Origin of the sequence: Aeoliella sp. (assembly GCF_965227375.1) — a bacterium.
GTDB lineage: Bacteria > Planctomycetota > Planctomycetia > Pirellulales > Lacipirellulaceae > Aeoliella.
On record NZ_CBDDFX010000002.1, the window covers coordinates 1,379,532 to 1,610,217 of the forward strand.

Annotated in this window: 179 protein-coding genes and 2 tRNA genes (2 of these 181 only partly in view); 96 read left to right on the top strand and 85 right to left on the bottom strand. The window is 59.2% G+C overall.

The features are described from left to right. From ACQK2L_RS18620 to ACQK2L_RS18635, 4 genes are all read left to right on the top strand, one after another. Positions 1–2,834: the 3' portion of a DUF1553 domain-containing protein gene (locus ACQK2L_RS18620; protein ID WP_425398543.1), read on the top strand. It extends 415 nt beyond the left edge of the window; only the last 2,834 of its 3,249 coding nucleotides appear in the window; its start codon lies beyond the left edge, outside the window; its stop codon occupies positions 2,832–2,834. A 5-nt stretch (positions 2,835–2,839) separates the two neighbouring features. Beyond that, positions 2,840–4,315, top strand: coding sequence for a DUF1501 domain-containing protein (locus ACQK2L_RS18625; RefSeq protein ID WP_425398544.1), 1,476 nt, complete (start codon positions 2,840–2,842; stop codon positions 4,313–4,315). Positions 4,316–4,564: 249 nt separating this feature from the next. Beyond that, positions 4,565–5,017, top strand: coding sequence for a DUF4339 domain-containing protein (locus ACQK2L_RS18630; RefSeq protein ID WP_425398545.1), 453 nt, complete (start codon positions 4,565–4,567; stop codon positions 5,015–5,017). A gap of 595 nt (positions 5,018–5,612) precedes the next feature. After that, entirely contained in the window at positions 5,613–6,302 is a 690-nt protein-coding gene (locus ACQK2L_RS18635) for a hypothetical protein (RefSeq protein WP_425398546.1), read from the top strand. A gap of 8 nt (positions 6,303–6,310) precedes the next feature. Here ACQK2L_RS18635 and ACQK2L_RS18640 read toward each other — a convergent pair whose 3' ends face one another. Together ACQK2L_RS18640 and ACQK2L_RS18645 are read right to left on the bottom strand one after the other, a co-directional pair. Then, on the bottom strand, positions 6,311–7,156 hold the full coding sequence (locus tag ACQK2L_RS18640) for a hypothetical protein (protein WP_425398547.1): 846 nt from the start codon (positions 7,154–7,156) through the stop codon (positions 6,311–6,313). A 30-nt stretch (positions 7,157–7,186) separates the two neighbouring features. After that, the gene (locus ACQK2L_RS18645; protein ID WP_425398548.1) at positions 7,187–7,810 is read right to left on the bottom strand and encodes a phage minor head protein; all 624 of its coding nucleotides are present in this window, start codon (positions 7,808–7,810) and stop codon (positions 7,187–7,189) included. Positions 7,811–7,963: 153 nt separating this feature from the next. Here ACQK2L_RS18645 and ACQK2L_RS18650 point away from each other — a divergent pair, with 153 nt between their 5' ends. The 8 genes from ACQK2L_RS18650 (at position 7,964) to ACQK2L_RS18685 (ending at position 13,126) form a co-directional block, all read left to right on the top strand. Continuing rightward, a complete protein-coding gene (locus ACQK2L_RS18650; RefSeq protein ID WP_425398549.1) occupies positions 7,964–8,209 on the top strand; it encodes a hypothetical protein in 246 nt (81 codons plus the stop codon). Between the two features lie 291 nt (positions 8,210–8,500). Next, complete coding sequence (locus ACQK2L_RS18655; protein WP_425398550.1) at positions 8,501–9,892, top strand: bifunctional DNA primase/polymerase; 1,392 nt, start codon at positions 8,501–8,503, stop codon at positions 9,890–9,892. A gap of 259 nt (positions 9,893–10,151) precedes the next feature. Then, positions 10,152–10,475, top strand: coding sequence for a hypothetical protein (locus ACQK2L_RS18660; RefSeq protein ID WP_425398551.1), 324 nt, complete (start codon positions 10,152–10,154; stop codon positions 10,473–10,475). Between the two features lie 121 nt (positions 10,476–10,596). Next, positions 10,597–11,256, top strand: coding sequence for a hypothetical protein (locus ACQK2L_RS18665; protein WP_425398552.1), 660 nt, complete (start codon positions 10,597–10,599; stop codon positions 11,254–11,256). Continuing rightward, positions 11,253–11,681, top strand: coding sequence for a hypothetical protein (locus tag ACQK2L_RS18670; protein ID WP_425398553.1), 429 nt, complete (start codon positions 11,253–11,255; stop codon positions 11,679–11,681). The genes ACQK2L_RS18665 and ACQK2L_RS18670 overlap by 4 nt, the downstream gene beginning before the upstream one ends. 34 nt (positions 11,682–11,715) lie before the next feature. Then, the gene (locus ACQK2L_RS18675) at positions 11,716–11,919 is read left to right on the top strand and encodes a hypothetical protein (RefSeq protein WP_425398554.1); all 204 of its coding nucleotides are present in this window, start codon (positions 11,716–11,718) and stop codon (positions 11,917–11,919) included. A gap of 165 nt (positions 11,920–12,084) precedes the next feature. Beyond that, positions 12,085–12,918 carry a hypothetical protein gene (locus ACQK2L_RS18680; RefSeq protein WP_425398555.1) on the top strand — a complete coding sequence of 278 codons (834 nt, stop codon included), beginning with the start codon at positions 12,085–12,087 and terminating at the stop codon, positions 12,916–12,918. A gap of 16 nt (positions 12,919–12,934) precedes the next feature. Further along, complete coding sequence (locus ACQK2L_RS18685; protein WP_425398556.1) at positions 12,935–13,126, top strand: hypothetical protein; 192 nt, start codon at positions 12,935–12,937, stop codon at positions 13,124–13,126. Positions 13,127–13,387: 261 nt separating this feature from the next. On the opposite strand, the gene ACQK2L_RS18690 is transcribed toward ACQK2L_RS18685, so the two are convergent. Then, positions 13,388–14,074: a hypothetical protein gene (locus ACQK2L_RS18690; RefSeq protein WP_425398557.1), complete on the bottom strand. Its 687-nt coding sequence runs from the start codon at positions 14,072–14,074 to the stop codon at positions 13,388–13,390. 385 nt (positions 14,075–14,459) lie between these two features. Here ACQK2L_RS18690 and ACQK2L_RS18695 point away from each other — a divergent pair, with 385 nt between their 5' ends. The 3 genes from ACQK2L_RS18695 (at position 14,460) to ACQK2L_RS18705 (ending at position 16,461) form a co-directional block, all read left to right on the top strand. Continuing rightward, complete coding sequence (locus ACQK2L_RS18695) at positions 14,460–14,990, top strand: hypothetical protein (RefSeq protein ID WP_425398558.1); 531 nt, start codon at positions 14,460–14,462, stop codon at positions 14,988–14,990. After that, complete coding sequence (locus tag ACQK2L_RS18700; RefSeq protein WP_425398559.1) at positions 14,987–15,169, top strand: hypothetical protein; 183 nt, start codon at positions 14,987–14,989, stop codon at positions 15,167–15,169. The genes ACQK2L_RS18695 and ACQK2L_RS18700 overlap by 4 nt, the downstream gene beginning before the upstream one ends. A gap of 122 nt (positions 15,170–15,291) precedes the next feature. Continuing rightward, on the top strand, positions 15,292–16,461 hold the full coding sequence (locus ACQK2L_RS18705; RefSeq protein WP_425398560.1) for a tyrosine-type recombinase/integrase: 1,170 nt from the start codon (positions 15,292–15,294) through the stop codon (positions 16,459–16,461). 1 nt (position 16,462) lies between these two features. Here the strand turns inward: ACQK2L_RS18705 and ACQK2L_RS18710 are convergent. Next, positions 16,463–16,536: transfer RNA gene (locus ACQK2L_RS18710), tRNA-Arg, on the bottom strand. A 242-nt stretch (positions 16,537–16,778) separates the two neighbouring features. On the opposite strand from ACQK2L_RS18710, the gene ACQK2L_RS18715 reads away from it, so the two are divergent. Next, on the top strand, positions 16,779–17,150 hold the full coding sequence (locus tag ACQK2L_RS18715) for a YybH family protein (protein ID WP_425398561.1): 372 nt from the start codon (positions 16,779–16,781) through the stop codon (positions 17,148–17,150). Between the two features lie 26 nt (positions 17,151–17,176). On the opposite strand, the gene ACQK2L_RS18720 is transcribed toward ACQK2L_RS18715, so the two are convergent. The 3 genes from ACQK2L_RS18720 to ACQK2L_RS18730 form a co-directional block, all read right to left on the bottom strand. Then, positions 17,177–19,741 carry a hypothetical protein gene (locus ACQK2L_RS18720; RefSeq protein ID WP_425398562.1) on the bottom strand — a complete coding sequence of 855 codons (2,565 nt, stop codon included), beginning with the start codon at positions 19,739–19,741 and terminating at the stop codon, positions 17,177–17,179. 288 nt (positions 19,742–20,029) lie between these two features. Continuing rightward, positions 20,030–20,197 (bottom strand): DUF1501 domain-containing protein, encoded by a 168-nt coding sequence (locus ACQK2L_RS18725; RefSeq protein ID WP_425401105.1) that lies wholly within the window; start codon positions 20,195–20,197, stop codon positions 20,030–20,032. Between the two features lie 80 nt (positions 20,198–20,277). Next, complete coding sequence (locus tag ACQK2L_RS18730) at positions 20,278–20,781, bottom strand: cupin domain-containing protein (protein ID WP_425398563.1); 504 nt, start codon at positions 20,779–20,781, stop codon at positions 20,278–20,280. 392 nt (positions 20,782–21,173) lie between these two features. Between ACQK2L_RS18730 and pgsB the strand changes: the two genes are divergently transcribed. The 3 genes from pgsB to pgsW are packed head-to-tail and all read left to right on the top strand — an operon-like array spanning position 21,174 to position 24,043. Further along, positions 21,174–22,394 carry a poly-gamma-glutamate synthase PgsB gene (pgsB, locus tag ACQK2L_RS18735; RefSeq protein WP_425398564.1) on the top strand — a complete coding sequence of 407 codons (1,221 nt, stop codon included), beginning with the start codon at positions 21,174–21,176 and terminating at the stop codon, positions 22,392–22,394. Continuing rightward, entirely contained in the window at positions 22,395–22,865 is a 471-nt protein-coding gene (gene pgsC / locus ACQK2L_RS18740) for a poly-gamma-glutamate biosynthesis protein PgsC (protein ID WP_425398565.1), read from the top strand. Beyond that, complete coding sequence (gene pgsW, locus ACQK2L_RS18745; RefSeq protein ID WP_425398566.1) at positions 22,862–24,043, top strand: poly-gamma-glutamate system protein; 1,182 nt, start codon at positions 22,862–22,864, stop codon at positions 24,041–24,043. The genes pgsC and pgsW overlap by 4 nt, the downstream gene beginning before the upstream one ends. A gap of 5 nt (positions 24,044–24,048) precedes the next feature. Here the strand turns inward: pgsW and ACQK2L_RS18750 are convergent, their stop codons facing one another. The 3 genes from ACQK2L_RS18750 to ACQK2L_RS18760 all read right to left on the bottom strand — a co-directional run bounded on the left by ACQK2L_RS18750 (position 24,049) and on the right by ACQK2L_RS18760 (position 27,948). Further along, entirely contained in the window at positions 24,049–25,911 is a 1,863-nt protein-coding gene (locus ACQK2L_RS18750; protein ID WP_425398567.1) for a TlpA family protein disulfide reductase, read from the bottom strand. A gap of 83 nt (positions 25,912–25,994) precedes the next feature. Continuing rightward, on the bottom strand, positions 25,995–26,825 hold the full coding sequence (locus tag ACQK2L_RS18755; protein WP_425398568.1) for a PEP-CTERM sorting domain-containing protein: 831 nt from the start codon (positions 26,823–26,825) through the stop codon (positions 25,995–25,997). 190 nt (positions 26,826–27,015) lie between these two features. Beyond that, on the bottom strand, positions 27,016–27,948 hold the full coding sequence (locus tag ACQK2L_RS18760) for an aldo/keto reductase (RefSeq protein WP_425398569.1): 933 nt from the start codon (positions 27,946–27,948) through the stop codon (positions 27,016–27,018). 282 nt (positions 27,949–28,230) lie between these two features. Between ACQK2L_RS18760 and ACQK2L_RS18765 the strand changes: the two genes are divergently transcribed. The 5 genes from ACQK2L_RS18765 to ACQK2L_RS18785 all read left to right on the top strand — a co-directional run bounded on the left by ACQK2L_RS18765 (position 28,231) and on the right by ACQK2L_RS18785 (position 34,698). After that, entirely contained in the window at positions 28,231–29,688 is a 1,458-nt protein-coding gene (locus ACQK2L_RS18765; RefSeq protein WP_425398570.1) for a serine hydrolase, read from the top strand. A gap of 537 nt (positions 29,689–30,225) precedes the next feature. After that, on the top strand, positions 30,226–32,004 hold the full coding sequence (locus ACQK2L_RS18770; RefSeq protein ID WP_425398571.1) for a CotH kinase family protein: 1,779 nt from the start codon (positions 30,226–30,228) through the stop codon (positions 32,002–32,004). A gap of 384 nt (positions 32,005–32,388) precedes the next feature. Further along, entirely contained in the window at positions 32,389–33,675 is a 1,287-nt protein-coding gene (locus ACQK2L_RS18775) for a hypothetical protein (protein WP_425398572.1), read from the top strand. A 5-nt stretch (positions 33,676–33,680) separates the two neighbouring features. After that, complete coding sequence (locus ACQK2L_RS18780; protein WP_425398573.1) at positions 33,681–34,133, top strand: hypothetical protein; 453 nt, start codon at positions 33,681–33,683, stop codon at positions 34,131–34,133. Between the two features lie 202 nt (positions 34,134–34,335). Next, the gene (locus ACQK2L_RS18785; RefSeq protein WP_425398574.1) at positions 34,336–34,698 is read left to right on the top strand and encodes a hypothetical protein; all 363 of its coding nucleotides are present in this window, start codon (positions 34,336–34,338) and stop codon (positions 34,696–34,698) included. Positions 34,699–35,690: 992 nt separating this feature from the next. Here ACQK2L_RS18785 and ACQK2L_RS18790 read toward each other — a convergent pair. Continuing rightward, positions 35,691–38,837 carry a PEP-CTERM sorting domain-containing protein gene (locus ACQK2L_RS18790; RefSeq protein ID WP_425398575.1) on the bottom strand — a complete coding sequence of 1,049 codons (3,147 nt, stop codon included), beginning with the start codon at positions 38,835–38,837 and terminating at the stop codon, positions 35,691–35,693. 702 nt (positions 38,838–39,539) lie between these two features. Here ACQK2L_RS18790 and ACQK2L_RS18795 point away from each other — a divergent pair. After that, positions 39,540–40,547, top strand: coding sequence for a DUF1207 domain-containing protein (locus tag ACQK2L_RS18795; RefSeq protein WP_425398576.1), 1,008 nt, complete (start codon positions 39,540–39,542; stop codon positions 40,545–40,547). A 379-nt stretch (positions 40,548–40,926) separates the two neighbouring features. Beyond that, positions 40,927–44,355 (top strand): beta strand repeat-containing protein, encoded by a 3,429-nt coding sequence (locus tag ACQK2L_RS18800; RefSeq protein ID WP_425398577.1) that lies wholly within the window; start codon positions 40,927–40,929, stop codon positions 44,353–44,355. Here the strand turns inward: ACQK2L_RS18800 and ACQK2L_RS18805 are convergent. From ACQK2L_RS18805 to ACQK2L_RS18820, 4 genes are all read right to left on the bottom strand, one after another. Then, positions 44,352–45,377, bottom strand: coding sequence for a hypothetical protein (locus tag ACQK2L_RS18805; protein WP_425398578.1), 1,026 nt, complete (start codon positions 45,375–45,377; stop codon positions 44,352–44,354). The two genes, ACQK2L_RS18800 and ACQK2L_RS18805, sit on opposite strands and share 4 nt — an antisense overlap. A 178-nt stretch (positions 45,378–45,555) precedes the next feature. Further along, entirely contained in the window at positions 45,556–46,557 is a 1,002-nt protein-coding gene (locus ACQK2L_RS18810) for a vWA domain-containing protein (protein WP_425398579.1), read from the bottom strand. 188 nt (positions 46,558–46,745) lie between these two features. After that, positions 46,746–48,371 (bottom strand): cation:proton antiporter, encoded by a 1,626-nt coding sequence (locus tag ACQK2L_RS18815; protein WP_425398580.1) that lies wholly within the window; start codon positions 48,369–48,371, stop codon positions 46,746–46,748. A gap of 98 nt (positions 48,372–48,469) precedes the next feature. Further along, complete coding sequence (locus tag ACQK2L_RS18820; RefSeq protein WP_425398581.1) at positions 48,470–49,738, bottom strand: PQQ-binding-like beta-propeller repeat protein; 1,269 nt, start codon at positions 49,736–49,738, stop codon at positions 48,470–48,472. Between the two features lie 216 nt (positions 49,739–49,954). Here ACQK2L_RS18820 and ACQK2L_RS18825 point away from each other — a divergent pair, with 216 nt between their 5' ends. Beyond that, positions 49,955–50,803: a DUF6655 family protein gene (locus ACQK2L_RS18825; protein WP_425398582.1), complete on the top strand. Its 849-nt coding sequence runs from the start codon at positions 49,955–49,957 to the stop codon at positions 50,801–50,803. A 53-nt stretch (positions 50,804–50,856) separates the two neighbouring features. On the opposite strand, the gene ACQK2L_RS18830 is transcribed toward ACQK2L_RS18825, so the two are convergent. After that, positions 50,857–51,774: a sulfatase-like hydrolase/transferase gene (locus tag ACQK2L_RS18830; RefSeq protein ID WP_425398583.1), complete on the bottom strand. Its 918-nt coding sequence runs from the start codon at positions 51,772–51,774 to the stop codon at positions 50,857–50,859. Then, positions 51,771–52,376 (bottom strand): sulfatase-like hydrolase/transferase, encoded by a 606-nt coding sequence (locus ACQK2L_RS18835; protein WP_425401106.1) that lies wholly within the window; start codon positions 52,374–52,376, stop codon positions 51,771–51,773. The genes ACQK2L_RS18830 and ACQK2L_RS18835 overlap by 4 nt, the downstream gene beginning before the upstream one ends. A 684-nt stretch (positions 52,377–53,060) precedes the next feature. On the opposite strand from ACQK2L_RS18835, the gene ACQK2L_RS18840 reads away from it, so the two are divergent. Then, positions 53,061–53,774: a hypothetical protein gene (locus tag ACQK2L_RS18840; protein ID WP_425398584.1), complete on the top strand. Its 714-nt coding sequence runs from the start codon at positions 53,061–53,063 to the stop codon at positions 53,772–53,774. A gap of 496 nt (positions 53,775–54,270) precedes the next feature. Then, positions 54,271–54,894: a DUF6985 domain-containing protein gene (locus ACQK2L_RS18845; protein ID WP_425398585.1), complete on the top strand. Its 624-nt coding sequence runs from the start codon at positions 54,271–54,273 to the stop codon at positions 54,892–54,894. Positions 54,895–54,910: 16 nt separating this feature from the next. Here the strand turns inward: ACQK2L_RS18845 and ACQK2L_RS18850 are convergent, their stop codons facing one another. The 3 genes from ACQK2L_RS18850 to ACQK2L_RS18860 all read right to left on the bottom strand — a co-directional run bounded on the left by ACQK2L_RS18850 (position 54,911) and on the right by ACQK2L_RS18860 (position 58,255). Then, entirely contained in the window at positions 54,911–55,234 is a 324-nt protein-coding gene (locus tag ACQK2L_RS18850) for a hypothetical protein (protein ID WP_425398586.1), read from the bottom strand. Positions 55,235–55,290: 56 nt separating this feature from the next. Then, positions 55,291–56,472 (bottom strand): ribonuclease D, encoded by a 1,182-nt coding sequence (locus ACQK2L_RS18855; RefSeq protein WP_425398587.1) that lies wholly within the window; start codon positions 56,470–56,472, stop codon positions 55,291–55,293. A 94-nt stretch (positions 56,473–56,566) separates the two neighbouring features. Then, positions 56,567–58,255, bottom strand: coding sequence for a sodium:proton antiporter (locus ACQK2L_RS18860; protein ID WP_425398588.1), 1,689 nt, complete (start codon positions 58,253–58,255; stop codon positions 56,567–56,569). 304 nt (positions 58,256–58,559) lie between these two features. Here ACQK2L_RS18860 and ACQK2L_RS18865 point away from each other — a divergent pair, with 304 nt between their 5' ends. From ACQK2L_RS18865 to ACQK2L_RS18880, 4 genes are all read left to right on the top strand, one after another. Further along, positions 58,560–59,273: a (5-formylfuran-3-yl)methyl phosphate synthase gene (locus ACQK2L_RS18865; protein ID WP_425398589.1), complete on the top strand. Its 714-nt coding sequence runs from the start codon at positions 58,560–58,562 to the stop codon at positions 59,271–59,273. Positions 59,274–59,593: 320 nt separating this feature from the next. Then, complete coding sequence (locus tag ACQK2L_RS18870; protein ID WP_425398590.1) at positions 59,594–59,815, top strand: hypothetical protein; 222 nt, start codon at positions 59,594–59,596, stop codon at positions 59,813–59,815. A 278-nt stretch (positions 59,816–60,093) separates the two neighbouring features. Then, a complete protein-coding gene (locus ACQK2L_RS18875; RefSeq protein ID WP_425398591.1) occupies positions 60,094–60,408 on the top strand; it encodes a polyhydroxyalkanoic acid system family protein in 315 nt (104 codons plus the stop codon). 38 nt (positions 60,409–60,446) lie between these two features. Then, positions 60,447–60,854, top strand: coding sequence for a hypothetical protein (locus ACQK2L_RS18880; protein ID WP_425398592.1), 408 nt, complete (start codon positions 60,447–60,449; stop codon positions 60,852–60,854). 27 nt (positions 60,855–60,881) lie between these two features. Here the strand turns inward: ACQK2L_RS18880 and ACQK2L_RS18885 are convergent, their stop codons facing one another. Beyond that, positions 60,882–61,991, bottom strand: coding sequence for a hypothetical protein (locus ACQK2L_RS18885; protein WP_425398593.1), 1,110 nt, complete (start codon positions 61,989–61,991; stop codon positions 60,882–60,884). Positions 61,992–62,388: 397 nt separating this feature from the next. On the opposite strand from ACQK2L_RS18885, the gene ACQK2L_RS18890 reads away from it, so the two are divergent. Then, complete coding sequence (locus ACQK2L_RS18890; RefSeq protein WP_425398594.1) at positions 62,389–63,051, top strand: tetratricopeptide repeat protein; 663 nt, start codon at positions 62,389–62,391, stop codon at positions 63,049–63,051. A gap of 11 nt (positions 63,052–63,062) precedes the next feature. Here the strand turns inward: ACQK2L_RS18890 and ACQK2L_RS18895 are convergent, their stop codons facing one another. After that, entirely contained in the window at positions 63,063–64,316 is a 1,254-nt protein-coding gene (locus tag ACQK2L_RS18895) for a YHS domain-containing protein (RefSeq protein ID WP_425398595.1), read from the bottom strand. A gap of 587 nt (positions 64,317–64,903) precedes the next feature. Further along, on the bottom strand, positions 64,904–65,140 hold the full coding sequence (locus ACQK2L_RS18900) for a hypothetical protein (protein WP_425398596.1): 237 nt from the start codon (positions 65,138–65,140) through the stop codon (positions 64,904–64,906). 323 nt (positions 65,141–65,463) lie between these two features. Between ACQK2L_RS18900 and rho the strand changes: the two genes are divergently transcribed. Together rho and ACQK2L_RS18910 are read left to right on the top strand one after the other, a co-directional pair. After that, entirely contained in the window at positions 65,464–66,741 is a 1,278-nt protein-coding gene (gene rho / locus ACQK2L_RS18905) for a transcription termination factor Rho (RefSeq protein ID WP_425398597.1), read from the top strand. Between the two features lie 132 nt (positions 66,742–66,873). Further along, entirely contained in the window at positions 66,874–67,269 is a 396-nt protein-coding gene (locus ACQK2L_RS18910; RefSeq protein WP_425398598.1) for a hypothetical protein, read from the top strand. An 8-nt stretch (positions 67,270–67,277) separates the two neighbouring features. Here ACQK2L_RS18910 and ACQK2L_RS18915 read toward each other — a convergent pair whose 3' ends face one another. Next, a complete protein-coding gene (locus tag ACQK2L_RS18915; RefSeq protein ID WP_425398599.1) occupies positions 67,278–69,320 on the bottom strand; it encodes a LamG-like jellyroll fold domain-containing protein in 2,043 nt (680 codons plus the stop codon). Between the two features lie 313 nt (positions 69,321–69,633). Here ACQK2L_RS18915 and ACQK2L_RS18920 point away from each other — a divergent pair, with 313 nt between their 5' ends. Next, positions 69,634–70,752, top strand: a complete 1,119-nt coding sequence (locus ACQK2L_RS18920; RefSeq protein ID WP_425398600.1) for a peptidase — start codon at positions 69,634–69,636, stop codon at positions 70,750–70,752. Here the strand turns inward: ACQK2L_RS18920 and ACQK2L_RS18925 are convergent. Then, positions 70,736–72,652: a pyrroloquinoline quinone-dependent dehydrogenase gene (locus ACQK2L_RS18925; protein WP_425398601.1), complete on the bottom strand. Its 1,917-nt coding sequence runs from the start codon at positions 72,650–72,652 to the stop codon at positions 70,736–70,738. The two genes, ACQK2L_RS18920 and ACQK2L_RS18925, sit on opposite strands and share 17 nt — an antisense overlap. A 622-nt stretch (positions 72,653–73,274) precedes the next feature. Here ACQK2L_RS18925 and ACQK2L_RS18930 point away from each other — a divergent pair. The 3 genes from ACQK2L_RS18930 to ACQK2L_RS18940 all read left to right on the top strand — a co-directional run bounded on the left by ACQK2L_RS18930 (position 73,275) and on the right by ACQK2L_RS18940 (position 77,702). Continuing rightward, positions 73,275–74,426, top strand: coding sequence for a DUF6786 family protein (locus ACQK2L_RS18930; RefSeq protein ID WP_425398602.1), 1,152 nt, complete (start codon positions 73,275–73,277; stop codon positions 74,424–74,426). Positions 74,427–74,492: 66 nt separating this feature from the next. Further along, positions 74,493–75,815 (top strand): L-fucose:H+ symporter permease, encoded by a 1,323-nt coding sequence (gene fucP / locus ACQK2L_RS18935; RefSeq protein ID WP_425398603.1) that lies wholly within the window; start codon positions 74,493–74,495, stop codon positions 75,813–75,815. 141 nt (positions 75,816–75,956) lie between these two features. Beyond that, a complete protein-coding gene (locus tag ACQK2L_RS18940; RefSeq protein ID WP_425398604.1) occupies positions 75,957–77,702 on the top strand; it encodes an amidohydrolase family protein in 1,746 nt (581 codons plus the stop codon). A gap of 156 nt (positions 77,703–77,858) precedes the next feature. Here the strand turns inward: ACQK2L_RS18940 and ACQK2L_RS18945 are convergent, their stop codons facing one another. The 3 genes from ACQK2L_RS18945 to ACQK2L_RS18955 form a co-directional block, all read right to left on the bottom strand. Then, the gene (locus tag ACQK2L_RS18945) at positions 77,859–78,746 is read right to left on the bottom strand and encodes an SUMF1/EgtB/PvdO family nonheme iron enzyme (protein ID WP_425401107.1); all 888 of its coding nucleotides are present in this window, start codon (positions 78,744–78,746) and stop codon (positions 77,859–77,861) included. Then, on the bottom strand, positions 78,649–78,852 hold the full coding sequence (locus ACQK2L_RS18950) for a hypothetical protein (protein ID WP_425401141.1): 204 nt from the start codon (positions 78,850–78,852) through the stop codon (positions 78,649–78,651). The genes ACQK2L_RS18945 and ACQK2L_RS18950 overlap by 98 nt, the downstream gene beginning before the upstream one ends. A gap of 834 nt (positions 78,853–79,686) precedes the next feature. Further along, positions 79,687–81,774, bottom strand: coding sequence for a glycoside hydrolase family 172 protein (locus tag ACQK2L_RS18955; RefSeq protein WP_425398605.1), 2,088 nt, complete (start codon positions 81,772–81,774; stop codon positions 79,687–79,689). Positions 81,775–82,024: 250 nt separating this feature from the next. Here ACQK2L_RS18955 and ACQK2L_RS18960 point away from each other — a divergent pair, with 250 nt between their 5' ends. The 4 genes from ACQK2L_RS18960 to ACQK2L_RS18975 all read left to right on the top strand — a co-directional run bounded on the left by ACQK2L_RS18960 (position 82,025) and on the right by ACQK2L_RS18975 (position 86,363). Then, a complete protein-coding gene (locus ACQK2L_RS18960; RefSeq protein ID WP_425398606.1) occupies positions 82,025–83,272 on the top strand; it encodes a GNAT family N-acetyltransferase in 1,248 nt (415 codons plus the stop codon). A 30-nt stretch (positions 83,273–83,302) separates the two neighbouring features. After that, entirely contained in the window at positions 83,303–84,208 is a 906-nt protein-coding gene (locus ACQK2L_RS18965) for an EamA family transporter (RefSeq protein WP_425398607.1), read from the top strand. 140 nt (positions 84,209–84,348) lie between these two features. Beyond that, entirely contained in the window at positions 84,349–85,257 is a 909-nt protein-coding gene (locus ACQK2L_RS18970; protein ID WP_425398608.1) for a sugar phosphate nucleotidyltransferase, read from the top strand. Positions 85,258–85,268: 11 nt separating this feature from the next. After that, positions 85,269–86,363: a phosphotransferase enzyme family protein gene (locus tag ACQK2L_RS18975; protein WP_425398609.1), complete on the top strand. Its 1,095-nt coding sequence runs from the start codon at positions 85,269–85,271 to the stop codon at positions 86,361–86,363. A gap of 138 nt (positions 86,364–86,501) precedes the next feature. On the opposite strand, the gene ACQK2L_RS18980 is transcribed toward ACQK2L_RS18975, so the two are convergent. After that, positions 86,502–87,629, bottom strand: a complete 1,128-nt coding sequence (locus tag ACQK2L_RS18980) for a hypothetical protein (RefSeq protein WP_425398610.1) — start codon at positions 87,627–87,629, stop codon at positions 86,502–86,504. Between the two features lie 403 nt (positions 87,630–88,032). Here ACQK2L_RS18980 and ACQK2L_RS18985 point away from each other — a divergent pair, with 403 nt between their 5' ends. From ACQK2L_RS18985 to ACQK2L_RS19075, 19 genes are all read left to right on the top strand, one after another. Next, on the top strand, positions 88,033–88,509 hold the full coding sequence (locus ACQK2L_RS18985) for an Rrf2 family transcriptional regulator (protein ID WP_425398611.1): 477 nt from the start codon (positions 88,033–88,035) through the stop codon (positions 88,507–88,509). Positions 88,510–88,548: 39 nt separating this feature from the next. Beyond that, the gene (gene ccoN / locus ACQK2L_RS18990) at positions 88,549–90,960 is read left to right on the top strand and encodes a cytochrome-c oxidase, cbb3-type subunit I (protein WP_425398612.1); all 2,412 of its coding nucleotides are present in this window, start codon (positions 88,549–88,551) and stop codon (positions 90,958–90,960) included. Beyond that, positions 90,957–91,163: a hypothetical protein gene (locus ACQK2L_RS18995; protein WP_425398613.1), complete on the top strand. Its 207-nt coding sequence runs from the start codon at positions 90,957–90,959 to the stop codon at positions 91,161–91,163. Before ccoN ends, ACQK2L_RS18995 begins: the two co-directional genes overlap by 4 nt. 71 nt (positions 91,164–91,234) lie before the next feature. Continuing rightward, entirely contained in the window at positions 91,235–91,933 is a 699-nt protein-coding gene (locus ACQK2L_RS19000; RefSeq protein WP_425398614.1) for a cbb3-type cytochrome c oxidase N-terminal domain-containing protein, read from the top strand. 23 nt (positions 91,934–91,956) lie between these two features. Further along, complete coding sequence (gene ccoG / locus ACQK2L_RS19005; RefSeq protein ID WP_425398615.1) at positions 91,957–93,339, top strand: cytochrome c oxidase accessory protein CcoG; 1,383 nt, start codon at positions 91,957–91,959, stop codon at positions 93,337–93,339. 9 nt (positions 93,340–93,348) lie between these two features. Then, positions 93,349–93,543, top strand: coding sequence for a hypothetical protein (locus tag ACQK2L_RS19010; RefSeq protein WP_425398616.1), 195 nt, complete (start codon positions 93,349–93,351; stop codon positions 93,541–93,543). Positions 93,544–93,564: 21 nt separating this feature from the next. Beyond that, positions 93,565–94,347: a sulfite exporter TauE/SafE family protein gene (locus ACQK2L_RS19015; protein ID WP_425398617.1), complete on the top strand. Its 783-nt coding sequence runs from the start codon at positions 93,565–93,567 to the stop codon at positions 94,345–94,347. Beyond that, a complete protein-coding gene (locus tag ACQK2L_RS19020; protein WP_425398618.1) occupies positions 94,344–96,803 on the top strand; it encodes a heavy metal translocating P-type ATPase in 2,460 nt (819 codons plus the stop codon). Before ACQK2L_RS19015 ends, ACQK2L_RS19020 begins: the two co-directional genes overlap by 4 nt. Further along, entirely contained in the window at positions 96,800–96,991 is a 192-nt protein-coding gene (gene ccoS, locus ACQK2L_RS19025) for a cbb3-type cytochrome oxidase assembly protein CcoS (RefSeq protein WP_425398619.1), read from the top strand. The genes ACQK2L_RS19020 and ccoS overlap by 4 nt, the downstream gene beginning before the upstream one ends. 350 nt (positions 96,992–97,341) lie before the next feature. Further along, a complete protein-coding gene (locus tag ACQK2L_RS19030; RefSeq protein ID WP_425398620.1) occupies positions 97,342–98,520 on the top strand; it encodes a tyrosine-type recombinase/integrase in 1,179 nt (392 codons plus the stop codon). A 30-nt stretch (positions 98,521–98,550) separates the two neighbouring features. After that, on the top strand, positions 98,551–98,796 hold the full coding sequence (locus tag ACQK2L_RS19035) for a helix-turn-helix domain-containing protein (RefSeq protein ID WP_425398621.1): 246 nt from the start codon (positions 98,551–98,553) through the stop codon (positions 98,794–98,796). Positions 98,797–99,460: 664 nt separating this feature from the next. Continuing rightward, positions 99,461–100,144, top strand: a complete 684-nt coding sequence (locus ACQK2L_RS19040; protein WP_425398622.1) for a hypothetical protein — start codon at positions 99,461–99,463, stop codon at positions 100,142–100,144. A gap of 108 nt (positions 100,145–100,252) precedes the next feature. Continuing rightward, complete coding sequence (locus ACQK2L_RS19045) at positions 100,253–102,637, top strand: phage/plasmid primase, P4 family (protein WP_425398623.1); 2,385 nt, start codon at positions 100,253–100,255, stop codon at positions 102,635–102,637. A 1,021-nt stretch (positions 102,638–103,658) separates the two neighbouring features. Continuing rightward, complete coding sequence (locus ACQK2L_RS19050) at positions 103,659–104,342, top strand: hypothetical protein (protein ID WP_425398624.1); 684 nt, start codon at positions 103,659–103,661, stop codon at positions 104,340–104,342. Between the two features lie 163 nt (positions 104,343–104,505). After that, entirely contained in the window at positions 104,506–105,093 is a 588-nt protein-coding gene (locus tag ACQK2L_RS19055; RefSeq protein ID WP_425398625.1) for a hypothetical protein, read from the top strand. 4 nt (positions 105,094–105,097) lie between these two features. Beyond that, positions 105,098–105,373, top strand: coding sequence for a hypothetical protein (locus ACQK2L_RS19060; RefSeq protein WP_425398626.1), 276 nt, complete (start codon positions 105,098–105,100; stop codon positions 105,371–105,373). Between the two features lie 994 nt (positions 105,374–106,367). Beyond that, entirely contained in the window at positions 106,368–108,239 is a 1,872-nt protein-coding gene (locus ACQK2L_RS19065) for a TIR domain-containing protein (protein ID WP_425398627.1), read from the top strand. Beyond that, a complete protein-coding gene (locus tag ACQK2L_RS19070; RefSeq protein WP_425398628.1) occupies positions 108,232–109,779 on the top strand; it encodes a hypothetical protein in 1,548 nt (515 codons plus the stop codon). Before ACQK2L_RS19065 ends, ACQK2L_RS19070 begins: the two co-directional genes overlap by 8 nt. Positions 109,780–110,023: 244 nt before the next feature. Then, entirely contained in the window at positions 110,024–110,425 is a 402-nt protein-coding gene (locus ACQK2L_RS19075) for a hypothetical protein (RefSeq protein WP_425398629.1), read from the top strand. Positions 110,426–110,462: 37 nt separating this feature from the next. Here the strand turns inward: ACQK2L_RS19075 and ACQK2L_RS19080 are convergent, their stop codons facing one another. The 12 genes from ACQK2L_RS19080 to ACQK2L_RS19135 all read right to left on the bottom strand — a co-directional run bounded on the left by ACQK2L_RS19080 (position 110,463) and on the right by ACQK2L_RS19135 (position 134,662). Then, complete coding sequence (locus ACQK2L_RS19080; protein ID WP_425398630.1) at positions 110,463–111,716, bottom strand: substrate-binding domain-containing protein; 1,254 nt, start codon at positions 111,714–111,716, stop codon at positions 110,463–110,465. 122 nt (positions 111,717–111,838) lie between these two features. Then, positions 111,839–112,897 carry a DUF1559 domain-containing protein gene (locus tag ACQK2L_RS19085; protein ID WP_425398631.1) on the bottom strand — a complete coding sequence of 353 codons (1,059 nt, stop codon included), beginning with the start codon at positions 112,895–112,897 and terminating at the stop codon, positions 111,839–111,841. Positions 112,898–112,978: 81 nt separating this feature from the next. Next, entirely contained in the window at positions 112,979–115,636 is a 2,658-nt protein-coding gene (locus tag ACQK2L_RS19090) for a DNRLRE domain-containing protein (RefSeq protein WP_425398632.1), read from the bottom strand. Positions 115,637–115,725: 89 nt separating this feature from the next. After that, complete coding sequence (locus tag ACQK2L_RS19095; RefSeq protein WP_425398633.1) at positions 115,726–117,177, bottom strand: DNRLRE domain-containing protein; 1,452 nt, start codon at positions 117,175–117,177, stop codon at positions 115,726–115,728. A gap of 28 nt (positions 117,178–117,205) precedes the next feature. Beyond that, positions 117,206–118,741 carry a tetratricopeptide repeat-containing sulfotransferase family protein gene (locus ACQK2L_RS19100; RefSeq protein ID WP_425398634.1) on the bottom strand — a complete coding sequence of 512 codons (1,536 nt, stop codon included), beginning with the start codon at positions 118,739–118,741 and terminating at the stop codon, positions 117,206–117,208. Positions 118,742–118,845: 104 nt separating this feature from the next. Then, positions 118,846–119,637, bottom strand: a complete 792-nt coding sequence (locus tag ACQK2L_RS19105; RefSeq protein ID WP_425398635.1) for a DNRLRE domain-containing protein — start codon at positions 119,635–119,637, stop codon at positions 118,846–118,848. 358 nt (positions 119,638–119,995) lie between these two features. Continuing rightward, complete coding sequence (locus tag ACQK2L_RS19110) at positions 119,996–121,480, bottom strand: hypothetical protein (protein WP_425398636.1); 1,485 nt, start codon at positions 121,478–121,480, stop codon at positions 119,996–119,998. 13 nt (positions 121,481–121,493) lie between these two features. Then, on the bottom strand, positions 121,494–123,083 hold the full coding sequence (locus tag ACQK2L_RS19115; protein ID WP_425398637.1) for a DNRLRE domain-containing protein: 1,590 nt from the start codon (positions 123,081–123,083) through the stop codon (positions 121,494–121,496). Positions 123,084–123,107: 24 nt separating this feature from the next. After that, positions 123,108–123,656 carry a sigma-70 family RNA polymerase sigma factor gene (locus tag ACQK2L_RS19120; RefSeq protein ID WP_425398638.1) on the bottom strand — a complete coding sequence of 183 codons (549 nt, stop codon included), beginning with the start codon at positions 123,654–123,656 and terminating at the stop codon, positions 123,108–123,110. A 244-nt stretch (positions 123,657–123,900) separates the two neighbouring features. Next, positions 123,901–124,245 (bottom strand): hypothetical protein, encoded by a 345-nt coding sequence (locus tag ACQK2L_RS19125; RefSeq protein WP_425398639.1) that lies wholly within the window; start codon positions 124,243–124,245, stop codon positions 123,901–123,903. After that, a complete protein-coding gene (locus ACQK2L_RS19130) occupies positions 124,218–125,660 on the bottom strand; it encodes a metallophosphoesterase (protein WP_425398640.1) in 1,443 nt (480 codons plus the stop codon). The genes ACQK2L_RS19125 and ACQK2L_RS19130 overlap by 28 nt, the downstream gene beginning before the upstream one ends. A gap of 1,193 nt (positions 125,661–126,853) precedes the next feature. After that, positions 126,854–134,662: an Ig-like domain-containing protein gene (locus ACQK2L_RS19135; RefSeq protein ID WP_425398641.1), complete on the bottom strand. Its 7,809-nt coding sequence runs from the start codon at positions 134,660–134,662 to the stop codon at positions 126,854–126,856. Positions 134,663–136,093: 1,431 nt separating this feature from the next. Between ACQK2L_RS19135 and ACQK2L_RS19140 the strand changes: the two genes are divergently transcribed. The 3 genes from ACQK2L_RS19140 (at position 136,094) to ACQK2L_RS19150 (ending at position 140,024) form a co-directional block, all read left to right on the top strand. Then, positions 136,094–136,924 (top strand): Gfo/Idh/MocA family protein, encoded by an 831-nt coding sequence (locus ACQK2L_RS19140; RefSeq protein ID WP_425398642.1) that lies wholly within the window; start codon positions 136,094–136,096, stop codon positions 136,922–136,924. Positions 136,925–137,054: 130 nt separating this feature from the next. Next, positions 137,055–138,113, top strand: a complete 1,059-nt coding sequence (locus tag ACQK2L_RS19145) for a Gfo/Idh/MocA family protein (RefSeq protein ID WP_425398643.1) — start codon at positions 137,055–137,057, stop codon at positions 138,111–138,113. 12 nt (positions 138,114–138,125) lie between these two features. Continuing rightward, positions 138,126–140,024, top strand: coding sequence for a sodium:solute symporter family transporter (locus ACQK2L_RS19150; RefSeq protein ID WP_425398644.1), 1,899 nt, complete (start codon positions 138,126–138,128; stop codon positions 140,022–140,024). On the opposite strand, the gene ACQK2L_RS19155 is transcribed toward ACQK2L_RS19150, so the two are convergent. Both ACQK2L_RS19155 and ACQK2L_RS19160 read right to left on the bottom strand, forming a co-directional pair. After that, the gene (locus ACQK2L_RS19155; protein WP_425398645.1) at positions 140,021–141,190 is read right to left on the bottom strand and encodes a glycoside hydrolase family 10 protein; all 1,170 of its coding nucleotides are present in this window, start codon (positions 141,188–141,190) and stop codon (positions 140,021–140,023) included. The genes ACQK2L_RS19150 and ACQK2L_RS19155 overlap by 4 nt on opposite strands. After that, on the bottom strand, positions 141,181–142,272 hold the full coding sequence (locus ACQK2L_RS19160; RefSeq protein ID WP_425398646.1) for an anhydro-N-acetylmuramic acid kinase: 1,092 nt from the start codon (positions 142,270–142,272) through the stop codon (positions 141,181–141,183). The genes ACQK2L_RS19155 and ACQK2L_RS19160 overlap by 10 nt, the downstream gene beginning before the upstream one ends. A gap of 157 nt (positions 142,273–142,429) precedes the next feature. On the opposite strand from ACQK2L_RS19160, the gene ACQK2L_RS19165 reads away from it, so the two are divergent. From ACQK2L_RS19165 to ACQK2L_RS19200, 8 genes are all read left to right on the top strand, one after another. After that, the gene (locus ACQK2L_RS19165) at positions 142,430–143,584 is read left to right on the top strand and encodes a substrate-binding domain-containing protein (protein ID WP_425398647.1); all 1,155 of its coding nucleotides are present in this window, start codon (positions 142,430–142,432) and stop codon (positions 143,582–143,584) included. A gap of 157 nt (positions 143,585–143,741) precedes the next feature. Beyond that, positions 143,742–144,845 carry a hypothetical protein gene (locus tag ACQK2L_RS19170; RefSeq protein WP_425398648.1) on the top strand — a complete coding sequence of 368 codons (1,104 nt, stop codon included), beginning with the start codon at positions 143,742–143,744 and terminating at the stop codon, positions 144,843–144,845. A gap of 117 nt (positions 144,846–144,962) precedes the next feature. After that, a complete protein-coding gene (locus ACQK2L_RS19175) occupies positions 144,963–146,375 on the top strand; it encodes a dockerin type I domain-containing protein (protein WP_425398649.1) in 1,413 nt (470 codons plus the stop codon). 47 nt (positions 146,376–146,422) lie between these two features. Then, a complete protein-coding gene (locus tag ACQK2L_RS19180) occupies positions 146,423–147,496 on the top strand; it encodes a DUF1559 domain-containing protein (RefSeq protein ID WP_425398650.1) in 1,074 nt (357 codons plus the stop codon). Continuing rightward, complete coding sequence (locus tag ACQK2L_RS19185; protein ID WP_425398651.1) at positions 147,486–148,013, top strand: hypothetical protein; 528 nt, start codon at positions 147,486–147,488, stop codon at positions 148,011–148,013. The genes ACQK2L_RS19180 and ACQK2L_RS19185 overlap by 11 nt, the downstream gene beginning before the upstream one ends. Positions 148,014–148,045: 32 nt before the next feature. Next, positions 148,046–148,513, top strand: a complete 468-nt coding sequence (locus ACQK2L_RS19190) for a hypothetical protein (RefSeq protein WP_425398652.1) — start codon at positions 148,046–148,048, stop codon at positions 148,511–148,513. Beyond that, positions 148,510–150,237: an FAD-dependent oxidoreductase gene (locus ACQK2L_RS19195; RefSeq protein ID WP_425398653.1), complete on the top strand. Its 1,728-nt coding sequence runs from the start codon at positions 148,510–148,512 to the stop codon at positions 150,235–150,237. The genes ACQK2L_RS19190 and ACQK2L_RS19195 overlap by 4 nt, the downstream gene beginning before the upstream one ends. 1,229 nt (positions 150,238–151,466) lie before the next feature. After that, positions 151,467–153,155, top strand: a complete 1,689-nt coding sequence (locus ACQK2L_RS19200) for a GH39 family glycosyl hydrolase (RefSeq protein ID WP_425398654.1) — start codon at positions 151,467–151,469, stop codon at positions 153,153–153,155. A 217-nt stretch (positions 153,156–153,372) separates the two neighbouring features. Here ACQK2L_RS19200 and ACQK2L_RS19205 read toward each other — a convergent pair whose 3' ends face one another. Further along, entirely contained in the window at positions 153,373–153,744 is a 372-nt protein-coding gene (locus ACQK2L_RS19205) for a hypothetical protein (RefSeq protein ID WP_425398655.1), read from the bottom strand. A gap of 106 nt (positions 153,745–153,850) precedes the next feature. Continuing rightward, positions 153,851–155,653 (bottom strand): tRNA uridine-5-carboxymethylaminomethyl(34) synthesis enzyme MnmG, encoded by a 1,803-nt coding sequence (gene mnmG, locus ACQK2L_RS19210; RefSeq protein WP_425398656.1) that lies wholly within the window; start codon positions 155,651–155,653, stop codon positions 153,851–153,853. A gap of 96 nt (positions 155,654–155,749) precedes the next feature. Between mnmG and ACQK2L_RS19215 the strand changes: the two genes are divergently transcribed. Continuing rightward, complete coding sequence (locus tag ACQK2L_RS19215; protein ID WP_425398657.1) at positions 155,750–156,307, top strand: DNA-3-methyladenine glycosylase I; 558 nt, start codon at positions 155,750–155,752, stop codon at positions 156,305–156,307. 68 nt (positions 156,308–156,375) lie between these two features. On the opposite strand, the gene ACQK2L_RS19220 is transcribed toward ACQK2L_RS19215, so the two are convergent. Continuing rightward, positions 156,376–156,942, bottom strand: a complete 567-nt coding sequence (locus tag ACQK2L_RS19220) for an RNA polymerase sigma factor (RefSeq protein ID WP_425398658.1) — start codon at positions 156,940–156,942, stop codon at positions 156,376–156,378. Positions 156,943–157,341: 399 nt separating this feature from the next. Here ACQK2L_RS19220 and ACQK2L_RS19225 point away from each other — a divergent pair, with 399 nt between their 5' ends. Then, positions 157,342–157,620, top strand: coding sequence for a ferredoxin family protein (locus ACQK2L_RS19225; protein ID WP_425398659.1), 279 nt, complete (start codon positions 157,342–157,344; stop codon positions 157,618–157,620). Positions 157,621–157,711: 91 nt separating this feature from the next. Here the strand turns inward: ACQK2L_RS19225 and ACQK2L_RS19230 are convergent, their stop codons facing one another. Further along, on the bottom strand, positions 157,712–158,335 hold the full coding sequence (locus ACQK2L_RS19230) for an HNH endonuclease (protein WP_425398660.1): 624 nt from the start codon (positions 158,333–158,335) through the stop codon (positions 157,712–157,714). A gap of 653 nt (positions 158,336–158,988) precedes the next feature. Between ACQK2L_RS19230 and ACQK2L_RS19235 the strand changes: the two genes are divergently transcribed. The 3 genes from ACQK2L_RS19235 to ACQK2L_RS19245 are packed head-to-tail and all read left to right on the top strand — an operon-like array spanning position 158,989 to position 160,954. After that, complete coding sequence (locus ACQK2L_RS19235; RefSeq protein ID WP_425398661.1) at positions 158,989–159,288, top strand: hypothetical protein; 300 nt, start codon at positions 158,989–158,991, stop codon at positions 159,286–159,288. 55 nt (positions 159,289–159,343) lie between these two features. After that, the gene (locus ACQK2L_RS19240) at positions 159,344–159,889 is read left to right on the top strand and encodes a thermonuclease family protein (RefSeq protein WP_425398662.1); all 546 of its coding nucleotides are present in this window, start codon (positions 159,344–159,346) and stop codon (positions 159,887–159,889) included. 12 nt (positions 159,890–159,901) lie between these two features. Continuing rightward, entirely contained in the window at positions 159,902–160,954 is a 1,053-nt protein-coding gene (locus tag ACQK2L_RS19245; protein WP_425398663.1) for a type II secretion system F family protein, read from the top strand. A 31-nt stretch (positions 160,955–160,985) separates the two neighbouring features. Here ACQK2L_RS19245 and ACQK2L_RS19250 read toward each other — a convergent pair whose 3' ends face one another. Further along, positions 160,986–161,591, bottom strand: coding sequence for a nitroreductase family protein (locus ACQK2L_RS19250; protein WP_425398664.1), 606 nt, complete (start codon positions 161,589–161,591; stop codon positions 160,986–160,988). Positions 161,592–161,715: 124 nt separating this feature from the next. On the opposite strand from ACQK2L_RS19250, the gene ACQK2L_RS19255 reads away from it, so the two are divergent. Both ACQK2L_RS19255 and ACQK2L_RS19260 read left to right on the top strand, forming a co-directional pair. Next, positions 161,716–162,372, top strand: a complete 657-nt coding sequence (locus tag ACQK2L_RS19255) for an intradiol ring-cleavage dioxygenase (RefSeq protein WP_425398665.1) — start codon at positions 161,716–161,718, stop codon at positions 162,370–162,372. A 513-nt stretch (positions 162,373–162,885) separates the two neighbouring features. Beyond that, positions 162,886–165,954, top strand: a complete 3,069-nt coding sequence (locus tag ACQK2L_RS19260; RefSeq protein WP_425398666.1) for a hypothetical protein — start codon at positions 162,886–162,888, stop codon at positions 165,952–165,954. A 111-nt stretch (positions 165,955–166,065) separates the two neighbouring features. Here ACQK2L_RS19260 and ACQK2L_RS19265 read toward each other — a convergent pair whose 3' ends face one another. Both ACQK2L_RS19265 and ACQK2L_RS19270 read right to left on the bottom strand, forming a co-directional pair. Next, positions 166,066–167,508 (bottom strand): magnesium chelatase, encoded by a 1,443-nt coding sequence (locus tag ACQK2L_RS19265; RefSeq protein WP_425398667.1) that lies wholly within the window; start codon positions 167,506–167,508, stop codon positions 166,066–166,068. A gap of 115 nt (positions 167,509–167,623) precedes the next feature. Continuing rightward, positions 167,624–168,130 carry a hypothetical protein gene (locus ACQK2L_RS19270; protein WP_425398668.1) on the bottom strand — a complete coding sequence of 169 codons (507 nt, stop codon included), beginning with the start codon at positions 168,128–168,130 and terminating at the stop codon, positions 167,624–167,626. A 268-nt stretch (positions 168,131–168,398) separates the two neighbouring features. Here ACQK2L_RS19270 and gdhA point away from each other — a divergent pair, with 268 nt between their 5' ends. From gdhA to ACQK2L_RS19300, 6 genes are all read left to right on the top strand, one after another. Beyond that, positions 168,399–169,751 (top strand): NADP-specific glutamate dehydrogenase, encoded by a 1,353-nt coding sequence (gdhA, locus tag ACQK2L_RS19275; RefSeq protein WP_425398669.1) that lies wholly within the window; start codon positions 168,399–168,401, stop codon positions 169,749–169,751. 26 nt (positions 169,752–169,777) lie between these two features. After that, positions 169,778–171,217 (top strand): aldehyde dehydrogenase family protein, encoded by a 1,440-nt coding sequence (locus ACQK2L_RS19280; RefSeq protein ID WP_425398670.1) that lies wholly within the window; start codon positions 169,778–169,780, stop codon positions 171,215–171,217. Between the two features lie 49 nt (positions 171,218–171,266). Further along, the gene (locus ACQK2L_RS19285; protein WP_425398671.1) at positions 171,267–172,640 is read left to right on the top strand and encodes a hypothetical protein; all 1,374 of its coding nucleotides are present in this window, start codon (positions 171,267–171,269) and stop codon (positions 172,638–172,640) included. A gap of 403 nt (positions 172,641–173,043) precedes the next feature. Continuing rightward, complete coding sequence (locus tag ACQK2L_RS19290) at positions 173,044–173,718, top strand: YfiR family protein (RefSeq protein WP_425398672.1); 675 nt, start codon at positions 173,044–173,046, stop codon at positions 173,716–173,718. Continuing rightward, positions 173,715–175,406, top strand: coding sequence for an ATP-binding protein (locus ACQK2L_RS19295; RefSeq protein ID WP_425398673.1), 1,692 nt, complete (start codon positions 173,715–173,717; stop codon positions 175,404–175,406). Before ACQK2L_RS19290 ends, ACQK2L_RS19295 begins: the two co-directional genes overlap by 4 nt. A 42-nt stretch (positions 175,407–175,448) precedes the next feature. Continuing rightward, positions 175,449–177,182 carry an ATP-binding protein gene (locus ACQK2L_RS19300; RefSeq protein WP_425398674.1) on the top strand — a complete coding sequence of 578 codons (1,734 nt, stop codon included), beginning with the start codon at positions 175,449–175,451 and terminating at the stop codon, positions 177,180–177,182. A gap of 254 nt (positions 177,183–177,436) precedes the next feature. Here ACQK2L_RS19300 and ACQK2L_RS19305 read toward each other — a convergent pair whose 3' ends face one another. From ACQK2L_RS19305 to ACQK2L_RS19375, 15 genes are all read right to left on the bottom strand, one after another. Further along, a complete protein-coding gene (locus ACQK2L_RS19305; protein WP_425398675.1) occupies positions 177,437–179,563 on the bottom strand; it encodes an efflux RND transporter permease subunit in 2,127 nt (708 codons plus the stop codon). Positions 179,564–179,760: 197 nt separating this feature from the next. Then, positions 179,761–180,972, bottom strand: coding sequence for a Wadjet anti-phage system protein JetD domain-containing protein (locus tag ACQK2L_RS19310; RefSeq protein ID WP_425398676.1), 1,212 nt, complete (start codon positions 180,970–180,972; stop codon positions 179,761–179,763). A gap of 25 nt (positions 180,973–180,997) precedes the next feature. Next, the gene (locus tag ACQK2L_RS19315; RefSeq protein WP_425398677.1) at positions 180,998–184,399 is read right to left on the bottom strand and encodes an ATP-binding protein; all 3,402 of its coding nucleotides are present in this window, start codon (positions 184,397–184,399) and stop codon (positions 180,998–181,000) included. A gap of 48 nt (positions 184,400–184,447) precedes the next feature. Further along, positions 184,448–185,047, bottom strand: a complete 600-nt coding sequence (locus ACQK2L_RS19320) for a DUF4194 domain-containing protein (protein ID WP_425398678.1) — start codon at positions 185,045–185,047, stop codon at positions 184,448–184,450. Then, on the bottom strand, positions 185,044–186,540 hold the full coding sequence (locus tag ACQK2L_RS19325; protein WP_425398679.1) for a DUF3375 domain-containing protein: 1,497 nt from the start codon (positions 186,538–186,540) through the stop codon (positions 185,044–185,046). The genes ACQK2L_RS19320 and ACQK2L_RS19325 overlap by 4 nt, the downstream gene beginning before the upstream one ends. A gap of 137 nt (positions 186,541–186,677) precedes the next feature. Further along, complete coding sequence (gene secD / locus ACQK2L_RS19330; protein ID WP_425398680.1) at positions 186,678–189,932, bottom strand: protein translocase subunit SecD; 3,255 nt, start codon at positions 189,930–189,932, stop codon at positions 186,678–186,680. 18 nt (positions 189,933–189,950) lie between these two features. Then, complete coding sequence (yajC, locus tag ACQK2L_RS19335) at positions 189,951–190,319, bottom strand: preprotein translocase subunit YajC (RefSeq protein ID WP_425398681.1); 369 nt, start codon at positions 190,317–190,319, stop codon at positions 189,951–189,953. Positions 190,320–190,508: 189 nt separating this feature from the next. Then, positions 190,509–191,228, bottom strand: coding sequence for a hypothetical protein (locus ACQK2L_RS19340; protein ID WP_425398682.1), 720 nt, complete (start codon positions 191,226–191,228; stop codon positions 190,509–190,511). Between the two features lie 31 nt (positions 191,229–191,259). After that, on the bottom strand, positions 191,260–192,429 hold the full coding sequence (gene tgt, locus ACQK2L_RS19345) for a tRNA guanosine(34) transglycosylase Tgt (protein WP_425398683.1): 1,170 nt from the start codon (positions 192,427–192,429) through the stop codon (positions 191,260–191,262). 43 nt (positions 192,430–192,472) lie between these two features. Beyond that, on the bottom strand, positions 192,473–193,804 hold the full coding sequence (locus ACQK2L_RS19350) for a DNA-directed RNA polymerase subunit alpha C-terminal domain-containing protein (RefSeq protein ID WP_425398684.1): 1,332 nt from the start codon (positions 193,802–193,804) through the stop codon (positions 192,473–192,475). Positions 193,805–194,125: 321 nt separating this feature from the next. Further along, the gene (locus ACQK2L_RS19355) at positions 194,126–194,428 is read right to left on the bottom strand and encodes a hypothetical protein (RefSeq protein WP_425398685.1); all 303 of its coding nucleotides are present in this window, start codon (positions 194,426–194,428) and stop codon (positions 194,126–194,128) included. A 6-nt stretch (positions 194,429–194,434) separates the two neighbouring features. Then, positions 194,435–194,755 carry a hypothetical protein gene (locus ACQK2L_RS19360; RefSeq protein ID WP_425398686.1) on the bottom strand — a complete coding sequence of 107 codons (321 nt, stop codon included), beginning with the start codon at positions 194,753–194,755 and terminating at the stop codon, positions 194,435–194,437. Further along, complete coding sequence (locus ACQK2L_RS19365) at positions 194,752–195,585, bottom strand: nitrate reductase cytochrome c-type subunit (protein ID WP_425398687.1); 834 nt, start codon at positions 195,583–195,585, stop codon at positions 194,752–194,754. The genes ACQK2L_RS19360 and ACQK2L_RS19365 overlap by 4 nt, the downstream gene beginning before the upstream one ends. Then, positions 195,582–198,080: a molybdopterin-dependent oxidoreductase gene (locus tag ACQK2L_RS19370; protein ID WP_425398688.1), complete on the bottom strand. Its 2,499-nt coding sequence runs from the start codon at positions 198,078–198,080 to the stop codon at positions 195,582–195,584. The genes ACQK2L_RS19365 and ACQK2L_RS19370 overlap by 4 nt, the downstream gene beginning before the upstream one ends. 30 nt (positions 198,081–198,110) lie before the next feature. Further along, positions 198,111–198,401, bottom strand: coding sequence for a hypothetical protein (locus tag ACQK2L_RS19375; RefSeq protein ID WP_425398689.1), 291 nt, complete (start codon positions 198,399–198,401; stop codon positions 198,111–198,113). Between the two features lie 169 nt (positions 198,402–198,570). Here ACQK2L_RS19375 and ACQK2L_RS19380 point away from each other — a divergent pair, with 169 nt between their 5' ends. The 6 genes from ACQK2L_RS19380 to mobB are packed head-to-tail and all read left to right on the top strand — an operon-like array spanning position 198,571 to position 202,817. After that, the gene (locus ACQK2L_RS19380; protein WP_425398690.1) at positions 198,571–199,209 is read left to right on the top strand and encodes a cytochrome c3 family protein; all 639 of its coding nucleotides are present in this window, start codon (positions 198,571–198,573) and stop codon (positions 199,207–199,209) included. Beyond that, positions 199,206–200,144, top strand: a complete 939-nt coding sequence (locus tag ACQK2L_RS19385; protein WP_425398691.1) for a 4Fe-4S dicluster domain-containing protein — start codon at positions 199,206–199,208, stop codon at positions 200,142–200,144. Before ACQK2L_RS19380 ends, ACQK2L_RS19385 begins: the two co-directional genes overlap by 4 nt. 13 nt (positions 200,145–200,157) lie before the next feature. After that, positions 200,158–200,502 (top strand): cupin domain-containing protein, encoded by a 345-nt coding sequence (locus ACQK2L_RS19390; protein ID WP_425398692.1) that lies wholly within the window; start codon positions 200,158–200,160, stop codon positions 200,500–200,502. After that, a complete protein-coding gene (gene dsrP, locus ACQK2L_RS19395; protein WP_425398693.1) occupies positions 200,499–201,764 on the top strand; it encodes a sulfate reduction electron transfer complex DsrMKJOP subunit DsrP in 1,266 nt (421 codons plus the stop codon). Before ACQK2L_RS19390 ends, dsrP begins: the two co-directional genes overlap by 4 nt. Continuing rightward, positions 201,761–202,192, top strand: a complete 432-nt coding sequence (locus ACQK2L_RS19400; RefSeq protein ID WP_425398694.1) for an RrF2 family transcriptional regulator — start codon at positions 201,761–201,763, stop codon at positions 202,190–202,192. The genes dsrP and ACQK2L_RS19400 overlap by 4 nt, the downstream gene beginning before the upstream one ends. Before the next feature lie 7 nt (positions 202,193–202,199). Further along, positions 202,200–202,817 carry a molybdopterin-guanine dinucleotide biosynthesis protein B gene (gene mobB, locus ACQK2L_RS19405; protein ID WP_425398695.1) on the top strand — a complete coding sequence of 206 codons (618 nt, stop codon included), beginning with the start codon at positions 202,200–202,202 and terminating at the stop codon, positions 202,815–202,817. Positions 202,818–202,873: 56 nt separating this feature from the next. Here the strand turns inward: mobB and ACQK2L_RS19410 are convergent. Further along, positions 202,874–202,947: transfer RNA gene (locus ACQK2L_RS19410), tRNA-Thr, on the bottom strand. Between the two features lie 369 nt (positions 202,948–203,316). Here ACQK2L_RS19410 and ACQK2L_RS19415 point away from each other — a divergent pair. Next, on the top strand, positions 203,317–205,590 hold the full coding sequence (locus ACQK2L_RS19415) for a glycoside hydrolase family 2 protein (RefSeq protein WP_425398696.1): 2,274 nt from the start codon (positions 203,317–203,319) through the stop codon (positions 205,588–205,590). A 97-nt stretch (positions 205,591–205,687) separates the two neighbouring features. Here the strand turns inward: ACQK2L_RS19415 and ACQK2L_RS19420 are convergent, their stop codons facing one another. The 3 genes from ACQK2L_RS19420 to ACQK2L_RS19430 all read right to left on the bottom strand — a co-directional run bounded on the left by ACQK2L_RS19420 (position 205,688) and on the right by ACQK2L_RS19430 (position 207,578). Beyond that, a complete protein-coding gene (locus ACQK2L_RS19420) occupies positions 205,688–206,284 on the bottom strand; it encodes a hypothetical protein (RefSeq protein WP_425398697.1) in 597 nt (198 codons plus the stop codon). A 37-nt stretch (positions 206,285–206,321) separates the two neighbouring features. Next, positions 206,322–206,564 (bottom strand): hypothetical protein, encoded by a 243-nt coding sequence (locus ACQK2L_RS19425; RefSeq protein ID WP_425398698.1) that lies wholly within the window; start codon positions 206,562–206,564, stop codon positions 206,322–206,324. A gap of 108 nt (positions 206,565–206,672) precedes the next feature. Next, positions 206,673–207,578, bottom strand: a complete 906-nt coding sequence (locus ACQK2L_RS19430) for a DUF2608 domain-containing protein (protein ID WP_425398699.1) — start codon at positions 207,576–207,578, stop codon at positions 206,673–206,675. 157 nt (positions 207,579–207,735) lie between these two features. Here ACQK2L_RS19430 and ACQK2L_RS19435 point away from each other — a divergent pair, with 157 nt between their 5' ends. After that, positions 207,736–208,182 (top strand): nucleoside deaminase, encoded by a 447-nt coding sequence (locus tag ACQK2L_RS19435; RefSeq protein WP_425398700.1) that lies wholly within the window; start codon positions 207,736–207,738, stop codon positions 208,180–208,182. 132 nt (positions 208,183–208,314) lie between these two features. Here ACQK2L_RS19435 and ACQK2L_RS19440 read toward each other — a convergent pair whose 3' ends face one another. After that, on the bottom strand, positions 208,315–208,791 hold the full coding sequence (locus ACQK2L_RS19440) for a TraR/DksA C4-type zinc finger protein (RefSeq protein WP_425398701.1): 477 nt from the start codon (positions 208,789–208,791) through the stop codon (positions 208,315–208,317). Positions 208,792–209,465: 674 nt separating this feature from the next. On the opposite strand from ACQK2L_RS19440, the gene ACQK2L_RS19445 reads away from it, so the two are divergent. Beyond that, positions 209,466–210,170, top strand: coding sequence for an HNH endonuclease (locus tag ACQK2L_RS19445; protein ID WP_425398702.1), 705 nt, complete (start codon positions 209,466–209,468; stop codon positions 210,168–210,170). Between the two features lie 201 nt (positions 210,171–210,371). Here the strand turns inward: ACQK2L_RS19445 and ACQK2L_RS19450 are convergent, their stop codons facing one another. The 15 genes from ACQK2L_RS19450 to ACQK2L_RS19520 form a co-directional block, all read right to left on the bottom strand. Beyond that, on the bottom strand, positions 210,372–211,586 hold the full coding sequence (locus ACQK2L_RS19450; protein WP_425398703.1) for an FG-GAP repeat domain-containing protein: 1,215 nt from the start codon (positions 211,584–211,586) through the stop codon (positions 210,372–210,374). 2 nt (positions 211,587–211,588) lie between these two features. Next, positions 211,589–213,568 carry a HEAT repeat domain-containing protein gene (locus tag ACQK2L_RS19455; RefSeq protein ID WP_425398704.1) on the bottom strand — a complete coding sequence of 660 codons (1,980 nt, stop codon included), beginning with the start codon at positions 213,566–213,568 and terminating at the stop codon, positions 211,589–211,591. A gap of 10 nt (positions 213,569–213,578) precedes the next feature. Then, positions 213,579–214,907: a Gfo/Idh/MocA family protein gene (locus tag ACQK2L_RS19460; RefSeq protein ID WP_425398705.1), complete on the bottom strand. Its 1,329-nt coding sequence runs from the start codon at positions 214,905–214,907 to the stop codon at positions 213,579–213,581. Between the two features lie 111 nt (positions 214,908–215,018). Further along, positions 215,019–216,212 (bottom strand): right-handed parallel beta-helix repeat-containing protein, encoded by a 1,194-nt coding sequence (locus ACQK2L_RS19465; RefSeq protein ID WP_425398706.1) that lies wholly within the window; start codon positions 216,210–216,212, stop codon positions 215,019–215,021. 380 nt (positions 216,213–216,592) lie between these two features. After that, complete coding sequence (locus ACQK2L_RS19470) at positions 216,593–217,354, bottom strand: class I SAM-dependent methyltransferase (protein ID WP_425398707.1); 762 nt, start codon at positions 217,352–217,354, stop codon at positions 216,593–216,595. A 116-nt stretch (positions 217,355–217,470) separates the two neighbouring features. Next, a complete protein-coding gene (locus ACQK2L_RS19475; RefSeq protein ID WP_425398708.1) occupies positions 217,471–217,719 on the bottom strand; it encodes a hypothetical protein in 249 nt (82 codons plus the stop codon). Positions 217,720–217,836: 117 nt separating this feature from the next. Continuing rightward, positions 217,837–220,614 carry a BatD family protein gene (locus ACQK2L_RS19480; RefSeq protein ID WP_425398709.1) on the bottom strand — a complete coding sequence of 926 codons (2,778 nt, stop codon included), beginning with the start codon at positions 220,612–220,614 and terminating at the stop codon, positions 217,837–217,839. 39 nt (positions 220,615–220,653) lie between these two features. Continuing rightward, positions 220,654–221,838: a hypothetical protein gene (locus tag ACQK2L_RS19485; RefSeq protein WP_425398710.1), complete on the bottom strand. Its 1,185-nt coding sequence runs from the start codon at positions 221,836–221,838 to the stop codon at positions 220,654–220,656. Between the two features lie 5 nt (positions 221,839–221,843). Then, complete coding sequence (locus tag ACQK2L_RS19490; protein WP_425398711.1) at positions 221,844–222,935, bottom strand: vWA domain-containing protein; 1,092 nt, start codon at positions 222,933–222,935, stop codon at positions 221,844–221,846. A 25-nt stretch (positions 222,936–222,960) separates the two neighbouring features. Next, positions 222,961–224,049, bottom strand: a complete 1,089-nt coding sequence (locus ACQK2L_RS19495) for a vWA domain-containing protein (RefSeq protein WP_425398712.1) — start codon at positions 224,047–224,049, stop codon at positions 222,961–222,963. Next, positions 224,039–225,037, bottom strand: a complete 999-nt coding sequence (locus tag ACQK2L_RS19500) for a hypothetical protein (RefSeq protein ID WP_425398713.1) — start codon at positions 225,035–225,037, stop codon at positions 224,039–224,041. Before ACQK2L_RS19500 ends, ACQK2L_RS19495 begins: the two co-directional genes overlap by 11 nt. Beyond that, positions 225,034–225,909 carry a DUF58 domain-containing protein gene (locus ACQK2L_RS19505; protein ID WP_425398714.1) on the bottom strand — a complete coding sequence of 292 codons (876 nt, stop codon included), beginning with the start codon at positions 225,907–225,909 and terminating at the stop codon, positions 225,034–225,036. Before ACQK2L_RS19505 ends, ACQK2L_RS19500 begins: the two co-directional genes overlap by 4 nt. 57 nt (positions 225,910–225,966) lie before the next feature. Beyond that, positions 225,967–226,974: an AAA family ATPase gene (locus ACQK2L_RS19510; RefSeq protein ID WP_425398715.1), complete on the bottom strand. Its 1,008-nt coding sequence runs from the start codon at positions 226,972–226,974 to the stop codon at positions 225,967–225,969. A 316-nt stretch (positions 226,975–227,290) separates the two neighbouring features. Beyond that, entirely contained in the window at positions 227,291–228,781 is a 1,491-nt protein-coding gene (locus ACQK2L_RS19515) for a sulfatase (protein ID WP_425398716.1), read from the bottom strand. A 26-nt stretch (positions 228,782–228,807) separates the two neighbouring features. Continuing rightward, positions 228,808–230,686, bottom strand: the end of a protein-coding gene (locus ACQK2L_RS19520) for a PQQ-binding-like beta-propeller repeat protein (RefSeq protein WP_425398717.1). 2,108 nt of this gene lie beyond the right edge of the window; the window shows 1,879 of its 3,987 coding nt (coding positions 2,109–3,987); its start codon lies off the right edge, out of view; its stop codon occupies positions 228,808–228,810.

Genomic DNA, 230,686 nt, shown 5'->3' on the forward strand with positions numbered 1-230,686 from the left:
AACATCGTGAACACTACGCGTTCGAGACGATCGAGCGACCAGCAGTGCCGGACGTGACCAATCAGGCGTGGGTGGCAAATCCCATCGACGCATTCGTCGCCGCGCGCCACGAAGCAATGGGCCTCGCGCCGCGCCCGGAAGCGGACAAACAGACGCTCGTGCGGCGGGTGACGCTCGACTTGCGCGGGTTCGGCCCCACGCTGGCCGAGGCGAGCGAGTTCGTCGAAGACGACTCGCCCGATGATTACGAGAAGCTGGTCGACCGCTTGTTGGGTTCGCAGCAGTTTGGCGAGCACAAGGCACGCTATTGGCTCGACCTGGTGCGTTACGCCGACACGCACGGCATGCACTTGGACAACTATCGCGAGATGTGGCCGTATCGCGATTGGGTGATCCAATCCATCAACCACAACAAGCCATTCGATCAGTTCACTATCGAACAACTGGCCGGCGACCTGTTGCCGAACCCAACCCTCGAGCAGCAGGTTGGATCGGGATATAACCGCTGCATTGTCACCACCAACGAGGGCGGTTCTATTCCCGAAGAGGTCTACGTGCGCAACGTGGTCGACCTGGTCAACACCACCGGCACGGCCTTCTTGGGCTTGACCGTGGGCTGTGCCCAGTGTCACGACCACAAGTACGACCCGCTGTCGCAGAAGGAGTACTTTGAGCTCTTCGCGTTCTTCAATAGCATCGACAGCCACGCTATGGATGGCAACGTAAAAGACCACGCCCCTTGCGTCCACGTTTTGTCTGCTGAGGACAAAGTTTGCATTGCAGAATGTCGAGCGAAACAGGATGCCGCCAGAGCGGAAATCGACAGCCTGACGGAGCAGCGAACGAAGGAACTCGAAGCCTGGACGCGGAGCTTTAGCAAGGTCGACGCCCCGATTCCGCCGACTTGCAATGTATCGCAGACTTGCGACGACCTGGTCACGCACTTGCCGCTGGACGAAGCGGAAGGTTTGAGTTTGTTCGACGCTGTCGAAGAGAAATCGTGCGGTTCCATCACCGGTGTGGCCAATTGGCGCCCAGGTCGTGTTGGTCAGGCGCTAGCGGTTAGCAAGGACACCCGAGTTGAACTCGAATCGGGCATCGGTGCATTCAAGGGCAAATCGTCCTTCAGTTTCGGGTGCTGGCTGCGGATGGCCAGCGACGACAGCGGCGCCATTCTGGCGCGAATCGACGAGAAGAGGAAGCTGCGTGGCTGGGAGTTCGGCGTCGAACGTGGCCGGCTCTATGTGTCGTTAATCGGCTCCTGGCCCCAGTACGCCATCAAGGTGATCTGCCAGGAAGACATCCAGCCGGACACATGGACGCACGTGTTTGTCACATACGATGGCAAGGCTCGTGCCAAAGGTGTTCGTCTGTTTGTCAACGGCCGCATGCAAGAGGTGCACACCAAGGTCGATTCGCTCAACTCGAAGGAGCGGCCAAGTATCGACAACGAGAAGCCGATGCTGATTGGTCGGCGCGGCGAGACGAAACTACTCGAAGACGCCCAGTTCGACGACGTAACCCTGTTCGACGAAGAGTTGGCAACCTACGAAGTGGCAGCACTGGCTCAGCAGCCGTTGGTTACCTCTATGCTGGATTCACCCGCGAACGAGTGGACCGAAGAAGACTGGGAAGTACTGCGCCAGCACTACTTCGCCACCAGCGATGCTGACGCTATTGAGCTCTACGAGCAAATCGAAGAGCAGGAAAACAAGATCCGCGAAATAGTTCATCGCTCTCCCAGCACACTCGTCTCACGCGAATTGCGGTTCCCACGCCCCGCTTACTTGCTAAATCGCGGCAACTACGACCAGCCAGGCGAGCGCGTGGAGCGTAAAACGCCTGCGATCCTTCCCCCGATGGATACCTCGTTGCCTCGCAATCGACTTGGCTTCGCCAAGTGGCTAGTCGATCCGGAGCATCCGCTCACCGCCAGGGTGACAGTCAATCGCATTTGGCAGGAGTACTTCGGTACCGGTTTGGTGAAGACGTCCGAAAACTTTGGACTGCAAGGCGAGCCGCCCAGCCATCCGGAGTTGCTCGATTGGCTGGCCGCCGAGTTCATCGAAAGCGGTTGGGATGTGAAGCACATTCACCGCTTGATCGTCACCAGTTCCACCTATCGCCAGGCGTCGGCCGCCCCGCCCGAAGCGTTTGCGGCCGACCCGGATAATCGCTTGTTGGCCCGCGGTCCGCGATACCGACTCGACGCCGAAATGCTTCGCGATCAAGCTTTGGCGGTCAGCGGGCTGATGGTCGACGAACTGGGTGGGCCGAGCGTCAAACCGCCACAGCCCGATGGCCTGTGGCATGCCGTGGCTTACGGCGGGTCGAACACGGCTCGGTTCAAAGCGAGCAAGGGCGACTCGGCCTATCGACGCAGTGTCTATGTGTTCTGGAAGCGGACTTCGCCACCGCCCTACTTCGTGCTGTGCGATGCACCGTCGCGCGAGGAGAGCTTCGCCCGCCGCGAGCGAACGAGTTCGCCACTGGTTGCCTTGATGCTGATGAACGAGCCATCGTACGTCCGGTCGGCAAACGCTTTCGCCAGCGCCGCCTGGAACCATTCGAGCGAGCCACGCGAGCAAGCTGCCTTCCTGTACCAGCGTGCGACTTTGAGCGAGCCAACAGAGGAGAAACTCGACGCGCTGGAGACCGCCTATGGGAAGTTCCTGGCGAAGTACGAAGCGAACCCGGAGGACGCGACCAAGCTGTTGTCTCAAGCGGGGAAGGAGCTTCCGCTCGCGGACGGCGCGCCGCAACCGGCGTTGGCGGCTACGACCATGTTGGCCAACGTCGTGTTGAATCTTGATGAAGTGCTGAACAAGGAATAGTGGTGATGAATCCAGTTGAAATGCTTGCCAATCTGGAGTCTCGCCGGTACTTCCTACGCCGATCGGCGATCGGCCTGGGCGCGGCGACTGCCACCTCGCTCTTTCAGTCGGGTAATGCCCACGCCAAGTCGGCGGCAACGACGGGCCTGCCAGGGGTTCCCCATCTGCCGCCCAAGGCGAAACGCATCATCTACCTGTTCATGGCAGGTGCCCCATCGCAGATGGACACCTTCGACTACAAGCCGGACATGAAGAACAAATTCATGACCGACTTGCGGACCGAGCGCGACGCCAACGGCGAATTGGTGCTGCAGAATCGGGTCACCACGATGACCTCGCATCAGGCGACGTTTCCCATCGCGCCTTCGCCGTGGGAGTTCGAGCAATGCGGCGAGTCGGGCGCGTGGGTCAGCGAGCTGCTGCCGCACACCAAGAAGATCGTCGACGACATTGCCATCGTGAGAAGCGTGTGGACCGAGGCGATCAATCACGACCCAGCGATCACCTACATTCAGACCGGCAACCAGATTCCTGGCCGCGCGAGTCTGGGATCGTGGCTGAGCTACGGCCTGGGAAGCGACAACAAGGACCTGCCAGCGTTTGTCGTGATGACGCCCAGCTGGACCGGGCGCAAGACCGCGCAGGCGTTGTTCAATCGCCTCTGGGGTTCCGGCTATCTGCCGTCCAAGCACAACGGGGTGCTGTTCCGCAAAGGGAGCGATCCGGTCCTCTACCTATCCAATCCCGCCGGCGTCGACCGCGACACGCGTCGGCAGATGCTCGATGCGGTGGCCGCCATCAATCATCAGACCTACGAGGAAGTCGGCGACCCGGAAACCAACGCATGGATCGCGCAGTACGAGATGGCTTTCCGCATGCAGAAGTCGGTGCCCGAACTCACCGACCTATCCTCCGAGTCGGCCAGCACCAAAGCGTTGTATGGCCCCGAGGTCGACAAGCCGGGCACCTTCGCCGCAAGCTGTTTGTTGGCTCGCCGAATGGTCGAACGGGGTGTGCGGTGCGTCCAGATTTTCCATCGCGGCTGGGATCAACACAGCAACCTGGAACGGGACCTTCCAAACCAGTGCCGCGACGTCGACCAGGCTTCCGCCGGATTGGTGATGGACTTGAAGCAGCGGGGCTTGCTGGAAGACACCCTGGTGGTCTGGGGTGGCGAGTTTGGCAGGACTTTGTACAGCCAGGGCGACTTGACCAAGAAAGGCTACGGCCGAGACCATCACCCCAAGTGCTTTTCGATTTGGATGGCCGGCGCCGGCGTGAAGCCCGGCATCGTCTACGGCGAAACCGACGACTACAGCGTCAACATCACCAAGAACCCGGTCCACATCCGCGACCTGAACGCCACCATCCTCAATCAGCTTGGCATCGACCACGAGAAACTGATCTTCAAGTACCAGGGCCTCGACCAACGACTCACCGGCGTGGAAGAGGCCCACGTGGTGCGTGACATCTTGGCGTGATCTAGTACACGCGACGGAATTCTACGCAGTAGCGTCTTGCTGGGCGGTCACGAGTGGGAGAGGCCGCCAATCGGGTTGTCGCGTTCTTTGCAGAGTTCTAGGGTCGCAGGTGGGAACATCGGCCTCATCCTCCGTGGCCGTGGTGGTTGGATTGGGCGAAGGATAAGACGGAGGCAATCGCAGCTGGTTTACTCGGCTGCCTCGTGTTATGGTGAGATTCTCGTCCCACACGGTCAGGAGTGCAGGCCCATGCAATCCTCTCGACATTGGTTTGTATACACAAACGAAAAGCAGCACGGGCCGTACAACGACGAACAGCTGGCTACGCTGGTTCAAGAGCACAAGATCACGCCTGAAACATTGCTTCGCCTAGATGGGGGGAATGAGTGGCGAGAGTCCAAGGAAGTGAATGGCTTGTGGGACCCGGAGGAAGTGGGCAATCCCCGCCTGCTGGACGCGTTGTTTATCGTGGAGTGTCTGTTTGCCGGTTTGTTCGGAATCCTAGCGGTGTCCGCTGGTGGCAATTTGATTGCGGGGATTGGTGCTACCATCTTTGTGCTAGTTGCGCTTAAGAATCGCAGCGACCGAGCTAAGATGCCTCATTACGACCGCAAGTTTCTGCCAAAGAGCGTAGGTGGGATTCTGTTCTGTATCGCGTGTGTAGCTGTCATGGTGGTGGCAGTACTGCTCGCCGCAAGATAGCCCTCGGAGCCGAGCCGCGACGGTTGCCCCCTTGATGTACGACAATGTGAAGTAGCCGGGCAGAGGCTTCAGGAACAGCCGCAACTCGTGGCAGCTGTTGAGGGTGACCACCAGCGAATAATTGGCGACTCGGGGTGCCAGCGGCAGTGAGAATGTCGAGTAACAGCAGCCCCAGCAAATTAAGCACGCCCGACAGGATTCGAACCTGTGACCTGCGGATTAGAAGTAGAAGATTTCCGCTGGACACTTGAGCGGGAAACACTAGGTACACCGTGTTTTACAGTGTCTGCTCGGACTAGGGCCGAACCTCATAATGGCCCGGAATGTCCGTCTGTGGCTGGGTATAGGTGTCGAGACACCCGCAGAACTAATGCCCATAATATACAGGATGACAACTCTAAGAATTAATCTCGATCCGTGCCCTTGCGAAAGCGGAAAGCTTATAAAAGACTGTACCTGCCTGTCGAAAGAACGGAGGTTCCTCCCAACTCCGGTGCAGACGACTATCCCCACTTTGGGCGGCTCGTATCGCAATCCCAAATGCTACGCTTCGGCCTTAGGGGGTTGTTCAAAGAAGCTAAGTCGTGAACATTTCTTGAGTCGATGTGTTTTGGATGCGATTAGCCTTGACGGCAGTCTTGAGGTCATGGGTCTAGGACCAGAAGGGGTACCAGTTCAAACCTCGGTCGCAAACTTCAACTCAAAAACGCTCTGCATGTACCACAACTCTGCTCTTTCCCCTCTCGATACACTTGCCGATCGGTTCTTTCAGAAACTGACGTTTGGCGGAGAGACGAAAAGTGAAACTGTGTACGGATTCAATGGTCACGATTTAGAACGATGGTTTCTGAAGTGCTTGCTCGGGTTTGGTGGGGCCGGACTTGCTCGTTACAAATCAATAAAGTTCCCCAAACTCAACGCACCGTCATGGTTGCTCGATATCCTTTTTGGAAAAGGGGCGTTCGAAGACGGCCTCGGTTTGTACATTTCTCGTCGAGGTGAACTAGCTGAAGCAGGTGTATCGCTAATTGTGCGAGAATCTAGTAATCCGCTTTACACGGTTTGTGGGGCTCGTGTGATGCTCACGGGGTTCCAGTTCGTACTGACTACTTCACGGCCACCAAGTAACCCAGAGCCGAATGCTCTTGTAGGTGCGGTGCACCGTCCAAGTGAGTTGGTGTTTTGGTCTCGCGACGGACGTTTTAAGACAACGCTCCTGTTGGGCTGGTCTCCTCCATGGAAGGGGCAAACAGTGACGATGAAGTTTTCCCCCGAATGCGATTAGGTCAGCTATTACAGTTCCCTAGCCTTTGCTTCTTCAAAGTTCTTGCGTCTATTCTCAACCTGAATAGGCGAATTCACCAAGCCGAGAATTTTCTCAGCTGGTGTTACAATGGCGATTCCCATGTTGATTGATGGGGGACCTGGAGGCAGCATAATGTCTTCTAATGTGTCGTGACCGAGGTCGCCATCGTAGTGACCGTGGATCAATCCGAGCAGCTTTAGTTGATTCCACGCAGGGCCTGTTCGTAATGCACGCGGTCCATCCATGTGCAAGAAAACTGGCGAGCCGCTGAAGCCGCCTATCGAACGGGCCTCCACGAGGTAAGCATCCATTTTGCCATAACGGGAGGTGTGAACCGGCTCTTCTGGCATAGCTGCGATGTTTCCCATTCGCATAATGGGAATATTTGCCGATTCGCCTTTGTGGTGAACGAACAGGCCGGGAAAGATCAGGTTATCTCCCGGTCCAACCTCCAGCTCGCTCGTTTTTTCGTCAGTCAAGAGTTCAGTGTGTAGGATTGAACGATGGTCATCCTTCCCGACATTGATGGGCAGGACCGCAACGTCGGCACTTTCTTCTGGATGATGTATCCACCGAGAAACCGGATATTTGGCAACTCTCATCCCGCCTTTCGGACTGTTAAGTCGCAGGATTGCTTGGCCCTTAGTGGACCTAGCTTCGATGCTCTCAACTACGTGCTTTGCGGTCACCACATAGTGAGCGTGACCATCGTCTGGGTTGTCAGTCCATGGCACTGCGATAAAGAAACCTGTCCCAATGATCCTCAGATCCTCATCTCTTTCGTAGCCAATGAAGATGACAGACTTGCGGACCCAGTCCGGTGGTGGCTGCATGGTTCGTCGCCTCCTAGGTTAGGCAAACACTCATGTTAGCAAAGCTATCGTCGTGCACCTACAATGTACCCGCTCTTGTGCAGGTAAACTCCAATGCCCCGGCCACGGTGCCGAGAACCCGCCCACCTGGAAGCTTTCGGCTGCTCTGACGACTACGCCATCGTTGTCGATATGAGTGTGACGAACATCGTCGTCTGCGATGGCAAGCCAATGTTTCCCACGAATGCTGCCATCCTGCTCAAGCTGCTGGTACACAGAGTCGTGCCCGCTGTTCATCGCAGAGGAGGTCTCGGTCCTGCTGATCCGCAGTGCACGACGTCTGGCCATCGTGCCGCCTAGCTCTTCTCTGATCTTCTTAGCACGCCCGACAGGATTCGAACCTGTGACCTGCGGATTAGAAGTCGCGTCGGAGTTGCTCAACTGTTCCCCAACTGTTGAAAACACCGAGAACGGCGCGCGTTTCATCGTCGAGAATTTAGGTACCAGAGCGGTGCGAGGTACCATTTGAGGTACCACTTTGCTGCTTGTGCTTTTACCCCGGTGCGGATAGGGAGCAGTTAACATTGCCCCAGCAATGCCTTGACAAGACAAAAGAGATTGGTAGCATACAGACTGACGGGGCATGGTGTACGCGTGCTTGAGCGCTGGGGCCATCGTTTACCTCGTCTAACAAAATGCATATAGCCCACCGCTGGGCACCCCAAATGCCAGAATGACAAGATCGGCATGGGAATCGTAGCGTTAATCTAACGCCGGTTGCCATGCCGTTTTTTCGTTTGGCCAACCGGCTAGACCGGGAGGCCAACAATGGCAAGACGAAAAGCAACTACAAACGGACCCGCCGTCGATCCTAGTTTGCTCTACGGGATCGAGGAATTCTTGCGAGCGGCCGGCATCGGCCGCACTACTGTCGCCCGCGCCGCCACTCTCGGAGTCGAGCTCCCCACTCACGACGTTGGCCGACGTGTCTACGTCGATGGTGCCGAGGGCATCCAGTATCTGAAAGACGTGGCCGCTGCGCAAGCTGCGGAGAAGCAACTGGCATTCGCGTAGGAAACGAGAAAACCGCGCCGGGGCAATTTTGGGCTTCGCCTCGACGCGGTTCGAGCAAATGGATGGATCCATGGTATCAAACTTCGACCCGGTTCCCGACGAGATTCGGGAAATAATTCAACAGGCCAAAGCGAGCCCCCGGAAAGCGGCCTCGCGTGACGAGGTTCTCGCGATTATCGCCGCCACGCGCGCTTTCGAGCGTCAATTCGGCCACGATCGGTTCTATGCACGCTGGGCGGCAAAGCGGCGACGCGCGGCCTTACGCGTTCTGCTCGAACGCTGGGGGTCGCAATGACAGCAACAGTAAACGCCGTCGATGCGGCGGCCGAGTATGCCGATCTTGGTTTTCGGGTGTTTCCCCTAAAGCCCGGTGCGAAGGTGCCGGCAACTAAGAACGGCTGCAAAGACGCCACGGGCGACGTAGAGCAGATCGAGCGATGGTGGGGACATACCCCCGACGCGAATGTCGCGATCGCAACTGCCGGCCTGTTGGTGGTCGATATCGACGGGGCCGATAACTCACTGCTACGCAACGCCGACAGGATGCTCGAGCTTTCGGTCGCGCCATACACACAGACGCCGAGCGGTGGCCGCCACTATCTGTTCCAGCAACCGCCTGGCACCTGGGGTAACACTACTAGCAAGCTAGCCCCCAAAGTCGACACCCGCGCCGATGGTGGTTACATCGTTGCGCCGCCGAGCGTGTTGACCAACGGCGGGTACAAGTGGCTTAGCGATCCGCTCGACGTTTCGCCCGAGCGACTACCATTGCCGCCGCAGTGGGTCATCGACGGGCTTGTCGGCGACGCGGAGCTTGCCGAGATTGCAGCAATCAACGGCTCGGACGCTCGCGATCTGGTGGATATTTCGCAAGGCGTGGTCGAAGGCGGTCGCAACGACGCCGCGGCACGCTACATTGGCGAACGACTTCGCGGGCTTCCTGAACTCAGCGACGCGGCAGTACGGTTCGTGCGCGACGCTGCAACCGGATGGAACACACGCAACAGGCCCCCGCTCGATGAGGGCGAACTCGGCAAGGTGTTTGAGAGCATTTACCGCCGCGAGATCCAGCGCAGGACGGGCGAAGCTGCTGTACTGCCACTCAAACCCGAGCAGATCGCCCGCGGCGATGAGCGGGGCGACCTGCGGCTCGAGATCGTCGACTCCGATCCGAGGACTTTCCGGTTGCACTCGTCAAGGTGGGAGGGGTACGTTGTTCTCTCGGAAGATGATCTGATGAGCCCAACCCGGCTGGCCAAGCGTGTGCTCGGTCAAGCCGACTACATGCTCCCCTCGCTGTTTCTCAAGCAGTGGAAGAGCGCAACGCTCCCGCAGCTCTACAACGCTGCCTCGCACGTCGCAGCACCGCGGGAAATGAAGCGATCCCTCGTTGTCGCGGAGCATCTATACAACGCTCTGTCGCAGTGTTTCGACCGCGACGAGCCAATGAAGGACGGACGACCAGTGAGAGTGGCCGATGTCGGGATTACGTTCAAATTCAACACCGTGTGGGAGGATATGCACCTCAGCGCCGACAAGATCACGCGTGCCGAGTTGATTAAGGCGGTCGAGGCCGCTGGCATCGATCAAGAGTACCGGCCGCGGGTCGGCGGAAAGCGGATGAGCTTCAAGGTGTGCACCACCGAGAACCTGGCCAAGCTTGAGGAGATGCTCGATGGGTAGTCCGGTACACCCTATACGCGAGAAAAAAATTCATCGTGCGTTTTTTCAAAATGCCGAGGGACCGAGCGCACCAGTGGTGTTTCTCCCCTGTTCCAATGCATTTTCTGGTGCGCTCGGCGGTGCGCTGGACCACTTTTGCCCAGCGCACCAGGTGTACCAGTCTGCTATCCGACAAACAGTCCCGCGAGTCGTCGGGGCGATAGTGTTTTTCCTCGCGTATAGGCGAGGGTAGATTCAAGTAACCACACGGAGGTGAATTATGTCGAACAGGATTCTCAGCCCCCCTGGTGCACCACCACGGCCAACGCTGGAAGAACAGGGCTTCGATCCCAGCACGCCAGAGGGCTGGGCCGCGATCGAGGCAGCGGTGGAGAAGATCAACGCCATTCGGCGCGCCAGTTGTCCTCGCGTCAGCACGACGGTCGGCGATCAGAGCCGCATGGCCGAAACCGGGCCAAGCCACCTAAGCGAGGCACAGCAGCAGCTCGAAGCCGCTTGGACCTGGCAGTACGTCAACTACTCGTACAACCGCACGTGGCCTGAAGGCGTCACCACGACGATCAACCCGTTCAGTCCGTGCTAGGGTAAAGACATCAATGCGGCAACCCGCCTAGGTTCTTTTTTCGTCGAGTTTTTTTTCGACCCCCAACGGAAGAGCCACATTATCACACTTTCCGTACATTTACTGGAGCAACGATCTAACCATGACCACTGAAACCCCGCAGACTACCCCACCCCGCAGCAATTCGCTCCGCCTCGGCGAGCTTGTCGAGCGAGTCGCCCGGTCGATCCCCGAGGCTCAGTCGCTGATCGACGCCTACCACGTGGCGGCCACCGCCACCGAGGCCGAGATCGAGGGCCAGCACGCGGCCGAGCGATCGCTTGTCGAGGGAGCTGGCAAGGCCTCGATCGCGACGCTCCGCAAGCGCGGCGCCGAGCTGGTCGATCGACGGGCCGAGCTTGTCGAGTCGCTTCTCGGCCAGTTGTGGGCTCGCCACGAGCTTGCCAAGCAACTGGTGCCGTTGTTCGCCGAGCACGGCAACGATTCGGCTGCGACCTACCAGCAGATCCGCGAGGCGGCGATTCAAGACTTCCGCGACCGCGGGATCGACGTCTACGCGGTCGCCGGCGGCTGGCACAACAGTGAAGCGGCCAACCAGCGATTGATGCGGCTCGTCGACGAGCGGGTCGAGTGCTTGCAGGCCTTCGCCGCCGCCAACCGCGCTGCCGCGGCGCTGGCCGAAGTTCGAGCCCTGGCCAAGCACTTGCCGCCGAAGTCGGCGGCCCGGATCAAGTGGCCAACGTACAGCGGCGAAAATCGCCACCTCGCCGAAGTGTGCGGCCTGATGGGGTCGGCCATATGACCTCGATCGCCGACGTAACGATCGCACCCGCCGACGCCGAACAAGCCGAGCGGCTGCAACAAGTGCTCGACTTGGCACCGCACTGGGACCAAACCGAGGCAATCCGATACATCCGAACCGGCCACGGCCGCGAGAAACTGGAGGCACAAGTGACTACCGAACAACTGCAACAAAATGCCCGGGGCATGATGGTCGATCGCATCACCAAGCAACTTGGCTTTGGCAACACCGCATTGCTACCGGGCCACCTGGCGATCATCGGCCGATTAGCCGAAGTGGCAAAGCGCCGCGTCGGCGCGAGGCCGCTGCTGGGACTCGATAACCGCGAGATCGATGCGGCGATCGAGCTAGTAAACCAGTTGCCAGAGACGCCAGAGATACGCGATTGGCTCGCGTGGACCAAGAACCGAAACGCGGAATTGTAGACCGCACCATCCACCTTTTACAGGAAACATAGCTATGAAGTTGAACTTCAACAACGAGGGCTTTTCAGCCCTCGGCAAAAAGAACCCCAAGCCGGCCCCCAAAGCACCCGAGATCACGGACGAGCAGTTTGCGGAAATGTGCCGCCAACGTCGCCTCAATCAAGAGCGGCGACGACGTGCAGCACGATCGCGACCTGGCAAGCTAACCCGACTCACCCGCCTGATTCGGCGCGTTTAGTTTTCATCGGCGGCGAGCCGGCCGGTAGTACCTGAGGTCGGTCGGCTCGAACGATCTGATCGTCCGCCAGCCGCGCGAAAGCATGCCGCCGCTTTGTGATCCTTCAGGCGGCTGCCGGTAGCGCGGCTTAGTATCACAACACTCAAACATTCTAGAGGCAATTTCATGGCACTTTCGCACACAGAACGAGCAGGCGAACGGCAACGCGGCAACGGGTCGGCGCGTCGGGTCTATACGATCACCGGGACCGAGGGCGAGAGCGAAACGGACGTTTATACGTATCTGCTCAACACCGCGGCCGACTCGATCTCGGGACTCGTGATCGCCGACGCGTCTTGCGACGAGATCGCAAACGTCGGCGATACCGTCTATTACGTGGGCGAGGTTTCTTACGGTCTGCATCAACTCCCAATCCCCGCGCAGGCGGTTGATGAAGTGCGAGTAAGCGCGCGGGGTTCTGCTACCACGGTCAACATCAAGCACAGTCAATCAACGCGACCCTATCCGGCACCATGGTGGGTTGGAGATGGCGAGACGCCGGGCACGCCAACAGACTTCAAAGGTAAAGTTGGCGTGGACGAAGACAACAACGTGGCGGGGGTCGATATCTACGTTCCTCAAAACGTGCTAAGCGTTTCCAACGTACTGCCGGCAGCCACGATAACACCAGCCTATCAGTACGCGTGCGAGCAGCTCGTCGGCAAGATCAATTCGGAGGTGTACCGCTCGCGTGCGATTGGCACTTTGCTCTGTAATTCGGTGTCGTTCGCGCAGCGCGACGTTGATAATTTTGCGATTGACGCAGAGTTTATGTTTTCTGCCAACCGAACGGGCCTGACGATTGGCGATGTAACCGGCATCGACAAAGGGGGATGGGAGTACATCTGGGCTTACAATAGGAGCCTTCTCATAGATGGCCGCATTTTGCCGGCAGTTGCCCAGGTGAACGTCGAAACGATTTACGAGTCGGCCGACTTCGAAAGCGTGTTGGGCTTCTAGCGTGCGACGCCAGGCAATGAGCACCGATGAACCAAGGCGAACCACACTACCTGCCGACGCCCGAGGAGATCGCCACGGCGTGCGCGGAGATCCAGGCCGGGGTGAAGTGGAGCGGCAACGCCGGATCGTCGGCGAAGGCGACAAGCCGCCGCGGGTCGAGATCCCGGTGGTCGACGCCGAGGCGATCGGCTGGGAACTGCCGGCGTAGATCTTTGACAACTTGAACCCAGGGCGTCGGCCCGACCCGCGCGGGACAGAGCGTCAGCGGCCGCCGCGCGGTCACCGCAGAATTTGGCTCATGTTGATAACAAGCGGAAACCAGCGAGTCCATCGCAGGGATTCTACGACATCTGATGGCTTTGGTGGAATGATCGGTCGATCGATGTCTGCCATCATCGAGTGCAAGGCATACGTGCCTGGAGCATCTATTTGCATGAGCTCGCCGGGGCCGATGCCGGGATCAGCGTATTTAATAACTGGAGTTCGAATGAGTGTGGTTTGGCCATCTACTGAATACAAGAGGGGCGTTAGGCCAGACTTGACTAAAGTCTTGCTCGCGAGTGCAGGTCGCGCGGATTTCTTTATAAGTTCGCCCCTCTCTTTCCATCGCTAGCTTCTTATCAAGGTCAGTGATGTGCACCTTGATATTGGAAATCGGGTATCGTCCGGAAACGCAAAGGCGGGCTTCGATTTCTCCCGTTCGTTTGGCCCTGGCAAAATGAAGATAGAAAAACCCATCACCGCCAGTTTCGTAGTTAATAAGCTCTCGCTGCAGTTCGCCATTCTTCTTAAGCAGGGCGTTATTCTCCTGATGAAGCGCGTTGGTGGACTTCAGCTGATCAATTTGCGAGGCCTGAGCGTCGAGCAAATCGTCCTGCTTGTCATTTAGTTCGTCCTGTTTTACTCGAAAAGCACTCTGCGATGCCTCCAGCTTGTCTTCCGCCACACCCGCCAGGTATGGCTGCACCACTGCGCTACCCAAGCCCGCAAGTGAAGCGACTGCAAGAGCGATATTCTTCACCTTCTTGGCAAATCGTTCGCGATTGGGTTCATTCGTGTGGTCCTGCCAGATGCTGAACCCAAAACCTACGACGGCGGCTAGCGCAGCGATCCACGGAAAGTGCGTCCCCACAAATGGGGCTATCAAATCAAACATTTCAGAGTGTTCTCCTTCCAACCAATTCATTCGCTGCGGACCAACAGATATTGGAGACCCGAAACGGTGGATTTTCCAGTCGAACCGCCCCAGGTGTCGGTAAACGACACCCCGCCAATGGGGTGGAACTGGAGTTGACGCCAGCGGCGGGCGTGGCACAATAACGGGTGCTAAACCCCGTCGACCGCGGCACCCCCGCGGACGGCAACCGAGGAGTACTAAACTTGCTGAATTCTGTACTAAAAACAGAGCGCGGCCGCGCTCAGGTTTGGGGTACCCGTAAGGGCCCCGGGCGGCTTAGTACCCGCCTAGCAAAGCCTGTGCGCGGTCGCGCTTTCTTTTATGGATCCGGCGCTCTGCCGGTCCAAGGAAGGATTAGCCGAAGATGGCTACTGCAATCGCTTCTAAGACACTCGTAACTTCGGAGCACGTCGCCCAGGTGAAACGCTTGGATGGCACGAGAACGCCGCGCAAGCAGATCGCGGCGGACGTTGGGCTCTCTCTCAAGACCGTCGGTCGCATCCTCAGCGGCGAGAACATGGTCGGAAAGATCAGCAGCGTACCGACCCGCCGCGGTAAGACCTACTGCGAAGTGTGCCACCAGTGGCACAATGGCGACCGTTGCAAGCGTTGCGAGCGCGACCGGAAGCTCGGCGCGAAAGCTCGTCGGCGCTACCGGCTCGACAAGCATCTATCGAGCGAAGAGCGCGCAGCATCCTCGCCGCAGCAACGGCAGCTCGAACGCGAGCTACCCGAAGCGGTGAAGCTCCCGCCGATAACGAAGTGGGACAACATCGAGCCGGTGCATCCGCACGATCTGGTCGACCATATCGCGATGATCGTCAATTGCGACGAGGTTCGCGAGCTGGACGACTTCGATCAACGTTGGACGTTGTCGGAAGGCGGTGAGCTATGAAGCCATCCGATCAGTACGCCCGCCAGATTGAAAACCAGCCGCCGAAGTCGAACGTAACGCCGCCGACTTATCTGCCGACGCCCGAGGAGATCGCAGAGCGATGCGCTGAGTTCCGACGGTTGAGACCGCGCAAGTCGATGCGACCGCGGTACTCGTTCCCTGTACTCTCTCAATTGTAACTTCCCACCGCCCGCCGTCGTTCATCGCGGCGGCGGGCTCTTATTGCCAAAGTGGCAGCCACCAGACGCCTCAGAATCGACGCAAACGACCGAATCCGATACCAAGTACCTTGGAGATAGCCATGCACGAGACGATCAAAGTTCACGTTGTGAAGTATCCCGACCGCACCAACCTGGTGATGCGGTACAAGTGCCCGCTAACCGGCAAGCACGTTCAACGCACCACGGGCACCAGCAAGCAACGGGAGGCCGAGAAGAAGGCCGCGAAGTGGGAAGCCGAGTTGCAAGAGGGGCGGTATCAGCAATCGAGCCGCATGTCGTGGGAGCGCTTCCGCTGGCACTGGGAACAGGCAAAGCGAGGTGCTCAGCGACCGTCGACCGTCACGAACTACGCCGCAACGTTCAATGCATTCGAGAACCTTTGCCGCCCTCAGCGACTGGCCGATCTGACGACCGCAAAAGTGTCGGCGTTCGCCGCCGAGCTGCGACGATCGCAGAAGCTGACCGAGGCCAGCATCGCACGCCACCTGCGCCACCTGAAGGCGATCGCACGCTGGGCGCACAATCAGGATATGCTACCGAAGGTGCCCAAGTTTGACATGCCACGGAAGTCGAGCGCCCAACGCATGAAGGGCCGACCGATCACCACCGAGGAATTCGAGCGAATGCTCGCGGCCACCGAGGGCGTGGTCGGCAAAGAGGCCGCCGAGTCGTGGCGATTCCTTTTGCGCGGTCTGTGGGCCACTGGTTTGCGTCTCAGCGAGGCCATGGCGTTGCGGTGGGATCATCAGGCCGGCGGCGTATCCGTCGCCCTGGACGGCAAGCAGAGCGTCCTGGCGTTCGACGCCGAGTCGCAGAAGTCGGGCAAGGTCCAGCACGTACCACTAGCACCCGAAGCGGTGGAGCTCCTCGAGCCACACCAGCGGCCGGCCGGGTACGTGTTCAACCCGCAGCGCAAGAATGGCGAACCGCTCGCGCGGCACGTGCTGAAGATAGGCAAGACAATCAGTCGCATCGGCAAGGCCGCCGGCGTGGTCACGGATCCCGCCAAGGGCAAGACAGCAACCGCGCACGATCTTCGCCGCGCGTTCGGTTCGCGATGGTCGAAGCTGGTCATGCCGGCCACGTTGAAAGAGCTGATGCGACACGAGAGCATCGAAACGACGATGACCTACTACGTGCAACAGAATGCGAAAATGACCGCCAGCGAGCTATGGGCTGCGCGAGGTACCATTTCAGGTACCACCGATCCAACCAGGGAGAAGCGACCACAGAAAAGGTCGGCAAAATAAGCACGCCCGACAGGATTCGAACCTGTGACCTGCGGATTAGAAGTCCGCTGCTCTATCCGACTAAGCTACGGGCGCGTGGTTGCAAGTGGTAAGCACTTGTACCACAAGCATCATACGTCAAAAACTGACGACCTTCCATAGACCAGTTGTAGTAAGGTGAAGTTCGGTTTCTTGTCCAATTTGAATTTGCACAGGCCGCGCAGGCGAAACTCGTTTCCGCCCCTGGGTTGGTCGTTTCGTGCTGGAGGTCCGGTGCGGAAGTTACTAAACTGCGGGGGCCTAAACTCAATCCATCGCTGCGAACGAAGGGGAGAACCATGGATCTGAAGCAGGAATTGGAAGCTTTCGACGACGCCTACAACGAGGCTTTCAATCGCGGGGACACCGCAGGTTGTGCGGCGTTCTTCACTGAGGATGTCGTGCTGCTGCCGCCTGGCCAGCCGATGATCCGTGGCAGGGCGGCATTCGAAGCGCTGTACGCATCGCGAATGGAGCAATCCACCGGTGGCACGCATACCAACCAGCTGATCGAGTACGATGCGGAGGGGGACCTGGCCTATCAGATAGGCACGTATGCCATCGAAGGCGCGGACCCGCCTGAGCAAGGCAAGTTCGTCAACGTCTTGCGGCGCCAAGCGGACGGCGCATGGAAGGTCTCGGTGTCGATTTTTAACTCCGATCTGCCGTAGCGAAGAACGACTCCGCGTGGCATGCGCTAGTCGCACAGTTCGGCGTACTCCACGCATCTCCCCATCGGCGATTCGGCCATCCCATCGGCATACACCAGTATTGACGTAGTCTTGGGCGTTTGCCGCGGCGGCTTCGTGGCTACTTGTGAGGCCGAGTGCCACTCGTAAGTTCCGTCGTCATACCAGAAGTGATCGCCGAGGTCTTCCGGTTCACCACTATTTGCCAAGGAGACACCGCACCGCCGCGCCAAGCGGCCGCAAAACTCGGCCACCGCTGCAATTACCTCATAACGTTTCTCCTGGTTGCTGCTAGCTTCGTTTACGTAGCAGTAGTAACCCAACAGTTCGTATTGGTCGCTAATCGTGATGAGTTGCCGGGCCACGATTCGTTGGCGGTTGTCGCGGACGAAGATCACGTGCTTGTTGGCGTCCGTGGCGTTCGCCAGCACCGCCAATTGGTTTGCACTCCCGAGGCTCAGGCAGGTGCCGAAGTAGGTTCCCATCAGAAAGATCTCCATCGGATCCGAGGCGACTTCGATGCGGAGCGATCTTCCCCCTGCATTCACTGCCGAGGCACTACCTGCGAGCCAGTCGTCGACGTTCATTCCGCGTGCACGCGCCTGCTGGAGCCACTTTCGGTTCAACGCCAGGTGTCGTTTGTAGTTGCTGCCGTGGTGCTGGTGCGCTTGCAATAGTTGCTGGAGGAGTTGTCGCTCGGGCGTGGTCATGCTGCGTTGCCAATCTGCGAACTCCATCACGCGGCGCGTCGACGCGGTTGTGAGGAGCCGCCCCAATGGTTCGACCAGTGCTGTTCGCGTTCCCTGACGAACGGCTCTCTGAAATGCATCCAAGGCGACGTGTGCGAAAGCGTCTTGCGCCGCCCGCAGCGATTTTGAGAGGTGCCGCCGCGACGGGGTCGGACCTTCGCCGCTGAGATGTCGCAACCGCGCAATCTGCGGAGGCGTTGCCACTCCTTCAGCTTCCAAGTTGCGCAGATAGTTTTGCTCCCGCTGTCGTAGGCGCTTGGCGTCCAGCAGTCGGCGCGCTTTGCCAGGCAGCTTCGCCGGTCGGCCCATCGCTAGTTGGATGTTGGAGATCCGTTGAGTCCAGCTCTGCACGTCGCACGACTCCAAGCCTCGCGGCGTCCCGACCAACTGGATCCACTGCCTAATCTCCTCACGCACGTCGGCAAAGGACAGTCCAGGCAGCAGGTTATCGAACAATGAGGTCGACACAACTCTACTTAGCCGAGGTGTGCGTACCGCGGTGGGAAGCGCGGCGAACCAATCCACAACCGCACGCAGTACCTGAAAACTTTCGAGCGTGTCCGATTTTGTCAGCATGTATCTCAAGTCGGATTGGGGGAGGTCGATACCAAGTCTCTTCATTTGTCTTGCGAGGTGGCGTGCACCACTGGCGCGTAACTTCATTGGGGAGAGTTGGCTTTGCAACTCGCAGCGGATGGCCCATTCGATGTCTTCGACCCGTTGCGACATGCAGAGTTGTTCCCTGACAAACTGCATGCTGTCGATCGGTGGCTCCGCCATCTCATCCATCACTTGCAGCAGTCGGTCGTATCCTGGTTGCTTGCACTGCTGCAGCAGCTCTTCGATGGACCTCGTCATGGTGGCGCTGTGGTTTTCCTCGATCCAGTAGCGTACCAGTTGCTGCGGCACAGGCGCGGTAGCGTTGTCGGTGGTCACCAGCGTGGCGAGTGCCGCGGCCATGCGGTGCCGGCCACCGTCGTTGCACTCGCGGATCGCTTGCTTGCAGTGCGAAATCTGTTGCTCCAGCCGCTGCTGGAGTGACTGCCCCTTGAGCTTCGCCGACACTCCCGCTCGCGCCACCACACGCGGCGGCAATTCGGCGATCCAATGCTCGATCTCGCTTTGGATGCTCCGCGCACGCTCAAGCGGCGCCCGTTGGTGCCAGACGTGCAGCTTTGCCAGCGTTGCCCGCAGCATGCGACGCGATTCCACCTCGGGGCTCTCGTCGAGCAGTAGCTTTGCCGCACCGCAGAAGCGACTCGTCGCTTTTCCACCTGCGGTCCAAAACACCAGGCGCGCCAGCCAATCCAGACGCAGCAGCGAGTCGCCAGATGCCAGTTCATGGTCGACGATGCGGGCCAGTTGCACTTCTTGCCGGTTGTCGAGCAACCATGGCGATTGTTCGGCCGGCGCGTCCGTGGCCGCCCACCGCTTCCACTCGTAGAGCTGACGCAGGCGGCTCTGGAGCGTAGCGATCTCGCGCACTTCGGCGCGGTAGCGGTCGCTGCGGCGTTGTTTGTGCGGCCCGGCTTCGAGCAGGCGACTCCATTTGGTCAGCGCATGGCTTGCACTAGCCAGTTGCGCATCGGTAAGCTCATCGACCGCTTCTCGCGAGATTCCCAGATCAGCGGGTGTGATGAGGTGCGACTTGCTCTGGTCCAAGTGTGACAGATAGCGCAGCATCTGCTCCGCGTTGGGATTGCCACGCACCAGCAGCAGCCGGCCATCCGCAGCGGCATAGACTCGCGCATGCAGCGTGCGCGCAATGGAACGCTGGCGTGCCAGGAATGAACCTGGATATTTTCGATTCTTGAGAGGTTGCATGGTACTGCCTTGTTTCATCGCGTACAGCGACCGCAGTCGGCGAACCGTTGGTCCGCTGAATTCGGCGCGCACTGGTATCACGGCTGGCGACGACCTGAAGTTAGGTCGCCACGATCAAAGGACCGTGAAGGCTCTTGAGAGCCTGAGCGATGAAACGAGCATGGCATTACCTCTACAAACTTGGGCGGACAGGAGTGCCCGCAGTGAGTGTGGCGGAAGGACACACCGAGCGCGGGAGCGGTTCGCAGAGAATCTTGCGCGGCAGTTGCGCAATGGCCCCTAGGGATGCTACGCCAGAAGCTCAGAAACCACCTGCGCCGGTTTCACGCTGGTGAGTTTCTGTTGGAGGCCTTGGAATTCGACGGCCAGGCGGCTGTGTTCGAGGCCCAGTAGGAGTAGCACCGTGGCGTGGAGGTCGCGGAGTTGCACCGGGTTTTCGGCGGGGCGGTACCGCAGCTCGAGAAACTACCTAACTACTGACTATGAAACTCCATGGGAGCAACAAGTATTCTCCGATACGAGCGGCAGGCCGATTGTCAGCGTGTGAGCCGCTCGATCAACTCATGGTGCTGGGGAAACTGTTTGAGCAGCTCGTCCCGCGGCGGCATTTCGAAGTCCTCGAAGTCGAAGCCCGGCGCCACGGTGCAACCGACGAGGCTGTACCCGTCATCCGTCGCGACGCGTGCGCCGAACCAGCTACCTGCTGGCACCACGCCCATGGGAAGCTCGCCGGAGGTCACGTCGCGGCCGAGGTTCAACTGTTCGGCCGCGCCGTCTGGGTGAATCACCTCCACCACCAGCGGCGTGCCATCGTAGAAGTGCCAAATCTCGTCCTGGCGGATGCGGTGAAGCGCGGAGAAGTCGCCCGGCCCTAATAAGTAGTAGATTGAAGTGGCGAAAGACCGCTCGCCGGTGAATCGCTCGGGAAGCGCTGTGTGGGGAATCGATTCACTGGCGCGGTACACTTCGCGGAACCAACCCCCTTCGGGGTGCGGCTGTAGGTCGAGCTCTTCGATCCATTGTTCTTGTGTTCGTGGCATGGCAACCATTGCGGTTTGAGTAAGACAGCGTGCTATCGTCGACGAGATGTCACGGTTGTAAGGGAGGTTCACGCGGTTTGCAATTCTTACCAACCCGCAGGCTCCGCCCTCTTTATCCCGGGCGGAGCGTTTTCTCTGAATGTACGGGCGTGGCGCCGGTGAAGTTTGCCAGATCGCTACAAACCGAGCGATTTGGCCACAGTGAACAGCGCTCGCCCAACAAGATTCCTTTTTTTCTGTTAGCAGTTCCAACTCTGGCATTATGTTTGCTTTAACGTGAAGCGTCGCACAAAGTGCTTGCACCCACGGATCGGGTGACACGAGCGACACTCACGCGGTGTGCCGAGCAGTTCTATGGTCCGCTCGGCCTGACTTCACGGAGGAAGCCATACATGGACGGCGCTCTCGTTCTGGCCGGAGCATCGGCATTGCTTTCAGGACTCGGTGTACTCGAGTCGCATTTGCATAATCGCCTGTTGCGAAAGATCCCCTATCGCATTCACGTTAACGGCACTCGCGGCAAGAGTAGCGTTACGCGTCTGATCGCAGCTGGCCTGCGTGCAGGTGGCATCGCCACTTGTGCGAAGACCACGGGCACGGTGCCTCGGATGATCTTCCCCGATGGCAGCGAGTACCCTGTCTACCGACCTTCGCGGTCGAACATCATCGAACAACTGCGCGTGGTGCGCGCTGCAGCGGCTTGCCAGGCGCAAGCGCTGGTGATCGAGTGCATGGCGCTCAATCCCCAACTGCAGAGCGTCTGCGAAATGAAAATCGTCAAGAGCACGCACGGGGTGGTTACCAACGCCCGGGCCGACCACCTCGACGTGATGGGGCCCACCGAGGTGGACGTCGCCCGGGCGATGGCGGGTACCATGCCGGTGCGTGGTAAATTCTACACCGCCGAACAGGATCACCTGGGCGTGTTCGAAATGGCCGCTCGCGATCGTGGCAGCGAGGTGAACGCGATCGGCGACGAGCAAGTCGCCGGGATCAGTTGGAGCGACCTCTCGGGCTTCGCCCACATCGAACACCCCGACAACGTGGCCCTCGCCTTGAAGGTGTGCCAGGACCTGGGCGTGCCGCGGCAAACGGCTCTAGAAGGCATGTGGAACGCCGCTCCGGATGCTGGCGTGTTGCAAATGTACTCGGTTCGCGAACATGAGAAGGAGATCGCTTTCGTCAACGGTTTCGCGGCCAACGATCCCGAATCGACGGGACAAAACTGGAACATGGTCGTTGGCAGGTTCACCGCGTTCGATCAGCGCGTCGCGTTGTTCAACTGCCGGGCCGATCGCACCGACCGCTCCATCCAACTGGCCGACGCTTGTCTCAAGTGGCAACCGGCCGATCGTTATGTTCTCGTTGGCTCGGCGACCGACGTGTTCGCCCGCCGCGCCCTGGCCAACGGCATGAACCCCTCGCAGTTGCTGAGCGCCGAACGGCTTCCAGCCGAGAACGTCATTCAGAACATCGAACAGCAGGCCAACCGCAGCGCCATGGTCATGGGCATGGGCAACATTGCTGGACCGGGCATGCAGATCATCGACTACTTCCGTTCCCGCGGCATCCAAACCCGCCGCTCCACCCCCGACTACGCGGAGGCCGCTTAAATGGACCCCCTTACTGTTGCCATCGGACTTGGTCTGGTGGTTAGCCTGCTGTTTACCGAGGCGTTCGGCCTGGCCGCCGGCGGCATGATCGTGCCGGGCTACTTCGCTTTGAACTTTCATCGGCCGATGGATATCGTGCTTACGCTGATGGTGTCCTTGATTACCTACCTGATCGTTCATCAGGTGTCGAAATCCGCCATTATCTACGGTCGTCGTCGCATCGTGCTCATGCTCCTGACTGGGTTCGTGATTGGCCATGTGGTGCGAACGTTGATCTCCATGCCGGCGATGGGCATGACCAGTTCGGCCACGGCCGACACGGCCATCGCGGTGATTGGATACATCGTGCCCGGTCTGATCGCCTTGTGGTTCGATCGCCAGGGACTGTTTGAAACACTTGGTACCGTGCTGACTGCTTCGGCGGTGGTTCGGCTTGCTTTGGTTGTGATTGGCATGGAGGTGCTGGTATGAAACGCGTTTACTGGCGACCTCAGAAGATCTCCAAAGCCGCTTTGTTCGCCATTGGACTGGTGGCCGTCGGCGGTACGCTCGCCCTCGAGCACTTTCCCGTCACGAAGCACCATGGCGACGTGCAAACCAAAATCGTCGCTGCCGAACTGGCCGACCGCGGCATGAAAGCCATTCGCCAGGCACGCTTGGAGCGCGGGTACGACATCGACCACCGCTTCGATCCCGCCAAGTCGGGCATGATTGGCGACGCGATGACGCCGGTTACTAGCTTGCCGGGGCATCTCGAAGCGAAACAAACCAGCGTGAATCCGAACTTTGCTGCAGTTGCGGTGGAACTGCTGCAGCAAGCGGGGGTGAGCGAGGGCGACCTGGTGGCAGTGGGCTGCACCGGGTCGTTCCCCGCTCTTAATCTCGCATTGTTCACCGCCATCGACGCGATCGGAGCCGAGCCGATCGTGATCCACTCGGCCGCGTCGTCGCAGTTCGGCGCCAACCTGCCCGACATGCTGTGGCTCGACATGGAACGTGTGTTGTACGAGCAAGGCATCATCTCCTTCCGCACTTCGGCGGCTACTCTGGGCGGCTTCGGCGACCGTGCTCGCGGTATGTCCGACCAGTCGCAATCGCTGCTCACCGCATCGATCGAGCGCAGCAGCGTCAAGCAACTCATGCCCGAGACACTGAACGACTCGATCGCGCTGCGGATGAGTCACTACCAATCCGCCGCAGCGGGCCGACCGATCGCCGCCTACGTGAATGTCGGTGGCGGCGCCGCTTCCATCCACGGCGCCGATGGCCGCACGGCGTTCGGCAGTGGTCTCTCGCAGGACGCCCCGGCCGACGCCGAAGCGGTCGACTGCGTCGCGACGCGATTCGCACTCGAGGGCGTTCCGACCATCAACTTGGCCGGCGCGGTGCCGCTGGCCAAGTCGTACGGCCTGCCCATCGCCCCGCAGGAGCTTCCCACGGTAGGCGATGGCGGAGTATTCACCAGCACCCGCCCGAGCCGCTTGCTCGCCGGTGTGCTGCTGGTCGTGGTGCTTGCGATGGTTCGCATCTACGTTTGGACCGACCTCTGGGCCCGGCTCCGCACCAAATTCTCCGACCTCAGCACCGGTGGCAGCGATGGCGGACTGCGAGTTCACTCCGCCCCGCAAGGTGCGGAGCTGATGGTGTAGCGGTTTCACTCCGCCTTCACATTACTTAGTGCCGAGTCAATCTGTTTCTTCAACTGGTAGACCAACAGTTTGTTAAAACGCCTGATTTGTTCTTCCTGTGAGAGTTCTTCGTCTTCTGACCAGTCGATGTTGGCCGCGGTGAACTCGGCCAACATGTATGCCTGCAGTCGTTGTTCGTCCTCTGGAGTTGCGTCCTCACAAGGTTTGCCAATGATATCTTCCAACCCAGGTGGAGGAACATCGCTATTGTAGACGACGCGTCCATCGGGGCCGATCACGATATGCGTGGGGTAGCTACTTACTCCGTAAGCATTGGCCACTTGGGAGTTGTACTGCATCGTCCCGGCGTCGATTGCTTGCAGGTAATCCCAGCCTTGGTCGGATGCGAATTGCTCAATTGCCTCGGTCGTTTGCTCCGTGTCTGCCTCGGCGGTGTGGATAGCTATGAACGTGACGGGCTGGCCGTCGTAGAGTTGTTGGACTTCTTTGAGTGCAGGTGTCATATCACGACTTGAGCGGCTCCGAAGCCGCCAGAACTCCAGTACAACAACGTTGCCGCGAAATTCCTCGAGTGAATGTTCGCCGCCGTCCAGCCAATGGAGATTCTCCAGCGGTGGGGCAACGGTACCTGCTTTCACGCTGGGCTTAGGCTCCAACGCGCCCACGATCTTCTCCGTTTCCGCGTCATAATAGGTCTGCCCCACAGGGTACTCCGGCTGGAAGAAGTTCTCAGGCAACTCAACAGGCGACTCGACCATGGTGCACTCCCACGTCTTGCGATCGTGCACCGAGTACTTCGTAGGAGCTTCTTTGTCAGTCGAGTAGTCAGCGCCGTAGGTCTCGACTACTGTCACGGTGGGAAAGTAACCACTGCTTGTTAAGCGGCGAATCTTGCTGGCGACAACGGTCCCTTTGGGGGTGGTGGCCGCTTGCTTCTCGCGGTCCATGCCTTCGAATCCATACCACCACTTGAGTTCGGTCACCACACCGCCTCGCGACAGGTCGAGCCTGGCGCGATAGAAATCGAATGCCTGGAAGGTGATCGTCTCTCCCTGTTCATTCGTTTTGCTCGACTGGTAATCGTATGGCACCAGGGCATCGAGCACGACCAATCGACGGTCTCCCACAGTTTCTTCGCGCACCACGATGAACTCTTGCTCTGGGGCTTTGAAGAATTCCTCGATGGGATGTCTAGCCTGGCAGGGATACTGCTCGGTGAATGCATACGGCGGTAGCATCATCACGCTGAAATCACGATAATGGCCCTTCCGTAATTGCACTGGTTTGGGCGATCCATCCGCCCAAAGCCCGCCCCAGACTTGGCCTGCAGGATCGAGTTGGTTCGAGTACGTGAAAATGTGCATCTTGGTGAAGTCCGTCACCAGGCTCTTCGGCGTCAATGCGGATTTGGGGAATCTCCAATACTCGCCACGCTCGCCATACGGCATACGGACTTGATACTCGGGACCGCGGGCAAAGATCTCTACCACATTTTCAACTCGGTCGTTGTCTTGTAACGCCCTGTTGGTCTCGAGTTTGTCCTTCAGGGTGGCGATGAACATCGGCACCGTATAGCCGATCGTCTTGAGCTGTGGACTTACATCGTTGAGGTCGACCTCGCCGGACTCTAACTTCTCGATCAACTGCCCGACCGCCTCCGCTTCCTGGCGGTGGTTCTCCCGAAATGCTTCGGTCCATTCGGTCGTGATGGTCGCTTGTAGGTGCAGGCTGCGAAGTTTCTCAAGGTTCTCGCGGTGAGTCGCCAGTGCCTGTTCTGCCGTGATCGGCTCCGCGTGGCACGGAGCCCCAACCAAGATACCACCAACTGCTGTAAAGCAACTCACGAGAACCAGCGCTGTCCACCGCATCGCACGCTCCTTCGGATGGTGTTTTATTACCAGGGCACACGCAGCCCTCGAGAATCCAACGTATCCAGTTGCGAGCTTGGTGGTCAAGCTTGATTGCAGTGCATGCTGCCGCGCACTCTTGCACCAACCAGTAGCGCACCACCACCAAGCACAAAGAGAACGACACTCGTCGGCTCCGGCACGGCGCTCAGGGTAAATCGACCGTTATCGATCAACACGCGACCCTCGCCCATGGGAGGATTCTCCATCGATCCGCTCCCCACTGGCAGGGAGACGCTGCCGTTGACGAACACTTCGACGGTCCACTCCCCGGCCGGCAGCACTCCCCCTTGTTGGATCGTGGTGTCGAACGCCTGCTGCCGAAAGTCGCTAAATAAGGTATCGCTGTTGTCATAGATGCTGAACAAGTACGTGGGCTGCAACACTCCTTGCTCTTGGAGTGCCACGTCGGCGGTCCACGACCACCGCAACGGCTCATTGGTTTCAAGCGTGACCGACACCTGTCCGATCGTGCTGGTGGTGCTCGACAGGAATGGGTCGGTCACACTCACTCTCGTAAACAGATTGAAGTCGTCGACGGTAAAACCCTCGATGGCATTACCAAAGGCCGGTGTGGCTCCACCTGGGGTGAGGTACGTCGATGTGTGTATGGCCTCGGTATGCCCGGAGTAGAGTCCTGGCGGGTTGCTGCCGCGGACCTGGATGACTCGGATCTCCTGCAGGGTGTCGCTCGGATCGCTGGCTTCGTCCTGCCCCTGGTCTCGAAAGTCGACTGTCACCACGTTGTTGACGATCGCTCGTCCGACCTGGCCATAAGAGACCCGGCGAAAGTCGTCCACCAAGGTGGCCGTGGCCGCCCAGGTGGTTGGAGCAGCCAGCAGCAGAGATATTGCAGCGAGAGGGAGTATCTTCATAGGCTGGTTCTTCGGGGCATGAATGAAATCGCGGAGGGCAAGATGCACCGATGTGACGGTGCGTTGCCTCCACGCAGGACGTCCAACAACTGGCCGACGCGAGCGGTGCCGGCAGGGATGTAAAGTCTAGTTGTGGAGTGCCTGCATTAGACGCGCGGCTCTGTACCGCTACGAACAACGGTAGTGCGATTTAACTCATGACGGATGGATACTTCGCCATCAGCGAGAGCACCTCGTCGATCTGTCCAGGCTTTTCGAATCCGATGGTCATGGCGTCCATGAAGTCGTGTTGCTGGGCATAGCGGATGCAAGCTTCTCGCTCGTCTGCGAGTTGTCCTTCGCCAAGTATCTTCATGCCCAGAATCGACTTGCCGGAAGCTTTGGCCTTGCGAAGAACAGGAATCACCTCCTCAGGCGAAGCGTCCATCTTCACGCCGCGGGGGTTGATCCTCGCCAGGATCACATCGACCCAAGGCGACTCGGCAGCAGCCTTCAGCGCTCCAAAGTCGTGGCACGATACACCAACGGCTTTTACGCGACCGAGTCGCTTTTGCTCGTCCAGCACTTCCATGTAGGGCTTCATCTGGTCGCCCCAGTCCGATCGCATCAGGCAATGCAGCAGCACGATGTCCAGGTAGTCGGTCGTCAGCTCGTGCCGGAACCGCTCGATCGCGGAGCGGGTGACCTGTGCGCGATGTTCTACAGCGGTCTTGTCCTCGGGCCCATCGAAGCGCCACCAAAGCTTGGTGAGAATCGCGACTTTCTCTCGCGGGATCGTGCGGAGCGCCTCGCGGAAGTAGACGTGGGTGCCGTAAAGGTCTGCCAAGTCGAAGAACGTAATGCCGCGGGAGTAGGCATGATGAAACAAGTCGACAAGCTTGGAGAATCCGAGCCGCGTCTGATCCGATTGTCGCTGTCCTCCGTGTACGCCAGTGCCCTGCCCCAGTCGTGAGAGCGTGACGCCCGTATCGCCAAGTTTGACCTTGGGCGGAGGGGGCACCTGCACAGCGGCTTCTTGCGGCGGCTTCTCTTGGGGTGTCGCTTCCTTCGCGCTAACCGCGCCTGTGGCCGCTGCGGTAGCAGCCAAGCCGCCCAAGAATCGCCTGCGATCAAACTCGGCCATAGCAATCTCCCTTCTGAAAAACGTAGTCGTACTATACCAAAGTCACGGGAAGCACTCAAATTTGGGCCAGCAAGCGCCAACTAGTGGCAGTGGTAAGTGTCAGGGGGACGTGGTCTTGTGCACGGGCGGCACTCTTGATCGCTCCTCGATCCGAAATCCATCGATTTTGCGCAACACCCGCAGCCACATTCGAAGTTGTCGGTATTCTGAATTGGGCGCGGCGACTTTTGGGTCGCTCGGTGCGACGAGGTCCTTCGCCCGTTTGGTTCGTAGGCGGTATGCATGATGGCTCGAGTGATTCGATCGGTTGCATTCTTGTTGCTGGGCTGTCTTCTGTGGCAGGTGGATGCTCGCGCGGTCGATATCCCCATCGCCGGGCAGAGTGTTCCTCAGTTGAGCCTCATCGACCAGGCGGTCCTCGACGTGATGGAGGACGCGGACGTTGGCGCCGGGGTGGTGGCCGTGATGCGGCACGGCACGCCCATTTACCATCGCGCTTTCGGTTGGCAGGACGAGGCCCGCGACGAGCCGCTGCCCATCAACACGGTGATGCGTCTGGCGAGTGTCACCAAGCCGCTCACTGCTGCTGCGGTGCGGAGTCTCGAGAGTCCGCGGGTGTTCAGTCTCAATCAACAGGTGTTCGACACCACCGGCGCTGGCAGAGGCATCCTGCCGCATCAGCCGTTTGGCAACGATGTCGACACGCGGCTGAACTCTATCACGCCGCTTCATATGCTGCGCCACCAAGGTGGTTGGGATCGCGACATCGCCGGCGACCACACTTACCGCGAGCGGCAGATTGCCAGCGAAATGGGCATCGCCAGCCCGCCGGGTCGCGACGCCACGTTGGAGTGGATCCTCGGCCAGCCGCTGCAGTTCACGCCGGGCACCGATAGTGCCTACTCGAACATCGGTTACATGACGCTCGGCATGATTAGCGAACAAATCACTGGGCAGGCGCACCTCGACGTGATCCGCGAGCGGGTGCTCGCGCCGATCGGTGTGGAGCCGACGTTGGTGGTCGAAGGCCGCACGTTTGCCGAGGACCATGATCCTCGCGAGCCGTACTACGACAACAACGGTTCGACAACCTTCAATGTCTACTGGCCGCAACAGGGCTCGTTCTTCGTACCAAGGCCGTACGGCGGCTTCGACGTCGATGCTCGCATCGGCCAAGGCAGTGTGGTCGCCAGTCCGCTGGCGATCCTCGAGTTTCTCGATCACTACCAGGTGGCAGGCAACAACATCGGTGGCCCGCGTCCCGGTCCTGGCAATTGGCGGTGGACTCATTCGGGCGGTTACTCCGGTACCAGCACGTACGCCACGCAGCGCGGCGACGGCATTAATTTCGTGATCCTGTTCAACAAGCAAAGCACCGCCGGCGCGCTGAACTCGGCGCTCAACACCATTTTCGACACCGGCCAAATCTCCCAGTGGCCCACGACCGATGTAACGCTCCCACCGGTGCCCTTGCCGGGTGACTTCAATCTCGACAACGTCGTGAACATGGCCGATTACGTCTTCTGGCGAAACAATCTGGGAGCCTACGTCGACCCTTGGACCTCGGCAGACGTAACCGGCGACGGAATCGTCACCCGTTACGACTACGAAGTCTGGAAGGAAAACTTCGGCGATCGCATCCGCCGCGGCTCCGGAGCAGTAGCGATCCCCGAACCCACCGCGGCGATGTTGTTGGTTCCTCTAGTCGCTGCACTCTTGTGCCGCGCCCGCGAGTCGTAGATCTCTCCCCGCGAGCCGGCTCGTCTCCGAGCCCGGAGTCCATTCGGGAGCCAGATCCAATCCGGGGCCGGGGACGGCCCGGTTCGCTGCGGGGGGGGTTGGGCCAATAATCGATTCATGGGCCCAAAACCCCATAGGTTTTGGACCACCCGTGTTTCAAAAACCCCTTGTTTTAAAGTGTTATATGGACGGCCGGTGGGGCAAAACCCATTACGTTGTTCCCCGCATGTTCAGCAGTTGGCCCAAAACCCTCGGGGGTGGACCAAAACTCCCAGTCTCCCGGCGAGCCGGAAGCGTCAGCGCCCGGAGCAATCTCCCACAGCACACTCCGCAGCCCCAAGCCACAACGAGGCCTTATTCCATTCTCCCAGAGTGGCGTCCAATAACTACCACCGGCGGCGAAGAACTTGGAAAGTCATACCAGTGCCAATCCGGGATGAATCCCACCAGCGTTCCGCGCTATAATATTCACCACCCAGTTCGCGCCGCGGGGTTCTTATCTGGGGGGTGCCGTTTTCCGTCGAAGGGAGTGATTGCATGTCGAGTCGAGTTGCAACTTCGTGCCTGACTGCAGTCTGTGCGGTGATGTTACTTGGAGGCACCGTGGCTGCGGCGAGTGAGCTCGAAGCGGACGCTCTGTTCGACACCAGCCGGCTGTTGGAGGTCGAGATCACCCTGCCCGAGGAGGACTGGGACGTGCTGCGGCGGCAGACGCGGGCTGGCGGTGGATTCGGAGCGATGTTCGGCTCAGACCCGGCAACCAAGCCGTTCGATTACTTCAAGGGCGACATCACGATCGACGGCGTCACGATCAAGTCGGTCGGCATCCGCAAGAAGGGCTTCTTCGGCTCGATCGACGAGACGCGACCCTCGCTGAAGATCAAGTTCGACGAGTACATCGAGCAGCACCCCGTGGCGGGGCTCACTCGGCTGACGCTCAACAACAACAAACAGGACGTGTCGTTGCTGAGCCAGATGCTGGCCTACCGCGTGTTCAACGACGCCGGCGTGCACGCGCCGCGTTGCAGTTTGGCGCGGGTGAAGGTAAACGGGCAGGACTTGGGCGTCTACTCGAACGTGGAGTCCGTGAAGAAGCCATTTCTTAAGAACCGCTTCGGCGACGACACTGGCGCGCTGTTCGAGGGAACGATAGTCGACTTCCACCCCGGTACGGTCGAAAAGCTGGAGGCGAAGACCGACGACGCGGACCGCGCCGATGCGCAGCGGCTAGCGGAGTTGCTGGCCGACGAGGGCGAGCTGCCGATGGAAGAATTGGAAAGGCTGGTCGACATCGACCAATTCCTCCGGTTCTGGGCGGTAGAGAGCCTACTGGGTTTCTGGGACGGCTACACGCAGGACCAGAACAACTTCTTCGTGTACGACAACCCGGCCGATGGCAGGTTCCACTTTATCCCGTGGGGCGCCGACGTCTGCTTTACGACCGGCGGCGGGCCCCTCGCGCGGATGGGCGGCGGGCGGCACTCCGAGGCGATTTACGGTGCGGCCATGCTGCCCAATCGCCTGTACCACTCCGCAGGCATTCCCGAGCGTTACAAGCAGGCCATGCTCAAGGTGCTCGACGAGGCGTGGGACGAGGAGCAGTTGCTGGCCGAGGTCGACCGCGTTCAGGCGTTGGTCGACGGCAAACTGCACAAGGATCAACTGGCCGCCGAGCAGTCTGGCGGCTTTGGGCTAGAGCCCATCACCACCGACCGGGTCAGAAAGTTTATCACCGGGCGCCGCGCCGTCGTTCTGGCGGAACTCGATGAGTGGCCCGTCGAGGTTGCCGCGAAGCCGCGCGTCCCCATGCATACGGTGGTGGTCGGCGCGGCGAGCGGATCGTTCACCGCGCAGTGGTCGGACGACGCCCGCAACGCCCACCGCAGCGACCAACTGAAGCTCGCGCTGACGCTCAATGGCGAAGAGGTCAAGCTCGAACAGGCGACCGTCGTCGCCCAGCCAATGCCGATGCCCGGCTTCGGTCCACCCGGCGGAGGACCAGGCGGCGCTGAGCGCAAGCCGCCCGCGGCGATCGAGGTCCGCGGCACGCGCCCGAGCGACGACCAGCAACTGACGCTGACCCTGATGATCGACCGCGACGCCCTCGCGGCCGGCGGCGAGAACCCGCTGCGGGTAGGCGGCTCGTTGCGAGAGGGACCCGGCCGGTTTGGCTTCCCAGGTCAAATGCTAACCGGCACGCTGCAACTCACCAGCGGCGGAACCAACGAGGGCGACGAGATCTCCGGCGCGTTCGACATGAAGGTCGTCGAGATGCGGGGCGGCATGTTCGACCAGATGCGCGGCGGGGCGCGGTAGGCGGCGGTAGGAATGCCCGTGCGGCGGTCGGGCTTTCCGAATTCTGCTGTGGTGAGCGGCAACGACTGCACTTTGGAAGTACCGCAACTGAAAGAGGTTGTGACAACCGCCCGCAGATAGGTCACCCCGCTAAGTCTCGGCGGTGATGTCCCCCGCCGTCAGATTGGGCGAAAATCGAACCTGCCTAGAAGAGTCACCCCTTTTTACTCACGGCCAGCAGCCATCTGAGTCGTTTTCCTCTTCTTCATGCTCCTTTCGGCGTGACAACTACCCAGCAAATTCGGCCTCGTCTAACAGACTGAGTTGCCTAGTGACATAGCGTCGTTCTGGCAAGCAGTTTAGACTGCATTTTTACCTTCAGCACGAATAAGCCGTAGCGAGTACATGACACTGCCACGAACCTTCCTAGTCCTCGTTGCGACGGTCGTATCTTTCGACGCTTTGGCGGCTGATTTTTTGCCTTTGGGGTCAACATTCCAGGAACTTGGCGGGCTGTCCTTGTCGCGAAATGGAGAGTACGTGATTGGGACACAAGTTTCGGAACGCCAATCGGAATGCGCAATCTTCGCTGATTGTGCGACCGCCACTAATGCTGTTAGGTGGAGCCGCAAGGATGGCCTCGAACCCCTTCTCGATTTTGACAGAGCTACAGCGATTTCAAACAATGGAGAAGTTGCGGTCGGTCGCCGGAGGTCAACCGACGGCTTTGGACCTTTTCTTTGGAACGTCTCCACCGGCATCATTGACCTAGGAGAACTTAGAGAGACCCCCGACCTCGGGTACGCGACTGATGTCAGTGCCGATGGCCGCATAGTAGTTGGTGGCGTTGGAGAATCGTTGTTTGCGACGTCCTACGGAGGAAATCCAGAGGCATTCGTATGGTCGGCGGAGTCCGGAGTTGTCGGACTAGGCGACCTTGACGGTGGAAGCGAACGTAGCTTTGCCACCGCAGTATCTGCTGATGGCTCGGTTGTGGTTGGCGAGGCTACGTCAGCCGGGAGTACCGGTGGCGAAGCCTTCGTTTGGACAATCGACGAAGGAATGATTGGCCTTGGGGAGCACACGCGGCTGGCGCAATCGACAGCGACTGATGTGTCGTCGGATGGCTTGGTTGTCGTCGGGTTCGGCTGGGGAGCGATTGGTCCACTTCGTAGTCCCAGCGGATTCCGGTACCGAAGTGATGGCAACGCAACCGATCACCTTTGCTTTACCCCTCTCGCCACAGACGCAACAGGGAAAACGATAGTTGGCACCTCAGGCGGCGTTGCAACTATCTGGTTCGAGTCTGGGCAAAGCCAAGTGCTGCAGGAGGTGCTAGCCAGCGATTACGGACTGGCCGAGCAATTGGAGGCGTGGACACTCGAGACAGCAGTCGATATCTCAGCTGATGGCAGAACTATCGTCGGATTCGGTACTAATCCATCGGGACAACTGGAGGCGTGGGGTGTGGTCATCCCTGAACCCAGTTCCGCAGTAATCGCGTTGATGTCCTGCGGAGTGCTATCCTCGGTATTTAGAACGAGGTCTTCCTGGCTACACCGCTGTAGATTTGGACGGGTCCCAAAGTGCGTCGGATGTGTCACTCCTCTGCACTTACCGAACCATGCTAGAATGCCGGCTTCGGCCTCCATCTTGGCCTTCTCCAACGAGCACGCAGACCATCGCAACTAGAAGTCATGAATGAAGAACCATCTTTCGAGCTAGCCGAAATCACTGCTTTCACAGGTTCTGCTTCATGGCGATTGAAAGGCAGGCACCTGAGGTTTCGGGGTAAACGCGGAGACGGTTCGTCACTCCCTCCTGTCCAACCCATTCCCGTTAGCAACGAACAGCTCAGGAGGTTTGAGAATAGTTTGCAGTTCCTAGACGTGTGGAGCTGGAAGCCTGAGTACGACCCAATCGAGTGCGGCTACGCTGTTTGCGACGGAATGTCATGGTCCTTTAATGCGAAGTTCGCTGAACGCAAGTGTGCTTCCAAAGGCACCAACGCGTATCCGTCACTCGCCGCCGTTGATGAGGTTACTCTTGAGGCTGAACGGTACGCTTTTCTCGTTTTTGCGTTTCGCTACTCTTTTGGCATTACCGAAGACAACCTTCCGGGAAGTCGGGACTGGGAATTTAAGGCATAGATTTCAGAGGCCGATTACATCCACAAGTTAGTCAGTAGAGCTGGCTGCACTACTGTAGACTTGGACGGGTCCCAAAGTGCGTCAGAGTGTCACTTCGAAGCACTTTGGCTGGACCGCCCAGCGTTAGGTGACTAAGTTGAGTTGAGCAGGCTTATACAGAAGGAATCTAACCAATTACGAGTTATGTGTTAATGGCGCAACGATGAGCTATGACTTATGCCTCTATCGACCTGAATTTCTTCGTCATGCCATTGAAAACAATCTAGGCGACTGGACAGACGCAGACCCAATATCGGAGGAAATGTCCGACTCGATTGTCGCTCACCTTCTACGTCAGCAATATTCCGAGCAACAATACCCGTGGCTAATTGGTCGTTGTTTCTCTCACCCTGATAGTGGCCTGCAAATTGAGGCACACCTTTATACAGGCAGCTTGGTGTTTAGCGTTTCTTATGGCCCCCGATCAAGCGAGGCCGTTCAGGTCGCTACCAATGAAGCACGGTCAGCCGCAAAACTGTTTGGCTTGGGCTTCGTTGATCCAGAAACAGGCGCCATCGTAACATAAACGCATAACAACGCGTTGCACCCGACCGACAAAACGCCTTGTCAAATGGTGCAATCCACCTGCGACGGGTGAACTTGCTCGTATCTGGCCTCGGCCACATCGTCCGAGGTATCGTCCGACAGCCCTCGAAACTCCCGCGGAGGTCATCACCTCATCGTTCCTCAGCATTCCCGAATCTGCTGAGGTGAACTGCACCGCTGTTCGTTGAGGTTGCGCAACCGACAGCGGTTGTGACAAGCGGCGCGGTTTGAATGAGAGATGGGTCAAGTCCTTCGATCGCGATTGAGGATCCTCTGACTCGCAACAGCGTTCACTATCATCGGGCCAAGAAACACAAGTATCGATAGGACACCCAGTCCGATACCCAGGTCCGTCATTGGGCCGAACGCTCCTTTGATGTTGCTTCCGATCAAACCACCGATTCCGCCACCGATAGCTGGTAAAACGAGCCAGCTGAGAATCGCCAGCAGGGGCATTTGCATCACGCCTCGGCGGCGGTACGTCGAGACGTTTTCGCCGGTGTCTTCCCATTCGAAATTCCACGTAGCACTCGGCGTGGCGCAGTTGGCACAGATTGTCCCCATTACCAACTGGAACGGATTGCACACACTAGTCAAGTCACTGCCTGTTACGTTGGTGGCCGTACCGCATTGCTTATGAATGTAGGTTCGGCCTTCAGCTGTGTTGATTTCTGGCAGTTCCGTGTTGGTAGAAGATTGCCTCGCGGTAGAATCTGACATGAGGATACCCCACAGAGATTTCGGACATCGAGAGACTCTTTTCGCAGAGTTAGCTCTAAGACTATCACCCTAGTCAGCGAGAATCAATCGAATCGCGTCACTCCAGCACTCCGCAGCATTTTCCGAATCTGCTTAGGGGAGCAGCTCTGAAGCGAGATGGGGAAAGGTTGACTAGGGCTCGTTGCGCACTGATTGGTTGGGAAGCTACCTACGGAGGTCGTCACTCTTAGTCGTGCTGAATCCTCACGGCGTTTAGTGTTTCCTCCAAAATGACAAGCAAACTGCGGCAAGGAGAAGAACAAGCGTAGAAGGTTCAGGCACGGCTGCAGAATCTGATGCCGCTACCGCTTCTGGATTCGATTGGCCAAACTGCGACTTCCAAATGTCATAGTCTTCGACCGTGATGTTTCCATCGCCGTTTCCGTCGCCGAGGGTATATGGGGTTAGCCCAGTCGATCCCAAGCTGTTCCGCCAGACGGTGTAGTCGGCAATGCCAACAATGCCGTCGTTGTTGAAGTCGCCGGCCAACCCCAGTGAAATCTGTCCGTCGCTGTACAAAGCGGACAAGTCCCAGGCTAGCTCGGGCACTGGCGGCAGATGCAGAATCGAGAAGACTCCGCTAATCATCGTCGCGTCGAAGACGTCGAAAACTTGTCCTAACGCGGGCGCAAAGCCGTCACCCAGGCTCAGCTCTAACGTCCCATCTAGGTGCAACTCTCCATTTACGATTAGTTGGTCGTACTCCCCTGCGCCGGGACCATCTAGCTCCAACTTTAATGCTGCAGCTGGGCCATGGGAAACGCTCCCAGTGACTGTAGCAATGTGAGTTTCACGCCCCACGTCTAACAGTGCAGCTTCGTTGTTCAGGGCACCAGAGAAGGAGTCGAAGCTGAGCGTTCCGCCGAGCAACTCTAGTTCTCCGCTCGCGACAACATTGACGTCAGAGGCGCTAATTGCACCATCTTCCAATCTAACGGTCCCTGACTCCCATATTTGAAGTGTCTCCTCGACTGTCACCAGCCCTCCGTCCACTTGCAGCAATCCATCGCCACCGCTTCCAAAGCTATCGCCGCCTACGCGCAAAGAACCGGAATTGCCCCACGTCGAACTGGCGCCATTCACATACACATCTCCACCACTTCCCGGGTCTTCAGCGATCGAGGCCGTGTCGTTGAACACCATAGCGCCGTCGGCAATGGTTAGTTCCCCTTGGCCGTCCTCCCCAACCTTAAGGTCTCCGGCGTTCGTCCAAACTGTCCCAGCGCCACCGACGAATACGGTCCCTACGCCGTCATTGCCGATAGTGGCATCGTCGTTGGAGACGGTGGCACCATCCGTAATGTGCAACTCGCCAACCCCTTCGTCCCCTACGTCGATATCCGTCTCGACATTGAGCTCTGAAGACACTCCACTAACTGTGGCGGTGCCATTGGAGGTGTCAAAATTTCCAACATTGAATCGCCAGATATTGACCTGGGCACCCTGGTTTACGAGTAGCTCACCTGTTCCACGTTCACCCACCGTCAACCGGTCATCCATCGTTAGCGAAGCACTTTGCCCGGTGACGTGCATAACTCCAGTCGAGTTAGAGTCTGCCGCGATGTCTACTGTGCTGGTTATCAAGGCGCCGCCCGTCAGGCGGAGTTCAGCATCGTCTCCCGACTCCAAGCCAACCACTAAATGGGGCATGAAGAAGTCGCCCGATTGAATGGTCCAGGTATGGCCGTCTAAGTCTACCGTGACTTCACCTGCTCGCACCTGTGTCCGATAGCTGTTGGCATCACTTTCTAAGTGCACTTCGTAAGCGGCGTCGAGATTGAAAACCGCTACATCGTCTTCGTCGGCCACTTCTCCCTGACTCCAGTTGGAAGCAGCCTGAAAACTGCCGCCGAAGGGATCGGTCCAATTATTGTCCAGAGGTGTAAACGCCCACAGATCAACGAAGCCGTTCGAGTCATCACGGACCACCCGCCATTTATAGTCATCTGGCAACGGCGGGAGATCTGTGGAGGCAAAGTCGCCACTAATCGCGCTACCGGTCAGTATCCGATAGATGTCGTTTGGTCCAGGGACATAACCGTCTTCGAGCGAAACGATGAGCTGCCCCCCCAGACTAGCTGTACCCGTAGCGTCGAGGGCATCGAACTCGCTCCCCGCCAGCGTGCCGCCTAGCATGACAAACAACCTGGCGTCGGTGCCAAGCGTAACATCTCCATCCACGTTGAGTGTGCCCGGAGACATTGAGGTTCCGGGGTTGATTAACCCGGTGTTCGCAACAACCACGTTGCCAAAAACCGTCCCCACGCCCCGAAGCGAACCTCCGCTACCGACGGAAACCGCACCGTCCAATTCGGTCGCTGAACCTACAGTGACCCGACCGGAATCGGCGACGCTGATACTCGCAGTCGAGTGGTCGATCGTGAGACTTGTACCAATCGAGGCCGTGGAAATGGGACTTAGTGGAGGATCGAGAGGCGAGCCGATGGCAACGCGGCTCGGTTGTGTGGCGAGGCCGGTGATGCCTCGTAGTGGATCGCCGACAATCATACGTTGCACGTCGAGTAGCGCGCCGCCGGTGACTTCTACTTCGCCTTCGGTCTCAAAATTCGCATCGGGATCACCTGCGCGTGCGCCCACTTCGATCGTATCGGCCTGCACTTGGGAACCAACGCCATCGACGTATAAGTGTCCCGTACCGATCTCGGGAATCCCCTTCTCCCTCCTCGTTCCACCTCCAACAGATAAGTCGAAGTCGTTCTGGAATACCGCTCCGCTTTCGACTCGAAGTACGCCTTCGTTGCCGTACGCGCCGATGAAAGTGCGGCCACCTTCCTCTATGGTCGGCCCTGTATTGTGCCAGAGGTTGCCGGCTCCGGAGAGTGTCAGCGTGCCCGCGCGCACTGGATCGCCGGCTGGAGGGGGACCTCCAATGGTCACCCTAGACGAGACAACAGTGCCAGGTGACGAAAACTGCGGAATGCCCACTCGTAGATTTGCGTCGCCACTGGGGGGATTTATGCCTACAGCTACTGGCTGGCCGTCGAGAACTTCGCCATCTCCCCCTCCGAGAGTCAACTCCCCCAGCGAGTAGGTGAGATTAGGGTTGCCGAAACGAAACTCGTATTCGCCACTGAATACCCATGCGTCTTCACTAAACGAATCGACCACGTGCAACACGCTGATCTCCTGGAGCGTCGTACTCTGTGTGAAACCAAACACCACCGAGTCTCCTGACTCGGGTCCACCCGCTGGAACACCGCCTGGATAAAGCGTCCACGACGAGGCGGCGTCAAATTGCCCGAATGCGGGCTGATCCCACACGTAGACGGCGCCCTGAGCTCGTGTTTGTTGGATCGCGATTGCTAAGAGTAGCAAGTTGATAGTGGCGATGAATCTCATGTGATGCTCCCCCTTCGATCTTGACTGCGGAAACTTCTGTCCGCACGATATCTCAGCGGGATTGACTGATGCCCCCGCAAGCTCCGGGTTCTAAGCTTAATGGCTCGGACATTCGGATGCCAGTTCTCGGGCGGTGCAACGTGATGAGCTTCGGCGAGCCACCCGAAGTAACCCGAGGTTTCTTAATGGGTTAGGTGCTTTCGTGCTTCGTTGCAGTCGATGAAGTTCGACGGAAGTTGTGCGAAGAGGTGCACTCAACGTCCGTCGACACAGTCCAGGTCGGCTGTTTCCAAAGTCTGGCAGAAGGACTGCCAGAACACCAAACGCATCGACAACTCCGGGGTCGACTACGAAGTCGGTCACAACTTGCTGGCTGATTGCGGCCGGGCATGGTAGTGCCGCGCGGAGGCTAGAATCAAACGGTGATAGCGTGGCTAGCAGTCGGCTTGCTCGCACCAGCTGGCTTTCCCAAGTTGCCGACAACGACAACTTGATCAGATTGAAAGCAGGCAACAGGCCAAGTCGAGCGCGCACGGCTCAAGAAGCGACTTAGGCCAACTCGATGTAGTCTTGGAAGGACCTCACGTGTCTCGCGTCGCCTGACGCGAACGGCTGCCGCCGTGCCCCACCTCCAAATTCCCACCTCGCCTCTCGGCCCCGCGCCACCGCCCGCCTCGCACCCCCCTCAAGGATCCAACGGCGATGCGCCATTCGTACGCACCCTGCGCCAGTTCGCTGGTTCTCACGCTTCTGGTCGTTGGGACAGTCGCGCGCGGTGGAGACAATGTGGCGGTAGAGCTAGCAAGCGGCGGACTCGTCGAAAACCGGGCGCAGGAGTTATGGGCCCCTTATGCCGCGGACAGCGTGCCGCAGTTCGACCCGGCCGTGTCGTCGGCACAGTATACCGACACGGACTTGACCCTCGCCGGCCATGGATCGTCCAGCTGCGCCTGGCAGTGGCAGCTACTGCCGGAGGGACTCATTTACCGCAGTTACCTCGCCGGCCCCCGCGAGCCGCGGTTCCAGCTCAACTACTTCGAAGAGACTTCGAGCAACCAGACGTTATGGGACGTGACACTGGGTGGACGGCGGGGCCTCTTGCGGTTTGGCACCGAAGACCCCCTCCGGCCGCAAGGTTGGCAACTCGACATCGAGGGCGCCGGATTCGTGCGTCTGAACATCGACAATCACCACGACGTCGACGTTTCCGACTATCGCTTTGGCATCCCGCTCACCTACGGGCACGGTCGATGGCAATTCAAAATCGGCTACTACCACGTTAGCTCGCACTTGGGCGACGAACTGATCGTCCGCATGCCGAGCGCCCAGCGCAAGAACTACGTTCGCGACTCGATGTTGATCGGAGTCTCGTTTAACCCTCGACCGGCGTGGCGGCTGTATGGCGAAACAGCCTACGCATTCAAGCCAACCGGTGGCGCGAAACACCTGGAGTTTCAAACAGGCGTCGAGTACGCTCAGCCGGGACCGACCGGCTTCCGAGGAACTCCGTTTTTCGCCACCAATGGCCACCTCCGCCAGGAAAACAACTTCGGCGGCGACTACACCCTGCAGCTAGGCTGGCTGTGGCGGGGCCGGACCGGCAGTACTATGCGCACGGGTTTTCAATTCCTCACTGGGAAAAGCAACCAGTATCAGTTCTTCAACGAGTCGGAAGAGCAATACGGCTGGGGGCTGTGGTACGACTTTTGAGTGTCGAGCGCGGCCTCTGGAATCGCAGGCAGACTATCAAACGCTGTTGGCCACTGATCCTGGAGAGGCGGTAGATCGATAGTAGCTGGCTGCATTCAACGAGCCTCGGATTTGTCGTCCTGCGCAGCTTCGGACGGTTCCACCACTCTCGGTGGTGTATATCCCCCCCGGCATTCTGCAGCATCGTCAGTCAGCACGATGCAACCTCGCTCAACTTGCGGCACGGCGCACGCATCGATAAGCTGGGGGCGTTGGGTCACCAATGCGGATCTGCAGCAACCGTTCGGAGATCACCTCAAACGCGGCACCACATGGTATCGCAGGCGTTCGTTTGAGGCGCTAAACCTCATTCCTTTCCCCAGTCACGTCTGGAGCAACCATGAACAGTCGAGCATGGACTTGGGCGCTGTTATCTGTCGCAGTTTGCTACGCTTCCAATGTCGCCGCTGACAGTCTTGAGTGGACCAACCCGATCGACGGTGACTTCGACGATGCCACCAAGTGGACCGTTACCTCCGGAGCCGGCGCACCGCCGCCCGCGGCAGGCGACTCGATCTTTTTGAACGAAGCCGGGGCGTACACGATCAAGCTCACTAGCGACGAAGCCGCCGACTTCTTGCGGGCGACGTCTGGGACGGCTTCGCTCGTCGGCGACACCATCACGACTCACACACTCGACCTGACGACCGACACGGCGGACTTGAGCGTGCGCGGCGCGGGGACGCTGAACTTGGGCGGGATTGGCACGCCGCTGATCGTCAACGTGGGCGATCGGTTCGAGGTCGGCCACGGTTCTGGGGGCGGCGACGGAACGGTCAACCTGTCGGGCGCGGGAAGTGAATTGAACGTGCTCGGAGTAGCAACGCACAACATTGGCATCAGCGGCAACTTGGGTCGCGTTAACGTGACCGACGACGCGGCGCTCAGCTTCGTCGACGGCAGCACGTTGGTGCTGGGCCGCTCCTCGTCCGGCGCTTCCAGCGGGCTCATGGATGTGGTCGACGGAGGCGACCTCACCGCCGGGGACATCGCCATCTCCACGATCGACTCCAATGCCTTCGGCTCGCTCACGGTTCGCGGCGCCGGGTCGACTGCCGCGCAAACGGGCGACTCGACGCTGAGCATTGGCAACGCGACGGCCGCGACCACCCTGCTGCAGGTGATTGATAATGCCTTCTTCACTTCGGGTACCGGCGACATCACGCTCGGCCAGTCGGCAGTGCTAAACGTCGGGACGGTCGATCAGAACACGCTGAACTCGTTCGCCGCGGGTGGAACGTTCAACGCCAACGGGCCAATCACGACGTCGCCCGGCAGCCGGATAGTAGTTGTCGATGGCGTGCTTAACGTCAACGCGGGGCTCGACAATTCGGCCGGAGGGCAGATTAGCCTACTGACTGGTGGGCTACTCAACATCGCCAATGGACTGTTTGTGGCGAACGACGCCACGCTCGACGCGCCGGAGTTCATCGTCGGTGGCGAAGGTGCTGGCGGCGCCACCGAGTTGCAAGTTTCCGGCTTCGGGTCGGCCGACGTCAACACTTTGCTAACGATCGGCTCGACACGTGAAGGAACTGTTACCGTTACCAGTGGTGGGGTACTGAACAACACTCGTGGGGGATTAGGATTCTCTGCCCGCACTGCAGTCGGTGAGAGCGAGACGGGGGCCTTGCGAATTCTGGGTGGAGGAGTGGTCAATTCCGATGAAGATGCGACGATCGGTGGTAGCGTCGAGACTGGAATGGGATCAGTTTTAGTAAATGGCCCTGGCTCGATCTGGAACGTTGCGGAGCGGCTCGAAATTGGTTCTCGCCCGTTTGGCTCCGGCGGTTTGCTAATCGAAAACGGTGGGGTTGTTAACTCGGGAACTGCCGAGGGTGTGGGAGCCGCTAACCTTGTTGCGTTGATCGGTGGCGGGCTCGTCAGCACCGGGTTAGTTATCGTCGAAGGCAATGGGTCGATTTGGAACCACGGAGGATCGATCCGAGTCGATGGCGCCGCTACGGGGCAAGGCTCACTGGAGATAAACGCTGGTGGACAAGTCGTGGCCGATTCTCTATTCGCCTCGTCGGGACAAGTCGATGACGTCCGGGTCTTTGGGACCGGCGCATTGCTTAGCGTCGAAACGCTAACAGTCGGAAACGGACTTGCTGGCGGGATGGTCGTCACTGGCGGCGGTGTCGTGACCGCGACCACGAGCGAAATCGCCACCAGTACGTCGGGCGGAGCCGCTGATGTCACGGTGTTCGGCGCGATCTGGAATGCCGGCGAGTTGAGCGTGGCAGATACCGATAGCGCATCGGTGAGAGTGGAATTCGGTGAGATTAACAGCACCGACACAACAATCGCTGAGCAGGCCGGTGGGAACGGTGCTATTGATGTCGAAGAAGAGGGAACGTTCGATGTGACCGGCAATCTGGTAGTGGGCGGTGACGGTATGGCGCTGCTCCGACTAACGAGCCTGAATGGCTTTGGGCCAACAGCACTAGCAACAATCAGCGGCGTTGTCTCGATCGGCGATCAGGGCACAATCGAATTGAATCGAGGCCGCTTGGAGTTCGGTTTGATGTCGATTGAGGATTTTGGCCAGATCATCGGTACGAGCGGCGAACTCGCGGGCGACTTGGAGCCGATCAGCGGCTTTACCGACGCCGCGACTCTGCCCGCCAGCTTGTCGAGTGAAACACTCAACTTCAGCGAAGTGAATCTCGTCAACCAAGGCATCCTGTTTGGAACTGCGAGTGTCGACGTAGCGCTGCGGAATGATGTAAGTAGCGAAGTCGAAACCAGCGTTGGCGACCGCCTGCGTTTTGGTGGCGTTGGCAACATCAATGCCGGAGAGATCAACAATTTTGGCGGCCAGATTCGTTTCGACGGCGATGCGACCAACCAGGCGACCGGCTTCGTCGGCGGCCGAGGGCAGTTCATCGCCGACGGCGGCTGGACCAACGCCGGCGTCATGGCGTTCACCGCCGGGCCGGCCGATCTGCTCGGCGACTTCACCAACACCGCGGGCGGCGTTGTCGTAACGTCCGGCAACGCGGTGACGACGTTCTTTGACGACCTCGAGCACAACGGCGCCGAGATCCGAACCGCAGAAGGGAGCGCGACGGTCGTGCTGGGCGAGGCTTCCGGCGCCGGCGCCTACACGGGAACGGGAACCGTCTTCTTTGAGGGCGACCTGCGCCCCGGCAACAGCCCGGCAGTGGTCTCGTTCGAAGGCGATGTCTCGATCGGTCAGACGGCCGACACGCTACTCGAACTTGCCGGTACTGAACTGGGCGAGTTCGACCGACTTGAGATCGCGGGCGATCTGTCCCTCGATGGCGACCTGACGGTGGAGCTCATCGAGGGGTTCGCGCCCCAGCTCGGCGCGTCGTTTGAAGTCATCTCCACTGGCGGTCAAATCACGGGTGAATTCGCCTCGGAGACGCTGATCGACCTGGGAGAATTCCTTTCACTCGACGTGGTCTACTTCAGCGATGCGGTGCTGCTGACGGTCGTCTCGAACCTGCCCGGCGATTACAACTCAGACGGAACCGTGAATATCGCGGACTACACGGTATGGCGTAACAACCTAGGTAGCAGCGTCACACTGCCTGGCGACACAACACCAGGCGAAGTCAGCACCGTTGACTACGACGTATGGCGAACCAACTTTGGCGCTTCGCTAGCATCGAGTGCCTCGGTGCTCACCGCTTCGGTTCCCGAACCATCCGCAGTCTTCCTTTTGATGCTGAGCCTGATGTCCATTGGCTTAAGGATGAATCGAATAACTCCAGCTGCGCGGCCGACCGTGGTGAGCTAAAAGGCCCCGCCGCCACCGCCGAAACCTCCGCCGCCGAGTCCCTCACTACCGAGACCACCACCCCCCAAACCATGGGTGCTTTGTTTCGACTTCGCCTTGCGTTTGGCGCGAGTCCCAGATCGCTTATCGTTCTCCTGATGCTCCAAAGGCATCGCGAACGGATGCTGCCTGGCTAGCCTTAACGCCGAGAGGAGATCTTGGATCTCCTGGTGCACCTCCTCTCGGTGTCTGACGACGAGCAAGCTGGGCTGCATGGCTGCAATGTAACCATCGCCGTCTCCCCAGCCATCCACACAGCAGGTAGCCTTGATGATCTGTTTGAGGTGAGCGATATCTTCCGGGTATTGAGCCAAGTTCTTTGTCTTGGTGGAAGAGGCTTCGTCCTGCTCTACGACGAGAAGGTCGCCAACAGGATAGATTCCGGTCAATGGCCAGTCGAGGGCTTCCTCCTCGGTAGTAATCACTACCGTGTCGTGCGCGAGAATGTAGGTTAGGTCGATCTTGTACAGCGTGGTCTTCAGTGCCGCGCCTAACGACATTCCGCTTAAGTTCGCATCGAGTTTATCGTCTGGCGAAATCGCCAAGTCATCGAGAGAGGGAAGGTCTAGCAGTACCTTGATCTTGTACTCTTTTCTGATGAAATCGACCACTTCCGACAATGGCGTATCCTTGAACTCGAAGCCTTCTTTCTTCAGTGGCTGCGCCAGCAGGTGTTGCAGCTTGCCCACCGCTGGCGATGCCCAAATCACTGGCACCTCCGGTCGATCTCTTCTGGCAGCGCTGTTTGACCCAAAGACTCCAAATCGCTCGGCAACACTCTGGCTATAGACTAGACCGTTACCGATCACTAAGGAAAGATTGTTTGGGAAAGGGCGTACTTCCGCTTCGGGCTGTTCCTCATCCGGCTCGTCAACCGATTGGCGCTCGAAGATCTGGTCGATAAGCGCATCAATCGTATCGTCCTCGGCCCGTACCGAGTCATGGCTCGAGAGCCAACAGCAAGCAATCAGCAGCAAGCTCACCCTTGCGACGTTAGGATACTTCACTGCAGAATCTCCCCGGTTGTTTACGAATCGATTAGGTGCCGATGTTCACATCATACACTCGGCCGGCCGCCGGAAGCTGCGCGATTTCACGCGGTTCTCTAACTTCGCCACGCCGTATCTGCGCGTAACTCGTTATCGGCCTACAGCTGAAGTCTTACGGCCCCGTCATCGTGTTCAGATTGATAAACCGATGAACGCCGCCGGTTTCTTCGGCCAGCGGCAGCAGGGTGCAGTCGGGGCGCACCTGGGTGCTGAAGTGAACGATGTGCACTTGGACGCCCTGCTTTTGACACTTATTGATGAGCGAGCGGACGCGCCGTTTGGGTGGGTCGTCTTTCGCCTCGCCGTCGGTGATCAGGAAGATGACGTCGGGCTTCAGGTTCAAACCCAGTTGCATGGCCGACACGTGGTTGGTGGATCCCTTGCCCGGCACGTCGGAGACGAACTGCTGCGCTTGTGCCTTGCGCTCCGGCGAGGCGGGGATCAGGCGGCGTAGGTCAGTGCCGTCGTCGAACAGTAGCGGCTGCTGGTTGTAGAACACGATTTGGAATTGATCGCTCGGCGAGAGCGGCTCGAGGCTGCGGAGCATTTCGGCCTTGGCTAACAACAGCGGAGTGACTTCGCGGACCAGCACGCCCCCTTCGTAGTTGCGGAACGTGCTGATCATGCTTTTCGAGCGATCGAACAGGTAGACGAACTTGGAGCCCTCGGCCGCTAGTCCGAACACACTGGTGTGAGCTTTGCCGGAGCCACGGGCGAGACCACCTCCGCCGCCGGCCAGGTCCATGAAGCCCGTGTCGATCGCCGGGGCGAGCGACACATCGCTAGTGGCAGCGAGCGCCTCGATGTCGGCCATGGGCATGATGGGCTCGAACTCGACAGTTACTTGCGGGGCGGCGACGTCGACGGATTCGAATGCCGTGAGTTCCAACTGTTCGATCTGTTCCTCGGCCAGTTGTTCGCTGGGCAGGATGCTCAACTCGAAGCTCGCCTGCTCCACGCCCTTCAAGGTGAATAGGGCGAGCAGGATGATTGCAATCATGTGCAAAATGGCCGACACCAGCGTGGGCCCGAGCGGCCGGTCGCCGTCGAACGACAGGTGCGAGAGGAGACCGCCAGTTGGCGGCTGGAGCCGGGCGTCTTCGGTGGAGGGCACGTTGGTGATCTCTTCAGGGGCAGGGATCGGGACTGTAGGCAGTTCGCAGCGGGAACGCCGAGCTATTCCAACGGTACGCAACTTCCGGGCCGAAGCAACCCTTGGCGGAGATTTGCCGGCGAGGCGTGCTCTCAGGCGTCGGCTCGACGAGCGCGGGTGTCGCTTCCGGCGACACTTGTAGCGAGCGGTTACCGCCGCTCCATCTGGCTGATCCTGGCGAGCATCTCGAGCGACGCCGTGGCCTCTTCGCTTACCGCGATGTCCGCGCCGGCGTCGGTCAGCTTGGAGACGGTCGACGCGTAGCGGCAGCGGACCAGGATCTGCGCGGTGGGGTTGCGCTGGCGGACCTGCTGCACCACGCGGAGCGAGATGTCGTCGTCCGGCACGCAGACCACCACCAACTCGAACACATGGGCCTCCGCGGCGTCGAGCAGTGTAGCCTCGGTGGCGTCGCCCGCCAAGGTGTGCGCGCCGAGCTGCGCGAGCGCGTGGGCGTTAATCGGGCTGCGGTCGACCAACGTGAGTTGGTAACCCATGGTCTCGAGCTGCGACGCCACGCTCTTGCCCACCGGTCCCAACCCAATGACCATCGCACGGCCGGGCGGTTGCTCGTCGGGGCGTAGCTTGTGGAGCTGCGTGTCGACTTGTTCGGCGTCGGGGCGAAGCTTCGCAAACCGCAGCCCGAACTGCATCAGCAGCGGTGACAGGATCAGCGTACCGACGCCGATGGCAATGAATCGCTCGTTCGACGCATCGCGAACGAGTTGCTCGTGATGCGCCTCCAGAAGCAGCACGAAAGCAAACTCGCCAACATGCGCCAGCCCGATGCCCATGCCCAGCGATTGCCGCAGAGGTAACTGCGTGAGCCACAGCGCTGCCGTGGCGGCGAACGTTTTGAGTAGCAGCAGAGCAACGATGCCCCCGAACACGAGCGCGGGCTCATGAGCGACTTGCGTGAGGTTCATCAGCAGGCCGAGCGACACGAAGAACACCGCGGCGAAAGTCTCGCGGAACGGCAGCAACAGCGCGTCGAACTGGCCGCTAAAGCGATTGCCGCCCAGGCACAGCCCTGCGGCAAACGCGCCCACCGCAGGCGGCAGGCCGAGCGTGCTGGCGAACATCGTCACCGCGCCCAACACCACCAACGAAAACAGCACCGTAAGTTCCAAGCTGCGATGCGACGACAAGTACGGCACCAGCCACTTCGTCAGCACTTGCCGTAGCGCGAGGATCGCGAGCAGGAACATGGCCGAAGCTGCGATGAGCCACAGGTAGTCGACCGCCGTGGGCGGCTCTTTGCCAACCAGCACCGTGGTCAACAACAACAGCGGCACCAGCGCGGCGTCTTGAAACAGCAAGATGCCGATCGCCCGCCGGCCGTGCGGTGTGCCAACGTGGCCTTCTTCGCTGAGCGCCTTGAATACCAGCACGGTGGAGCTGAACGCCACGGCCGCCGCGAGCAACACCGCGGAGGTGACCGGGAAATCGAGCCAGTACAACACAATGCCCGCTGGCACACCACACGCGAGCATCTGGGCTGCGCCGCCCAGCAGGATCGGCCGGCGGAGCCGCGCCAACTCGTCGAACGAAAACTCCAGGCCGATGGAAAAGAGTAGCAGGAACACGCCCGCTTCGGCCAGGTACTCGATCTCGTGCGTTTCCCGCGAGACCCATCCCAGTGCGCCTTGGCCCAGGATGCTGCCGGCCACCAAGTAGCCGACCAGCGTTGGCACGCGGATTCGTTTGCAAATCAGTCCCGCCAGCAAGCCGAAGGCAAGCACGAGCAGCAATTCGCCAAGGAACGTTGGTTGCACAGGTAGCGGAAGCGACAGGAGGTTAGAAAGGTGTCCCCTCTAACTCTATTATCGTTCGCTCCTGGCGGCACACCAGTGGAGTTTCCCGTGGAATGCCGCTACTCGATGCAGAACAGGTTCCGTTCGCCCCGAATAATCAGTTGGTTATCCACCGGCGCCGGCGTGGCGTCGACTGTTTCGCCGACGGAGTTCTCGGCCACGATCTCAAACTGGTCGGAGTCCTTGATCACCACGGTGGTCCCATCGCGATCGGTCAGGAACAGGTACCCGCCAGCGGCAACCGGCGAGGCGTAGATATTTCGCAGCCCGGTGCGCTGGGTGCTGTAGTGCGGCTTGCCGGTGGCAGCGTCGACGCATGTCAGCAGCCCTGACTTGCCTTTGTAGTAATACAGTCGGCCGTCCGAAAGCAGCGGCGAGGCGATGTCGGGCGTGTCGCGACTTACGCTCCACACCACGCTATCCGTGCCGCGGATGTCGCCACTGCCGCCGGGATCGAACGCTGCCAGGAACGAACCGCGGTGCCCGCTGCCGACAAACACCCGACCATCCGAAGCCACGGCCGATGCGACCGGCCGCTGAGTTTGGCCGCCACACCGCCACAGTTCCTTGCCCGACTCCAGATCGTATGCCCGCGCGCAAGTCTGACCGTTCATCACGACTTGCTTCGCCCCGTTGTGTTCAATCACCAGCGGCGTCGCCCAGCAGGTGGGCTCGTCGCGCGGCGTCCGCCACAGGTTGTCGCCAGTCAGCTTGTTGAGTGCGTACAGGAACGACTCTCCCTCGTGGTCCCACGGCACCAGGATCTTCTCGCCTTCGATCGTCGGCGAGCTGCCTTCGCCAAAGCCGTTGCGGGTGCGCATGTCGCCGAAGTCGCGCTCCCAAACCGGCTGGCCATCCATCGTGTAGCAGAACAGCCCCTGCGAGCCGAAGTGAGCGTACACATGCTGCCCATCGGTGCAAGGCGACGCCGAGGCGAAGCTGTTGGTGTTGTGCGTGCCGCCGTAGGGCCGACCGGTCGCAGCGGACTGCTGCCACACCGTGTCGCCGGTCTCGCGATCGATGCACATCAACACGTACTCGAGTTCTTGCCGCGACTGGCCGTTGGTATCCGTCGCTCCGTTCGGCGCGACCGCCGTGGTGACGTAGATGCGATTCCCCCAAACCACCGGCGACCCCGAGCCGCGTCCCGGGATGGGCACCTTCCATTTCACGTTCTGAGTGTCCGACCACTCGGTAGGCGGAGTGGCCTTAGTGGAGACCCCGTTGCCTCCCTCGCCCCGCCAGTGTCCCCAGTTTGCGTGGGTCGCAGGGGCTGCAAGAACGAACGAGAGAATAGCGAGTCCGAGTGGAATGCGGCGAATAGGCATAATGGGTCCTAGGGCTTGGGGGCTTGGGACATGTTGGCTACCGGTATCTTATATGTCCTTTGGGTCCTCTTGGTATCGCATTAAATAGGGAAATGCCCCTCTTTTGCGCAATTCAAGGCGTCCGGCGGTGGTGGTTTGGGCTTGGGCGTTCCCGCGGGGCTGCTATAATCCGCCGCGCTTCCCCCCCCGATAGCTCCCCTGCCGCCCTGCCCTCCTATGTGTTGCCCTCGCCCCTCGACCAAACGACTCGCCGCCCGGCGGCGGGTCGCGCGTGCGCCGCTCTTGGTGCTGTTGGTCGCGGGTATGTTAGCCACCGGGTGCGGCACCACCCGTATGAGCGCCCCCTCGCGGACCGCCACCGAGCAACTGCTCATCTCCGATGCCATCGACCGCGCTGTGGGCCAGGTGAACTTCCGCGCTTTGGCCGGACAGTCGGTCTACCTGGAAGACAGCGCCCTGAATACGGTGGTCGATCGGCAGTACCTTTCCAGTAGTTTGCGACAGCATTTGCTAGCCAGCGGATGCGTGTTGCGCGACAAACGAGACAACGCCGACTTCGTGGTCGAAGCCCGGGCTGGCGTGGTGGGCACCGATAGTCACGACCTGTTGTTTGGTGTGCCGGCGATGCAGGTTCCGCAGTTCTTGCCGCTGCAAGGCGTGGTGCCATCGGCGATTCCCGAAGTGCCGTTTGCCAAGCGCCAGGAGCAACGTGGCCTCGCGAAAGTGGCCGTGTTCGCTTACCACCGCGACACCGGCATGCCAGTCTGGCAAAGCGGTATGGCTATGAGCGAAAGCACGGCCAAGAACTTCTGGGTGCTCGGCGCAGGCCCGTTCCAAAAAGGCACCATCTACGAAGGCACCAACTTCGCCGGCGCGGAACTCAAAAGCGCGCTGGCCATCGGCGGTGGCCGCAGCGAAGACGATTCGGACCCCGTGGCCCTGGGCCAGGAAGCCTCGTTCGCCTCGCCGTTGTTGTTCGCCGCCAAAGACGAAGAACCTGCACCCACCAAACCTGCCGGCAACATTCCTCCGCCGAAGATGGCGACGAAACCTGGCGGGAAGTAGCGTGGTCTTGCCTGCTTCGGTTTGATGAGCCGTGCAAACGTCAAAGAGTGGAACTACTGCCCGAGTGTGTCTTGACTTGCTTGTTCACGGATCTCATCGGCATTGGAGTGAGCCGACTCCCTTCGAGAAGGATACGATTCGAACGTCGCTAGATGGTTTTGTACAATTCGCTTGGCGGGTCCAAATGCCCACATTTTTTTCCCAAGGAACTCCATGTAGTTGCCTGATTCTTCCGCTGCTTTCTCGTAGGGATCGCGCCGCAGATTGAACAGTAGCGGCGCCCCAAGCTTTTCCTTGGGTCCAAACCAGCCTTCATTCTGAACGATGAAGTGCGCCTTCCAGTCGCCATGACGTACTGCTTGGAGGGTCGATCCTTCGTAGTAGATGATCTCTTGACGCTTCGAGGGACCACTTCCCGTAAGCAGGTCGAGTTGGTTGTATCCATCGAGATGTACGTTATACCCTTCGTATCCCTCAAGCAGTTTCTTGGGCAAGTCGTCGGGCCCGCCCGCTGCAGCAACAAGCGTGGGTAGGAAATCGAGTCCTGCAAATAGCTCGTTGTTGACGACCCCTGCTGGAATGTGCCCGGGCCATCGAATGACCATGGGCACTCGGAACCCACCTTCCCAAGTAGTGCCCTTTTCTCCATGGAACGGAGTCATACCACCATCGGGCCATGTCATAATCTCGGGACCGTTGTCCGAAGTGAAAACAACAATGGTGTTTTCAGCAATCCCCAATTCATCGAGCTTGTCGAGTACTTTGCCTACGTTGTCGTCCAGCTCTTTCATTACCACTTCTTGCAGGCCCATACCATCTTTTCCGAGCAGCTCTTCATACTCGTCGGAAAGGTGCGTGTAGATGTGGGCTCGCGCGGGACACATCCAACAGAAGAAGGGGGTGTCGTCTTTGGCCTGTCGCTCGATAAAATCTAGTGTGCGACGAGTTACCTCGTCGTCGAGCGTTTTCATTCGCTCGGGGGGCAAGGGCCATCATCCTTGATTTGCTGACCACCATCCGCGGTTGCGACACAGTCAACGATATTGCGTGGGGCAAACGGTTTTCCTTCCGGTCCTTTGGGAAAGTCGTAGTCACTGGTGTACTCCATGGCATTCAAGTGGTAGAGCCATCCCCAGTATTCATCGAATCCGTGATTAGTTGGCAGAGCTGCATCGGTATCGCCGAGATGGTTCTTGCCGAATTGCCCGGTCGCGTACCCAAGCTTCTTGAGAAGCGTTGCAACCGTTGGGTCGTCGTCGCTCAGTCGTGTAGGGTCGCCAGGGAGGCCAACCGTGTGCAAGCCGTTGCGCGCGGGAAACTGTCCCGTCAGGAATGCAGAACGCCCTGCCGTGCAACTCGGTTGGGCATAGTAGTCTGTGAATCGCATTCCATCTTTAGCGATGCGGTCTACGTGAGGCGTACGGCTGCTCATCACTCCTTGGTGGTAGCAACTCGGATTCGACCACCCTACGTCGTCCGCCATGATGAACAGGATGTTGGGCTTCTCGGCGGCATACGTTGCTTGAAACGCCAGCGTGAGAGTCGTTACAACGATGGCCATTCGACGTAGCATGAGCACAGTTTGATCTCCGATAGGTTGAGTCGTCGTGAAGTTGCGATGTGCTGCGTGAAGCGTGTGAAAAACAAGGAAAACTGCCAGTATACTCACCGTTGCGCGATAGTTTTGGTCGAACTGGCTGGTGGAACTGCACCTATCGCCATCGATGAATCCGCCCAGGTCGTCCTCCTGTATTGTCGCAGTTTGTCGCACCGCCGCGACAAAACGATTACCTGCGACAAAACTCTCGGCTCGCGGAAGCTCAGCAGTCGCGTAAGTGACTTCCCTGCAGCAGGTTACGTCGACCACCCAAATCGCAATGCCGCGGGTTTTGGCGCTCGGTTCACCGCAGGTGCGACAAAACCCCTCACTGCGACTAAACGGCGGCGCATTGGGATCGCCCGCGGCGCTTGTTCGCAGGAGTGAATAGCCACCAACAAGCCTACAGTTTATGGCCTAGAGCCTACTACTTATCCCAGATTGCCAAAGAGCACACGTGTACATAACGGCACGCCAATTCATTAGACCACGCCCTCGCGCCGGTTCAACAGCCATTTTTTGACACGGGCTGTTTGGTACCGAGCAGCTTGCTTCACGCCGTGCGAGTCGGGAGAATGCGAGTCCTTGGTCGCCAGGCTCCAACGTGAGAGTTGCAGCCGCCGCCTGCCTCCCTGTCCCGTGCAACAACCTTCTACAGAAATGGACTACGCGGAATTCTGGATCTTGGAAACGGCTGTTACGGCGGGTGTTCCATTTTCGCGCGTTGTCGGACCACCTGCGGCGATCCAAGCCCAGTGGAACAAGCCGTACCACAATCTCACGCGGTCGGACATGCTCAACCTGCTGGATGGCTTGGCCCGCAATGGCGACATCGTCGCCGGGTCCGGCGAAACCAAATTCACGCCCAGCCGCTTGCAGATCGACGAGTGGCTGGTTTACGATCATCCCGCTAAGACCTGTCGATGGTACTACTTAACGCCGCAGGGTGGTGAGCGCTGGGCGCGCTTCTCCAAGGCCAACTGGGATCGCTACCACTCGTTCGAGTGGGATTGGCACGTCGAGGACCTGCTTGAAGTTGCAGCGACAACTCCCGAAGCGGCAGAGCGTGTCTATCGTTATGTGCCGGTGTGGAATGAATTGCACGTCCTTCCTGAGACGCTCAATCGCAGTACGCTGTGTCCATGGGCCGCGACCTACTGGAAGACACTGCCAGTGGGCTACTCAGTACGCTTTAGGTGTGATTACCTCGAAGAGATGTTTAAGGACTTGGATGACATACCTGCCTACTTCTTTGGCAACCTGTCCGAAGCCGGGATGCGAGAAGCGTACACGCGCGTTCGTCGTGAGTTTGAGTATTTTCATCATTGGTATTTGCAGCATCCCGAAAGACCGTCGGCCAGAAGGTCGGTTTGACGGGGAGTCCGCGGGGTGACGGTGCGACGACGAAAAAATCAAGTCCAGCTAGTCTTTCAAGTGCTCATCTTGCAGGCCACTCTCTGTCGCAGGGCTTGCAGGCCGCCCCAGATGTTTCTCACTTCGGGGCGCCTGCGCTCTTTTAGCAAGTCTTTCGGCCTGCACCTTCAAAATGCACTCTTCCCATTGTTCATGATTCGTTCCGAAGTCTTGGCCCGTTGCAGCGATCAACGCTTCATGAGCTTCCTTCGCCGGCAGGAAATCCTTACTTCCGTGGATTGTCTCTCCCTTCAAGTTTGCAAGTAACCGGAATAGGTGGGTTCGTCTGTTCATGCTGAAGACTAGCCGGTCGTGTTTTCCATCCAAGTAGCGGCCAGTTGTTGGCGCGCCCCCCATCCAGCAATATAGTTCTTGGTGGGTTGAGTGAGAATTACGCTATTTGAACCTCTGTGGCTGGTTTCCGATAATATGCTCTTGGGTAAGGGAGAGTCTAGCCGTGACCGATGCAAACGATACTTGGATACACGAACAGCTTGGCGAGTTTGCTCTAGGCGCCCTGGGGTGGGTGGCGGAGGTCGACTTGCCGTCGTTCGCTCGGTTCGATACGCCGATTCCCAAGGGCAAATACCAACTGGTTCTCGAGCGTCAGTTTGGTGAAGACGCGAGGCCAACTGCCGACATTGCCAGTGCTGCTGCCACCATCGTTGAAACGGAGGCGAATCTCAGCGAGGCGATATTGCAGGCGGTGTGGGATGATCTGAATGGAACCGGCCCAGACTCGCGGAGTCGTTGGTATGGCAAACTGGCGGCCGAGGAGATTCAGAAACTGGCAGTCGCACCACCCACCAAGCCCGACGATCTCGTCACGCACCTCAAATTCTTGTACTGCGCGGTGACGAGTCCTGAGACTGGCTATGAGTGGTGGGAAGCATTGACCTCGCCGATTGCGATGTTCAACTTCAACGCCTCGTGGGACGATGAGCACGGAATCGGAGTGCTTGTGCACCGAGGTGAGATCGTGGGCATCGGCGAGATTGCACAAGTAGAGCCATTTCGAAGGCCCGCTGAACCGCCACGGCAGTACAAGAATCCCTTCACCGGCGAAGTCGTTTCCGACTAGAGTTTACCTCGAGTTGCTACTCAGCCATCGCAGCTGCGGCCGCTTTTGCCGCTTCACGCATATCCTTCCAGATGTCGTCATTGGCATACAGCTCATTGTCAAGCACATCATTGATAAAATGGAGTTTTGCTACGTTGTAGTACTCACCCATGACACTTTTGACAAGCTGGCCTTCACTGGAGGTGAGGATCCCAGCCTTAACAGCCGGTGCCACGTCGTCGATGCGACGCTCGAAGTCTATGAAAGCCTCGAAGTAGTCGACCTCTATGTCGGAATCGACAGCAAGTACCTTCATGATGAGCAACAACTCATCACGGAACTTGTTTCGTTTCGTTGCCACTGGAGATGCTCCCCAATCTGCGTGGTACGTCAGAGCATCCTCAGGACCTCGGCACCCTACCCGACAAAATCGAGCGGATGCTCGCTGTGCGGATCGTCGATCCGGATGCTCTTGCGGCCGGCCAGGACGTCGTCGATCAGCGAGCCGATAAGCTCCTTGCGCCAGCCGCGGGCGAGGGTGGGTAGTTCGTCGGTGTTTTGGGCGTTGCCGAAGTCGAGTTGGTGAGCGATCATTTCGCGAATGTCGGTCGCCGTGCAGGCCAGGCTGGTGGCGAGTTGGGCTTTGCGGCACACGCTGGTGATCGCCGGCACCAGCACCTGGCCCAGCAGGTTGAGTTGCGAAGGCATCGCCTTGCCGCGCGGGGGGCGGATGTCGTCTAGCGGTGCGTCGAGGCCGCGCTGCACGCATTCGGCGATGTCGTCGATGCAGTTCTTTACCGGGCGGTGGTTCATGCCGCGGACCGCGCGGATCTTATCCGGCTTGGCGTTCTTGCGCTTCGCCAGTTCCACAATCAGGTCGTCGCGCAGCACTCGGCGCGGCGGTATGTCGCGGCGCTCCGCTTCGGCTTGTCGCCACATCCACAGTTCGCGCACGATCGCCAGGTTGCGCGGCGCAAGGTTGCCAATGCCTGAGACGCGTTTCCACCGCTGGCGGGTGCGGGCGGCGATCACTTCCTCGACGAACGAGGTGGTCTCTTCCGCCAGCCATTCGGTGCGGCCCAGCTTTTCGACCTTCAGCGAGATGCGTTCGTGCAACTCGAACAGGTAGCGAACGTCTTCCAGGGCGTAGTTGATCTGCGCTGGCGTGAGTGGGCGGCGTCGCCAGTCGGTGCGCTGCTCGCCCTTTTCGGCTTTCTTGCTCAGGATGCGGGTCACCACCGAAGCGTAGGCGGCCGGGTACTCGTGCGAGCAAAACGCGGCTGCCAGTTGGGTGTCGAATAAGTTGGCTGGCACGCGGTCGGTGGCGTTGAGCGAGAAGTTGATTTCCTCGCGGGCCGCGTGGGCGATGGTCACGTGGTTGCCGTCGGCCAGCGCTTCCCAGAACGGCGCCAGGTCGGGCACTTCCAGCGGGTCGATCACCGACATGCCCCGCTCGGTTACCACCTGTACCAGGCAAAGTTGCGGGCGGAAGGTGTCTTCGGAGACGAATTCGGTATCGAAACCGACGCGATCCGAGTCGACAATCTCGCCGCACAGATCGGCAAGCTGGTTCTGGTTGTCGATCCGCTGGTAGTCCACGGGCGAATTGGGCGAGGAGGCGATAAGAAACGAAGAATAGACGATTGTACCAGTTTTTGCCCCAACTGCGAACGCCGCCCCCCGCGAGTGCCCGCTATATCATCTGCCAGGCGACGAACGCCAAAATCGGCAGCAAGAACACACAGCTATATCCAACATAGCCAAAGAAGCTGGGCATCTTGACGCCCGCCTTCTCTGCGATGGCCCGCACCATGAAGTTCGGGCCGTTGCCGATGTAGGTCAATGCTCCCATGAATACAGCGCCCAGGCTAATGGCCACGAGTACCGGGTGCTCGACGTTGGTTCCCGGTACCAGCGGGCCGAACCCGCCAGGCGATGCCTCGGCCGACTTGAAGAACACCAAATACGTGGGGGCGTTATCCAGCACGCTGGAAAGCCCGCCGGTGAGCCAATAGTAATGAATGGGCGCCATCTTGCCACCTTCGGCGCCGACTAGCCTGCCCAGTTCGCCGCCGTACTGACCCAGGATCTGTAGCGCCGGCTGCATGCAGACAAAGATGCCGCAGAACAGCGCAGCCACTTCGATGATGGCGTGGTAGTTGAAGCTGTTGCGCTCGCGTATGGACTTGCAACCAAAGTGCAGTGCGATTGCCACCAAGGCGAGCTGCACTACCTCGCGCGAGAACATCCAAGGATGGACGTTGTCGGTGCCGGGCAGGGTCTTGGTGGGATCCAACAGCGCCACGGCCAACACCACGCCCAACAGCAGCGGAACATTCAGCGCCAAGCCTTCAAACCGCAGCCTGGTGGTGTGAGTGATGTCGCGATAAATGTCGGCAATCGTCTCGCGGCGGTAGTAAACAAGCTGGTCGAGCAGCAAGTACATGCCGATCAGCAGACCGTTACACAACAGCCACGGTTGCCACAACGCGTGCATGGTCCAGGTGAAGCTCACGCCGTGCAGGTAACCCAGGAACAGCGGCGGATCGCCGATCGGCAGCAAGCAGCCACCGCAGTTGCAGACCACGAAGATGAAGAACACCACCGTGTGCACCACGTGCTGGCGTTCTTTGTTGGTTTCGAGCAGCGGCCGGATCAGCACCATCGCGGCTCCAGTGGTGCCGATGAAGCTGGCCAACAGACCGCCGGCGGCAATGAACGAGGCATTGGTCATCGGGTTGGCCCGCAGGTCGCCGCCGATGCGGATGCCGCCGCTGATGGTGTAGAGGCTGAACAACAGCACGATGAACGGGATGAACTCGCTGATCAGCGCGTTGCCCAGGATGGCAAGGACGATATCCCAGTTGGCGCTACCCGACGTGGGCGCGGCCACGTAGTGAAATGGCCAGTGACCATCGACCGCGTAGGGGTGCATGAAGGCATAGTACAGCAGCGTGAGCACGCCCAGCGAGGCCGCCACTTTGAATCGATTGGTGTTGCTTTCCCACCAGTGTTCGATGCTCGGCACCAGCGGGAAGATAGCGATCGCCCCCAACAACATGACGAACGGAATCACGGTGTAGAACGGCGGAGCGGTCGTATCGAGCGCGGCCGCTTCACCGGGGGAGGCCGCGTGCGGTTCGGCATGTGGGTCGGTCTGCGTGTGCTCTTCGTGCTGCTCGCCGGCGCTGTCATGCGTGTCGGCGTGACTGTCGTGCGCCATGTGGTCGACGATCAGCTGAGTGCCGTGCTGCGGCAAGCCAAGAGCCAACGCGACGGCATAAGCCAGCACCAGGGCCACGATGGAGGTGACAACCGGGGCACTGGAGCCGTGTCCTGAGCTATGCGACATGGGAGCGATGGAGGTGGCGGTAGCATTCATAATTGTTGCTAGTAAGTTTCCGTGGCTGCAGCGTTTCAAGCCGACACGCGCGATGCGCGACGAACTAGAGCTGCGAATGGGTGAACTGCCAACTTGACCAGCGGGGAAGGATTGTCACCTTTCCCGCAGTTTCCAAGGGTAGATCACACCGTGCGCCAAGGCCGACCGTGGCCTCATTGCGGAGTCACCAGCAAAAGTCCGATTTGATAGAATCCGCACTATCGATGCAAGAGGACCCAAAGTACAACCGGATCTGCGGACAACTGTACTGGTTTCAAGAGTCGACTCGGATAAATGGATAAGCATGGTCAAACTGCTGGTTAGTGTCCGCAACGCCGTCGAAGCCGCCCAGGCGATCGATGGAGGCGCCGACTGGATCGACGCCAAGGAACCCGCCGCCGGCGCGCTCGGCATGCCCGAGCCGCGCGAACTGGCGGGCGTGGTCGCACAGGTCGCTGGCCGGCGGCCGGTGAGCACCGCGCTTGGCGAGTTAGGCGATCATGGATATGGGGACCGACTTAGGCAACTTCCCTGGCAAGGCGTCTCGTGGGCCAAAGTTGGCCTCAGTGGTTGCGGCCTGCATCTAGATTGGCCCGCGAAGATTCAGACGCTGCGCGACGAATTGCCCGAGCAAACGTCGCTCGTTGCGGTGGTGTACGCCGATCATACAACCTGCGATGCACCCTCGCCCGAAGAAGTGCTGCGCGTTGCGTGCGATCTGGGCCTTCGCGCACTGCTGGTCGATACGTACGACAAAACGTCCGGAGGGCTCTTCGACTGGTTCTCGCCTGAGCGACTTCGAGAGTTGTTTGCCGCTGCGCACTGTGCGGGAATGCTCACGGTGGCCGCAGGCAGTTTGCGCGCGGCGGAGGTGCCGCAAGCCATCGCGGTGGGCGCCGAGGTGATTGCAGTGCGCGGCGCCGCCTGCCAACAACAACGCCGCGATGCGCCCGTGTGCGCGAAGCAAGTTGCGCAGCTTCGTGATCGAATACCCGCTACAAACGCCGAATTTTCTTGACACGCCCCACTGGATGGGGATAATCCGACACTAGCAGCAGTCGTGCGGGCGATGATGACTGTCTGCGGTGCCTGGCGGCCATCGCGGGCGACTTATCGATTGACACTCTAGCGGCTGTTGCTGAACGAGAATCAGCGTTGGTTAATACTGGGGTGCGGATGGTGGGAGTTCTGGCTTCGGCCGAGATTTCGAGTGCTAGGGATCGGTTCGTACCCCAACTGGGGGGACGTGCGTAGCTTGGCACGCAATCGCATTGGCGAACTACCGCTTATCACGTCCGCAACTCTTCGCATAGGTGACAATTGAATTGGGAGGTCCACGTGAGGCAGGTATCTGTACTGGACGCCATTCGCGATGGAGTGTGGGACTACGAGCCGGAAAGTATTGCGGCCGAAGAGTACACGGCCACTCGTGCCATGCCGGGGACCAGGGACAAGTTGGACGTGTTGGCGATGCGGGCCGAGCAAGGTCTGCCGTTGTGGCACGACGAGGATCGAATGTCCTACGACGACGGAGTGGACCGGCCACCCGACGTTGGGTGAGCCCTTCTTTCACCGCCCAACATCACGCTCATAGGCCAAATCTCCGAATCGGCCGACAATCTTAGGACGTGCGCCGAACGTTTTGGGTGCTTTCGTCTCGGTCCTTCTACGGTCGCGGTGCGCAGTCCGCCTGGGCGAACTGGCGAAGTTGCGGTAGCCTAATCGTCGCCCACCCCTACAATGTGGGATCGAATCGACGTATCCACTCACAGGCCGCCACTCGCTATCGCGACGGCGCCTGGAATTACTGCCCGCAAGCTCGGAGGCTTTTCGCTGCCATGCCCCAATTCAATATCTCGGTGCCCCACTACACCACCAAGGAAGAAGCCACCGAGAAGGTGAAGTTTCTGCTCGAAAAACTGGGCGACGCCTACGGCAATCTGATCAAAGATCTGAAGCAGGACTTCACCGGCGACAAGCTCGATTTCTCCTTCCGGACCATGGGCGCCACGGTCACTGGCGAGGGCACCGTCGACGATGAGAACGTGAACGTCAAAGGCAACCTGCCGATCACGCTCATGATGTTCAAAGGCAAAATCGAGTCGGACCTGAAGGGATCGCTCGAAAAGCTCATGAAGCCCAAAAACGCGTAGGTTCGTCTCTCGCGTTGGCTGTCGAATGAGGAGGTGCCGTGCGCAAATGCCGCTTCAGTGTTCGACTTCTTCTGTTGTTGCCCATTCTGGTTGCTCCCGCGGCCTATTTGTGGGCCAACTACCGACAAGGCCAACAAAACCTCGGACGCACTCAAGCTGCGATCACAGGCGCCGATGGCGAGCAGTGTATCGCCACGTTCGGAATCGAATTGCGATCCAGCTGGTCGCCCATCCTTGAGCGTCGATTGATCCGAAACCGGGATTCCGTCGATCATGCCATCGAACAAGCGATACGAGAGGAACTGACCGGGCGGGTGGACTCGCATAGTCTAGCGAAATTTAAGCAAGCGATTCGCAACTCGCTGAACGAACTGCTTGGCTCCGCAATCGTTGACGAAGTGGTCGTGTATTACTTTACCGTCGAAGCAAAGAACGACGCGCACTGACCAAAGCTCCTTCGTTCGCAGCGGCGACTACTCCTCGTCGGCCACTTTCACACGGATCGATTTGTCATCGAACTCCACCGACAGCCCTGCCGGGCTGCAGGCGGCTTGCAGTAGTTCGTCGAGATCGGCTTCCTTCACCTCGAAGCTCACCCGCTGGTTGAGCATCTTTCGCGTGACCTGTGGATCGATGTCGAGTTGCTTGCCAAGCTGCCGCGCTAGTTGCTGGAGAATCGGTCCCAACGGTTGCTGCTGCACGCGCAGTGAGTAGACCTGCTTGCCGCCACGGCCGGGTCGCGGCCTTGGCGGCGATTCCGCTGGCTTGCTTCCGCCCAGGGCCTCGTGCTGCTCCACCGTGGTTGCGATCCACACCTGCGTGTCGGTTGGCCCGGCGGAGATGGCGCTCTCTTCGAGCTTCTCCGCGGCCGACTGGTCGAGCACCTTGCGATCGTAGAGTTTCTTGAGCACCACGGGCCGCTCGATCGGCACGATGCGAATCGCCCGGCCATCGTCCGCTGGCTCCCACTGCAGGTCGAATCCCACGAGCACCACCGCCAGATGTTCGGCCACCGAGAGCGCCGGCAGCTGCGCGGCTGGCCACACGTCGTGTGGCACTTGGTCGATGTTCTCGACGCGCACGCCACCACGTTTGGCGAGCTGCTCCACGAGCCGCAGCGGCTCCGCCAGGCGTGGGACGTCCATTTCGACCTTGGCGAGCATTCGCCGGCTGGCGGATGGAGTAAGCGACTTGGCCTGGTCGCGCGCGATTGCTAGCAACGTGCGTAGCTCGCGAACGCTTTCCGGCGGCCCGACGTACACAAGATCGTTCTCAGCCGCCCATGCCGTACCGGTCTGTTCGGATAGCTTGTCGAGCAATTCGGACAGTGGTGTTTCCTTGGCGGAAAATCTTACTTCAACGGAGGGATTCACACGACGATCGAGCCACACGCACAATCGTTGCGACTCGCCTAATCGGTTCACGGCTTGCCGTAGCGAAACGCCCTGCCAATGCACGGATACAGGTGTATTCAACGCGCGGGGCGGCGCGCTGTGCGCCAGCGATTCCATCAGGCCAAACAGGGCCAGAATGCCCAGAACAAGCGGCTTTTTGCATCGCCACCGGCGCCGCGAAGTGTGCATGATGCGGGGCGACTGGGGTGCTGTGGGCAGGGCTTCACAGCCGCGCGAAAATACAGGACGGGGCCGTGACAAACGATTAGCCCTCCATTTTAATTGGCTGTACCGGTCGCTGGCAAGTGAAATGCGTTTGCCACGGTTTTCGTAGCAGCGGCCGAAACTTTTGCTTGTGTGCTTTGCAACCTTGATTACACTCAAATTCATGGGCGTGCAGATTGCAGCCCAGTTCGCGATGGGAAGCAGAGCCCAACGCGAAACCTATTGCGACCTCTTTTGAACGATCAGGAACAGTGGTCTCGCTTGATGCGAGACGTTCAGTGGACGAACAACTGCCGCCGGAACCGGTAGTTCGTTAAGCGTCGGGATACGACGCAATGCCCAGTCAGGTAGGAGTATCACCGTGGATATTGATTCATCTCGTGCGCCAATTCTCGTGAAGTTTTATCACGAGTACCTTGATGAACAAGATTCGGCTGCCTTCATTCAACGCGTTGCTCGGCGATACACGTGCGCCAGCCTCGAACGCGTAGCAGCCATGGGCGATCGCATCGCCCGTCGCGGCGCCGTGCTGGCGCTAGGCTTCATGGGCGACTACAACTCCAACGCGGTCATGGGCCGCGCGCTGGTGGATCGCGACCGTGGAGTGCGAACCATCGCCGAAAACGGCATCCGCGACCTCTGGTGCCGCGTCGGCAGCCGCGAACAGCGCCTGACGTTGCGGACCATCATGCGACTGAATCAAACGAAAGAGTACCAGCGGGCCATCGATGAGGCCAACGAGCTGATTCACGAATCGCCCTGGATTGCCGAGGCGTGGTGCCAGCGCGGCATGGCCTATTATCACATTGGCCAATACGACGCGGCGATTCGCGACTCGCATCAGGCGCTGGAGATCAACCCGTACCACTTCACCGCGGCCGCCGGCATGGGGCAGTGTTACTTGCTGCTCGACAATCCCGTCTCCGCACTCGAGTCGTTCCGTCGCGCTTTGCGACTGAACCCCGGTATGGAAGAAGTGCGGGCGCAGGTTATCCAACTGCAACGCTCGATCAAAGGCGAATAGCGTTTGCCTTCTTAACGCAGTAGCCGTCCTTCGGGCGCGTTCATCGCTTGGCGTACGCCATCGGCGTAGCGCTGTGGCTGGTTGAAGAACTTCCGCAGGTTGTCTTCGCTGCTGAACATGTAGAACTTGCCGTGGTACTCGATGCCGTACTCGCGACGGCCAGGCACGTCCTGATTGGAGTCGATCGCCAACACGGGATCGGCGCCAGAGAGTGCCGGCGTGTAACTATCCGGATCGGCGAGGAACCGATCCCGCTTCTCCGCCGAGGCGAATAGGTAAGTGCGGTCGCGGTGGTAGCAGCCCCAGCGGACATCGCCCTTTTGCCAAGAGCAATTGCGGTTCTCCTTCTTGGCCGCTTCCATGTCTTCCTTCATCGATACCGGGCAGTAACCGAAGAAGCCCAAGGGGGGAGAGTTCGGTGGCAACTGCGGCGCCGCGGCGGGCGGAGTGACGGGTTGCACCGAAGCTATCTGTGCCGTGGGTGTCGCCGGAGCCACTGCAGCGGGAGTCACAGGTTGCTCGGGCTGAATGGGGGTGACCGGTTGGTCCGCGTACGGGTTGGTCACCGCCACGGGATTAGCCGCTACGGGATTCGGGTTGGTTGCCACGGGGTTGGTCGCGGGCGGCTGAGTGGCAGCTACCGCAGGTTGCTCGGGCTTGGCCGCCGCAGACGGCGTGGCCGCACCGGGCTGAGCGTACGGGTTGGTGGTCATTCCGGCATCCGCCGCGGGGGCCGTGAACGAATTGTTGTCCGCAGCCACGCCCAGACTCGAGTAGGCGGGATTCACCGACTTGGTCGTGCCATCGTCGGCGGGTGCCGTGGCGAAGTCGCGTGCGAGCTTGGTCTGGTGCTCGGTGGCGATGGTGGTCATGTGTTGGATGTAGGCCATTGGCGTGGAAGGCGAAGTCAATCGGTTGATTACTTGCCCTTGTGGTGTGATCACTACATCGGTCGGAATGCGAACGATGCCAAAACGCTCCGCCGTGGCGGGAAACTCATTGGTGTTGAGCTTCACCGGAATGTAGTGCGAGTGTACCGCCCCGGCCACGTTGGGCTGGTTGAACACGCGTGCTTCCAGCATGGCGCACGGTGGGCAGTTTTCGTTGTAGAAATGGATGAGCAGCAGTTTCTGCTGCTTCTCGGCCATCGCTCGGGCGGCGTCCAGGTCGGTTTGCCATGCAATGCCCGGAGTCATTTGTGCATTGACCGTGGCGGCTTGGGCCACCATGGCGGCGACTACCAAAAATAGCTTGCAAGTCCTCATCGCTGTCATCCTAGACATCGGAGTAGGGTGGGTCGATTTGTGCCGCTCGGGCGTATAAGTATCTCTAATGCCCTGTAGCAGTGCCCAACTGGCGCGCAGGCGGGCTGCTAGGGCCTTTAAGATTGGGCATCCATCGTTGGTATCGGACTGGTCTCGGACGTCACTTGTGAGAAAAACTGCCGATTCTGTCGATTGGACGGGCACAATTTGGAAGTTCGACCTGCAGGTGTGTGATAGCAAAAACCACAGCAAAAGTAGCTAATCCCGTCCGCAATTCTCTATTCGAGGCGGCGATTACGGACCGATTTAAGTTTCTAGCTTGACAGCACCGCCCGGATAACGAATACTGCTGGTGAGTTGAGCGTCCTGTCCCACTTTGGTCGGGCAGGTTCTACAGGCCATTTCGATTGTCGGCAAGGCCCTTCCGCTCGGGAGTTTCGTTCTCTTTCGAAATCGATCCCACAGCGCTTAGGCGTTTCCGACACGTTGGATTTGCGGGACTTTTTGACCTGCACCGAGGCATTCGCTTCTGGTTGGCGGATCCGTCGCCGGACGTAGCGCGAGCGCGAGCTGCGATGGGGACCGGGTTACACCGCCAGTGGGTGATCGCGTAAATCCCTCAGCGGATTGCGGTAGAAAGCTCTCAACAAACAACATCCGGCTGCAACAGTGCCGGCTTGCTTGGAAGGCATTTCTTTTACTAGGGAAATCACAATTTCGGTCAGGTGGGGGTGGGTGAAGACCGCGTTTCTGTCGCGCAGCTCGCCACCACGGACTACGTAGCCCCAGCCAGGAAGCAAAGGGCAATTTCGTACCGAATCCAATCGCTTACCTCCTGTTTGCACGCACATTCGCAGGGCGTGGCGATCGAATCGGTATCAACCAGACACCAATATTGCAGGCGGAAGGCCGCTTGAAGTCGCCCGATGGCGGCTGGTGAGATTCGGCGGGCGTTGCTCAGCAAGCTTGCCACCACTCGGAGTGCAAACGTGTGATTGCCACACGTACCGAGCGGAGATTTTTTTGTGAGAGTGGCAGCGCCGCTCTCCGAGTCGGTCGTGCGATCGCGAGCGTCAGTCAATTTGGACCTTGGCGCAAGGCTGGATTGCTTGCCGGCTGCATTTTCTTGTTTGAGGATTTGTTAGAGATGGGTAAACGGAATAACAAAGGCGGCGGAGGCCGCTACCGAGGTCGTAACAACAACAACAATCGCGGGTCCAACCGAAACAACCGGGGACGCGGTCGACGCGGAACCGCTGTGGTTGAAAACCTGGACCAAAATTATCCCGACGACGGCAGTCCCTTGCCGCTCACGCCGGGCTCGGGCGTGCTGGAGATGCACCCCAATGGTTACGGGTTCCTTCGCGATCCCTCCACCAACTTCACCCGCGAGCGGACCGATCCGTTCGTACCGGGCACCATGATTGAGAAGTACGGCCTTCGCGAAGGCCTGCTGCTGCAAGGCATGGTGCAGCGTCATCGCAAGGGCCAAGGTCCGCGGCTCAAGGAGCTGCTGGACGTCGACGGCATTTCGCCCGACGAGTACGTCGGCACCAAGAACTTCGAAGACCTGACGCCGATCACGCCCGAAGAGTGGTTCCAGCTGGAGACCGGCCCCGAGCCGCTCAGCACCCGGGTGATCGACCTCTTAGCACCGCTTGGCAAAGGCCAACGTGCGTTGATCGTCGCCCCGCCGCGAACCGGTAAGACCGTGCTGATGCAACAGCTCAGCCAAGCGGTGTCGATGAACTATCCCGAAGTGGCCATGATGGTGCTGCTGGTCGACGAACGGCCGGAAGAAGTGACCGACATGCGTCGCAGCGTCAATGGCGAAGTGTTCGCCAGTAGCCTGGACCAGGACGTCGAAAGCCACGTCCGCTTGTCGCAACTGACCATCGAGCGCTGCAAGCGCTTGGCCGAGATGGGCAAGGACGTGTTCCTGCTGATGGACTCCATCACGCGTCTGGCGCGTGCGTTCAACAAGTGGGTCGGTAACACCGGCCGCACGATGAGCGGTGGTGTCGACATCAAGGCGATGGACATTCCCAAGAAGCTCTTCGCCACGGCCCGCGCGTTCGAAGAAGGTGGTTCGCTCACCATCGTGGGCACCGCGCTGATCGACACCGGCAGCCGCATGGACGACCTAATTTTCCAGGAGTTCAAAGGCACCGGCAACATGGAATTGGTACTCGACCGCAAGTTGGCCGACCGCCGCATCTGGCCGTCGATCGACCTCGACCAGTCAGGCACCCGCCGCGAAGAAAAGCTGCTGCCGCCCGAAACGCTGCACGCGGCCACTGCACTGCGTCGCACGCTTACGAGCATGCACCACATCGACGCGATGGAACAACTCACCGCGCGACTTGCCAAGTACAAGTCGAACGAGGAGTTCATCACGCTGATCAAAGGCGCCGCGATGCATTGAGCCGCCAATGCGATTCAGTGTGAAGACGACCTTGATGCTATGCGCTCTCGTCGCGGTAGCTGCGGCCATCGCTGGAGGCGTGATCCGCATGGACACGCGGCCACGGCTAGACCTGTTTTGGTTCGTCGAAACGTGGGTATCATCGCAGTGATCATGGGTTCTGGCACAGCCATCGGTTGGTTGGCTGCACAGAAAACAGCATGGCTACCCGTGAACGTGTGGCCTGGCTTGGTGTTTTCGGTCCCCAATTGGGCGTTCTACGCTCTGGTTCGCTACACCCTGTTCCTCACCTCGCAGTGGGAGGATTACCAGGGCAAGGTCGGAGGATTGCAGGGCCTGGAGAGGCTGGCTTCCTATTACTTGTTCGAAATCGTCGCGATCATCTTTCAACTCGCGATGGTGCTGTGCCTGCGTACCCGACGCCCCAATTGCGCTGTAGTTGTCGGTTGTGTAATTCTGATCTTCTGGATTTCCGTCGTCTGTCTGGAGTTGCTACTCTGCGCAGCGAGTGGGTACTACGCGGACTAGCTAAGTGGCTAGCTCCTTTTGAACCTCAGCAAGCCACGCGACACGAATGCAACGCATCCTACCGCGAGCAGCATCCAAGACGATGGCTCCGGCACGGTCTCTCCTCGTAGCGCGGCCAGTACCGCGGCGCCCATTGAAGGGTCGAACGAGTTGAGGATCGACCAGTCGGCCAGATCGGTGATGCCGTCGAGGTTCAGATCGCCGTGGGCGATTTGCTCCGAGACGGTCCCATGTCCCGTGGTGAACCAACCATTGACGAAGGCCGTGACGTCGTCGACGTCCGGGGTTCCGGTGCCGTTGCCCGAGACGATGCCATCGCCGTTGATGTCGCCCGGTGGCGGACCGATGAACACCTCGCCCGGCAGCAGGACCTCGTTGTAGATCGTCAGCTCGTCGATCAGTCCCGCGAATCCAGTGTCGGCGTCGATGCCGTTGCCAATGTGGAGAAAGCCATTCCCACCGCCGGTTGGCAGATCGGATACCGCGAACGGAACGGTCGCTCCAAGCTGCGTGCCATCGACGTAGAACACCACTTCGCCCGTGTCGGCGTCGCGGGTGACCATGTAGTGATGCCACTCGCCTGCGTCCACGTTGGCGGTTGCGGTGGAGGTGAGTACCACCTGTTCCGCGTTGTCATGCTCCCACATCAGCCGCAGCCGTTTGTCGCTGGTGAGGCTGAGGTGGTACGGATGATTCGTCGATTCTTGCGGTCCGTAGACGCCGCCGAAACCGATAACGGGAATACGGCCTGAGTAGGCGAGCAGCGTGTTCGCCTCGGTTCCGGTCGCAAGGCTGTCGAAGTTGGCGTGTAGAGATAGCGTCAGGTCGGTGAGAATCGCCATGTTGTAGTCGCCGATCGAACCGCCATGGGCATAGTCGTTAGCACCATCGACCGACAACGCGTTGGCCAGCACTCCGCCGGCGACGGTCTCTGCCCCATTTCTGAACGCACCGTTGTTCTGCTTGGCTAGCTCGGTGGGCGCGGAGTCGACATTCGTCGCGTTGCCATAGTTGAAGCCGTAGTAGGCGACCAGGCCGTTCGGTGCGGGGGTGGAATCCACAATTACCTGCTGGTCCATGATGTCGTTGTACATTCCGTCGCCATCGGCATCGCCAAAGAAGGTCGACTCGACCCGCGGACCATTCACATCGATGAGCGTATATCCGTGCTGAGCTTGCCAGGGGTGCCCTTCAAGCGAGCCACCGCCCGTGCCGAGGACCAACTCCCAGGTGGGCGAGGTAGGGTCGGGCTGACTCGGCTGGTAGAGGTGCCAGTGCCCGGTGAACACCGCATCGACAATGCCGGAGCTGGCCATCGACTCCCACCAGGCGCCGGAAGTGCTTGTGCCGGTCTCGTTCGAGTACGTGACCGGGTGATGGCTGATCACAAACACGTGGTCCATGGCTTGCGTGGAGGGCATCGCGAGCACGTTGTTAAACCAGTCGAGCGCCGCTGGCAACCCACCTGCGCCGTGTGCTTGGGAATCGGTCGTGACCGAGATGAAGCGGCTGTTGCCCCGATCGAAATAGTAATCCATCTGGTCGATGCCCTTTTTGCCGCCCACCGTCTGGCTGTCGGGCAGCCAGTCGAACGTCTGTTGCCATTGCACGTCGCCACCAACCGGCAGATCGTGATTCCCCGGAACGGCGTAGCGGTTCGTCTCTCCGCCTACGAAGTGATCTGTCAGCGATTTCCACTGCTCCCACGCGCCGACGCTTCCCGTGCTAACCAGATCGCCTGCGGTGATGAAGAACTCCGGAGTGTAGTGGTTCATGTCGGTGACCAGTTGATTGACCTTCGATAGGCCCTGCGTATCGCCGACCACAACAAACCGCGTTGTCCCTTCCGGCGCAACCACTGGCACGTCGAAACGCGTGTAGGACGGAGGGATGCCAGCTCCGGCGCCCGCTGGTGCGTGGCTGTGCGCCGCGCTGTTGTCATGCTCGTGAGCCGCGTTCGTCGACTCCTCCACGTCGTGGCAGCCGCACTCAGGGCAAGCGAGCACCTGGGAAGAACCGCCGATGGCGCCGACGAAAAGCAGGACTGCCACAGCACTTAGAATGCGTGCCGGGTTAGTCACCACAGAATGAACCTCAAGCATCCTCGAATCTCCGTTGTCTAAATCTGGGGCAGATGCCGTTCCTATGATACTAACACTCCGAAGGCCCGAAACGCGCCGGCTTGCGGTAAACGCTCAACTTTTTTCGGGAGTGAGCCCAAATCGGGGGCTGGGGATGGGTGGTGGATGTTGGTTTTTTGGATCTCCAAGACAGGTCTAGAGTTATTACTTTGCCACGCGAGTTGGATATACTACGGGTCCCCGTTTGGCTCCCTCTCTTCCGACACCCTCAACGAGGCTTGTGATGACAACCCGATCCACAGGTGGTACGACGCGGCGCGAGTTCTGCAAAACCGCAGCCATCGGCGCCGCTGGTACGCTGGCGCTGCCGGCCATTCATACTTGGGCCAAAACCGATGCCGACGATTCCATCGTTGGCGTCGACGGGCACCAGTACCGGGTCGACCATCAGTGGGCGCAGTTGCCGGACAAGTATCATTGGCAGACATCGCACAACGTGGCGGTCGGTAGCGACGGTTTGATCTATGTGATCCACGAAGGCCGCTACGACCTGAAGGATCACCCGGCGATTTTTGTGTTCGACGCCGATGGCAAGTTCGTTCGCGCGTTTGGCGAGCAGTTCCAAGGCGGCGGGCATGGCATCGAGGCGAAGCAGACCGCCGGCGACGACGAGCTGTACGTCTGCGCTTACAAAGAGCAACGCTCGTTTGCCAAACTCCAGCCCAATGGCGAGCAAATCTGGCGCAAAGGCGCGCCCATGGAGTCGGGCTACTACCACGAGGGCGAAGACCAGCACCCCCGCGCCCAGGGCGACAGTCCATGGGGCCGCGATCGATTCCTGCCCACCAACATTGCCTTCCATCCCGATGGCAGCTTCTACGTGGCCGATGGTTACGGCGGCTGGCGGATTCATCACTACGATGCCGACGGCAACTACGTTAGCTCGTTCGGCCAGCCAGGCGATAAGAAGAAGGCCGATGGCACGTTCAACACCCCGCACGGCGTGTGGATCGATTCACGCGGCGACCAGGCCACCGTGGTGGTCGCCGATCGCGCCAACGCCCGCCTGCAGTGGTTCACCCTCGACGGCAAGCACCTCCGCACGCAAGACGGATTCCTGCTACCGGCCAACATCGACACGTTCGGCGAGTTGATGCTGGTGCCCGACCTGGTGGGACGCGTCACGCTGTTGGGCGGCGACAACAAGGTGATCGCGCACCTGGGCGATAACTCGGAGCAGATGAAGGCCGATAGCCGCAAAGCCATCCGCGGCGACGAATCGCGCTGGCAGACTGGCAAGTTTGTGCATCCGCACGACGCGTGCTTTGACGCCGATGGTAACATCTACGTCGCCGAGTGGGTCGCGACCGGGCGAGTGACCAAGCTCACTCGCTTGTCGTAGGTGTATCCGGCAAAGCAAACGCAATGAACTGGTCGCCCGCCTTGGTGCGCTGTTTGCCAGCTCCGCCGGCGGCGATCACGACGTACTGTTTTCCGTCCACTGCATAAGTCGCCGGCGTGGCGTAGCCGCCGGCAGGTAGTTGGTGTTCCCACAGGACTTCGCCGGTCGACTTGTCGAACGCGCGGAACTTCTCGTCCTTCGTCCCGGCGATAAAGATCAATCCGCCGGCGGTGACGATCGTTCCGCCGAACGACTCGGTTCCGGTCGGCGGCACCCCACGTTCCTTGAGCAGGGGGTACTCGCCCAGCACGGTCCGCCAGGCGATGGTGCCCTGATTCAGATCGACTGCCACCAGCTCGCCCCACGGGGGGGCGATGGCGGGGAAACCTTCGTGGTCGCGGAATTGGATGTAGCCCTTCAGGCGATAGTTGCCGTAGTTGTTGTTCGACGGTTGGCCGTTGTCCTGCAGCGTGACGATGTTTGTGCAGTTGGTCACGTTTACGTACAGCAACCCGGACGTCGGATCGAACGACGCACCCGACCAGTTGGCCCCGCCATGGAAACCGGGCACCGCCACGGTGCCTTCAAGGCTCGGTGTGTTGAACGCCGGTCCGGACCGCAGCCCCTCGAGTTGTCGCAGCACGTTCCGGCGGTTAGCTTCGCCGATGTTCGTTACGTTCGACTCGTCGAAGTGCTGCGCCGAGAGCGGCGGCGGCTTCACGGGAATCGGCTGCGTGGGCCACGCCTGCTCGCCTTCCACGGTGCTCGCAGCAACTGGCTGCTCCGCCACGTCGAACAGCGGCTCGCCGGTCTCGCGATCGAACAGGTAGACGTAGCCGGTCTTGGTGACCTGCGCGGCCGCGTCGATCTTCTTTCCGTCGTGCTGCACGGTAACCAGGTTGGGCGGAGTCGGTATATCGTGGTCTAGCAGGTCGTGGTGCACACTCTGGAAGTGCCACACTCGCTTGCCGGTCGCTGCATCGAGCGCCAGCGTGCAGTTGGCGAACAGATTCTCACCGCGGCGATCGCCGCCGTAGAAGTCGAACGACGCCGAACCGGTTCCGGCGAACACCATCCCGCGCTCCACATCCACGGTGAAGCCGGGCCAGGCGTTCGCGCCGCCGCGGTTTTTCCAGGAGTCGCCTTCCCACGTGTCGTGGCCCGCCTCGCCGGGACGCGGCACCGTGTGGAACCGCCAGGCTTGCTCGCCGGTGCGAACATTGAACGCACGGATGTCGCCCGGCGCGGCCACGCCGGGGCCTTCACCGCACGAGTAGCCCACGATCACCAGGTTGTTCCAAACGGCCGGCGCGGAGGTCGGGCCGTACGGGAGCTTTGCTTGCGCCGGCGTGAGTTCGAGTCTCATATCGCGCACTCCTCCGTCGCCGAACGCCGGATCGAGCTTGCCCGTCCGCGCGTCGAGCGAGAACAACCGCCCGTCGGACGTGCCATGCAGGACTCGTCGCTCACCATCGGGCTTGCCGTCCGACCAGTACGCGCAACCGCGGTTCACGCCGCCAGAGGCAGGCGAGTGCGGGTACGGAATCGAGTGCGGATCGAACCGCCACCGCTGCTGGCCGGTCGCCGCGTCGAGCGCCACGAGCACGCGTTTACCGGTGGTGATGTACATCACTCCGTCCACAACGATCGGCGTGCACTCGATCGTGGGGCCGTTGCCGTTGGGCTGGAGTTCGCCCGTGCTGTAGGTCCACGCGGGCTCGAGTTTGGCCACGTTGGAGCGGTCAATCTGGTCGAGCGTCGAGTAGCGGGCTCCGCCGGCGTTGCCGCCGACGTAGGCCCAATCGTCGCCGGCGGGCTTGTCGCCGCGCGCGGGCGAAGCGGACGTGGCCAAGGCCAGTATTGCGCAGGCGACTTGCGAAATATTACCGATTCGATGCATCGTCCTCCCGTTGCCTCCGTTGGTGACGCGGATGGTTTGGATCAACACTGCCGTCGCACGCTCGTGCCATGATAACAAACACGCAAGTCCGGATGTTGCGACCGAGGATGGGCACTTAGCAATCTGGTCCACGGGAAATTGCAGCCCGAGTGCGTCTCGACTATACTCGTGTCGCACCTGCGGAATGGCTTGAGAGTTGCTTCTTCCTATTCTGAAGCCATTCCGAAGACGGGCGGCTCCGTTCGACAGATGGCTTCTACCACTCTGCCGGGTGCAATCCTTGGCGTCTCCGACGCTACCTAATCTTCAACGCGGTGTGACGGAGGCTGATCTTCGATGGGACGTGCCAGCGAATTGCTCGGATTTCCTGACATCCAGATTCGACAAACCGGTAGCGCCTGCGAAGTTCCTGCAATCGCCAAAGTCGTAAAGTCATCCAGCTAGATCCAATACCTATTCTGCGAGGAACGTGATGCTAACCCGAATTCGATTTCCAAGGGCTGAACGAACCGGGCAGTCGCGACGCACCATGCACGGTGCGTTGTGCGCGGCGTTGGTCGGTTGCATGGCACTTATTGGTTGTGAAACCAAGACCGGTACTGACTCAACAGCGAAGGCAGACATGAGCAGCGATAAGAACTTTGGCCAGGACGTGGAATTCCTAAATGAGCACGCCGAGACCCTGGTGCTACGCAGTGAGTCGGGCGACGCCCTCGTAGCCGTGACGCCCGCTTATCAAGGTCGCGTGATGACCAGTTCGGCCACCGGCGAGGATGGCGTGAGCTTTGGCTGGATCAACTACAAGCACGTCGCCTCCGGCGAGATCGCCGAGCACATCAACGTGTACGGCGGTGAAGAACGGTTCTGGCTCGGCCCCGAAGGCGGGCAGTTCAGCATCTACTTTGCCCCCGGCGCGAAGTTCGAGTTCGAGGACTGGCAGACCCCACCGCTGATCGATACCGAGCCGTACGACGTGGTGAGCAAAAGCGATTCGAAGGTTTCTTTCGCCAAAGAAGCGAGCATCAAGAACTACTCCGACAACGAGTTCAAGTTGAAGATCGAGCGCGACGTCGAGGTGCTTGGCTCCGCGGCCGCGAAAGAGTCGTTGGGCGTCGATCCCGGCTCGCTGAAATTCGTCGGCTACCGCACCACTAACAAAGTCACCAACACCGGCGACGACGCCTGGACCAAAGACACCGGCATGCTTTCGATCTGGTTGCTCGGCATGTACAAGCCGGGTCCCAAGACCACGATCGTCGTCCCGTTCGTCCAAGGGGACGAGGCGGAGCTTGGCACCATTGTCAACGACACCTACTTCGGCAAAGTGCCCGCCGAGCGGCTGAAGGTCGCCGATGGCGTGATGTTCATGTCGGGCGATGGTAACTATCGCTCGAAGATCGGCGTGCCGCCCAAGCGGGCGAAGGACATCGCGGGCAGCTTCGACGCTGAGCGAAACATCCTTACGATCGTCAAGTACAACAAGCCTGAGGGCGTGACCGACTACGTGAACTCGATGTGGGAGTTGCAGGACGAACCGTTCGCCGGCGACACGGTGAACGCCTACAACGACGGCTCCCCCGAGCCCGGTGCGCCCCCTCTCGGCCCGTTCTACGAGATCGAAACCTCCAGCCCCGCCTTGGCCCTCACCCCGGGTGAGTCGGGCACGCACATCTCGGAGACCTACCACTTCGAGGGCGACGAGGCCGAACTGAACCGCGTCGCGAAGGAAACCCTCGGCGTGTCGCTCGACGAGATTCGCTCGGCGCTGGAATAGGGCTCGGCGAGGTGACTCATCGAGGCGGGTACGCTTTTCTTCAATCCTCTTACTCGGCATAGATGCATGGATACACAGGACTCCGTTAATCCCTTCGAAACCTCGGATGCAACTCCCGAACACGATACCGAAACGCATCATCGCGTGGTGCCGCACGGCAAGGTCTGGCCGTTTGCTTTGCTGGCGAGTTGCTTCCTGTGGTGGGCGATTGCGAACAACTTAACCGATCCCCTGGTGAAGGTGTTCAAAGAGATTTTCGGGATGTCCACCTTCGGGGCTTCCGCCATTCAGTTTGCGTTCTACTTCGGCTATTTCTGTATGGCGATCCCCGGAGCCATTATCGCCCGGGTGTTTTCCTACAAGACCGGCGTGCTGGTCGGTCTGGGCTGCTATGCCCTGGGCTGTTTCATGCTCTATCCCGCGATGCTGGCCCAGCAGTTCTTTTTGTTCTGTTTCGCCTACTACGTGCTGGCTAGTGGATTGGGAATTCTCGAGACCAACGCGAACCCCTACGTGATGGTGCTCGGTTCGCAAGAGTCCGCCACGCGAAGGCTGAATTTTGCTCAAGCCTTCAACCCCATTGGCGCTGTCATTGGGATCCTCATGTGTCGAAACATGATCATGGCCAACCTGCCCAAAGACTCCAATAACGAGCTATCGATCCCTCCGGGGGAGGCCGACGCAGCGCTGAACACGGTGATCTATCCGTATCTGTCGGTTGCCGCGATTCTGGCCGTGGTCTGGGTGCTGATCCTGATTAGCAAGATGCCCAAAGCATCGGACCGGGACAGCCACGTGCACTTTGGCGAGACAATCGACCGACTTATGTCCAACGGCAACTACCTCTTTTCGGTGATTGCTCAGTTCTGCTACGTCGGCACTCAGATTTCCGTGTGGACCTATACCAACTTCTACATCCCTGAACAGCTAAACGTATCTCAGGAGGAGGCCCTGGTATGGCACACCTGGGCTCTCGTGTTGTTCGGCTGCACGCGTTGGATCTACACCGGATTGATGAAGTTCTTCCGGCCGTCCACGCTGTTGATGTTTGCTGCTGCTATGTGCTGCATCTGTTTGCTTACGGTCATTTTCGTGGGAGGGTACGCCGGGGTAATTGCGCTGGTTTGTGTCTCAGGCTTTATGTCGTTGTCGTTCCCGACCATATTCGGCCTCGGTTGTGCGAATCTGGGTTCCGACACCAAGCTGGCGTCGTCGGGGCAGATCATGGCCATTGTCGGCGGTGCGATCATCACGCCAATGCAAGGCTGGCTGGTCGACCACGTTGGCACCAGCCTCTCCTACTTGCTCCCACTTCTCTGCTTCCTGGTGATTGGAGCCTACGCTGTCTTCGGTCGCCAGTACGAACATTCGGAGCAAGCGTCCGAATAAGCTGACCTCGCAGGCGGCTACTCGCCAGCAGGCGGTGGGCGGGTTTGTATAATGGCGTCTACCGCTGCGCGCTGTCATGCTGCGCACGCGGAGAACCTGTCCGCTCGATCCTACCTCTCTGCCGTGCCAAGGATTCTCGCTATGCGAATGCTGCTTGCCGTTCTGTCGCTCGTTTGGATGATTCCACTCGCCATGGCCAACGAAACCGATCCCCGCGCCGACGCGATGAATGCCGACGTTTGGCGCGCCGAGCACCGCATCATCGACATGCACACGCACATCGAATCGAAGCCCGAGCGGTTCGAGCGCGCGATCGGCATCATGGACGCCGCAGGCGTCGGATTGGGCGTGGAACTCGGCTCTGGTACCATCACCGCCCACGATGGCAAGCTGTCGGGCGTCGAGCGGAACATGCAGATTGCCCAGGAGGTCTGCCCCGGGCGGTTTCTAAACTACATGATCCTCGACTACAACGGCTTCGAGAAAGACGATTGGAGCGAGCGGGCCGTCGAGCAAATCGAAAAGGCCCACCGCGCCGGCGTGGCCGGCTTGAAGGAATTCAAGCGACTCGGCCTCACCGTGCGCGACGCCAATGGTCGGCTCATCCCGGTCGACGATCCGAAGCTCGACCCGGTGTGGAAGCGGTGCGGCGAACTCGGCATGGCCATTTCGATTCACGTGGGCGACCCCAAGGCGTTTTGGGAACCGTACAACGAGACGAACGAACGTTGGGAAGAACTGAAGGACCATCCCAACTGGTGGTTTGGCGATCCAGAGAAGTACCCCTCGCGCGAGAAGGTGCTCGAGCAGTTCCTGCACGTCATCGAGAAGCACCCCGAGACCACGTTCGTTGGCGTGCACTTCGCGAACAACCCGGAGGACATCGACTGGGTGTCTCGCAACTTCGACAAGTACCCCAACATGATGGGCGACCTCGCCGCGCGGATACCGGAGATTGGTCGCAGCGACCCTGAGAAGCTCCGCGCGATGTTCATCAAGCAGCAGGATCGTCTGCTGTTCGGCACCGACTTCCAGGTATGGGATCGCATGATACTCGGCTCCGCCGGCGACGACGAGCGGCCGACCGACTACGACGCGCTGGTGTTCTTCCGCAAGTGCTGGCGGTTCATGGAGACCGACGATCGCGACTGGAAGCACATGACACCGATCCAGGGCAATTGGACGATCAGCAGCATCGACCTGCCGCCCGAAGTGCAGCGGAAGGTGTACTTCGACAACGCCCGCAAGCTGCTGGCGCAGCACTACCCTGCCCCGACGTTCACGGCCGTCCGCGCCGATGAAGATTTCGAACTCGACGGCAAGCTGGATAACCCCATTTGGGCCAAAGCACCGATCGCCCGCATCGAGTACACGCTCAAAGAGTGCGACGCCCGGCCCGACCTGAGCACCACCGCCCGGGCGGCGTGGACCGACAAGTACTTGTACCTGGCGTACGAGGCTCCCTACACCGAACTGACCATGGCCCAGAGCCCCGGCAGCGAAGAACGGCTCGGCCTGTGGGACGAAGATGTCGTAGAGCTATTCATCGGCACCGACATGGAGAATATCAACTCGTACGACGAGTTCGAATGGGCCCCTAACGGCGAGCAACTCGACGTGCGGCTCGACTTGCCGAAAAAGGACTTCAAATGGTCGAGCGGCATGGAGTCGAAAGTCGCGATCGACAAGGAGAACAAGATCTACCGTGTCGAAGCCCGCATCCCGATGTCATCAATCACCGACGAACCACCGACCCCCGGCACCCGCTGGCGCGCAGCCCTCTACCGCAACGACGCGGCGAACGAAGTATTCCTCGCCTGGCGACCGACGCTCACCAACACGGCGCATTCGCCGGAGCGATTCGGGTGGCTGGAGTTGGTGGAGTAAGAGAGCGCCATCGACCGGGCCGCTAGAAAAACCTCGCGGTTGGACCAACTACGTGAACGGCGTCGAGGCGGAGGCCAAATTTGCGCGTTACGAAAGTGTGTGGCCCGGGGCACCCGCTATGGCGAGTCGTCGTGGCAAGTCGAGACAGCGGGAGAGTTAGGCCTGGAGTCGGCCCTCCGCCCCCGGCCGAGGTTGAGGAAAAAGTAGAACGACTCCTTTATTGCTCCCTATTGCTTTATTGCCCCTTACCTGGTTTCGGCCAACGCATGCGCGAAACTTCCCCAGACCAATAGCAACTAGTGTAAGGGCAATACAGCATGTGCTTGGCTCCGGGACTTTTTCATGCTTCACCACGCGAAAGCCTAGTGTTGAGTAACTACTGGTGGCAGGGACCCCATCGCCTGAGTAACCCGAGCCGCGATTCAAGTGGAAATAAGGGCTTGTGAAATTGCTTGTTATCGCAAGCCGTCCAAAATACAGTGCGAGTAGTTGGGAAGAGTTGTCCTCTAACCACTCCCCTACATTACCGCCCTGCCCCGCTACGCCATATGGGCTCAATACTCCTACGTCGGTGATATCGTTCGGTTCTGAGTTGGCATATCCATCATCGAAAATTGCATCGAAAAGTGGGTCGCCAAGCGAATCAATTCCATCAGGGATATTGTTGCTTCCGGTCGGGTATTCATAGAAGGTGCCGGGATAAGCTGGGTCGCCGTATGCAGCGAGGTCCCATTCGTCCAACGTAGGCAGATAATAGAGAGCTCTTGCGTTTCGATAAGGAAACCTGGGGGTGTATCCTACATCCGCTTGTTGCCACTTCTCTGCTCCGAGATCATGGTCAACTACCTTGTATGCCGGACTATAACCACTAGAAGTATTAAGCCAATTGACGAACTTAGCGGCCTCTACCCAGCTGATCGAAGTGGCAGGCTTGTTGGAGCCCCGATTATCGTGGGTGATACCTAAGTTGCCCAATATTAGCTTTATTGATAGCGTCTTCGGGCAGCTCGAACTTCGCAATTTCGTATGACCCCACTTCCACAAACTCGATTTCAAAGGTATTTGCACCTGTGCCGAAAACTTCTCCAAGCGAAGTCTCGGAGGTGTAAAACAACAGGGCAACCAGCAGGCAGGCGATCGTGTGTTTCATTAGTCATGGCCTCCGAGAAAAGTAGTAGAAGTGTGTCTTCGCGAGATTCAATCTCATTGCATCTCTTGACGCGGTTTGCGTTCGCTCCCAACTTCCAGACAGCGGCAAGCCTATGTTATTGTTCAAGCGAGCAAAAAATCCCCTTGCCCGGTAGTGGCTCGACATTACCGCATGCCGTCGGAAAACGAGGGCGCAAGGCAGCTCATCGTACTCCCTTGGGCAGGAGGGAATAAAGGGAACATTCTACCTTTTCCTCTTTCCCCTTCCCCTCCTCGTTTGCTCGCTGCGGTGTTACGGGTTTGCTGGTAGTTTTTGGACAACGGGTGGGGGACAATGTGGGGTGCGGAGCGTTGACGATTTGTGGTTAGGTGGCGGGCCCTACCCTCGCACAAACGATTTCGCGGTTAGTGGTTTCGCGCTTCCAGATCTCTGGGCGCGAAATCGCCCGGGGGAGGGAACATGTGGGGTTTTGGTCCACCTGCGGTTAACCCTGGCCCAAAACCCCCGTTGGGGCAGCATTGCCGATTTGCTGTAAGTTCTTTTACAACTTAGTCTTACGAAGTCGTGCCCCGCGCCTTGTCGGCGGAGTTTTGGGCCAATGGTTCGATATCCAGATATGGGTCAATTGGGGCAAAACTCTAACTGCAAGCTGCGTAACGAGTTGCGTGAATGTGCCGAAGAGGGTTTTGGTCCAGGGGTGGACCAAAACTCCAAGTGCTTGAAAGGTAACCACTTGCGTCGAGCTACTGGTTTTCTGCTAGCCGGAGAGTGGGTCGAGGTTCCCTCTCCCCGACCCCGCGGGCAGGAAACTGCGGAGAGGGAACTTCTTCGAGCTTACCGCGGTTGCAGCCAAATGAAGTCGATGCCGACCAGTGGCTCTTTGCCATCGGCCGGGCCTTCGAATTTCAGTTCCAGCACGTGGTCGCCGGCCGTGAGGTCCAGGCGTTTGCTCGGCGAGCAGCGGATCATCGTGCGGCGGGCGTCGTACAGGTCCATCACGCCGGAGTCGCCGCCGAAGCCGAAGGGCTCGCCGTCGAGCGTCGCGCTGACCTTACCCGAGCGGTTGTCGAGCGCCAGCCCCAAGCGAACCTCGTACGTGCCGGCGTCTTTCACTGGCAGGGTGAGTTTGAGCGTCTCGCCCTCGGCTTTGGGCTTCCACACCATGAGTTGCCCGGCCGACCAGAAGTCGTCGTCTTCGCTCTTCACGACTCCGTCGGTCAGTTTCTCAGGTTCGAGGTACGTAGCATTGTTCGAGCCCCGCACGGCGAGCGGCTCGTAGGGGCCGGGCAGTTTTGGCTTGCGAACGTCTTCTTTGGTGATCGGCCGCGAGTCGTCCATCATCCCCGGGCGGCCATAGTGGTACGCCTGGCAGGCGTAGCTGAAGCCTTCGACCCTCGTGTGAGCGAGCAACTCCATGTAGAAGCTGCAGCGGGTGTCGAACGGTTGGTCGTCGATCACGTGGAAGCGGTTGTTCGTGACGAAGCCGCGGTTCGCGGGACCATCGTTGCGGGGCTGGCCGCAGTAGGGATAGAAGAAGATGTCGGGCGAACTCCACGAGTAATTGTAGTAGTCCTCCGAGCCGGTGCCGAACCACGAAGGCTCCTTGTCGTCGTCGACGAACACCTTCTCGTCGCCCTCGCCCCACCAGCTGCCGCTGGGGTGCGTGCCGCGAGCCGGGTTCATCATCAGCGACGCCGTGCCGACGTACCGCCCGGCCCCATTGGCGACCAGGAACGGGATGTCAATCGGCGGCGAGGTCACCAGGTCGTGCATCACTCGCCAGCGAGCGTAGAAGTGCATCGACCGGTCGTCGTCCCACTTGCGATCCTTGGTGCTGAGCGATCCGTTGAGCACCACGGGCTGATCGCCCAGGTTCTCGAACTCGACGCGGAGCGACTTCTTGTACGGCATCACGTAGCGACTGACCATCTGGCCGTCTTCCATCACCGTGAAGGGAAGCGACACGTAAGGGTTCACGCCAGGCGCGACCGCGAAGAAGTCGCCCACCGGCGATTGCACTTGCGGGTGGCTCCAGCCGTCGCACGAGATGTGCATGACCGTCTGCCGGAGCGCGGCCACCTCGTCCTTGGCCTTGACCAGCAGCGCGAGTTGCTCGACCGCGCCGGGACCGTCGAGCACCACCGCTTCGGATCGATGACCCGGCTCGAGCGAGAGTTCGAACTCATGCTTGCCGGTTTCCTTCAAGTCAAAGTTGGTGTCGGGATCGGCCAGAACCTTGGCCACCTCGGCGATCTCAGGGCCGTAGGTCTTCAGGTCATCGGCCTTAAAGGTCTCGACCTTCACGTCCGGCGAGTCGTACTTGCGCACCTGAACGTAATAGAAGTGCACGCGGCGCGGATTGCCGATCCATACGATGCGGCACCGCTTGGCAAACGGCATCGGGCAGTAACCCGCGTCGCGCTGGTAGAACGTGCCTTTAAGCATCTCTTCGGTCACGTCGCTGCCCTTGAGGAACGTGTCGTAAGGGCGTTGCAGGAAGTCGATCGCGGGCCCGTCGTAGATGGGAGTTTCGCTATCGTCCAGATACACGCGAATCGAACCTTGGATGGCGGCTGTCCAGGTGCGGACGATCACGCCGGGGCCTTCGACGTCGACCATCACGTACTCGCCAACGCCTTGGTCGTTTGGCTTCTTTTGTACGTCCTGGAACGGCGGAATCGGAGCGCCGCCGAAGCCGTCGGAGTTCGAAAACCATCCCGGCCCGTCGGGCACGCTGCTGCGGCGATCGTACGAGGTGAACTGCAGCGTCTTGTAATCATCCTCCGGCATGTCGCTCAGCCGGTCGAGGTCCACCATCTCTTCCACCATGGTTCCGGTGGTGACCGTATCGGCGGCCGAAGTGGTCGAGCAATTTGCGAACAGAACACAAGTGGCAACTAGGGCAGCGACGCGATACTTCATTGCAATATTCCAAGCGGGCCTGAGTGGTAAGCAACCAATCATGATTTCCAATCGTGCCATTGTAAACGGAGCCGGCCGGCTTTGCAGAAACGTGTTGGATTGGCATGTCCGAGTTTTCGGAGACGTTGCAGCCATTCCTGGTATTCGCAGCGTCAGTCGGTGCGCAAAATCGATTCTCACTGGAGGGCCATTCTGTTATTATGCTGCCTTGGCAATCTCAACTCCTCCGCCTGGAGCGATCTCTATCACCGTGGAAACTGTCTCAACGCAACCGGTGATCGCCGCGAACCAGCCGTTGGGAACGCGCATTGACGGGCATGTGTTCACGGGGGCGGGTCGCGCGGTCGTGCGGGCGGTGGCCGAGCACGCCGGAGTCGACAGCCAGGAGATTCTCTCCAGCATTGTTAGCCGGTTGCTGGTGGCCAAAGGCGCCGACTGGACGGCCGTGATCCTCAGCGAGTACCTCGACCTGTACGATGACTCGCGCGGCACGTTTTCGCTGGTGTGGGACGACGCTACCAAGCAACTCGTCGCGCACGGGTCGGTGTTTCAGTCCGCGGCGCACCCTTGGGCGGGATTGCTCGCGCACATTCGCACACTCGACGGCTTCAAGGGGCTGGGCCTCGGCACGCTGGTGACGCACGAGGTGACGGCCGCCACGCTAAACTCCGGCGCGGGGCTGGTGGTGCTGGCCACCGACGACAAGATTCATCGCCTGGACCAGGGCGAGCGCGCCGCGCATTCGATGTACTCGCGAATGGGGTACGCGATCCTCGGCGAAACGCGCTTGGCCGACACGGTCGACTGGCTCATGGCAGTCGACAGCACGCTGCTAACTGCGGCCGACCAGCATCGCGCGGCCAACGATGGGCGTCTGGCGGATGCAGACAGCCAGGCGATGGGCGAGGCGAAAGCCAACTTCGTGGCGACGACGCGCAACATCTTTGCCGCGACGACGTCCGATGCGAAGATCGAACCAGTCACGGCGGGCGACTTGGCGGGACTGTTCTTGCTGACGAACCTCTGCCCTGACGACGACTTTCAACTCAAGCTCAGCTCGTGGCAGATCCATCATGGGCCGGAGCTCGAGCGGACGTTCATCACCACGCTCCGCCAGGCGATCGTCGACCAGGACCGCTTGCAGGACGCTAGCCAGGTGATTCGCGACTCCCAAGGCAGATTGCTGGCAGTGTGTGCGGCGCAGCAACTCGCCCCGTTCACTCGCCAGACGTACGCGATGGATTTTTACGCGTTCCCCGAGTTTGTAGCAGGCAACCGAGAACTCGTCCGCGAGTTGGTCGCTTCGACCATCCAGCGGATTCGAACTTCGCCGCTGGCGGTACGACCCTGCACGCTTTCGTTCACCGGGGTCGACCCAGTGAAGGTGGAGTTGATGCAGTCGCTCGGCTTCAGCGATTCGGGGCGAACGACCACGTATCACGACGCAGCAACCTCATCGCCCGTGGTGGCCGGTGAGTACCTGTTGCCGATCGACTGATGACAACCCTTTTGAAGGAATTTCGATAACATGCAGACCAAACGGCTGTGGCTCGCGTACGCCGTGATTACGATGCTGGCCTGGGGCTTGTGGGGGGCGATTATCAATCTGCCCGAGAAGAACGGCTTTCCCGAAACGCTGGGCTACCTGGCGTGGTCGCTCACGATGATTCCCCCCGCGGCGATCGCGCTGGGCATGGTGGGGTGGAAGCTAGAGTACGACAGCAAGTCACTCGCCCTTGGTCTGGCGGCTGGCTTGCTCGGCGCGGGTGGGCAGTTGTTGTTGTTCCAAACGGTGCCCGCCATGGCGCCCGGCTACCTGGTGTTCCCTTTCATCGCGCTCAGTCCGTTGGTAACAATCGTGCTCGCGGCACTCATCTCTCGCGAGCGAGTTCAACTGTTGGGGTGGATTGGCGTGGCAATGGCCATCGTGGCGGGTGTGCTGCTGAACATGGGGGATGTAGATCCGACAGTCGAACGCCATGCCGCGTGGGCCCTGTTTGCGATGGGCGTGCTGCTAGCCTGGGGCATCCAGGGTTACGTGATTTCGTTCGCCAACAACACGATGAAGGCCGAGAGCATTTTCTTCTACATGGCCATCACGGCCGTCGTCTTGGCGCCGGTGGCGTGGTTGATGACCGAGAAGCCCCTGGAGGCCAACTGGGGCGGAAGCGGGTTCTGGCTGTCGGTGGCCATCGGCTTCCTCAATTCCATCGGGGCGCTGCTGCTGGTCTACGCGTACCGCTACGGCAAGGCGATCATCGTTTCGCCGCTGATTAACGCTGGCGCGCCGGTCATCACGGCGCTGCTTTCGATGGTTCTTTCGCGGGCGTGGCCCAGCGCGGCCGCCGCGGTGGGGATTGTGCTGGCCATCGTCGCGGCGATACTGATGGCCATTGAGGAAGAAGAAGAGCACCCGGCCACCGAAGCGGCCTAATATCTCGTCAAGCCGAACTTTTCGTTTAGCGATCGCAAAGACGCCGTAAAAGTTCAGGCATTCGTCGAGATCGCTATACGAAAAGATTCGTTTGACAATTTACTAGTTGCCCCGAAACGCTAACTATCGACGCGATATAGATGAGCACCGCACCTACCCTCGTTATCATGGCCGCCGGCGCCGCCCGGCGTTATGGCGGCCTCAAGCAGCTTGCGCCCGTCGGTCCTGGCGGTCAGGCAATCATGGAGTATTCGATCCACGACGCGGTGCGGGTTGGGTTCAGCAAAGTGGTGTTGGTGGTCCGGCGAGAGTTCGAGTCGACCTTCCGCGAGGCGTTCGTCGACCGGGCGCGGAGCAAGGTCGACATCGCGTTTGCCTTCCAGGAGCCGGAGGCCTTCGTGCCAGCGGGCGTGGAACTGCCCGAGCGGCAGAAGCCTTGGGGCACCGCGCATGCGGTGCTGTGCGCCAAGCCGGAAGTGGCCGGCCCGGTAGCGGTTATCAACGCCGACGACTTCTACGGCCCGAGCGCCCTGGCGGCAATCGGCGAGTTCCTCGGTTCGCTGGCGCCTGATGATGATTCCAGCGCGGCGATGGTTGGTTACTCGCTCAGCAACACCTTGTCGGATCACGGAACAGTGAACCGCGGTGTTTGCGAGGTGTCGGACGACGGGCAGCTTGTCAGCGTTGTCGAACGTTTCGAGATCGCCCGCAACGCCGACGCAGCGCAGTACCAGGACCCCGACGCCGGGACGCAGCCGCTGGCGCTCGACACGGTGGTGTCGATGAACCTGTTTGGTTATCCCGCATCGATGCTCGAAATGCTCGAACAACGCTTCGGCGACTTCCTGGCCAGTGTGCCGGATGCATCGACCGAGTACGAACTGCCCACCGTGACCAAGCAACTCATGGCCGACGGCAAACTGACCGTCCGCGTGTTGCCCACCGACGAAAAGTGGTGCGGCATGACCTACCAGGACGACTTGCCCATCGCCCAAGCCCGCTTGGCGGAGCTCGTGGCCGCGGGCGTTTATCCCGAGACGTTGTGGTAGGGAGCGGGAGCATGGACTTTCTGGCGGACGTTGCCTCTTGCTTCCGGCTCGATGGAGCGATGGAGAACATCCAGGCGATCGAAGCCGGCCACATCAACGATACCTATCTGGTGGAGACCAGCTCCGCGCGGCGTTACGTCTTGCAGCGGATCAACCACCAGGTGTTTCGCGATCCGCGGGGGCTGATGCGGAACGTTGAACTCGTCACGCAGCACATTAAGCAGAAGCTCGAAGCCACGGGCGAGCAGGATGCAGGTCGCCGCGTGCTGAGTGTCGTGCCCACGATGGACGATGAACCACTGTGCCAATGGTCCGACGGCACCTTCTGGCGAGTCTTTCCCTATGTTGCGCGAACCCACACGGTGGGCGTGGAAGCCACGCTGGAAGAAACCTATCAGGCGGGGCTGGGCTTTGGGCAGTTTGTCGCCCAGTTGGTCGACCTGCCGGCCAGCGAGTTGTGCGAGACGATTTCCAAGTTCCACCACGGGCCCAGCCGCCTCGAAGCATTCCAGCAAGCGGTGGCCGACGACGTGGCTGGTCGTGCGGGTGAGTGCCAAGAGGAGATTGCCACCGTCCAGCAGTACGCCGAGTTGCTCACCACACCGCAGCAGTTGATCGATTCAGGCGAGCTGCCGCTGCGGGTGACGCACAACGACACCAAGTGCAACAACATCCTGCTCGACGATCAGTCGAGCGCAGCGGTGTGCGTGATTGACCTCGACACGGTCATGCCGGGCCTCGCGATGTGGGATATCGGAGATTTGGTCCGCACCAGTGCCTGTCGGGCGCCGGAGGACGAGACCGACCTGTCGCTGGTGAAGGTCGAGAGCGAACGACTGCTCGAGGCCGCACGCGGATACTTGCAGGGCTGCGGAGGACTGCTCACCGATAGAGAGCTTCGCTCGCTCGCCGGCGGACCCAGCTACATGGCGCTGATCATGGCCACGCGGTTTCTAACCGACTTCCTCGCGGGCGATACCTACTACAAGACCTTGCACCCGGGGCACAACTTGGACCGCTGCCGCAACCAACTGGCGTTGCTTGCGGAGTTGGAGAATCAGCGGCCCGTGTTGGAACGCTTGTTCGCTGAGGCAACTTCTAGCTAACGATCAGCCACTGGCGAATACCAAAAAAACGACACCGCCTCTTGCAGTCCTCCGGCTGGAGAACCACTCGAGGCGGTGTCGCTAGACTCCCGAAGAAAGGACCGGCATGTCGCCTTTCAAAGACGACCTGCTGGTGCACTAGTATCGAAGGATCAGGTCGACCGTCAGTCGGTTCTCCAGCACGTCGCGGCGCTCGGTCAGGGGCACTTCCCAGGCGACGCCGAGTTCCATCAAGCGATTGGGTTTGTACTTCACACCGAAGGCGCCTGAAACGATGTTGTTGCCCGCCACGCCGGTCGATCCCAGGTTGAACAGATCGCCGCCCGAGATGCCCGGCACGCCGTTGGTGCCGCTCTCGAGCCAGTGGTACCAGTTGCACTCTCCCAGAGCGTAGAATCCGTGACCCAGGTAGTAGTCCAGGTGGTTCGACCAGTACATGCTAGTAGTCTCTGCGTTGTCGTCCACCGGCAAGCGGAAGCCAAGGCTGCTCAGGTAGTGCCAATCGCAGCACAACTCGGTTCCGCCACTGAGGAACACATGAAACAAGCCATCGCCGAGGCCCTGCTGGGTGCGGTGGCTACCGACAGGAATCTTGTAGACCACGCCGCCGGTCAACAAGCTCTCGGTGCAACAGTCGCGGTACAGGTTGTATTTTAGGCCCAAAGACAGGTCGGCCCAGCCGTCGGCAATCAGTGGGTTGGTGGAAACCGCATAGCCGTCCTTGGTGGCGATGAGCGACAGGCGATCGGACAGCGCAGCCCGGATTTGTAGAGCGTATAGCTGGATGTCTCCACCCAAAGCGGTCTGAGGCACCTTGTGCTGAATGAAGATGCCACGCAGCTCGGTCAGCGTGCGCGGATCCTCGAAGAACACCGGATTGGTCATGGGGCTGATCCAATCGTCGAAGCAGCAAGGTGTGGGGCAGAAGCATCCCAACAGCAACTCGGGCAGCACGCAACCGTGAGTGTCGCAGCAGCCGCAACTGTTGCAGCAACCACAGCAATCCGAATCGCAACATGTCGAGCCACAGCAGTCAGAGCCACAACCACCATCGAAGCAGCACTTCTCGCAGAACTCCGCCGTTAATGAATCCTGACCCATGATCTGGGCAGGAGCTGGCTCGACTTCGTCTTGCTGCATAGGCTCGGTGAGGATGGGGTCGTACTCGAAGTGCTTGGCGAGCGACTCTTCGGCTTGGGCTGAAGCAAGTGTGGCCATAAAGAGCAGTGCAAGACTGGCGATTAAGCCACGACAAGAAGTGTTCATGATCGTTCGAGATCCTTTCGAAGCAAATAAGAGTTCGGGAGCCGCCTGGTCTAAAAGAGGGGGTTGGGCATTCGGCATTTTCGACTCCTCCACTGCCAGAGCTTAAGTACCGCCTAGGCAAGCTGCGTGGTTTGCCATATCGCTATGTCCGGCCCCCACAATGGGCGGGCCAAGTGTGCTAAGTCGCACACTTGGTTGGCTCGTACGGTTCAGTTGGCTGCAACCCGCACTTGGTGCGACATTTTGACACAGTGCCAATTCCACTAGGATTTTGGTGCTGTTTTGCGTTAGAACTTGGGACAGCGAAACGTGGCACATCAGTTGCCTAAGCAAAATAGACATGAGGGTACGTTTACCCTGTTGGAACGTTCCGTTTCCCAACTGAGACGAGAAAGGGACTCCCGTGTCTATTTCGCAAACCGCAGAGTACGCTCTGCGTGCCGTAATCCGCCTTGCTCAACAGAGCGACGAAGCCCAAACCACCCAGCAACTTGCCGAGGCCACCTTGGTGCCACAAAGCTACTTGCCAAAGGTACTGCAGCCATTGGCTCGCGCCGGTATTGTGGTGGCGCAACGAGGTTCGCATGGTGGGTATAAGCTACAAGCGGATCCGGCCATGTTAAGTGTGCTGGATGTCGTCAATTGTGTAGATCCCGTACGCAAGCAGGATAAGTGCATCGGTTACGACACTGTGCCCGAACATCGCTGTGGACTACACCAATTGCTGGACGAGGTGGCCGCGGCTACCCAAAAGCGTTACCGCGAGACGACCATTCAAAGCTTGATCGAAGCAGACGACCATGTGCCGCCGCTATGCCCGGCAGCGAAGGCAACTGTCCAGACCAATGATTCGGATGCGGCGACGCCTACGCTTCGCTAGCAACACGGAAAGCTTGTTAGTTCCAACCTTGGGTAAACCATGCAAGAAGCCACCGCCCCTCACGGGGCGGACCGGTCCAGCGCCGGTCCGCTTGAGTCGTTCAGTTATGACGATGCGATAGTTCGAAAGTTTGTGACCGCAACGCTCGTGTGGGCGGTTGTGGGCTTCCTGGTTGGGATCATCCTGGCCGCCGAGTTGCCCTTCCCGAAGCTCAATGGCGGCCTGGAGTGGATTACCTTTGGACGCCTGCGGCCACTGCATACCAATGCAGTGATCTTTGCGTTCGCCGGTAACGCCATCTTCGCGGCCATCTACTATTCCACGCAGCGACTCTGCAAAGCGCGGATGTGGAACGACACGCTCAGCAACCTCCATTTCTGGGGTTGGCAACTGATCATCGTTAGCGCCGCGCTCACACTGCCTTTCGGCATTACGCAGAGCAAGGAATATGCCGAGTTGGAGTGGCCCATCGACATCGCCATTGCGGTGGTGTGGGCCGGGTTCTTTGGGGTGAATTTCTTCATGACGCTCGTCACACGTCGCGAGCGGCATATGTACGTCGCCTTGTGGTTCTACATTGCCACGATCGTCACTGTGGCGGTGTTGCATATTTTCAATAATATCTGGGTTCCGCTCGTGGCGATGGGCAACCCCGGCACGGTGTTGGGCTGGTTTAAGAGCTATCCGATCTACGCCGGCGCGCAAGACGCCATGATGCAGTGGTGGTACGGGCATAACGCGGTGGCGTTCTTCCTGACCACGCCCTTCCTGGGGCTGATGTACTACTTCCTGCCCAAGGCGGCCAACCGGCCGATCTTTTCGTACCGGTTGTCGATTCTGCACTTTTGGTCGCTGGTGTTCATCTACATCTGGGCCGGCCCACACCATTTGCACTACTCGCCGACGGCCGAGTGGGCGCAGACGCTGGGCATGGTGTTCTCTGTCATGCTGTGGATGCCAAGCTGGGGCGGCATGATCAACGGCCTCTTAACTCTACGAGGCGTGTGGCACAAAGTGACCACCGATCCGGTGCTCAAGTTCTTTGTGGTGGGCATCACGTTCTATGGCATGAGCACCTTCGAAGGGCCCCTGCTGTCGATCAAGAGCGTCAACGCGCTAAGCCACTACACCGACTGGACCATCGGCCATGTTCACGCCGGTGCGCTCGGCTGGAACGGTTTCATGGCTTTCGGCATGATCTACTGGCTGGCGCCTCGACTGTACCAGACGAATTTGCATAGCGTGCAATACGCGAACCTGCACTTCTGGTTGGGTACTGCTGGTATCTTGGTGTACGTCGTGTCGATGTACGTCGCCGGACTGACACAAGGACTCATGTGGCGTGGCATCAACGACATGGGCCAATTGGCCTACCCCGAGTTCGTGCAGACCACTCAGGCGATTATTGTCTTCTATCACATTCGCTTGTTGGGCGGATTGTTGTTCCTGGCGGGGACCCTGATCGGGTGCTGGAACATCTACCTGACTTGGAGCAAGCGTCCCGCAAAGTACGATGTGCCGGTGTACGAGGCCCCCGCCCTGAGGGACGAGCCTTTCACGCCTGAACAGCGACCCGAGTCGGACCTCGTGGCTGTTTTGGAGGTGGGCAAGACGATCGATACTTGGAGCACTCTGTGGTGGCATCGCGTGTGGGAGCGGCTTCCCATCAAGTTCACGTTGATGACGACCCTGGCCGTGGTGCTGGCTTCGGTGCTCGAACTCGTGCCGACGTTCGTCATGCGTTCGAACATCCCGGCCGACGAGCGACCCGTGCCATACTCGCCGCTCGAATTGGCGGGCCGCGATATCTACGTCGCCGAAGGTTGCTACAACTGCCATTCGCAGATGATTCGGCCAATGGTGGCCGAGACCGCGCGGTACCTGCCCCCCTACAGCAAGCCCGCCGACTCGATGTACGACCATCCCTTCCAGTGGGGGTCGCGTCGGATTGGTCCCGACTTGGCTCACGAAGGCGGTTTGCGAGGCAACGACTGGCACGTGCAACACTTCCACGATCCGCAAGCGATGACCCAGGGCTCGATCATGCCGCCGTACCCGTGGCTGATGAAGAAGAAGATCGACTTCGATTCGATACCACTTCGCATTGCCGCGATGCAAGCGCTTGATGTGCCCTATCCGCAGTACGAGGGCGACGCCCGCAGCCAGGCAGCCGAGGATGCACGAGAGCAGGCGGCCGACATCGCGAGATCATTTCAGCAACAGAACGGTGGTCCGTACCGTGACGCCAATGCGAATGAGATTGACCTGAAGGATCGCCAGGTCGTCGCATTGATCGCCTACCTGCAACGCTTGGGAGCCGATCCCGCCCCCGCAGATTCCGCCGGCGATTCGCCCGACGCACCCGAAGAAGGCACCGACGGGGAAGGCGACGGCGAACAAGACGCTGGCGAGCAAGTAGCCCAGTCCGCTGGTGAGAAAGAGGCCGCATGATCGAGTGGCTCCAAAACGACGCGTCCATACAGCTACTGAAGAACATCGCGATGGTGTTGTTCTTCGTGGTGTTCAGTGGCGTGGTGCTGTGGCTGCTCCTGCGCAAGAACAGCGAGATTCGCCGCTGGTCGCGCATTCCTTTGGAAGATTCGGCAGTGCACGACCAGTCGCACCCCAAGGATGAGGACGGCCAATCGCCATAAGCAAGTGCTTGGCGTTGATGTGGTGGATACCCTGACTTCGCGAAACCGACTCTCAACCCTAACGAGTAACTATGTCCGACAATCCGACCGTGTCCCCGGAAGCGGAAGACGACCTGCTGTCGAGCCACAACTACGACGGCATTCAGGAGTACGACAATCCCACTCCCGGTTGGTGGAATTGGTTGTTCGTCGCCACGATCGTGTTTGCTCCGATTTACATCGTGTGGTTTCACTCGCCGACCGACCCACACACAATCGCAGTAGAGTACGAGAAGGCCTACGCGGAGAATATGAAACTCAAGTTCGGTGATCTCGTGATTGATCCGACCGAGGCCAATCTCGTCAAGTACATGCACGACGAAGAGTGGCTCAGTGTCGGCGCGAACGTCTTTGCTACCCATTGTAAACAATGCCATGGTGCGGAAGGCGAAGGTATCTCCGGGCCCAACCTCACAGACGAGAACTACCTGAATGTGAGGAACATCGAAGACATCGCCAAGGTGATCCGCGAGGGCGCCAAGAACGGCGCCATGCCCGCCTGGGAGTCGAAGTTGCATCAGAACGAAATCGTGCTAGCCGCATCCTACGTCGCCTCGCTGCGCGGAAAGAACGTCAAAGGAAGAGTCGCGGAAGGAACTTTGGTTCCGCCGCCGTGGCCAGAATACACTGGCGAGGTAGAATCTAAGGAAGACAACAAAGACCAGGCGCAGGACTCCGCCGAGGCAGACGCAAAGCCGGACGACAAAGCGGAACAGCCAGTCACTGAGTAGCGGCGGAACGATTGAGGCAACTGTTGGAACTTCCCGTTCTCCAACCCGAAGAGCGCGTCCTCACGACGCTCGAAGCCGATGGCAGCCGGCGCTGGCTGTACCCCAAGCTCTCCCAGGGGCGCTTTTGGTGGTGGCGCCGCGTCGTAGCTTACGCGCTGGTCGCCGTGTACGCGGTGTTGCCATTCATTTACATCAATGGCCGGCCAGCCATCCTGCTCGATGTGGCAGCGCGCGAGTTCACGTTCTTTGGCTTCACCTTTTTGCCAACCGATACGTTGCTGCTCGCCATCGCCATGGTGGGCTTGTTCCTGCTGATCTTCTTCCTCACCGCCATCATGGGGCGCGTGTGGTGTGGCTGGGCCTGCCCGCAGACCGTGTACATGGAGTTCGTGTTCCGTCCCATCGAGCGACTGTTCACCGGCACCACTGGACGGGGAAGCAAGCCGAAAAAGGTGGCCCCGTGGCGGATTGTCTTGATGTACGTGGTGTTCTTCATTATCTGTTTGCACCTCTCGAACATGTTCCTGGCCTACTTTGTAGGCGTCGAGAAGCTGCACGCGTGGATCTGGACCAGCACCCCACTGCAACACCCGGCGGCGTTCGCCATTGTAGCGGTGGTCACCGGCCTGATGATGTTCGACTTCTGCTATTGGCGCGAGCAACTCTGCATCATCGGCTGCCCGTACGGTCGCTTTCAATCGGTCATGCTCGACCCCGCCAGCTGCATCATCGGCTACGACGAGCGGCGTGGCGAACCACGCGGCAAAGGACGCGACCGCCAGGCAAAGAACCTGGGCAGCTGCGTCGATTGCAACCTGTGTGTCGACGTGTGTCCCACCGGCATCGATATTCGTGACGGCTTGCAGCTGGAGTGCATCGGTTGCGCCCAGTGCATCGACGTTTGCGACGAAGTGATGGACAAGACCGGCCAACCACGCGGGCTGATCCGCTACAGCTCGCAACAAGCCCTCGACGGTCAGCCGACGCGCGTCGTTCGCCCCCGCACGGTGATCTACCTTGTCGCCATTACCGTGCTGGCGGGGTTGTTCGTGGCGCTGTTGATCAACAAGTCGGCCTTCGATGTCACGCTGCTCCGCGGCATCGGCAAGCCATTTCAGCTCTCCGAGTCGGGGGATGAGGCGTCGAACATTCTTCGCGTCCGAATCGTCAACCGCAGTGAGGAGCCCACTGGTTATCGCATCGAAGTGCTGGAACCCACGGAGGCTCGCATTTCCAGCGGCGATCAGGTCCAATTGGTGGAGCCGGGCGGTTCGATCGAGCAACCAGTTCAGATTTACGTGCCCGTTGATGTATTTCGGTCCGGCAAAGCGGCCTTGAAGCTTCGCATCGTCGACGAGCAAGATCGCGCGGTGGAAGAGAACTTCTTCCTGCTGGGTCCACTCTAGGAGTTCGTTATGCAAGACAACACCGACCCTCCCGTTGGCTCGTTCGCTCCTTTCATCTGGCCGATGATCGTGTGCGCCTTGCTGTTGGGGCATGTGTTCTTGATGCTGGTCGCCGTCACGCTGGCCAACGCCGACCCACCCGAACTGGTCGAAGGCGCTCCCTACCGAGGCGCGCCGCCGGCCGCGGCGAGTGAGACTCCATAAGCTCCTGTCATTCACCGCGCCATGATTGCACCCGTCACCACCATCTTCGTCGCCAGCTTGCTTGGCTCGTCGCACTGCGCTGGCATGTGCGGGCCGTTCGTGGCGTTCGCGTTGGGACAACCGGGCGAAGGCAGTTCGCGTTGGAAGCTGCAGGTGGCCTATCACGGCGGCCGCTTGATTACGTACACCATCTTGGGCGCGGCCGCTGGAAGCCTTGGCGCGCTGGTCGACATGACCTCCACGCTGGCTGGCCTGCAGCCAATCGCCATGGCCCTGGCTGGCGGGTTGATGGTCGCCTTGGGCGTGACCGAGTTGTTGCGTCACTTTGGTCATCGCATCGCCCATATCCAACCGCCAAAACTACTCGTGCAAACGGTCCAGCGCGGCCAACGCATGGCCCTCGCCATGCGCCCCGGGCGACGCGCTCTTGCGATTGGCTTGCTCACCACGTTGCTCCCTTGTGGGTGGTTGTACGCCTTCGCCCTGACCGCAGCCGGAACCGGAAGCCCGCTATACGGCGCGGTAGTCATGCTCGTCTTCTGGGCAGGCACACTGCCGGTGCTGGTATCGCTGGGCGCAGGCATCCAGGCAGCGCTTGGGCTACTCGGCAAGCGATTGCCTGCCGTATGCGCGATCGCGTTGATCGTCGTGGGGCTCACCACACTGGCTGGCCGGATGAATCTCGACTCCAATGCGATCGCCCAGTCGCTTGAATCGAAGCACTCCGCGGCCGACTCCTCCGTGCCCGATCCCAACGAGTTGCCCCCCTGCTGCCAGCCGCAGGAAGAAGGAGCCACCCCGTGACCAGCGCGGAAGTCGAGGGCAAATCGACTTCGACGGCCGTTACTTGCGCCCACTGTGGTCTGCCGGTGCCGAAGGGACTGATCGATCCCGCGGCCGACGAGCAGTTCTGCTGCCACGGCTGCCGCACGGTCTACGACTTGCTTCGCGACGCGTCGCTCGACGACTTCTACCGTGTTCGCGAGGCCACCGGTGGCGACGCCCAGCCGGTGCGCAGCACGGGCAAACGTTACGAAGCGTTCGACTCGCCAGAATTCCAGGCGCAGCATTGCCGTGGTATTGCGGGTGGTCATCTCTCGATCGACTTTCGACTCGAAGGCGTTCATTGCGCGGCCTGTCTGTGGCTGGTCGAGCGGCTGCCTCAATTGCTGCCGGGTGTTTCGTCGACACGGTTGCAGCTTCGCGACGCGGTCGCCCGAGTCACTTGGAACCCCGCCGACGTGCAACTCTCCAGCATCGCTGCGATGCTCGACCGGCTCGGCTATCCGCCACACCCTGCGCGGAACACCACCGCCAGCGAAGTCCACCGCCGGGCCGAGCGTTCGCAGCTCATCCGGTTGGGCGTTGCCGGTGCTTGCGCTGGCAATACGATGCTGCTGGCCATCGCGTTGTACGCGGGCGACTTCGCCGGCATCGAGGCCGAGTTCGCCAACCTGTTCCGCTACATCAGCGCGGGCATCGGCATCATCTCGCTCGTTTGGCCCGGTAGTGTCTTCTTTCGCGGCGCGCTTGCCGCCCTGCGTGCGCGCTCGGCGACACTCGACGTGCCCATAGCCTTGGCGCTCGCCGCCGGTGGCATCGCCGGGCTGTGGAACGTGATCGCCGGCTCGGGCGAGATCTACTTCGACTCGCTCAGTGTGCTGGTATTCCTCCTGCTGGTTGGTCGGTGGTTTCAAGCTCGGCAGCAACGCTGGGCCGATGAGACCGTGGGACTGCTTAACTCGTTCACGCCGAGCACTTGCCGTGTGGTGCGGGACGACGTGATGGTCGAAACCACGATCGACTCGCTTTCCGCAGGCGACGTGGTCGAAGTGCTCTCCGGCGACCTCGTCCCGGCCGATGGCACCGTAGTCCACGGCAACTCCACCCTCAATCGCAGCCTGCTGACGGGCGAGTCGCAACCCGAGCCGGTCGTGGTGGGCGACCTTGTGTTCGCCGGCACGCAGAACATGGGCAGTGTGTTGCGAGTGCGGGTCGACGTGGTGGGCGAACAAACTCGCGTGGGCCGGTTGATGGAATTGGTGACCGAGGGCGTGCGCGAGAAACCGCCCATCGTCCAACTGGCCGACCGCGCTGCAGGATGGTTCGTCGCGGTGGTGCTGGTGCTGGCGTTTGCCACGTTCGCCTGGTGGGCGGCAACCGCCACGCTGGGCGAAGCCGTGCAGCACACCATCGCATTGTTGATCGTCGCTTGCCCCTGCGCGCTCGGACTGGCGACCCCACTCACCATGGCCGTGGCGATCGGCCTTGCCGCGCGGCGGCACGTGCTCATCAAGAACGCTACGGCGCTCGAGACCCTCGCCGGTACCGGCCGCATGCTGCTCGACAAAACCGGCACCCTCACCCGTGGCCGCCCAACGCTCGTCGAGTGGATCGGGCCCGACTGGCTCAAAGGAGTCGTGGCCCACGCCGAGTCGCGCTCCACGCACCCGATAGCCCGCGCGCTGGTCGAAGCGTTCGGCGACCACACGATCGACGACTCGGCCAACGTTCCGCAGAACGTCGAAGAGCAGCACGGCAGCGGGCTCCGCGCTAGCGTGGCCGAGGGTGAGTTGCTCGTGGGATCTCAACGGTTCCTCCTGCAAAATAGTGTTTCCATCTCCGACGCCGAGCTCGAGCAGATCGCCCGCTTCGAGCAGTCCGGCCTGACCACCATCGGCATCGCGCTCGGTGGCAAGCTGGCAGCTACCGCGGCGCTCGGCGACCAGTTGCACTCCGACGCTCAACTGGCGGTTGAGCAACTCTCGTCCAGCGGCTGGAAGCTTCGCATTGTCTCCGGCGACGCAGCGGCCGTGGTCCATTCGGTGGCCGAGCAGGTCGGTCTAGCAGCCGAAGCCACCAGCGCCGAAGTGTCGCCCGAGGATAAGTTGGCGCTCGTTACCGATCGCAGTGATACCACCGTGATGATCGGCGACGGAGTGAACGACGCTGCTGCCCTGGCGGCTGCCGACGTTGGCATTGCCGTCGAGGGCGGTGCGGAGGCCTCGCTGGCCGCGGCCGACATCTACGTCGCTGCGCCGGGGCTGATGCCGGTTGTCGAGTTGGTCGAACTGGCCCACCGCACCCGACGTACAGTGCGACGCAACCTTTGCATCGCGCTGGCGTATAATGTAGTGGCGGTGTCGCTCGCCGCCGCTGGCTGGATCTCGCCATTGGTGGCGGCCATCCTGATGCCAATCAGTTCGGCCACGGTGATCACCATCGCCATGAGCATCCACCTGAGCGGAGAATCGCGATGAGCATGCTGTACATCATGGTGCCCGTGACGCTCGCGCTAGCCGTCTCGGCGCTCATCGCCTACATCTGGGCGGTCCGCAACGGTCAATTCGACGACCCGCAAAGCCAGGCCTACCGCATGCTGTTCGACGACGAACCCGTGCGGCGCAAGCCGACGGAACAGGACTCGTCGTCCGACGAAGCGAAGTAGTCTGATTCTGCCACGTCATCATTCGGTCCCTGGTTTTGTCCGTTTTGCCCCAAGTATCGATCCATGGGACCAAAACCCCAGACGTTTTGGTCCCCCTTAGCTTGTTTTCGCCCTAGTTTTCTCGGCAAAACCAATCGGGGGGTGCGACAAAACCCCCCACATCACTTTGTGGGTGCTCAAGCCCTCACAATCGGAAAAACCCCTTGATTTGTAGTGGTTTTTCTTTGTTGACCCCATAACCCCGGTAGACGTTCGCTCGCGAATACACCTCGACCTACACCTCAGTGTAGGCGTTCGGGCAGTTCCGCTGCTCGGGCGACCACCCTCAAATGTGAAAGGTATTCGCGAAGATGTCGACTGTCACTACCTCGAAAAAGAAGAAGCCCGCCAAGCCGTATCCCGACTTTCCGCTGTTTGCTCATGCCACTGGGTACTGGGCGAAGAAGATACGTGGTCGCACTCACTACTTCGGCAAGTGGGGCGACTGGGAAGGCGCTCTCCGCACTTACAAAGAGGAACGCGACGATCTCTACGCGGGGCGCGATCCTCGTGCTCGCAAGGGGGAGCTTTTGTTAGCCGACCTGTGCAACACGTACTTGAATGACAAACAACGGGAGGTGGACGCTGATCAGCTCAGTCGGGCTCATTTCAAGGACCTTCACGAGACGTGTGCACGGTTAATAGCGGAATTTGGGCGTGACCGCGCGGTCACAAGTCTTGCTGCGACCGAGTTTTCAGCACTACGGGCAAAGCTACAAAAGAGCTGGGCGCCGACGACCCTTATGGGGGAGGCAGGGCGTGTCCAGGCCGTTTTCAATTATGCTTACAAGACGGAGCTTCTAGCGCATCCGCTTAGAGCGGCAAAGTCCTTTTCTCGCCCGAGTAGCAAGAGCCTCCGGCTGCATCGCCAAAGCATGGCGAAGAAGTTCTTTACGGCCGAGGAAGTGAACCGAATGCTGCAGGCGGCCCAAGGTTCACTGAAAGCGTTTATTTACCTCGGTATCAACTGTGGCTTTGGAAACTACGACTGCGGCTGCGTTACGAAGGAAGCTTTCGATCTAGAAAATGGTTGGCTCGAATTCCCTCGGTCCAAGACCGCAGTTGAACGACGTTGCTGGCTTTGGCCCGAGACGGTCGAGGCGGTTCGCAATGCCATGGCGATCCGCCCGAAGCCCAGGAGGAAAGAACATAGCCATCTGGCGTTTCTGACCCCTCGTGGTACCCCCTGGAACACCGGAACCAACAGTAACCCGGTCGGCCGTGTTTTTCGTGAGCTACAGAAGCTCGAATGCGTGAAGACTTATAGGCCTGGCGTTGGCTTCTACGCTTTGCGCCACACGTTTGCAACGATCGCTGAGGGCTCTCGCGACCAGATCGCGACCGAAGCGATCATGGGCCACGTTGACGGATCAATGGCTGCGAACTACCGGGAGTTCATCGACGACAGTCGACTCCGAGCGGTCGCTGAACACGTCCGCAACTGGCGGTTAGCGGCACAGTCATCCGATGCTGACAAGGAAGCTGCCTAGTAATCGCTCCTACGGCGTAGGTCTAAATTTATGGAAGCACGATTCTCAACCGGCGATGTCGCCTCCAAACTGAGCGTGTCCAGGGCGACGGTCTTCCGCTTCATCAGGAGCGGAAGACTGTCGGCCGAGAATGTGGCTGCGCCGGGCAAACGCCCACGGTACGTAATCCATCAGTCCGGGCTCGACGAGTTCTTGGCGTCTTGCCCATCGAGTCGCCCGGCTACTCCGCGAATCCGTCGCTACAAGAGGACGGATTCGAGTAGGAAGTACTTCTAGGGCTTCCTACGCTCGACTGTGGCTTCATTCTGACACTCTCGGTAATACTTCGAGGCTATCTGACGGTCGCTCTAGAGGCAGTGTGCCGCGCTGTCGAAATGAGACTTGGCTGATCCCTCGCGTCAACTGGGGGCTCGTCGTTTTTGGCCCCTCTTTGCCATTTAAGTGGCTTGCCTAATCGCTACAAACGCGACAGTCACTGCAATCCTACCCCTCCGGGGAAGTATTTCACCTAGCGGGCCAGATATCCCCTTCCGAAGCACAGGGGGTAGCAATCACTCTGTGATTGTACACATGATCAGTATGCACGCGTTTCCAGGCGGTCCCGTTTCCGCACGCCTGGATAAGTTTCCGCCCCAATATTGCTTCTAGCCTGAGGGTCTGGATGCGAAGGGTGCACAACACTTAGACGAAAGCATTCAACAAGCATGAAAGAATCCAATCCTATCACCCCTGACTACCGCCAAGACCTTATCGACCACGTCCTAGCCAAGTGCCCGTTGGTCGGGCCTGACGGCACTCTGGTCGATCCCTGCATTGGTTCCTCCTCACGCGAGCAATTAGCTCATCAGAACTGAGGAATCGTTTCGTTCCCTTCCCTTTGGCTGCGCAGGCGGTTTCTCCGTGCAGCCACTTACCCCCAATTCTCTGAAAGGAGAAATCCATGACCACAACGCTCCAACCCAATCGAACACCCCAACTCGGATACACGGCCCTTCCGCTGGAACTACACAACCAACAGCAGTGGGTGCTGTGGAACGACGACGCTGGCTGGCCTCAAGCCTACATGGCGAAGGGCAAACGCGCCGACTGCTATCATCCCGAAGACTTGGCGACCCTTGACTCCGTTGCTCTCCATCTGATGGAGATGCCAAACCACGGCATCGCTTTTTGGCTGAGCCGGAAAGATCCGTATGCCGTGATTTACGTCAAAGACTGTCGCGATGCAAAGTCAGGGGAGATCGCCGACTGGGCGCGTCCGATTCTCGATGAGTTTTCAACGTACGCCGAGATCAACGAGTCGGGTACGGGCATCAAGCTGTGGACGAAGGCGATGCTTCCAGGACTGCATCCGGGGCTACGTTTCAAGGTCGGGGAGGGGGCGGTAGCAATCGTTGGCGGGTGGTGTTGCGTCACAGTGACTGGCTGCCCCGTCGATTTAAAGACAGGGAAACTGGTCACAGTTCCCCAGTATTGTGAGGTAGCACCGTCAAATGAAGCGGTCCTAAAGTGGTGGAACCATTTCACAGCCTCGGAAGATGAGTTTCTGGGCGAGTTCATCGGTTCGTCTCCCATTGAATTGTGGGGCGATCCCTCACACATGGAGTTTGACGCGTCCTTCGTTTGATCATTCGTTCGGTCGAGGGCGGCGAGCAACTTCACAAGTGCTCGTCGCCATCGATCTCACACAAGTTTTGAATTCTGCCCTTTATCCTCAAATTCCTAGAGAGAACTTATGACAACTTTTCCCATTTCCCCCGAGTACCGCCAATCCCTCATCGCAGCAGCCACCGACTATATGGCCCGAGGCCTCTTGGTCACCATTGCCGACGGCAAAAACCCTGGTGCCGTGATGGGCCACGATTGGCACAATCAACCTCGATCTATCGAGCAAGTCACGCAGTGGATCAACACGTCACCGCACCCAACGATTGGATTTCAGGCCGGTCCTCCGCTGAATGGCGACACAAAGTCCGTCGGCGTGATCATGGTAGATATTGATACCGAGGAAGAACTTGTAGCCGCCAAGGAGCTATTCGACGGCACCTTCCCAGAGTGCTGGTGGGGCGAGACGGGTCGAGGTCACCGCCTTGTGTTTCGATACGACGAGGCTTCCGTCGTACCGGGGCGGGGAAAGATGATGTACAAGGCGAAGAGTGGAGCCGAAGTGATGATCCAGTTCGGCGCGGGTGGTAAAGCGGCTTTCGCGGTCGTTCCTCCAAGTAATCACTTCATGTCTGATGGCAAGGGTAGCTGGACTGCAACTGGCAGAAAATACAAATGGCGATTCGGTTGTAGTCCCGGCGATCTTGAACTGCCAACCTTCCCGGTGGGCGCTGCTAAGAAGCTCCAAACGCAAGCCCAGGCCGACGCGGAACGCAAGAAGTCGATGGAGGCTCGCCTCGAAGGCGTCGAGCGTAAGGAAGGTGATCCCGAGAGCGGAGTTCACCACGCGGCTCTGCAGTACATGCTGGAGAAAACGAAGAACATGATGGACGCACAGGATGGCTCCAAACGCCTCATGGTCTGTGCCTGCCGAGGGGCTGAGTATTACCTCAGCGACGCGTGCTTCATCGCCACCATTGGAGCCTATGAAGAAGAGGCGGGGACGTTTGCCAAGCAATACGAACATGGGGAGTTGATCGATAGACTGCGTCAGGCTGAACGTCGACCCGATGTGGTAGTTGGCGGAAGGCTAGTGGAGTTGGCGTTTGGCGATTTCGCTCCCTACGCGAAACTGGGCATCACGGATACTGCCAACGCACAACGCCTGCACCTGCTATCGGAAGGCAACTTCAAATATGTCCCTGAGTCGGATTGCTGGTACGCATGGTCGAAGAGCGAAGGGCGTTGGTGCATCGACAGGGAGGACCTCGCGATCGCGGCCTGCGCGAGCAAAGGGCTGGATAAGCTAGTGCTCCATGAACTAAAGGAGCGCACCATCTCCGGCGAGATCGACGGATTCGACGGCTGGGATAAATTTGAGAAAGCTTACCGCAGTTTCGCCCGACAATCTGCCAACCTCTCCCGCATCAAGGCCGCCGTGGCTCTGGCTCGTGGCGAGGCATCGATGCAACTGCAAATCGATGATCTTGACGCCGATCCCTATCTCGTGGGTACACCTAAGGGTATTGTCGACCTACGTAGTGGAAAGCTGACCGAGGCACGGCGATCGGCCTTCATTACCAAGTCCACCACGGCTCCCGTCGGCGACGCCGGATCAGCCAGCCGTTGGCTGAGTTTCATTGATGAGACGTTCGGTGGCGACCAGGAGATGATTGCTTTCATGCAGCGACTGCTCGGCCAGTCGCTGATCGGCGAGCAACGTGAGCATGTAATGCCCGTCTTCTTCGGCCGTGGTGCCAATGGCAAGTCAGTGCTGATTGATACGGTATCCACTGTGCTGGGCGATTACGCGTCCCCAATGCCTGATGGCCTGCTGACTGCCACTCGTTCGGACCGCCATCCCACTGAGATTGCGGACCTGCTGGGAGTACGGCTCTGCTTCAGCGAGGAGACGAGCCAAACAGCCGAATTGGACGAGCCGAAGGTAAAGCGACTCACTGGTGGCAGCAAGCTCAAGGGCCGTTACATGAGGAAAGACTTCTTCGAGTTCATGCCGTCGCATACGCCGTTCTTGATCACCAACCACAGGCCAAAGATAGTTGGCACCGATGAGGGCATCTGGCGGCGGGTGCTGGTTGCAAACTTCGACCACACGGTGCCCAAGGAGCAGAGAGACCCTGACCTCAAGGGCAAGCTGCTCAAAGAGGCCGATGGCATCCTCGCCTGGATGATCGAGGGCTGCCAGACTTACCTGCGTGAAGGCTTGAATCCTCCGAAGAAAGTGAAACTCTCGACGGAGATTTACCGCCGGGATTCTGACCCCTTCCTGCAATTCCTCGACGAGTGCATCCGGGAAGAGGGGGGCGAGTTCCTCTTATTCTCAGAGATCGAGAAGCGGTATGGTGAGTGGTCGCTTGCCGAAGGTCGCTACGTGACCAATCTAGCCAGTCAGTTGAAGACAAAGTTCAAATATCGATACGGTAGCAACGGTACAGCCAGGGGCTACAAGGGTCTACGGCTCGTTGAGGAGGGCGAATTATCCCTCGTGGTGTGAGCGGCCGTTGACGCCAGAGACAGGAGCTTGACGACTATTCTCGCCATGGTGTCAGTCATTTGACACTGCAAATACCGATAGATTTTCATTTACTGACAGGACTTACTTCTATTTCCTAACTAGGAACGGAAGAAAAAAGTGGAGTACTAATAATATGTATGTGACTAGGGTCTGGCGTTTAGGCGTCAGAAGGGTCAGTGGTGTCAAAGTCCTTTGCCGCTGCAGGGGGCCGGACTGGCAATGTGTGCCGCCCAGCCTCTCTCATGACGATGACTTTCCCCCCCTATAGGTATACGGAAAGAAAGATGATTTCCGCAAATCAAGAGATTAATCTAAAATTCGCGCCCCACCGAATTGGGCCCTGTATGTACGATGGCTACTCTATCATGAACAATAAACTCCTAATCGGATTCGTCGGTTTGGATGAGTACAACTCCAGACTGTATCGATGCCCGCGCTGTAGCGCCTCTCAGCAGAAGATATTTACCTCAGACGAGTTCGTTAGCTACCTCTTCCATGTCTGCGATGAATGTGGGTGGAACCTGGGTGAGGCTCTGCGTCACCCGGACTAGTCTCGTTTTGGTGGGTTGAGAATTCCTTGATCCACAAAAAAATCAGGCGACCCTCCCGCGGGATTTAAAGATCGGCGCGGTGGTCGCCTGATTCAATTTTATCACCTCTCTTCTGAGCCTCTGCTCCTTGACGTCGCCTCGCCCCCTGGCGATTCGTTGCGACAATCCGCACCGCGCCACTCGCACACCCTCCCAGCGCGCTACAAGAAAAACCTGATCTTGCCAACTCTGGCCAACGCGTAGCATTCCCGCGGAACTCGGCGGAACGTCTGCCGAGCATTCGTCACCCCCGGGAGAACCTTGCTATGCCCATAGAGGCCACTCTGGCTTGTATCGCGCTCTTCGCGCTACTCGCCTGGCTCGAAGCCAGAGAGCATTGAACGCTGGCACGTTAGGTGTGCGCTCCGCTGTGGGGCGCGACCATCAAGCTTTAACTTTAGGAGAATCCGATGTTAGTAATCCCCAAGCTTTTGAGTTCACTTGCACCTCTATGCGATACGGAGTCGAGCCGATACGCCCTGGGCGGAGTTCGGCTTGAACGTGATGGCGAAACCGCCCACGCCATCGTGACTGATGGGCGCAAGCTCGTAGCCGTGGAATGGACCGACAGCGACACGCCCGAAACCGAACGCGTGGAACTATACGCCACTATGATTCCTGCGGCCGCCTGCAAAGCGATTGACAAAGCCGCGGGCCCCGTGAGCAAGCGAAACCCGAAGCTAGGCCGCGTGGCGATCGATGAGCCGTCGACCAATGGCACGATCACCGCCACGGCCTACGGAAAGGCTGGGCAGTCGGCCTTGACGGTGGACACGTTGGAAGGCCGTTTTCCGATGTGGCGAGACGTGATCCCGCCGAGAGACTTCGCGTCGTCGATTTCAGCACCAGCGCAGAAGCTTCGCGGTAATGCGAAGATCACTGCCACGCGCGGCGATTACGTGGCGATCACGTTGGACCCGATCTACTTGGCTGAAGTCTGCACGGCCCTAGCGAAGATCGCCACGACGGACACTTCGCGCGGCGTGGAAGTTTTCGTCCCTGTGGATGGCGAATCGGCCGTCGTTATCAAAGCTGTGGCCGATGACCGCCCCAAAGCAACGGGGGTCATCATGCCACTGGCGCGCGACAAGTAGTCGAGAATGCTAGACGCCCCTGGCCCGCGCGGCAACGCGGGCCGGGGCTAACTCACCGAAACCCTGACAGGAAACGAGAGCTATGGTCGATCATAACCTAGAAGCGACGAATCAGCGAATCTGCCGCCGGCTAGTTGAGAGGGAGGTTTATTCTTGCGTTTCAATGCTAATCTCCCACCTAGCAAGCCATCCCGATACGCTCGCCGGCTCCGACTACGACTGGGAGTCCGATGTCTCACCGCTGTGCTCCAGCGACGATTTTGAGTCGTCCTGGGACTCATGCGGCGCGCTAGTCGCCTGGGATAGCCAGGGCGACGCGTACGCCATTCCCAGCGACTTTGTCGATCGCGTGCAAGGCGTCTATTCGGAGTTTGGCAGCTTGCCCCCCACGGCCCAAGCAGAGTTCGATAGTGTGGCCGAGTATCGTGACAACTTGCTCGCCGAAGTAGGCGCGCCAGTCGATCTGGACGCGGAGCAGTGTACGCCCATCGAAAGCCAGGAGGACTTTCGGGCGTTGTGTGAAGCCATCGACGTCGAGCCGTACCAGCGAGAAGCCTACGAGCATTGGATAGTCAGCGACTGGCTTGCTGAGAAGCTCGCCGAGCGCGGCGAAATGACTGGCGAGCTATTCGGATTGACTCTATGGGGGAGGGGCTGTACCGGCCAGGCAATTTTTCTAGACCGCGTCATTTGCGAGATTGCCAGCGATATGGGCATTCTCGCCGGGCAGCCCAATGCGTGGGAGGGGTAAACAAATGAGACTCTCTGAACACATCGGCCCGCGCGGAACGGTAAACGGCTACACTCTCTGCCTCTCTGCAGCCGAGACGGCGCGTTGGGGCGACGCGTGGCCTTGCTCGACTCTTGCCGGCTCTCGCTTGACCGTGGCGGTCGATCGGAACGGCCTGTTTGATTTGTTGGTAAACGGCCGCTCAGCAAACGTTGACGGCCACGAACTCGACGCCATTGTGGCAGACCACCTCACCGGGCCATATCGACACCTCTGGCCGTGCTGGGAAGCTCCAAAGTAGCTTAGCCTCTGAATACCCTCTGAAAACCCGACGCCGCCTCTGAGCCCGCTAGCACGCCCGCTAGCGGGCTCTTCTCTTGCGCGGCACAGTGTACGCCTGAACCGGTTGCCTGCGATTCTGGGGCGATCTGGGGGGCCTGGTGGGCCTGTGGCCTTTTGGACCGCTGAGCCTGCAAATCAGGGCGGATTCTCGCCTGTGGCCGCTGGCAGTCCTGATTCCCAGGTGTCCAGTTCGACCTGGCGACAGTTTTTCCTGCCGCTTCAGTGAGTCAATGAGATGGCGCTCAATTCCGCTACAGTGAACACATGAGTACTGTACATTGGACCACACTTACAGCCTGTCGATTCTTGGGTCCTTTGCACCGAGTTTTAAGCGAATCCCCCGCCGGAAGAACCCAAGGAAGAGAATTTCCTGTCAGTCGGTCCGAGGCCAAAACGGTTACGTCTTCTGTATTGTCTTAACGCTCACGCAAGCGCCGCCAGGGCGACAGATGCAAGCGAACTAGCGTTCGGTGTGTCGGTCGTGTGTCGGACGCAGGTTAGCGGTTCGGTCGATCCCATGCTTTGATTGCGCACTGTGGGGTGCGTGGTGGGCTCCCAGCCACCCAGTGAGAATAGAACCTGCACCGGCCCAACGATGATCGGCTGGATCGGCTCTAGCTTCGTCCGATACTTTTGCACGATGCTCCGGCGGATGTGCTCTCGTTGGCACGTAATCAGGCGGTACTATGGATTGATGGGTCTCAGCGAGCACATAGAATGACTTCGCTAGTGCCCGCCATAGTTACGATGAAAGTACTGAACCCACAATCCTCATCATCCTGTCGCAACATGTGCTGAAGTTGTGGTGGCGAGTCTTACGGCCATTTGGACTCACCTACGATTCAGGAAACATCTCACGAAAGCATCTGTCGCTTGCCAATCTGATGCCGTTTCCGGACTCTCCAAAAACTGCCGTAAATCTGGTATGCTTCGTCAATACAAGCTCCTCCCGTATGCTGATCGATCAGTGCGGGGAAGAGGCAGGCATCACTACTTGCGGCGAAGGAATGTCAGCAGACCCTGTAGTCTACTGTTTAGAGCACCTCACGGACTATTCTCAGTTCGAGCGCCTGTGCTCCGACGTAATGAATCAATCCGGCTATCGGGACATCGAGCCTCTAGGAGGCACCAACGACCGTGGCCGTGACGCTCTTCACATCTCTCGCGTGAACTCGGATGACGTAACTATCTTTGCATACTCCGTGCGTGGGGATTGGAAGAACAAGCTTCTGAACGAAGACTGCAAGAGAATTCAGGATGAGAAACACGAATTGCAGACTTTGGTATTCGTCACTACCGCAAGCGTTACCTCCACTCAACGAGATAGCGTCAAAGAAGAAGTTATGAAGCGTTTCGGGTGGAATCTTGAACTCTTCGATATCGAACGCCTTCGCATTCGCTTGGTGAACGATCTCCGTTACCTAGTCGCACAGCATCCTGCGATTTTTTGCGAGCCCTTCTTCCCAAAGCGAGGCGGGCTATCGGTTGCAGAGTCACTCGATACGATTGTAGTCGACCATGCTCCACCTGATCATGCGCTGGCGACGTGGCTCGCAAGGCGGCTACAGCTCCTCGGCTACAGAACATGGTGTTACGGAACGGCACCTCTGGCTGGAGAAACGGCCGATGAAACAGTGCGCACTCTCATCGAACGGCGTGCGCTCAGGTACCTACCGATCCTTTCTGGCAACTCGATTGCAAACGCCGATCTGTTAGCGAGGTGTTCAGCAGCATTAGTGCACGGCGACAGAACGGTGCCATGCCGCGCTGACAACTATGACGACTCGACTCTTCCGACGAAGTTGAGCCAGTTGTCGCCGGCGAGATTCTCGGATGGATGGGCGACCGGCTTGAACTCCTTAGTTGCCACCCTTGATGCGCTGAAACCATTGATGACTATTGCTCAGGGCACCGCAGTTGCACTTCGCTCCTACGTTCCTGAGCCAGTTACGAAGGCGAGTCCAGATCCGATCTATGCCAACGTATTCCGAGTAACTTGTCCTACGCAGATCCAGGCCTGCGATCTAAGCAGGGAACTGACCAAGGAAGAGGAGATGGAGCTGCGGAAATCATGGTCCTTCGTGGTCGCTCACTCGACACTTCTCCTATCTTTCGAGAAACCACCCGCGTCCGTCCCTAGGGCTGACGATGAGCGGCCTCCGAGGTATTCATGGATGCGTTGTCGCGAAAAGTTCGGAAAACGGTCCGTGAATGTCGTCAAGGAGTTGGTTCGACGCTCAATGGAAGTTGCGTGCTGGCGAGCGGGCCTTCAGTGGTGCGACAGTCGCCATGTGTTTTATTTTCAAAAGGGCGACAAACCACTCCGGAACGTGAGCTTCACGCATGTTGATGGCAGGAAGACGCGTGTCGCTGTTACCGGTTTTCAGTCCTACGGCAGTGGAGATCACGCTAAACCTTTTCACTACCAGCTGAGCCCCGGTTTTCGAGTCGGCTTTGATGGAAATGGAGCATGTTGGCTAACGCTGAGAGTTTACGTGCGCGTGACTGACGAGGAAGGAGCCCCATACGAAGGAAAGGCAATCGGTCGCCGGCGGAAGAAAGTAGCGAAATCTTGGTGGAATAAGGAGTGGTTTGCTCGTACCATCGGCGTGATGCAAGCCTTGAGCGCGGAGAAGAGCACAATAGTAGTTGGAAGCGGCAAAAGTCGATTAACCGTATCTTGCACTCCACTACGATGGGAATGCCCAGTCGCAATTGACTACCATGCGGTTGAGCGCGTCGGTGACTTCCAAGATGAGATGGCTCAACTCCGGTATATCGAGGATGAAGACGAGGATGAAACGGAGAATGACGCCGATGAGTGAGAGCTTCCACCTTCTCGAAGAGCCATTGCTCGAATTCGGGGAAACGCAAACTGCGGACGATCCGCACGATGGCCTAGCACTTTTCGGCCCCGCGGAATCAAGTTCTGGATTGCCAGACCACGTCGCGATTGGCACCCCGGAAGGATTGGACCTTTGGAATCTGTGGGTCGAAGAGCTGAATTCGGCGGCAGCATGTGACGATGCGGCGCGACATCGACCATGGCCTCCCTTTCCGGGATATGAAGTGGCATTCGGCAGCAGATGGCCATCGCCCGCGAAGTCTTACGCTCTCGATGCAAGTGCACTCGAAGTCGCGGCAATGAAGGCTGATAGGCACGAGCGTGTCTTCGCCGTGTCAAACCTGTTTCTGGAGCCTATTCAATCTCAAATTGGGCGGCTAGATTCCCGACCGGCACTTGCCGTGTGCATTGCGCCTGATCACGTCTACAAAAACTGCCGTCCGAAGTCCTATGTTTCTGCACCCAGTGATGAGCCAAAGAGCCAGTCCGAAAGAAGGTCGATTGGAATCGCCCTTGATGATCGCCGTAGCGGGCAATCCAGCTTTGATTTCGTAGAGCGTCCGCAGAATTTAGAGCAGTACGGCATGTCTCCAGATTTTCGCCGACAGATAAAGGCGCGAGTCATGGAATTCAACTTACCTGTGCAAATCGTGCGTGAGTCGACACTCGCAGTGACTAAACAAGTCCGCAACGGTGAGAAGGGTGTAAATCCGCTTTCTGACCGACTTTGGAACATTGGTACTGCACTCTTCTACAAGTGCGGGCGCAAGCCCTGGAAGACACCTTGGGCTCGCGAGGGGGTCTGCTACGTGGGGTTAGCATATCGCCAAGATGAGCGAGACAAGAGGACTGCTTGCTGTGCAGCGCAGATGTTCCTGGACAGCGGCGACGGAATTGTGTTCGTTGGCGAGTTCGGTCCTTGGTATTCGGAACTGGATAAGGAGTTTCATCTGACTCAAAAGGCTGCCGAAGGTTTGTTGCGCGGTACCATCGAAACGTACATGAACCAAGATGGTCGGAAGCTAACAGAGATCTTTCTTCATGCTCGTTCTGGTTTGAACGACGAAGAATTCGCTGGATTCTCGAAAGCATGCCCTCAAGGAGTGAAGTTGGTCGGCATCCGAGTTCGGAAGGACCGATTGGGTCCGCGCCTATTTCGCCACGACGATCACCCGGAGGCTGCTCGTCGTGGAAAATACCCTGTGCTGCGCGGTACCTTGTGGCAGCAAACGAAGCGGCATGGCTTGCTGTTTACGAGCGGCTTCAAACCGCGCATTGCTTCGTACGACGGTTGGGAGATCCCCGTCCCCCTGTCTATCACGATTCAACATGGCGAAGCCGACTTGATTCAGGTTGCGACGGACATTCTTGGGCTGACCAAGCTCAACTACAATGCTTGCAGGCTGGGCGAGAGCCAGCCGATTACCGTCAAGTATTCCGACCGAATCGGCGAAATCCTTCTCGCGAATCCTGAAGTTCCGAGAACGCATTGGAAGCACAACTTCAAGTTCTATATCTGATTGATAAGCTGTAGACGTAAGCGACTAAGTGTCGAAGGCAAACCTCTACCCAGAAAGTCAAACTCAACACCACGCTCGACCAGTAAACCCGACCCACGCTGGGCAGTGAAGTCGTGCAAGTCAGTCTGCACGGTGCGCAATCGATCATTTCAGGAGCGTCCAGTTGGCGTTTTGCGAAGCACTTTCAGTGCTACAATGCACTCCTGCTTCTGATCGCTGAGTAGTGTGCTAACGAGGTCGAAAGATGTTGTGTCCACCGGTCCCTAAGGTTTGCGTTGTGCTGCCGTTGCTGATGGTGTTGATGCTTAGCGCGTGTGGATGCAATGGCGGAAGCGAACCTGACGCACAACCCGCCGTGCAGCAATTCCTCCGTGCGCAAGAATTGCTGAGCAGCGGAGATCAGGCCGGCGCTCTGGACGCTTTTTCTGCTTCCATCGAGGCCGATCCCACCGCATGGGCCTACCTGGGGCGAAGCAAACTCTACCTCGAGCAAGGGCAAGACGCAGCGGCTATCGCCGACTGCGAGGCAGGCTTGGCGCTGGAACCGGCGAATGCGGATCTGCAGTGGCTTCTCGGTGAAGCAAAGAAGCCGTCAGGAGAACGATTCAAGGGGAAGTTCAAGAATCCTCCCAGTGATTTGAAGTAGATACGAAAAGCCAATCTCTTCGACTACATCGCTACTCTCAATGCGAGGACTGAACCCTCTTTCGGTAATTGGAGGGCGTTTCTCCGGTCGTCCGCCGGAAAACGCGTGAGAGCACTTCCGCGTGAAAAAATCCGCATTCGCTAGCAACCTGCCGGAGTGTTACGTTGGTCTCCGCAAGAAGCTTTTTGGCATGCTCGATCCGCACCCGGCGTATCTCCTCGCCGGGCGAGCGACCAAGCGACTCTTTGAAACGCTTTTCCAGCACCCGGCGCGAGGTTGGCACGTTGGCCAGCACATGCTTTACGGTAATGGGGCGATGCATCTCGGCCGCGATGTACACCAAAGCACGCCGCACCAGCGGATCGTCGACGGCCAAGGTGTCGGTCGAAACTTCCACCAGGATGCGAGCCGGAGGCAATAGGAGTGGCTCGGACGGGGGCTGTTCACCTGACATGATGTTGTCCAGCAGATGAGCTGCATTGAAGCCCACTCTGTGCGGACTCAAGTCGATACTCGACAGGCGGGGCCGCGAAATCTGCGAAGCTAACTGATCGTACTCGCCACCCATGATGGCGACTTCGTCGGGAACGGAAATGCTCGCCTGCCGGCACGCTTCGACCACCTGGCGTCCGCGGACGTCGCTAAAGGCCAGCAAGGCGACAGGCTTGGGTAAACGCTCGACCCACTCCATCAGAGAGTATTGCTCTTCCTTGCTGGGAGCACCGTCTTCAAGACCTAGCTGAGAGGAATACACATGGCAGCTGTGCCCCGCTTGCTCAATCCGCTCGGCGTAGGCGGCGCCGAACAAATCGCAGTACTGGGGACGACGCCGCGGGCCACAGTAGGCAAATCTCTTGAACCCACGGTCGAGAAAATGCTGGGCGACCATCTCCGCCGAGATGCGTTCGTTGGTAGTGCATCTCGGAATCGCCCCGCCTTCGTAGTCGTACCAGGAAACATTCACCGCTGGCACGTTCTCTTCAACGAGCTGGCGAGCAAGTCGGGGGTGAGTGACCCGAGCGATCACTCCATCGCCATGCCAGCCCGCCGGCAACTCCAGGAGTTCGTATTTTCCGCGCGGCTCGAAGTAGATAATCCAGTTAGCATACTTGTGTGCGTAGTCGGCAATTCCCTGCACGATGTTGTTGCCCCACGAAGTAGAGCTTTCGATCAGCAGGGTAATGTGCCGCTGATAACCATCGTTCACCACGCGAGGATTCCTGCGAGCCTCCGCAGCAGGCTCGATTGGCTTCATCGGACCGTTAACCGCGTGCTCTAACATTCGACTCATCTTTCCGCCATGTAGTCCGCTATCGCGCTGTTTCACTCGGCCGCCATGCACGCATGTTATATAACGCTGCCCACTGAGATCCCAACGCTACCAAGATATTTTTTTGCGATACCAGCGGGCTACTACCTGCGGGGACCGCCGGTATCGGCGGGAACTTGACTGGCGCGGGTGGCCATATCGCGGTAGGTGATCTTGTCAATGTCTTCCTGGATAAAATCGACCGATCCATCGCATCGCACCGCCTGCATCCCGCCTGGATGCTCGCTGCCAAAGGCAAGTTGGAGCTTCTGGCAATCAGGGTGTGTGGGACTGCTGCAAGGGTCCTGGTCGCGCAGGGTGACCTGGTAGTTAATGGGGACTGCAGTGGAACCAATCGCTTCGGACAAGTCTTGCCCCGCGTAGTTGTCGATGTCGTCACCACCGAAGTACCAGTGATCTTTCTTGCTGCCGGACGGATTCTCCTGCCGCCCTCGACTCTCTTCCACGGCTTCCGCGTCATGCACGGCTTCGGCAACCAGCAACGTGTTGGAAGCACCGTCGGTGATCTGGCGAAAGCTCACTTCGCTCAACCCAAACAGCACTCCATCCAGCCCGGTCATGGGCAGGTCGCCGTACTGGGTGGAATTCTGGTTGATTACCAAACCCGTGGCCGAACCAAGGTAGGAACACGGAACGCGACGCATGACAAAGTAGGTGGAGGGCCAGGTGGTATGATCCCATTGATGTTCGGGCAATGCCCCGGAAGGACAGCGGAACGATGGAACCACAGTCTCGCAAGCGATGATGTTGGCTCGTCGCGGTTCGTTGGCGATATCCGCATGAGTGTACGGTTGGCTGTTACCCCACTGCCAGCTATCGGAGCTTACGTCGGTGATCGCTTGTGTCGTTCCCTGCTCGATAAACGGCATAATGTAGTACGACCACATCGGCCCGAACTCGTTGTACGTTCCCATAGGGAAATGCTCGAACGTGTCGTGGTGCATTTGCAGCGCCAGGCCTATCTGTTTGAGATTGTTCTGGCAACTGGAACGCCGTGCCGCTTCGCGTGCGGACTGCACCGCGGGCAGTAGCAGGGCAACGAGTATGCCTATGATGGCGATCACCACGAGCAGTTCTACCAACGTGAAAGCTCGTCTGGCCGAGGGCTGACGGCTTTGGCCGGGTACTTTGAGTGACTTCATTTTCTGTTTCTTCCGAGAGTGATTGGAACAATCCATGGCCACACATGTGCTGGGAGGCACTTTTCAGGTGATCATCGCCTGCTAGGGGCGACTTGTCGTTTCGCCACGACGACACCAGCGAAACACGACGCATACGCCGGATGCAGCAATCAGCCACATTGCTGTCGCTGGCTCGGGGACGGTGCTTCCTCCATTGAGCAGCGAGAAGTTCAGCCCTCCCGCACCAGCCTCGACTAGCCCCTGGTGCAGTATCACGGCGTCTTTGTAGTCGGTGATTCCGTCGTAGTTCAGATCGCCGTTCTGACGGCTGATCCAATCGCCGATCTGAAATCCGTCGACCGTCCGCACCTGCAACCACCCTTCGATAAAGGCAGTAACGTCGTCCGTCTCAGCGGGCCCCGACCCGTCTCCGAACACGACGCCGTTCAGATTGACATCGGCAATGTTGGTGACCCCCAATTCGTCCAGTTTCTCCACAATCCAGTCGTTGTCTTCCCCCAGGTTGAAGCTCCCGTAGTCCATTCCCAGTTGGCCCACGACACCTGGCGCGACGGTCGAGTTGTCTCCCCACAGGAACACCCGCAGATCGTCGAGTGTTCCGTTGTAGAAGTTTCCATCGCCGGCCAGATTGGCTCCGATGACAAGCGGTTGATCCTGCTGCGATTCGTAGGCGCCGGTATTCGTTGCGACAGCCACGCCATCGACCCACAGCGCGGCCCCCGAGGCGAACTTGCCACCCGTGGTGTCTACCAGACCGGCCGCCTGCATGAGGTGCGTCCAGCCATGTCCGGATGTATCCACCGCTTCTCCACTGTCGATCCGCAAGTCGTCGTAGCTCATGCCCCAGGTGTCGTTGGCGGTGATGTAGACTCCACCAGCTTCGTCGGTATCGGTAACGATGTCCTGCTCCTGCGATTGCCCCAGTCCGCTTGGGTTTGGCTTCGCCCACAGTTGAACCCCGTGCGAAAACAGCGTGTCGTAGTTCAGTGCGTAGTCCGCTTCAGGGAAGAACGAAATGTCGTCCCAGAAGTCGTTCGGACGGTTCAGGTTGAAGTTCGTTGACAAATAATCGGAACTGCCATTGAAGCTCGCTCCCAGCGAACCTGGGGTCGCACCAGGGCGGGAGGTAACATCCACGTAGGTGGGAGAGCCCTCGACATCGATGTCGATGTAAGTGAAATCGGGGTCGCCTGGGTCGCCACTGTCGAGCGTTCTTCCTTGCGCCACGTTGTTGGTCCCCTGCCCTACCGTGATGTTGGGCGAGGCGTCTTCGAATGCGTCGTCACCAAAAGTGTAGTTACGCTCATTGGCGACCTCTGCCAGAGCCGTGGTCGACAATGGCAGCACCATCGCTAAGGCTGCACTCGCCAACCTGCGGTGGCCCACTCGGCGGTTTCGCACCATTAGCACTGCCACACCAACGGTGGCCAAGATTACGAACGTGGCAGGTTCAGGCACCACCTGGGCGCTGGCCTGCAAGCTCGCGCTGTTGCTGGTGTTTCCGAAGCGGGCTTTCCAGTAGGTATAGTCGTTGGAGTCGACCGTCCCACTGCCATCGCCGTCGGCTGCCAGGCTCGGTCCGGTCGCTCCGAGCGTGTTTCGCCAAACGGTATAGTCGGCCAGGTTCACAATGCCATCGTTGTTATAGTCGCCTTCGACTGCCTCGGTAGTGAATTCGATTTCGCCCGCCACATAGTTGCCCTGGTATCGATACAGAAATTCCATGTTGTCCGTGGACTGACCCGGCATGAAGGCGTTGCCAAGATTCACCAGCAGGCCGTTGGCAAAGTCAGAGCTTCCCGTCAGGTAGGCCTCGACCAGGGCGTTTCCGCTTGGTGTGCCGAGTTCTTCCCAGCCATCGCCACTTCCGGAACCCGATGGCAACGCCGCCAGGTCTTGGTCCTCCAGACTGTTCCAACCGGATGGGTTTAGAGCTCCAGCCCCGCTGGTGATGCGGTAATAGTCGATGTCGTCAAGCGAAATACCCGTTTCGTTTCGCAGCGAGACGCTGCCGGTAGCCGTGTTGACCAACAGTTCCAGTGTCGTAGCGGTATCGGACTGAAAGGAAATATCGAGCGTGGGACGCTGCGCCTCGCCTGCGTATTCGCTACTGGCCATGAACAGACCATTGCCGGCAGCCAGCCCCAGCGATTGAAGCAGGAATCCATGATTCCCCGCTCCATTGGACCAACTCTGTACGATGGGAGTGACGTCGTAAGTCAGTGTCGTGCCTGCCGGGATGACTCCTCCGACGGCGAACGAGGTTGAATCGGCGACTGCTATCGTTGCGGCTTCTACTCCGTCGCGATCGATTCCCTGGGTTGCTCCTCCCACCCATTGTGTCGCGCCATAGGCGTCGGTCTCTTCCCAATCGACCAGCATCTGATGCACGGCGTTCGCCTCGCCATCCGCGTAGGTGATGTCGGACGGTATTGTCAGAGTGAGCATCGCGTTGTCGATGGAACTACCCAGCGGCACACCCAGGCCACCGAAGATGCCATCGAACTTCAGCAGCGACTGCTGGTTAGCCGACGCCCATTGAGCCGAGCGAATAAAGTTCCCCTCAGGAAAACCATCTGTCTCTCCGTTGGTCCGCTCGCTGAACCAAGTGTCTTGTGTTCCGGCGTAGCCGTTGAGACCTTCGCGGTAGGTCAGGGTCACGGCGCTCGATTGATCGGACGCAACAGCTACTGCTCCCAGGCAGGCGACGCCGAGGGCCCGTTTTCTTGCTTTTATCATGTAGGTAATCTCCAGATTGGCCTCTACTAGCGAGTAGGACTATGCTGTTTCGTTTCTGTGTGGATGTACTAGGGTGCCAAGCGGGGTATTCAAGCTCCGGCCTGGCCAACTCTCTTCCGATGCCAGGCTCCGGTGAGCAGCAGTACCGATGCACAGTAGGTAAGCACGGCTGATGGTTCGGGCACCGAGTGCACCATGGTGACGAATGCCCCTGGACCGAGAGCGTCATCGTAGGCAGCTTTGAACAGCTCGAAGTCGATCTCATCGTTGTCCAGGTCGCCGTCCATATCGCCAAACTGGTAGGCCTCGGCCCGGCTCATGTCGGATAGATCCGCCAGATGGTTGTCGCGAAAGATTGGCCAGTCGGCCGCTGTAATGTTGCCATCAAAGTTCAGATCGCCTGGATCGAATGCAGCGTCGCTATTGCCAGTGAAGTTGAGGTCGACGTTTAGCTCGGTGCCATCGACATGCACAATGACCATCGTCAGGTCTTCGTCGGGATTCTGAATCCACACTGGCCCGAGATTGATCGGATCGCCGTTGGGCAGAATGCCCCCGTCGCCTCCGTCGAACTCAAACTCGCTCAAGTCGGTGTGGCTGAGAGAGTGCGTGACGACCGACCAATTGTCGTTGTCGTCGACCATGCCATTGCCGCTCACGTCGTAGTTATCGGCAATGGTTAGCCACCCGGTTTGGTCGAGCGCACCTGAGCTGGAACGGATGACGTACCCGAGAACGTTTTCGACGTCGATCCCGGTTGTATTGGTGACAGTGATTTGCCGCGTGTTGCGATTCACCGTGGCGTCGATCACATTGCCGGGAAAATCGCCTTCAACGATCAATGTTGGGCGAGCCTCGAACCCATCCGCACCGGCGTACTCGCTGGACGCCATGTAGAGCCCATTGCCAGCACTCAGGCCCAGGGACTCGAGCACAAAACCGTAGTTGCTCGCTGGGTTGGCGGACCAGGCTTGGACCGCGGAGGTGACATTGAAGTCGATGGTTGTGCCGCGGGGAATCACGCCGCTAGTGGCGTAGCTTGTCGAATCGCCCAACGGCGTTGCCTCGGCCTCGACGCCATCGCGATCGACTCCCTGTGAAACACCACCCGACCACGCGGCTGCGTTATAAGCGTCGGTCTCCGCCCAGTCGACCAGCATTTGATGCACGGCATTGGCTTCGCCGTCGGCATAGGTGATGTCCGATGGGATGGTCAATCGCAAAGTGGCGCTCGTGATGCTTGAGCCTCCGGGAACTTGCCCCGAATTGCCGCCGAAGATGCCGTCGAATCGCAACAGCGACTGCTGGTTGGCGCCGTCGGTGAAGTCGGGTGCGGTGCCCCACTGCCCGGTGCGTATGAAGTTGTTCTCGGGAAAACCTTCGCTCTCTCCATTGCCACGATGGCTGAACCAGGTGTCCTGCGTGCCGACATAGCCGGCCAGGCCTTCTCGGAACACGAGAGAAGCGGCCTCACTGTTTCCGGCCCCGACAACTGCACCCACACAGGCGGCGCCAAGGTATCGCTTGTGATGTTTCTTCATCGACGTTCGCTCCTGCAAGCTATGGTGATCATGTCGTGTACGACCATTCATCCAAAAAGGGGTCGAGTTGCTCAAGATAGGGCGCCAAGTACTTCCCGTAATTCTTCCAGCGGCCAACCGACTCTCTATACACCCCACCCGCAACCGATGCGTAACTGGGAGAATGCACGTAGCGAGACCGAGCGGTCTGCTGCGTCTGGAGCATCTGCGATTCGTGTGGCAGATCGAGAAACGCTCCCACCGCACGCACCTCCGACTCCAAGTTCTGTATCACGTCTTCGTAACGCGTCTCGCGCCAGGGCAACTCCACGACTCGACGAAACCGCAGCCAAGCCTGCATCACGCTCGCGTAGCGCTTGATTGTCGACTGCAACTCGAGGAAGCACACGCTCACCCCGTTCAATGGCAGCGGTTGCATGAAACAGCTCAGGCAGACGTCGCGCGGATCGCGTATCGCCACAATCAGCTTTGCCCAAGAGAACACGCGTGCGATGGTTGGCACCAAGCGAATGGCCTCGGGGCTTTTGTCCAACAAGAGCCGGCCCTTGAGAGGAGAGCTCATCCATGCATCTGCTCCCTCGAAGTAATCTCGACGGTATTCGGTCAGTTGATCGGGCGTGAGCCGGTCGAGCGCTTCGATAATCGAAGCTTGCTCTCCGCTCTGCGCGACAATGGGATCGTGAACCAACTGTGAGAGCAACGGCAACTCTTCGGCCGTGGCGACGTCGGAGTGGCCATCGATGACTTGTTCCAGCAGCGTAGTTCCCGAGCGAGGATGTCCGACCAACACCGCCAACCGAGGGGACGATTCGGCTGTACGCGAGTGCTGCCAATCTCGACTGTACGCCGGAATCAGCCCCTCGGCCGATTGGCGGAGCTGGTAATCAAGTGCCTCGGCACGCTTGCGAAATCGTGTCGCGTCGGCTTGTAGGATGGCCTTCGCCGCAAGCAACTGCTCCATCGCTCCGTCGTACTCTCCCATCCGATCGAGCACCCGGGCGTGTTGGTAGCGTGCCTTCCAGGAAATCGGGTTGGGCAGATCGCGACGCGATACCAGGTCGCTCAGTCGACGGTCGGCTCGCTGCCAGTCGTTCTCGCGCTCGTCGAGCACTGCTTGCAGCAGTCGGGCGCGTGGATTCTGGGGCGAGATCTTTAGTACGCGATCAGTAAAGTCGCGGGCCTCGACCAATTGGTGCATTCGCTCGGCGAGTTCGCCCAGCGACAACAGCGCGGCTACCGACTTTGGATTGCAAGTGAGCACCCGCCGGTAGGCCTGACCGGCCTTCTCGTGCATGCGCATATGCCCATACAACTGTCCCGCTACACCGAGTATCTCTGGGCGCACGACCGTGCTCGAGATAGCTTGAGACAATAGCGCCAGTGCCTGCTGGCGGCGATGCATCAAGTGATACACTTGCGCGAGTTCCAGCATCACTTGAGCACTGGCCGGTTTGCGCGTCAGTACCTGCTCGAACAACTCGGCCGCGGCCGAGTATTGCCTGGCCGCGAGCGCCTTGCGGGCTCGTGTGAGGGCGGATTGGACAGGTTGTTCGATGGTAATCATGAATGGTAAAGACCAACTTAATCACTATGCAGGCACGTAGTAACACTTCATCCGTCTGCCGAGGGTCAGCCCCTGATGCGACCCTCGGCAGCTTGGCCACTCGGCTAGTATTGCCGCAATGCACGCACCGCAGCGACCATGAGTACGCTTCCCAGTCCCAACAGTAGCGCGGTGGTTGGTTCTGGAACCGTGTAGTTCACCGTCAGTAGTGGTCTGGCCGCCTGGCCTCCGGCGCCGGCGTACTCGCTGCTTGCGACGAACAACCCATTCCCGGCACTTTGCCCAAGCGACTGAAGCAACAAACCGAAGTTGCCCGCCCCATCGGACCAATCCTGCACGACGGAAGTCACATCGATTTCCATAGTAGTCCCGGCAGGAATCACTCCGCCGACTGCATAGGAAGTGGTGTCGGCCACGGCCACCGAAGCGGCTTCGTTGTCGTCCAGGTCGATTCCTTCGCTCGCTCCCCCCGCCCACTGCGTGGCGGCGAACGCATCGGTTTCCACCCAGTCGACGAGCATCTGATGCACCGCGTTGGCTTCTCCGTCCGCGTAGGTAATGTCCGACGGAACAACCAAGGTGAGGGTCGCACTGTCGATGGCCGATCCCAGAGGAATCGCGCCGCCGCCGAAGACACCGTCGAACTTGATCAGCCCTTGTTGATTTGCCGACGACCACAGCGCACTACGAACAAACGTGCCTTCCGGAAAACCATTCGACTCCCCATTGGTACGGTTACTGAACCATGTGTCTTGCGTCCCAGCGTAGCTATTGCTGTCGCCTTCCTGGAACGACATAGTGGCTGCGTCTGCGGTTACGTTCCCAGCTACAACTCCTGCACCTATCGCGGCGGCAACCAGTTTCTGGGCGCGGCGTCGACCATGAATCGCTTTCATTAGAATCACCCTCACATGAAGTACACTGTCAAAGAGAACTGCGGCAAAACGAAAGACCGCTTCACGACTCTCGCTACGATTACTTTCATCGAGTCAATCGAAGCTTTGAGCCTCATCAGGTGTCGAGACCAACCTTCGTTTGGACTCACTTCAAACATCTTCAACGATAATTAACAGGGCCAGCGCATTTGAACATTGAAGTCGCGCTCAATCGCGCCTCGTGTGTTCGGTGCATATCCTCAGCGCTCATGTCTTGCGAGACACGCATGGGTCAAACTCCGCGAGTGGTCGCCCGCACAAAAGTTACAAGTGCGGTTCTTTTTGTGTTGCCGTGCGGCTTTTCAAGTCTTGCAATGCGCTACCGCCTTTCTGCCGCTTGAGAGCGGGTGGACAGGTGTCGTTGCGCCAGGTACGCAGCGCCGCCAATGCCCCACAGAATGGCCCCCATCGGTTCAGGAACGGTTGTAGATATGCGCTCCAGCGAGTTGGGGCCATTGGCCTGCTCGTACAATGTCTTAAAAAGCTGGTAGTCGACTTCGTCGTTGTCGCCGTCTTCGTCCAGGTCGCCTCGAAGATAGGTTTGCCCGAGGTTCAACGCCGACATGTCCGAGAGGTGGTTCTCACTGAAGACGGACCAATCGCCTGCGTCGATCACCCCGTCTTCGTTCAGGTCGCCAAATGGCAAGGCGGTTTCGTGCCCTAGTCCGAACCGATCGAAGAAATCGAGCGTGATCACATACTCCGCATCGCCATCCGCCTGCGTGTCGCCGGGACCGGTGTAGTGATCCACCGGTTCGTTGTAGGGGCTATCGTCGCGCCCCAGGTAGTTAGATGGTTCAACCTGTTGGTGGTCGTCGAGCACCGGCGAGTAGGTGGAAACACGAATTTGGTGTCGGTTGACGTCAAACGTCAGAATGCGAGTCCAACCATCTCCGCCGTTAGGCCGGCGGGAGTAGTCGACTTGCATCTGGTAGACGTCGCTGCCAGCGTCGTTCTTCGACACCAGCAGCCTTTCTCCCTGAACGTGACCGTTAAGCGTGAGGAATATCTGATCGTTGGCTGATATGAACTCGTTGAAAATCGTCTCGGCGGAGTTCCGTGAAGGATCACTGCTATCGTAGGGAGATGTCTGCCGAAGGACCGTGGTTTTGTTGCCGTTGTTGAAAATCCCACGATTGTCATTAAGGTAAACGTGCGTTGTGACGACCGTTGGTAGCCCCTGGTTGCCCGGCATGTCGAGTACCGACTGCGCCCACTCCAGGGCCGCATCCGGCGCGTCGTATTCCAGGTTCACATGCAAGAAATGGCCGCCTCCGGCGTTGATTCGCTGCCAACTGCTCAGCCCCGTAGGCGACGCACCGCCGAACCAGGTATGGCCGGAGTAGCGGTCGGCGCCGAAGTAATCGAGATAGTTCGTTGCACCAACTTGTGGCGGAGGGTTGCCCGGGCTTCCGGTGGTCGACTCGTGATTACCAAACGCCACAGCGTTCGCAATGTCGGCCTGATCTAACACGGCAAGTGCATCGCTAGCCAGATTCCACTCGGCCAGCGTGTCGGGGTGTTCGACAAGGTCGCCGACGTGGGAGATGAACTTGATGTTGCGTAATTGCTTATTGTCGCGAATCCAATCGACCTGCGACTGAAAGTTCGCAGCGAACTGACCGTTGTTGGTCAAGTAACTCTGACTGTCACCAAGCACGATCATTTCAAACCGCTCGTCGGCCGCGTTGGCAGTTGTCGTCACTAGTCCCACGATCGACAACACGACCCATGGCGTCGCGCCGCGGATGCTGGCAAGCAAGCGTTGAATACACTTCTGACACTTAGGGTAATCGGAGGACATCTGGTTGCGAGGTCTAATACTCATCAGTCAGTACGGGCGCCTGTTGCGTGGTGTTATTCTCGGTGATTTCGTACTTGATCGTCAGCTTCGGCGCTAAGCGATGGTCGAACACATCGTCGGAGTGGAAGTGGCTGCGATTGCCACCCAGATCGAGAATGATCCAGCCATAGTTGTCCTGTCCGGCCGCCCATCGACGGACGCTTTCGGTGACGTCCACGGTGTAAGCCTGGGATGCCATCTCAGGGGTGAACTGAGCGGCCGGGTTTTCGGCAAAGTGTTCGTTGGGCAGGCCTCCGTAGCCGAACGACGCCCAAGTGACATTGTCTTCCTGCCATGGAACCAGGATTTCGAACAGACCGACCGGAAACTCCGATTCCGCGTACATTTCGTTCGATGTATGCAGTTGCAGTTGGGCGGAGAGGATCTTCGCGCTGGGAGGAACTTGATGATCGCCGTCGCCAAACAAATCGCTAAACGCCAAGAGCGACCGACTGTGCTCGGGCACACCGGAATCGACAGCCCATTCCTGCGTCAACAGCCAAGGAGATGAATCGAAGTTGATGCCGGAGGTATCTTCCTGGTCGTACGACACATCGGGACTGCTCGCTCTGGCTGACGAGCGAATAAACGTAGCCATGGTTCCCTGGTAACCAGCCAAACCGTCTTGAAAACTATGCTCGCCTCGTTCGCCTGGCAGCTTCTCCTGGTAGGAAGAAACTTCGTCCGACTGCTCTGCAACCGTAATGTCGGGCGACGAGCCATCCGCCCCCAGCGAAATGCGGGCGGTGTATCCGGCCGCCAGCCTCTGTTGTTGCTTGGAGTGCCCCTCTCCTTCCACTGGCACTACGTCCACAACACCTCGTGTGACCCCGACACTGCCGGCCCCCTCCTTGTCCATCTGCACGTTAAACACGGTGCCCAGCACAAGAACATTGGCGTGGCGCGTTCCGACCGAGAAGCCGCGAGAACTCTTGGGTACATCGAAGGCCACGTCGCCGTATTCGAGAATTCCCCTGCGGGCGGAATCGACCACAATCTCGGCCGGCGCGTGGAGCAGGGCTTTGGTGCCCAGAGCAAACTCGATTCGCGCCGAGCCGCTTAATAAGGTAAGCCGCTCGCCCTCTAACAGTTCTCGCCCTAGCGCTTCTTCCGACTTGAAACCCTTCCACTCGCAGTCACGCGCTGCAATGATTCGCGCAACGCACTCCTTTTCTTGCGGCTCAGGCTTGCTGTCCTCGGCGATCGGTTTGGGCGTCGAAAGCGACATGAATACCAGCACGGTGCCAATCACCAACGACGCGGCGATGAGTGATTTGCCGAGAGCCCCGTGCAAGAAACCCCCAATCGGCAGTGTCGGCGCAGTAGCTTGCTGGGTAGAGTGTTCAACCGGCGGGAACGAATTCGAGCCCGCGGCCTTGCGTCCTAGCCACCCGTGGACTTCCACGTAATCGAGATAGTACTTCATGGCAGTGGGGTCGCTTGCCAGCAGCGTCTCGAGACGCTCCATCTGACTGTCCGTTGCGGTTCCTTCGCAGGCAGCACAAACAAGCCGCTGCAGTTCGACGGTAATTCCGCGATCGTCGTTGTGCGAGTCCTTACCCATTGCTCTGATTCGTGTGGAAAAGGCTTACTGAGAATCGGTAGCCAAGTTTTGGTTCATGCACTTCAGCAGCGTGCGTCGCAAGCGATGCAATTGCATGTACAGTGCTTCGAGCGTTACATTCCGATCCGCGGCAATTGTCCGCTTGGTGCGTTTGCCAGCGTAGGCGTCCATCAGCAACTCTCGTTGTTCGTCACGCAACCGGGACAGGCAATGCTCGAGTGCGGTGCGGCGGTGCGAGGAATCGTTGGTGCGGACTTCCATGGCGTCGGCGATCGATTGCAGCAGATCGTCGCTGAAGAAGGTGCGGCCACTGGAGTTCTTGCGGATGAAACTCCGCACCTCGTTGCGGGCAACGGCGAACGCCCAAGGCAAAAACGGCCGTTCGCTGTCGAATCGGTCGATCTTCTCCCACAACACCAGGCACGTTTCCTGGAACACGTCCTCCGCGTCCTGGTGCGCGGGAAGCATCGAGACAATGTAGGCGTAGATCCGGTCGCGGTTCTTCAGCACCTCCGAAAAGTTCGGATTCACCGCCGGTCGATCGGCTCCTGGCTGCTCCTGGCTGTCGGTCATCAAATTCCTCCCCTGAATCTTGCCCATCATCCGCTCTGGGGCTGACTTGGTGCGCAAATGATCATGCGAGGCGTCACCCGCAGTGAACTTTTCTGTAAGCAATAGTCGAGTAGAAGAGAAACCTAACCGGATTTTGCCGGAGAAAAATGCTTGATTCGCCGAAATCCTTCTTTTTCCGTGGTTCCGCCGCCAAAATGCTGATCGAGGAGAGCCGTATTGGCCAAGTGAAGCCCTAGCAAATTAGTCATTTTTTTGTTGGCCCAGAATGCAGAAGTTGCGGACATCCCCAGCAGAAGGATTGTTTTCGTTCGAGGTCGGTAACCTTCAGGAGTGCGGTGAAGGCCCCCGCACCATGCTGGTGTTCGTACAGTTGCTTGAAGACTGCAAAATCGACTTCGTCATTATCGAGGTCTCCGTCTAGATCTCCACGTAAATAAGCTTCGTTTAGCGTCATCGCTGACAAGTCCGCGAGATGTCCCATGCGGAATTTCTCCCAGTCAAGGAAGTCCAGCCTTCCGTCCTCGTTGAGGTCAGCTGGCGCTTCCACCGCCAACTCGATAGTTAGCAGCGGGCGCTCGTTCGCTTCCACTGACTCCGACGAGCCCAAGACCCAACCATCCGCCCCATCTCCGAGTAGAAGCCATCCAAGGTTGCTTTCGCCCGCCACCCACGCGTTAACCGACTAACGTCGAAGTGGCGGGTGCCCACGTCGACTGAACCGGTCCTGAGTTCTGGCGTCTTAGCAGCCTCGGTACCATCTGCAACCACTCCGTCTACTAAGGAATCCCAACTATCGGTGTCGGACCAGTCAACAAGCAGGCGGTGTAACGATGCACCTGTCATCGTTGGCGAGGCTGCTCCCGTGCAGATGGATAGAGTAGCACGAAACACGGTGCCGGGATCCACCTGGCCGGGTCCGTTTCCGAATAGGTCGTCGAATCGGATGAGTGCCTGCTCGCTGTCCTCATCGCCGTCTACCCGCAGGACTGGCGAGCGCGAGAGATTGGCCGTGGGGAGGGTGGACTCGGTACTACTATTTCCGATGTAGGTGTCCTGTGCACCCACGTAAGCGTTGGCGTTCTGGCGGAAGCCAAATCTGATCTTGGCTGGAGCCGGAGAGATGTCGTCGAATCGGGAGGCAAAATTGAAAGGTATAGTGAATTCACTGTCAGAATCCCTCTCAAAGCTATCCAACGTAGGTGAATAAGTCTCAGCGCGGATTTGATTGTTGTCTTCGTCAAACGTCAGTATTCGCAGATAGCCTTCCCCGCCGTTGGATCGCTCTTGATAGTTGACCAACATCTGGTAAACGTCCCTGCCAACTGCATTGGAATCGACAATCAGGTTTTCGTCCTTTTCGGGCGAGTGCCAGTGGCCGTTCACAGCCATGAACACCTGCGGATAGGCGAGGACCAACTCGTCGCGTATTCGCTCGGCGGTGCTGTTGTCGCTATTGCGAGTGTAGGCCTTGTTGGGAATTCCGGACTCTTTGACGTAGGCGTGCGTCGAGATAATGGTAGGCATGGTCGGATGGGTCTTCAGTACTCCTTGCGCCCACTCGAGCGCAGCAGTAGGGACGTCCAACTCCAAATTTAGCACCAAGATCTCGCGGCCAGCGGCCTCGAACGTGCAATAGGTGTTCAGGTTGTTGTCGGATGTCCCACCAAACCACGCTTTGCCCTGGAAATAGGGCGTATGCGGGCCAAACCTGGAGAGATAAGCGTTGGCCGATCCTCGGAGGCTGGTACTATAAACAACGGAATCGTAGTCGTGATTGCCGATAACCGTGCTGAAGGGCACATCTGCGGCGGCCAGTACGTCCATTGCCTCGGTAGCACGGTCCCACTGTACCTCGCTGCTTGCTCCACTCTCGACCAAGTCGCCCACGTGTATGACAAATCGGATGTTGCGTTCTGCTGCTGTTTCGGCGATCCATTGCGTCTGATCGAGAAAGTGTGGGGATCCATTGAGCACGTACTTCTGCGTATCGGGCAGAACGATCACTGACCATGTTTCCGCCACTGACCATGAGTGACAAAGAAATGGAAGCGTTAGAGCAACTATGATTCTAACCATTGGATGACGTTTACTCATGAGTTCTCCTTCGTAATGCTCGATGGGAAGCTGGCTTTAGGCTGGTCGTTCGTAGTTTCCTATACATTTAGATGTAGTTGACCTCCGAACAACCATCGACGCGTTAGTATGGATGTATCGCACCATGGGGCAATCGATCGTTTGCGCATCATGCCGATCGTTGTGCGCAGAGCGAGGACACCAGATAGTCTTGTCGCAATAGGTGAACCCCGCTTCTACCTGTTCGAGCGGGCAAAGGCATGCACCGAATCTGCTAGTCGCCAGACAGTCGGCACCTGATACGCGACCTTAATCTCTTTTCGTGTCCTCGGTGGGGTCTCGCCACGGACGTTCCAATATGATGGACTCCCCGTCGGGAGACACTCGCTGCTCGAACGGTATTTGCTCAGGAAGGTTAACTACAGTAAGAGTGACTGATATGGGACCTGCGTCGGTCGTAAACGCCGAAGGCAGTTGCGATAAGACGAAAGAGCACACATGACGAACCGTCCTGGGGCAATTTCTGGCTCTTCGCAAACCTGCGTCGGCCGTAAACGCGCCGAAAACGCCGGTGCTATTTCAAGATGACTCCTGGCGGCCGAACCTAGACCCACCCCGACCCTGAACACGCGGCACCCTCCCACTGAGACACCTCAGACAAACCAGAAACAGCAAACTAGACCCCAGCAGCACGAGAAGCCATCGACTACGACCGCATCGAAGGTAAGAAGGTTGTTCTGATCGGCGGCGGCGAACTTACCCGGCTGATGATCGACTACCAGGTTGGCGTGGCTTCGAGCAGTACCTACACACTGGTCGACATCTCGCAGGATCTTTTTGATGAGGATGAGAGACGATCGGAAGAGGAGAGGACGGGACGGGGCTGTTGGGGCATCTCCTTGGAGGTGACCCCTACCTCCGTCAGCTTCACTATCTCAATATCTGCGTTAGATGGTCCAACTTCAGCAGGTTCGAGCTTGACACATTCAATAGGCTGCCCAGGCAATCTGCGAATAGATCGGGACGTTATCACGCAAATAGGACGGCCTCTACAGTAGCGATACAGAAATCTTGGACCGCCGCTGCCCGAGTAATTGGGCTGTCACTCTCGCCTTGATTAACTCTCAGGCTGAGTTCTTTTCCCACAGCTCGTTCGACAAGATATCGTCCAGTTCACTTGATTCAAGATTTAATTCCTCAAATGCGATCTGACTCACTAATTCCGCGACAGACATTTCTAGAGGTCCACTACCCGACAGTGGTAGCAGAATTGGACTATCATTACCTTTGATGATGTTGTAGGCGTCATCAAGTTGTCTGACTGCTTGCCTGCGATCAATCAAGCCATCAGTCTCAGCTTGTCGCAGAAGACTGTAGGAGGATCCCCAAGGAGCCCCACTCGCAGGATGACTATCTGAAGGAATCTCCAGCGGTGCCGCGATTGCTGCTCTATAGGCAGCTGCTGTGGACTCCGTCGACATTGCTGGACTTGAATCGGCAGCCAACGCCACTGCAAGTGAATTTTGTTCTGATGCCTCTAGTGGCGGTGGATCAGGTGTCGGCAGGGTTGCTCCCAGGTTGTTGCGCCAGATTGTGTAGTCAGCCAGATTCACTATGCCGTCGCCATTCCCATCGGCTTGCAGTCCAGGCTCGGTCGTTGCGCCAAAATACGCTTTCCAGGTCAGATAGTCCTCGGTGTCTACGACGCCATTGTTGGTGTAGTCACCAGGAAGCTTTACCTCGTTCGATTGCACTTGGATGACCACAGACGCTGGTTCAGAAACCAGTCCTGATTCGTCCGAAATGGTGTATGTAAAGCTATCCTGACCTGTGTACCCATTGTTGGCTTGGTAGGCGACGCCCGCTTTGCTGGATTCCTGTGCCATGACAGTGTCTGGCCAAGAATCCCCAACGGTGTTATCGATCCAGGCCACGTAAGGCGTGTTGGAGGGAAGATCGTTAAACACATGAGTGTTCACGGTTCCCTCGCTAATCAAACCATAGACCTCAAGGTCGGGGACTAGACCAGCCGGTTCAGGAAACTCGTTTTGACCCAACATGATATACAAGACATAGTCACCGTAGTCTGTATGATCACCGACGAAGCTGTAGTCGGGATAGCTGCTCACCAAGAATTCTAGCGTGCCGGAGTCATCCACAACTCCGGCCAAGCCCGAGGCATAGCCATTGCCCACGGGGCTCCCATCGTCATCTGAAATAAAAGTATCGCCCCAGACGACAAGAGTTCCATTTTCGGGATACTCAACAATGTTGATTGACGACCGATCAATCTCACCGGTGCTATCATAGTCGTTGGCAAGAACATCAATGAACGTCTGCTCTTCCAAAATGACCACGATTGTATCATCAGTCGCGATTGGTGGAGAATTGCTCAGCACGGTAATAGTCACGACTGCGATGTTAGACTCGGTGCCTAGTGCATCCTTTACTACGTACTCGAAGAAAACATCGCCGCTAAATTCAGGTTCGGGTATGTAGGTTAAATACCCATACTCTTCAACAAACTGTCCTACAGGCGGAGATGTTATCAATCGGACGGAATCAAAATCGAGATTCAGATTGGGATCGCTGTCGTTTTCTAGCAGATCAATCTCCACCTGTTCTGTGTTGAGCACGGTGGCAAAGTCATCCACGGCGATCGGAAGGGTATTCTCCTGTACATCTAGCGTCACGGTCGCGACGTTTGATACTTCATCGAAGTAATCTCGCACTGTGTAGGTGAAATGGTCCTGTCCTTCAAAGCCGGGGTTAGAAGTATACTGAACCAATCCGGCCTCGATTTGGAGAAAACCACTCTGCGGATGGCTCTCGATGTGAAGAGATCCCCAGTCGATGTTGAGGTCCGGATCTTGGTCGTTGTAAAATAGATATAGTGGCGGACTAGTCCCATCGGTTCCCACCACCAAGTTGAAATAATCGTCTACGGCCACAGGCGCTGTATTCGGCGCTACGTGAATAGTCACCGTCGCCTCGTTCGATATTACACCCAAGCTATCAGCAACTGTGTAGGTAAAGTTCTCGATTCCTGTGAACGTGGTAGCTGGAGTGTAGGTAAGCTGCCCGTATTCCGAGACGACTGCGTCCCCGTACATAGGATGTGTGACAAGCACTATGCTAGAGGAGTCAAGCGCCCCTTCGCTATCCTGGTCGTTAGCCAGAAGCGCAAGAGTGATAGACCCTCCTTCAAGCATCCAACGTTCGTCATCCCCGGCAACTGGAGGTGTATTGCTGATCTCGGTGAGTAACAACTCAATAGGTCCCTGTTCTGGATCGTTGTCGTTCGGGTCTCCGCTATCGACTAGGATGAAATACGTGGTGGCTTGTCCACCGTGAGACACTTGGAACGCCCAACGATCTGCAAGAGGATCATAATGCCGGTTTACGTAAGTTCCGTTTGCATCGAAGACTCTCGGAGATTCATGAATTTGACCACTTGAAGCGGCAATCTCGTAGATGTTATTCGGTTGCACATGTACCCGGAAAACACTCTTGTGCCTAGTCGGCGATATTTCCGCGGCAGATGGAGCGGAGCTATCTGCAATCGGCGAACCCGGCGTGGCTAATGGTGCCGAATCGAAGTCTATCAGACGGAAGGCATAGCTGTCTGCGTTGCCAAGACGACTCTTAATGCGAAGTGTATACATGCCCGACTCAGGAGCTACCCCAATCGAGTATCCATCAACCGCGGGGCTGTAGCGACGGAATTCACTTCCACTCGGAGTAAAGAGCTGAGCATTGAGATAGCCGCCACGACTTGAGAGCGAGTCGAAATAGACTAACTGCCCTGCCGAAAGATCGAAATGGTAGTCTACAACTTCCCCTAAAGATAAGCTGGATTGAACCATTTCTCCTAAGGTATAAGAGTACTGCTCGGGAGTTACTAATTCTGGCTCGAACGATACATCGCTTGGCTCTCCGTCGGCATTGTGTACTATCAGATATATGTTGCCATCCTCAGGTAAATCGATGGCAAACGGATCTGATACAGGTTGGCGAGCATTGAGTGCGTTTCCAAGAGAATCGTAGACTGTCCAGTAAGTGTAGGAATTGGACGAACTGCCGGAGAATGCCAAGCGATCGTCCCGACTACCGTTCCAGACAAAAGCCTTCACTTCATTCGAGCCGATGGTGGTAGAAGTCTGAACTCCCACAGGGAGACTAGCTGAAACTAGGCTGAGGTCGAAAATCCCGAACGTGGTGACATCTTCCACCGTCGCCGACATGCCTTGAATCGAGATAGTAAACGTACCTGTCTCACTTGCCCGAAACACCGCCGTTAGGCTTGCGGATGTAGTCATTACGAGAGTCTCCGACGGCGCCCGAGACTCTAAGAAAAGCTGGCTGCTCGGTGAATCCACTGGAGCGAACAGTAAGAGTTGCCCCTCGATCAGCTCGATTTCATACTCATACTGCTTTAGGGGCTCATCGATGGACGCTATGACAGTTTCGCCAATCTCAATTGCCTGTGTGACAGTCGTAGGGTTATCCAATAATCGGAACTCAACGCTTGCTGGATCAATATTCTCACTAGATACCTTAAGGAGATAGGTGCCTCCTTGAAGAAACACGTCATGCAACCCTTGATCAATTGTCTTCGAATTCCGCTTAAAGAAGCCCCCATCGAGCGACTTCTCGTAGATGGCCCAATTGGTGAGAACCTCAGTTCCATACGGACCACCTAGAGCTGAAGTATAGCTGTCGCTCGTAAAGATGCGGGTTTCACCGGCGGACGCAGTGAATTGGTAGAAGTCCGCCATGCCAAGGGATGACTGTTCGCCGTTTAAGGTCGACGTATAGGTGCCACCTGTCTCAATAGGTGGTGCATCTTCGACATCAAACAGTCGAAACCTGTAGTCAAACGGACCTGCGTAGTCAGACCAGATTCGCAGCTGGTGAGTTCCCGATTCAAGAAGAGAGAATCCATTGGAGTCGTAGTAGGCATATCGACTACCGTAGGAGGGATCGAAGAGATGCTGTCCACTCGGCGAGAGGATTTCCCAGTACAAATTCCAGTCTGTTCCGTCCATGCTGTCGAAGAACAGCGATTGGCCGGCTGTGCCCTCGAACGAGTAGGTCACTCGCTCACCATCACTTTGTATCGCGCCGCCAACTATCTCGCCGATGGAGAAGCTTCCGGCCGCTTCTGTTGTAGACTCCAGGCTTAGTTGAACGGTCCCTAAGTTATCCGCGTACTGATATGCTTCAATGAAGAAAGGCCCGGAGATGGCAGGGTCCACGAAGATGGTCTGACCGGCCCACACACTGGAAGAGTCAAACGCCTGCGTTTCTGAATTGTAGGTAAAGAGCTGGATGTACGGCGCAGCCATACCCGCCGCCGCCTGAACGTCGATTAGAAGTCTTCCATCGTTTGGCTCCTCTAGTCGATTTAGTTCGCCGCTCCAGCCAAGGTTTGACGAGGTTGCATCGACTTCCAGCGTAACAGAAGTACCCAGCGTCAGTAGATCAATGTCACTTGCCTTGACAAACTCGAGGGAGATGTCTTGGGAAGATGACGCATTCTGTGCATCAAAATCGATCGTGTAAATGCCGTCTTCTTCTAAGTGGCTCAAGACAAGTCGATCATAATGGCTAATGTAAGTCCGATCGCCTCCGGGGCTGTTGAGATAGATGCTAGGAACGTCATAGTCATTGACGTCAAACTTGAACGCGACGATATCTCCTGCTGACCCCATGAATCGCCGGTGTTCGGTCAATCCGGGGGCCACTTCAATGATTACTTCGGTGCCTGTCGGCATAGGTTGCTGAATCGCAACCTGCCCCGTAGCGGTTTCAGTGGACGAATCCGCCCCGACTACATAATAGAACGTGTCTTCTTGGTAGTCAGCATGGGGAGTGTAACTCACCGTATCATCTTGGTAGAAGTCTGGGGTCCCGTTGTCATCAATGACGACAGTTCCATGGGTTGCACCACCGGCAGCGATTAGTCTAAGTGGTCCCTCGCCGTCAAAGCCATCGTTTGACAGGACGTCGATCTTAAGGGGATCGACTGACGCCCCCAATGCAACATCGTCAACTGCCACGGGCCCTGGTCGATAGCTTGAATGGACCAAGAAGTTGCTCAAGAGGCCCAGGTGACCTGACAAATGTGTAGCTGTTGAGGCTTCAACTTCCGTCCCAAGACGGGAGTTGATTTCGCTGATGAGGTTGTCGAGATGTTCAACGGCTACCGAGTAGTTTGTCGCTCGAATCGCTTGGGAGACTATTATCAAATCACCTAGTAGTACACCAGAGAAAGCCTCGTCGACTTTTCCTTGTGTAGTTGCTTCTTCCACGAGTGCTGTGACCTCTGCTGTACTCAACAGCAACGATTGAAAGGAAATCAGAAGTTCATACGCGTTTACCAACTGCTCCCGATAGCCGGCGAAGTTATTTGAAGAAATGATCTGTTGTTGCACTTGGTCAATGAAGTCTGCGATATCAAGGAACAAGTTGCCATTCGGAGCTGAGTCGTTTAGTTGGCTCAGCATTCTCGCCTGCTCGGCAGCCATCGCTTGCACGGCCGCTGAGTCGAGAGGTTGCACGGTCTGATTCAATTCGTTTACGCGTATTTCAATCGCTGCCTGCAATTCCTCAATGCTTGAAACGGCCAGGTCTACACTTGCAGCAATTGCCATGACTCTTTGATCACCCGAGGCAAGGCTGGCAATAGATTCTGCGGCCATGCCTTCGAGTCCCAGTTCTAGCTGGTATATTTGCTCGGAAGTGAATCCGAATCCTTGTAGCATTTCTAGCGAGTCAATTGGCAGTCCTACATCGACTAGTCCATCAAATGCAGCCGATGGAATGCCATCGAGTTGGTGCTGAACAATAGATTCTTGAAGAGCCAAAAGACCTGCATTGTTGGCATATGCCAGAGAGGCTTGTCGTGAGAATTGTGAGGCTACAAGCAATTGCTCAGCTTGCCAATATGGATCACCTGCAATCCGCGCTCCATCATGCTTGTCGACCGATCTAGCTGCGGCGACTCTCAGAGAAGCGGCTAACAGTGTGCTGTCGATCACACTTCGGGCAAGTTCGTCTTCAAAGCCGACCGGCAGAGTTGGCTGAATTGGCGTGAGCGCAGCATATTCTGTGAAAACTGGATCAGGGGGGTCTTTGGCATTCTCGTAAGCATCATTTGCATTGATAAGAGCACCGATTCCCCCCGCTATCAAGCTGAGGCCAGTACCTACGAATAGGGGACCCCCACCAAGTAGGACTCCGACTCCCTGAGCGATGCCAAAACTGCCAACCCGATAGTCCCGAGCGAAGTTTTTAAAATAGTCTTGTCGTTGCTTGGGCACCTCAATGGTCTTTCGGACTTGATCACTGACAAAGCCATCATTGTTTTCTACCGTATTGTATCCAGTCGCTCTTAATTCAAATTTGATGGGATGAGTTGGGTTTATCAACTCTCGGGGTATGCCTGAATCCACATGCTGTTGAAAGCTATGTTTGAGGGCGTACAGCTCTATCGCATCTCCCGCGTAAACCCTTATGCCGTTAGCAAAACGCACGATTCCGGCGACGGCTGCAGACTCTACGGCATTGGCAAGGGTCTCAGCTACAGTCGCCGGATTGACTTTCGGGATCCAGTCCCATTGATCGACGACTGTCTGAAGTAAGACCTTACGCTCTTGCAGGGGTGGGACCGATACGGTCAATCTGCCATCCGTTGCAGGGCCTCCTCCAACTATTTGACGGTATGATACCAACTGATCGGTTGAATAGTCTGTGATCTTGTTAAGATGAAGATCAAAAGTATCTGCCCCAAGTGAATTATTCCTAACCACAGCATAAATGCTGTAAGGGTCTTTCCATCTGAGCGTGTCATCAGAGAATTCAATTTCTACCTCGGGGGCTGCAAACCGCTGGATGGAGGCTCCGTTGTCGCTTTCAATAGACTCGTCAATTTCACCACTCTTCTTCGGATCTGTTTGCAGATCCTTGAAGGGGTCTAGGTAGAAAACTAAGTATTTGTAGCCACCCTCTTCCGGGGCAGGAGTGAGATCAGTTAGCGGAACATTGATATCGTAGCTTCCGGGAATCGTGCTGATAGCGATGTCTTTGGCTTTGTACGTAACTTCAGTGAATCCCAAATCTGAGCTGCTGTATGGATCAGGAATGGTTGACCAAAATAAACCGGCTTCAACATCTTCTCCAATCTTACCTTGAACAGTATATGAACCGACTACAGACGGACTGTCTTCGGATACTCTCAGAGATATCACCTCCAAATCGGGCGGAGGCACCCGCTCAACTTTCACTCCAACCTCGATGAAAGTGTGTAGCGTCCCTGCTGCTTCATCGCCGGCATCCCGGTGAAATGGAACGCTGAAATAGCCGCCCTGCCACGTATTCGCTCGTCCAGAAATGTTGAATGTTATCTCAACTGTTTCGCCGATTGGCACCAAGAGAGTAGTCGAATCGGGATTCTCGTAGGCAAGAGTTGAAAACGAGTTACCATATGCCCCGCCGTCGTCTCCTTCGGCTTCATTCGGCTTCGGCGTAGCGGCGCCGGTTTTAATTAGAACGCCGCTGGCATCCTCATAGGAGTAGCTTAAACCGTAAGTCAATCCGGTGTTTCCGATTCCACCACCTACGCGGAAGTAACTATAGAGGGCGGCATCGAGTTCGACGCCCACCTCGGTCCCCTCAACTTCTCCCTCTTCGGGATCGATACGAATAGCCAAAGTGCCCGATACATTGAAACTTCCCTGGCTTCTCTCCCAACGCTCGAGGAATCCTGTTTCGGGATTGACTACGCCACGCAACGCTAGGGGGCCTTCTCCTGCTTCCAGATCCAGTGTGTACGATGCGTCACGTACTCCATCATTGGGAATTTCGGAGAACTGTCCATCGCCACCAGTGGACACACTTGGTAAGGATGTGAACGTGGCAACGGCCAGCATCGCCCTTGTCTCCAGAGGTTCGAACGCGAGAGGGCGGCGCAGTGACAGACGATTTCGAGACATCTTTTCGATACCCCCCACATCCAAGTCTCGATCGAAAGATCGGAAAGACAAGCTAGATTTCACTCGTGCAACTTTACCCCCCACACGGGTCGCCTGCAACCTTTTTCATACCACTTTGGGGGGGCAGAAACAGTCAGGAATGCCTGCGGACAGCAGACCTGCTTCGCGCAAGCCCAATTCTGAGAAGTGTTTGGGGAGAGATTCTGAATTCTGAAGTGCAGTTTGTCCGTAACAGCTAACGCGACACCTTCGAGTTGTGGATTGCCAAATCGAAAGTGCTAGAGACAGTTGCCCGAAGGTCGTATGTGTTGTTGTATCGGTGGCATAGGAGCCTTCGCTGCCCCGCGTAGATTTAGAATCACGTTGCAAACTGTGAAATGCCCATCAATCCCGGGTTGACCTGTGTGGCAGATTTAGCATTCCGCCGAATCACCTGTTAGAGGAGCAAGGCACGAACTAACATCTACCCATCGAGGAATCCGAAAACTGTGCGACCGATCAAGAGAGACAGAGGGGGTCTCGACCTTGCTTCTCTTGTGCGATTCCAAGTCGCTTCGGTTGCATCGTCCGACCGCTGGAAGAGATTTCCCCAGAGTGCAGCGGTATCATTTCTCAAACTAGACCTCTGCAAGTTAGCCTGCTAGCCAACTGCCCGCAGATGGTCCAGCCGACGTCAATTGTGAGTCTTGTAGACTGAAGGCGGTGTAGCAAAAGCCGTAATGTGTTGAGCATGAGACACAGCGCGGGAACTGAGCGAAACGCGTACTATCGTTATCGAGCATGCCGCCGCGGTTTTGCTCCTTGCTTCCATCCGCCTTCGGCGGCAAGAGCGAGAGCGGGGCGACACCCGCCAAGAAAAACGCGCGGCAAGATTTCGCTGTTGATGGACCGTGCCGACCTAGGAAATCGTAGACGAAGTGACCAAGAGTGGGCTGAGCGCTGGTGAGAGTTTGGGCCGTTCGGATCCATTGAGGTTGGTTTATTGCTCGTTGGTGCGAGCTACCTCGATCAGAGAAGCCGAGCGCAGTTGAAAGGAGTTGCATCAGCGGGCTTGAACTCCCACAGCAGATGCGAGTACGGGCGAATTTGTGGGAAGGACAGGCTTCACCAGTCGTCCAAAAGAACAAGAATTCGACGCTTGTCCCTCCAACATATCCGAGGCGCTAGTAGACACTTTCGCACAAGCGTAACTAGCCTTCATGGTGCTTGGAAGCTAGGACTAGCTTGTATCCACTTGGATGCTCCCCGCCCTGCGGGTAATATCGAACGTCAGTTCCACGCAGGGTGAGATCATCGGCGTTCACAGCGCGTTCTCATAGGCAGTGTCAATCAATCCAATCTAGGAAAAACTCAAGTAGTATGCCTGCCATGCAACTCGGCTTCGTTGACGACAATCTCGATAATTTTCACGCCAACACTTACCTTGATGCGTTGCGTGGTCCCCTACGAGACCGTGGCTGGAGCCTGGCGGGGGTAACCGCACTCGCCTCTGGCGAAGGGGCCGATTGGGCACGAAAAAAAGACGTGCCCTACTTCGATTCCGTTGACGAGCTAGCGAGCAAGGTCGATGCATTTGCCGTTTTGGCTCCTTCCACGCCGCACACTCATCTAGGATTGTGCCACCAGGTTTTGCCACATGGAAAACCGACATTTGTGGATAAGGTCTTCGCTCCGAACACCCAGATTGCCGAGCAGATTCTCGAACTGGCCGATAAGTTTGGCGCTGCAATCCAAACTACTTCGGCCCTACGAACTACAAATGTTCAAAGGGCAGTTAGGCAGCTTGAGTCGCCGCTGATCAGTTTGTCGCAGTGGGCCGGTGGAGCTTCTTTAGAGGAGTATGGTATCCATCCAATCGAACTCGCCATTAGTTGCATGGGTCCAGAAGTGGTGCGGGTTGGCGTAGTTGGTGCAGAGGACCACCCGACCGTGGTTTTAGAGTTTTCTGCCGGGAGGGTTGCTACCATCGACTTCAATGCCAAAGAGCACGTGCCTTTCCTGGCCTCACTCACCACAAGCAAAGAAACTTTGTCGCTTTCGGTGGAAGACGCGACGCTTTTTGTGGATGCGATGGCTTTCATTCTTGATTTTTTTGAAGCTGGCCAGCCACTTGTCCCACGAGAAGAAACGTTGACTATTATGCGAGTACTTGATGCCGTTCAAGACTCGCGAGCAAGGACGAATTGGGTTACTCTCTAGATCGTTTACGATATGGCAATGGTAGTTTAAAACTCTGTTGTGTTTCTCTTTCGAGCTAACCATACTGCAAAACGATGGTGCCTCCGCGCTTGGGGCGAGAAGGCTATAGCTGTTCTTAGTGGAGATAGTGATGCGTCTAGGGATTATCGGAGCCGGCGCGATTGGCGAGAGACATGCGGCGGCGGCCGAGCAGGTTGGGGCGAGAGTCACCCGCATCGTGGATAAGAGTCCTGAGCGAGCGGCCTCATTGGCTGCCAAGCATGATGCAGTGGCAGACGTCGATGCCGACACCCTTTGGGATGACGACGCGCTTGATGCAGTGGCAATCTGTGTTCCCAACTTTTTGCACCACCCTCTGGCGCTCAAGGCGATGAGGGCCGGCAAGGATGTCTTGCTCGAAAAGCCGATGGCACTCTCGGCAATCGACTGCGCAGAGCTAGCCGACGTCGCCGAGCAATCCCGACGAATTCTCCAGATCGGATACACGCACCGCTTCACGGCGGTTGGAAGCGCCGCTCACGATTACATTGCGACGGGAGCCTTAGGGGACATTTATCATGCCAAAGCCCATCTCCATCTGCGTCGGGGCATCCCAGGTTTAGGTGGTTGGTTCACCAACAAAGCCCTGTCAGGTGGTGGTGCCCTCATCGATCTAGGGGTGCACTTGATTGATCTGGTACTGTACCTGCTGGGACAGCCGCGGGCGGTGTCGGTTAGCGGCAAGGCCTACTCAAAGTTCGGCGTAAAGATGAAAGATTACGTCTACGAGAGCATGTGGGCCGGTCCCCCAAATTACTCAGGCACCTTCGACGTCGAGGACCACGCTACGGCAATGATCGTGTTCGACAGTGGCGCTACGCTTGATTTGCAGGTAGCCTGGGCGTGCAATTTGCCAACGGGCACCGCCCCAGACTCGATGATTGCCATTCTCGGAGACCGTGGTGGCGTGGCCTTCGAGTTGTTTGGTGATCACCTGCTGCTGCGCAATCAAGTCGCGGGCCGCAATGCCGACTGCAAAATGTCCCTCGCGCCGGCTGAGCAAATGGAGTTGCAGATGGAAGACTTCATGACGGCAGTCCGCACACGACGTCCGGGCATCGGCGCTACTCCTCTGGAGGGGCAAAAAGTTCAACTTATCGTCGACTCCATCTACGAGTCCAGTAACACGAACGTGCCGGTTGAACAGTAAGCGGGTCCCATCGTGAACTGCACGACTTCGCTGGATCTGCTTGCGCTTGCCTCTTTCGGAGACCAGTTGGTAGTCGCCGTCTACTTGATTGGTACGCTTGCTCTTGGGGTGGCGGCCAGTCGCTGGTTCCAAAGTAGCAAGTCCCAAGACTCCGATTCGGAAGATGGTTATTTTCTTGCAGGACGCAGGGTGCCGGGTTGGGCAAATGGCATCTCCTACGCCGCCACGGCCCTCAATGCGGATGTCGGACCGACCTATTGTGGATTTGCGGTCGTGGTGGGCTTACCCATCGCCTTCTTTTACCTACCGCGCTTCGCATTGGCATGGATGATCGCCGCCATGCTGTTCGCAGTACGGTGGAGGCAACTGGGCATCCGTACCGGGCCCGAGTTCTATGCGTTACGTTTCGGCGGTAAGCGAACCCGGTTTGTACGCATCTACTCCTCGCTATTCTCCGTACTGGTCAACATGGCACCTTGGATTGGTGCGGGGCTGCTGGGCGTCCACAAGATTCTCGGGCCAGCATTCGAGATTCCCGACAAGGCGACTACCTTAAGTATCGTACTGCCGGTGCTGATGGTTTACGTCTGGATCGGCGGCTTCGCTGGCGTGGTCGTCACCGATGTGATGCAGACCTGCATTATCGTGCTAGCCAGTGTGGTGCTGACTTGCGTCGTGCTCTACCAGTACGGTGGTCCGGAGTCGCTCGCCAACAGCATTCAGTCCGCACAAGGCGAGCAATCCGCAGAGATCCTATCCACTTGGCCGGTATGGGACCACCGCGTGCTTGGGCCTATGGTGGTACTGGCCTGGCTGATCGTCCCCACGGTAGGACGAGGTGGTTCCGTAGACTTGGAAGGCCAGCGACTGTTTTCCTGTCGGAGTGATCGGGATGCCGCGCGAATGAACATTTGGGCCATGATCGGTCTTTTCATCATGCTACTGTTGCTCACGCTCCCTGCTCTGGGCCTACTCGTTCGATATCCGGATCTGTACCTCGCCGAACCGGCAGAGCGCGAAGAAGCCTATTCCTTGCTCTTGGCCGAGTTCTTGCCTTCGGGACTCTATGGACTTGCTTTGGCAGCCTTACTCGCAAGCGTCATGTCCACGATTTCCAGCCACTTGAGTTACGGCTCGCAGACATTGCTCAACGATGTCGTCCGCCAGTTGTTTCCGCGCGCCAGATCCTTGGAGGCGGGGTCGAAACGAGCTGTCTGGGCTGGCCGCCTATTGATGTTGGTGATCCTTGCTCTGGGGATCGCCGTCACCTTCAATGCGGAATCCCTGATCGGTATCGCCATCGTCTTGGCCGGCATGTATGGGGCCACTGCTACCATTTATTGGGGCCAGTGGTGGTGGTGGCGCGTCAATTTTTGGAGCTGGTTCACTGCCATGGTCGGTGGACCCGCCGTGTACGTCCTACTCGGAGGTTTGTCATTCGGCGGCATCCAAGTGGTAGGTATTCTCGATAGTTTTCCGGCGTGGGCTGCGGCGCGAGCCAAGAGTGAATCGGCTGCACAACGCCTCGACATGGAACAAGCAGCGATTGGGATGGCGATCACCTGCGTCGCCTGGATTCTCGTCACCATGCTGACGCGTCCCGAGTCGATGGACACTCTTACCCAGTTTTACCGCCGCGCCCGACCTATGGGTTGGTGGGGGCCCGTGCGGGAGCAGTGCATTGCTCAGGATCCGAGCTGGCAACCCCCGCCTTCCGGGCTGTTGCGCGAAGGACTCGCTGCTGCGGTGGTGGGTGCCATCGCTGTCTCAAGTGCGGTGTTGGCGGTGTCGGTAGTGTTCGTGGGCCGTTGGCTGGAAGGAGCCGCGTATGCAGGCCTATCTGCGATAGCTGGGTATGCGTTCAAGCATCTGTTTGATCGCCATATGCAGGCCATGGAAGCGAGTAACTAAGGCCGATCGTCTTTTGAGGTATACAAGCTGTCAAAGACTTCTGAATGTTGCTGCAATCCCTGATAGTAGAAAAACAACTCGCCTTGAAATCCCAACTGCCGATTGATCTCAACAGCTGCTCGAACGTGATCACTAGGCAAGTCGTAGCCATCGGCCAGGGCGATGAGCTGTCCCGGCACGATCTTCGGTAGCACGTCTGCTGGTACTTGCTGTTTCACGCTCGCCAATGTCTGCCGGTACGCATCCAAGTCGCGGCGATAGACCTGAGGACAGAACATGTCGCCCCAACCTTCACGTGCCCAACGCGGCCAGTCTTGCAGGTACTGATCACGGCTCCAGGGCCATACGCTGGGGGCCCACGACACGCATAAGTCAGGATCCAGAGCTTTCAACTCGCGGTAAGCACGTTCGACAAACAAACTGAATTTGTCCGCGCGCCACTGCACCCATTCGGCGTCTGTCGGGTCGCTGGGTGGGCTACTGCCATTGTGCTCGTTCTTGTACTGCGCGACCGTCTGGGGATCGTAACCACCCGTGTTGGGCATCGCTGGCAAACGATCGTCACCCTGCACTCCATCTATGTCGTAGTTAGCAACCACTTCCTTCATCATGGCCAGTACAAAGCTCTGCACTTTGGGATCAAACCCATTCATCCATTGAAATCCATTTCGCTCGACCAGTTTCCCGCGAGCATTGAGCGCCGCCCATTGGGAACGTTTCTTCAACAAATGTCCACCGTCTGGCTGCTGGTAGCTCGAACTGAATCCGAATTCGAACCACGCATGCACCTCAATATTCTCCGCATGCGCAAGTTCGATGAGTTCTCTCAGTGGATCTCGACCTTCGAGTTGTGGATCGATCCGTACGCCAAATTCGCGTTCCATGATTGGACTAGGATACAGCGTGTATCCGCGGTTCCACGTGACGACGAAGATGGTGTTAATGCCAACTTCGCTGCAACGCTTGACTACTTTCTCAAGCGCCGGCTTCGAGTACAATGAGTCGCTGCCCACGCTGGCCAGCCAAACACCACGAACTGGCTGCGACCGGGCTTCGTCGTCCGCTGCGTGCGAACTGCTCGATGTACCAACCAGCACGATCAGCAAACCGCCGAAAAGCGCGAGCTTGCGATGAACTGCGACTTCTGTATTGAGTTCTAACTCCATATTTCCCGTCCTGTGGACATCGCGGCGCAGCCGGCTTGGCGGCACCCCGTGGTTTCGGGTGTCGACACGGGCAGGCCGCGATGATAACGCACCGCGAGCCAAGCAAAACACTCGCACTGCAGCGTGTCGGGGTTCAAGTTGCGCTCACTCACGTTGCGTACCTGTTCGAATGTGCTTCGCAGTCGCTCGAGAATGAGCGGGTGTCGACTTGCTGCGCCGGTGACCCACGCCAACTTTGGGTGCTCGGGTAGTTGCCCAATAGCTGACACTACCGATTCCGCGATGATGGCGCATATCGTAGCCGCCCCATCGCTGGGTTCAAGGCCGGACACATCGATCGTTTCAAAATCCGACCGTGTAGGTGTACGAGGCAAGCTTCGCGAGTAAAAAGGGTTCTGCATCGCATACTCAACACAGGCCGCATCGACAGTACCGTCTGCCGAAACGGAGCCGTCATAGTCGTGAGCAGCTTCGGCGACTTCCTGAACCCACTCATCCAGCAACTCGACACCCGGTCCCACATCGCCCGCGATGATATCATTCGCTCGACTGAGCCAGGTTAGGCTCGTGACGGGCCCCAAGTTAAGCATCAGCGCCGGTCGGGGTTCGCGAGCCATTAGCGCCCAGTGATACATTGCCTCCAAAGGGGCCCCTTGTCCGCCGACCGCCATGTCGTAGCGACGGAAGTCGGTTACTACCTGCAGTCCCGTCCTCTCGGCCAGCACCCAGGGGTCTCCAATCTGAAGAGAAATCCCTTCATCGGGCAGCCGGCGGAGCGTGTACCCATCGAGGCCAATCACCTCAGCCTGCGCGACCTCCTCCGGATGCTGTTCTCTCAACCGCTCGACAGCGCGGACGAACTGTTGCGTCAACTCGCGCTCTAGACGCAATACTTCCGTAATCGGAAGATCGTTCTGCGCCGCTTCGAGCAAGCCCCAGTGTAGTGTCTCGGGACAGACAACCTTTGCTCCACCTATCGAACGGATTTCGTCCTGACCATCTGTCTTAATGATTGCGGCTTCGACGGTGTTGCCCGTTACCGAAGTTAGGAGTCCGATTGCAAAACGGAGGGGCGCTACCATGACTTTCTTGTCTCCCAAGCGGATTCCAGGACTGCCTGGCCGATGCGTGCCAATGGATGTACGAACACGGCGTGACCTTCTACACTGTCAGTGGTTATTGCAAGCTGCCGCCACAGGTGTATAGATTGCCGTAAGTAGCAATGTAGGAGAACACGCCGTGTCGGTTCCGGAAGTTGGAGTACTCGTTGAGCCCGATTCCAGTTGGGGACGCAACATACTGCGCGGAGTTGCCAGCTACGCCGAGAAGTTTGGCCCATGGAACCTACTCATCGAGAAATATCATAGCTCCGTCAACTGGACGGTGCCAGAAACCTGGTGCGCTGACGGCATTATTGCCCGCATTTCGACACCGCTGCTCCTCAATTGCCTGCAGTCACTCAAGGTCCCGATCATCGATGTGGGAGATCTGTTTGTTGGAGAGCCCGGCGTCGAATCGGTGCTAACTGACTACGATGCTTGGGCGGACTTGGCGGTGGAGCATTTTCAAAGCAAAGGGTTTGCCAACTTCGCCTACTACGCCCCCCCCAGTCGGGACTACTCCAACCTTCGAGGCGAGGCATTCGCCGCGGCTGTCGAACGCCTTGGTAGAAGATGCAAGCAGTATCGCCCTGGATACCGTATTGGTCGCGAAATTAGCGTTGGCGAACATCGCCGTCGCGTCACCAGATGGCTGAGCCAATTGCCACAACCAGTGGCGATTCTGGCGGCAGACGCGGCCCGAGGAAAGGACTTGGCGGAGGTGTGCATACAATCCGGTCTACGGGTGCCGGACGAGGTGGCAGTTTTGGCAGGCGACTCGGACGATCTCTCCTGCGAGATATGCAGGCCACCTCTTTCAAGCATCCAAGTCGCCAGCCGTCGGATTGGCCTTGAGGCCGCAGCCCTCCTAGCTGAGATGCTAGGCGGAGGAAAACCAAGGACCGAACCCGTCTTGATTTCCCCCGAGGGCGTTCAAGCGCGTCAGTCGACTGATGTCTTGGCGATCGATGACCCGCACGTGGTTCGGGCACTTCGTTTCATGCAGCGGAATGCATATCGAGGAATCAACGTCCGCGACGTCCTGGCCGAGGTGCCGGTCGCACGACGACAACTCGAACGACAGTTTAAGAATTATCTTGGACGGCTCCCCGCTGAAGAGTTGCGGCGATTGAGGTTGGAACGTGCTCGCCAACTTCTCATCGACACCGAGTTGTCAATGGAAGAGATCGCCGAAGCCTCTGGCTACGCCGGTTCCACGCAGTTGGGTGCGGCATTTCGCAACAAGTTTGGCGTCACACCACTCGCGTTTCGCCGCCGCGGCCAACAACGCTAGGCCGTCGCAAACGGTGGAAAAATAAACGCAGGTAAGTTTGACGTTTAATTTCGACTTGAGTAGCTTGAAGGCCGTTCTCAGACGCATTCGATCTGAGAATCCGACTTTCGTACTTCCGCTGCTTTTCTACTCACCCTTTCAAACGCGAGGAAGTCTCATGAGCCGTACAACTTTGCTCTACAACGTTGGCCTTGCTTGCTTGGCCGCTCTGGTGATTTCACCAAAACTGGCACATGGAGTGACCTTTCAGGAGATTGCCCGGTTTGACGTGGCAGCTTCTGCCGAAAGTGCTGGCAGCAGCTACATAGGCAACAATCCCTCCGCTGTGGCTTGGAGTGGATCTCAACTCTACATCGCCGGCTTCAATTCATCCGGCGCAGCCGCGGACACAGCAATTGTGGAGATCACCAACTCAGGAGCCACAGGCCTGAATGCAGCAACCTTCGGCAGCCCGTTTGGCGTGTTAAGCACTCCGAATCTGCGGGGCTACTCAGGAATGGATCTGGAGCGAGGCGTACTCGCAGCGGCCTACGACGACGGCGCCGCTGATCCCAACGGCATTCAAGCATTTGATGCAAGCAACAACACGCAAACATGGGCCAAGAACGCGCGTGGCGGCAGTAGCGCCGCTCACGACCCAGGTTTTGGTGGTGTCGACTCAGGTATCGCCTGGCTTACTTTCGGAAGCGGGCGTCGCTCTCTACAAGACACCGCAACTGGTGCGGACATCTACACCACTGGCGATGGCATGATCATTACCGACTTTGGCGAGAGCTTTTGGCGCGATCTGGATTTCGACCAATCAACCGGTGATGTGTATATGCGACGCTCGAACGATTTGCTCAAAGCAACTCGCACTGGTGGCAATTCGGTCACGGTTAGCATGCTAGTCGACAACAGTTCCAATGGCTCTTTTGTAGCCGGCCAGAATGTCGACTTCATGGCCACCCACCTATTTGGCGATGTGGTCATCTACAACGATCGTCCTGCGACGGGCACCGCCAGCTTTGCAGATGTAGTGAAGTTAATTGATTCCAGCGGTACGCCCCTGTCGGCCACGTTCTCACTCATCGGTGGCGGAATTCCCGACGATGGAGTGGGCTACTATGACTTTGACTTCGATCCTTCTTCGCAGACTCTGGCGCTGTTGGATTTCAACAATCGCAATGTCCACATTTTTCAGGTAGTGCCCGAACCGTCGACCTTCGTATTCGCGATCGCTGGCACGGCCGTGTTGTTCGGATTACGTCGCTGGCGGTAGTCATGGGATGCCGCAAGTGGCGGGGCAGTGACGTTGGCGGCCCGCGCGGCCGCCAACGCTTCCAACCGAGCTTCAGGACAAAACAGAAAACTGTTCAATTCGACCTCAGGACCATTCATGCGAGCGACAACCTCCTGCCTCTTTGCCGTCGTGCTAGTGTCGACCCTTTGGTTGCCAACTTCGTCGCGGGCTATTGAGTTCAACGAAGTAGCCCGGTTCGATGTTAGTTTTGCCTTTGCTTCCGACCTCGTGCCAGACGATGGAAGTGTCGACGACAATCCAAAATACATCGGCACAAATCCGCTAGGTATCGCGTGGAATGGCTCGAAGCTGTATCTCGCCGGCCATGACAACTTTGGTACTTCGCTGCTGCCGATTGGGCTAATCGAGGTTTTGAATCCGACGCGAACAGGGGAAGTTGATCTGGAAGATGCGGATTTTAGTGAGAAATTTGGCACCATCTTCCAACCCACTGGGCGTGGGTACACCAACCTCGAACTACAGGGAAGAATGCTGGCAGCCGGCTACGACGAGGGCAGCGATACCAGCAACGCAATTCAGCTGTTCGACACCGCCAACAACACACTATTGTGGGACCTCAGTGCTGCCGGTATTACCGCCCGCGGCGGTGCGGGCCTGAATTTCGATCCTGGTTTCAACAGCTCAAGTGCATCGCAGGGTGTCGCCTGGACGGCTTTTGGCAGCGGTCGTCGGGCCTTGTTGGACACGTCTGATGGATCTTCGACCTATGTGCTGAGTGGGGATCCGCTCGGTTTCCAGTGGTTGCCCGATACGGTGCCAGGTGGAAACATCGCTCGCGATATGGCGTTCGACCCCGATACGGGCGACATCTATGTTCGTCGGAACAACGATGTCGATGCAGCTGAACGCTCGGGCGATAACGCGACGACCAATCGACGTACGATTGTGGACGACACCACGGATGCGGGAGCCTTTAAGCTTGGACAGAAGATCGAGTTCATTGGTGACACTGAAGATGGAGACCTGTTGATCTACAACGACAGTGCGATCGCCACCACCGACCAAGCTTTCATCGACGTAGTAAAAGTGGTAGACACCGATGGTGTCGCTCAAACGGCTACCTTCAATTTGATTGGCGGACTGACAGGTGCGGATATCGGCGATAGTGCGGGCATTTACGATTTTGACTACGACCCTGATTCCAACACATTGGCAGTACTCGACTTTTTCAATCGAAATGTCTTCATCTTTTCGGTAGGCACGAGTACGCCATCGCTTATCGGCGACTACAACGGTGATGGAACCGTCAATATCGCAGACTATGCGGTATGGCGGAATACGCTTGGCGCCACCGTAACTCCGTTCGATGGGGCCGATGGCAACGGTAACGGGATGGTCGATGCCGGAGACTATACCGAATGGAAGACGAACTTCGGCCAAGTTGCGGCCGTCAGTGCATTGTCGGCGACAAACGTCCCCGAACCCCGCGCGGCTCTCTTGGCAGTCGTACTTGCCGGGCTCGTTGCCGTGAGCCGACACTACAAGTAGCAGGTCATCCACTTCTGACCCGTGTTAAATATCAAAAGGGGTTTCGGATGTTGCGAGCATACGGTCTCGACAATGCTGCCATCAAACGCGGAAGGCCAGCATTTACATTGGTGGAGTTGTTGGTGGTGATTGCCATCATTGGAACCCTCGTCGCCCTATTGCTACCAGCGGTTCAATCAGCTCGGGAGGCCGCTCGTCGAACGTCGTGCACCAATAACCTCAAGCAATTGGGACTTGGATTTCTCAACTACGCCTCGAACAACGTCGATCGGCTGCCGCCAGGGTTTGCCGGTTGGGAGTTCGACCAACAGCGTTCGCAGCCGAAGTGGAATTTCTCCAAGAAGAGCCTGTTTACCCATATTTTGCCCTACATGGAGCAGGAGAACGTCTACGATCAGATCGATTTCGAGTACCAGAACAGTAGCAATCCATACGACGATCCGGCACGCACTACCGTGGTGCCGAGTTATATCTGCCCCAGTTGGAACGTCGGCCCAATTCGCTCGGTTGCCGAAGACGGTCAAGGGCTCGACTCATCTACAGTCTATGGTTACCAACTTGGGGCCCTAGTAACCTACGCTGGCTGCTCGGGGTCGGATGCCGCCACGATCGACAGCTTCGACGGGCCAGTATCCTACACGGCTGAGGAGATCGCGAGACTTCGCATTTCGACTCCCTACGGTCCAGTGTATCGAAACGGCGCGTTTACGTTGGACGTGATCGAGCCAGTCACTAATCGCTTCTTCGGCAAGGAAAAACCGCGGAAACTCTCGCAGATCACCGATGGTACGAGCAACTCATTCATGATAGGCGAATTCGTCGACACCGAGTGCGAAAGCTTCAACTTGTGCAAAGAGCGGCCCTGGTATAACCGACCGTGGTATCTGGGGGGGTTTCAGAACGCGCCATACCATATGAAAGTACTTCTCACACAGCCGAATGCCAAACTGGACAAGTTCTCGGCCCCCATCGTGCAAAGGCCTTTCAGCAGTATGCATCCGGGCATCGTGCAATTCGTCTTTTGCGACGGTAGCGTATCTAGTGTGCAGGAAGATATCGACTTTCTCACCTTTCTTGGTCTCGGAACGGTGAACGGGAGCGAGTTGATCAATGGTCTATAAGTTTCCGAAGGTTGTTCTGAGTTGGCTACTAGCAAGTGGGTTGGTCGCTGGGTGCGGCGACTCGGCGTCACCACAGCCTGTGATCGAAGTGACGGGACGTGTATTTCTAGACGACGAGCCACTTCGATTCGGCCAAGTGGTCTTCCAACCGCTCAGTGGGGGGCAACCCGCCATTGGCAAACTGGAGCCCAACGGCAAATTTTCGCTGGGCACATACGGTGAATCGGACGGTGCTACGATCGGGCGACATCGTGTGCGGATCGTCAGTTATTCGTCGCAGGATCCTGGAAACAAAGACGTCGATTCGATGTCAGACACGCTAGGTGATCTGACGATTCCAGAGCGTTATTCGAGCTTCGCAACGAGTGGCATCGAGGTCTCTGTGCTTCGCGAGGGAAACTCGCCATTTATCTTTAAACTTGAGTCCGAGTCCACTGACCCGGATCATTCGGATTCGCCCGAAGCAAACGCAGAACCGTTGCCCGATGTGGCCGACGACTCCGCGGATGCCAGTTAGCCAAAAACATCACAGGCCGAGGAGAGCCTATCATGATTGCTGTACAAGGATGCTATGCGCGGCGGAAATGGAGCATGATTTGCCTGCTGCTTGCGTTAGCTGCTTCCTCGGGATGCAACGACCGTCCGGAGCTTGGCACGGTGGCAGGTAGCGTGATGCTCGACGGAAAGCCTCTTAAGTTTGGCAAGGTGATGTTCCAACATGTGGAGGGTGGTCAACCCGCAACAGGTGAGATTCAACCAGACGGATCATTTGTGCTTTCGACCTTCCGACCTGAAGACGGAGCAATCGTGGGTGCACATCGTATCCGAGTTGTATGCTACACATCGCAGGACCCAGCGCGGCGGGCCGCCGAAGGGCCGGCAGGAGACGCCTTGGGCGAATTGTTGATTCCTGAAAGCTACTCTTCGTTAGGTGCCAGTGGACTCAGTGCCGAAGTGCCTCCAGAAGGGCTCTCCGAGTTTAAGATCGATCTTAGTTCAAAAGGCCCGAAGAAATGAGCTACGCCCGCACTCGATTTGCGTGCCCATGGCATGCGTTGCTCGTCGTGATGGGTGGTGCTCTAACATCGTCGACTTTTGCAGCGGAGGCCCTTGCGGACGGTTCTGCGTATGACGTCGTGATTTGTGGCGGCTCCGCTGCGGCACTAGCCGCCGCTTTCACCGCGGCCGACGAGGGTGCGAAGGTGGCCTTGCTCGAGCCGACCGATTGGATAGGCGGACAGTTTACCGCCTCTGCCGTTCCCGCAGTTGACGAAGCCTGGCACCGAATCGCAGACCCCAAAACAGGGGAGGTACTGCTAGACGTCGCGAAGATCGCTCGCGATCCCCGAAATATGACGCCCTTTCTTCGCGACACCTTGGCCGAAATTGGCAATCCTGGACGAGGCTGGGTGAGTCGCTACTGCTTTGAGCCCAAGCGGATACTCGATCTGGCATTCTTGCCGCGCGAGCGAAACCTCCGTGACCGGCTGACAGTCTATCGCGACACCGTAGTCAAGTCAGTAGAAGTCGACTTAAGTAGTCGACGAATCGTGAGTGTCACCGCCATTCAGCGAACCGCCAAGCCAACGATCGAGGCAGGTGGGTACGATCGTCCCTTGTCTCAGGATCTTCCCGATTGGTACTCAGCGACGCCTTCCGACCGGTACGACAAGCGGGTACTTACTTTTGGGTCGAACACCAAAGGTTCGACAGTATTTATAGACGCCACGGAGTGGGGTGAGTTACTTGCCTTGTCGGGTGCCTCGTATCTGGTGGGCGCCGAAGTAGAGGATGGTGACCTGCACGGGAACGATCGCTGCGGCCAGGCAATAACTTATGGCTTTGTAATGCGCTACCATGAGAAACCTGTGGACGATCATCCCCAATATCCTACGGTGCCTGACTTGGGATTCGGCAGTTACCGAGACCGAACCGATGCCTGGTCGCAAGTTTGGACCTACCGCCGCCTGAAGGCGGATGCGGATGAGCCAAACCCCGGCGATCTCTCCCTGCAGAATTGGGGCTACGATCCCCGCACGAATGAGTCAGGAAACGACTACCCCAATGGTTACTTGTTCCTCTCGCGAGAGGAGACGGCGAAGCAGCTAGACGATTGGCAGGGTGGCGTCGACCTAAAGACACTGGCCGCAGCCGAACGGCAGGCGCTGGCTTGGCACGATTGGTTTCGCCAAGCGGCGCCTGAAGGCATCCACCCGGACTGCTTCACTATCGACGGGAAAGTGCTAGGTACCACCCACGGGTTGTCCAAGGTGCCGTATGTTCGCGACACGCGACGTTCGATTGGGCTGGATGGTTTTGTACTCGAATTTCGCCATCTCTCGGGGCCGGCCGAGCAGAAGACAGGCACACGATTTGACGACCGCGTGGCATTGGGCGCTTATGCGGCGGATATCCATCCGCTGGCGGATTGCAAGTACCCAGCAGCAACGCGCGCCGATAGTCACACGCTGCCGTACTACCTTCCGTATCGGGCGCTGACCAATCGCGACTTCGATAATCTGCTAGTAGCGGGCAAGACAATGGCCCAAACCTTTTTGACCAATTCGGCCACGAGGCTGCACCCGTCGGAATGGTCTTCCGGGTGTGCAGCAGGAACGGCGGCCGCCTACTTGGCTCGCACCGGCAAGACAACTCTCGACGGCCTGGAGGGCATCGACGAGATTCAAGCGATCGTAGGCGAACACACGCCAACCGAGTGGACGATTGACGCTCAGGATTGACAATCGTCTTGTACGATCGTCGACGATCACAGGTTACTCACGTTGTTGCGAAATCGCTTGGCAGTTGCTTGCCTGTTCGTCTACTTTGGTCTATGTGCATGCGTGTCTAATGCGGGCCCGCCAGAAGTGCGTGGTATCTGGCTGACGACGACTGGCATCGATCACATTGAGTCTGGCGCAAACACCGGGCAGGTGTTGAGCGACGCACGCTTCACACGAGTTCGCATCAACTATGTTTACGGCAGGGCATCAAAGTGTCGAACAGTTTATAGTCTTGGAAGGTCCAATGGAGTCCTCGAGACTCTCAGCGGGATCGCCACCGCCGGCAGTTTCGCGCCGCCTGACCTCGCAGCGGTTGCATCGGCCTCGGTGCCGAAGCGAGCAGCCCAGTTCGCGTCGGTGATTCCGACAGGATGCTACACTTCGGTGATGGAAAGGGAACGGGCTTGACGAGAATACTCAGCCCGTGCCCCGAACTCATGTGGCGACCTCCATTGGCACAATCGGCAAAACCGTCACAGAAGGCAGTCGATAGCACATGCCGCCTTGTGCCGTTTCACCGCTATCATCTAATGAGGCACGGCAATCACCTACGGTCACTTCAGCCTCCTCCCGCCCATAAGCCAAGACGCTTAGACATCAACGCCTCCGTCCCAGTTTCTGAATCACCACCACCCCCCAACGACACAAGGTGTACAAGCCCAGGTGTATATACACCTCCTAGGCACACTTCGGCGCCCTTCCTGAAACAACTTGGCTACTTGCCTCACGACCCAAAACCACTATTATTGCAGTGCGAGCCGCGTTTTTCGGCATTTGGGCAACAAGAGGTGCTAGGGACAAAACTCCTCGCGTTGTTCCCCGCATGTTTGGCCAGTTGGTAGTTGGACCAAAACCCCGATAGTCGCGATTCGCTCCGCGAATCAGCGTCCTCGTCACCGCAACGCGCTCCACACTCTGGTGAGATGAGCGGCGCCCTCCGTCAGGTATCCAAGCTATGCGGCCCGGCGTCCGCCGTCTGGCGACGGCAGCTACCGTGTTGAATACAAATATCCCTCCATCCATTGGACCAAACCACAGCGTGAAATCAACGGCGATTAATTTACACGGCCGGTTTTCGGACAAACGGCCAGCGCGGCGTAGAAGTCCCCCTTCCTTGCACTCTGGTGTAGCGGTTTTCGAGTACACTACCAACTGGCATCCTTCACCAACTATGGGGTCAGGTCGATATGATTCGGTTGCGAGTTCTCCTCTGCAGTGTTTTCGTTAGCCTTACAACCAGCGTGCTGGCGGAAGAGAAGCCGCTGGACGTTTCGATCACCGTCGATGCGGACCAAACCACCGGCCAGCTCAAGCCGATCTGGCGATTCTTCGGCGGCGACGAGCCGAACTACGTCTACATGAAAGACGGTCGCACGCTGACTCGTCGGCTTGGCGAACTTCAGAAGGGCGACGTTTACTTCCGCGCGCACAACTTGCTCACCTCCGGCGACGGCACGCCTGCCTTGAAGTGGGGAAGCACCAACGCGTATACCGAGGATGAGAGTGGCAACCCCGTTTACGACTGGACGATCGTCGATCGGATTTTCGACACGCAGATCGAGCGCGGCGTCAGGCCCTACGTGCAGGTCGGCTTCATGCCCAAGGCCCTCTCGATGCACCCCGAACCGTACCAGCATGATTGGCGGCCCGGTTTCGCGTACGACCGCATCATGACCGGCTGGCGTTATCCGCCGAAGGACTACGATCGCTGGGCCGAACTGGTGTACCAGTGGGCGCTGCACTGCAAACAGCGGTACGGCGACGAGGAAGTGTTGCGGTGGTATTGGCAGACCTGGAACGAAGCCAACATGCTGCCCGGCGGGTACTGGGGCGGCACCCGCGACGAGTTCTTCAAGCTGCATGACTACACGGTCGACGCGATCCGGCGAGCCATTCCCGACGCACGCGTCGGCGGCGCCGACACCGCCGGCGACGGAGGCGACTTCACCCGCGCGTTCCTCAAGCACAGCTTGCGAGGAAAGAACCACGCCACCGGCGAGACCGGCACACCGATCGATTTCGTATCGTTCCACGCCAAGGGTGCGCCGCGCTGGGAGGGCGATCATATCCGCATGGGCATCGCGGCGCAGCTCGCAACGGTCGATCGCGGGTTTGGCATCGTGGCCGAGTTTCCGGAACTCAAGAGCACGCCCATTGTGATTGGCGAGTCCGACCCCGAAGGCTGCGCCGCCTGCCAAGGGCCGATGTTCAGCTATCGCAACGGCACCGTGTACTCCAGCTACACCGCAGCCAGTTTTGCCCGTAAGCATGACCTGGCCGCCAAACACGGCGTGAACCTGGAAGGCGCGCTTACCTGGGCGTTCGAGTTCGAGAACCAGCCCTACTTCGCCGGCTTCCGCCAACTTGCCTCGAACGGCGTGCCGCTCGCGGTGTTTAATGTGTTTCGCATGTTCAGCCACATGGAGGGCGATCGGCTCGAAGCGAAGAGTTCGCAACAGGTTCCGCTCGACGAGATCGTCCGCAGCGGAGTTCGCCAGTCGCCCGACGTTGGTGTGTTGGCCAGTCGTAACGAAAACCGGATTACCATCATGGTCTGGCACTATCACGACGACGACGTGAAAGGCCCTGCGGCCAACGTGACGCTCGCTATCGAGAACCTGCCTGCCGAGTGGAAGGACGCGACAGTCAAGCACACCCGCGTCGACGAGTTCCACAGCAACCCCTACGACGAGTGGCGCCGCATGGGCTCGCCCGGCGCCCCCAGCGAACGCCAGTACCGCCAGTTGATGAAAAGTTCGGAGCTTGCCACCTACTCTGGCGAGACCGAGTACGAACTTGCCGACGGATCGGCCACGTTGACCTTCGAACTTCCACGGCAAGGAGTTTCGCTTGTGGAGGTGTCGCTCGCGGAGTGAGTCTTTGGGTGACGCGACGAAGGAATCTAACTACGACGACACGACGAGCACAACGTTGAGACTTTGATGGCTGGCTCTCAATAAGAAACGTCGTGCTCGTTGTGTCGTTGTGGTTCACTCATCTAGAGCTTCTAGGGCTTGTTGCTGAAGAGGCCTAGCAGCGATTTGCGGAACATTGGGTATCCGACGGCAATAGTTGCTGCACAGAACGCGGCAATCACCAGCGGGCTTGCTCCTGCGGCCAGCAGCCTGGCGTATCGAGCCAGCGGTCGCCCGATAGCCAGGCGAGCGCCAGGTAGACGCCATTGGCCAGCACGCAGAAATTGGCAACAAACCACGCCCACCGCCGCTGGATCACCGCCGCCAGCACCACCGGCGCGACGATACCAAACACCGGCCCACTCCAAAGCGTGACGAGCGGCCGCGGATCAGGCGAGAACCGGCTATGCGGCAACCGCCACGGCCGCAACTCCACATCGACCAACTTGCCACCGGTGCACCAACCGCCCAGTAGATGCCCCAACTCGTGCGTGGTGGTCATCACGCACCAGGATATGGCGAGCAGGAGCAGCAGTTTGAAGTACTTCACGGCCGAGATGGGAGAATGACCAATGACGAATTAACAATGACCAATGAATTGTTCGCAGCCGCTGACTACGACTATTGAACCTTGGTCATTGTAAATTGGGAATTGGTCATTTTCCCTCCATATGCGCGATCAATAGCGCAATATCCGCTGGCGTGATGCCGCTGATGCGGCTGGCTTGGGCGAGGTTCACGGGGCGGATCTTCGTGAGCTTCTCGCGGGCTTCCATGCGTAGTTGGCCGAGGGTGTGATAGTCGAACTGCACCGGGATTCGCTTGGCGGCCAGCCGGCCTTGGCGGTCGACTTCGGTTTGCTGCCGGGCGATGTAGCCTTCGTACTTGATGTCCCACAACGCCTGTTCGGCGGCCGTGGTGTCGATCGTGCCGAGCGCCGGCGCGACCGCGACCACGTCGTCCCAGGTCACCTCCGGCCGGCGCAGATACTTTGCCAGCGGGCCACCTTCGTGCGTGGTGGTGTTGAGCACCTGCTTGGCCTGGTCGATCGCTGTGAGCTTGGCGTTGAGCCGCTCCAATCGATCGTCGCTGGCCAGGCCGACTTCGTGCGCCAGCGGCGTCAACCGGCGGTCGGCATTGTCGTGCCGCAGCAGCAGGCGGTATTCGGCGCGGCTGGTGAACATGCGGTAGGGCTCGTCGACGCCGCATGTCACCAGGTCGTCGATCAACACGCCCATGTACGCCTGATCGCGCGACAGGATGAGCGGCTCGCTGCCGGCTAGCTTGCGAGCAGCGTTCGCGCCGGCGATTAGCCCTTGCGCGCCAGCCTCCTCGTAGCCGGTGGTGCCGTTGATCTGCCCGGCGAGGAACAATCCGCGGCAGCACTTCGTTTCGAGCCATGGCGTCAACTGGTCGGGCGGGGCGTAGTCGTACTCCACCGCGTAGCCGTACCGCATGATCTCGGCCCGCTCGAGGCCCGGGATGAGCTCGAACATCTGGTCCTGCACGTCGCGCGGCAGGCTGGTCGAGACGCCGTTGACGTACACCTCGTGCGTGTTGCGGCCCTCGGGCTCGAGAAACAATTGATGCTGCTGCTTGTCGGCGAAGCGAACGATCTTGTCTTCGATGCTGGGGCAATACCGCGGGCCACTGGTGTTGATCTGCCCGCTGTACATCGGCGCGCGGTGCAAATTGGCGGTGATCAGATCGTGCACCGCTTGGTTGGTGTGCGTGATGTAGCACGGCAGTTGCTCGACGTCGAACTCGTCGGTCAGGAACGAAAACGGCTGCGGCCGCTCGTCGCCCGGCTGTAGTTCGGTGCGATCGTAGTCGATGGTGCGGCCGTTAAGTCGCGGCGGCGTGCCAGTTTTGAATCGCTCGAGCCGAATGCCCAGGCGACCGAGCGCCCCACTGATGCCCGCGGTGGTCCCCTCCCCTGCCCTTCCGCCTTCGGTTTTCGCCTCGCCGGTGTGCATCAAGGCTTGCAGGAACGTGCCGGTGGTGAGAATCACGGCCGGCGCACGATACGTTGCGCCGCCGCGAACGGATACGCCGCGTGCTTCGCCGTGTTCGATTTCTATGTCTTCGACCACCTCTTGCCGTAGCGAGAGGTTGGGCTGCGACTCGACAATCCGCTTGATCTCGGCCTGGTACGCCTTCTTATCCGCCTGGGCGCGAGGGCTGTGCATCGCGGGGCCCTTGCGGCGATTCAACATGCGGAACTGAATGCCGGTGGCGTCGATCGCCTGCCCCATGGCGCCGCCCAACGCGTCGATCTCGCGAACGATTTGCCCCTTGCCCACCCCGCCAATGGCCGGGTTGCAGCTCATCTGCCCCACCGTGTCGCAGTTGGTCGTCAAGAGCGCGGTCTTCGCCCCCATCCGCGCAGCCGCTAGCGCCGCCTCGGTCCCTGCGTGACCGGCGCCGACTACAACGACATCGAACTGGTAAATGGACATTTTGAGGGAGGGGGAGATCGACGACTATGCTAAGCGGAACACTTAGGATACCTTCTGGACTCACTTAGCTGAAATCCCCTTGCGGTGGAACGAAGTATGAAACGATGCGACTGGGCGCTGGCGAGCACCGCGGAAACCGAATACCACGACGCCGAGTGGGGTGTTCCGTCGTGGGACGATTCGCATCTATTCGAGATGATCACGCTCGAGGGGGCCCAGGCGGGGCTCAGTTGGAGCACCATTCTGAACAAACGACAGGGCTACCGTCGGGCCTTTCGTGAGTTTGACCCCGCGAAGGTGGCGAGGTTCACAGCGGCGAAGGTCGAGAAGCTCTTGGGCGACGCGAGCATCGTCCGGCACCGTGGCAAGATCGAGTCGACCATCAACAACGCCAAGGCGGTGCTGGCGGTGCAGGCCGAGCATGGTTCACTGGCCGATTTTGTGTGGCAATTCGTCGATGGCAAGCCGATCAAAAATCGCTGGCGTTCGATGGGCGACATCCCGGCCGAAACCGACGAAAGCCGCGCGATGAGCAAAGCTCTGAAGAAAGCCGGCTTCCGTTTCGTGGGGCCCACTACGTGCTACGCGTTCATGCAAGCCGTCGGCATGGTAAACGACCACCTGACAAGCTGCTTCCGCCACAAACAAGTGTAGGCGTAGGCCGTAACAAGCCTGCGCAGTTACGGCGCACGGTACGCGACCAACAGTCGCGGTATTTTGACCTAACTCGTCGCCCGATCCACACGCGAGCGCAGTTTCGTGCGTGCGCGGCTGAGCATGGGGCCGATGCTGTTTTCAGGAACGTCAATCGCCTGGCTAATTTCACCGTAGGTTTTGCCTTCCATGTGGTACATGCGAACCACATCGGCTTCGGTGCCGGCGAGCGACTCGAGCATCTGAGCCACTTCTTCCTGATCCTCGATGCGTTGCTCGACGCTGGTGGCATTCTCTGGCATCTGCCCATCGTCCAGCGGGGCAGCGGAGTGTGGAGCACTTACCAGTTTGCGAACCACCACGCGGCGGGCGATGACCGTGAGGTACGTGGCCAGCGAGCTTTCGCCTCGGAAGTGACGGAGCACGGCCAGGTCGTTGTCGACTAACGTGAAGAACACCTCGGCGACCAGATCTTCGCGATCGGAGAGCGAGAGTCGCATCGAACGATTCTGGGCTGTGTGGTTCACCACGTGGACCACCAGGCCCATAAACCGATCGACAAAGTCCTCCCAAGCGTGTGGCTTGTGGGACAAGCAGCGGTCGATAAGGTTGCGATCGATTTCAGAGAGCGCCACGTCAGGTCACTCCGCGGAGTTGAAGGGATGGTAAAAGCACGCTGCCTCAGGTGTGGGCGGCGCTTGTCCCATGCCCCGCTAATATCAAAAGGTGGGCAGATTCCGCTCCTGGCAACAAGCGAACACCCAACTCCTGCTTCCCTGGCCCCTATTATTCGATTCTAGGTAGCGGCGCGGCCCGAGGCAAGGCGAATGGTTCGCTGCGGGCCACCAAACCCAAAACCGCCCGCATTTTCGCCCCCCGTCCGCTTGACACCCTACGCAAAATATCACTAGGATCGGGGTCGTACGGGCATTCGCTAAAGAATTGTAAGTGATTGTGCCGTAAAGGTTTGAATGGCCACTGGGTTTGTATGGCCGCGGGGCCGGCGCCACCCTTTTGTTAGAGAGGACAAACGAATGACGCACGTTGTTTGCGAACCGTGCTTTAACTGCAAGTATACGGACTGCGTGGTTGTGTGCCCGGTAGAGTGCTTTTACGAAGCCGAGCAGATTCTGTACATCCATCCCGACGAATGCATCGACTGCGAAGCCTGCGTGCCGGAGTGCCCCGTGGAGGCGATCTTCCACGAGGATAACGTTCCGGACGAGTGGAAAGACTACACCGCGCTAAACGCCGAAATGGCGCCGCAGTGCGAAGTGATTACCGAGAAGAAAGAGCCGCTGGCCGACAGCTAGGCCCGCAGATCGCGGCGACTTGCTGCGAAACAACCTGATGAAAAACCAATAGCCCCGAGCAAGTGCTCGGGGCTATTGTTCTTTACCAAGGCTACTTCAAGTCGACCGACCAGTACGCAGCGTCCAGGAAGGTCTTCCAGCTGGCGTACTTGGGGTTGCCCAACTTGATGGCCAACAGCGGGCTGCGGCGTGGCCGCACCGGCTTGCGGTATAGCGTCATACCGGCCTGCTGCGGCGTGCGACCGCCCTTACGGACGTTGCACTTCACGCAGGCGCAGACCACGTTTTCCCAAGTGGTCTCACCACCACGGCAACTTGGCACGACGTGGTCGATGCTCAACTCGCTGGTGGGGAAGTGCTTACCGCAGTACTGGCAGCGGTTGCCGTCACGCGCAAACAGGTTGCGACGGTTCAAGCGCACCCGCTGCTTGGGCACACGATCGTAGTACAACAAGCGCAGCACACGCGGCACCTGGAGTTCGAAGTTCACACTGCGAATCCAGTCCTGGTGCGGCTCCTTATACTCGGCCTGGAGCTCGCTGATTTCGCGCCACGACTCGAAGTCGTAGTTGCCGTACTGGCCGTCTTCGATGTGGATGACCTCGGCAAGCTCACGGATCAACAGAGCAAAAGCACGACGTACATCCACCACGTGAACCGCCATGTACTGTCGGTTCAATACCAAAACACTCGAACTCAACGCAGTGTCTGCCATCGTCTCAATGGGGGTGTGGTACTGGGGGTGCTTGGCCAGCCAGAAAGCTCCGGCGATGGCGTCGCACTCGGATGTCGATTCGTTAAAACTGGGGATACGGAGGTGCGCAACAGCGAGCCGAAGCGTGCTCCACCGTCACACACGGAGGCGATATCAGAGTACGGAAACAAAGCGCGGGCGGCTGTGGCCGAAGGCCACCGGAGAGAGTGGGTTGGACCGATCTCGCTTACCATTGCCTGCGTTTCACCGTCGAGAAAGCAAAGGAACAGCAGAGAGGTGAGTGATTACAACTCATGCTCTTACTGCCTAGATTTTAGTCCATCCACGAACCCGGGACCAGCCGAACCAGGCCAATTACCGAACTCTTCATCGAAACTTCAGACAGCCCACATTGCGTGCGGGTTCGCGAGTTCCGCAGGGAAGTGTGCAGCTTTCCGCCTCGTTTGAAGTGGGAGAATTCACATCGAATCGTTTGCGCGCAAAAGAATCTGCGGAGCTTTCGGCCCCTGATTTGCAGTGGTCAGCCCAGATTGTGCCAGTACAACTTTTGCCTTGCCTCGCCGGTGTCGCAGTCAGTAACATGAAGCAATGCAGGGGTCAGGGAGGAAGTAACTGGCTTGTCTCGTCCGAGAAGGAACCGAGGAACACGACACATGATTCATTTCACTTGCGATTGCTGCAAACGAGAAATCGATCTGGACACTGAGATTCGTTACGTGGTCCGGATGGAAGTGTTTGCAGCCGCGGATGCCGGTGAAGAGGCCATCGACGAAGACCGCGACTATCTGCAAGAAATCGAAGAGATGATCTCTCGCGACGAAGACTTGGATCCGTTGCAAGACGAAGTCTATCAACAAGCTCGCTTCGATCTGTGTAGCGACTGTCGCGAACGGTTTGTGAACAATCCTCTGGGACGCGCTGCACAGGTGGAGTTGGGGTTCAGTAACAACTGACCTCTAGTTCTCGCACCCATCGCCGCGCTCGACGAGCAAATCAAGAAGCGCACGCATGTCGCGGCGATACTCTCGCAATCTGTTCCGTATCTACTGGTGGATTGTGCTGCTGGGCGTGCTACTCGTCATGCGTGCGCTGTGGAGCACGCCCGACGTGCCCGACCGCGCGCCGCTGGCCGAAGGGCAGCACCGCGTGGAGCGCGTGGTGGATGGCGACACGTTGAAGCTCGCGACCGGCGAGCGCATCCGCCTGCAGGGCATCGATACGCCGGAAACGGTGCGACCCGACTACCCGGTCGAGCCCTGGGGCCCCGAAGCCACCGAGTTTACCGAGCGGTTCATTGCCCAAGCCCGCGACGAGGTCTCGCTCACCTTCGGCGCCGAGCGGCTCGACTCCTACGGCCGGCATTTGGCGTTTGTGTGGCACGACGAGGTGATGTTGAACGAAGAACTCGTGCGAGCGGGGCTGGCCCGGGCTCGGCTCGACTACCGGTATAGCGGTACAATGAAACGACGCCTGGCTGCCGCCCAGCAGCAGGCACGCGAGGCGGGGCTGGGAATTTGGTCCGCTGCAATACCTGCCGGCGCGGTTAGCGATTAAAATCAAAGCCTCATGTTCTTCGCTCCCCACATTTCCGGCAAACGCCTATCCGACCTCAGCCACCGCTTGGCGGTGGGTCTGGCCGCCGGTGTCGACATCCGCAAAGTCTGGAAGCGGGAAGCCGAGAACGCACCGAGTCGCGTCCGCGAGCAGTTCCGCTTGGTGCAGGACGGCATCGAGCAGGGCGATCCGTTCGCCACGTCGCTGGCTAAAACCGGCAACCTATTCCCGCGGCTGTTTCTGCAGATGGTGGACGTCGGCGAGCGAACCGGCCAGACCGCCGAGGTGCTGCACAAGCTCGAGCACCATTACAAGGTGCGCCATCAACTGATGCGGACGTTTCTCGGCCTGCTGGCTTGGCCGATGCTGCAACTGTTTTTGGCCATTGTCATTATCGGGCTGTTGATCTGGATTCTCGGCGCGCTGGATGCCAAGGACCTGGACGGCAACCCGATCGACCCCTTGGGGATTGGGCTCATCGGCACCCGCGGTGTGATCATCTACGCCAACTTGATCATCGCCATCTGCCTGGCCATCGCCGCAGCGGTGGCCGCCATGCGGCGCGGCGTGCTATGGATACGTCCCGTGCAGCGTTTCGTCACGAAGCTGCCAGGCGTGGGCACCTCGATCCAAAAAATCTGCCTTGCCCAAGTGGCCTGGACACTTCATTTGCTGCTGAACGTCGAAATGGACTTGCGGGAATTGGTACCGCTAGTGCTCATGTCGACCGGCAACGATTATTACATCCAGCACACCAAGCAGATGGTGGCCGACGTCGAGGCCGGCCATCCGCTGCACTTGGCGTTCGCCAACACCGGGGCGTTTCCGCCACCGTTCCTTGATGCGCTGGCGGTGGCCGAAGAGAGCGGGCAGATCTCCGAGTCGATGGCCCGACTCGCCAATCAATACGAGGGCGAGGCCGAATCGGCCATGAAGTGGCTGGCCGTCGCCGCCGGCATCGCCGTGTGGGTCCTGGTGGCGGGGCTGATCATCATGATGATCTTCCGCTTGTTCATCGTCTTCTATCTGAACCCCATCAAGCAGGCCACGGAGATGACCCTCTAGGCAAGCCCCTACTCACCTACTCACGCTTCCCTCAAAACGAATCCCGGAACACCACCTCGCTCTTGTCGAGTTGACCACCACGCGGACGGGCAGGTTCGGCGGCCTTGCCGATGACCAGCATCATTGCAATCTCGTGGTCTTCCGGCAGCTTAATCAGATCCGCCACCTGTTGCGGATCGAAGCCGATCATGGGATTCGAGTCGTAGCCCATTGCCTTGGCGGCCAGCATCAACGTTTGGGCAGCGATTCCGCCGCTCCGCATTACTTCGTCGCGCTGCACCTGCGGTCCAGCATTCTCGTAGAAGTTGCCAATCATCGGCACCAATACGTTTTGCGCTTCCTCAGGCGCGTTTCGCCAATACCGCTCAGGCGATTTGGCCCACGCGCGGATGTCTCCGCAGATGACGATCGCCAGTTGAGCATCTTCCACTTGCGCTTGATTCCAGGCGGCCTCGCGGAGCTTCTTCTTCTGCTCTGGATCGCGCACCACCACGAACCGCCAATTCTGGATGTTGAACGACGTGGGCGACAGCAGCGCCAGATCGAGCAGCTTCTCCACGTCCTCCTCGGGCATGGTGAACGAAGTGTCGTACTTTTTGACGCTACGGCGTTCGGTAATGGCGGAAATTGTGTCCATAGAGCAAAATTCCTATTACTTGCGGAAAGGCTGCCAGCGAAACTTGGAGTTCCCGCCGGGGTTCGGGTAGAATGCCATCGTGTCGATAGAGGATTTATAGGTACTTAATACGGAGTTGGTAAGTATGCCCGGACCACACACCGCCGACCGGCGTCAGTTTTTGCAGTACTCGGCCTTCGCCGCTGCGGCTTTCACCACGCCCGGCTTGCTGGCCGAAGAGCTATCGAAGACGCCTCGGATGACCGAAGGGCCTTTCTATCCCGATAAGCTCCCGCTCGACACCGACAACGACCTGCTCATCCTCAACGACGACCTCACGCCAGCCGTGGGACAGATCACGCACCTTAGCGGGCGCGTGCTCGACTCCAGTGGCCATCCAGTGCGTAACGCGGTGGTCGAGATCTGGCAAGTCGACGGCAATGGCGTCTACCTGCACAGCCGCAGCGGTGGTAACGGCGAGCGCGACAAGAACTTCCAGGGCTTCGGCCGCTTCCTGACCGGCAAGTCGGGCGAGTACTACTTCCGCACCGTGAAGCCGGTGCCCTACCCCGGCCGCACGCCGCACATCCACTTCGCGGTGAACCAGAATGGCAAGCGACAACTTACCACTCAACTGTTCGTCGATGGCGAAAAGCAGAACGCCCGCGACGGCATCTACCGCCGCCTGGGCGAGTCGAGCAAACTGGTTACGAGCAAGTTTGCTCCGCTCGAAGGCTCGAAGCTCAACGAACTGGAAGCCGAGTTCGACATCGTGCTGGGCGTGACGCCAGAGGAGAGTTGAAACGCCCTGCTTGGGCCGCACCGACTTGAATCTTGGCGATGGTCAGGTCGGACGCTTTGAACACCGCCGAAATCGCCATCTTGGAAACTCATCCGTTTCATCTAGTTTGCCGCAGTCCGGCTTTTCGGAATTTGATTCATCGGAATTCGCGGGATGCGAGTTGCATTTCCGTTGAAGGCCACCTATCGTACGATGGTGCCCTCAGGCTTTTGCCTGGTCGTCGGGGCATGTACCATGGCCACTTCTAGCAGAGGGAGTTCGCTCAGTTTCGGCGAACGCACCGATTGCATTCAAGAGTTTCCCTCCTTCCCCGGCCATGCTAATCGCTTCATGGCCTTGCTGCCCCCCCCTCACTCGACCTCACCCATACCCCCGTTCCGACCAATGAAACTGATTCCTGCGCTCAGGCCTCCAGCATCTGCTACCGTCTCACTCTGGTGCATCGTTGCCTTGTGTGGTTTCTCTGGCGGATCCGGTCGCTGCTTCGGGGCAGGCGTGGATCAGAGCCTGCCGGTGATTGAGAGTACTTGGCTAGGAGGGGAAGGATTGTGGAGCGACACCAGCAAGTGGCAGCCGGCAGTAGTCCCTCGAAACTCACGCCTAACTGAATTCAATGTGCTGATAGACTCTGGCCGGGTCACGCTCAACACCAATGCCACGGTTAACGAATTCGAGTTTGGCGGCAGGGTATTCGAGGTGGACTCCCGCCTTTTCGTTGACCACTACACCAGCCGCGGATACTACACGGAGATTCGCGGAGGTGTTGTCGTCGAAGGGGACTTTGACCTGATATCCGGCACTATCGGATCTGGTGGTGGGAGCAGCGAAGGAATCCAGGTTGGTGGAGATGTTATCAAATCGGGGTATCAAGCGGCACGCTTCGTCCTTTACCCATCCAGTGAGGCGTACCAATTCCGAATTCGCCAAGGGTCGCTAGGGCTCAGTGATATCAACTCCGATGACAATACCGGCAGCATCGTTGTCGAGAACAATGAATTTGCCGACTTGTCCATTCAGGGAGTTGTTGGGGACGACGTTCACCTGAATAACGGACATGGTTTCGCCAAGCAGGGTGCTTTGGTAGGCGACTCTTCCACCGGAATTAGTCTGAGTTCCGATATTCATCTGGGGGATCAAGGGGCAACCATCAGCGGTCGAAGTACCTTTGGTATCCTTGGGAGCATTCACGGAGGACGATTAGACATTTTCGAAGGAACGATTGATATACGAACAAGTGGCCATACCTATTCCGGCGCAACGGTGCTAACTGGTCTAAAAGAAGGCACCCGGCTTCGGCTATCGGATCAAGGATCTCTGCACTCGACCAGCCGAATTGAATTGCACGACGATGATTGGCTGCAGTTCATCAACGGCTCGGATTCTATCGTCGCTGACCGCCTTGGAGACGATATACCCATTGTTAGCTATGGCGGTGTTGTCGAGTTGTTCGGCCCGGGGTCCTTCGAAGAGCGAGTTGGAAGCTTACAGCTGGAGCAGGGGTATTCACAGGTAATCGCTTTCGACAGTTTCAACGCCCGATTGCGTTTCGAATCGCTGCAGCGAATGGGGTTCTCGACGCTTGCGTTCAGAAATCGACCTGGTAACCCGATGAGCATCGGCTTTGCCGAGGCGCCTGCTTTGGAGAATTCCATTATCGGGCCGTGGGCTATTACTACTTCCGGGAGTACCGACCTGGCCACTTACGATCCAGTGGATGGTGTTGTAGGACTGGGCAATCGGATCGTTCGGCCTGCGGTGATTGAAGGGGCCGCTGCCACAGATCACGTGTGGTTTACGAGCGCAGCTCCGTTGTCCGCCGATCATACAGTTGCAAGTTTAGTTACCAAGGGTGGCGGGACTATTGATTTGGGGGGGCATGCACTGCGTCTTGGACAAGGGGCACTCGTGTTTGCCGACAATAGCTCACTGCTCAATGGCAGCCTCACCGCCGGTGCTGGATCCGAATCCGCAATGATCTACGCTTACGGTCATGGTGGAAAATCGACGATCGCGGCGAACATCGCTGACAACGTCGATGGGGGGAGTGTCGGAATTGTCGTCAATGGGAGCATCGCTCTCACGGGGGCGAACTCTTATACCGGTCCTACCGTGTCACAGGCGACGTTGGCGATAGAGAGCGAGCAAGCTCTGCCGGTAGGGACGGAGTTGATTGTAGAGGGTGGCATTGTGCGATTCGACTACACCGCGACCCGCCCGGCGTTGGTGTCTCGTGTGGTGGTCAACGAAGGCAGACTCTACTCTCCAAAGTCCAACATAAGTGGTGCACCTTCGAAGGTTCTGTTGGATGCCGACGAATTCGAACTCACGAATGGAAGAATCGAGATCTCTCTGACCGGTGACGGGTCATTCAGGAAGACCACTGAGGGGATTGGCTATCTAGAGGAGTCCGCTGAAAACTTTACGGGGAGTATCGTTGTTGAAGAAGGGGCGCTTATCGCGAGTGAAGAGTCTCTCGGAACCCAAAGCAGCATCACGGTACATTCGCAGGCAAAGCTGGTGGGGGGATGGTATTACGGCGTCCGAGGTAGTGGCCAGATGTTTGAGACGCCATCTCAGGTGAGGATTGTTGGAGGCGACTTGGGTGTTTCGGGAGCACCCATTCTCGGAGCGGCCACGCAGACGGAACTCTTGTTCTCAGGAGAAAGTCGGCTTCTGATGTTTGACTACTTCGGAGATACCTACAATGTTAGCGATGAGTCAACTGTTGATCCCATGATGTTCGATATCGGTGGGACTGCCTACTTTGAAAATGATTCGGTGCTCCAAGTGCTAGGGTATTCTGAAGTTGCCTTCAACGCTGGGATCCAAATGGAGGAGAGTCTGTCCATCGAGCTCGATGATAGCACGTTGATCTTCGCTGAGATCACTTCCACCGCTACCGATGCTCACCTGAGCTTCGACGGAAAAGGGCAAGTTCTTGTGCCCTCACAGATACAAGGAACGGCAGCCGGTCAACTTGTGCTCGAGATCGGGCAAAAAGTCGAGTTGAGGACCACGAGTCGGTCGCTGTTACTTTCGCGGCAGCAAGAGCTAGTTCTCAATGGTGTATCTCATGAGTCGATTGCACTGCTGGAAGGAACTCTCTCCGGCGTAGGGAGCGTCGAAGCAACCGTTACCAATAATTCGGGATTGATCTCACCGGGGGAGAGCATCGGCACCCTTTCGATTGATAGGCTCAATCAACTTGCCGGTGGGACACTCTTGTTGGAGATTCAGGGAGGAGACAACGCAGAAGCTGACCTGATTCGGACCGACGTTGCCACTTTGCGTGGAGATGTGGTGGCGGAGTTGACTGCCATGGCAAGCGTTCGGGCTGGCGACACGTTCGACTTGGTTGTCGGGAACTCGATCGATGTCGCGGGTGCAAGGTTCTTCACTCAGCAATTCGACGGATATTTCGAAGTCGTCACCCTCGCCCAAGGGCCGGACGCCGGCATGCAGTCCTTGCGACTTACGGTCGTGGCAATTCCAGAGCCAACGTCGGCATGCCTGCTCCTGGTGCTGTGCCTGGGGCTCAAGGCGAAGAGTCTACGACGGATAGTCGATTCTGTCCGTCGGTAGCCAGGGTTAAGTGCGGCTACGCAAGGCCAGAGGAGAGCGAGTCACTCGTAGTATGGCCGAACCGGCCGTACCTCGCGTTGCTACTGCCGAGGTGGTCATCGTACGGGAGGCCTAGAATTCGTACTCAATCCGCCCGTGCGTCTGGCTGCGGCTGATGCGGTCGGTGGCGTACAGGCCAGCCAGGACGAATTCGACGCAGCTGGCGCGTACCGCTTCGTTCTCGGCGGCGTTCACTTCAAACGCTTTATCCCACACCGGCGGCACTCGCTCGAGCAGCCGGGCGTAGTGGCTCGAAGGGAGCATGTCGCCCACTTCGATCCTCACGCCTTGTGAGAATATCTGGGCGATCTCGGCCAGGCCATGCTCCTCGACGTACTCGGCAAATACGGTGGCCACGGCCTCGGCCAGCACCGAGTCGAGCACTTGTCGCTCGCTCATTTGGTGCGAGCCCATCAGGTCGAGTTCCAGCTTACCAAGCGAGCTGGAATACAAGTGCCCCAGGTCGCTGATCCGCGGCACCGCGGGCGACTCGCCCAGTACGGCTGCGCGGTGCTTGGCGCTGGCCAGCATCGTGCGGTAGTTGGCAATCGACAGTCGCGCGCTAACGCCCGACTCGTGATCGATGAACTTGGAGTTCCGCGCCGCGCGGCTGATTTCCTCAATCAGCTCCTTCATGAAGTACGGCACCACCACTTCCGGGCCCACCGAGTCCTGGCTTGACTCGCGGCTATCGCCGCCGCCGACCACCTCCTGCTCCATGATGGCGATGCCCAGATCGCGCTCCAGGGGGTAATGGGTGTGGATCACCGACCCGATGCGGTCCTTGAGCTGCGGGATCACCTTGCCGCTACGGTTGTAGGTGGCGGGGTTGGCCGAAAACAGGATCATCACGTCGATGTCGAACTTCACCGGATAGCCGCGAATTTGCACGTCGCGTTCTTCCAGAATATTGAACAGGCCGACCTGCACCAGCTCGTCGAGTTCTGGTAGCTCGTTCATCGCGAAGATGCCGCGGTGCATCCGCGGGATCAGGCCGAAGTGCAGCGCCTCCTCCGTGCCCATGCTCACCCCACCCACCAGTTTGGAGGGGTCGATCTCGCCGATGATGTCGGCAAACTTGGTGCCGGGTGCCAGTCGCTCGGCGTAGCGATCTTCCTTGGCCCACCACGCGATGGGCAGTTCTTCGGGCGGCAACTCGGCCACCAGTTGCCGGCCGCGGCGCGTGATCGGCCGCAGCGGATCGTCGTGCAGCGGGATCTGCGGATCGTCGATGTACGGAATGTGGTCGTCCAGAAAGCTGGCCAGCAATCGCATCAGCCGGCTTTTGGCTTGCCCTTTTTCACCGAGGAATAGAATATCGTGCTGCGCCAAGAGCGCAATATTGATCTCCGGCAGCACGGTTTCGTCGTAGCCGACGATGCCGGGGTAAAGCTCGTCGCCTGCGGCCAGCCGAGCGGTGAAGTTGTCGCAGATTTCCTGTTTCACCGACTTGGAGCGCCAGTGAAACTCGCGGAGTTCGGCCAGGGTGGAAGGGAGCGAGGTAGCGGAAGGCATGGCGGCTTCTGAAGGTGCGCGGCGGGAAATTGAGCGTGGAATGCTCAATTATAGAGCCGCAGCACCCGACGCCAAGCATTGGATCTGCAACAGTGGGTTCCAATCGCCCCAGCGACTAGTTGGCCGCTTCTTTTTCCGGCTCCGCAGTGTTCTTTTTGAGGTTTTCCAGTGCGTCGTTCAAGCTGTCCTTCTGAGCATCGTAGTCGGCCGGGTCGACCTTGGCGTCGGCGCCGTGCGAGGGATGGAGTTCAGCGAGAACCTCCTTGATCTGATCGAGAGCCGCATCCACATCGTTTTGAGCGTAGCGATCCAGATTTGAGGAAGCGACCATCTCCTTGGCTTTCTTGACCATGGGGCCCATTTCATGGATGACTTCGTCTACGGCTTTCACGTCGGCCTTCTCGAAGGCTTCCGCAAGTTCATCCCGCATTTCGGCGAGCACCTCGGCTGCCTCGTGCAAGTTCTTGGGGTCCGCGTGGGCGTGGCCCTCATGATCGTGTCCAGCATGTGCGTCGCCCCCACCAGTGTCGGAGCCAGAGTCACCCGAACCCGAGCCGCCGCAGCCAGCAATCGACAGGCCGGCCACCGCTACCAACGCCAACGACCAACGAAATCCCACCATGATTATCATCCTTATTTGCGAATAGTCCGTGAAAGCTCCCAGCGCGGCGGTGCGGCCGCAAACCCTTAACATACACCGCGGTGCAACCTTTTCTCAACCTCAGCATGGGGAATGTTTCGCTCAGGTGCTGGCAGGGCGCCCTCGGCCGCGAACGGACGCCTTCTCCGCTAGGCGCAACGGCCCCATTGGAGGACGATGAACGCTGGGCGGCAAGGCGCACAAGCCGCAACACAAGCCGCCCAGTTTTCAGCTTGTGAGGACCCGTACCATGGCGGAACAAAAGGAGTCGGCCCTGAAGCACTTCATGCAGGGCCTGAAGCGGAGGAACCCAGGGCAGAAAGAGTTTCACCAGGCGGTGCAGGAGTTCGCCGAATCGGTCATGCCCATTGTGGAGGCCAACCCCGACTACCAGCACGCCCGAATCCTGGAGCGGCTGACCGAGCCCGATCGCATCATCACCTTTCGCGTCACCTGGCAGGACGACGAAGGCAACGTGCGTGTGAACCGCGCCTGGCGGGTGCAGTTTTCCAATGCCATTGGCCCCTACAAAGGCGGCCTGCGGTTTCATTCGGACGTCTCGCTGAGCGTGCTGAAGTTCTTGGCCTTCGAGCAGATCTTCAAGAATAGCTTGACCGGGCTGCCGATGGGCGGCGCAAAAGGCGGCGCCAATTTCAATCCCAAGGGCAAGTCGTCCGACGAAATCATGCGATTCTGTCAGGCGATGATGTGCGAACTGCATCGCCACATTGGCGAGGACGTCGATGTACCCGCTGGCGACATCGGCGTCGGCGCTCGAGAGATCAGTTTTCTCTTTGGGCAGTACAAACGCGTTGCCAATCGCTACGCGGGCGTGCTTACCGGCAAAGGGCTTGCCTACGGAGGTAGTCCCGTTCGGACCGAAGCCACGGGGTACGGCTGCGTGTACTTCTGCGAGAACATGCTGCAGCACGTCGACGAATCGGTCGAGGGCAAAACTGCCGTGGTCTCCGGCTCGGGCAACGTGGCGCTGTACGCCATGGAGAAGCTTGTCGCGATGGGCGCCAACGTTGTCGCGGCTTCCGACTCCAGCGGTTTCATCTACGACTCCGACGGCCTGGACGAGGATAAGGTCGACTACCTCAAGGACCTGAAAGAAGTCCGCCGCGGCCGCATCAGCGAGTACGCCGATCGCTACAAGCACGCCAAGTATTTTGAAGGCAAGCGGCCCTGGGGCGTGGAATGCGACATCGCGATGCCATGCGCCACGCAGAACGAGATCGACTTGGACGACGCCAAGACGCTCATCAAGAACGGCGTGCAAGTTGTCTGCGAAGGGGCTAACATGCCCAGTGAGCTGCCCGCCGCCCACGCGTTCCTCAAGGAGAAGGTTCTGTTTGGGCCGGGCAAGGCGGCCAACGCCGGTGGCGTCGCCGTTTCAGGCCTGGAGCAGGCGCAGAACGCTCAGCGAGTGACCTGGAGCGCCGAAGAGGTCGATCATCGTTTGCACAGCATCATGAAAGACATCCACCGCCGCTGCGTCGAAGAAGGGGGCAACCACCGTTACGTCAACTACGCCCTGGGCGCCAACATCGCCGGCTTCCGCAAAGTGGCCGAGGCATTGTTGGCCTACGGAGCGATTTAACTCAACTACTCACTTGCTCAGGTGCAATGCAACTCAAAAGTACCTACCCGTTTTACCTGGCCAATCAGCCTGAGTCGCCCAACGCCGACCTCGAGGTGACCGACAAGTACACCGGAGAGGTGGTCACGGCCGTGGCCATGGCTTCGCCGGCGGATATCGATCGGGCGATTGCAGCGGCCACCGAGGCCGCGCCGGCGATGCGCGAGTTTGCACCGTTCGAGCGGCAGCAGGTGCTCAATCATTGCGTTGCGCGGTTCCAGGAGCGGTTTGACGAGCTCGCGATGTCGCTATGCATTGAGGCCGGCAAGCCAATCAAGGACGCCCGGGGCGAGGTCACGCGGCTGATCGACACGTTTCGCATCGCCGCCGAAGAGTCGGTTCGCATCACAGGCGAGGTGCTCAACCTCGAGATCTCGCCCCGCGCCAAAGGCTACCGCGGCATGGTCAAGCCGGTGCCCATTGGTCCCTGCTCGTTCATCTCGCCGTTCAACTTTCCGCTAAACCTGGCCGCTCACAAAGTGGCGCCCGCCATCGCCGCAGGGTGTCCCTTCGTGCTGAAGCCCGCCAGCCTCACGCCGATCGGCGCGCTGGTGATCGGTGAAGTGCTCGCGGAGACCGACCTACCCGAAGGGGCGTTCTCGATCCTGCCTTGCCACCGCGAGGGCGCTGATCTGTTCACCACCGACGAGCGACTCAAGCTGCTTTCCTTCACCGGATCGCAAGACGTTGGCTGGAAGCTCAAGAGTAAGGCGGGCAAGAAACGCGTCGTTCTTGAACTGGGTGGCAACGCCGCGGTGGTAGTCGACGAGGATGCCGACCTGGACGACGCGGTCAGTCGCATCATCGTCGGTGCGTTCTACCAGTCGGGTCAGAGCTGCATCGGCGTTCAGCGAATCATCATCCATCAATCGGTGTACGAAGCGTTCAAGGAAAAGCTGGTCGCCGCCACGCGCGCTTTGAAGATGGGCGACCCCAAAGATCCAGAGACATTCATCGGCCCGATGATTTCCGCGTCCGAAGCCGAGCGACTCGAAGCATGGATCCAGACGGGCGTAGATGCGGGTGGCAAGCTGCTTTGCGGCGGCAAACGTGACGGCGCGATGCTCGAAGCCACGCTGCTGGAGGACGTCCCGTCGCAACTCGACCTCTGTGCAGAGGAGGCATTCGGACCAGTGGCCGTGTTGAGTCGGTTTCGTGCGTTCGACGACGCCCTCGCGCAAGTGAATGATAGCCAGTTCGGCTTGCAGGCGGGCATCTTCACTCGCGATTGGGTGAAAGTGCAGCAGGCTTGGGATACACTGGAGGTGGGCGGCGTGGTGATTGGCGACGTCCCATCCTGGCGTGTCGACAACATGCCGTACGGCGGCGTGAAGGACAGCGGCCTCGGTCGCGAAGGTGTCCGCTACGCCATCGAGCACATGTCCGAACCCCGCCTGCTGGTGATGCGGATGCCGCCGGGAGGGTAGAATGGTGCCGGGCCTTCGATCTTTACCAACACCCTTTGGGAATTTCGCGATGAAAACAGACACGGCAGTTCTACAAACCGGCATCGTGTTTCTCTCGCTCGCCACCTCGGTCGCCAGCGCTTTTGAGCCCTGCCGCATCAACATTGTCGACAAAGACACCGGCTGGCCGGTGCCATTGGTGGAATTGCGGACTACACACAACGTGCGTTTCGCCAGCGACAACGCCGGGGTGGTCGCCTTCGACCTGCCCGAATTGATGGACACCGAAACCTGGCTGTTTGTCGAGGGCCACGGCTACTCGGTGCCGGCCGACGGCTTCGGCATGCGTGGTGTGCGAGTCACTCCCAGCGAAGGGGCAACGCTCACCATTGAAGTTACGAGAGAACTTCCAGGCAAGCGGTTGGGGCGTGTATCGGGTGCTGGGCTGTTCGGCGAAGCGCAGCGTTTTGGCGAGTTCAGCCAGTGGCGCGAACAAGGTATCGTCGGCTGCGATAGTGTGCAGTACACCGAACACAACGGTCGAGCCTACTGGGGCTGGGGCGATACCAGTATTGCTCGCTATCCGCTCGGGTTGTTCGACATGCTCAGCGCGACCACGGAGCTCACGCCACTTAGCCGCTTTGAGCCGCCGATCGAGCTTAAGTACGACTACTTCAAGGACGACGAAGGTCGCCCTCGATCCGTGGCCGACATGCCGGGTGATGGTCCTACCTGGCTCAGCGGGTATACGAGCGTGAAAGACAAGCAGGGCGTCGCACACCTGGTGGCCACGTACGACAAGATTCGCGCCCCACTTACCACCTATGAGCAAGGCCTTTGCGAGTGGAACGAAGAGACCAAGCAGTTCGACCACGTGGAAACGCTATGGTCGCGGACCTCCAATCAAGAGCAAGTGCCCGACGCACCGATGGGTCACGTTACACGTTGGACCGATGAAGCCGGGAAGCGTTGGATGCTTTTCGGCGATCCATTCCCCACCATGAAGTGCCACGACAGTTACGAAGCTTGGCGCGATCCACAGCAGTGGCAGTTTTTGAAACCGCAAGAGCACATTGAAACGGCCGATGGTTCGGCGAGCATCAAGCACCACCGCGGTTCGATTGCCTACAATGCGTACCGCGACAAATGGGTGTCCGTGTTCACGCAAATGGGGGGCGAGTCGTCGCCGCTGGGAGAAATTTGGTACGCCGAGGCCGATCAGCCCACTGGACCTTGGCGCGCGGCGCAGAAAGTGGTGACCCACAACAACTACACATTCTATAACCCGCGGCTGCACCACGAATGGGCCGAGGAAGGATCGCCCATTTTGCTGTTCGAAGCGACCTACACCGCCACGTTTGCCAACAACGCCCGCCCCACCGGTCGGCACGACTACAATCAGGTGCTCTATCGCCTGGATTTGAACGAGTTTACGGGCGAATAGCACGCCGTGAATTCGGCGCATTTCGCAACCGATTGTAGCGATCATATCGACACGCTTCGGCTGCCCGCTGCCACCAGTTAGGTGGCCATTCGGTTGCGCAGCCCGCCAGGCATTGAATCTCTTCAGAACGCAGTGGCTTCACGAATTCCGGACTGCACGTTGGTCTGGAAGAGCTACATACGTGTGGGTGTCGCCAAACGTCAACAGCCGAAATTTCTGGTTGGAGATCGGTAGCGACTCACCCTGCATAGGGTTGAATCCGTAGAGCGACGGGATAGATGGGGCAGAGTTTCCATGTTCGGCAGCAGCGCCCGTTCATCGGATTTCACTCCACTCCCATCCGGGAGTTCAGGTACCAGGATTTCTCTTGGCGACTCCTGGAGCGATGTGAATCATAGCGAAAATGCTTAGGGCAGCGTGGGCAATTAGACGAGCGGGCGGACTACCTTCTGGTGGTGCGACCTACGGTCTATCCGGCGGGCCGCGCTGTCTGGCGGCGACGCTTCTGCTAGTGCTGGTTGGCGGCAGTTGGCTGGCCGGCGCAGCACTCTCGCAAACCGCCGCGGTCATCGATCGCGAATACGCCATCAAGGCGGCATTTCTCTATCAGTTCTCCAACTACATCGATTGGCCGGAAAGTGCTTTCGAATCGGGAGGACAGGAGTTCGTGATTGGCCTGTACCAGTCCAATGCTCTCGAGCCCACTCTGAAGAAGATTGCGGCCACCAAGAAGGTGGGTGGGCGTTCCATTCGGCTCGTCGTGCTGAACACACCAGCCGAAGCCAGCGAGTGCCACATGCTGTTCGTTCCCCAGAGCGTCTCCGGCGACCAACTCTCTGCCATTCACCAGGACGGCAAATCCACGGTGTTGATGGTTGGAGAGTCGGATGATTTCATCGCACAAGGCGGCCACATTCAGTTCTTCATTGAGAACAACAAGGTTCGCTTCGCATTCCATTCCAAACTCGCCAACAACAGCGAGTTGAAGGTCAGCTCCAAGCTGCTGGCGTTGGCCAAGATCATCGATGCTCCTCCGCGATCGGACAACGCCTCATCCCAATCGGAGGAGAAGCAATGACTTCCAATTGGTTCAGCAAGGTTCCAATCCGGCGTAAGCTAACGCTCCTGGTGCAGGCGATGGTTGCCGTGGCGCTGATGATGGCCTCGACCGCGCTGCTGTACAAGCAATGGCACTTCGAGCAGACCGCCATGCTTCGTCAGTTGGTTGCCCTGGCCGATGTGCTGGGGGCGAACACCAGCGCGGCGTTGGTGTTCGACGATGCCGACTCCGCCAGCCAGGTGCTCGACTCGTTGCGGAAACAACCATCGGTCGAAGCGGCCTACTTGTTTGATAGCGAGGGCGAGACGTTTGCGTCGTACGTAGTCGACGGGACGCGTCACCCAGAACTCACGGCACCTCCCGAGCCTGGCCAGTCGGAAGTCGAACACGGGTTTGCCTTCGTGGCGAACTCCATCGAGTCGGACGGCGAGGTGATCGGAACGATCTACATTGCGGCGAACCTTGACCTGGTGAAAGAGCAGTTGATCGACTACGCAACCATCGTTGCGGTGGTGATGCTTGTGTGCTTCGCCACGACGCAGTTGGTCTCCTCCCGCCTGCAGCGAACGATCTCGGGGCCGATTCTGGAATTGGCGGGCACTGCCGAGCGAATCTCGGCGGCGGAAGACTATTCCATACGCGTGGCAAAGACCAGCGAAGATGAACTGGGTGTGCTGTACGACCAGTTCAACAACATGCTCGAACAAGTGGAGTCGCGCGAGCAACAGCTGGAGCAAGCACGCGACGAACTGGAAGCTCGCGTCGAACGGCGGACCCGCCAGTTGTCCGACGCCAACTTCGATCTCAGCAACGAAGTGGCCGAGCGACGACGCGCCGAGCAGGAACTCGCGCGCGTGCACCGCGACTTCGTCGAAGCCGCTCGCCATGCTGGTATGGCTGAGATTGCGTCGGGAGTGCTGCACAATGTGGGTAACGTCTTAAACAGCGTCAACGTATCGGCCTCGACCATCTACTCGAGCCTCAAAGCGTCCAAACGGCAGCAACTTACCAAGCTCGCAAGTCTACTGCTGGAGCATGAGAGTGAACTTGGCGCCTTCGTGACCAACGATCCAAGGGGACAGCAGATACCGAAGTTCTTGCAGAAGCTCGCCGAGACGCTCAACGCCGAGGACGACTCCCTGATGAAGGAAGCGTACTCGCTGACGTCGAATATCGAACACATCAAGGCGATCATCTCCACGCAGCAATCGTACGCGACCACCGGTGGGTTGGTGGAGCCGATGAACGTCAACGAACTGTTGGAGGATGCCCTCAAGCTCAACTCGGCTGCCTTCGTCCGGCATCGGATTCGCGTGGACCGCGACCTCGCCGATCTGCCGCCGGTGCTGGTTGACAAGCAGCGGATCCTGCAAATCGTCATCAACCTAATCAAGAACGCCAAGGAGGCGCTTTCCGAACAACATGAGTGCGAGCGAGTGCTGTCGGTCTGTACCCGACAGGAAGGCGACGACTTGTACATCGAGGTGCAGGATACCGGTGTCGGAATCGAGCCGCACAACCTGACGCGGGTGTTCTCGCACGGCTTTTCGACCAAATCAACCGGACACGGCTTCGGGTTGCATAGCTGCGCGAACGCGGCATCGGAAATGGATGGCGAGCTCATGGTCCACAGCGATGGGCATTTGAAAGGCGCTACCTTCACGTTGCGATTACCCTTCGCCTCGGTGCAAAAAGCAAACCGTTAGAACTCAGAGTGACATCAACTTAACACTAGTCACAGGACCATCATGAATCGATCAAACAGCTGCACGAATGATCGCATCCTGATTGTAGACGACAATCCCGCGATTCACGAAGACTATCGAAAGATACTCGAGGCACAACCTGTTGATGGCGACTTGGACGAACTCAGCGCCCTGGTGTTGGGAGAAGACCAGGAGTCGAGCAACGTACCCCAGTTCAAGTTGCACTCGGCCTATCAAGGGCAAGAAGCACTCGAAATGGTCAAGCAAGCCAACGCCGACGGCCAGCCGTTCGCCATGGCCTTCGTCGATATGCGGATGCCGCCGGGGTGGGACGGACTGCAAACGATCGAGCACTTGTGGAAGGTGGATTCTAACCTGCAGATCGTGATTTGTACCGCCTTCTCGGACTATTCGTGGTCGGAGATAATCGATCGCGTCGAGCACCGCGACCGACTGCTGATTCTCAAGAAGCCTTTCGACAATGTCGAAGTCTGCCAGCTCGCCATCTCCCTCACTCACAAGTGGGAGTTGGAGCGCCAGGCGGAAAATCGCATGGACTCGATTGTCGAAACAGCGGCCGATGGCATCATCGCTTTGGACGCTACGAGCTCCATTGAGTCGTGCAACCGAGCGGCATGCGAGCTGTTCGGCTACAGCGAAGAGGAATTGCTGAGCACTCCTTTCTGCAGCCTATTGAAAGACCCCCCTGCCACTTCGTGGGAGGAATGCGCCGACTATTTCCTGGTGAAGGAAAACGGCAAGCACTCGCCGGCACGCGAGGTGGAGGGACTGCAGAAGTCGGGCGGCAGCGTTCCACTGCTGTTAAGTGTCAGCACCTACGATACGCACGATGGCAAGCGTTTCACCCTGATCGCCAGGGATCTGAGCGAGTACAAGCAATTGCAGGAGACGCTTTCGAGAGCCCAGAAGTTGGAGTCGGTGGGGCAATTGGCCGCCGGAGTGGCGCACGAGATTAACACGCCGATGCAGTTCATTTACCAAAACATGGAGTTCCTGCAAACCTGCGCCGACAAGATCGCTCGAGTGTTCGCGGCATTCGAACGGAACCTGGATGTGACCCGACCGAATAGGCCGTGGGAAGACCGCTGGCAGGAAGTCAACGAGGTGCTGAAGGGGCAGCAATTCGACATGGTGCGTTCCGAACTCCCGCAGGCGATCGAGGAGAGCCTGGAAGGTGTGCAGCGGGTAGTTAGTATCGTCCGGGCGATGAAGGAGTTTGCCCATCCTGGACACGGGGAGAAGACTCCCGTCGACATCAATCATGCCGTTGAGAGCACGGTCACGATCACCAGGAACCATTGGAAGGATGTGGCCACCGTCGAAACCCAGTTCGATAGTCACTTGCCAAGAGTCACTTGTGTGCAGCACGACATCAATCAAGTGCTGGTGAACCTGATCGTCAACGCTGTCGACGCGGTGGAGGAGTGCCGTTCGAAGGCTGCTGGGAAGGGAACGATTACCGTCCGGACGCGAAGCGACTCGGAGTATGCAGTGATTGAAGTAGAAGACTCGGGGTGTGGAATTCCTGAGGAATTGCATCACCGCATATTCGATCCGTTCTTCACCACCAAGGAGGTGGGCCACGGTACAGGGCAAGGACTTTCCATCGCCTACAACGCAGTGGTGCAACACCATGGCGGAACCATCGACGTCGAGAGTTCCCCCGGAGCAGGTACGAAGTTCACCGTGCGGTTGCCGATTGGCGACGACGACCCGATTGTGTGCCAGGAGGACGAGAAGGGGTTGTGCGTCTAGTCCCTTCCTTCATCTTGTGGCGATGAGATCCGTCGCGTTTGAAAGTCTTCGGAAATCCGATTCATTGCCTACCGCAGCAATCGGCTACCCGAGCGCTGTTGATTCAGTTGTAGGACTCCGGCAAGGTAGGACTCTTCTTGCCGCTGGGCGAACGGAATTGGTCGGTCGCAACCTGTACGATCCAGCGCACCGCGAGTTCACGGGGCTGACGACCACTACCGGAACGCTTGTCGAAGAGGAACTCTTCACCACGCTCACGTGGGAGTACTAATCACGCTCGCAGCACGCCTTCGTGTCAGCCAACCGTCTACCACCAGTAGCAGTGCGGGCAATAGTAACAAGTTGGCGGCCAAAGCGATGACCATCACCACGCTAATCACGCAGCCAAAGTAGGCGATCGGCAGGAATCGCGAGAAGCCCATCACGGCGAAGCCCGCCGCGATCACCACGCTGGTTAGCGTGCAGGCGCGTCCCACGGAAAGTTGCGTCACTGCAAGCGCGCGTCGAATCCCAAATCCACGTCGCCGGCACACGCGGTACCGCCATAGGTAGTGAATCGTGTCGTCTACAGCAATGCCCAGCGCCACGGCCAGCATCATGGAGGTCACCGTGTTGAATGGCACATGCAACAGGACCATCAGGCCGACGCACGAAGCGCCTGCAAACAACGGCGGCGCCATGCCCAACAAGGCCATCCGCCAACTTCGCAGCACGGCGGCCATCGTGAAGAATACGCCTAGCACGCTCAGCGCCAGCGAGATCGCCTGATCGCGGAGCAGATCGCGAGCGACATGGGCGTAGAAGTAGTAGAGGCCGGTTACGCGCACTCGATACCCGTCGCCCAAAAGTTCCTCGGCTCGCTGCTTGATTTCGTCGCCTAGTTCGATCTTCGCGGTGGCGCCGGGGCCTTCGTAGGCGAAGAAGCCCACCCGCACGGTGCCCGTTTCTTCATTCACAAAGCTGGCAAGCGGGTTTTCACCCAGCACGGCCGACATCGACTTCTCCAGGAACGTCATCCGCCGATCGAGTGCCGCTTGCGACTCGGGCAGCTTGATTCCTCCAAACGTCAGGAAGTCGACCACCGACACCGCCCTGGTGATGGGCCCCTGCCCTTGGTACTCCTCGGCCAGCGTGGCAACGGCCGCCAGCGATTCAGGTGTGAGTGTGGGCGCGCCATCGGTGCGGTCGATCAGCAACTCAATCGATTGCATCGGCGTGAGAGTTTCCTGCACGAACTCGTAGTTGGTGCGAACTTCGTCGTTAGGACGGAAGTTATCCAGGAAGCGGAGGTTGAATTCCAACTGCGACGTAAGCGCTACGCCTGCGAGCCCCAGCACGGCGAACAAGGTTGTGACGAAGCTCGGACTGCTGCGTGCAGAGATCAAGGTCGCCCGCAGCAGTTTTGATATGGGGCGGAACAACATCGGGCGGGTGGCGTGGTGCCTTAGCGAGATGCAACCTCCCGCCAGGCTCAACACGAGCCCCATCGACAGTCCGAGCGCCATCAATAGCGCGAACGATCGCACTGGCTCGAGCGGCGAGATGCCAATCGCCACGAATCCCACGATCGTCGTGGCGACCACTCCACAGCAAGGGCGGAAGAGTCGTCGCAGGGTGGCGACCGCGTTGCCACGGGTCTCGTCGTGCCCCACAGCCAGATGGACACAGTTGGCGATGGTCAGCACGGCTGTCAGCAACACCAGCATCGGCAAATTTAGCGCCGTGTTCACGCCGAACAGCACCGAAGCACCGAGCGCCAGGGCGACACTTGCCGCGCCGACCAGTAACGGATAGCTGGCCAACTTCAGCGAGCCCAGCGAAAGCACCAGTACCGCCAGCGCAGCGGCTGCGCCTAACAGGCCAAATGTCACCAGGTCGTCCCACACCAGGTGGGTCATCTCGTAGCTCAGAACATACGGCCCGGTAAGCGCCACCTGGTAGCCGTCGTGCGAGTCGCGAGCCTCCTCCACAATGCGTTTGAGGTCCGCGACCGTTTGCCCGCGAGGTGTGCCGAGCACCTCCTGATCGTCGCGCATTTGCAGGATGATGCTGGCGGCTTGACGATCTTTGCTCACCAGCAGGCCTTCGACCACGGAACTGCCGACAATGATCCGGCGGATCCACCCCGGCGCTTGCGCGATACAGGCCGCACTATCCACGGCTGGCAGCGCAGTCACCTGTTCGACCATCTGGCTCAAACATTGCTGCGACTCGCTCGACATCACGTCGTCCGAGCGAACCACAATGATGGCTAACTCCACACCAGCGAACTCGTCGATGAAGTTCTCCAGCGTGTCGAACTGCTCGGTGCTACTGCCAGCCAGTGTGCGTAGCGAGTAATCATCGGAGAGTCCCGGTTTCCACAGCGAAATTAGGCTCACCACTGCCAGGGTTCCCCCCACCAGTAGTATTTCCCGATGCCAGCGCGCGATTGTCCCGGCGACGTCCAAGTCTATGCTCTCCCATTCGTCTTCTTACTGTTCGGCGGCAATCCACCCGATCGCATCGCATCGGCGCGCCCACCATACTCGATTACACCGGCCCAATCCAGCCGAGCATCTCTCCCCATCTGCCCTGTTTACCCCGCATTGGGCAGGTCGGTTTCAACATCCGGGCTTTCCGCGTCGGATTCTGTCGGAGTAGCAGCGCGGAGAAATGCGTCGCAGACGTACTTTTGGGCAAGCTTCTCTTGTTCCAAACGCATTTGTTTCTCCGCGCAGTGGCAGTACATTTGCCACTCTTCCTCGTTGAGGTGAGGCAAAGCACGCTCTGGGGGACTCTTGCACTTCTGCACGTACTTCCGATGGGTTTCGTAAGTGGTAGCGTCCATCAGAATCGATTCGGCATGCGGTACTCGCTTGCGGAAGTCGGATAGAATCTCGAACCCCGCAGCGTCGATGTCGCCCCAATACAGGACTCGGTTGTCCGCCAGCCACGGCAGGTCCTTGAGCATGTGGACGCTAGTGCCCTGCCCTGCGATCACCAAGCCACGCGGCAGCGGTGGCACACACGTGAGCGGCGCCTTGTTCTCGACGATCACCACGACTGCGTTTTTCAACTGCAACTCGGCCAGCGACCGCACGGTCGCGGCGAACTCGTCAAAGGGCAAACCGGTCTCGCTCTGTAGAGTCGGATCCAGGAATACTACTTCGCGTGGCTGAAGCGCATCGCGAAGGCCGTAGCGGGGAGCGAATCGTGGTTCATTGACGTCGATCGCCGACGCCGGCAGCAACAGGTCGAGCCACCCGCGGAGCAATGTTTCATGGCGCGATATGAACTTGGTATCGACCTCCACAGGCAACTGTTGCGGATAACAGTCGGGGCGGGGATTGGCAATGAGGAACTTTGCCACCTGGATCGCCCCATTCAGTGTCCACCACTCCTCGGGCAACTGGCGGTGCGACGACTGGATCCACGGTTCCAACTCCGGAAGCTCGCGGCGGAGCTTCTCGACCATCTTTTTCATTCGCTGAAACTCATTGAGCTTGCCGGTCATCCGCAGCAAGTCTTCGAGCGTGTCAATCCAGATTCCGACGGGGCGGATGTTACTGCCGTGGATGGGGGAGTCGACCTGTTGCTCCTCCACGCGGTAGCCCCAGCTCGTTTTGGCCTTCGATTTTCTGCGCAGGGCCTCGATGTCGCGAATGTCGGCGGCAATGTTCTTGTCGCGGAGCTGGAGATTTGCTCGGACGCGGATCGGAAACGGATCTTCCTCGCCGGCGAGCCACCCGCTCACATAGTTGTCGTAGCAGGTCCTGGCCCGTTTCTTGATCTCGGCCGGCGTGATCATGCGGTACCCCTGCCCACTCCGTTGGCTACTTCGGCGTCATTCGCGGCGCCGCCGCTTCGCTCGGTCCGCCAGAAAACTGAGCGACGACTTCTTCGTACTCGCGGGCGGTCATGCTGAACAATTGCGAGCGGCCCGTCGATTCGTCTTTCACCACTTGCAAGTAACTGTTCACATACGGTTCGGTCACCCGAGCCTTGGCGTCGAGCGGCGCCACGATCAACAGTTGCAGCCCGAATCGCTCGAACAGCTTCAGCGCGTATTCGGCGTTCTGGTCGTCGATCTTGGAAAACATCTCGTCGACGACGACAAACTGGAACCGGCCCGACTGCGGCGACTCGGGGTCGAGGTCGTACTGGTAGGCGATTGCGGCTACCAGGATGGTGAACGCCAGTTTGGCCTTTTCGCCACCCGACTGCCCGGTGCTGCCTTCGTGGAAGCTGCGCGTCTCGCCCGACTCGCGATCGAGTTCACGAGCGGCGAAGGTAAACCAGTTTCGCACGTCGATCACCTTGTCGCGCCAGCGGGTCTTCTCGGTGTCGGCCAGCCGCGCGACGAGTTTCTCAATCCGCAGGAACCTCGCTTCGTTCGCTTCGCTCGAGCCTTCGTAGGCGTCGTCCAGGCACTCCCGCAGCGCGCGGCGGAAGTCGCTGATTTCGCGGTCGGACACCTCGCGTGGTTCGAGCTTCATGAACGTGCCAGGACGGTAGCTGAGGGCGGCGAGCGAGCGGTTGAGTTGCGCCACCTTGGTTTCGATCCGCCGCCGCTCTTCGTTCAAAGCGTTGTGGAACAGGGCGATCTCTTGCGTCACCTTGTCGTTCAAGCGGTCTTTGAACTTCTGTTCGTGCCGCGGCAGGTCTTCTTCGCGAATCTGCGCGAGCAGCGCCAGAAACGCACCGAGCGATTCACGCGACGCCGATAGATCGGCCTGCTGCTCGGCAAAAACCCGCAGGAAGCGATTCATTTCTTCGACCAATCGGTCGCCCAGCCGAATGAAAGGTCCGCGGCGACGCTCGATCTCATCGCGCAGCTCCGCGGTCCATGTGCTCTTGGTCGTGGAGAGGTTTTCTGGCGAGAGCGGTTCGGAGAGCGACGCGACAATCGCTGGGAAGCTCTCGGCGTGCTGTTCGAAATCGCCGCTGTTGTGCGATTGGGCAAGCTGCTTTTCGGCGCGTGCGATTTCCGTTTCGCGCTGCGACACCAAATCTTGCATCAACGCCAACTTGCGGTTCAGCGAGGTGCGCTGGTTGTCCAGACTCTCGACCGTTTGCTCTTCCTGTTGCAAACGGTGCTTGAGCGCCTTGACCGCGGTGTTCGACGATTCGAGTTCTTGCTTCTCCCGATCCAGCGAAGCGAGCTCCCGCTCGTGTCGCCCCACGTCGACTTCGTCGAACCGCTTCAGCTTCGAAGCTTCTTCGGCGGCGGCCAACGTGGCGCGCGCGTCGGCCAGTTCCGTCGCCCGCGCGGTAGTGGCCACGTCGAGTGTGGCGATCTCGCCCTTCAGTTGTTCCAGCCGCTCGATAAGCAGCCGCTTTTTCTCGCGGTTGTCCCAGCCCAAAACGTAATGGCGGCGATCCACCGCGCGGGGGCGATCGTCCTTGGTGTGCCGCTCGCGGGAGTACTTGATGTGACGGTTCTCGGTCATCGCCCGGCCGGTGGCCGATTCGAACTCCTCGACCGAGTCGCAACAGCGGTAGTCGAATCGCCGCGCCAATTCCTCCCGCACCCAAGGTGCGAGCGGGTGGCGGTTGCGGAACTGCAGCTTGCGCACGAGCGACTGGGGGTGCAGCCGATCGCCAGTCTGCTCGGCGCTGCGGCCCACCAGCAGGTAGTCGAGCCGCTGCCCGCGGCCGCGTGGGTCGACGAGCTTCGTGCGATCGATGTACGCCCGCACACGCGCGTAGTATGGCTCGGGTACCAGCATGCTCTGGGCGAATGATCGCAACACGAGCTCCGCCGATGCTTCCCAGCGACGCTCATCGGCCGCGACCGTGATCAGCTCGGCGGCGAACGGTAGCTCTTGTGTTTTGAGCCCCAAGTCGGCGCACATCTCCTGCCGCATCGCCACTAAGGCGGATGGCAAGTTGCTCGACCGGTTGCCAAGCGCCGCCAACTCTTGTTCGTCCTCTCTCGCGGCCCGCACGTACTCGCCCCGCTGGATGACCAGCTCTTCGTACTTCGTTTCGAGTTCTTGTTGCCGCTTCGTCGTAGTGGTTGCGCGTTCTTGTAGCTCTAGTTGCACCTTGGCAAGCAATTTCTCGCCGTCGATGGTGCAATCGATGCCAGCGGTGCGAAGTAGCTCGTGGTAACGCTCGGATGCCGATTGTTTCGCGGCAAGGTGTGCTCGCTCGACAGCCATCAGCTGCGGAATCGCCTTGAGCCGCTCGCCACCCGCCTGGTCGATCTCGTTGCGAAGCTGCCGGATTTGCTCGCGGGCTTGGGACTCGCGGAGTTTGATCTCGGCGATCGCTTGCTCGGTTTGGTGGACTTCGTCACGCTGACGCACCAGCGCCGGAACCAGCAGGTCGACGGTTTGCTGATGGAAAAACGTGGCGGCGGCCGCCAGTTGCCGTTCGCGAGCCGACAGCTCAGCTTCTTCGTCGCGGAACCGCAGCCCGAGCGATTCGACTGGCCCGAGAAGTTCCTCCGCCTTGCGAGTGCGGACGAGTTCCTGGTGGGCGACGCTCAGGTCGTGGAAGTGAGCGAGCAGCTTCGAGACGGTCTCTTGCCAATTGTGCCGCTCGAGCATGTGGTCGCGAATGAAGCGGTCGAGGCTTTGGATGTCTTTGACCGCTACGGTCTGGTTGAACATGTCCATCGCCTTGGGCAGCATGCCCGTACGGCGAGTGAGCCAACTGCGGTACTTCACGAACTTCTTCGTGGTCTCGTACCCCAAACGATGCAGGTGCTCGGCCAGTTCGTCCGCTTGTCGCACACCGGCCAAGTCTTCCTCCAGCGCTCGCGGCTCATCTGCGATGGCAAAGAGCTTCTCGGTCGACCCATCACTTGCCAGGTGCAACACCTGGCACAGCGTGAACGACTTGCCGAGTTGCTCGTCGCCGAACACCGCGGCAATTGCACTGAGCTGCGACGCTTGCGGGCGGAGGTACTTCACGACCGCCATGTTCGAATCGTCGCTGGTGCGGGCGTAGGCGCCGCGGATGTAGCTCTTCTCGGTGCGCTCAGTCTTGCGCGCGCCGGCCGCGACGTTGTAGTTTCGCGTGCGAGGCTCGACCAACAGCGTCAGGATCGCGTCGACCAGCGTCGACTTGCCCGAGCCATTGTGGCCCACCAGCAGCGACGTACGGCCCTTGGGCTCGAAGCGGTAAACGTGCCCGTCCGAGCTGTCGAAGGTTCCCCAATTCAGTAGCTCCAGCTTTTGCAGCCGGTAGCCGGGGCGTTCGGGGCGAATGTCGAACAAGTAATCCATATGGGTGAATTCAGGGGTCGGAGGTCAGGGATCTGCGAGCGAAATTATCTACTCGGCGGCGGCAAGCAGACGGTCGCGGAGGGATTCGAGTTCTTCCAGCGGCAGGCGGGCTTTGAGCAGTCGGCAAACTTCCCAGGTGTCGCTGGCGCCGCCGAATTTGCGGACGAACTTCAGCTTCTCCAGCGAACTCAAACCCGCAAGCAATTGCTTGCGGAGCCGCACTTCGTCCTGCTCGCTGGGAAAGAACTGCTTCCAGTCCTCCAGCAGTGCGTTCACGTCGACGATGCACCGCTCGTTGTCGAGGTCTTCGTCCTCGAATCGGCGGTACTCGTCTCGCAGCAGCACGCACAGTAGCGTGGCCGCGTAACCCAACGACGTACGGCGGAACAATCGCGGCAGACGCTCGTAGCCGCCGCTGCGATGGTCCTCGTCGACCTGCTTGAGGTACGCCATGCCTTCGTTGCGGTCGACGACGAGCATCAGCCCGATCTTGGCGAAGTAGGTCACCAGGTCCGACTCGCGCGCCAGCAATGTGTCCCACGCCAGGATGTCGTCGGCGTACAGCACGCCTTGCAGCAGTCGCACGGCGGGTACGCCGAGTTCGTCGAACTCGGGCAGGTCACTTACTTCGGTGGTTTCGAAACTCATTGGATTGCTCCTGCCGCCACGTTTGCTTTCCGCAGACCGCGGGCGAGAAACACCACGCGGGGGACTTCGTAGGTTGCCAGTTCGCCGGTCACCGTTTGTATGTGCACCACATGGGTCTTGTCGGTGGTTACCTCATGTCCCTCGTCGTGTGCGAGTTGCAGGTAACCCAAGAGTTCGATTGCGCCGGTCGTCACGGGGTAGGCTTCGAGCAGTTCCGGCAGAGTCACCTCGTGCCCCGACTGTTCCACCGCGCTCTCCACGTTCTGGTGCATGCGTTTCCAGTCCAAACGCTCTAGCGCCACGAAGTGGCGGAACGCGGCGAAGCGGTCGAGCTCATCCGGTTCGTGCTGCAACAGTTCGCGGACATCGAACTCGGTGGGCGCGGTCCAGAATGTTCGCTCCATGGGATTGGTCAACTGCAGTTGCGTCGCCAGCCGCAGGCCGACTTCGTCGCCCGGCGGGTTGGTGGCCAAGTTGCGAGCCGTGGTTTTGATCTGCGAGAGTACCTCGGCGACTCGCTGCCTCGAGGTGTTGCTCCGCACGTCGAGCAATCGACGCAACGTGGCGCTCAAACGACGGGTAGTGCGGAGCACCTTTTCGGCTTCGTCCGCCAGGTGCGAGATCATGCCCCGCACGCGCTGCATGCCGCCGGTTTGCTCGGCCAGGGCGTCGATCTTTTGCAACTCGGCAACGACCGATTCGAGTTGTTCCTGTTTGGCTGGCGAGAGAATCAGTCGCACGAATTCGTTGAAGCTCACCCCCTGGTCGGCGAATTTCAGGCGGTCCTCGGCCGCCAGGGCTTGGCCCAGGATTTCGCCGCGGGCGGCGCCCGGATCGTTCTGCCGCTGCTGCACCTCGCGGGTGATCGCCTTGAACGACTCCTCCACCGCCCGAAAGTCGCCCTGCAGCGAGGTGAGGTCGGCGACTGCGTCGGCGAATCGCTCGCGAATGGCGGTGGCCGAGTAGGTTTCGACGCCGGTGCCCGACTCGATGGCAGCGATCTCTTCGTCCAGCCTTCGCCGCTCGGCGCGAAGGTGCGCGAGCCGCTGCTCGGGGTCGTCGGAGCTGCGGACCACGATGTCGGAGAGGGCGTCGATGATTCGTTTGAGCCGCGACTCGGTGCCCACAAAGCCCACGCCCCGCTCGAGCAAGTGGCTGAGGAACTTCAGCACCTCTTCGGTGTGCGGCGTCAGTTCATAGACCGGTTCGGCGTGTTCGGCGTCGTGATAGCGTCGCAGCCAGCGGACACCCGCCGATGTCCAATCGTTCAGATAATTTTCCGCGCGGTCGGCGAGACACTCTGGCTCGCTAGCATGAAGTTCGTCAAGGAACTCGGCGAGCCGCTGCACCAGTTCGGCGTGGCCGATGGTGATCTCGTCGCGCTCTTTGAACTCGCGATGCAGAAAGTAAGCGATCGGCGCAGCGTGCGGCGAACGCAGCAGTCTTGCCGCGGGATTCGTCGAGAAGAAACTAACCAGTCGGTCCAGCTTCACGCTTCGCACTCCAGCACCGTCCGTCCCCGCCCGGGCGTCGGGCGGGGTAGTCCTACATTATAGGCACTTGACCGGCTCGATGTGGAACTAGCGGCAAGTGGGTGCTGGCATCCGTGTGTAGGTGACTTGGCTGGCTGCTAAACCGACCAGTTTTGCTCCTTGTTGGAGAGCCACAACAGCACTGGGGAGGCGATGAAGATCGAGCTGTAGGTACCCACGATCACGCCAATAACCAAGGCGAACGCGAAGGCGTGGATGCCGTCGCCGCCGAAGAAGTACAAAATTGCCACCACGATTAATGTGGTGAGCGAGGTGAGCAACGTGCGGCTCAATGTCTGGTTCACGCTGGTATTGATCATCTCGGCGGTGAGCGTGGGGCTCTTGCCCCGCACCTCGCGGATGCGGTCGAACACCACGATCGTATCGTTCAGCGAGTAACCGATAATGGTGAGGAACGCGGCGACGATCGGCAGGCTGATCTGGAATGCATCGATCTGCAGTGGACCAGCGATCCCGCCTGCGTACTCCACCAAGTAGGCACTCAAGGCGATGATGCCCAGCGTCACGAGCACGTCGTGCACCAGGGCCACCACGGCAGCCAAACCGTAGGAGATCTTCTGGAAGCGAATCCAGATGTAACCAATGATACCCAAAAGACTTACGCCGATGGCGTAGATGGCCTGCAGTCGCATGTCGCCGGCAACGCGGCCGCCAATCTTATTGGCCAGTGGGAAGATCGGCTCGCCGTTCTTCTCGTCCACGATGGTGTCGATCACCGCTTGGGCCTGCGATTGATCCACGCCGGCCAGGCGGACTGTCCACTCTGCGTACCGTCGGCTACTACCTTCGGTGTACTTCGGATTGGTGATCACGGGCGCAACGCCCGAGAGATCCATGTCGGCTAGCACGTCACGCACGTCGCTCATCAAGGTGTCGTACGACACGCCCGCCAACGATTCTTTTTCGCTTTCTTCGCCAAAGTGCAGTTTCGATTCAAAGCCGGAGAATTGGTTCTCGCCCTCTTCGCCCTCGGCGAATGCCTCGAGCGGCGTAGCGCTGATCTCGTAGGTTTCCAGCTTGCCTTCGAAGGTCTTCTTCAAGATGTCTTCGACATGCTCTACGGCGTTGGGGATGGTCTCGCCGGTCTTCTCGTCGACGTCGTCCAGCACACTGCAGTCGACCTTGAAGGTCGTGCCTTCGGGGCCGTCCTGTTTCCGCTCGACAACCAGCAAGTTCTTACCCTTGAGTGGCTCCTCCAACGCTTCCTTCACTTCGCCTTGTGTCATGGCGTGCGCTTCCTGCAACACCATGGTGACCGAAGTGCCGCCGGTGAAGTCGATGTTCAACAGGTTGCTTTTCCGCCCTGCGACTCCGAACATACCTGCGCCAATGACCACCAGGGACATAAGCGTCGCGACAGGCCACTTGCTCATGAAGTGGAAGTCGGGGCGGCTGAAGATGTGCATCATGGTGAGCTTGGTGATCCAGCCTCGACGCTCGGCGATGTCGAACAACAGTCGCGAGCAGAAGATGGCTGTGTACATGCTCATGATGATGCCCAGGATGAGCGTGATGGCGAAGCCTTTAATCTGGTCGGTGCCGATCACGTAGAGCACAAGGCCTGTGATCAGCGTCGTTACGTTGGCGTCGACAATCGTGGTGGTCGCCCGGCCAAAGCCGTTGCGGATCGCCATGCGAAGTGTCGCCCCGCGGGCGAGTTCCTCGCGGATGCGCTCGAAAATCAGCACGTTGGCGTCGACCGACATACCCACAGTCAGCACCAGACCAGCCAAGCCAGGCAGGGTGAATGCCGCGTTCAACAGCACCATGGCCCCCACCACCAACACAATGTTCAGTACCAACGCCAAGCAGGCGACGATGCCGGCAAAGCGGTAGTAGATCAGGATGAACGCCAGCACGATCGACATCGAGACAATCATCGCCCGGGTGCCTTGCTTGATCGTGAGTTCACCGATTTCCGGACCGGTGAGTGTCTCGCTGACCGGTGTTTTGTTGAGCGCGGCAGGCAGGCTACCGGCGTCGAGAATGCTCACCACATGCTCGACCTCTTCCTCGTCCATGCCGCGGCCGCTGATCGTGCCGACGCTCGTAATTCGGCTGCGAATCGACGGGGCGGAGCGAAGCTGTTCGTCGAGGATGATGCCCAGGAAGTAGGGCCGCGGATTCGGAATGTACTTGCCGGTCAACTTGCCGAAGCGATTGGAGCCTTGGGTGTTGAACCGGAACTGAACCTGAAAGCCCTCGGGGCCGACGTCTTTGCTGGCGCCGTCCAGGTACTCGCCGGTCACGTTGTAGGGGTCGACGTGGACCAGGATTTCCGGTGCGTGGACGCCCATTCGCTTAACGACCGACTCGCCTCGAATATCATCGGGCTTGGGCGGTTCGTCCAACTTTCCGAATTCGTCGATGTCGTATTCCACCCACCTGGCGACCGGAATGTTGTTGATCTTGGCCACCGTTTGGCCGGGCGGGAGCCGCAGGGCCAACTCGATCTCGTCCTTGAACTCATTGCGCGTGCGATCGGCCAGGATGCGGAACTCGAGTTGACCGAGGTCCGTGATTTTCCTTTTGATATCTTCCAGTTCCGCTTGACCCGCCTTCGGGATGATGATCTCGATACTCTTACCGCGGCTGCGGATGGTGACTTCCTTGGTGCCACTGGGGTCGACGCGTTCCTTCAACGCGGCCAGCATCTCGTCCATGCTGAATGAATCGCGACGCCCGGTTCCGGCTTCGGATTCGGCTTCGGGATCCTGAGGATTGCCCTCTTCGTCGATCAATTTCGGATCGGCCAAGTCGTAAATCAGCGTGACGCCGCCGCCCAGGTCGGGGCCCAGCTTGAAGCCGTTCTCGCGGGTCGAAGCGGATACCACCGCCAGGATGCCGGCCGCGGCGATGCCCAGGACGGTTGCGATCTTCCAGCCGTGGTCGGGCATGTTGAGCGACTTGGCCAGCGATGCGCCAATGAACCCTGGAACGATGAACAGCGCCAGGATGATGGCCGCCATGAGGAAGGGCGACATGCCTTCGCTCGTCTCTGCGTCGGCAGTCTCGGAGTCGGCGCCGCTTTCGCTCGTTCCTTCCTCCGCAGGTCCGTCGGCGGGGGCTTCTTCGGTCGCGTCATCGTCGACCACGACCTCCTCGGTCGTCTCTTCGGTAACGACGTCTTCGGTCGCTCCCTCGTCGGCAGAGGCAGTCTCGTTGGCCGAAGCTGCTTCTTCGGAGGCAACTTCTTCCGCCGGCTGTTCGGCCGTGGCAGACCCCGCATCCTGCGCCAGGCAAACGCTCGGCGTGAGCGTCGCGCCGATGGCAAGCAGGGAGAAGACGATAAGCAGAGCGGTCCACGACCGCAGGTTGATCACCTGGTTCATAATATCGGTTACTTGTCTTTAGTCTTTAGCCTTGTCCTTGCCGCTGTTGTCGTCGTCGCCCAGGATCTGGGCGATAGCAGCCAGGCTCACTTTGATTTTGGTTCCGGTCGCGTCGTCCACCCGCAGGGTCACTCGGCCGGCGTCGCGCTGAATGTTGGTTACCACTCCATAGATGCCACCCGTGGTAATAACACGGTCGGTTTCCTTCACTCCCTGCAGCTTCTTTAGCGCTTCCTGCTTCTTCTTCTCAGGCAGGAACAGCATGAAATAAGCCAATAGTGCGATCAGCACCATGGGGATGTAGTTGATGTACCAGGGCCGGTCTTGGTTGGCGGCCTGCTGAGCAGCCGCTTCCTGAGCCAGAAAGAGGAGATTGGTCCAGTCCACCGGGCGCCCGCCTAACCTTCTTGGAGCAGAGGAATTGGAATGCAAAACAGCAGAATCGACCCCGCCACGCGCACAGGCCGACCCCCGGTCCGCAGACCGAAGCGAGTATCATAAGTCCTTACGCCGTAAGGGGGAAGGGGGATTGGCAGCGATGGGCTGGGGCAGCCGATCGCCGCCGGAGAGGGGGCCCTACCAGCCAAAGTACCCCCGAACCGGCGCGGATGCGGCATCGGGGAACAACGTGATCGTCGCCAACGCGATCAGAATGCCGAGCATCGCGGCCGCGCCCAGCCAGTGGGTCCAGTGCCGGCTGGTGCCTGTGATCAGGTCCTGAGCGGCGGCCAATGCCACGGGAACCGCCAGTATCGTGCACCAGAAATGCCACCCAGCAATGGCCATTGAGAGCACGGAGGCTGTCAGACTCGCGAAGGCAACTCGCCAGGCTAGGCAGCTGTTTGGCGATGCGACTCCTCGCAGCAGGTACGCCAACAGCAAGAGTATCAGAAGCACCCGAGAGACAATCCAGGCGACTGGAAACGCGTCGTGGTTGAGGTGAAAAACCAGCAAGCTGACTATCAACGCGGCGAAATAGCCGATCGCAGCTACGGCTATTGCCACGGAGAGCCTGGCCCCGGGAGCGAGCCGACCACGTAGGCCCCGCCATCGCCAACGCAACTGCACGGCTGTCGCCACGACGCTGGCGGAAACGGCCGCAGCGATGACAACCAAGCAGCCGATAACCACCGGGTGATCGATCGCCGGCCCACCCCGGACCCCGCGATCGAATGCCACGAGCCCCGTTATGGACAATGCACACGTGGTGGTAATGGCCAGCAGGTGACCCAACCGCAGCGGTGGTAGGGGCTGCTCTGGAGAGTCGACTTCGGGCGAGGTTGGATTCGGTTGCACTGGCACTTCCCCCCTTTGCTCGGACCCCAATCTACTCGCTTCGCCAGCCGGCTAGCTTCTCCCGCCGGAAGTCGGCGTAGCGATCGGCCGCGATGGCCTCGCGGGCGGCGGTCATCAGTCGCTGGTAGTAGGTCAGATTGTGGATCGACAGCAGAATCGGTCCCAGCATCTCGCCCGATGTGAACAGATGCCGCAGGTAGCCGCGGCTGTGTCGGCACGCCGGGCAGGGGCAATCGGCATCCAGCGGCTGTGGGTCGGTCTTGTGGCACTCGTTCCGTAGCCGCAGTGGACCAGAGTCGGTAAACGCCAGGGCGTTGCGGCCGTTTCGCGTGGGCATCACGCAATCGAACATGTCGACGCCCCGGTGTACCGCTTCGATCAAGTCCTCCGGCTTGCCCACGCCCATCAGGTATCGTGGTCGGTCGGCCGGCAGGTGCGGCGTGGTCGCCTCGATGGTGCGATACATCTCCTCGGGCTCCTCGCCCACGCTCAGGCCGCCAATGGCGTAACCGGCGAAGTTCAGCTCCACGAGCCGCTCGGCCGATTCACGCCGCAGCTCTGCGTCGAGCCCGCCCTGCACAATGGCGAAGATCGACTGGTCCTCGCGCCCGGCCGCCCGTTGGCATCGCTCGGCCCAACGAACGCTACGCAGCATGGCGTCGGCGATGGCATCCCGCTCGGCGGGTAGCGCAATCACGTGATCGAGCTGCATCGCGATGTCGCTGCCCAGCTTCTCCTGGATGGCGATCGAGTCCTCTGGCGTGAGGTTGATGCGGGAGCCGTCGATATGCGATTGGAATGTGGCGCCCTGCTCGGTGATCTTGACGCGCTCGGCCAGGCTGAAGATCTGAAAGCCACCGCTGTCGGTCAGAATGGGGCCCTGCCAGCCACTGAATGTATGCAGGCCGCCCAGCGTGGCCACCACGTCGGCCCCGGGACGCAGCGCCAAGTGATAGGTGTTGCCCAGGATGATGCCGGCGCCAGTGGCGGCCACCTGGTCGATGGTCACCCCTTTCACCGTGCCCACAGTGCCGACCGGCATGAACGTGGGCAGCTGCACCTGGCCATGCGGAGTGGTAAGCGTACCCAGCCGCGCATCACTACCAGCGTCGGTATGGTGCAACTCGTAGGTCACCGCATGCGAGCGGCCGGTTGTGGGTTGCGGATTGGGCGAGTCCGTAGCCTCGTCTTCGTTCCGCATTCCACGCTCCTCAGGCCGCGTTCGCCCGTTCCGCATTCAAAGCTCAGTCGCCACGCAGCTTCAGGTTAGCGGCTGTGAGCTTCTCGCGGACCTCGTTCAAGCTGGTAACGCCGAAGTTTTTGCACTCCAGCAGGTCGTCGCCCGTGCGGCGGACCAGCTCGCCGATGGTCGTCAGACCCAGGCGGACCATGCACTTGCGGGCACGCACCGAGAGGTTGAGGTCGGAAATCGGCCGATCCAGCAGCGCCCGCTCGTCGTCGGAGAGGGTTTCGGGATCGTAGGCGGGCTCTTCGTCGCGGCGTTGGTGGGCGAATTGTCCCAGTTCCAGGCCCTTGGAGGAGAGCATGTCGCGAATCTCGACCAGCGAAGTCTCGCCAAAGTTCTTGCTGGAGAGCAGCTCCAACTCGGTGGTTTCGGTCAAGTCGCCCAGCGTCATCAGGCCCATCTTCTGCAGGCAGTTGCGGCTGCGGACGGAGAGTTCGAAGTCGGTGACCGGGATGCTCAGCACCTGGCTCAAGCGATCCTGCTCGCGGCGGGCTTCCTCGTCGTAGTACATGTCCCGCGAGGCATCGGCGTCCTTATAGAACAACCGCGCCCGTTGGTGGTTGGGGAACATGTCGAGGATGCGATCGTAGCAGCCCTTGGCCTTGTCGTAGGCCTGCATGTCTTCGTACAGGATTCCCAAGTTCAGCAGCGTGCCGACATAGGTGGGGAACTGCTTGGAGGCACGCTCGTACAGCTCGCGGGCTTCGTCGTCGTTGCCGTGACGATCGTTCTCCAGCGCCAAGCCGAACAGTGCCCCGCCGTGCCCGGGATTGGCCTGCACGGCACGCTCAAGCAGCGTGTAGACTTCCTCGCGACTGCCACCCAGCACCTGCACGGTAGCCGACCGCTGGAAGAGGTACTCAGCCGTTTGCTCCACGGCGCCGGACAGCGAATCGAGCAGCTTGAGCGCTTCCTCGTACTGCTTGCTGTAGCGGAGCGCCTCGGCTTTGGCCAAGGTCACGATGTCGCTATCGTAGCCGGCCCGCTGGGAAGCGTCGTACGACTCAAGGGCTTCGGCGTATCGGTCCAAGGCGAGATACGAGCGGCCCAGGTAATAGTGGGTGAGCGCCCCGCCATCGCTGTGCTTGAGCGTATCGACGGCCGATGAGTAGCGTCCCAGCAGGTACTGGCAAGCACCCAAGCGGGCCGACGCGGCTGGCGAACGATTTTCTTGCGATTCGAGGTCCTGTACGCCTTCCTTCAACTCGCGATAGTTGGCGTAGTTCTCCGATATGGCACGGGTGATATCTTCAATCTCACGCGGACCGAATCCGGTGGACGAGACTACCATCGACTTGATTCCGGCAGAGGGAGCCTGAGCCAGCGACATATTTGGTGACCTTGGGGGTTAGTAGGAATTGGTTCTCGGTAATCGGATGCCAGGCAAGCGGTGCAAAAAACGCCGCTCTGGGGGCTGCTAGAAATCCATTGAGTCCAAGAATTCCAGTGAATCAGATCCGGCCGGGGAGTCGCACCTCCAACCCCTGCATTCCGAATGCAGCTGTGGGGTTGCCGGAAACTCCGTAAATCCTGCGATTTTGGGAAGTTACTGAATATAGCAATGAGCCGGTGATTGCTCAAGTGAACCGGCACAGCCTCGCTGCTGACGCCCGCAATGCCCCCAAGGCAGTCGGATGGCTCCGCCGAACGCTCAGGCCCCGCTTGCCTCGGATAGGTTGATTCGCGTCAGCCGACACCCGCCGGAAGCCGGGGCGAGTGTGTCGCACCACCGCTTGCCTTCGTGGGTATAACGGATCTGCACGGCCAGAGCGGACTGCTCGCGCAGAGCAACCAACCCGTCTGCCAGCGACATCGAGGCATCCTCGACCTGCTGCCGCGAGTGTCGCTTGAGCACCACTTCGATGTCCTGCCCGAAAGCGGCAATGTCGCGGAATAACGCGTTGAGCGTTTCGGCATCGAGCGTCGATTGGTGAACGTCGGGCAGTTGGTTCATGGTGTCTCAGACCCTCTGGGGCGCAGGGATCATCAGCACCGCGTTTTGAGGTGCCGGGCAGACCGCCGCACAATCGCCGCAGCCTGTGCAGACTGAAGCGGCGACCTGCGGGATGCCCTCGTTCACTTCAATCGCACCCTCCACCGCGCAGCGGTCGACGCAAGTGGAGCAAAACAGGCTGCGGTACGCCAGGCAGTGCCGCCCTTGGATTACGGCCACCTGCGACGCGGAATCCGGGCTCGCACCATAAGTTGCTGGCGCCTTCGAGGGACTCCAAATGCCGGACAGCCATTGCCGCCGGCTGATGGGTGGTGCTGTGGAACTCATGGAGCCGGGGTCCCGGCGAGCGTGCCAATTGGCTTGCTTTCCTCACGCGGCGCTGGTTCCGGCACTTCGAGCGGCGACCAGTCGAAGCCTCGGCTGGGGGCGTGACACTGCGTGCAGTTCACCCGCCAGGGGTGGCTGGTGCGGAGGCCCTCTTTGCCGAGCGAGCCGTGGCAGGTCGTGCAGTCCGAGCGCATCCACACCGCGTGGGGGATGGTGGGCGGGGCGCCGGGGCCAATGCGCTCGCCGCGGCCGGGTTCCGCCATGCCGACAAACTGCGACTCGGTCACCTGTGCCGATGCCACCGCCCAAGGGGCGTTCTGGATGCTCTCGACGTGGCACTGCGTGCAGTTTGGCAAATAGTGGTGGCTCATCTTGGGCGCGATGACTTGTCCAACCTTGAAGCCACCAGAGTGGCAAGCCATACAGGCCTGGGCGTTTCGCTCGTCGATCGCGTGCGGCACCACTGGCGGAGCGCCGCTGAACGCCCGGCGCTCGCTCCGCACCGCCACGGCGGCTGCCCGCTCCTCGTCGGTGGCCGACTCGTCGCCATAAAACCGTGTGGGGTCGTCCTGATGAGTTGGTAGCGACTGCTTCCAGTTGGCGTTGGGTCCGCGGCTCACCGTGCTCATTTTTAGGTAGTCCACCACCTCCGGTGGCAGGTTTGCAGGTCGCCCGGCGGTGTCCTCCCGCGCTGCTTCGGGACGGTCAACCTCAGGCCGATCGCGCACCCCGATCAAGTAGCCGGTGACGGACGCTCCGATCACCACCGCAAGCGCCATGTGGCCGAGTCGTTGTCCCGGCGTTGCGACCGTTTTCTTGGGATCACTCACGGCTGAACCTCATCGCTGCTGTGGGGGTCGAGGTCGGCGGTTTTGGTGACGCGGGCGGCGCTCTTCTTGTAGTCGGGTTGCTTCGAGAACGGGTCGATCGCGTCCAGCGTCAGGTCGTTGATCGAAGCGGTCTCGTCGAAGAACGGCACAAACAGCGTTCCGCGCGGCGGCCGGGCACGCCCGTTCAGCCACACCGGCAGACGCATCTTGCCGCGGGCGGTACGCACCTCCACTTCTTCGCCGTTGGCGATGCCCATTTCGCGCGCGTCCTCGGCGTTCATTTCCAGGTACGCCTTGGGCATGGCGTTGGATAGCTGCTTCACCCGCCGAGTCATGGTGCCGGTGTGCCAGTGTTCCAGCACACGGCCGGTGGTGAGCATGAACGGGTAAGGCTCGCTGCAGGTTTCGGCGGGGTCCTGGTGGGGGCGGAACCAGATCAACGCGCGGTCGTCGTTGGTCACCGAGTGGTAGAACTGGAACCCCTTGCCGGGTTCGACGTAGGTGTCGGAGCCTTCGACGAACCTCCAGCGGGTCTCCTTGAATCCTCCGTTGGCGGTCTCGATCACCGGCCACCGCATGCCGCGATGGGCCACAAGTTCGTCGTAGGGCGCGACGTTCTTGTGCTTCATGTACGTGAACTGCCGGTACTCTTCGAACAGCGCCTTGTCGACGTTCACGCGGCCGTAGTAGTTCTCCCACTCCCAGATGGGAACTTCCTCGCCAGCCTCGTCGCGCACCGTGAACAGCCACTCGCCGTCCTTATCCTTGAGGCCCTCGAGGCCCAGCTCGAATAGCCGGCGAGCGACCGCGATGGTCTGCCAGCAGTCGTCACGTGCTTCGCCCGGTGGGTCGACCATTTTGAACCACTGTTGGGTGCGGCGCTCGCTGTTGCCGTAGACGCCATTCTTCTCCACCCACATGGCCGAAGGCAGCACCAGGTCGGCCAGTTCGGTGGTCGCGGTGGGGTAGACCTCCGAGACAATCAGGAACTTGTCGGGCTGTCCTTCTTTCGCCTTGAACAGCTTGTGAGTGTTCGGTAGCGATTGGCCGGGGTTGGTGACTTGCACCCAAATGGTGTTGATTCCGCCTCCCTCGGCCGTGGGCTTGCAGAACTCTTCGAACATCTTCACCGTGTGGAAGCCGATCTCCGGATTGAGCCGGCCCTCGGGCAGGTTCCAGCGTTGTTCGATGTCCGCGCGATGTTCCGGTTTGGCGACCAGTCGACCACCTGGCAGGGCGTGGCTCAGAGTGCCAACCTCGCGCACCGTGCCGCAGGCCGATGGCTGGCCAGTGAGCGACTGCGGCCCGTCGCCCGGTTTGCCCCAGTGACCGGAGAGCAGGTGGATGCCGTGCACCAAGTTGTTGATGGCCGTGCCGGCGGTGTGCTGGTTCATGCCCATGCACCACAGCGAGACGATCTTCCGCTTCTTGTCGGCGAACACCTTGGCGAGCATCACCAACTGCTCAACGGGCACGCCCGACAACTCCGACGCTTTCTCCGGCGTGTAGAACGAGACCAGTTCCTTGTACTGGGCGTAGTCAATCGGCTCGCCAAACAAGCCCGCCGCCCCTTTCTCGGCAACCATGGCGATATAGTCGTCGTGGGTGCAGGACTGTTCGGGCGTGCGATCCGCGCGGAAATTGCAGTGCTTGGCGACGAAATCTTCGTCCACTTCGCCCCACTCGATCAGTTGCTGGGCCACGCAGTTGGCAATCGCCAGGTCGCCGTGGGGCTTCATCAGCAAGTGATGGTCGGCGCGCTCGGTGGTGCGGGTCCACCGAGTACCGATGTCGATGATGTCGATCTTGTCGCCCCGTACGCGGCGGTCGACGACGCGGCTGAATAGCACCGGGTGCATCTCCGCAGGGTTGTTGCCCCACAGGATCAAGGTGTCGCAGGTGTCGAGGTCGTCGTAGCACGACGCCGGCTCGTCGACGCCGTAGGTGCTGAGGAACCCTGTCACGGCCGACGCCATGCAAAGTCGGGCGTTGGCGTCGAGGTGGTTGTTCGACAGCCCGCCGCGCATCAGTTTGTTGCCCGCGTAGCCCTCGGGGATCGTCGACTGGCCCGACAGATACATGCCGAACTTGGGCCCGGCCTCCATGATGCGTCGAGCGACGATGTCGATGGCTTCGTCCCACTCGATCGGCTCGAGCTTGCCATCGACTCGTAGCAGGGGCTTGGTCAGCCGGTCGGCTCCGTAGAGGATGCCGCCGACGTGATACCCTTTCACACACAGCAGACCGCGGTTCACTTCGGCCTGTTGATCGCCGGCGATGGCGACGACTTTGCCATCCTGCACGCCCACCTGCACGTGGCAGCCGGTGCCGCAGAAGCGGCAAGGCGCTTTGTCCCACTCCACGCCGGGAACGTTGGGGTTCGCGGGAACGGGCGGCTCAGGAGCGGCTGAACTCCGGGACGCCATGGACCCTGCAAGTCCACATGCCGCAGACATCGCGGCGACCTTCATTGCTTCTCGCCGATCCAAACTCATGACAGAGCTCCCTTGCCTTAGTACTTATGTCTAACCAATCGCACGACCCACGTGAGACGGCTGTCCGTCGTCTGCGGTCGTTGGGCTAACTTCGTCTTCCAAATAGATGAACGCGATATCCACCGACGTCACTCCTGGCAGCGACCACAGCCAGTCCCAGAGGGCTTTGTCCTCGCTCTTGCCCGCCGTGACGGTCACGATGGGCAATCGTCCCGAGAGCGCCTCGCCGCAGGTAATGCAGTCGCGGGTGCCGAGGGCGGCCAGCAGGGGCTGCAGGTCGGCGTCTTGGCTGGTCGAAATGACGAGTCCGCTGGTTGGCATGGCGGTAAGTTGCTGTGCTTCGGAGTGGCACGAATAGTGGTTCGACCGTGAGTCTACCGGCACTCGTGAGATAAATCAAGAAACAAAGTTCTTTTATTCTTGATTTCGGCGGCCGAACACGATAACTTAACTGGCATCACTCCATTCCTCGTATTAGGGACCCGCAGAAATGAAGCTCAGCCGCCCCGCTGCGATTTCTTGGGGAGGTCTCCTGCTGGCCGCGATTTCTGGCGTGGCGGCTGCCGTGATCTTGTCGGCTAGCGTCGAAAATGGCCCCGTGGCTGCCGATGAGCACCCCCAGGAAAGCACCCCGGCCAAGTTCGCCACCACGATCGTGGGCGCTAGCGAAGCGCCGGGCATCCCCACCGGCGAGGTCGATGCCCTGGGCAACCCGGTGTTGGCCAACTGCACGACCTGCCACGCCACGCGCGAGCCCAACCTCGCGATGAACGATGGCAGCCAGCTGGTCGAGTTCCACAAGGGGCTCACCACTCAGCATGGCAGTCTGCAGTGCGTCGCCTGCCACAACCCGAACGACTACTCTCAACTCCGTCTGGCCAGCGGCGAGGGGGTCGAGTTTACCGACTCCATACGGCTCTGTGCGCAGTGCCATGGTCCACAATACCGCGACTATCTGAATGGGGCGCATGGAGGCATGACCGGCCACTGGGATCTGTCCCAGGGGCCTCGGACGCGCAATCACTGCACCGTTTGCCACGACGCCCATGCTCCGAAGTACCAGCCTGTCCTGCCGGTGTTCCGACCACGCGACCTACCGGATGTAACCCACACGGAGGAACACCCGTGAGCGAGTCGAAAACCATCCAGTTGCCCATTGTCGGTCAGGTCGATCGTCGTACGGTGTTCAAGGTCGCGGGCGCGACGCTCGGCGCGGCGGCGTTCGCCAAGGCCGTGGCGCCGATCGTCGAGTGGGCGTCGCAGGACACCTCGGCCGACGAATTCCTGCAGAAGCACTTCAAGGAACTCTCCAGCGACCAACTCACGCAGGTGATGCATCGCTTGGAGGAAGAAACCAAGGAAGAGTACGGTGCCGACGTCACCATCTCGGACGTCCGCCCGCAGCCAGGCGTGAAGTTCGGCTATGCGTTGAACCTCTCGATTTGCATCGGTTGCCGCAAGTGCGCGGAGGCCTGCCATAAGGAGAACAACCACGATCGGGCTTCTGGCAACTCGTACATCCGTGTGCTGGAGATGGATAAGGGAAGCCTCGACCTCGAGAGCGGCAACGCGGACTACGACCATCCGGTTCGGCAGCCCGACAAGTTCTACATGCCGGTGCAGTGCCAGCAGTGCGACCACCCGCCGTGCGTGAACGTTTGCCCGGTGGAAGCGACTTGGAAAGAAGACGACGGAGTGGTGGTGGTCGACTACAACTGGTGCATCGGCTGCCGCTACTGCGAAGCAGCGTGTCCTTACCACGCTCGGCGGTTCAACTGGACCAAGCCCGAAGTGCCCGCCGAGGAGATCAACCCCGATCAGGGGTATCTCAGCAATCGCATTCGCCCTCAGGGCGTGGTCGAGAAGTGCACCTACTGCCTGCACCGCACTCGCGAAGGTCGCCTGCCGGCCTGTCTCGAAGCGTGTCCCACCGGGGCTCGGGTGTTCGGCAACTTGCTCGATCCGAATTCCGAGATTTCGTACGTGCTGCGCACGAAACGTGTGTTTGTCTTGAAAGAAGAACTCGGGACGCGGCCGCAGTTCTTCTACTTCTTCGATACTTGATTCGAGGCGATTGATGTCCGCTACTTTGTTCGATTCCACACAGAACTCGGTGGGCGACTTGCTGTCGCTCGTCAGCGTCGAGTCCGAGGCGACTGTGACCAAAGCGCTGCTGGATTCCGCCGCGGTACGCTTGGTGCTATTTGCGATGGACGAAGGGCAGAAGCTCACCGACCACAGCGCCTCGAAGACGGCATTCGTTCAGGTGTTGGATGGAGAGATCGAGTTCACTTTGGAAGGCCAAGCTCACAGGCTTGGCCCTGGTGGTTGGGTTGCCATGCAGCCTGGGGCCATCCACGCGGTCGAAGCCACCACACCCGCTCGATTCTTGCTGACCCTCGTGAAGGAACCCTCGGCATGAGCCAAGCAACTGCTGCGAACCCTGCATCCAGCCACGCGGTCACCTACCCGCGTTTTCTATGGAGAGCGATCAAGCTGTCGACCGACGGGCCGTGGTTCTTCTACGCCTGGATGACGTTGCTGACCGCGCTGTTTCTGGTGGGCGTTCACAGTTGGGCCGTGCAGGTTCGCGACGGAATGGTCGTGACCAACATGACCGACCAGGTGTCGTGGGGACTGTACATCGCCAACTTCACGTTCATGGTGGGGCTCGCCGCCGGGGGCGTGATGATGGTGATCCCAGCCTACCTGTACCACGACGAGGAGATGCACGAGGTAGTGATCCTGGGAGAGATACTCGCCATCGCAGCGATTGTCATGTGCCTGGGCTTCGTGATGGTCGACCTGGGACGACCCGATCGCTTCTGGCACCTGATACCCGGTATCGGCCGATTCAACTGGCCGATCTCCATGCTCACCTGGGACGTGATCGTGCTCAATGGCTATCTGCTGTTGAACCTGCACATCACTGGTTACTTGCTCTACAAGCGATTCCGCGGTGAGAAGCCCGACAAGAAGTGGTACCTGCCGTTCGTGTACCTGTCGATCGTCTGGGCGATCTCCATTCACACGGTCACGGCGTTTCTCTACTGCGGCTTGGGAGGCCGGCCGTTCTGGAACACCGCGCTGTTGGCGCCGCGATTCCTGGCTTCGGCGTTTGTGTCTGGGCCCGCGTTTATCATCGTCGCCATGCTGATTGTGCGACGCGTCGCCGGAATCCCCATTGGCGAGGCCCCGATCCGCACGCTTACCGGCATCATGCGAGTGACGATCCTGATCAGCCTGCTGATGGTGATCTCCGAAGTGTTCACCGAGTTCTACACCGGCGGTAGCCACATTGCGTCGGCCGAGTACCTCTACTTCGGCCTGCATGGATTCGATTCCCTGGTGCCGTGGATTTGGACGTCGATCGGCATGATGACGCTCTCGGCCATTCTGTTGCTCAAGCCGCGCGTGTACGACAACAAGCCGCTGCTGGTCACCGCCTGCTGCTTGGCGTTCGTCGGTGTATGGATCGAGAAGGGAATAGGACTCATTATCCCGGCTTTTGTTCCTTCCACGCTGCATGAGATCGTGGAGTACCTTCCGAGTCAGGCGGAATGGAAAATCACCGTCGGCATTTGGGCCTTGGGGCTGATGGTGTTTACACTGGCACTGCGTGTTGCTATTCCAATTCTGACGGATCAGGAGTCGCTCTATCTCACTCGAGGACGCAGGGCTTGATACGCTACGGCAAGACAACTCAAACAGCCATCGCCGCGATGAGTCGCCTAGCGGAGGTGCACGAGTCGGGCCAACAGCTCTCCTCGCACGATGTCGCGCGCGACCGCGAAATCGCCCAAACCCTGGCCGCGAAACTGCTCACCACGCTTTCCCAGGCGGGACTGGTCGCCGGGGCGCGGGGTCCAGGCGGTGGCTACTCGTTGGCCCGCCCGCCGCAGGAGATCAGCCTGATAGACATCGTCGCCGTGTTCGAACGCCCGGAAGGCAATCTGGTTTGCCCGTTCGGTCCCAACTGGTGCGGCACGAACGAGCCCTGCCCTCTGCACGACGACTACGTGGCTTTTACCGATCAGTTCGACCAGTGGCTGAAGACAACCACGCTCGCGGTGTTCACGGCCACCAAAAAGAAGCGGTCAAAGCGGAAGTAGCCGTCGATTGGAACCGAGTCTGCTGCCGCAGGATAGTCTGCCTGTCGCCAGCGGTGCTTTCGCGCGATTTGGGGTAAGATGGACCGCGCTGGAGATCGGCGATCGACACTACCAAACGCTCTGGGTAAAGATGAAGCGGCTGCATATCATTGGTCGAAAGAACCACGGCAAGACCACGCTGGTGGTGGAACTGCTGCAGGAGTTCGCTGCGCGTGGTCTGCGGGTGGGTTCCATTAAGCACACCCACCACGACCACCAACTGGACGTGCCCGGCAAGGACTCGCATCGGCATCAACAGGCGGGCGCGGCGGTAGTGGGCGTGTTGTCGCGCTCGATGAGCGCACTGTTCATCCCGACGCAACTCGGCAGCGCCGCTCCCGACCGCTACGAGGTCCTGGCGCCGGCGTACCAGCACTGCGACCTAGTCTTGGTGGAAGGCGACGTCGAAACCTCGTCGCCCAAGATCGAAGTTTGGAGGGCCGCGCAGGGCTCGGAGCCAATTGCCAGCGAGGTCCAGGGCGTTATGGCGGTGGTGACCGACGATGAGTGCCCAACTGAGTTGCCCACGCTGCCGCGCAGCGACGTAGCGGCCGTGGCAGACTGGATCCTCAACCACTTCGCTTAGAGCGCTGCAGGAGTTAGTCGCGCCAGATGGTCGGTTACTTTCCGAGGGGAAAGCAAAGCCGGCGGGGGGAGTCGAACCCCCAACCCCCGCATTACGAATGCGGTGCTCTGCCGATTGAAGCTACGCCGGCGAATAGACTCAAACCGCCAAGTCTACTGTGTTAAGTCCATTCCTACAATGGGGTTACGCCGCCGTAAGGTCCGTCGGCTGGGAGCCAACCGGGTGGACGGCCGGGCGCTGCAGAAAACCTCATCGGAATCTCCGCTTTTTGCCCGGATTGTGGTCGAAAATCACCCTCCGCACTGAATATCTAAGTGCAGGCTCGCGCTCAGGCGCACTAAACAAACAGACCCACCGGGCGGAATTGGGTTCACAAACAATCGATCGGTATTCGATCCTCACGAACCCCCTCTGCCTCAGCCTGATGGCGGCATCGCTGGTCGCTCGGCCGACCTCCTGCAAGCTTGTAGTGTCATTCAATTCAATTGGAAGTTCGATCATGAGACTTTGCGTTGCGTTCTTGATGCTGGCGACTCTTGCAAACGCGCCGATGGCCACAGGCGACGAGTTGCCGGTAGTGGACGATTGGAGCTATACCTTGGAGCGACCCAGCCAAGGTTGGCAGCAATCGGGATTCGACGCGAGCGGCTGGAAGACGGCCAAAGGTGGCTTTGGCACTCACGGAACGCCCAACGCGCGCATCGAGACCGAGTGGGCCGAGAACAACATCTGGCTCCGCAAGACCTTCGAAGTGCCCGAGGTGCCTGCTCGCCCTGCCCTGCTGGTCCACCACGACGAAGATGCCGAGATCTACATCAACGGTCGGCAGGTCGCCGACCTCGAAGGATACACGACCGAATATAAAGTGGTTCCGCTCTCCGGGCGCGATGCGTCGGCGTTGCGAAAGGGCTCGAATCTGCTCGCCGTGCATTGCCGCCAAAGCACCGGCGGGCAGTTCATCGATGTCCATGTGATCGACGCCGAGCACCGCCCGGAGTTGCCGGTTCCCGCAGCGATGACCAAGCCGTTCAAGAGTGACATGATCACCCGCTGGGGCGCCGAAGTCACCGCGGACAACGCCTGGACCGAATACCCACGCCCGCAACTCAAGCGTGGTCAATGGCAGAACCTCAACGGCAACTGGGACTACGCGATCACCAGTCGCGACGAGCAAGCCACTCCCCAAGCGTGGGACGGCGAAATCCTGGTACCGTTCTGCCTGGAGTCGAAACTGGGCGGCGTGCAGCGATTGCTGCTCGATTCGGAAGCCTTGTGGTACCACCGTACGTTCAAGGTCGACAACACCCAAGGCGAGCGCACCCTGCTGAACTTCGAAGCGGTCGACTATCGCTGCGAGGTCTTCGTCAACGGCCAATCGGTTGGCTCGCATCAAGGCGGGAACACCCCGTTCACGCTCGACATCACCGACGCGGTCAAAGCGGGTGAGAACACGTTGGTGGTTCGCGTGGAGGACGACACCGAGGAGTGGCAACTTCGCGGCAAGCAGGTCCGTAACCCCAACGGCATCTGGTACACCCGAGTCTCCGGCATCTGGCAAACCGTATGGCTCGAGCAGGTGCCCGCCAGCTACATCGAAGACGTCACCCTCACGACCGACGCCAAGGCGGGCAGCATCACCGCACGCGTGGACGTCGACAGTGCTCAGCCCGGCCAGCAGGTCCGCCTGGTGGTGAAGGATGGCGAGAAGACCGTGGCCCAGGCCAAAGGCCCAGTGGGCGAAGTCGCCGCCACGGTGCCGAGCGCCAAACTCTGGAGTTCTTCGAGTCCGCATCTCTACGACCTGCAGGTTACCCTGCTCGACGCCAATGGCGATGAGATCGAAACGGTGGAGTCGTACGCCGGCATCCGCGACGTCGGTACCAAACGCGACGCGCAAGGCAACCTTCGCTTCACGCTCAACGGCCGTACGATCTTCCATTGGGGACCGCTCGACCAAGGCTGGTGGCCCGACGGGCTGCTCACCCCGCCGTCGGACGAAGCCATGGCCTACGATGTCGAGTTCCTCAAGGCGGCCGGCTTCAACATGATTCGTAAGCACATCAAGGTCGAGCCGCGACGCTTCTACTATCACTGCGACCGGTTGGGCATGATGCTCTGGCAGGATCAAGTCAGCGGCGGCGAGTCGCCACGCTGGACGCACCTGGCGCCCAATCCCACCGACGCCGACTGGCCCGCCGAGCACCACCAGCAGTACATGACCGAGCTGGAGTGGATGATCGACGCGCTCGAGAGTCACCCCTCGATCGTGGTGTGGGTGCCGTTCAACGAAGCGTGGGGACAGCATCGCAGCGTGGAAGTGGCGAACTGGATCACCGACCGCGATCCCACGCGACTGGTGAATGTTTCCAGTGGTGGCAACTTCTGGCCGGCGGGCAATATTGTTGATCAGCACAGCTATCCTCATCCTAGTTTCCCATTCGACAGATCTCGCTTCGCCGAGTTCGTCCGAGTGGTCGGCGAGTTCGGTGGCCATGGCTACCCCGTGGAAGACCACCTGTGGTTTTCCGACCGGCGCAACTGGGGTTACGGTGGCCTGCCCAAGAACAAGCAGGAGTACCGCGACCGCTACGAGGAGTCGCTCGACCGGCTTGTGGAACTCAAGCAGCAAGGCATCGCCGGCGGCGTCTACACGCAGACCACCGACGTCGAAGGCGAGATCAACGGGCTGCTGACCTACGACCGCCACACCATCAAAATCCCCGCCGAGCAACTCGCCGAACTGCACCGCCGGCTGCTCGAAGGCGACGAATAAACTCACCAGCGATCACGTGCAAGCAACGGGCTGTAGTGTGGTCGCACTGGCCGTGAAGAATCCTCCCCCCTGACTCCACGGCTGGTGCGCCACGCTACTACCTGCTGCTCGCAGCATCGCGGATCGCTGCCTCTGATTCTTCGGTTGCAGTGATGCCCAATTCCACGCCAGGCAGCGTGGCCTCGAGCTTGTCTATCTCTTCGCGGGACATGACTTGTTCGAACGTGACCTTCTTGAGGTTTGGAAACGAAGCGAGTAGGTCGATGCCTTCGAGGCTCGGACCGCTGAGCTCAAAGCCAAGCTCCTCAATCGATTCCATTCCTTCGGCCGCCTTGAGCACGTCTTCGCTATAGGTGCAGTAGAAGTGGATCTCACGCAGATTCTCAAGCTTCTGGATGGGCGAATAGTCGAAGTTGGGATCGTAGTCCATGTCGAGGAGCCAGAAGTACAGACTCTGAATGTTCTTGCAACAAGCTTCGTCTGCGGCAATCGCCGGGATGATCTCTTGGCAACTGACATACACATCCTGCGATGCGCGTCCTTCCTCAACCGCTTCTTGCGCACTCTGCAGTTCGCGAGCTTTCGCCTTAGCCAGCGCCTCCTGCCGGGCGTGCTCGCAGCCGCTACGAATGGCGAGCGCCGCCACGACGAACAGCGCGCACCCGATGCCCCACCACAGCCACTTGCTGGTCATAGCGTTGCCTCCTCGATTCGCACTACGACGTATTCGCTTAGCCAAACAATCCGATCGCCAGGATCACCAGCACCAATAGCGCCCAGGCGTAGAGCACCGCGCGGTATACCAGGCTCATTCGACCCGGGTGGCGTAAGCGGTCGATGCGGCAGTCGTATTCCGAGTCGATACGGGCCATGTCCGACTCGAATCGTTCGCGTCGCCGTTGTCGAGATTCGGCGATTTCGCCGAACAGTCGCTCGGCGTCGGTGGAGATCAACCGCGGTGTATGAAGAGCCATGGCCTATCCGCTCTCGACCGAAGAGGGGAAACCAACTCCCATCAAGATAGCACTCGTGCAGTGCAATGTCGATCAGCAAATTCGGATTTTTGCACCCCTTTTGGGGGTTTACGGACTCGTCGCTTCGGCCATCTCCGCGTGCGACTCCTCGCCATGCAGCAAGGCGTCGATAGCTTGCCACTCTTGCGTGACCTTTTGCTTGTCGCCGTACGCGAACTGCTTCACGCGAGCCGCTTCGTGCGTGTAGTGCAGTGTGGTGACCTCCAACCCTCGCCGAGCCAGCGCGTCGTACACGCGACTCACATGGCGACCATGGTCGTCGACATACACCACCGCGTCGTACGGCTTTTGCGCCAGGTGCATGAACATCAGCAGCATTGCACCTTTGTGCTGCCCGGCGGTCATCAGCACCCCGTCGGCGTAGCTCACTTCGCGAGGCTTCTCCGGCAGGTGGAACAGCTTCAATTCGTGCGAAGTCAACCCAAACGCCGCTGGCGTGTCGACGTCGTACGGAATGAATCGCGAACCCGTCTCGTAAGGGCGGTCGCCGTTGCGCTCCAGCAAACGAATCGGCGGCGACGTCTTTGTAAAATCGTACTCGGCTCGCTTCAGTTCCCGCATGGTCGACGCACGATAGTCGTGGCCGCGCGAGGTCAGCACCAACGTGTCGACGCCCAGCGATTGAATCGCTTTCACCTGATCGGGCTGCTCCGCTTCGGGCGGGTGCATGTGCTGCGCGGCGAACAGCAGGCCCTGCACTTCCAGCAACTCGCCGAAGTCCTTGCCTACCAAATGCGGCGAATCGGGCTCGTGGTCCAGCAGGTACTCCTGCCACTCGAACCACTGATCGCTGCCCAGGTCGCGGTCCATCGCCAGCAGCGTGTTGTCGATGTCCATCACCACCAGCACCCGGTCGGCACCGTACTGCTCGGCGTACAGTCGCGATTGCTCCACCACGGGCGCGAAGTTTTCCGTCTCGCGAAAATCCGAGGCACTGCATGGCGTATTTGCCACAAATGCCGTGAGTATCAGTACCGCGGTGGGCCAATAAGTCCGATACGTCATAGAATGCCGGCAGGTCAGAGGTGCGATAATGTAGTAGACTTTCTAGCATACGTTGCCCCCTCTCGTTTCGCCACTACACTTCGCCCGATTTGCCCAAGGTAACAGCATGACGAACGATGATTTTCTGGCCGCCGCGATCGCCGAAGCCAAGCTCGGAGCCGAGGAAGGTGGAATTCCCATCGGGTCGGTGCTGGTGATCGACGGCGAAATCATCGGTCGCGGGCACAATCGTCGCGAGCAGCGGTTTAGCGCCATTCTGCATGCCGAAATGGACTGCATCGAAAACGCCGGCCGTCTGAGCCCCGCCGAGTACCGCCGATCGGTGCTGTACTCCACGCTCTCGCCCTGTGATATGTGCAGCGGTGCGTCTCTCCTCTATAAGATTCCCAAAATTGTGGTTGGCGAAAACGTCACGTTCCAAGGCCCCGAAGACTACGTCCGCAGCCGCGGCGTCGAACTCGAAATCGTCAACAACGAAGAATGCATCGCCCTGATGCGCGACTTCATCGAACACTACCCCGAGTTGTGGAACGAAGACATTGGCGAAGTGTGAATAACAAAGTACCCAAGTACCCAATTCCGAAATACCCAATGACTATCTAGCGAGCCTGTCTCTTCATTCATTGGGTACTTGGGCATTTCGTCATTGGGTATTTCAAAACCGGGTATTTCGGATTTGGGTACTTTACCCACCTCTACATCCTCCCGTGCAAAATCGCTTATACCGCGTGATGCCCGTTCCGCGGCTGACGCGGAGTTCGACCAGCGAGCCGCAGCGGGGGCAGAACTCCGGATCGCCGTCCGGCAGGGTACCGGTTTCTGATTTGTGTTGACACTCGGTGCACCGCTTGGTCTCGGGCAGATACTCTAGTCGCTCGGGATCGATCGGCTGGCGGCAAACCTCGCACAGCACGGCCGCCTGCCAATCGCCCGCGTCGTCGTCCCATTCGTCGTCGGCATCGGCGGCCGCCAGTCCCACTTCCTTGCACCCGGGGCAAGTCATTAGCGGAGCGTACTCCGCGAGCAGCGCCTCGACGATCGCCTCATCGGGATCCTTATCCCGCCGCAATTGCCCCAAGAGCCGCAACCGCGCAACCAGATCGTCGGTACCGCACACCGTGCGGAACCCACATCGTCGACATTGAAGAACCTTACGCAGCATGACGAATCGACCAACTCCTTCCGTAGCTTCCGTCGCCAGACGGAGGAGACCTTCCGAGGACCTCCCACCAATAACCAAAGTTCACTCAGCCTCGACCGAGCTTGGTCGAGGCTACCGCACGCGATTAGTTTTGGTCCAGTTTTGTCCCACCTATCGATTCATTGGCCCAAAACCCATGCGTTTTGGTCACACCCAAGTGGCGAAACCCCTTGTTTTACCGATCAAACCATTCGGGGGGTGCGACAAAACCCATCGCGTTGTTCCCCGCATGTTTCCGGTTGGCCCAAAACGATAGTCGCCATTCGCTCCGCGAATGAGCGAAGGAACCACCACGCGCAATTCCGAGTCACAGCCCAACGTGGCAGAAACGCGTCCAGATCCCGACAACACGTAGGTTGTCGGCTAGCAGCTTTCACCTACTCGCCTACTCACCTACCTATCCACACTTCTGTGCACCCCCATTGGATCAGACATTTGTCCAATTACAACCGCCATTATAGCTCGACTCTCCGAGTCGAAATCCACCACCGAAGAGCGGAACGCTGCCACCGCAGCGGCGACCACGGCACTTGTTGCAACTTGAACCTCTTCTTGTCGATTGGTGTCCCAGTGAAGTTCTCAATGCGCCACTGTCGCATGGCAGTTGATGATGGAAGGAGGTATGATTCGTCAGTATGGTTAAGAAGCGATCGCAAAGAACTTGTATCTACTGTGGTGCTAGTGAGCGTCTTTCAGATGATCACGTACCCCCGAAGAATCTGTTTCCTAAGCCGCGTCCTGCCAATTTGATAACTGTGCCGTCTTGCGAAGAATGTAATCGCGGCTTCTCGAAGGACGATGAGTATTTTCGATTAATGGTTGCAATTCGTGAAGACATCGCTGACTCGTCTCAGGCGCATAAGTTGCTACCAGCAATTCATAGATCACTCGGCCGAAGTCGTGGCAAAGGCCTACTTCATGGCTTACTCAATAGTAGCGAGGAGGTCGAATTGGTTACTCAAAGCGGCATCTTCTTGGGTACGTCTGCCAAATACAAGCCAGAATTCGAGCGGTTGAATCGGGTCGTCGAGCGAACAGTCAAGGGACTCTTGTATCGCCATTTTGACGCTCCATTACCATCAGGCTATTCAGTTAGAGTATTCAATGAAGATGGCCTTGAGGCCACTGAGGGAGCGTTCGTCGATGCGGCAAGGCAAATGGCTGCTAAGGTGGTTAGAAACCCGTGTCAGTCAATCGGGGACGGCGTTTTTCAATACTGGTACGCCAAAGTTGCAAGCAAGGACTTTTGTAGCATGTGGGTGATGACATTCTACGAGCGGGCAAGTTGGCTGTGCTTTGTATCCGAGAGCCCGTTAAACAACGATCAGGCGGGCCAATAATTCAGGGATACTTCATCGCGAACCGTTCGAATCACTTTGCCACCATCTGAATGTGGTATCACCGTCAGCCTGCGACAGTTGGGCATGCTGCATAAGTGCGCAGCACGCTACCGAAACGCCGTGATTGTTGATTTGCGGAATCCATCGCGTATCGCCATGGTTCCTGCTTCCGTTGCATTGCGAAGCACCCGAGGCTAGCGTCTACGGCTCACTGGTTGGTGCGTCCTCTTTGCTCAGAAACACAAACGTCCCCTTCTTATTCCCCACTACCAAGTCCGGTGTTTGGTCCTTGTTCAAATCCACCGCGGTTACCTGCGTGCCGACGCCGGAGTCGTTGTCGACTTCAATGGGGGTAATCTTGGGCGGGGCGTCCGGTTGGTGCTCGACCTTGAACCAATACAGCACCGGCGGGGCGCCGGCTTCGACGTCGCCGGTGGGGCCGTGGGCCCAGTAGCGTTTGCCGGTGACGATGTCGAGTGTGCCGTCGCGGTCCATGTCGGCTAGCGCCAGCGCGTGCATCTGGCTGATTCGCAAATCGGGCGACGCCATGTCGGGCTCGGGCGGTAGGATCTCACGGCGCACGAAGTGAATCTCACCGTCGCCGGTTCGCTTCTGCTCGTGCCACACCAGGCCGTAGTGGTGGCAATGCCAGGCGTTCACCACGTCCAACAGGCCATCGCCGTTGATGTCGAGCACGCCCATCTGCGCGGCCGCGTCGGCGAACTCATACGGGTGGCGTTTCCAGGGTCCCTCCGCGTTGGCGTCGGCCGGCTGCTCCCACCAACACTTCGCTTCGACGATGTCCATGCGACCGTCGCCGTTAATGTCGCCCGCGCCGGCCCCGTGCGTGAACTTGTGGTAGCCGCCTTGGGGACTGACCTTGTGAAACGTCCACGGTTGTTCAGGCAGCTCGGGATCATACGATCCGTAGCCGAGGAAGCCGTCGATGTTGAACACCAGATCGCGGCGGCCGTCGCCGTTGATGTCGACCCAGATCGGCGATTCGTTGCCGACGTTCTTGAGCGCGAGGTGCGACTTCCAATGGCCCTCGCCATCGCTGCCGGGATTCTCGAACCAGAATCCATCGGTGCCGGGGAACGGCACGCACAGTACGTCGGGCCACTCGTCGCCGTTGAAGTCGCCGGTGTAGGTGAGGAAGTTGTCGGAGTAATCGAGCGGGCTAAACTCCCGCACCTCGCGATACTCGTGACGCTGCTTGAAGTCGGGTCCCGCGTACCAGAACGGCCCGGCCACCACGTCGAGATGCCCGTCGCGATTGAAATCGGCGTAGTACGCGCCTTCGCTATAGAACTTATCGGACAGCACCAGCTTCTCGTACGCCTGGGGCTCCGCAGTCGCGGTGGATACGAGCAGCGCCGCCAGGGCGATCGTACTGAGACAGTGTTGGAGATTCATGGTTATTGCGCCTTCTGTTTTTCGTGAGCTGCTTGCAAGTAACGTCTCGCCCGCTCAATTGTACCAGGGTCTTGGTTGGTTTCGACGACACGCTCGAGCGCCGGGATGAACTCGTTGAGGTGGGGGTCGCGGAGGAAGTCATGCCGCGCAAGTTCCGCGATCGATCCGCCCGCCACCTGGCAGAGATTGGGCTCGTCGAGGTGCGGCAGCAAGAAACGTAGCGACTTGATCGTTCGCACCGCCGCCGCGCGTTGGAGCACCAGCTTGCGCTCGTCGTCGTGCTCGGCCATTTGGAAAGCGAGCGCGAGTTTCTTGAGTTGCTCCCCAGCCGGCATGGCGTCGGGCAGCGACACCACACGGATGTACGCCCGTAGGGCCCACAAGCGGTGGCGGTCCGTCGTGCTGCTGTTGGCGAGCTGCAGTAGCCGTTCGGACAGCGACGCGTCGGGCCAGTTGCAGAGCGCTCGCACGGCCGCGTCGCTGGGTGGCTGCGAAGTGTCGAGCGCGCTCAGGACAATACGCTGGGCCTCTGGGCCACCGATGCGACCCAAGAGCGGCAGCAGAGCGTTCTGGTCTGTGCTTGCCGCATCGGCAAACGCTTCAAGAACCGGCGCGGACCTGTCCGGCGACGCCGGAACTCGGCGGATCACCAGCATTACTGCCTTTTCGGCGGCGTCGCGCTCGCTACCTTGTTGGGCCGCGAGCACCGCGCGCGTCATGGCGGATAGCTGCTCGCGCCCGGCCAGCGTGGTGAGCGCTTGCATGGCGCGCTCGCGGACTTGTAGCGAGTCGTGCGTTGCTTCGGTCAGAACGATGTCGACCGCGCCGGGCATTCTTCGCGACTCGACCAAGGCAATCAAGTCGGCGCGCGAAGCTGGATCGTCCTCGGCGCGAAGAATCGCGGCCAGTTCCTCGTCGACGCCGGCAGCAAAGATGACGCCCAGGCTGTCGCGAGCGGCTTGCGCGATGTCGCCTTCATCCTTGGTGGCTGCGAGCAGTATGCGAATCGCCGCCCGGTCGCCCACCGCGCCGAGCGCACGGATGCCGGCCAGACGGATGATCGTGTCGTCGCTCTGGGCGGCCGTGAGGGCAACGTCGGCCAGAGATGCTTCGCGTCGCGAGCGAATCGCAGCGAGCACTGCGACCTGGGAATGCGCCGGGTAGTTGGAGAACTCGGCAGCAACGTGTTGCATCGCTTCGGCCGATAAACTGGGCAACTGAGATGCCGCCGCTTGTCGAGCTGCATGGTCGTCGCCGGCAAGAGCGTTGCTGAGCGTTGACGCGATCTCTCCGCCCGCCAGCTGAAACTCGCCGCTGAACGCCCCCACGCGCACGGAGTGTTCCACCTCAGGCTCGGTGAGCAAGTGGTACAACTCTAGCGCCTGCTCGCGTTTCCCTGCGCGACGCCGAGCGTGGGCGCACTGCAGCAGCGCTTGCTGGAGGTGCGAGCGATACTCGCTGTTGGCCGAAGTGTGAGCTTCCAGCAGATGTTTTTCCGCAGCGGGAGTTGCCGTTTTACCGAGAGCGATACAGCAGGCAGAGATCAACTCCGCATCGCCCTCTTGGAGTGCTGCTGCGAGAAGCTCGCCGATGGCATCCGCCGCTTCCGCGTCGCGTCGCGTTCCTAGCGTGTGGATGATGCCAATGCGGGTGAGTCCGTCGGTCTTCGCCAGGTTTTCGCGGAGCGCTTCACTCGCTTTGAGCGATGGCATCGACCCGAGCGCCATCCGCGCCGCATGCGACACGCCTGGTTCGCACAGCATCTGGCCGAGCAGCGGAATGGACTGTTCGGTTCCCAGCGACTGCAGTTGCCGGCACGCGTGTGACTTGTCGGCGTCCGACGCGTCGGAACGAAGCACCTCCAGCAGATCCGTTTCTGACCTTTCCGGCGATTGGCCAATGGCAGGAGCGTGTAAGCAACCAACCAGCAGCAGCGTCAGGGCGTTGCGAAAGGCGGTCGGCGTGTTTGTAAGAATCCACATGGGGTTGGTCCTACGCATTCTGCCATGGTGCGCGTGCGGCGGTACCAAGCAAGCGATTGGCGTCGGGCGCGTCGAGGAACGTCTCATTGGCGGGATCCCACTTCAGTGACCTCCCCAACCGCATGGCGATGCCGCCGAGCAACAGCAGACTCGACGCCCGCTGCGTGCTTTCCGCGTTGCAGATCGTCGGCTGGCGGGTGCGAACGCATTCGAGAAAGTTGCCTGAATGGCTGGTCGATCGATACACGCCCGAGTCGTTTGGAGTGGGCGTGGTGCGAAGCAGTTCGGGAGGGTCGGACACCGACACGTTGCGATGCACGGTGATCGAGCCGTCGGTGCCGACAAAGGTGGCTCCTCCTTCGTCCCACTCCTTGCCAGGCGGAGGAGTTCCAACGATCTCGATCCCATTGGCGTATCGAAACACCGGCCGACCCTGTTCGAGGCGAATCTCCTCGGGGCCCGTGTCGTCGGCATCGGCGCCCCACTGAGCAATGTCGAGATGATGCTGTCCCCAGTTGATGTCGCCATGCCCGAAACGATGCGCCGAGGTGCTGCCATCGTAATTGAACCAGGGTAGGCAGTTCACATAGGCTTCCCAGTCCACGTCACCCGGCGCGTTGCCAGCGGGTGCTTCGGTCTGCGGAGCGGTGACGCTTCCACCGCCTTGATAAGAGTACACCCGTTCGAGTTTGCCGATAGCCCCGCTACGCACTAGCTCCACGGCGCGCCGGAACTTGCCGTCGTATTCCGACCTTTGCTGCGTACCCGCCTGATAGACTCGCCCAAGCGCTGAGGCGGTGTCGGCCACCGCGCGGCCCTCGCGAATAGTGGTGCTGGTTGGTTTCTCGCAGTAAACATCCTTGCCAGCACGCAAGGCGATGAGCGAGTTGGTTGCCGCCGCGTGATAGGCGCTGGCGATCAGCACCGCGTCGATTCGCTCGTCGGCGACCAGTTCACGAATGTCGGTGTGAGCGCGGCAACCAGAGTTCGCAGTGGCCTTGTCCGACTTGCTGCGATAGAAGTCGTCGACGCGTCGCCGTGCTTCCTCGACTCGTCGCCGTTGCACGTCGCACACGCCCAATACTTGCACGTCGTTGCGACCTAGATAACCGCCGGGCAAGTAAGTCCAAGCTCCGCCAAACAGGTGGCCTCCCCCCTGCCCTCCCAGTCCGACAAAGCCCATGTTGATGCGATTGCTGGGCGCCACAGCGCCGCCCCGCCCCAAGGCCGACGCCGGTACAATCAGCGGCGCGGCCAACGCCGCCCCGGCCAGGCAAGCCGCACCACGCAGGGCATCGCGCCGCGAAGGACGCGGATTCGCAACTTCATCCAGTCCCACTGTGAATCTCCCGTACGAGTCGGCACGTCGGGGCCTCGTGGCCCCGTCGAGTGATTGTATCAGATCAGCGGACTGGATGTTAAATCTGACCAATGCCCTGCCAAGAACTCTTCACTCGCCCTCAACATCATCTGCCAGGTTGTTTTCTACCAGCGATTCCTTTGCCGCGGCCACGTCGAACGCGGGGCCACGGTCTTCGGTGCGGTACAGGTCGGTCGCGTTGTTGCCGGTGATCACAAGACGCTGGCACGCGTCGTTGGCCGTGATCGCTGCTCCGGTGAGGCCGGTGAAGGTGTTGCCGGAGAGCACGATGTGGCTGGTGCCTACGAGCTGGACGCCGACGGCCGTGTCGTGCTTCGGCTCGCGAAAGATCTTGCCGCCGATGTGGCTGTTGCAAAAGCTGTTGCCGGTTACCGGGATGCGGCCGCTCTTGGGGCCGATGGTCAGCGAGCTGACCGAGTTGAGTACGAACGTGTTGGCCGACACGGCGCAGCCGTGGGCGTCGACCAGGTCGATGCCGCCGCCGAAGTTGTGGGCGATCACGTTGGCACTGAGCGTGATGCCGTAACAATCGCGGTCGAGCCGCACGCCGACGCCTTGGCACTCTTCGATCATGTTGCCGCTAACCACTGAACCATACGTCTTCTCGATGACGACCCCATTTCCCAGGTGGTCGTCGATGTTGTTTCCGGTCATGCAGAGGTTAAACGAGTCGGTGCAGACTAGTGCGTCGTCGTTTTCCTCGAAGTGGTTGCTGCTAATGACCATGTCGTGGCAAGCGTGGATGTTCACGCCGGCCTTCTTATTGTAGGTGAGGATCGAGTCGCACACGCGGGCGTCTTCGTAGCAATCTACCAGGCTGATTCCATGGCCGCCCATGTGGTCGATCGACACGCCGTGCAGGTAGATTTCGTTCACGCCCTGGGCCAGGATACCGTCGCCACTGCCGGCATCGCCGCTGATGCGCAGATCGGCCAACTGCACGCGCCACAGCTTCTTTCGGTGGTCCTTGGCATAACCGTCGTCGCGGATGTGAACCGCCGGCTGACCGTCGGCGTGTTTGCATACCAAGTGCGTTGCCGCGCCGCTACCTTCGATGCGGACATCGCCGGTGGCGATGACCAGCGGCTCGGTAAGTTCGTACTTGCCCGGCGGAATCGAGACGATGCCACCCGTCGCAGGCACCGCGTCGATGGCCGCTTGCAGACTGTCGAAGTCAGCCGCGTCGACGCGCGCGGCAGCGGCCGCCGTGCTGGCTTCGTCCGCCAGCGCGATCGGCCCCACGAGCAGCAAGGCTCCGATCATCGCGATATGGAGGAGTTGATGAATACGATATTCCAAGCAAGGTCGCGCCACAGAAGACTCCCAGCAGAGGTGATAGGTACTGAAGAAGCCTATTGTGCTTGAAGCAACCGCGGTGCTCAACTCAAGCCAGCGCCAATGAGTACCGAAAACCAAGATGGTAGTTCCGGTCCTCGCAACGCTGCGCGAACTCGTATCGCGCCGCACTAGCCCAAGTCGTTTTTTTGAACACGAGACCACAGAGAATGCGAAGCCATTGGTCCCACTGCTGGATCTAGCTACGGATGAACACGGATGCGCACGGATTGGATTTCGTGAGTCCTTGAACAGGAGCCAACGGAGGAAACAGAGAAGCGAATACCGCGACCGCGGGCCTCTTGGTGCTATCGATCGCCCTCAATCACGATGTGCAGACTCTCGGTCGGCACCTTCACTTGGCTGTCCAAGGTGTAGCGGTCGAACTCGGCGAGCAGCTGCTGTTCGCCGATTTTGGGTAGTAACTTACCGAACAGGAACCGCAGGATCTTGCGGCGGTTTTCTGTTGAGTCGGGGAAGTTAATTTCGAATTCGACCGTCTTTACTTCGTGCGAAATGCCAAGTTGGTCGAGCGCGGCGATCACCTCTTCGGCGGCGTTGTGGGGCACCTGTTGGCCAAGCGCGGCGTAGCCTACCTGCCAGAGCTGCATCAAGAAGTTGCGCCACGGCGCCATCGCGAGAATCATTCGCCCGTCGGGCGCGAGCGACTCGTGCAGCGTACGCAGTGTGCCGGGCAGGTCATCCACGTAATACAGCACGTGATTCGAGACGATCAGATCGAACGGCCGTGCGAAACCCTCCGGCAGCAAGTCCCAGTGTTGGATCTTGTGCGCGGTGAACGAACCAAGTTGCTCAACGGCTTGCTCGCGCTGGTGAATCACCGGATCGACGAGCGAGAGATGCAGTTGCTGCGGCGGCCAGGAAAGCAGGTCGAGCACTCGACGAGTGAACTCGCCGGTCCCACAACCGAGATCGAGCAGTCGGAGCGACGTACCGCGGAGTTGGCGAACTTCGTGCGACAGAGCCGCCAGGTCGTTGTCGGCTTCCGTGGAATGCGCCATGAAGAAGGCGTAGTCGGTCTCGATAACACCGAAATCCATGGATGCCATCTTCGTTGCTCCCGGGCCAGGACGAGATCAATCGGTCGACACCACTTTAATATACGCTACAAGGCACCTTGGAGACCAGCGGGCGAGAGTCGCTGCAGCGCGACGACCGTGCCACGCTATGCTAGCGACAACGCCATCGCCCGCGCCCGGCTGGTTGATTGCTTGGCACGCAAGCAGTGCGCGAGGACGTGCGGAGCGGCCGGCGGCGTCGGTTGCACACGGCTGGCCATCCACTGCCGCGCGGCGTCGTGGGTGGCGTGGTTCGACAACACCACCAGCGATCCATCGGCGGGGCGGCACACCAGGTACCGCGTGCCGGCCGGGTCGAAAGGGTCGGGCTGCGTGATCAGACGGAACGAGGGCATACATAAGCGTAGCCCACCGTTTGCGCCCCGGCGCGGCTTCACCGATTCTTCTTGCCGCAGTCGCCAAAGCAGCAAAATAAGGCCCTTTTTGCCGCGTCTTGTGCCCTGCCGTGTCGACTAAATGACCTCGACATCCGCCCCTACCACCCAACCAGCCTCGCCCGACGGTAAGCGAACCTTCAGCCACTCGCCACGTTGCTTGACCAACTCAGCCGCCTCGCCTTCGGAGAGCGATGCGCCGCTCGTGGGAAAATGATCGCCATCGCCTGCGCGAAGCGCGACCGAGGGCGCGGTCACTACGGCGATCGACTGGTCGGATCGCTCCCAATTGGCAACGTACAGACTTGCCGAGGCGATAGCGACAATGGCCGCGGTTATTGCGACGCTCTTCCATGGAAAGCGAACGTCGTACATTCGCAAACCGAACGCCAGCCAGAGTGCGAACCAACTCAACACCGCCAGGGCGCCAAGTGTTCGGAGGCTGACGTGGTCGGACAACCAGCCGTTGGCGGCGGATGCAAGCTCAGTAAGCCCCGTATCTGCGTCGACGGAGTTCGCCGACTGGACGGACTGCTCGGCGAACTGCAGATTCATCTTCGCTGTGTGGTTGGTCGGGTCGATCTGCAGCGCGCGGCGGTAGTTGGCAATGGCTTCGCCGGGTTGGCCGCTCTGCAAGTAGGCATTCGCCAGGTTCACGTACAACGGGCTGTTCGCAACGCCCGAGTCGACCAGCAGTTGGTACTTCTCGGCCGCGTCGGTAAACGCCTGCTTGGCCTCGGCCGAATCGTCGCCGCGCGCGGTCATCGCCGAGTCGTACAACTCGCTGGCCTCCGTCAGGATGGCCGTTTGCTGCTCAGCAGTCAGCAGCGCGTCGCTTCCGCGAGTATCCATGTTCGCGGAAGCCACGCTGCTGCCCATCGCAAGCGCGGCGAGGATCAACGCGCTCGCGACTTTCTTGCCCGCGGGGCTAAGTTTGCTGAGCGATGGCCGTGCCTTGGGTGCAACACTCGATCGCTCGTGGTGACGTTGAGCATCCTGCAGCACTTCGAGCGCCTCGTGCTTTGCTTCGTCGAGTGACATGGGGCGGCTTACCCCACCCGCGTGCGTCTGCCGTGCCGCGTGGAACACGCGCTCGCAGCGAACTGCCAGCTTGTGCTGCCCCGCGGCGCGGATCGCTCCAAGTATGGCGGCCGTGTCGCCGGAGAACTTCACTCCAAACCGTCGGGCCAAGTAGGTCTCGAGGGCGTGGGACACGGCTGCGAGAGATTCAGCTTGTTGGATGCGAGTCTCCGCGCGATTGGTTCCGAAGCCAATCCGGCTCACGACCGACGACAAGCTGTGCTTGTTCCGCGCCAACCAAATGCCGCCGACGATCACGGGCGGCAACGCCAGCAGGAACAGGAGTGTTCCAGGCACCATGCGGTGAGGCGACTCGCTGCTCAACAGGTAGTCGCCGGTCGCGTTCTGTAGTGATGGGGCCAGCGGGGTTGCAGCAGCCGAGGTCTGGTCGCTGCTACCGGTGGCGGGGGCGTGGCTGCTGACGATCGAGTCGAGCGCGAGCGTATCGGCCGGGTCGACGTGAATGGAAATCGGGCTGCTTTGGACGGTGACAAACCTCTCTTGCTGTGGATCGAAGAACGTAAACGGGATGGCTGGAATCTGCGTGATGCCCTCTTCACGAGGTCGAATGGTGGTGGAGAAGACCTTTTGGTCGCCTTTCACAAAACCGGCTAGCGGTTCGTTCGGCACTTTGAAGTCGGCGGTCAATTCCGACAACTCTGCCAGCGGCGGGGCCTGCACCAGTTCCATGGGGCCGGTGCCGAAGATGCCGATCAGCAATTCAATCGGGTCGCCGGCTTTCACCGACGTCTCTTCAGTTTGCGTGACGATGTGGTACTTGCCCACGGCCCCGCGGTAGTCGGCCGGGCGGCCAGCGGTGGGTATCGGCAGCACATCGATCGGATCGACTGTGGCGTCGCCCACAATGGGCCGTGCCGACTGAACCGCCAGCCGGCGGCCGAAGGGCGAGGCGAAGGCCTCGTCGCCAAAGGGACTTCGTCCGAAGCCGCGGGGCATCATGTCTTCGAACATCGAGCCGAACGGATCGCGCGCCGTGCCGAGGGCCGTCGGGTAGTCGACGATCACATGCACGTCTTCGGCGTTGATCTTGCCAGGGCTCTTGGGGTAGATCGTGGCATCGATCTCGTATAGGAAGTAGCTGTGCTCCACCCCGTCGCGGTCGGTACGCAGCACCTCTCGCGCTTCGGGGCGCTGGCGGTTGTCGGACAGCTCTGTCATCCGATCTGCGAACACGCCCCAACTCGAGCGCGACGAAATCATCTGCCACATGTCGGCGTCTGAGAGCGTGATTTTGCGCTCGGCGTCGCGGAACGGGCGGAGCCAGATTTTGAGCGTGAGGTCCAACGCCTGCCCGACGTAGATCTCCTGCTCCTTGCCAGCGACTTCCACAAACAACAAGTCGCCCGTTTCGCTCTTCGAAGCCACGAAGTCGATCGGTCGGGTGCGTTGCTGTTTGCCGTCGACCTCGATGGTGAACGCCGGAATCCGAAAACTGCCCGCCCGCTGCGGTGTCACTTCGTACGCGTAGGTCTGCGACGTGTTCTTGGTGGTCACCCCGTTCACGGTGGTGATCTGCGTGCTCTGCGATGGAGTGCCGCGCGAGCGAATCTCCAGTCCATCGACCTGCGGGAGGACGGGCGGAGCGACGTCCGAGGCGTTGCTGACCTGGACTTGCACCAGGACCGGCATGCCGACGTAAGTGTCTTTGGTCGAAATGCCGACCCGAACGTCAGCGGCCGAGGCATGGATCGCCCCACCAGCGACCAACGCGGTGAGCAAAAGGGAACGCAAAGGGTTTTGGATAGTGTGTTGCATGGTACTTGTATGGGAAAGTTCCTCGTGTTGTGCGATCCGTTACCAATCGCGGTCGACGGGAATGTGCTGGTTTCGTTCGGTGGCCTGACGTTGGAGGCGGCGGAGCATGTCGCGATCGCGTATCGCTTGCAACATCTTGTCGGCCTCCTCTTCAGTCATTTCACCTTCCTTCAATACTCTCCCTGCAGGCTTCTGCTCGTCGCTTGCTTCTTCCTCCGACTGCTCAGCGGCCGACAACTCACCCTTGGGCGGTTCGTCCGCTTCTTCGTCCGTCGCTTCGTCGGCCTCCGCTGCAGCATCCTGCTCGTCGAACTTCTCGGGTGAATTCTGCTCGCTGGGTTGCTGCTTCGACTGCGACTGAGTCGACGATTGCTGCTGCTGTTGTTGCGAACGGTCCTGCTGCTGCTCTTCGGACGCAGAGCTCTCTTGGTCGGATTGCTCCTCCGACTCCTGCTGCTCGCCTTGCTGTTGCTCCGATTGCTGATCGCTGGACTGGTCGCTTTCCTGTTGCTCCTCTTGCGATTGCTCGCTCGATTCGGAGTCTTGCTGATCGCTATTCTGCTGCTGCGAGTCGTCCTGTTGTTCACTGTCTTGCTCGCCCGATTGCTGTTGGTCTTGCTGATCCTGTTGGCCATCCTGTTGCTGGTCCTGGTTTTGTTGTTGATCTTGTTGCTGCTGATCTTGGTCGTTCTGTTGCTGCTGTTGTTGTTGCTCCTGCTCGTTCTTCTCTTCTTCGCGGAGCTTCTCGATCATCTGGGCGGCCAGTTCGATGTTGGCGCGGGCTTCGGCGTCGGAGGGATCGACGGCCAGCGCGCTGCGGTAGTGCCCAATGGCCGATTCCAGGCGGCCGATGGCCGCCGGGCGGTCCTGTTCGGCTTGTTGCAGGGCAGAAACGTAGTCGCAGTTGCCCAGGTTGAAGCGGGCTTTGGCCGCGATGGCGTTGTCGTCCGCGGCGGCCACCGCCTTGAACTGCTCGGCAGCGGCTGCCACGTCGCCCTGGCGATATTGCGCTACCGCGTGGTTGTACGACAGCTCGGCGGAAGGCGGCCCGAGCTGTTTAAGCTCATCGTAGGCGGTCATGGCGCCTTCGATGTCGCCGTCCCGCAGCAGGCCGTTGGCCGTGTTGAGCTGCGCAGCCACGTCGGGGCTGGTTTCGGCCGCATGGAGCGGGCCGGCGCCAGCGATAGTGAGCAGGGAGATGCTGAGAAAGGTTTTGGTTTGCATGGTGGTCATGCCGCGGTCGAGTGTTCGGGTGTGTTGGTATCGGAATTTGGCGACTGCGCCCGCTGGGTGGTGGCGGACATTTGCTCGCTGTGCGTCGTTGGCCAGGTGGCGATCACCACTTCGCACAGCAGCAGTAACAGCGCCGGGGCGAGCAGCCATTGAAAGCGAGCTTCGTACTGGTTGATCTTTGCGGTTTCGAATTCCATCTGCTCCACATCGGAGATGTAGCCGTGGTAGACGTCCGACATGTTCACTTGCTTGGTGCCCGCGGGGATGTACGCCCCGTCGGTTTCGATGGCCACCTGGCGAAGGATCTTGCCGTCGAGCTTCGACCACACCTGCTCGCCATCGTGCTGCAGGTACGACCGGCCACGGTTGTCGGCCACCGGGATGCGTGCTCCCTGGTCCATGTCGCCCAGGCCCACGGTGAAGATGCGTACGCCCGATTCTTCATGGGCCTTTTGAGCGACGGCCACGGGGTCGCTCTCCTGGTCTTCGCCGTCGGTGAAGATGACCATCGCCTTGTGGGCGTTGAGCTTGGTGAGGAACGAACCGTCCGCGACGCGAATCGCCTCCCCCAACTGTGAACCACCGCGACGGACGCTGTGCGGGCCGACCTCGTCGAGTTCTTTCTTGAAGTCGTCGTAGTGCGTGGTGAGTGGAATCTCCTGCCGGGCTTCGCCGGCGAAAACCACCAACCCAACTCGGTCGCCTGCCATCTCGTCGACCACGTCCTTGATCTGCTGCTTGGCCCGCTCCAGACGACTGGGCGAGGCGTCTTCGGCCAGCATCGAACGGGAGACGTCGAGCACAAACATCACCTCGATGCCCTTCTGCGGCACGTCGCGGGCGACTTTGCCCCAACGAACGTCCATCAACGCCAGCACCATCAAGGCCATGGCCGCGGTGACGAGCACCGTGCACAGTCCGGTGCGGATCTTGCTGGAGGTAGGCACGATGCGACGGATCAGGTTGGCCGTTGCGAAACGCATTCTGGCTCGGCGGCGAGCACCGCTCGCTAACAGTATCGCTACGAGCGCCGCCGCTGGAAGCCACAGCCACACAAGCTGCGTCGGGTTGCCGATTTGAATGTCCATAGTGATTTGTTAGGAAAAACTGTGGTTAGGTAAGTTCGCGGAACAGGGTGTTGCTTAGAACCACCCGAGCGGTGAGCAGCCCCAGTGCCACAAGCACCAGGGGTGGAAAGGTGAGCCTGCCCACCGGGGTGGTTTGAATTGCCAGTTCGCGGTAGTCGACGAAGTGTTGCTCCTCGATCTTCGACTTTTCGAGTTGGTCGATTTCGCGGTAGATCGCGGTGAGCGACTCGGTGTCGGTAGCGCGAAAGTACTTGCCGCCGGTCTCATCGGCGATTTGCCGCAGCGTGTCTTCGTCGATGTTCACTTCGGTCCACTCGATCTGCTCGCGCCCGGTGAACGGATTCACGACCGGCACCGGCGCCCGGCCACGCGTGCCGACACCGATCGTGTAGATCTTGATTCCCATGTTCTCCGCGAGTTCGGCCGCCTGCTGGGGATCGATCACGCCAGCGTTGTTTTCTCCGTCGGTCAGCAGCACCATTACCTTGCTTTTGACCTTCTTCTCCTGGCGGTCGTCGAGCGAGTTGAGCTTCTCCACCGCCAGACTGATCGCGTCGCCAATCGCTGTGCCATCCTCGCTTCGCTCGGTGACGATCTCCTGGTGATTGAGCTGCGACGTGACGAACGCGTGATCCAGCGTCGGCGGAGTGACCGCATCGGCGTAACCCGCGAAAGTTACCAGGCCCACCAGGTCGCTCACGCGGCCCGAGAGACCTTCTTCCTGCGATGCGTCTTCGTCGCCTCCGATGAATCGTCCGGCGACGTTCTTGATGGCGGTCAACCGGTCGACGTGCTCGCCATCAATCTTGAAATCGAGCGCTCGCATACTCCCGGAGCGGTCGACGACCATTTCGATGGCGATGCCGTCGGCGTCGACGATGGTTTGCTCTCGTCCTTCACGAGGGCGAGCCAAGGCAATGATCGTCACGGCCACCGCCAGCAGCGTCAGCACGGCCGGCAGCCAAGCCAGGCGTTGCCGCCAGGTGGGCTGCAAGTCTTGCATACACTCCGTCGAGCTGAACGGCACCGCGCTGCGCCGTCGTCCCGCCCACATTCGCCAGGCGATGATCGGAAGCAGTAACAGCAGTGTGAGTATCCATGGGTTATGCAGCATCTCGCACCTCCCTTTCCAGCGCCTCGCGGTGCTGCTGACATTCCTCGACGAAAGCCCTGGCGTCGGCAAAGGCGTTTTCCATTTGACTCATGCCCACTCCGTAGCGGGCGAACTTGATGTCGTCGGCCACCGAGACGAGCGACGCCAGTCGCTGGCGTGGCGTTTCGCCCAGCCCGACGGTCGCGGCCGCTTCAGTAAGGAACTCACCACTCGTGCGAGTGCGTGTGGGCACGTTGTATTCCAGCTGGAAGTACTCCCGAACCACGTCGACCAATTCGTTGTAGACCAGCTCGGTGTCGACCGAGTCGTCGGCGAGAAGTTGCTCCAGGTCGCCAATCTGCCCCAGCGCCCACTCGGCTGGCGAAGGACCGCGTTGGTGCCTGGCGAGCAGAAACACCGTCGCCGCCGCGGCCAAAGTTGCCGCCGTGCCACCGAGAGCAAAGCCGAGCCAATGACTCGACTGCTGCGCTGGTACGTGCACGTCAATCGTCTCCTTGATGTCGCGAATCTGCGTGGGGTCCGCCCGATCTTCCAGCACACTTGTAATCTGAATGTTGAGCGGCTCGCTGCGAATTGTGTCGAATGTCGAGTTGCTCTGATCGGTGGCAAAGTGCACATCGAGCGAAGGAACCTGCACCGCGCCCGTCTTCAGTGTTTCGAGCGTCGCTTTTAGCACCCATTGGCGGTTGCTGGCGGTGGTCGTGACGGGAATGTCCTTCATGACCTCGCGGCTGCGGACCTCGAAGTCGCCAAACTCCACCGGCAGCCGCGGCATTTCGACGCGCGCGCCCTGTGGTGCGATGACTTCGACCACCAATTGCACCGGGTCGGCGACCTGTGCGGATGGCTTGTCGACGCTTACTTTCAGCGTGACCGGTCCCTGCTTGACCACCGATTGGGGTGGCTCTGCAAGCGGGCCGGCTGCCGGCGATGTGGTGGCAGCGATCATCGTTAATAGCGCGATCGCTGCGTGTTTGGAGTAGCTCATTGTCGATTCTCCCTTCGATGAAAGAACCGCTTGAGTGGCTCGACAAAGTCCTCGCCTGTGTAGATGTGGATGGGATCGAGGTTCAACCGTTGGAACAATGCATCGCGCTCGTCCATTCGTCGCTGAGCGTACTGCTCGTACGCGCGGCGGTTGGAGCGGCTGAACGAGTCGAACGTAAGCAACTGCCCCGACTCGGCGTCGCGCAGTCGCACCAGTCCGACGTTGGGCATTTTCAGTTCCCGCTGATCGGCGACCACCACGGGGATCACTTCGTGCTTGCGGCTGGCGATCTTCAGGGCCTTCTCGTAACCGGCATCCTGAAAGTCGCTGATCAGGAACACGACTGTGCGCCGCGACATGGTACGGTTCAGGTGCTCCAGTGCCGTGGCTAAGCTGGTGCCGGTGCCCATCGGATCGCAGTACAACAGCTCGCGAATGAGACGCAGCACGTGGCGGGTGCCTTTGCGGGGTGGGACGAACTTTTCGATACCGTCGGTGAACAGCGTCAGCCCAACCCGGTCGTTGCCTTTGATGGCGGAGAACGCCAGGGTCGCACTCAGCTCGGTCACCTGCTCGCGCTTGGTCTGCCAGTGCGACCCCATGCCTTGCGAGGCGCTTTGGTCGACCAGCAACATGGCGGACAACTCGCGTTCCTCGCGGAACAGCTTGATGAACGGGCGACCCGTGCGGGCGGTGACATTCCAGTCGATCGCCCGCACGTCGTCGCCCATTTGGTACGGACGCACCTCTTCGAACTCGATCCCGCTGCCGCGGAAGGCCGAGTCCCATTGACCGGCCAACAGCTCATCGACGATTCGCGTCGTATGAATCTCGATGCGGCGGATCTTCTTGATGATGTCGCTAGGAAGCATGATAGTTCAAGGGAATGGATGGAAGGGAAGCCAACAACGGCAGCTAGCGGCGACGCTTTACGGCACGGGCACCGCGTCCATGATCGCCCGCACGATGTCCTCGGAGGTTTTCTCTTCCGCCTCGGCTTCGTACGTGAGGATCACCCGGTGCCGCAGCACGTCGAGCGCCATCTCCTTCACGTCGGTCGGCAGGACATGGCCGCGCCCATGGAGGAACGCATTCGCCTTGGCCGCCAGCGTGAGGTTGATCGTCGCCCGCGGCGAGGCTCCATACTGAATGAACTCGTCGAGCTCCAGCCCGTACGCCTTGGGCTCACGCGTGGCGATCACCAGGTCGACGATGTACTCCTGCACCTTGCGGTCGACGTAAATCTTGTCGACCAGCGAGCGGGCGGCCACGATCTGCTCGGGGCTGGTCACCGCCTTGGTGTCGATTTTCGGGCGCGTTGACGACATGCGGTCGAGAATCACCAGTTCCTGATCGCGATTGGGGTAGTCGACCACCACCTTGAGCATGAAGCGGTCCATCTGCGCTTCGGGCAGCGGATAGGTGCCTTCCTGCTCCACAGGGTTTTGCGTCGCCATTACCAGGAACGGTTCGTCCAGCGGGTAAGTGTGGCTGCCGATGGTGACTTGGCGTTCCTGCATCGCTTCGAGCAGCGCGCTTTGCACCTTGGCGGGAGCACGATTGATTTCGTCGGCCAGGATGATGTTCGAGAAGATCGGGCCTTTCTGCACCACGAACTTCTGGTCCTGCGGACGATAAATCAGCGTTCCGATCAAGTCGGCCGGCAGCAAGTCGGGTGTGAACTGCAGTCGCTGGAAGCCGGTTTGCACGCCTCGGGCCAGGCACGAAACGGCCGTGGTCTTCGCCAAGCCGGGCACACCTTCGATCAACAAGTGGCCGTTGCCCAACAAGCCGACCAGCATGCGATGGATGAGCACTTCCTGGCCGACAATGGTGTTGCCAACTTCCGCAATTAACTGGCGGAACGGTTTGCTATGCGCTTTGATCTGCTGCGCGAGCGCTTCGATGTTTTCGTGAGTTACGGTTGCTGAAGTCATCGTGTAGTTTCCTGGAACGAACGTACGGACCCCAGACGCCAACTTGGCTGGCGGTGGGGGTGATTGGTGGCGGAGCCCGTGATTCCCAAGGCGGGAGCGATTGTTCCGGACGCGTTCACACGAGGAAGAGGCCTCGCCGAACTGCGCCACATCTGGGCTACTTCAGGCTCGGTGGGTTTTTTCGAGCCTTGCTAATCCAGAATACGGATCGGCGTGCGCGAGAGTTCTACCTCTGGCCAAACTTTGCTGGCTTTTGGGGGTTGTCCGCAACCACGAATTGGCCACAGAGGGGCCACTTGGGGCGAATGTCCGGGACCTAGCGGCGGCCGCCGGGCGGGATGGGCGCTGGGTGCGTGTCGAGCTTCTTGCGCAGCTCTTCCACCAGTTCAGGGTAGTCGCCGGCCTGGTTGCGCGTCTCCAGCGGATCGGTCTGGTAGTCGTACAGTTCGTACTCCGGCGGTTCGTCGCTGCCGAACCGCATCCACTCGACCAACCGATAGCGTGACGTCCGCACCGCGCGGCCCAGCCGTCCGCCGCCTCGCGGAAACGCGTGATAGGCGTGGTCGCGCACCGACTCTTGTTCGCCCGACAACACGCCGGCCAGACTCTGTCCGTCGATCGGCTGCGGAACGTCCGGCGTAGGCAGTCCGGCCAACGCGGCGAGCGTCGGATAGATGTCCACGGTTTCAACCAGCGCCGACGAGGCCGAACCTGGCGAAGCCACGTCTGGCCCGGCAAAGATAATCGGTATGCGGTTCGCCTGCTCGTAGTTGGTGTGCTTAGTCCATGCGCCGTGGTCGCCAAGGTGATAACCATGGTCGCCCCACAGGACGACGATGGTGTCGTCCGCCAAGCCCAACGCATCGAGTTCGTCCAACACCCGCCCCACTTGTGCGTCCATGTAGCTCAGCGCGGCATAGTAACCCTGCACCAGCGTCTTCTCAACTTCGGGTTCCAGTGGCGGAACGTGCGGAATCGGTTTGTACTGATTCAACTCGCCATGCTTCTCTTTGCCTGCGTAGCGGGGCGCCCCATCGGGATAGTCGTGCGTGGTGGACAACTGCAAGTCGACGTCGTCGTACAGCGCCCAGTACTTCTCCGGCGCGCAAAACGGCAGATGCGGCTTCGTGAAGCCCAACGCCAGGAAGAAGGGCTTGTCGCTCTCCTTGAACCTGCGAAGTCGCTCGATGCCCTCGATGGCGATCCTTCCGTCGGAATAGTCGTCGTCCGATACATCGGCGCGCTCCCAGGCTGCCCCGCGTGGCAGCTCTCCAATGCGGTCGAGCGCCTGATTGCTGAAGTACGCCTCCTCGCGGGTAAGCTGGCCACCGGTGCTCTCAGTGAGCGCGTAGTCGATCACCTTCTCCGGGTGGAATGGCTCGCTCCACGACTTGGGGTCGCCCGTGTTGCCGTGGCCGATGTGGAACACCTTGCCCACGCCGGCTGCATGGTAGCCGTGCTGCTTGAAGTACTGCGGCAGCGTGATCGCGTCGGGGGCGGCTTTGCGGAAGTGCCTGGACAGGCTGTAGACGCCGAGCGAAGTGGAGCGGGCGCCGGTCAACAAGTTGTTGCGCGACGGCGCACAAACCGCCTGGTTGCAGTACGCCGCCTCGAACCGCATGCCGCGCGCGGCGAGGCGATCAAGGTTGGGCGAGTGCACAAATTCGGCCCCGTACGCGCCGAACGACGGTTTCAAGTCGTCGACGAGTATTAGCAGCACATTGGGCTGCTTGGCCGCAGCAAGCGAACACACTCCACTGGACAGAAACATCGCTGCCAGCGAGAGCACGGTATACAGCAACTTCATCGTGGGGGCTTTCTGTGCGAAGTCGTTCAGTCCGCCAAGTGGACTTTGGGAAGGAACCCAATTGAAGTTTCCATCCAATTGCCACAACTGCAACCCCCGCCTCCCTCGGGCGACAGCAGCATGCCGCCCGCCGGGATGGAACTTAGCCAACAGTCGGGGCGTACACGAGCCCAATGCGTGTAACCGCTACTGCCGGGCGTCCACATGCTCAGCAGTCCGCCCGACCCCGAGCGGAACAGCAAAGCCGAATTAGTGCACGCGTAAGTGCCGCAGCCGCCGACGGGAAACTTGTCGGGTTGCAGCTTGCCTGTCGCCAGGTCGTAAATCACCGGCCGCACAAAGAGCGAGTTGCCCACAATCGCCGGGCGCGCCAGATGCACTCCGTGGTCGCTGCGGCCACCTGGCCAGGGCGTAGTGGCGTGCCAGTTCAGATCGCCAGAAGCGAGGTCGAACACATAGGTGTCGAACTGTTTTGGACTCGACCCGACAATTGCCAGGTGATCTCCAGAAACCGCAGTGTTGATCATGACCGTCGCGGGAACAATGCCCAGAGCTTCTTCCCATACCACTTGTCCCGTCTTGGCGTCGAGCGCCACCAAGTGCTGCTCCTTCCAGATGTCCGCCGAGGCAACGCGTCCACCGCTGCCTTTAGTAACGCTTGGGTGGCGGCACTCGACAAACGTCACCTGGTCATCGTTGGCCGCGATCGTGGAGTTCAAGATCATGCCGTTCTGGTAGTGCCACTTCACGCTATCGGCCGACGACTTGTCGATGGCGAACAGCCGCTGGCTCACCGCCTGATGGGTGTCGGTGCCACTCGTGCCGTCGAACCAGAACGCACCGCCCCAGAAGTCGCCGACGGCCGTTCCCTCGGTAACCACGGAGCCCAGTAGCGTGTCACCCAGCGAACCGATGTAACCCCAGTCGTACTTGCCCGCAGCCAAGCCATCGGTAGGAACGGGCAGCGGTTCCACGTCTCCGTTGTCGAGGTCGATCTTCCATAGGCAGTCGCGCACCGCCAGGTACACGTGCGTCTGGTCAGCGCACCAGTTCGCGCTGTCGCGGGGAATGTTGTAGCGGCGGATGAACGGCGCCTCGATGGCCCACAGGACCGTTCCGTTGTATTGGTCGACCGCGATGATGCGATCAAGCCCTTGTAGCAGCAGCTTGCCACCAGACGCCAGTGGCGAAGGCTTGCGACTTTGGCGATCCGACTGGTAGCGAGGTCCAGGGCGACTGATCCACTGCACGGCCAGGTCGTTCGTTGCGTCGACGCCCGAGAGGGTTTCGCCGCCGAACGCGCTGTTGCCTGCGCCGCCGTATTGGTGTGTCCATTCGCCGGCACCCTCCAGAGGCCGCCCGTGAATCACCCGCCAGTTGCCGGAATCGTCGATCAATGCTGCGCCGGTCGGCGCGAGCAGGCGTTCGATTTCTTTTTGCGCAGGCGCCTGCTCGCCGCGGACCACGATCAGGTTCGCAACTCTTGGAGTCAACCAACCTTCGCCCAGGCTGGGTTGCGACAGCACCTTAACGCGGTGAGCAACTCCCAATTGTTCGATCAGTTCGTGGCAGCTAGTCGCCTGTTGGTCATCGCGGCAGACTACGGTGGTGATCAACTGGGGCAACCCAGCGAGGTCGCGAACGACCGTTTCCGGATCGTCGGCAAACACCAGACACAGGCCTTCGTCAGCGTGTTCGTCGATTGCCTTGCGGGCGATCGGGCCGTAGTCGCTAGCGTTGCCGCGGGTAAAATCGAAGAATGTGTCGCACTCGTACTTGTCGGTAACCTCGCCCGACTGCGGATTGCGAATGCGATAGTGGTACACATGGTCGTGGCGCAACCCCGAGAGTTCTACCTCGTGCCGGGTGGCGACTTCCGGCGAGTCGAACCGCCGCATTTCACCG

Coding starts and splice junctions, on each gene's coding strand:
- ACQK2L_RS18625 (WP_425398544.1), top strand. CDS start 2,840: ATGAATCCAGTTGAAATGCTTGCCAATCTGGAGTCTCGCCGGTACTTC.
- ACQK2L_RS18630 (WP_425398545.1), top strand. CDS start 4,565: ATGCAATCCTCTCGACATTGGTTTGTATACACAAACGAAAAGCAGCAC.
- ACQK2L_RS18640 (WP_425398547.1), bottom strand. CDS start 7,156: ATGCAGCCACCACCGGACTGGGTCCGCAAGTCTGTCATCTTCATTGGC.
- ACQK2L_RS18645 (WP_425398548.1), bottom strand. CDS start 7,810: ATGGCCCCAGCGCTCAAGCACGCGTACACCATGCCCCGTCAGTCTGTA.
- ACQK2L_RS18650 (WP_425398549.1), top strand. CDS start 7,964: ATGGCAAGACGAAAAGCAACTACAAACGGACCCGCCGTCGATCCTAGT.
- ACQK2L_RS18655 (WP_425398550.1), top strand. CDS start 8,501: ATGACAGCAACAGTAAACGCCGTCGATGCGGCGGCCGAGTATGCCGAT.
- ACQK2L_RS18660 (WP_425398551.1), top strand. CDS start 10,152: ATGTCGAACAGGATTCTCAGCCCCCCTGGTGCACCACCACGGCCAACG.
- ACQK2L_RS18665 (WP_425398552.1), top strand. CDS start 10,597: ATGACCACTGAAACCCCGCAGACTACCCCACCCCGCAGCAATTCGCTC.
- ACQK2L_RS18670 (WP_425398553.1), top strand. CDS start 11,253: ATGACCTCGATCGCCGACGTAACGATCGCACCCGCCGACGCCGAACAA.
- ACQK2L_RS18675 (WP_425398554.1), top strand. CDS start 11,716: ATGAAGTTGAACTTCAACAACGAGGGCTTTTCAGCCCTCGGCAAAAAG.
- ACQK2L_RS18680 (WP_425398555.1), top strand. CDS start 12,085: ATGGCACTTTCGCACACAGAACGAGCAGGCGAACGGCAACGCGGCAAC.
- ACQK2L_RS18685 (WP_425398556.1), top strand. CDS start 12,935: ATGAGCACCGATGAACCAAGGCGAACCACACTACCTGCCGACGCCCGA.
- ACQK2L_RS18690 (WP_425398557.1), bottom strand. CDS start 14,074: ATGTTTGATTTGATAGCCCCATTTGTGGGGACGCACTTTCCGTGGATC.
- ACQK2L_RS18695 (WP_425398558.1), top strand. CDS start 14,460: ATGGCTACTGCAATCGCTTCTAAGACACTCGTAACTTCGGAGCACGTC.
- ACQK2L_RS18700 (WP_425398559.1), top strand. CDS start 14,987: ATGAAGCCATCCGATCAGTACGCCCGCCAGATTGAAAACCAGCCGCCG.
- ACQK2L_RS18705 (WP_425398560.1), top strand. CDS start 15,292: ATGCACGAGACGATCAAAGTTCACGTTGTGAAGTATCCCGACCGCACC.
- ACQK2L_RS18715 (WP_425398561.1), top strand. CDS start 16,779: ATGGATCTGAAGCAGGAATTGGAAGCTTTCGACGACGCCTACAACGAG.
- ACQK2L_RS18720 (WP_425398562.1), bottom strand. CDS start 19,741: ATGCAACCTCTCAAGAATCGAAAATATCCAGGTTCATTCCTGGCACGC.
- ACQK2L_RS18730 (WP_425398563.1), bottom strand. CDS start 20,781: ATGCCACGAACACAAGAACAATGGATCGAAGAGCTCGACCTACAGCCG.
- pgsB (WP_425398564.1), top strand. CDS start 21,174: ATGGACGGCGCTCTCGTTCTGGCCGGAGCATCGGCATTGCTTTCAGGA.
- pgsC (WP_425398565.1), top strand. CDS start 22,395: ATGGACCCCCTTACTGTTGCCATCGGACTTGGTCTGGTGGTTAGCCTG.
- pgsW (WP_425398566.1), top strand. CDS start 22,862: ATGAAACGCGTTTACTGGCGACCTCAGAAGATCTCCAAAGCCGCTTTG.
- ACQK2L_RS18750 (WP_425398567.1), bottom strand. CDS start 25,911: ATGCGGTGGACAGCGCTGGTTCTCGTGAGTTGCTTTACAGCAGTTGGT.
- ACQK2L_RS18755 (WP_425398568.1), bottom strand. CDS start 26,825: ATGAAGATACTCCCTCTCGCTGCAATATCTCTGCTGCTGGCTGCTCCA.
- ACQK2L_RS18760 (WP_425398569.1), bottom strand. CDS start 27,948: ATGGCCGAGTTTGATCGCAGGCGATTCTTGGGCGGCTTGGCTGCTACC.
- ACQK2L_RS18765 (WP_425398570.1), top strand. CDS start 28,231: ATGATGGCTCGAGTGATTCGATCGGTTGCATTCTTGTTGCTGGGCTGT.
- ACQK2L_RS18770 (WP_425398571.1), top strand. CDS start 30,226: ATGTCGAGTCGAGTTGCAACTTCGTGCCTGACTGCAGTCTGTGCGGTG.
- ACQK2L_RS18775 (WP_425398572.1), top strand. CDS start 32,389: ATGACACTGCCACGAACCTTCCTAGTCCTCGTTGCGACGGTCGTATCT.
- ACQK2L_RS18780 (WP_425398573.1), top strand. CDS start 33,681: ATGAATGAAGAACCATCTTTCGAGCTAGCCGAAATCACTGCTTTCACA.
- ACQK2L_RS18785 (WP_425398574.1), top strand. CDS start 34,336: ATGAGCTATGACTTATGCCTCTATCGACCTGAATTTCTTCGTCATGCC.
- ACQK2L_RS18790 (WP_425398575.1), bottom strand. CDS start 38,837: ATGAGATTCATCGCCACTATCAACTTGCTACTCTTAGCAATCGCGATC.
- ACQK2L_RS18795 (WP_425398576.1), top strand. CDS start 39,540: ATGCGCCATTCGTACGCACCCTGCGCCAGTTCGCTGGTTCTCACGCTT.
- ACQK2L_RS18800 (WP_425398577.1), top strand. CDS start 40,927: ATGAACAGTCGAGCATGGACTTGGGCGCTGTTATCTGTCGCAGTTTGC.
- ACQK2L_RS18820 (WP_425398581.1), bottom strand. CDS start 49,738: ATGCCTATTCGCCGCATTCCACTCGGACTCGCTATTCTCTCGTTCGTT.
- ACQK2L_RS18825 (WP_425398582.1), top strand. CDS start 49,955: ATGTGTTGCCCTCGCCCCTCGACCAAACGACTCGCCGCCCGGCGGCGG.
- ACQK2L_RS18830 (WP_425398583.1), bottom strand. CDS start 51,774: ATGAAAACGCTCGACGACGAGGTAACTCGTCGCACACTAGATTTTATC.
- ACQK2L_RS18835 (WP_425401106.1), bottom strand. CDS start 52,376: ATGCTACGTCGAATGGCCATCGTTGTAACGACTCTCACGCTGGCGTTT.
- ACQK2L_RS18840 (WP_425398584.1), top strand. CDS start 53,061: ATGGACTACGCGGAATTCTGGATCTTGGAAACGGCTGTTACGGCGGGT.
- ACQK2L_RS18860 (WP_425398588.1), bottom strand. CDS start 58,255: ATGAATGCTACCGCCACCTCCATCGCTCCCATGTCGCATAGCTCAGGA.
- ACQK2L_RS18865 (WP_425398589.1), top strand. CDS start 58,560: ATGGTCAAACTGCTGGTTAGTGTCCGCAACGCCGTCGAAGCCGCCCAG.
- ACQK2L_RS18875 (WP_425398591.1), top strand. CDS start 60,094: ATGCCCCAATTCAATATCTCGGTGCCCCACTACACCACCAAGGAAGAA.
- ACQK2L_RS18885 (WP_425398593.1), bottom strand. CDS start 61,991: ATGCACACTTCGCGGCGCCGGTGGCGATGCAAAAAGCCGCTTGTTCTG.
- ACQK2L_RS18895 (WP_425398595.1), bottom strand. CDS start 64,316: ATGAGGACTTGCAAGCTATTTTTGGTAGTCGCCGCCATGGTGGCCCAA.
- rho (WP_425398597.1), top strand. CDS start 65,464: ATGGGTAAACGGAATAACAAAGGCGGCGGAGGCCGCTACCGAGGTCGT.
- ACQK2L_RS18920 (WP_425398600.1), top strand. CDS start 69,634: ATGACAACCCGATCCACAGGTGGTACGACGCGGCGCGAGTTCTGCAAA.
- ACQK2L_RS18925 (WP_425398601.1), bottom strand. CDS start 72,652: ATGCATCGAATCGGTAATATTTCGCAAGTCGCCTGCGCAATACTGGCC.
- ACQK2L_RS18930 (WP_425398602.1), top strand. CDS start 73,275: ATGAGCAGCGATAAGAACTTTGGCCAGGACGTGGAATTCCTAAATGAG.
- fucP (WP_425398603.1), top strand. CDS start 74,493: ATGGATACACAGGACTCCGTTAATCCCTTCGAAACCTCGGATGCAACT.
- ACQK2L_RS18940 (WP_425398604.1), top strand. CDS start 75,957: ATGCGAATGCTGCTTGCCGTTCTGTCGCTCGTTTGGATGATTCCACTC.
- ACQK2L_RS18950 (WP_425401141.1), bottom strand. CDS start 78,852: ATGAAACACACGATCGCCTGCCTGCTGGTTGCCCTGTTGTTTTACACC.
- ACQK2L_RS18955 (WP_425398605.1), bottom strand. CDS start 81,774: ATGAAGTATCGCGTCGCTGCCCTAGTTGCCACTTGTGTTCTGTTCGCA.
- ACQK2L_RS18965 (WP_425398607.1), top strand. CDS start 83,303: ATGCAGACCAAACGGCTGTGGCTCGCGTACGCCGTGATTACGATGCTG.
- ACQK2L_RS18970 (WP_425398608.1), top strand. CDS start 84,349: ATGAGCACCGCACCTACCCTCGTTATCATGGCCGCCGGCGCCGCCCGG.
- ACQK2L_RS18975 (WP_425398609.1), top strand. CDS start 85,269: ATGGACTTTCTGGCGGACGTTGCCTCTTGCTTCCGGCTCGATGGAGCG.
- ACQK2L_RS18980 (WP_425398610.1), bottom strand. CDS start 87,629: ATGAACACTTCTTGTCGTGGCTTAATCGCCAGTCTTGCACTGCTCTTT.
- ccoN (WP_425398612.1), top strand. CDS start 88,549: ATGCAAGAAGCCACCGCCCCTCACGGGGCGGACCGGTCCAGCGCCGGT.
- ACQK2L_RS18995 (WP_425398613.1), top strand. CDS start 90,957: ATGATCGAGTGGCTCCAAAACGACGCGTCCATACAGCTACTGAAGAAC.
- ACQK2L_RS19000 (WP_425398614.1), top strand. CDS start 91,235: ATGTCCGACAATCCGACCGTGTCCCCGGAAGCGGAAGACGACCTGCTG.
- ACQK2L_RS19010 (WP_425398616.1), top strand. CDS start 93,349: ATGCAAGACAACACCGACCCTCCCGTTGGCTCGTTCGCTCCTTTCATC.
- ACQK2L_RS19015 (WP_425398617.1), top strand. CDS start 93,565: ATGATTGCACCCGTCACCACCATCTTCGTCGCCAGCTTGCTTGGCTCG.
- ccoS (WP_425398619.1), top strand. CDS start 96,800: ATGAGCATGCTGTACATCATGGTGCCCGTGACGCTCGCGCTAGCCGTC.
- ACQK2L_RS19030 (WP_425398620.1), top strand. CDS start 97,342: ATGTCGACTGTCACTACCTCGAAAAAGAAGAAGCCCGCCAAGCCGTAT.
- ACQK2L_RS19035 (WP_425398621.1), top strand. CDS start 98,551: ATGGAAGCACGATTCTCAACCGGCGATGTCGCCTCCAAACTGAGCGTG.
- ACQK2L_RS19040 (WP_425398622.1), top strand. CDS start 99,461: ATGACCACAACGCTCCAACCCAATCGAACACCCCAACTCGGATACACG.
- ACQK2L_RS19045 (WP_425398623.1), top strand. CDS start 100,253: ATGACAACTTTTCCCATTTCCCCCGAGTACCGCCAATCCCTCATCGCA.
- ACQK2L_RS19050 (WP_425398624.1), top strand. CDS start 103,659: ATGTTAGTAATCCCCAAGCTTTTGAGTTCACTTGCACCTCTATGCGAT.
- ACQK2L_RS19055 (WP_425398625.1), top strand. CDS start 104,506: ATGCTAATCTCCCACCTAGCAAGCCATCCCGATACGCTCGCCGGCTCC.
- ACQK2L_RS19060 (WP_425398626.1), top strand. CDS start 105,098: ATGAGACTCTCTGAACACATCGGCCCGCGCGGAACGGTAAACGGCTAC.
- ACQK2L_RS19065 (WP_425398627.1), top strand. CDS start 106,368: ATGCTGATCGATCAGTGCGGGGAAGAGGCAGGCATCACTACTTGCGGC.
- ACQK2L_RS19070 (WP_425398628.1), top strand. CDS start 108,232: ATGAGTGAGAGCTTCCACCTTCTCGAAGAGCCATTGCTCGAATTCGGG.
- ACQK2L_RS19075 (WP_425398629.1), top strand. CDS start 110,024: ATGTTGTGTCCACCGGTCCCTAAGGTTTGCGTTGTGCTGCCGTTGCTG.
- ACQK2L_RS19080 (WP_425398630.1), bottom strand. CDS start 111,716: ATGAGTCGAATGTTAGAGCACGCGGTTAACGGTCCGATGAAGCCAATC.
- ACQK2L_RS19085 (WP_425398631.1), bottom strand. CDS start 112,897: ATGAAGTCACTCAAAGTACCCGGCCAAAGCCGTCAGCCCTCGGCCAGA.
- ACQK2L_RS19090 (WP_425398632.1), bottom strand. CDS start 115,636: ATGATAAAAGCAAGAAAACGGGCCCTCGGCGTCGCCTGCCTGGGAGCA.
- ACQK2L_RS19095 (WP_425398633.1), bottom strand. CDS start 117,177: ATGAAGAAACATCACAAGCGATACCTTGGCGCCGCCTGTGTGGGTGCA.
- ACQK2L_RS19100 (WP_425398634.1), bottom strand. CDS start 118,741: ATGATTACCATCGAACAACCTGTCCAATCCGCCCTCACACGAGCCCGC.
- ACQK2L_RS19105 (WP_425398635.1), bottom strand. CDS start 119,637: ATGAAAGCGATTCATGGTCGACGCCGCGCCCAGAAACTGGTTGCCGCC.
- ACQK2L_RS19110 (WP_425398636.1), bottom strand. CDS start 121,480: ATGTCCTCCGATTACCCTAAGTGTCAGAAGTGTATTCAACGCTTGCTT.
- ACQK2L_RS19115 (WP_425398637.1), bottom strand. CDS start 123,083: ATGGGTAAGGACTCGCACAACGACGATCGCGGAATTACCGTCGAACTG.
- ACQK2L_RS19120 (WP_425398638.1), bottom strand. CDS start 123,656: ATGACCGACAGCCAGGAGCAGCCAGGAGCCGATCGACCGGCGGTGAAT.
- ACQK2L_RS19135 (WP_425398641.1), bottom strand. CDS start 134,662: ATGCTGGCCGTTGCCACGTTCACATCCTTACCAAGTGTGTCCACTGGT.
- ACQK2L_RS19140 (WP_425398642.1), top strand. CDS start 136,094: ATGCAACTCGGCTTCGTTGACGACAATCTCGATAATTTTCACGCCAAC.
- ACQK2L_RS19145 (WP_425398643.1), top strand. CDS start 137,055: ATGCGTCTAGGGATTATCGGAGCCGGCGCGATTGGCGAGAGACATGCG.
- ACQK2L_RS19155 (WP_425398645.1), bottom strand. CDS start 141,190: ATGGAGTTAGAACTCAATACAGAAGTCGCAGTTCATCGCAAGCTCGCG.
- ACQK2L_RS19160 (WP_425398646.1), bottom strand. CDS start 142,272: ATGGTAGCGCCCCTCCGTTTTGCAATCGGACTCCTAACTTCGGTAACG.
- ACQK2L_RS19170 (WP_425398648.1), top strand. CDS start 143,742: ATGAGCCGTACAACTTTGCTCTACAACGTTGGCCTTGCTTGCTTGGCC.
- ACQK2L_RS19175 (WP_425398649.1), top strand. CDS start 144,963: ATGCGAGCGACAACCTCCTGCCTCTTTGCCGTCGTGCTAGTGTCGACC.
- ACQK2L_RS19180 (WP_425398650.1), top strand. CDS start 146,423: ATGTTGCGAGCATACGGTCTCGACAATGCTGCCATCAAACGCGGAAGG.
- ACQK2L_RS19185 (WP_425398651.1), top strand. CDS start 147,486: ATGGTCTATAAGTTTCCGAAGGTTGTTCTGAGTTGGCTACTAGCAAGT.
- ACQK2L_RS19190 (WP_425398652.1), top strand. CDS start 148,046: ATGATTGCTGTACAAGGATGCTATGCGCGGCGGAAATGGAGCATGATT.
- ACQK2L_RS19195 (WP_425398653.1), top strand. CDS start 148,510: ATGAGCTACGCCCGCACTCGATTTGCGTGCCCATGGCATGCGTTGCTC.
- ACQK2L_RS19200 (WP_425398654.1), top strand. CDS start 151,467: ATGATTCGGTTGCGAGTTCTCCTCTGCAGTGTTTTCGTTAGCCTTACA.
- mnmG (WP_425398656.1), bottom strand. CDS start 155,653: ATGTCCATTTACCAGTTCGATGTCGTTGTAGTCGGCGCCGGTCACGCA.
- ACQK2L_RS19215 (WP_425398657.1), top strand. CDS start 155,750: ATGAAACGATGCGACTGGGCGCTGGCGAGCACCGCGGAAACCGAATAC.
- ACQK2L_RS19225 (WP_425398659.1), top strand. CDS start 157,342: ATGACGCACGTTGTTTGCGAACCGTGCTTTAACTGCAAGTATACGGAC.
- ACQK2L_RS19230 (WP_425398660.1), bottom strand. CDS start 158,335: ATGGCAGACACTGCGTTGAGTTCGAGTGTTTTGGTATTGAACCGACAG.
- ACQK2L_RS19235 (WP_425398661.1), top strand. CDS start 158,989: ATGATTCATTTCACTTGCGATTGCTGCAAACGAGAAATCGATCTGGAC.
- ACQK2L_RS19240 (WP_425398662.1), top strand. CDS start 159,344: ATGTCGCGGCGATACTCTCGCAATCTGTTCCGTATCTACTGGTGGATT.
- ACQK2L_RS19245 (WP_425398663.1), top strand. CDS start 159,902: ATGTTCTTCGCTCCCCACATTTCCGGCAAACGCCTATCCGACCTCAGC.
- ACQK2L_RS19250 (WP_425398664.1), bottom strand. CDS start 161,591: ATGGACACAATTTCCGCCATTACCGAACGCCGTAGCGTCAAAAAGTAC.
- ACQK2L_RS19255 (WP_425398665.1), top strand. CDS start 161,716: ATGCCCGGACCACACACCGCCGACCGGCGTCAGTTTTTGCAGTACTCG.
- ACQK2L_RS19265 (WP_425398667.1), bottom strand. CDS start 167,508: ATGCCTTCCGCTACCTCGCTCCCTTCCACCCTGGCCGAACTCCGCGAG.
- ACQK2L_RS19270 (WP_425398668.1), bottom strand. CDS start 168,130: ATGGTGGGATTTCGTTGGTCGTTGGCGTTGGTAGCGGTGGCCGGCCTG.
- gdhA (WP_425398669.1), top strand. CDS start 168,399: ATGGCGGAACAAAAGGAGTCGGCCCTGAAGCACTTCATGCAGGGCCTG.
- ACQK2L_RS19280 (WP_425398670.1), top strand. CDS start 169,778: ATGCAACTCAAAAGTACCTACCCGTTTTACCTGGCCAATCAGCCTGAG.
- ACQK2L_RS19285 (WP_425398671.1), top strand. CDS start 171,267: ATGAAAACAGACACGGCAGTTCTACAAACCGGCATCGTGTTTCTCTCG.
- ACQK2L_RS19290 (WP_425398672.1), top strand. CDS start 173,044: ATGCTTAGGGCAGCGTGGGCAATTAGACGAGCGGGCGGACTACCTTCT.
- ACQK2L_RS19295 (WP_425398673.1), top strand. CDS start 173,715: ATGACTTCCAATTGGTTCAGCAAGGTTCCAATCCGGCGTAAGCTAACG.
- ACQK2L_RS19300 (WP_425398674.1), top strand. CDS start 175,449: ATGAATCGATCAAACAGCTGCACGAATGATCGCATCCTGATTGTAGAC.
- ACQK2L_RS19310 (WP_425398676.1), bottom strand. CDS start 180,972: ATGATCACGCCGGCCGAGATCAAGAAACGGGCCAGGACCTGCTACGAC.
- ACQK2L_RS19315 (WP_425398677.1), bottom strand. CDS start 184,399: ATGGATTACTTGTTCGACATTCGCCCCGAACGCCCCGGCTACCGGCTG.
- ACQK2L_RS19320 (WP_425398678.1), bottom strand. CDS start 185,047: ATGAGTTTCGAAACCACCGAAGTAAGTGACCTGCCCGAGTTCGACGAA.
- secD (WP_425398680.1), bottom strand. CDS start 189,932: ATGAACCAGGTGATCAACCTGCGGTCGTGGACCGCTCTGCTTATCGTC.
- tgt (WP_425398683.1), bottom strand. CDS start 192,429: ATGCGGAACGAAGACGAGGCTACGGACTCGCCCAATCCGCAACCCACA.
- ACQK2L_RS19350 (WP_425398684.1), bottom strand. CDS start 193,804: ATGTCGCTGGCTCAGGCTCCCTCTGCCGGAATCAAGTCGATGGTAGTC.
- ACQK2L_RS19355 (WP_425398685.1), bottom strand. CDS start 194,428: ATGAACCAACTGCCCGACGTTCACCAATCGACGCTCGATGCCGAAACG.
- ACQK2L_RS19360 (WP_425398686.1), bottom strand. CDS start 194,755: ATGAGTTCCACAGCACCACCCATCAGCCGGCGGCAATGGCTGTCCGGC.
- ACQK2L_RS19370 (WP_425398688.1), bottom strand. CDS start 198,080: ATGAGTTTGGATCGGCGAGAAGCAATGAAGGTCGCCGCGATGTCTGCG.
- ACQK2L_RS19375 (WP_425398689.1), bottom strand. CDS start 198,401: ATGCCAACCAGCGGACTCGTCATTTCGACCAGCCAAGACGCCGACCTG.
- ACQK2L_RS19380 (WP_425398690.1), top strand. CDS start 198,571: ATGAAGCTCAGCCGCCCCGCTGCGATTTCTTGGGGAGGTCTCCTGCTG.
- ACQK2L_RS19390 (WP_425398692.1), top strand. CDS start 200,158: ATGTCCGCTACTTTGTTCGATTCCACACAGAACTCGGTGGGCGACTTG.
- dsrP (WP_425398693.1), top strand. CDS start 200,499: ATGAGCCAAGCAACTGCTGCGAACCCTGCATCCAGCCACGCGGTCACC.
- ACQK2L_RS19415 (WP_425398696.1), top strand. CDS start 203,317: ATGAGACTTTGCGTTGCGTTCTTGATGCTGGCGACTCTTGCAAACGCG.
- ACQK2L_RS19420 (WP_425398697.1), bottom strand. CDS start 206,284: ATGACCAGCAAGTGGCTGTGGTGGGGCATCGGGTGCGCGCTGTTCGTC.
- ACQK2L_RS19425 (WP_425398698.1), bottom strand. CDS start 206,564: ATGGCTCTTCATACACCGCGGTTGATCTCCACCGACGCCGAGCGACTG.
- ACQK2L_RS19435 (WP_425398700.1), top strand. CDS start 207,736: ATGACGAACGATGATTTTCTGGCCGCCGCGATCGCCGAAGCCAAGCTC.
- ACQK2L_RS19440 (WP_425398701.1), bottom strand. CDS start 208,791: ATGCTGCGTAAGGTTCTTCAATGTCGACGATGTGGGTTCCGCACGGTG.
- ACQK2L_RS19445 (WP_425398702.1), top strand. CDS start 209,466: ATGGTTAAGAAGCGATCGCAAAGAACTTGTATCTACTGTGGTGCTAGT.
- ACQK2L_RS19450 (WP_425398703.1), bottom strand. CDS start 211,586: ATGAATCTCCAACACTGTCTCAGTACGATCGCCCTGGCGGCGCTGCTC.
- ACQK2L_RS19455 (WP_425398704.1), bottom strand. CDS start 213,568: ATGTGGATTCTTACAAACACGCCGACCGCCTTTCGCAACGCCCTGACG.
- ACQK2L_RS19465 (WP_425398706.1), bottom strand. CDS start 216,212: ATGATCGGAGCCTTGCTGCTCGTGGGGCCGATCGCGCTGGCGGACGAA.
- ACQK2L_RS19470 (WP_425398707.1), bottom strand. CDS start 217,354: ATGGCATCCATGGATTTCGGTGTTATCGAGACCGACTACGCCTTCTTC.
- ACQK2L_RS19475 (WP_425398708.1), bottom strand. CDS start 217,719: ATGCCCTCGTTCCGTCTGATCACGCAGCCCGACCCTTTCGACCCGGCC.
- ACQK2L_RS19480 (WP_425398709.1), bottom strand. CDS start 220,614: ATGCAACACACTATCCAAAACCCTTTGCGTTCCCTTTTGCTCACCGCG.
- ACQK2L_RS19485 (WP_425398710.1), bottom strand. CDS start 221,838: ATGCAAACCAAAACCTTTCTCAGCATCTCCCTGCTCACTATCGCTGGC.
- ACQK2L_RS19490 (WP_425398711.1), bottom strand. CDS start 222,935: ATGGACATTCAAATCGGCAACCCGACGCAGCTTGTGTGGCTGTGGCTT.
- ACQK2L_RS19495 (WP_425398712.1), bottom strand. CDS start 224,049: ATGCTGCATAACCCATGGATACTCACACTGCTGTTACTGCTTCCGATC.
- ACQK2L_RS19500 (WP_425398713.1), bottom strand. CDS start 225,037: ATGAGCTACTCCAAACACGCAGCGATCGCGCTATTAACGATGATCGCT.
- ACQK2L_RS19505 (WP_425398714.1), bottom strand. CDS start 225,909: ATGCTTCCTAGCGACATCATCAAGAAGATCCGCCGCATCGAGATTCAT.
- ACQK2L_RS19510 (WP_425398715.1), bottom strand. CDS start 226,974: ATGACTTCAGCAACCGTAACTCACGAAAACATCGAAGCGCTCGCGCAG.
- ACQK2L_RS19515 (WP_425398716.1), bottom strand. CDS start 228,781: ATGAAGTTGCTGTATACCGTGCTCTCGCTGGCAGCGATGTTTCTGTCC.